Annotated in this window: 171 protein-coding genes, 1 tRNA gene and 2 pseudogenes (1 of these 174 running past the window's edge); 97 read left to right on the top strand and 77 right to left on the bottom strand. The window is 60.3% G+C overall.

The window, feature by feature from the left end; all coding sequences use genetic code 11:
• The first annotated feature begins 376 nt into the window (after positions 1 to 376).
• From hrpB to AC1DJO_RS12670, 3 genes are all read left to right on the top strand, one after another.
• A complete protein-coding gene (hrpB, locus tag AC1DJO_RS12680) occupies positions 377 to 2,842 on the top strand; it encodes an ATP-dependent helicase HrpB (protein ID WP_477970834.1) in 2,466 nt (821 codons plus the stop codon).
• A 10-nt stretch (positions 2,843 to 2,852) separates the two neighbouring features.
• The gene (locus tag AC1DJO_RS12675; protein WP_112540498.1) at positions 2,853 to 4,163 is read left to right on the top strand and encodes an ActS/PrrB/RegB family redox-sensitive histidine kinase; all 1,311 of its coding nucleotides are present in this window, start codon (positions 2,853 to 2,855) and stop codon (positions 4,161 to 4,163) included.
• 67 nt (positions 4,164 to 4,230) lie between these two features.
• Positions 4,231 to 4,806 carry an ActR/PrrA/RegA family redox response regulator transcription factor gene (locus AC1DJO_RS12670; RefSeq protein WP_112386052.1) on the top strand — a complete coding sequence of 192 codons (576 nt, stop codon included), beginning with the start codon at positions 4,231 to 4,233 and terminating at the stop codon, positions 4,804 to 4,806.
• Between the two features lie 20 nt (positions 4,807 to 4,826).
• Here the strand turns inward: AC1DJO_RS12670 and AC1DJO_RS12665 are convergent, their stop codons facing one another.
• On the bottom strand, positions 4,827 to 5,321 hold the full coding sequence (locus tag AC1DJO_RS12665; RefSeq protein ID WP_112386051.1) for an MmcB family DNA repair protein: 495 nt from the start codon (positions 5,319 to 5,321) through the stop codon (positions 4,827 to 4,829).
• A gap of 181 nt (positions 5,322 to 5,502) precedes the next feature.
• On the opposite strand from AC1DJO_RS12665, the gene AC1DJO_RS12660 reads away from it, so the two are divergent.
• The gene (locus AC1DJO_RS12660; RefSeq protein WP_112386050.1) at positions 5,503 to 6,186 is read left to right on the top strand and encodes a L,D-transpeptidase; all 684 of its coding nucleotides are present in this window, start codon (positions 5,503 to 5,505) and stop codon (positions 6,184 to 6,186) included.
• A 77-nt stretch (positions 6,187 to 6,263) separates the two neighbouring features.
• Here AC1DJO_RS12660 and AC1DJO_RS12655 read toward each other — a convergent pair whose 3' ends face one another.
• The 5 genes from AC1DJO_RS12655 to hslV form a co-directional block, all read right to left on the bottom strand.
• Positions 6,264 to 8,432, bottom strand: a complete 2,169-nt coding sequence (locus tag AC1DJO_RS12655; protein WP_477970831.1) for a malate synthase G — start codon at positions 8,430 to 8,432, stop codon at positions 6,264 to 6,266.
• Between the two features lie 94 nt (positions 8,433 to 8,526).
• On the bottom strand, positions 8,527 to 9,921 hold the full coding sequence (locus AC1DJO_RS12650) for a cytochrome P450 (protein WP_477970829.1): 1,395 nt from the start codon (positions 9,919 to 9,921) through the stop codon (positions 8,527 to 8,529).
• Between the two features lie 51 nt (positions 9,922 to 9,972).
• A complete protein-coding gene (locus AC1DJO_RS12645; protein ID WP_477970825.1) occupies positions 9,973 to 10,917 on the bottom strand; it encodes a DUF1402 family protein in 945 nt (314 codons plus the stop codon).
• A gap of 189 nt (positions 10,918 to 11,106) precedes the next feature.
• On the bottom strand, positions 11,107 to 12,414 hold the full coding sequence (gene hslU / locus AC1DJO_RS12640) for an ATP-dependent protease ATPase subunit HslU (protein WP_477970823.1): 1,308 nt from the start codon (positions 12,412 to 12,414) through the stop codon (positions 11,107 to 11,109).
• A gap of 76 nt (positions 12,415 to 12,490) precedes the next feature.
• Positions 12,491 to 13,018: an ATP-dependent protease subunit HslV gene (gene hslV, locus AC1DJO_RS12635; protein WP_477970821.1), complete on the bottom strand. Its 528-nt coding sequence runs from the start codon at positions 13,016 to 13,018 to the stop codon at positions 12,491 to 12,493.
• A 177-nt stretch (positions 13,019 to 13,195) separates the two neighbouring features.
• Between hslV and hisB the strand changes: the two genes are divergently transcribed.
• The 7 genes from hisB to coaA are packed head-to-tail and all read left to right on the top strand — an operon-like array spanning position 13,196 to position 17,856.
• A complete protein-coding gene (gene hisB, locus AC1DJO_RS12630) occupies positions 13,196 to 13,804 on the top strand; it encodes an imidazoleglycerol-phosphate dehydratase HisB (protein ID WP_477970819.1) in 609 nt (202 codons plus the stop codon).
• A gap of 24 nt (positions 13,805 to 13,828) precedes the next feature.
• Complete coding sequence (locus AC1DJO_RS12625) at positions 13,829 to 14,314, top strand: DUF2628 domain-containing protein (protein WP_477970817.1); 486 nt, start codon at positions 13,829 to 13,831, stop codon at positions 14,312 to 14,314.
• Positions 14,314 to 14,964, top strand: a complete 651-nt coding sequence (gene hisH, locus AC1DJO_RS12620) for an imidazole glycerol phosphate synthase subunit HisH (protein ID WP_477970815.1) — start codon at positions 14,314 to 14,316, stop codon at positions 14,962 to 14,964. Before AC1DJO_RS12625 ends, hisH begins: the two co-directional genes overlap by 1 nt.
• 27 nt (positions 14,965 to 14,991) lie before the next feature.
• The gene (gene hisA, locus AC1DJO_RS12615) at positions 14,992 to 15,741 is read left to right on the top strand and encodes a 1-(5-phosphoribosyl)-5-[(5-phosphoribosylamino)methylideneamino]imidazole-4-carboxamide isomerase (RefSeq protein ID WP_477970813.1); all 750 of its coding nucleotides are present in this window, start codon (positions 14,992 to 14,994) and stop codon (positions 15,739 to 15,741) included.
• On the top strand, positions 15,738 to 16,526 hold the full coding sequence (hisF, locus tag AC1DJO_RS12610; protein ID WP_477970811.1) for an imidazole glycerol phosphate synthase subunit HisF: 789 nt from the start codon (positions 15,738 to 15,740) through the stop codon (positions 16,524 to 16,526). The genes hisA and hisF overlap by 4 nt, the downstream gene beginning before the upstream one ends.
• Positions 16,527 to 16,540: 14 nt before the next feature.
• Complete coding sequence (locus AC1DJO_RS12605; RefSeq protein WP_477940963.1) at positions 16,541 to 16,864, top strand: phosphoribosyl-ATP diphosphatase; 324 nt, start codon at positions 16,541 to 16,543, stop codon at positions 16,862 to 16,864.
• Positions 16,861 to 17,856 carry a type I pantothenate kinase gene (gene coaA / locus AC1DJO_RS12600; RefSeq protein WP_477940964.1) on the top strand — a complete coding sequence of 332 codons (996 nt, stop codon included), beginning with the start codon at positions 16,861 to 16,863 and terminating at the stop codon, positions 17,854 to 17,856. The genes AC1DJO_RS12605 and coaA overlap by 4 nt, the downstream gene beginning before the upstream one ends.
• Before the next feature lie 6 nt (positions 17,857 to 17,862).
• Here coaA and AC1DJO_RS12595 read toward each other — a convergent pair whose 3' ends face one another.
• The 3 genes from AC1DJO_RS12595 to AC1DJO_RS12585 all read right to left on the bottom strand — a co-directional run bounded on the left by AC1DJO_RS12595 (position 17,863) and on the right by AC1DJO_RS12585 (position 20,617).
• Positions 17,863 to 18,474 (bottom strand): alpha-ketoglutarate-dependent dioxygenase AlkB family protein, encoded by a 612-nt coding sequence (locus tag AC1DJO_RS12595; protein WP_477970809.1) that lies wholly within the window; start codon positions 18,472 to 18,474, stop codon positions 17,863 to 17,865.
• Between the two features lies 1 nt (position 18,475).
• Positions 18,476 to 18,910: an alternative ribosome rescue aminoacyl-tRNA hydrolase ArfB gene (gene arfB, locus AC1DJO_RS12590; protein ID WP_112517926.1), complete on the bottom strand. Its 435-nt coding sequence runs from the start codon at positions 18,908 to 18,910 to the stop codon at positions 18,476 to 18,478.
• A gap of 96 nt (positions 18,911 to 19,006) precedes the next feature.
• The gene (locus tag AC1DJO_RS12585) at positions 19,007 to 20,617 is read right to left on the bottom strand and encodes a phosphoenolpyruvate carboxykinase (protein WP_477970807.1); all 1,611 of its coding nucleotides are present in this window, start codon (positions 20,615 to 20,617) and stop codon (positions 19,007 to 19,009) included.
• Positions 20,618 to 20,954: 337 nt separating this feature from the next.
• Between AC1DJO_RS12585 and AC1DJO_RS12580 the strand changes: the two genes are divergently transcribed.
• From AC1DJO_RS12580 to trxA, 12 genes are all read left to right on the top strand, one after another.
• A complete protein-coding gene (locus tag AC1DJO_RS12580) occupies positions 20,955 to 21,689 on the top strand; it encodes a response regulator transcription factor (RefSeq protein ID WP_310296724.1) in 735 nt (244 codons plus the stop codon).
• A gap of 80 nt (positions 21,690 to 21,769) precedes the next feature.
• A complete protein-coding gene (locus AC1DJO_RS12575) occupies positions 21,770 to 23,560 on the top strand; it encodes a stimulus-sensing domain-containing protein (protein WP_477970805.1) in 1,791 nt (596 codons plus the stop codon).
• Complete coding sequence (locus AC1DJO_RS12570; RefSeq protein WP_477970803.1) at positions 23,560 to 24,009, top strand: HPr kinase/phosphorylase; 450 nt, start codon at positions 23,560 to 23,562, stop codon at positions 24,007 to 24,009. The genes AC1DJO_RS12575 and AC1DJO_RS12570 overlap by 1 nt, the downstream gene beginning before the upstream one ends.
• Positions 24,010 to 24,161: 152 nt before the next feature.
• Positions 24,162 to 24,563 carry a PTS sugar transporter subunit IIA gene (locus AC1DJO_RS12565; RefSeq protein ID WP_025584219.1) on the top strand — a complete coding sequence of 134 codons (402 nt, stop codon included), beginning with the start codon at positions 24,162 to 24,164 and terminating at the stop codon, positions 24,561 to 24,563.
• A 9-nt stretch (positions 24,564 to 24,572) separates the two neighbouring features.
• Complete coding sequence (locus tag AC1DJO_RS12560; RefSeq protein ID WP_112386030.1) at positions 24,573 to 24,854, top strand: HPr family phosphocarrier protein; 282 nt, start codon at positions 24,573 to 24,575, stop codon at positions 24,852 to 24,854.
• 164 nt (positions 24,855 to 25,018) lie between these two features.
• Positions 25,019 to 26,419: an adenosylhomocysteinase gene (ahcY, locus tag AC1DJO_RS12555; protein WP_112386029.1), complete on the top strand. Its 1,401-nt coding sequence runs from the start codon at positions 25,019 to 25,021 to the stop codon at positions 26,417 to 26,419.
• Positions 26,420 to 26,621: 202 nt separating this feature from the next.
• Positions 26,622 to 29,210 carry a PAS domain-containing sensor histidine kinase gene (locus tag AC1DJO_RS12550; protein WP_477970801.1) on the top strand — a complete coding sequence of 863 codons (2,589 nt, stop codon included), beginning with the start codon at positions 26,622 to 26,624 and terminating at the stop codon, positions 29,208 to 29,210.
• The gene (gene tsaE / locus AC1DJO_RS12545; protein ID WP_477970799.1) at positions 29,207 to 30,724 is read left to right on the top strand and encodes a tRNA (adenosine(37)-N6)-threonylcarbamoyltransferase complex ATPase subunit type 1 TsaE; all 1,518 of its coding nucleotides are present in this window, start codon (positions 29,207 to 29,209) and stop codon (positions 30,722 to 30,724) included. Before AC1DJO_RS12550 ends, tsaE begins: the two co-directional genes overlap by 4 nt.
• Before the next feature lie 13 nt (positions 30,725 to 30,737).
• Positions 30,738 to 31,469 carry a nucleotidyltransferase family protein gene (locus AC1DJO_RS12540; protein WP_477970797.1) on the top strand — a complete coding sequence of 244 codons (732 nt, stop codon included), beginning with the start codon at positions 30,738 to 30,740 and terminating at the stop codon, positions 31,467 to 31,469.
• A gap of 3 nt (positions 31,470 to 31,472) precedes the next feature.
• Complete coding sequence (gene addB / locus AC1DJO_RS12535) at positions 31,473 to 34,667, top strand: double-strand break repair protein AddB (protein WP_477970795.1); 3,195 nt, start codon at positions 31,473 to 31,475, stop codon at positions 34,665 to 34,667.
• On the top strand, positions 34,660 to 38,208 hold the full coding sequence (gene addA / locus AC1DJO_RS12530; protein WP_477970793.1) for a double-strand break repair helicase AddA: 3,549 nt from the start codon (positions 34,660 to 34,662) through the stop codon (positions 38,206 to 38,208). The genes addB and addA overlap by 8 nt, the downstream gene beginning before the upstream one ends.
• A gap of 74 nt (positions 38,209 to 38,282) precedes the next feature.
• On the top strand, positions 38,283 to 38,603 hold the full coding sequence (gene trxA / locus AC1DJO_RS12525; protein WP_112386023.1) for a thioredoxin: 321 nt from the start codon (positions 38,283 to 38,285) through the stop codon (positions 38,601 to 38,603).
• Positions 38,604 to 38,650: 47 nt separating this feature from the next.
• Here the strand turns inward: trxA and AC1DJO_RS12520 are convergent, their stop codons facing one another.
• The 10 genes from AC1DJO_RS12520 to AC1DJO_RS12475 all read right to left on the bottom strand — a co-directional run bounded on the left by AC1DJO_RS12520 (position 38,651) and on the right by AC1DJO_RS12475 (position 48,585).
• Positions 38,651 to 40,003, bottom strand: a complete 1,353-nt coding sequence (locus AC1DJO_RS12520) for a bifunctional folylpolyglutamate synthase/dihydrofolate synthase (protein WP_477970791.1) — start codon at positions 40,001 to 40,003, stop codon at positions 38,651 to 38,653.
• 32 nt (positions 40,004 to 40,035) lie between these two features.
• A complete protein-coding gene (gene accD / locus AC1DJO_RS12515) occupies positions 40,036 to 40,938 on the bottom strand; it encodes an acetyl-CoA carboxylase, carboxyltransferase subunit beta (protein ID WP_477970789.1) in 903 nt (300 codons plus the stop codon).
• Between the two features lie 39 nt (positions 40,939 to 40,977).
• Positions 40,978 to 41,817 carry a tryptophan synthase subunit alpha gene (trpA, locus tag AC1DJO_RS12510; protein WP_112386020.1) on the bottom strand — a complete coding sequence of 280 codons (840 nt, stop codon included), beginning with the start codon at positions 41,815 to 41,817 and terminating at the stop codon, positions 40,978 to 40,980.
• A gap of 3 nt (positions 41,818 to 41,820) precedes the next feature.
• Entirely contained in the window at positions 41,821 to 43,041 is a 1,221-nt protein-coding gene (gene trpB, locus AC1DJO_RS12505) for a tryptophan synthase subunit beta (protein ID WP_112386019.1), read from the bottom strand.
• Positions 43,042 to 43,043: 2 nt separating this feature from the next.
• Positions 43,044 to 43,712 (bottom strand): phosphoribosylanthranilate isomerase, encoded by a 669-nt coding sequence (locus AC1DJO_RS12500; RefSeq protein WP_112386018.1) that lies wholly within the window; start codon positions 43,710 to 43,712, stop codon positions 43,044 to 43,046.
• Positions 43,713 to 43,787: 75 nt separating this feature from the next.
• Complete coding sequence (locus tag AC1DJO_RS12495) at positions 43,788 to 44,552, bottom strand: M48 family metallopeptidase (protein WP_112386017.1); 765 nt, start codon at positions 44,550 to 44,552, stop codon at positions 43,788 to 43,790.
• Between the two features lie 85 nt (positions 44,553 to 44,637).
• Complete coding sequence (locus tag AC1DJO_RS12490; protein WP_112540324.1) at positions 44,638 to 45,075, bottom strand: DUF2852 domain-containing protein; 438 nt, start codon at positions 45,073 to 45,075, stop codon at positions 44,638 to 44,640.
• A 143-nt stretch (positions 45,076 to 45,218) separates the two neighbouring features.
• The gene (locus tag AC1DJO_RS12485; RefSeq protein ID WP_477970787.1) at positions 45,219 to 46,490 is read right to left on the bottom strand and encodes a polyhydroxyalkanoate depolymerase; all 1,272 of its coding nucleotides are present in this window, start codon (positions 46,488 to 46,490) and stop codon (positions 45,219 to 45,221) included.
• Positions 46,491 to 46,694: 204 nt separating this feature from the next.
• Positions 46,695 to 47,537, bottom strand: a complete 843-nt coding sequence (locus AC1DJO_RS12480) for a fumarylacetoacetate hydrolase family protein (RefSeq protein WP_477970785.1) — start codon at positions 47,535 to 47,537, stop codon at positions 46,695 to 46,697.
• A 94-nt stretch (positions 47,538 to 47,631) separates the two neighbouring features.
• Positions 47,632 to 48,585 (bottom strand): glutathione S-transferase family protein, encoded by a 954-nt coding sequence (locus AC1DJO_RS12475; protein ID WP_477970857.1) that lies wholly within the window; start codon positions 48,583 to 48,585, stop codon positions 47,632 to 47,634.
• Positions 48,586 to 48,748: 163 nt separating this feature from the next.
• On the opposite strand from AC1DJO_RS12475, the gene AC1DJO_RS12470 reads away from it, so the two are divergent.
• A complete protein-coding gene (locus tag AC1DJO_RS12470) occupies positions 48,749 to 49,342 on the top strand; it encodes a nitroreductase family protein (RefSeq protein ID WP_477970783.1) in 594 nt (197 codons plus the stop codon).
• Positions 49,343 to 49,398: 56 nt separating this feature from the next.
• Here the strand turns inward: AC1DJO_RS12470 and gyrB are convergent, their stop codons facing one another.
• The 5 genes from gyrB to AC1DJO_RS12445 form a co-directional block, all read right to left on the bottom strand.
• Positions 49,399 to 51,831, bottom strand: a complete 2,433-nt coding sequence (gene gyrB, locus AC1DJO_RS12465; RefSeq protein WP_112386073.1) for a DNA topoisomerase (ATP-hydrolyzing) subunit B — start codon at positions 51,829 to 51,831, stop codon at positions 49,399 to 49,401.
• A gap of 133 nt (positions 51,832 to 51,964) precedes the next feature.
• Positions 51,965 to 52,345 carry a helix-turn-helix domain-containing protein gene (locus tag AC1DJO_RS12460; RefSeq protein ID WP_477970781.1) on the bottom strand — a complete coding sequence of 127 codons (381 nt, stop codon included), beginning with the start codon at positions 52,343 to 52,345 and terminating at the stop codon, positions 51,965 to 51,967.
• Entirely contained in the window at positions 52,342 to 52,905 is a 564-nt protein-coding gene (locus tag AC1DJO_RS12455; RefSeq protein WP_112517908.1) for a Smr/MutS family protein, read from the bottom strand. The genes AC1DJO_RS12460 and AC1DJO_RS12455 overlap by 4 nt, the downstream gene beginning before the upstream one ends.
• Positions 52,905 to 54,023 (bottom strand): murein transglycosylase A, encoded by a 1,119-nt coding sequence (mltA, locus tag AC1DJO_RS12450; protein ID WP_477970779.1) that lies wholly within the window; start codon positions 54,021 to 54,023, stop codon positions 52,905 to 52,907. Before mltA ends, AC1DJO_RS12455 begins: the two co-directional genes overlap by 1 nt.
• Positions 54,016 to 54,720: a Tim44/TimA family putative adaptor protein gene (locus tag AC1DJO_RS12445; RefSeq protein ID WP_112386009.1), complete on the bottom strand. Its 705-nt coding sequence runs from the start codon at positions 54,718 to 54,720 to the stop codon at positions 54,016 to 54,018. Before AC1DJO_RS12445 ends, mltA begins: the two co-directional genes overlap by 8 nt.
• Positions 54,721 to 54,822: 102 nt before the next feature.
• Between AC1DJO_RS12445 and AC1DJO_RS12440 the strand changes: the two genes are divergently transcribed.
• Positions 54,823 to 55,338: an FxsA family protein gene (locus tag AC1DJO_RS12440; protein WP_477970777.1), complete on the top strand. Its 516-nt coding sequence runs from the start codon at positions 54,823 to 54,825 to the stop codon at positions 55,336 to 55,338.
• An 84-nt stretch (positions 55,339 to 55,422) separates the two neighbouring features.
• Positions 55,423 to 55,899 (top strand): protein-export chaperone SecB, encoded by a 477-nt coding sequence (gene secB / locus AC1DJO_RS12435; RefSeq protein ID WP_112386007.1) that lies wholly within the window; start codon positions 55,423 to 55,425, stop codon positions 55,897 to 55,899.
• Between the two features lie 51 nt (positions 55,900 to 55,950).
• Here secB and dnaQ read toward each other — a convergent pair whose 3' ends face one another.
• The 5 genes from dnaQ to AC1DJO_RS12410 are packed head-to-tail and all read right to left on the bottom strand — an operon-like array spanning position 55,951 to position 59,572.
• Positions 55,951 to 56,664 (bottom strand): DNA polymerase III subunit epsilon, encoded by a 714-nt coding sequence (gene dnaQ / locus AC1DJO_RS12430; protein WP_477970775.1) that lies wholly within the window; start codon positions 56,662 to 56,664, stop codon positions 55,951 to 55,953.
• Entirely contained in the window at positions 56,657 to 57,268 is a 612-nt protein-coding gene (coaE, locus tag AC1DJO_RS12425; RefSeq protein WP_477970855.1) for a dephospho-CoA kinase, read from the bottom strand. Before coaE ends, dnaQ begins: the two co-directional genes overlap by 8 nt.
• Positions 57,268 to 58,125, bottom strand: a complete 858-nt coding sequence (locus tag AC1DJO_RS12420) for a shikimate dehydrogenase (RefSeq protein WP_477970773.1) — start codon at positions 58,123 to 58,125, stop codon at positions 57,268 to 57,270. Before AC1DJO_RS12420 ends, coaE begins: the two co-directional genes overlap by 1 nt.
• Entirely contained in the window at positions 58,118 to 58,717 is a 600-nt protein-coding gene (locus tag AC1DJO_RS12415) for a Maf-like protein (protein ID WP_477970771.1), read from the bottom strand. Before AC1DJO_RS12415 ends, AC1DJO_RS12420 begins: the two co-directional genes overlap by 8 nt.
• Positions 58,718 to 58,750: 33 nt before the next feature.
• On the bottom strand, positions 58,751 to 59,572 hold the full coding sequence (locus AC1DJO_RS12410; protein WP_112517972.1) for a pyruvate, water dikinase regulatory protein: 822 nt from the start codon (positions 59,570 to 59,572) through the stop codon (positions 58,751 to 58,753).
• 402 nt (positions 59,573 to 59,974) lie between these two features.
• On the opposite strand from AC1DJO_RS12410, the gene hemE reads away from it, so the two are divergent.
• The 8 genes from hemE to AC1DJO_RS12370 all read left to right on the top strand — a co-directional run bounded on the left by hemE (position 59,975) and on the right by AC1DJO_RS12370 (position 68,696).
• Complete coding sequence (gene hemE, locus AC1DJO_RS12405; RefSeq protein ID WP_477970769.1) at positions 59,975 to 61,009, top strand: uroporphyrinogen decarboxylase; 1,035 nt, start codon at positions 59,975 to 59,977, stop codon at positions 61,007 to 61,009.
• A gap of 2 nt (positions 61,010 to 61,011) precedes the next feature.
• Complete coding sequence (hemJ, locus tag AC1DJO_RS12400; protein WP_112386000.1) at positions 61,012 to 61,548, top strand: protoporphyrinogen oxidase HemJ; 537 nt, start codon at positions 61,012 to 61,014, stop codon at positions 61,546 to 61,548.
• 195 nt (positions 61,549 to 61,743) lie between these two features.
• The gene (gene rho / locus AC1DJO_RS12395) at positions 61,744 to 63,009 is read left to right on the top strand and encodes a transcription termination factor Rho (protein ID WP_112385999.1); all 1,266 of its coding nucleotides are present in this window, start codon (positions 61,744 to 61,746) and stop codon (positions 63,007 to 63,009) included.
• 79 nt (positions 63,010 to 63,088) lie between these two features.
• Positions 63,089 to 64,399 (top strand): tRNA uridine-5-carboxymethylaminomethyl(34) synthesis GTPase MnmE, encoded by a 1,311-nt coding sequence (gene mnmE, locus AC1DJO_RS12390; RefSeq protein ID WP_477970767.1) that lies wholly within the window; start codon positions 63,089 to 63,091, stop codon positions 64,397 to 64,399.
• A 75-nt stretch (positions 64,400 to 64,474) separates the two neighbouring features.
• On the top strand, positions 64,475 to 66,334 hold the full coding sequence (gene mnmG / locus AC1DJO_RS12385; protein ID WP_477970765.1) for a tRNA uridine-5-carboxymethylaminomethyl(34) synthesis enzyme MnmG: 1,860 nt from the start codon (positions 64,475 to 64,477) through the stop codon (positions 66,332 to 66,334).
• 22 nt (positions 66,335 to 66,356) lie between these two features.
• A complete protein-coding gene (rsmG, locus tag AC1DJO_RS12380; protein ID WP_477970763.1) occupies positions 66,357 to 66,974 on the top strand; it encodes a 16S rRNA (guanine(527)-N(7))-methyltransferase RsmG in 618 nt (205 codons plus the stop codon).
• Positions 66,975 to 66,994: 20 nt separating this feature from the next.
• Positions 66,995 to 67,789, top strand: a complete 795-nt coding sequence (locus tag AC1DJO_RS12375; RefSeq protein WP_477947602.1) for a ParA family protein — start codon at positions 66,995 to 66,997, stop codon at positions 67,787 to 67,789.
• A 22-nt stretch (positions 67,790 to 67,811) separates the two neighbouring features.
• Complete coding sequence (locus tag AC1DJO_RS12370) at positions 67,812 to 68,696, top strand: ParB/RepB/Spo0J family partition protein (RefSeq protein ID WP_112385994.1); 885 nt, start codon at positions 67,812 to 67,814, stop codon at positions 68,694 to 68,696.
• On the opposite strand, the gene holA is transcribed toward AC1DJO_RS12370, so the two are convergent.
• The 3 genes from holA to leuS are packed head-to-tail and all read right to left on the bottom strand — an operon-like array spanning position 68,697 to position 72,886.
• Entirely contained in the window at positions 68,697 to 69,734 is a 1,038-nt protein-coding gene (gene holA / locus AC1DJO_RS12365; protein ID WP_477970761.1) for a DNA polymerase III subunit delta, read from the bottom strand. It abuts the gene before it with no gap.
• A 10-nt stretch (positions 69,735 to 69,744) separates the two neighbouring features.
• Positions 69,745 to 70,266 (bottom strand): LPS assembly lipoprotein LptE, encoded by a 522-nt coding sequence (gene lptE, locus AC1DJO_RS12360; RefSeq protein WP_112517894.1) that lies wholly within the window; start codon positions 70,264 to 70,266, stop codon positions 69,745 to 69,747.
• Positions 70,256 to 72,886, bottom strand: coding sequence for a leucine--tRNA ligase (gene leuS, locus AC1DJO_RS12355; RefSeq protein ID WP_477970759.1), 2,631 nt, complete (start codon positions 72,884 to 72,886; stop codon positions 70,256 to 70,258). Before leuS ends, lptE begins: the two co-directional genes overlap by 11 nt.
• A gap of 201 nt (positions 72,887 to 73,087) precedes the next feature.
• On the opposite strand from leuS, the gene AC1DJO_RS12350 reads away from it, so the two are divergent.
• The 3 genes from AC1DJO_RS12350 to AC1DJO_RS12340 all read left to right on the top strand — a co-directional run bounded on the left by AC1DJO_RS12350 (position 73,088) and on the right by AC1DJO_RS12340 (position 76,825).
• Positions 73,088 to 73,747, top strand: coding sequence for a YggS family pyridoxal phosphate-dependent enzyme (locus tag AC1DJO_RS12350; RefSeq protein ID WP_477970757.1), 660 nt, complete (start codon positions 73,088 to 73,090; stop codon positions 73,745 to 73,747).
• Between the two features lie 81 nt (positions 73,748 to 73,828).
• Entirely contained in the window at positions 73,829 to 75,739 is a 1,911-nt protein-coding gene (locus tag AC1DJO_RS12345) for a propionyl-CoA synthetase (protein ID WP_477970755.1), read from the top strand.
• Positions 75,740 to 75,916: 177 nt separating this feature from the next.
• Complete coding sequence (locus AC1DJO_RS12340; protein ID WP_112385988.1) at positions 75,917 to 76,825, top strand: flagellin N-terminal helical domain-containing protein; 909 nt, start codon at positions 75,917 to 75,919, stop codon at positions 76,823 to 76,825.
• Between the two features lie 72 nt (positions 76,826 to 76,897).
• Here the strand turns inward: AC1DJO_RS12340 and AC1DJO_RS12335 are convergent, their stop codons facing one another.
• On the bottom strand, positions 76,898 to 77,599 hold the full coding sequence (locus tag AC1DJO_RS12335) for a DUF1013 domain-containing protein (RefSeq protein WP_112385987.1): 702 nt from the start codon (positions 77,597 to 77,599) through the stop codon (positions 76,898 to 76,900).
• Between the two features lie 232 nt (positions 77,600 to 77,831).
• Between AC1DJO_RS12335 and acs the strand changes: the two genes are divergently transcribed.
• Positions 77,832 to 79,787, top strand: a complete 1,956-nt coding sequence (gene acs / locus AC1DJO_RS12330) for an acetate--CoA ligase (protein WP_477970753.1) — start codon at positions 77,832 to 77,834, stop codon at positions 79,785 to 79,787.
• A gap of 36 nt (positions 79,788 to 79,823) precedes the next feature.
• On the opposite strand, the gene AC1DJO_RS12325 is transcribed toward acs, so the two are convergent.
• Both AC1DJO_RS12325 and AC1DJO_RS12320 read right to left on the bottom strand, forming a co-directional pair.
• Positions 79,824 to 80,186 (bottom strand): thermonuclease family protein, encoded by a 363-nt coding sequence (locus tag AC1DJO_RS12325; protein ID WP_477970751.1) that lies wholly within the window; start codon positions 80,184 to 80,186, stop codon positions 79,824 to 79,826.
• Between the two features lie 132 nt (positions 80,187 to 80,318).
• Positions 80,319 to 80,540, bottom strand: a complete 222-nt coding sequence (locus AC1DJO_RS12320; protein ID WP_112385984.1) for a DUF1674 domain-containing protein — start codon at positions 80,538 to 80,540, stop codon at positions 80,319 to 80,321.
• A gap of 110 nt (positions 80,541 to 80,650) precedes the next feature.
• On the opposite strand from AC1DJO_RS12320, the gene htpX reads away from it, so the two are divergent.
• The 4 genes from htpX to purH all read left to right on the top strand — a co-directional run bounded on the left by htpX (position 80,651) and on the right by purH (position 86,485).
• Positions 80,651 to 81,613, top strand: a complete 963-nt coding sequence (gene htpX, locus AC1DJO_RS12315) for a zinc metalloprotease HtpX (protein ID WP_477947614.1) — start codon at positions 80,651 to 80,653, stop codon at positions 81,611 to 81,613.
• The gene (locus AC1DJO_RS12310) at positions 81,604 to 82,986 is read left to right on the top strand and encodes an RsmB/NOP family class I SAM-dependent RNA methyltransferase (protein ID WP_477970749.1); all 1,383 of its coding nucleotides are present in this window, start codon (positions 81,604 to 81,606) and stop codon (positions 82,984 to 82,986) included. Before htpX ends, AC1DJO_RS12310 begins: the two co-directional genes overlap by 10 nt.
• Positions 82,987 to 83,097: 111 nt before the next feature.
• Positions 83,098 to 84,771: a heparinase II/III family protein gene (locus AC1DJO_RS12305; RefSeq protein ID WP_477970747.1), complete on the top strand. Its 1,674-nt coding sequence runs from the start codon at positions 83,098 to 83,100 to the stop codon at positions 84,769 to 84,771.
• Positions 84,772 to 84,868: 97 nt separating this feature from the next.
• The gene (purH, locus tag AC1DJO_RS12300) at positions 84,869 to 86,485 is read left to right on the top strand and encodes a bifunctional phosphoribosylaminoimidazolecarboxamide formyltransferase/IMP cyclohydrolase (protein ID WP_477970745.1); all 1,617 of its coding nucleotides are present in this window, start codon (positions 84,869 to 84,871) and stop codon (positions 86,483 to 86,485) included.
• A 50-nt stretch (positions 86,486 to 86,535) separates the two neighbouring features.
• On the opposite strand, the gene AC1DJO_RS12295 is transcribed toward purH, so the two are convergent.
• Positions 86,536 to 87,936 (bottom strand): MFS transporter, encoded by a 1,401-nt coding sequence (locus AC1DJO_RS12295; RefSeq protein WP_477970743.1) that lies wholly within the window; start codon positions 87,934 to 87,936, stop codon positions 86,536 to 86,538.
• A gap of 31 nt (positions 87,937 to 87,967) precedes the next feature.
• Entirely contained in the window at positions 87,968 to 92,746 is a 4,779-nt protein-coding gene (locus AC1DJO_RS12290; protein WP_477970741.1) for an NAD-glutamate dehydrogenase, read from the bottom strand.
• 275 nt (positions 92,747 to 93,021) lie between these two features.
• Between AC1DJO_RS12290 and pdxY the strand changes: the two genes are divergently transcribed.
• The 3 genes from pdxY (at position 93,022) to AC1DJO_RS12275 (ending at position 96,288) form a co-directional block, all read left to right on the top strand.
• Complete coding sequence (gene pdxY / locus AC1DJO_RS12285) at positions 93,022 to 93,900, top strand: pyridoxal kinase PdxY (protein ID WP_477970739.1); 879 nt, start codon at positions 93,022 to 93,024, stop codon at positions 93,898 to 93,900.
• A gap of 62 nt (positions 93,901 to 93,962) precedes the next feature.
• Positions 93,963 to 94,604, top strand: coding sequence for a carbonic anhydrase (locus tag AC1DJO_RS12280; protein ID WP_112385976.1), 642 nt, complete (start codon positions 93,963 to 93,965; stop codon positions 94,602 to 94,604).
• A 91-nt stretch (positions 94,605 to 94,695) separates the two neighbouring features.
• Positions 94,696 to 96,288 (top strand): diguanylate cyclase, encoded by a 1,593-nt coding sequence (locus AC1DJO_RS12275; protein WP_477970737.1) that lies wholly within the window; start codon positions 94,696 to 94,698, stop codon positions 96,286 to 96,288.
• Positions 96,289 to 96,335: 47 nt separating this feature from the next.
• Here the strand turns inward: AC1DJO_RS12275 and AC1DJO_RS12270 are convergent, their stop codons facing one another.
• From AC1DJO_RS12270 to AC1DJO_RS12260, 3 genes and pseudogenes are all read right to left on the bottom strand, one after another.
• Complete coding sequence (locus AC1DJO_RS12270) at positions 96,336 to 97,160, bottom strand: lytic murein transglycosylase (protein WP_112385974.1); 825 nt, start codon at positions 97,158 to 97,160, stop codon at positions 96,336 to 96,338.
• 190 nt (positions 97,161 to 97,350) lie between these two features.
• A complete protein-coding gene (locus AC1DJO_RS12265) occupies positions 97,351 to 98,385 on the bottom strand; it encodes an aspartate-semialdehyde dehydrogenase (protein WP_477970735.1) in 1,035 nt (344 codons plus the stop codon).
• Positions 98,386 to 98,496: 111 nt separating this feature from the next.
• Positions 98,497 to 98,680 (bottom strand): annotated as a pseudogene (locus AC1DJO_RS12260) (hypothetical protein); the annotation flags it as partial.
• 117 nt (positions 98,681 to 98,797) lie between these two features.
• Between AC1DJO_RS12260 and AC1DJO_RS12255 the strand changes: the two are divergent.
• The 5 genes from AC1DJO_RS12255 to AC1DJO_RS12235 all read left to right on the top strand — a co-directional run bounded on the left by AC1DJO_RS12255 (position 98,798) and on the right by AC1DJO_RS12235 (position 105,045).
• On the top strand, positions 98,798 to 100,552 hold the full coding sequence (locus AC1DJO_RS12255; RefSeq protein WP_477970733.1) for an alkaline phosphatase: 1,755 nt from the start codon (positions 98,798 to 98,800) through the stop codon (positions 100,550 to 100,552).
• A gap of 78 nt (positions 100,553 to 100,630) precedes the next feature.
• Complete coding sequence (locus tag AC1DJO_RS12250) at positions 100,631 to 101,083, top strand: hypothetical protein (RefSeq protein WP_112540501.1); 453 nt, start codon at positions 100,631 to 100,633, stop codon at positions 101,081 to 101,083.
• Entirely contained in the window at positions 101,083 to 101,772 is a 690-nt protein-coding gene (locus AC1DJO_RS12245) for an ABC transporter ATP-binding protein (RefSeq protein WP_477970731.1), read from the top strand. The genes AC1DJO_RS12250 and AC1DJO_RS12245 overlap by 1 nt, the downstream gene beginning before the upstream one ends.
• Positions 101,769 to 102,980 (top strand): ABC transporter permease, encoded by a 1,212-nt coding sequence (locus AC1DJO_RS12240; protein WP_477970729.1) that lies wholly within the window; start codon positions 101,769 to 101,771, stop codon positions 102,978 to 102,980. Before AC1DJO_RS12245 ends, AC1DJO_RS12240 begins: the two co-directional genes overlap by 4 nt.
• Before the next feature lie 181 nt (positions 102,981 to 103,161).
• The gene (locus AC1DJO_RS12235; RefSeq protein WP_477970727.1) at positions 103,162 to 105,045 is read left to right on the top strand and encodes an MFS transporter; all 1,884 of its coding nucleotides are present in this window, start codon (positions 103,162 to 103,164) and stop codon (positions 105,043 to 105,045) included.
• A gap of 52 nt (positions 105,046 to 105,097) precedes the next feature.
• Here AC1DJO_RS12235 and lpxE read toward each other — a convergent pair whose 3' ends face one another.
• From lpxE to leuB, 3 genes are all read right to left on the bottom strand, one after another.
• Positions 105,098 to 105,826, bottom strand: a complete 729-nt coding sequence (lpxE, locus tag AC1DJO_RS12230; RefSeq protein WP_477970725.1) for a lipid A 1-phosphatase LpxE — start codon at positions 105,824 to 105,826, stop codon at positions 105,098 to 105,100.
• 81 nt (positions 105,827 to 105,907) lie between these two features.
• Positions 105,908 to 106,666 carry a phosphatase PAP2 family protein gene (locus AC1DJO_RS12225; RefSeq protein ID WP_477970723.1) on the bottom strand — a complete coding sequence of 253 codons (759 nt, stop codon included), beginning with the start codon at positions 106,664 to 106,666 and terminating at the stop codon, positions 105,908 to 105,910.
• A 113-nt stretch (positions 106,667 to 106,779) separates the two neighbouring features.
• Complete coding sequence (leuB, locus tag AC1DJO_RS12220) at positions 106,780 to 107,892, bottom strand: 3-isopropylmalate dehydrogenase (protein ID WP_112540389.1); 1,113 nt, start codon at positions 107,890 to 107,892, stop codon at positions 106,780 to 106,782.
• A gap of 176 nt (positions 107,893 to 108,068) precedes the next feature.
• Between leuB and AC1DJO_RS12215 the strand changes: the two genes are divergently transcribed.
• Entirely contained in the window at positions 108,069 to 109,001 is a 933-nt protein-coding gene (locus tag AC1DJO_RS12215; protein ID WP_477970721.1) for a pyridoxal-phosphate dependent enzyme, read from the top strand.
• 56 nt (positions 109,002 to 109,057) lie between these two features.
• Here AC1DJO_RS12215 and leuD read toward each other — a convergent pair whose 3' ends face one another.
• The 3 genes from leuD to AC1DJO_RS12200 all read right to left on the bottom strand — a co-directional run bounded on the left by leuD (position 109,058) and on the right by AC1DJO_RS12200 (position 110,582).
• A complete protein-coding gene (leuD, locus tag AC1DJO_RS12210) occupies positions 109,058 to 109,666 on the bottom strand; it encodes a 3-isopropylmalate dehydratase small subunit (protein WP_477941054.1) in 609 nt (202 codons plus the stop codon).
• Positions 109,667 to 109,801: 135 nt separating this feature from the next.
• A complete protein-coding gene (locus tag AC1DJO_RS12205) occupies positions 109,802 to 110,221 on the bottom strand; it encodes a VOC family protein (RefSeq protein ID WP_477970719.1) in 420 nt (139 codons plus the stop codon).
• A gap of 127 nt (positions 110,222 to 110,348) precedes the next feature.
• Positions 110,349 to 110,582 (bottom strand): hypothetical protein, encoded by a 234-nt coding sequence (locus AC1DJO_RS12200; RefSeq protein WP_112385962.1) that lies wholly within the window; start codon positions 110,580 to 110,582, stop codon positions 110,349 to 110,351.
• A 111-nt stretch (positions 110,583 to 110,693) separates the two neighbouring features.
• Here AC1DJO_RS12200 and AC1DJO_RS12195 point away from each other — a divergent pair, with 111 nt between their 5' ends.
• Positions 110,694 to 111,596 carry an HpcH/HpaI aldolase/citrate lyase family protein gene (locus AC1DJO_RS12195; protein ID WP_477970717.1) on the top strand — a complete coding sequence of 301 codons (903 nt, stop codon included), beginning with the start codon at positions 110,694 to 110,696 and terminating at the stop codon, positions 111,594 to 111,596.
• A gap of 1 nt (position 111,597) precedes the next feature.
• Positions 111,598 to 111,804 (top strand): DUF1737 domain-containing protein, encoded by a 207-nt coding sequence (locus AC1DJO_RS12190; protein WP_112517868.1) that lies wholly within the window; start codon positions 111,598 to 111,600, stop codon positions 111,802 to 111,804.
• Positions 111,805 to 111,807: 3 nt separating this feature from the next.
• On the opposite strand, the gene AC1DJO_RS12185 is transcribed toward AC1DJO_RS12190, so the two are convergent.
• Positions 111,808 to 112,245, bottom strand: coding sequence for a metallopeptidase family protein (locus AC1DJO_RS12185; RefSeq protein ID WP_112385959.1), 438 nt, complete (start codon positions 112,243 to 112,245; stop codon positions 111,808 to 111,810).
• A gap of 164 nt (positions 112,246 to 112,409) precedes the next feature.
• Here AC1DJO_RS12185 and AC1DJO_RS12180 point away from each other — a divergent pair, with 164 nt between their 5' ends.
• The 5 genes and pseudogenes from AC1DJO_RS12180 (at position 112,410) to bfr (ending at position 119,188) form a co-directional block, all read left to right on the top strand.
• Positions 112,410 to 113,345, top strand: coding sequence for an ImuA family protein (locus AC1DJO_RS12180; protein ID WP_477970715.1), 936 nt, complete (start codon positions 112,410 to 112,412; stop codon positions 113,343 to 113,345).
• Positions 113,257 to 114,795: pseudogene (locus AC1DJO_RS12175) on the top strand (Y-family DNA polymerase). Before AC1DJO_RS12180 ends, AC1DJO_RS12175 begins: the two are co-directional and overlap by 89 nt.
• Positions 114,792 to 118,247 (top strand): error-prone DNA polymerase, encoded by a 3,456-nt coding sequence (locus AC1DJO_RS12170; RefSeq protein ID WP_477970713.1) that lies wholly within the window; start codon positions 114,792 to 114,794, stop codon positions 118,245 to 118,247. The pseudogene AC1DJO_RS12175 and the gene AC1DJO_RS12170 overlap by 4 nt, the downstream one beginning before the upstream one ends.
• Positions 118,248 to 118,338: 91 nt before the next feature.
• Positions 118,339 to 118,731: a (2Fe-2S)-binding protein gene (locus tag AC1DJO_RS12165; protein WP_477970711.1), complete on the top strand. Its 393-nt coding sequence runs from the start codon at positions 118,339 to 118,341 to the stop codon at positions 118,729 to 118,731.
• Positions 118,697 to 119,188: a bacterioferritin gene (bfr, locus tag AC1DJO_RS12160; protein WP_148194370.1), complete on the top strand. Its 492-nt coding sequence runs from the start codon at positions 118,697 to 118,699 to the stop codon at positions 119,186 to 119,188. The genes AC1DJO_RS12165 and bfr overlap by 35 nt, the downstream gene beginning before the upstream one ends.
• 241 nt (positions 119,189 to 119,429) lie before the next feature.
• Here the strand turns inward: bfr and AC1DJO_RS12155 are convergent, their stop codons facing one another.
• The 6 genes from AC1DJO_RS12155 to rsfS form a co-directional block, all read right to left on the bottom strand.
• Positions 119,430 to 119,960 carry an RNA pyrophosphohydrolase gene (locus AC1DJO_RS12155; protein ID WP_477970709.1) on the bottom strand — a complete coding sequence of 177 codons (531 nt, stop codon included), beginning with the start codon at positions 119,958 to 119,960 and terminating at the stop codon, positions 119,430 to 119,432.
• Between the two features lie 9 nt (positions 119,961 to 119,969).
• The gene (locus AC1DJO_RS12150) at positions 119,970 to 121,166 is read right to left on the bottom strand and encodes a divergent polysaccharide deacetylase family protein (protein ID WP_477970707.1); all 1,197 of its coding nucleotides are present in this window, start codon (positions 121,164 to 121,166) and stop codon (positions 119,970 to 119,972) included.
• Positions 121,167 to 121,245: 79 nt separating this feature from the next.
• Positions 121,246 to 122,568 carry a S41 family peptidase gene (locus AC1DJO_RS12145; protein ID WP_112385952.1) on the bottom strand — a complete coding sequence of 441 codons (1,323 nt, stop codon included), beginning with the start codon at positions 122,566 to 122,568 and terminating at the stop codon, positions 121,246 to 121,248.
• Positions 122,558 to 123,973, bottom strand: coding sequence for a murein hydrolase activator EnvC family protein (locus AC1DJO_RS12140; protein ID WP_477970853.1), 1,416 nt, complete (start codon positions 123,971 to 123,973; stop codon positions 122,558 to 122,560). The genes AC1DJO_RS12145 and AC1DJO_RS12140 overlap by 11 nt, the downstream gene beginning before the upstream one ends.
• A 129-nt stretch (positions 123,974 to 124,102) precedes the next feature.
• Positions 124,103 to 124,585: a 23S rRNA (pseudouridine(1915)-N(3))-methyltransferase RlmH gene (gene rlmH, locus AC1DJO_RS12135; protein ID WP_310296541.1), complete on the bottom strand. Its 483-nt coding sequence runs from the start codon at positions 124,583 to 124,585 to the stop codon at positions 124,103 to 124,105.
• Between the two features lie 118 nt (positions 124,586 to 124,703).
• Positions 124,704 to 125,150, bottom strand: a complete 447-nt coding sequence (gene rsfS, locus AC1DJO_RS12130; protein WP_112385950.1) for a ribosome silencing factor — start codon at positions 125,148 to 125,150, stop codon at positions 124,704 to 124,706.
• A 199-nt stretch (positions 125,151 to 125,349) separates the two neighbouring features.
• On the opposite strand from rsfS, the gene AC1DJO_RS12125 reads away from it, so the two are divergent.
• Positions 125,350 to 125,727 (top strand): winged helix-turn-helix domain-containing protein, encoded by a 378-nt coding sequence (locus AC1DJO_RS12125; RefSeq protein ID WP_477970705.1) that lies wholly within the window; start codon positions 125,350 to 125,352, stop codon positions 125,725 to 125,727.
• Here AC1DJO_RS12125 and modC read toward each other — a convergent pair whose 3' ends face one another.
• From modC to modA, 3 genes are all read right to left on the bottom strand, one after another.
• The gene (modC, locus tag AC1DJO_RS12120) at positions 125,728 to 126,795 is read right to left on the bottom strand and encodes a molybdenum ABC transporter ATP-binding protein (RefSeq protein ID WP_477970703.1); all 1,068 of its coding nucleotides are present in this window, start codon (positions 126,793 to 126,795) and stop codon (positions 125,728 to 125,730) included.
• Positions 126,792 to 127,493, bottom strand: coding sequence for a molybdate ABC transporter permease subunit (gene modB, locus AC1DJO_RS12115; protein ID WP_112385947.1), 702 nt, complete (start codon positions 127,491 to 127,493; stop codon positions 126,792 to 126,794). Before modB ends, modC begins: the two co-directional genes overlap by 4 nt.
• Positions 127,494 to 127,583: 90 nt before the next feature.
• Positions 127,584 to 128,375, bottom strand: a complete 792-nt coding sequence (gene modA, locus AC1DJO_RS12110) for a molybdate ABC transporter substrate-binding protein (protein ID WP_477970702.1) — start codon at positions 128,373 to 128,375, stop codon at positions 127,584 to 127,586.
• Positions 128,376 to 128,687: 312 nt separating this feature from the next.
• On the opposite strand from modA, the gene AC1DJO_RS12105 reads away from it, so the two are divergent.
• Positions 128,688 to 129,473, top strand: coding sequence for a class I SAM-dependent methyltransferase (locus AC1DJO_RS12105; protein WP_477970701.1), 786 nt, complete (start codon positions 128,688 to 128,690; stop codon positions 129,471 to 129,473).
• 266 nt (positions 129,474 to 129,739) lie between these two features.
• Here the strand turns inward: AC1DJO_RS12105 and AC1DJO_RS12100 are convergent, their stop codons facing one another.
• The 4 genes from AC1DJO_RS12100 to obgE are packed head-to-tail and all read right to left on the bottom strand — an operon-like array spanning position 129,740 to position 133,876.
• Positions 129,740 to 130,324: a nicotinate-nucleotide adenylyltransferase gene (locus tag AC1DJO_RS12100; protein ID WP_310296530.1), complete on the bottom strand. Its 585-nt coding sequence runs from the start codon at positions 130,322 to 130,324 to the stop codon at positions 129,740 to 129,742.
• A gap of 37 nt (positions 130,325 to 130,361) precedes the next feature.
• On the bottom strand, positions 130,362 to 131,645 hold the full coding sequence (locus tag AC1DJO_RS12095; protein WP_477970700.1) for a glutamate-5-semialdehyde dehydrogenase: 1,284 nt from the start codon (positions 131,643 to 131,645) through the stop codon (positions 130,362 to 130,364).
• Positions 131,638 to 132,807, bottom strand: coding sequence for a glutamate 5-kinase (gene proB, locus AC1DJO_RS12090; RefSeq protein ID WP_477970699.1), 1,170 nt, complete (start codon positions 132,805 to 132,807; stop codon positions 131,638 to 131,640). The genes AC1DJO_RS12095 and proB overlap by 8 nt, the downstream gene beginning before the upstream one ends.
• Positions 132,794 to 133,876 (bottom strand): GTPase ObgE, encoded by a 1,083-nt coding sequence (gene obgE, locus AC1DJO_RS12085; protein WP_112385941.1) that lies wholly within the window; start codon positions 133,874 to 133,876, stop codon positions 132,794 to 132,796. Before obgE ends, proB begins: the two co-directional genes overlap by 14 nt.
• Positions 133,877 to 133,959: 83 nt before the next feature.
• On the opposite strand from obgE, the gene AC1DJO_RS12080 reads away from it, so the two are divergent.
• Positions 133,960 to 134,823, top strand: coding sequence for an endonuclease/exonuclease/phosphatase family protein (locus AC1DJO_RS12080; protein WP_477970851.1), 864 nt, complete (start codon positions 133,960 to 133,962; stop codon positions 134,821 to 134,823).
• Positions 134,824 to 134,864: 41 nt separating this feature from the next.
• Here AC1DJO_RS12080 and AC1DJO_RS12075 read toward each other — a convergent pair whose 3' ends face one another.
• The 4 genes from AC1DJO_RS12075 to rplU form a co-directional block, all read right to left on the bottom strand.
• Entirely contained in the window at positions 134,865 to 135,413 is a 549-nt protein-coding gene (locus AC1DJO_RS12075) for a GNAT family N-acetyltransferase (protein WP_477970849.1), read from the bottom strand.
• 35 nt (positions 135,414 to 135,448) lie between these two features.
• Complete coding sequence (locus tag AC1DJO_RS12070; protein ID WP_112385939.1) at positions 135,449 to 136,105, bottom strand: GNAT family N-acetyltransferase; 657 nt, start codon at positions 136,103 to 136,105, stop codon at positions 135,449 to 135,451.
• Between the two features lie 124 nt (positions 136,106 to 136,229).
• On the bottom strand, positions 136,230 to 136,499 hold the full coding sequence (gene rpmA / locus AC1DJO_RS12065) for a 50S ribosomal protein L27 (protein ID WP_112385938.1): 270 nt from the start codon (positions 136,497 to 136,499) through the stop codon (positions 136,230 to 136,232).
• Positions 136,500 to 136,536: 37 nt separating this feature from the next.
• Positions 136,537 to 136,854: a 50S ribosomal protein L21 gene (rplU, locus tag AC1DJO_RS12060; RefSeq protein WP_112385937.1), complete on the bottom strand. Its 318-nt coding sequence runs from the start codon at positions 136,852 to 136,854 to the stop codon at positions 136,537 to 136,539.
• Between the two features lie 301 nt (positions 136,855 to 137,155).
• On the opposite strand from rplU, the gene AC1DJO_RS12055 reads away from it, so the two are divergent.
• The 4 genes from AC1DJO_RS12055 (at position 137,156) to AC1DJO_RS12040 (ending at position 141,998) form a co-directional block, all read left to right on the top strand.
• A tRNA-Ser gene (locus AC1DJO_RS12055) sits at positions 137,156 to 137,245 on the top strand.
• A 263-nt stretch (positions 137,246 to 137,508) separates the two neighbouring features.
• Positions 137,509 to 139,245, top strand: coding sequence for a putative bifunctional diguanylate cyclase/phosphodiesterase (locus AC1DJO_RS12050; RefSeq protein WP_477970698.1), 1,737 nt, complete (start codon positions 137,509 to 137,511; stop codon positions 139,243 to 139,245).
• 240 nt (positions 139,246 to 139,485) lie between these two features.
• The gene (gene galE, locus AC1DJO_RS12045) at positions 139,486 to 140,469 is read left to right on the top strand and encodes a UDP-glucose 4-epimerase GalE (RefSeq protein ID WP_112385935.1); all 984 of its coding nucleotides are present in this window, start codon (positions 139,486 to 139,488) and stop codon (positions 140,467 to 140,469) included.
• 8 nt (positions 140,470 to 140,477) lie between these two features.
• A complete protein-coding gene (locus AC1DJO_RS12040; protein ID WP_477970696.1) occupies positions 140,478 to 141,998 on the top strand; it encodes an alkaline phosphatase family protein in 1,521 nt (506 codons plus the stop codon).
• 5 nt (positions 141,999 to 142,003) lie between these two features.
• Here the strand turns inward: AC1DJO_RS12040 and AC1DJO_RS12035 are convergent, their stop codons facing one another.
• Positions 142,004 to 142,513: a DUF1993 domain-containing protein gene (locus AC1DJO_RS12035; RefSeq protein WP_477970692.1), complete on the bottom strand. Its 510-nt coding sequence runs from the start codon at positions 142,511 to 142,513 to the stop codon at positions 142,004 to 142,006.
• Positions 142,514 to 142,837: 324 nt separating this feature from the next.
• Here AC1DJO_RS12035 and AC1DJO_RS12030 point away from each other — a divergent pair, with 324 nt between their 5' ends.
• From AC1DJO_RS12030 to AC1DJO_RS11960, 15 genes are all read left to right on the top strand, one after another.
• Positions 142,838 to 143,767, top strand: coding sequence for a sugar ABC transporter substrate-binding protein (locus AC1DJO_RS12030; RefSeq protein WP_112540410.1), 930 nt, complete (start codon positions 142,838 to 142,840; stop codon positions 143,765 to 143,767).
• A gap of 66 nt (positions 143,768 to 143,833) precedes the next feature.
• The gene (locus tag AC1DJO_RS12025) at positions 143,834 to 145,375 is read left to right on the top strand and encodes a sugar ABC transporter ATP-binding protein (RefSeq protein WP_310296516.1); all 1,542 of its coding nucleotides are present in this window, start codon (positions 143,834 to 143,836) and stop codon (positions 145,373 to 145,375) included.
• Between the two features lie 34 nt (positions 145,376 to 145,409).
• Positions 145,410 to 146,435 carry an ABC transporter permease gene (locus AC1DJO_RS12020; protein WP_112385930.1) on the top strand — a complete coding sequence of 342 codons (1,026 nt, stop codon included), beginning with the start codon at positions 145,410 to 145,412 and terminating at the stop codon, positions 146,433 to 146,435.
• 156 nt (positions 146,436 to 146,591) lie between these two features.
• Positions 146,592 to 147,650 carry a dipeptidase gene (locus AC1DJO_RS12015; RefSeq protein ID WP_477970690.1) on the top strand — a complete coding sequence of 353 codons (1,059 nt, stop codon included), beginning with the start codon at positions 146,592 to 146,594 and terminating at the stop codon, positions 147,648 to 147,650.
• Positions 147,651 to 147,697: 47 nt separating this feature from the next.
• The gene (locus AC1DJO_RS12010; RefSeq protein ID WP_477970688.1) at positions 147,698 to 149,341 is read left to right on the top strand and encodes an ABC transporter substrate-binding protein; all 1,644 of its coding nucleotides are present in this window, start codon (positions 147,698 to 147,700) and stop codon (positions 149,339 to 149,341) included.
• 18 nt (positions 149,342 to 149,359) lie between these two features.
• Positions 149,360 to 150,427, top strand: a complete 1,068-nt coding sequence (locus AC1DJO_RS12005; protein WP_477941092.1) for an ABC transporter permease — start codon at positions 149,360 to 149,362, stop codon at positions 150,425 to 150,427.
• Complete coding sequence (locus AC1DJO_RS12000; protein WP_112517845.1) at positions 150,424 to 151,359, top strand: ABC transporter permease; 936 nt, start codon at positions 150,424 to 150,426, stop codon at positions 151,357 to 151,359. The genes AC1DJO_RS12005 and AC1DJO_RS12000 overlap by 4 nt, the downstream gene beginning before the upstream one ends.
• Positions 151,356 to 152,189 (top strand): ABC transporter ATP-binding protein, encoded by an 834-nt coding sequence (locus AC1DJO_RS11995; RefSeq protein WP_477970686.1) that lies wholly within the window; start codon positions 151,356 to 151,358, stop codon positions 152,187 to 152,189. The genes AC1DJO_RS12000 and AC1DJO_RS11995 overlap by 4 nt, the downstream gene beginning before the upstream one ends.
• Positions 152,186 to 152,935 (top strand): ABC transporter ATP-binding protein, encoded by a 750-nt coding sequence (locus AC1DJO_RS11990; RefSeq protein WP_477970684.1) that lies wholly within the window; start codon positions 152,186 to 152,188, stop codon positions 152,933 to 152,935. Before AC1DJO_RS11995 ends, AC1DJO_RS11990 begins: the two co-directional genes overlap by 4 nt.
• A gap of 158 nt (positions 152,936 to 153,093) precedes the next feature.
• Entirely contained in the window at positions 153,094 to 153,282 is a 189-nt protein-coding gene (locus tag AC1DJO_RS11985) for a hypothetical protein (protein ID WP_112385923.1), read from the top strand.
• A gap of 136 nt (positions 153,283 to 153,418) precedes the next feature.
• Complete coding sequence (locus tag AC1DJO_RS11980) at positions 153,419 to 153,583, top strand: hypothetical protein (protein ID WP_310296505.1); 165 nt, start codon at positions 153,419 to 153,421, stop codon at positions 153,581 to 153,583.
• A gap of 182 nt (positions 153,584 to 153,765) precedes the next feature.
• Entirely contained in the window at positions 153,766 to 154,275 is a 510-nt protein-coding gene (locus tag AC1DJO_RS11975) for a Dps family protein (protein ID WP_477941097.1), read from the top strand.
• 154 nt (positions 154,276 to 154,429) lie between these two features.
• Positions 154,430 to 154,591, top strand: a complete 162-nt coding sequence (locus AC1DJO_RS11970) for a DUF1328 domain-containing protein (RefSeq protein WP_112386069.1) — start codon at positions 154,430 to 154,432, stop codon at positions 154,589 to 154,591.
• Between the two features lie 331 nt (positions 154,592 to 154,922).
• Entirely contained in the window at positions 154,923 to 163,448 is an 8,526-nt protein-coding gene (locus AC1DJO_RS11965) for a glycoside hydrolase family 94 protein (RefSeq protein ID WP_477970682.1), read from the top strand.
• Between the two features lie 97 nt (positions 163,449 to 163,545).
• Complete coding sequence (locus AC1DJO_RS11960) at positions 163,546 to 164,754, top strand: OpgC family protein (RefSeq protein ID WP_477970680.1); 1,209 nt, start codon at positions 163,546 to 163,548, stop codon at positions 164,752 to 164,754.
• A gap of 53 nt (positions 164,755 to 164,807) precedes the next feature.
• Here AC1DJO_RS11960 and AC1DJO_RS11955 read toward each other — a convergent pair whose 3' ends face one another.
• Positions 164,808 to 165,161: a VOC family protein gene (locus AC1DJO_RS11955; protein ID WP_477970678.1), complete on the bottom strand. Its 354-nt coding sequence runs from the start codon at positions 165,159 to 165,161 to the stop codon at positions 164,808 to 164,810.
• 286 nt (positions 165,162 to 165,447) lie between these two features.
• Positions 165,448 to 167,211 (bottom strand): glucan ABC transporter ATP-binding protein/ permease, encoded by a 1,764-nt coding sequence (locus AC1DJO_RS11950; RefSeq protein WP_477947672.1) that lies wholly within the window; start codon positions 167,209 to 167,211, stop codon positions 165,448 to 165,450.
• 315 nt (positions 167,212 to 167,526) lie between these two features.
• Between AC1DJO_RS11950 and AC1DJO_RS11945 the strand changes: the two genes are divergently transcribed.
• The 3 genes from AC1DJO_RS11945 to AC1DJO_RS11935 all read left to right on the top strand — a co-directional run bounded on the left by AC1DJO_RS11945 (position 167,527) and on the right by AC1DJO_RS11935 (position 172,572).
• Positions 167,527 to 168,267 carry a LuxR family transcriptional regulator gene (locus AC1DJO_RS11945; RefSeq protein ID WP_112385917.1) on the top strand — a complete coding sequence of 247 codons (741 nt, stop codon included), beginning with the start codon at positions 167,527 to 167,529 and terminating at the stop codon, positions 168,265 to 168,267.
• 119 nt (positions 168,268 to 168,386) lie between these two features.
• Positions 168,387 to 171,851, top strand: a complete 3,465-nt coding sequence (gene pyc / locus AC1DJO_RS11940) for a pyruvate carboxylase (protein WP_477970676.1) — start codon at positions 168,387 to 168,389, stop codon at positions 171,849 to 171,851.
• A 160-nt stretch (positions 171,852 to 172,011) separates the two neighbouring features.
• Positions 172,012 to 172,572 carry an NADPH-dependent FMN reductase gene (locus AC1DJO_RS11935; protein WP_112385915.1) on the top strand — a complete coding sequence of 187 codons (561 nt, stop codon included), beginning with the start codon at positions 172,012 to 172,014 and terminating at the stop codon, positions 172,570 to 172,572.
• 24 nt (positions 172,573 to 172,596) lie between these two features.
• Here AC1DJO_RS11935 and AC1DJO_RS11930 read toward each other — a convergent pair whose 3' ends face one another.
• The 3 genes from AC1DJO_RS11930 to AC1DJO_RS11920 form a co-directional block, all read right to left on the bottom strand.
• Positions 172,597 to 173,358: an amino acid ABC transporter ATP-binding protein gene (locus tag AC1DJO_RS11930; protein WP_112385914.1), complete on the bottom strand. Its 762-nt coding sequence runs from the start codon at positions 173,356 to 173,358 to the stop codon at positions 172,597 to 172,599.
• Complete coding sequence (locus tag AC1DJO_RS11925; protein ID WP_112385913.1) at positions 173,355 to 174,035, bottom strand: amino acid ABC transporter permease; 681 nt, start codon at positions 174,033 to 174,035, stop codon at positions 173,355 to 173,357. The genes AC1DJO_RS11930 and AC1DJO_RS11925 overlap by 4 nt, the downstream gene beginning before the upstream one ends.
• 96 nt (positions 174,036 to 174,131) lie before the next feature.
• Positions 174,132 to 174,902, bottom strand: a complete 771-nt coding sequence (locus AC1DJO_RS11920) for an amino acid ABC transporter substrate-binding protein (protein WP_112385912.1) — start codon at positions 174,900 to 174,902, stop codon at positions 174,132 to 174,134.
• 247 nt (positions 174,903 to 175,149) lie between these two features.
• Here AC1DJO_RS11920 and AC1DJO_RS11915 point away from each other — a divergent pair, with 247 nt between their 5' ends.
• The 3 genes from AC1DJO_RS11915 (at position 175,150) to ispG (ending at position 178,515) form a co-directional block, all read left to right on the top strand.
• Entirely contained in the window at positions 175,150 to 175,926 is a 777-nt protein-coding gene (locus AC1DJO_RS11915; protein ID WP_112386068.1) for a DeoR/GlpR family DNA-binding transcription regulator, read from the top strand.
• Positions 175,927 to 175,975: 49 nt separating this feature from the next.
• Entirely contained in the window at positions 175,976 to 177,169 is a 1,194-nt protein-coding gene (locus AC1DJO_RS11910; protein ID WP_477970674.1) for an MFS transporter, read from the top strand.
• Between the two features lie 95 nt (positions 177,170 to 177,264).
• Positions 177,265 to 178,515 carry a flavodoxin-dependent (E)-4-hydroxy-3-methylbut-2-enyl-diphosphate synthase gene (gene ispG, locus AC1DJO_RS11905; RefSeq protein WP_112540423.1) on the top strand — a complete coding sequence of 417 codons (1,251 nt, stop codon included), beginning with the start codon at positions 177,265 to 177,267 and terminating at the stop codon, positions 178,513 to 178,515.
• A gap of 11 nt (positions 178,516 to 178,526) precedes the next feature.
• Here ispG and AC1DJO_RS11900 read toward each other — a convergent pair whose 3' ends face one another.
• Both AC1DJO_RS11900 and AC1DJO_RS11895 read right to left on the bottom strand, forming a co-directional pair.
• Entirely contained in the window at positions 178,527 to 179,165 is a 639-nt protein-coding gene (locus AC1DJO_RS11900) for a LysE family translocator (protein ID WP_477970672.1), read from the bottom strand.
• A 118-nt stretch (positions 179,166 to 179,283) separates the two neighbouring features.
• The gene (locus AC1DJO_RS11895; protein WP_477970670.1) at positions 179,284 to 180,198 is read right to left on the bottom strand and encodes a polyprenyl synthetase family protein; all 915 of its coding nucleotides are present in this window, start codon (positions 180,196 to 180,198) and stop codon (positions 179,284 to 179,286) included.
• A gap of 134 nt (positions 180,199 to 180,332) precedes the next feature.
• Between AC1DJO_RS11895 and mtgA the strand changes: the two genes are divergently transcribed.
• The 4 genes from mtgA to AC1DJO_RS11875 all read left to right on the top strand — a co-directional run bounded on the left by mtgA (position 180,333) and on the right by AC1DJO_RS11875 (position 182,690).
• Entirely contained in the window at positions 180,333 to 181,079 is a 747-nt protein-coding gene (gene mtgA, locus AC1DJO_RS11890; RefSeq protein WP_477970668.1) for a monofunctional biosynthetic peptidoglycan transglycosylase, read from the top strand.
• Between the two features lie 72 nt (positions 181,080 to 181,151).
• Positions 181,152 to 181,799 carry a glutathione S-transferase family protein gene (locus AC1DJO_RS11885; protein ID WP_477970666.1) on the top strand — a complete coding sequence of 216 codons (648 nt, stop codon included), beginning with the start codon at positions 181,152 to 181,154 and terminating at the stop codon, positions 181,797 to 181,799.
• A gap of 153 nt (positions 181,800 to 181,952) precedes the next feature.
• The gene (gene rpmF, locus AC1DJO_RS11880; protein WP_006724402.1) at positions 181,953 to 182,138 is read left to right on the top strand and encodes a 50S ribosomal protein L32; all 186 of its coding nucleotides are present in this window, start codon (positions 181,953 to 181,955) and stop codon (positions 182,136 to 182,138) included.
• A gap of 144 nt (positions 182,139 to 182,282) precedes the next feature.
• Positions 182,283 to 182,690 carry a hypothetical protein gene (locus AC1DJO_RS11875; RefSeq protein WP_112385903.1) on the top strand — a complete coding sequence of 136 codons (408 nt, stop codon included), beginning with the start codon at positions 182,283 to 182,285 and terminating at the stop codon, positions 182,688 to 182,690.
• Between the two features lie 25 nt (positions 182,691 to 182,715).
• Here the strand turns inward: AC1DJO_RS11875 and phaR are convergent, their stop codons facing one another.
• Positions 182,716 to 183,288, bottom strand: a complete 573-nt coding sequence (gene phaR, locus AC1DJO_RS11870) for a polyhydroxyalkanoate synthesis repressor PhaR (RefSeq protein WP_112385902.1) — start codon at positions 183,286 to 183,288, stop codon at positions 182,716 to 182,718.
• A 239-nt stretch (positions 183,289 to 183,527) separates the two neighbouring features.
• Between phaR and AC1DJO_RS11865 the strand changes: the two genes are divergently transcribed.
• Both AC1DJO_RS11865 and phbB read left to right on the top strand, forming a co-directional pair.
• Positions 183,528 to 184,709: an acetyl-CoA C-acetyltransferase gene (locus AC1DJO_RS11865; RefSeq protein WP_477970664.1), complete on the top strand. Its 1,182-nt coding sequence runs from the start codon at positions 183,528 to 183,530 to the stop codon at positions 184,707 to 184,709.
• Between the two features lie 59 nt (positions 184,710 to 184,768).
• Entirely contained in the window at positions 184,769 to 185,494 is a 726-nt protein-coding gene (gene phbB, locus AC1DJO_RS11860) for a beta-ketoacyl-ACP reductase (RefSeq protein ID WP_112517830.1), read from the top strand.
• A 107-nt stretch (positions 185,495 to 185,601) separates the two neighbouring features.
• Here phbB and AC1DJO_RS11855 read toward each other — a convergent pair whose 3' ends face one another.
• From AC1DJO_RS11855 to AC1DJO_RS11845, 3 genes are all read right to left on the bottom strand, one after another.
• Positions 185,602 to 185,895 (bottom strand): YMGG-like glycine zipper-containing protein, encoded by a 294-nt coding sequence (locus tag AC1DJO_RS11855; protein WP_112385899.1) that lies wholly within the window; start codon positions 185,893 to 185,895, stop codon positions 185,602 to 185,604.
• A gap of 28 nt (positions 185,896 to 185,923) precedes the next feature.
• Positions 185,924 to 186,079 (bottom strand): DUF3309 family protein, encoded by a 156-nt coding sequence (locus AC1DJO_RS11850; RefSeq protein WP_112385898.1) that lies wholly within the window; start codon positions 186,077 to 186,079, stop codon positions 185,924 to 185,926.
• Between the two features lie 221 nt (positions 186,080 to 186,300).
• Entirely contained in the window at positions 186,301 to 186,582 is a 282-nt protein-coding gene (locus AC1DJO_RS11845; RefSeq protein ID WP_477970662.1) for a hypothetical protein, read from the bottom strand.
• Positions 186,583 to 186,807: 225 nt separating this feature from the next.
• On the opposite strand from AC1DJO_RS11845, the gene AC1DJO_RS11840 reads away from it, so the two are divergent.
• From AC1DJO_RS11840 to AC1DJO_RS11820, 5 genes are all read left to right on the top strand, one after another.
• Complete coding sequence (locus AC1DJO_RS11840; RefSeq protein WP_477970660.1) at positions 186,808 to 189,882, top strand: helicase-related protein; 3,075 nt, start codon at positions 186,808 to 186,810, stop codon at positions 189,880 to 189,882.
• 3 nt (positions 189,883 to 189,885) lie between these two features.
• Complete coding sequence (locus AC1DJO_RS11835; RefSeq protein ID WP_477970658.1) at positions 189,886 to 190,290, top strand: RNA-binding S4 domain-containing protein; 405 nt, start codon at positions 189,886 to 189,888, stop codon at positions 190,288 to 190,290.
• A gap of 193 nt (positions 190,291 to 190,483) precedes the next feature.
• Positions 190,484 to 190,822, top strand: a complete 339-nt coding sequence (gene fdxA / locus AC1DJO_RS11830; RefSeq protein WP_310296467.1) for a ferredoxin FdxA — start codon at positions 190,484 to 190,486, stop codon at positions 190,820 to 190,822.
• Positions 190,823 to 191,219: 397 nt separating this feature from the next.
• Positions 191,220 to 191,792, top strand: coding sequence for a CarD family transcriptional regulator (locus tag AC1DJO_RS11825; RefSeq protein WP_112385894.1), 573 nt, complete (start codon positions 191,220 to 191,222; stop codon positions 191,790 to 191,792).
• Positions 191,793 to 192,167: 375 nt separating this feature from the next.
• The gene (locus tag AC1DJO_RS11820) at positions 192,168 to 193,031 is read left to right on the top strand and encodes an RNA polymerase factor sigma-32 (protein ID WP_112385893.1); all 864 of its coding nucleotides are present in this window, start codon (positions 192,168 to 192,170) and stop codon (positions 193,029 to 193,031) included.
• Between the two features lie 54 nt (positions 193,032 to 193,085).
• On the opposite strand, the gene AC1DJO_RS11815 is transcribed toward AC1DJO_RS11820, so the two are convergent.
• Positions 193,086 to 194,482, bottom strand: the 3' portion of a protein-coding gene (locus AC1DJO_RS11815; RefSeq protein WP_477970656.1) for a M48 family metalloprotease. The gene runs 148 nt beyond the window's last position; the window shows 1,397 of its 1,545 coding nt (coding positions 149-1,545); the start codon falls outside the window, past its right edge; its stop codon occupies positions 193,086 to 193,088.

The raw sequence follows: 194,482 nt of genomic DNA, 5'->3' as shown, positions 1-194,482 counted from the left end.
TCCTAGAGCGAAAGACTTCGTCGCCTGCAGCGCCGCCGCCCTCGTTCAGTGACGCGGCTTATACGGCTAACCCCCGCAAACAGTCAACAGCAACAAATAAAGTTTTTTGACATTTTTGTAACAGATTGATTCGAAAAGAGGATTCTCGCTGTCCGTTTGATTGGCACCGATCTCACACTGCGCGGCTTCGAGGCTGCAGCGCCAAAGCCCCATTAATGCTTCGAAAATACCGGGTTTCCGGATCGCCTTTATATAGGGATGGCGCGCCCTGAATGCCGGGACGGCTTGCGCAGCCTCCGGCGATCGCTAATTTCGCGGCAGTTTTCTTATAGAGTCGCACACCGTATGGCGGTGGGCGGATCGATCGACCGCAGGGGTGACGGACATAGTGTCTCTTCCAACATTGCCAGTCTCCGACGTCTTGCCCGCAATCGGCAGCGCGCTCGGCGAGTATCGCCGTGCCGTGCTTTCGGCGCCGCCGGGCGCTGGCAAGACGACACTGGTGCCGCTCTTCCTGCTGCAGCAGCTCTGGCGCGGCGACGGCAAGATCATTCTGCTTGAGCCGCGGCGGCTGGCGGCACGCGCTGCGGCAAGCCGCATGGCATCGCTGCTCGGCGAACAGGTGGGACAGACTGTCGGCTATCGCATGCGTCTCGACAACCGGATCTCGGCAGCCACGCGCATCGAGGTGGTCACCGAAGGCGTCTTTGCCCGGATGATCCTCGACGATCCGGAACTATCCGGCGTTTCGGCCGTGATCTTCGACGAATTCCATGAGCGTTCGTTGGATGCTGATTTCGGACTGGCGCTGGCGATCGACGTCCAGGGTGCGCTGCGCGAAGATCTGCGCATCCTCGTGATGTCGGCAACGCTCGATGTCGAGCGGGTCGCGGCTTTGCTCGGCAACCCGCCTGTCATCGAAAGCATGGGGCGCAGCTTTCCTGTCGAGATCCGCTATCAGGACCGGCCGGGCGGCGAACGCATCGAGGACGCGGTTAGCAAAGCGATCCTCGACTGCCACGCAAGGGAGAGCGGTTCGATCCTCGCTTTCCTTCCCGGACAGGCCGAGATCCTGCGTACTGCGGAGCGGCTGACCGGCCGGTTTGGCGACGAGACGCTGATTGCGCCGCTCTATGGCAATCTCAGCCAGAAGGAGCAGGATGCCGCGATCCGCCCGGCGCCGTCAGGCAAACGAAAGATCGTGCTCGCCACCTCGATTGCCGAGACATCCATCACCATCGACGGCGTGTGCGTGGTTGTCGACAGCGGATTGCAGCGGCTGCCTGTTTTCGAGGCCTCGACCGGAATCACGCGGCTCGAGACGGTGCGGGTCTCCCGCGCGTCCGCCGACCAGCGGGCAGGCCGTGCGGGGCGCACCGAGCCCGGCATCGCCATCCGCCTCTGGCATCAGGGCCAGACGGCGGCGCTGCCAGCCTTTACGCCGCCGCAAATCCTGTCGAGCGATCTCTCCGGACTGGTGCTCGATCTGGCGCATTGGGGCGTACAGGACCCTGCTACCCTCGCCTTTGCTGACCAGCCGCCGGCAACCACGCTTGCCGAGGCGCGGACACTGCTTGCCGATCTCGGCGCGCTCGGCAGCGATGGAGGCCTGACGGAGCGCGGCCGGACGATACGCGAGCTTGCGCTGCCGCCGCGGCTGGCAGCGATGGTGGTTTCGGCGGGCGAGAACGGTGATTCCAGGGAAGCGGCCTTGCTTGCCGTGCTGATGACAGAACAGGGACTCGGCGGAACGAGCCTCGATCTCGAGGATCGGCTGCGGCGGTTCAAGACGGAAAAAGGCGAGCGGGCCGAATCGGCACGCAGGTTGGCTCAGCGGCTGGCTGCCGGACTCGACAAGGCATCATCCCCGGCGCCGCCGACGGCTGGACAGCTGCTTCTTCATGCCTTCCCGGACCGGGTGGCGCTGCAGCGCGGCGCCCGCGGGCGCTATGTGATGGCGAATGGCCGCGGCGCGGAGCTTGCTGAAACCGAACGGCTGGCCGGCAGCCAGATGCTTGTGATTGCCGACCTGACGGGACGGGCTGCGCAGGCACGCATCCTTGCCGCCGCCGAGATCTCACGCGGCGATGTCGAAGCCGAGCTTCCCGGCGCCATCAAGAGCGGCGAGCAGACCTATTTCGATCTGGCGAGCAAGCAGGTGCGGGCCCGGCGGGCAACGCGGCTCGGCGCCATCGTCTTCGACGAGACGCCCTTGCCGAGGCCCAGCGGCGAAGCAGTCGGCAGAGCGCTGGCCGACGGCGTGCGCCAGCTCGGACTTGGGCCGCTGCCTTTTTCCAAAGAAGCCGCCCAGCTTCGCGACCGGATCGGCTTTCTGCACCGGACGATCGGCGATCCGTGGCCCGACATGAGCGATGGCGCGCTGCTGGCGCGGCTCGACGACTGGTTCGTGCCGTTCCAGGGCGAGGCCCGCGGCTTTGCCGAAATCTCCGCAGGCTCGTTATCGAACGGCTTGATGGCACTCGTACCGCACGCCCTGCAGCGCGATCTGGCGCGGCTGGCGCCGACGCATTTCGAGGCCCCGACCGGGCAGCGCCATCCGATCCAGTATGACGGCGAGGAGCCGCTGCTGACGATCCGGGTTCAGGAGCTTTTCGGCCTCCGGGAGCATCCGGCGATCGGCGGTGGGCGCCTGCCGCTGCTTCTCGAATTGACATCGCCAGCGCACCGGCCGATCCAGACGACACGCGACCTGCCGGGATTCTGGGCCGGATCGTGGAAGGACGTGCGTGCCGAGATGCGCGGGCGCTATCCGCGGCATCCCTGGCCCGAACGGCCGGAAGAGGCAGCGCCGACGACACGCGTGAAGCCGCGTGGTACATAAGGACATGACGATGGTGGATGACGCCGACAGCAAGACGCAGGAAGACAGGCATAGCAGCCGCAGGCTCCGGCTGCAGACGATCGTGCGATTGCGCTGGCTTGCAGTCGCCGGTCAGGCGGTGACGGTCTTCATCGTCGCCTTCTGGCTGAAATTTCCCCTGCCTCTGATCGCCAGCTGCTCACTGATTGCCGCGCTCGCCTGGGTCAACTTCTATCTGACCATTCGTTACCCGGCGACACATCGCCTGGAGCCGCCGGCTGCCTTTGCGCTGCTCGGGCTCGATCTGCTGCAGCTCTCGGCGCTGCTTTTCATCACCGGCGGGCTTGCCAATCCGTTCGCCGCTCTGGTCTGCGTCCCTGTCATCATCTCCTTTGCCTCGCAGCCGATCCGCTACAGCACGGCGCTGATCGTCTTTGCGATGGTCTGCATCACCATTCTTGCCTTCTCGCCCTTCCCGCTTCCCTGGTTCGACGGCGTCGAGATCAACGTCCACAATGTCATGCAGTTCGGCGTCTGGTGCTCGATCGCCTCGACAATGGCCTTTGCGGCCTTCTACGCCTACCGCGTGTCGATGGAGGCAAGCCAGCTTGCCGATGCCCTTGCGGCAACCGAACTGGTGCTGCAGCGGGAGAAGCATCTCTCGCAGCTCGACGGTCTTGCCGCCGCCGCCGCCCATGAACTCGGCACGCCGCTGGCGACGATCAGCGTCGTTGCTAAGGAGATGGAACGCGAGCTGAAGGACGACGACCGGTTTCGCGAGGATGTGCAGCTGCTGCGCAGCCAGAGCGAACGGTGTCGCGATATCCTGAAACGGTTGACGAGCCTGTCTGCAGAAGGCGACGCGCATATGCGCCGGCTGCCGCTGTCGTCGATGGTCGAGGAGATCGTCGAGCCCTATCGCGAATCCGGTATAACGCTTGAGCTGATCGAGAAGAGCCCGCGCAAGGGCGAGCCGGTGACCGAGCGCAATGCCGGCATCATGTACGGTCTCGGAAACCTGATCGAGAATGCCGTCGACTATGCTCGCGAGAAAGTGACCATAACCGTCGAACACGACCATCGCCGCGTCCTGATCATCATCGAGGATGACGGCAATGGCTATGCACCCGACATCCTGACCCGGATCGGCGAACCCTACATGACGAAGCGGCAGAAGGAAGATACCGCAGGCGGCCTGGGTCTCGGGCTTTTCATTGCCAAGACGCTGCTCGAACGCTCCGGCGCGGCGCTGGTCTTCGAGAACCGCGATCCCGAAAGCGAGGGCGCCCGGATCCGTGTCGAATGGCCGCGCATGCTGATTGATGCCCATTCGACAAAATGACTTTATCGGCATAAAGACATGAACAGTTGACGTATATCAGGGCGCGCAACCGCCGGGATTGAAGACCATGAACGAACAGACCAGCGAAATCCTTGCAATCTCCGAGCACGATATCGGGCCGGATGCGAGCCTGTTGATCGTCGATGACGACGGCCCGTTTCTGCGGCGTCTGGCGCGGGCTATGGAAACACGGGGCTTTGCGGTCGAGACGGCCGAGTCCGTTGCGGAAGGTGTTGCGAAGTCGAAGGCGCATCCGCCGAAATATGCGGTGGTCGATCTTCGTCTCGGCGATGGAAACGGGCTCGACGTGATCGAAGCGATCCGCCAGCGCCGCGATGATACCCGCATCATCGTCTTGACCGGCTACGGCAATATCGCCACGGCAGTGACTGCGGTGAAGCTCGGTGCGGTCGATTATCTTGCCAAGCCTGCCGACGCCGACGACGTGTTTGCCGCACTGACGCAGCGGCCGGGTGAAAAGGCCGAACTGCCGGAGAACCCGATGTCGGCCGACCGGGTGCGCTGGGAACATATCCAGCGCGTCTACGAGATGTGCGAGCGCAATGTTTCGGAAACGGCGCGGCGGCTCAACATGCACCGGCGGACGCTGCAGCGCATTCTCGCCAAGCGCGCGCCGAAGTAGGCGCGCCTAAAAAACAGTCCTCAGATATCGTCGATGGCGAGCGGCTTGCCGTTCGCCCATTCCGCCATCATCAGCCTTTGTGCGGCGGCGCGCGAGAAATTCAACATCACCGACTTGCGGGTTGCCGGTGCCAGACGGTGTTCGGGCGCCTCGCGGATCATGTGCGCGCCATAGCCGTCGGAAAGAAACAGGCCGCATTCCTCCGGGAAGATGTCGAGCGGAACGTCTTTGTGAGTGGCGAAGAAAAGCCGGTCGCAATGCGCGCGGTATTCCGGCCATTTGCGATCGACTCTGAAGTCCTCGATCGACGTCTTGATCTCGATGATCCAGATTTCGCCCTTCTCGGAAATGGTGATCAGGTCGGCCCGCCTGCCGCTTGCCAGCGGCAGTTCGGGAAGCAAAGCGTGGCGCATGTCGTGAAGTAAAATCTGAGTCCCGCGGCGCACAAGCATAGCTCTGTCCGATTGCCGGCCATCTATTAACGGATTGTTATTGTAAACGCTCAAAATCGTCATGGATAACCGCCGGAAGAGGGTGCTTGTTGTTGCAAAAAAGCAATGCGCTTTTAATTTGCCGCTGCGGGTAACTTTTGTCGCGATGCAGCATCTTGCAAAGCCGAAGTTAATCGAAAATAAACCATAATCAAAGATGGTTCGGCGACCCCTCCCTGATTGCCCAAAAACTTAAGAGATATCCATGCGCATCCGCAATGCATTTCCTGTATTCGGCCTGATGGCAACACTTGCCCTCGCCGGTTGCTCTACCAGCTCCGAGAGCGCTTCCGTCGAAGATAAGGCCGCTGGCCCGACTGTCCAGACGGCGCAGATTTTCGACGACGCCTATGGCGTCAAGACGGATGCCGGATACTCACTGCCCGCCATCCCGATCCAGCGCGTGAAGCCGGAATTCCGCCGCCAGATCGTCAGTTACCAGAGCGACGAGCGCCCGGGCACGATCATCGTCAATACCCGCGAGCGGCACCTCTACTATATCCTGCCCGGCGGCAAGGCGATGCGCTACGGCATCGGCGTCGGCAAGGCAGGCTTTGCATGGGCAGGCACCGCCTACGTTGCCTGGAAGCAGGAATGGCCGAACTGGCACCCGCCGAAGGAAATGGCGGTCCGCCGTCCTGAGATCGCCAAGTATGTCGAAAACGGTATGGATCCGGGCCTGACCAATCCGCTCGGCGCCCGCGCCATGTATCTCTTCAACGAGCAGGGCCAGGACACGCTGTTCCGCCTGCACGGCACGCCGGAATGGGCTTCGATCGGCACCGCCGCTTCGTCGGGCTGCATCCGCCTGATGAACCAGGACGTGATCGACCTCTACAGCCGCGTCCGTCCGGGCCGCGCGACCTCGAAGGTCATCGTTATTCAGTAAGCGCTTTGCCTGATACACGACAAGAAAAGGCCGCCGGAATTGCTTCCGGCGGCCTTTCTCTTTGATGTCTGCAAGCCTCAGGCCCGTTGCGCGGCTTTCAGCTCCAGCCGGCGGCGATGGAGAACCGGTTCGGTGTAGCCGTTCGGCTGCTCCCGGCCCTTGAGCACCAGATCGACGGCGGCCTGGAAGGCAATCGAGCGATCGAAATTGCCGGCCATCGGCTGGTAGGCGGCGTCGCCGGCATTCTGCTGATCGACGACGGCGGCCATTCGCTTCATCGTCTCGACGATCTGCGCTTCGGTGACGACCTTGTGATACAGCCAGTTCGCCATGTGCTGGGCGGAGATGCGCAGCGTCGCACGGTCCTCCATCAGGCCCACGTTGTTGATGTCAGGGACTTTCGAGCAGCCGACGCCCTGGTCGACCCAGCGGACGACATAGCCGAGAATGCCCTGGGCGTTGTTGTCGAGTTCGCGCTGGATTTCCTCGGGCGTCCAGTTCGGCCGCGGCGCGACGGGCACGGAGAGGATATCCGACAGCTTTGCCCGAGCCCGGTCTTTCAGGCCGCGCTGAACGCCGGCAACATTGATCTTGTGATAATGCGTGGCATGCAGGGTTGCGGCTGTCGGCGATGGTACCCAGGCCGTGTTGGCACCCGCTTTCGGATGAGCGATCTTCTGTTCCAACATCGCCGCCATCAGGTCGGGCATCGCCCACATGCCCTTGCCGATCTGCGCGTGGCCGGAGAGGCCGCATTCGAGACCGATATCGACGTTCCAGTTCTCGTAGGCCGAGATCCAGGCCGCCTGCTTCATGTCTCCCTTGCGGATCATCGGCCCTGCTTCCATCGAGGTGTGGATTTCGTCGCCGGTGCGATCGAGGAAACCGGTGTTGATGAAGACGACGCGCTCCCGCGCGGCACGGATGCATTCCTTGAGATTGACCGTTGTGCGGCGCTCTTCATCCATGATGCCCATCTTGATGGTATTCGTGGGCATGCCGAGCAGTTCCTCGACGCGGCCGAAGATTTCGACGGCGAAGGCGACTTCCTCGGGGCCGTGCATCTTCGGCTTGACGACATACATCGAACCCTCGCGCGAGTTCTTGCGACGGCCGTTCGGGCCGACGTCGTAAAGCGCGATCAGACCCGTCACGACCGCGTCCATGATCCCCTCGGGCACTTCGTTGCCATCGCGGTCGTGGATCGCAGGATTGGTCATCAGGTGGCCGACATTGCGCACCAGCATCAGCGAGCGGCGGTGCAGCTCGAAGGTGGAGCCATCGGGCGCCGTGATCTCACTATCCGGATTGAGCTTGCGGATGAAGGACGAACCGCCCTTCGAGACTTCCTCCTGCAGATCGCCCTTCATCAGGCCAAGCCAGTTCCTGTAGACGACGACCYTGTCTTCGGCATCGACGGCAGCGATCGAATCTTCGCAGTCCATGATGGTCGTGATCGCCGATTCCAGCCAGACATCCGAGATGCCAGCTGGATCGGTCTTGCCGATGGCCGTCGATGCGTCGATGACGATCTCGATGTGAATGCCGTTGTTCTTGAGCAGGATGTGGGTGGGCGCTTCAGCAGAGCCCCGGTAGCCGGCGAAATGTGCGGCGTCCTTCAGCGGCAACGCTTCTCCATCGACGTCGGTGATCGCAAGCGTCGAGTCTACCGTCAGGCCGCCGACATCCTTCCAGGAGCCGCCTTCGAGCGGTACGGCACTATCGAGGAAGTCGCGAACCCAGGCGATGACCTTTTCACCGCGCTTCGGATTGTAGCCCCTGCCCTTCTCCGCACCACCGGTCTCGGGAATAGCATCCGTGCCGTAGAGCGCATCGTAGAGCGAGCCCCAGCGGGCATTGGCGGCATTCAGCGCGTAACGGGCGTTCATGACCGGAACGACGAGCTGCGGACCAGCAATCGAAGCAATCTCGGCATCGACATTGCTGGTCGAGACGGTGAAATCAGAGCCCTCGGGCAGGAGGTAGCCGATCTGGCGCAGGAACGCCTCGTAGGCTTCCATATCAACGGGCGCGCCGTTCTTGCGGTACCAGCCGTCGATCTCGGCCTGCAGTCTGTCGCGCTTGGCGAGCAGCTCGCGGTTCTTCGGCGCTAGATCGTGGACGATCTTCGAGAAGCCGGCGAAAAATGCTTCCGCGTCGAGGCCAAGGCCAGGCAGCGCTTCCTTGACGAGAAAATCATGAAGGACGGGCTCTATCGACAGGCCGTGCTTTTCAATGGTGCTCATACAATATTCCTCCGGCAGACGGAAAAGGGTGATGGTGCCACTTTGCGCCGCTTTCATTCATAGTCAATTGTTCAATAGTTAGAAAGATTTATGCCTAAGAAGAAACAGTGCGGGCGGTGACCCGCATCGGCAGGCCATTCTGCGGCTGCGTCGTCAGTTTCTGTACCGGCCACGGGTTGGTTTTCTCGGTGACATCGAAGCGAAAGCGCTTCATCAGCACCGCAAGCGCAATCACCGCTTCCTGCAACGCGAATGTCGCGCCGATACAGACGCGCGGTCCGGCTCCGAAGGGCAGGAACTGAAAGCGGCCGATCTTGCCGCGGTTTTCCGGCAGGAAGCGTTCGGGCATATAGGCGCGCGGCTTATCCCAATAGAGTTCGTGGCGGTGCAGCGTCCACGGCATGATCAACACCGTCATGCCGGCATGGATATCGACGCGCTCGCCCTTGGCATCGGTCCAGCTGTCATCGGAGATGGCCGCACGGTTGATCGACGGCGCCGGCGGATAGAGGCGGAGCGCCTCCTCGAAGGCCGCCCGGGTCACCGGCATCAGATCCAGCCATTCGACCGGCTCTGCACCGCTTGCGAGAACACGGTCGATCTCCTCCTCCATCGCGTCGCGGATATGCGGGCTATTGGCGATGCAATAGAGCGTCCAGGCGAGCGCACGGGCCGTGGTTTCATGACCGGCGCCGATGAAGGTCAGGATATTGTCCTCGATCTCCTCGTTCGTCAGGCCATCGGGCCCCGCCTGCTCGAGCAGCAGCGTCAGGAAATCCTCAGGCACGGCGGCGCGGTCGGCGCGCATCTGCTCGAGGCGCAGATCCATAGTCTTGTGGACCATGTTGCGGAACTGATCGAGAATCTTCTGGCCGCCGATCCGCGTGACGCGCGGCACCCAGGACGGCGCCCGCATCAGATCCATCGGATCGACGCGGCCCATGCGGTGCAGCAGCGCATTGACGTCACCGGCGAAATTATCCGAGACCGAGGCGATCTCGCCTGAAAACAGCGTCTCCGCGAGGATCGCGAAGGTGAGCTCGGTCATATCGGCGGCGATATCGAAATTGCCGCCATCGTCATACTTCACCGCGTAGGCTTCCGACTGCTGCAGCATCTGCCCGGCAAAGCCCTTCGCATGCCGCGGGGTGAAGACGGGTGCTACCGCCTTGCGCGAGCGCTTCCACACCGGACCTTCGGCCGTCAGCAGACCATCACGCAGGATTGGCCGCAGCACCAGCTGGCGAATATCCGACATCCGGTAGTTCGAAGCATTGTCGACCAGCACATGCTTGATGAGGCCGGGATCGTTGACGATGATCGTGCTGTCACGGAAGAAGCGCGTCTTGATCCAGGGCAGCGTGTAGGACGGCTCGCCCCACAGCTCTAGCGGATTGCGCAGGATGGTGCGGATGATCTCCAGCCGTGACGGCGGCACGCTGCGCGGCACCGGTGCGGGTGGGACGAAGGGATCCGGGCGCATGTCCATGATATTTCAGCCTTTCGTGGAAGATTTTAGCCTTCCCGGCAAGGCAGAAGGTTAGTTCAGTGCCTTCAGCTCGTCCAGCTTGTCGTTGATCAGCCAGCCGTAATAGTTCTCTTCCGGCCAAACTGTCGCACCGCCGTGGTTTTTGGCTGCGATCGCCGAAGCACGCTGGCGGGAGTTGCCGACATTGTAGAGGGTCGCCGTCAGACCCGGGTTATCGGAAATATCCATGCCGGCGATCCGCTTGTAGTCGTCGATCGAGGTGCGGACGGATGCGGCGACGAAGGCCAGAGAAATATCCGGCTGCATGATCGCCTTGTAAACGCCGCTGGCATCCTTCTCGCTGAGCTTCGGATAGCCCGAGACTCGGGTGACGAGATCGGAGAGCATCAGGGCTGTCAGCGGATTGATTTGCCCAAGGCCGAAAGTCTGCCCGGCATAGAAGGGCTGGAAGAAGACGGCGCTGAAGCGGTTGTCCGGAAATTTCTTGCCGCCGACCGTCTTGCCGCGGAAGTCGGTTTCCCAGACGTCCTCGCGGCAGCTCCAGAGCTGGTAGGAATCGCTTTTGCCGTTGCATCCGGCAAATTCCGGGCGGCCGATGAAGGTATCGACATCCTCGCCGTCATAGGCAAAACGGAAGCTTTCGCCTGCGTAAGACGCTGCCTTGACGTAATAGGACTGCAGCCGGTCGTAGGCATCGACATTGTAGGTGTGCTCGCCGACAAGCGCGCCGATGATATGGATCGGTTCGATACCATAGGCGGCGGCGGTCTTGCGGATCTTGCCCATCAGCTCGTGATCTGTCGACAGAAGCTCGTAGATCTTCTCATACTTGCGATCGAAGGTCGTCTTGGTGCCCTTGGTGCGGCGGACCGAAGCGCCGGGGACCGGCGGCTGCTCGACATTGCGATTGCCGGGCGGCACGGTCTGCATGGCATAGGCCGGCGCCGAGGCGAAGGCCGTTATGGCGATCAGAAGGCATGTCAAAAGGCGTCGCACGATCCGCTATCCCGTCGAGTTTGTCGTCCTGTCTGCGAAGCGCGGTGACTGAACCAGAATCTTGTCCTAATAAAGCCGCGTCCGCAAAAGAAACCGGGCCCTTCACTAAAAAGTAAAAGGCCCGCTGTCGAGGGTTCGATCGTCAAAATCGCCTGCGCGAAACGCAAAGCATTTCGCGCATTGAGAAATTTAAAGAATGAAGCGCGAGAGATCGGTATTGTTGGCGAGATCGCCGACATGCTCCCGGACGTAGTCCGCGTCGATGGTCACGGCGCTGCCGCCACGATCGGGCGCATTGAACGAGATTTCGTCCAGCACACGCTCCATGACCGTCTGCAGGCGGCGGGCGCCGATATTCTCGACCGTCGAGTTCAGGTGAACCGCAACATCGGCAAGCGCGTCGATCGCGTCGCTGGTGAAGTCGAGGCTTAGTTCTTCCGTCTGCATCAGCGCCCGGTACTGGCGGATGAGGCTGGCCTCAGTTTCCGTCAGGATGCGGCGGAAATCTTCCTTGGTGAGCGGCCGGAGCTCGACGCGGATCGGCAAGCGGCCCTGCAGTTCCGGCAGAAGATCCGAAGGCTTCGAGACGTGGAAGGCACCGGAAGCGATGAAGAGGATATGGTCGGTCTTGACCGGGCCATACTTTGTGGAAACCGTTGTTCCCTCGACCAGCGGCAGCAAGTCGCGCTGAACCCCTTCGCGGGACACGCCAGCACCCATGCCGCCATCGCGGGCGGCGATCTTGTCGATTTCGTCGAGGAAGACGATGCCGTCGTTCTCGACGGAACGAACCGCCTCGCGCTGGATGACTTCGTTGTCGATCAACTTGTCGGATTCGTCGCGGATCAGATCGGTGTAGGATGCCTTGACCGTCGTGCGGACCTTTTTGGTACGGCCGCCCATCGCTTTGCCGAACATATCGGACAGGTTCAGAACGCCGATATTGGCGCCGGGCATGCCGGGGATATCAAAGCCGCCCATGCCTGAACCGGAATCGGCGACTTCGATATCGATTTCCTTGTCGTCGAGCTCGCCGGCGCGGAGTTTCTTGCGGAAGCTGTCGCGCGTTGCGGGCGAGGCCGTGGCGCCGACCAGGGCATCGAGCACGCGTTCTTCGGCGCTCATATGTGCCTTGGCTTCGACTTCGACGCGCTTCTTGTCGCGAATGAGCCCGATGCCGATCTCGACGAGGTCGCGGATGATCTGTTCGACATCGCGGCCGACATAGCCGACTTCGGTGAACTTGGTGGCTTCCACCTTGATGAAAGGCGCGCCGGCGAGCTTCGCAAGACGGCGGGAGATTTCCGTCTTGCCGACGCCTGTCGGGCCGATCATCAGGATATTCTTCGGCATCACTTCATCGCGCAGGCTCTCGTCGAGCTGCTGGCGGCGCCAGCGATTGCGCAGGGCGATCGCCACGGCGCGCTTGGCGTCGTGCTGACCGATGATGTGACGATCGAGCTCGGATACGATCTCGCGTGGTGAAAAGGTGGTCATGGCGTCCTTTCGGCTTTCCCGGTCTCGCCGTCCGTCGTGGCCCGGCTTTCGGGAACCCTTCTGATTTAAGTGGCCGTTACTCGGCGTCGAGCGTTTCGACGATGATGTTGTGATTGGTATAGACGCAAATATCGGCAGCGATATCGAGCGACCTGCGCGCGACTTCTTCCGCCGACTTGTCGGAATCCAGCAAAGCCAGCGATGCGGCGAGCGCAAAATTGCCGCCCGAGCCGATGGCCATCGTACCATGTTCCGGCTCCAGAACGTCGCCGTTGCCGGTGACGGCAAGGGTGACGGTCTTGTCGGCGACTAGCATCATGGCTTCGAGATTGCGGAGATATTTGTCGGTACGCCAGTCCTTGGCGAGCTCCACGGCGGCGCGCATCAACTGGCCCGGATACTGCTCCAGCTTCTTTTCGAGACGCTCGAGCAGCGTGAAGGCATCGGCGGTGGCGCCGGCGAAACCGGCGATCACTTCGCCACCTTTGCCGATACGGCGAACCTTGCGGGCATTGCCCTTCATGACGGTCTGGCCGAGGCTCACCTGGCCATCGCCAGCCATGACCACCTTGCCGCCTTTTCGAACTGTAATAATCGTTGTCATAAAACATCCTTGCCCGGGGCCGGGCGGTTTTGTGCGGGCCGCTCACCGGCCCTGTTGAGACCTATGTAAGTGGGCTTCGGCCGATTGCAAATGGTGCCGTTTTTCTGCCGCCCCGCTTCTGGATATTTTAGGGAACGCCTGATATGGAACCCGCGTCATTCCCGATGGAGCAGCCATATGGCCGAGACCGCAGCAAGCCGCACGGGCGCCGTTTCCCGCAAGACCAACGAAACCTCGGTTTCGGTTTCGGTCAATCTCGACGGCACCGGCAAGTCGAAGATTTCGACGGGCGTCGGCTTCTTCGACCATATGCTCGACCAGCTGTCGCGACATTCGCTCATCGACATGGAGATCGAGACGCAGGGCGATCTGCATGTCGACGACCATCACGCTGTCGAAGACACCGGGATCGCGATCGGCCAGGCAATTTCGAAAGCGCTCGGCGACCGGCGCGGCATCACCCGCTACGCCTCGATCGACCTTGCCATGGACGAGACGATGACAAAGGCCGCAGTCGATCTTTCCGGCCGCCCTTTCCTCGTCTGGAACGTTTCGTTCAGCGCGCCGAAGATCGGCACGTTCGATACGGAGCTTGTCCGCGAATTCTTCCAGGCGCTCGCGCAGAACGCCGGCATCACCTTGCATGTTCTCAACCAATATGGTGCCAACAACCACCATATTGCAGAGACCTGCTTCAAGGCCGTTGCCCGCGCGCTGCGTACGGCGACAGAGATCGATCCGAGACAGGCGGGCCGTGTTCCCTCGACGAAGGGCACGCTCGTCTGAGCCCCTTAAGGGAGCTTGACGACATTGACTTCCAGCTATCTGTTTCTCACCGCGCCTGACGGAGCCGATACCGGCCACGAGAAGACGCGCGTCATCCGCGACGGCTTCACGTTTCTTGGTTTCTTCTTCCCATGGCTGTGGCTGCTGGCTCATCGCCTCTGGCTGCACGCCGCCGCCGCCTTTCTCGCACAGGCTACCGGTGGCGTTCTGATGGAGCGGCAGGGTCTGTGGCCGGCCGGCTTTGCGATCACGCTCGCAGCCAGCCTGATCGTTGCGCTCGAGGGGCAGAACTTTCGTATCCGCAGCCTCGCCGCCAAGGGCTGGAACGAGGATGCCGTCATTACGGCCGACTCCGTCGATGCGGCCGAAGAGATCTATTTTTCCGGTATAGAGACCATCGAGCAGGACAGCAGCGTGCCGGCACCGGAATGGGAGCGACATCGACGCTCCACCGGCCGCCACGGCAACGCTACGTCGCTTGGTCTCTTTGGTTTTGATGGAGGACGCTGATGCGCGTCGCAATTATCGACTACGGCTCGGGCAATCTGCGCTCGGCAACGAAAGCCTTTGAACGCGCAGCGCGCGAGGCAGGCATCGACGCCCATATCGACCTGACGGATAAGGCGGAAGACGTTGCCGCCGCGGACCGGATCGTGCTGCCCGGCGTCGGCGCCTATGCCGATTGCCGCCGCGGCCTCGATGCTGTGCCTGAGATGGCCGAGGTGCTTGTCGAGGCGGTCGAGAAGAAGGCCAAGCCCTTTCTCGGCATCTGCGTCGGCATGCAGCTGATGTCATCGCGCGGCTTGGAGAAGACGGTCACCCAGGGCTTCGGCTGGATACCCGGCGACGTCAAGGGAATGACGCCTGACGATGCCTCGCTGAAGATCCCGCAGATCGGCTGGAACACGCTCGATATCAGGTCTCCGCATCCGCTCTTCGACGGTATCCCGACCGGACCGGACGGGCTGCATGCCTATTTCGTGCATTCTTATCATCTGGCGGCAGAAAATGCGTCTGATGTCATCGCAACCACCGGGTATGGCGGTCCGATGACCGCCTTTGTCGGCCGCGACAACATGGTGGGCGCCCAGTTCCATCCGGAGAAGAGCCAGAAGCTTGGCCTCGCCCTGATCACCAATTTCCTGCGCTGGAAGCCGTAAGGCTCGCGCGAAGCAAGGACAGACATCATGATCCTCTTTCCCGCCATCGACCTGAAGGACGGCCAGTGCGTCCGTCTGAAGCTCGGCGATATGGACCAGGCGACGGTCTACAATCCCGACCCTGCCGCACAGGCCAAGGCTTTCGAAGACCAGGGTTTCGAATGGCTGCATGTCGTCGATCTCAACGGCGCCTTTGCCGGTGAAAGCGTCAACGGCGCGGCTGTCGATGCGATCCTGAAGGCAACGAAGAACCCGGTACAGCTCGGCGGCGGTATCCGCACACTCGACCATATCGAGAGCTGGCTGTCGCGCGGTCTGGCGCGCGTCATTCTCGGCACGGTCGCCGTTCGCGATCCGGCACTGGTCATCGAGGCCTGCAGGGCTTTTCCGGGCCGCGTTGCCGTCGGCATCGATGCCAAAGGCGGCAAGGTCGCCGTCGAGGGATGGGCCGAGGCCTCGGAGCTCGGCATTATCGAGCTGGCGAAGAAATTCGAGGGCGCCGGTGTCGCGGCGATCATCTATACCGACATCGACCGCGACGGCATCCTTGCCGGCATCAACTGGACCTCGACGTTGGAACTTGCCGAAGCTGTTTCGATTCCCGTGATCGCCTCGGGCGGCCTCGCTTCGATCGCCGATATCGAGCGGATGCTGCAGCCGGATGCCCGCAAGCTCGAAGGCGCGATTTCCGGCCGCGCCCTCTATGATGGCCGTATCGATCCGGCGGAAGCGCTTTCGCTGATCAATGCGGCGCGCGCCAAGGAGATTGCACAATGACGCTGAAAGCCCGTGTCATCCCCTGCCTCGACGTCAAGGACGGCCGTGTCGTCAAGGGCGTCAACTTCACCAATCTGATCGATGCCGGTGACCCCGTCGAGGCCGCGAAAGCCTATGACGCTGCCGGTGCCGACGAACTCTGCTTTCTGGACATCACCGCTTCATCGGACAATCGCGAGACGATATTCGACGTCGTCTCGCGTACCGCCGAACAGTGCTTCATGCCGCTGACGGTCGGTGGCGGTGTTCGCAGCATCGGCGATATCCGGAAGCTGCTGCTCTGCGGCGCCGACAAGGTCTCGATCAATTCGGCCGCTGTCAACAACCCTGATTTCGTCGCCGAAGCTGCCGACAAGTTCGGCGACCAGTGCATTGTCGTCTCGATCGACGCCAAGCGCCGCCGCACGCAAGCCGTCGGCCAGGACAACCTCAGCGCCTGGGAGATCTATACCCATGGTGGCCGCAACGCGACCGGCATCGATGCCGTCGAGTTCGCGCAGAAGATGGTTGCCCGCGGCGCCGGGGAATTGCTCGTGACGTCGATGGATCGCGACGGTACCAAGATCGGCTACGATCTGGAACTGACGCGGGCGATTGCCGACAGCGTTCGCGTGCCCGTCATCGCCTCCGGCGGCGTCGGCAGCCTCGACGATCTTGTGGCGGGTGTGAAGGAAGGCCATGCGACGGCGGTGCTGGCCGCGTCGATCTTCCATTTCGGCACCTATTCCGTCGGCGAAGCGAAGCGCTATATGAATTCAAACGGCATTGCGATGCGGCTCGACTGAGTGAAAGCGATAGAATGAGCGGATTTTCCCTTTCCGATCTGGAAAAGATCGTCGATGAGCGGTCGAAGGTTTCACCGGACGAATCCTGGACGGCCAAGCTTGTCCGGGCCGGGCAGCCGAAAGCAGCCAAGAAGCTGGGTGAGGAGGCAATCGAAGCCGTAATGGCGGCGGTGACCGATGACAGGGCCAACCTCACCTACGAGTCAGCCGATGTCCTCTATCACCTATTGGTCGTATTGAAGATTGCAGGCATTCCGTTGCAGGATGTCATGGCCGAACTTGAGCGGCGGACCGCTCAGTCCGGCCTCAAGGAAAAGGCCAGCCGGCAGAGTTCATGAGTATCGTGTCGCAAATCATCGGAGCGCCCGAGGCGCTCGATCACTTCCAGGCGAATGCCTATTCGCCCTATCACTTCTTTTCCTCCGAGGAATGGTCGAAGTTCCGCGCCGATACGCCGCTGACACTGACCAGCGAGGAAGTCACGCGGCTGCGTTCGATGGGCGACCCGATCGACCTCGACGAAGTCAGGCGCATTTATCTCTCGCTATCGCGCCTGCTGTCCTCGCATGTCGAATCCTCGCAGCTGCTCTTCGAACAGCGCAACCGCTTCCTCAATCTTGAGGGCGTGGCCAAGACACCCTTCGTGATAGGCATTGCCGGATCGGTTGCCGTCGGCAAATCGACGACCGCGCGCGTACTGAAAGAGCTGCTGCGCCGCTGGCCGTCGAGCCCGAAGGTTGACCTGATCACCACCGACGGCTTCCTGCATCCGAACGCCGTACTTGAGCGCGAAAACCTGATGCAGCGCAAAGGTTTTCCTGAAAGCTATGATACCGGAGCGATCCTGCGCTTCCTTTCGGCGATCAAGGCGGGACAGGCGGACGTCAAGGCGCCCATCTACTCGCACCTCGTCTATGACGTCATCCCGAACGAATACAAGATCATCGACCGGCCTGACATCCTGATCTTCGAAGGCATCAACGTGCTGCAGTCGCGTGACCTGCCGGCGGATGGCAAGATCGTGCCAATGGTCTCGGATTTCTTCGACTTCTCGATCTATATCGACGCTGAGGAAAAGCAGATCCATAACTGGTACGTGCATCGCTTCATGCGCCTGCGCGAAACCGCCTTCCGCGACCCGAACTCCTACTTCCACCGCTATGCCTCGATCAGCGAAAAGGAAGCGCTTGGGATTGCCGAGGGGCTCTGGGCCAACATCAACCTGAAGAACCTGCGCCAGAACATCCTGCCGACCCGCCCCCGCGCCGATCTGATCCTGCGCAAGGGACCAAACCACCTGATCGAACAGGTGGCTCTCAGGAAGCTTTAGCCGGATTCACGGCGTCACACGCCTTAAAGTGAGGTTGATCCGGCCGCCACTTTTCAGCAGCGTCGAGGTGGCGGGATAGATGCGATCGACACCGTGGAAGCAGAGGCGACCCTCGCCGCCGAGGACGATCACGTCGCCGCTTGCGAGCTTCAGCGACTGGGTGCGGTCGGTCCGCGCGGTTCCCCCGACGCGGAAGAGGCAGGTGTTGCCGAGAGAGATGGAAACGACCGGCGCCCGGAGATCCTGCTCGTCCTTGTCCTGGTGCAGGCCCATCTTGGCGTCGTCGGCGTAGAAATTGATGAGGCAGGCCTGCGGCGGCAGGTGATAGCCGGAAACGTCGTTCCAGAGATCCATGAGTGCGTCCGGGATCGGCGGCCAGGCCTCTCCGGTCAGCGGATGGACCGGCTGATAGCGATAGCCGCGCCCCTTGTCCGTCACCCACCCAAGCTCGCCGCAATTGCTCATGCGCACCGACATCGGTTTGCCGGTGCCGGGCATCACAGGCGTGAACAGAGGCGCGGCGGAGACGATCTCGCGGATCGTCTCGATCATCGTCTCCTGAGCGGGGCGATCGAGATAGCCTGGAAAATGCCTGATTCCGCCGGAGATTTCGAGCATATCAGTCTCCTGCCGGCCGGCCGCGCATCTTCTTGACCTCGGAGCGGCCCGACTTTTCCTTGAGGCGGCGCTCGACGGAGCCTTTTGTCGGCCGGGTCTTCTTTCGCGGTGGCGGCGGTGGTTTGGCGGCTTCGAGAACCAGTTCCTTGAGGCGCTCGCGGGCATCCTCACGATTGCGGTCCTGGCTGCGAAAGCGGCTTGCCTCGATCATCAAGACGCCGTCCTTCGACATGCGTCTTCCGGCGAGCTTGATGGCGTTTGCCTTGACGCGGTCCGGCAGGGACGGCGAGTTCTCCAGGCTGAAGAACAGCTGGACTGCAGTGGACACCTTGTTGACGTTCTGCCCGCCGGGGCCACCCGCCAGAACGAACTGTTCCGTCAGCTCCCATCCCGCGATGGTAATCCGGTCGTTGATATAGAGCGCGTCGCTGGCCATGCCTGACCTATCTCACATCATCCGGACTTTTGGAAGACGCAAAGAAAAACCCGGCAGTCGCCCGCCGGGTTTCACGTGAATCATCAGCCGTTTAGATTACTCGGCAGCGATCTTCAGGCCCGGTGCCGCGTCACGCACGCCACCATCGACATGTTCCTCGAACTTGGCGAAGTTGGCGATGAACATGCCAACCAGCTTTTCGGCCTGACGGTCGTAGGCAGCCGCATCGGCCCAGGTCGAGCGCGGATCGAGGATACCGCTGTCGACGCCAGGGACGGACACCGGAACGGCGAAACCAAAGTTCGCATCGGCGCGGAAGTCGGCCTTGGCGAGTTCGCCCGAGAGAGCCGCAGCCAGCAAAGCGCGTGTCGCCTTGATGGGCATGCGCTTGCCGGTGCCATAGGCGCCACCGGTCCAGCCGGTGTTGACGAGCCAGCATTCGACGCCGTGACGGCCGATCAGCTCCTTCAGCAGATTGCCGTATTCAGCCGGATGACGCGGCATGAAGGGGGCGCCGAAGCAGGTCGAGAAGGTTGCTTCCGGCTCGGTCACGCCCTTTTCGGTACCAGCGACCTTTGCGGTGTAACCGGACAGGAAGTGATACATGGCCTGTTCAGGCGTCAGGCGGGCAATCGGCGGCATGACGCCGAAGGCGTCCGCCGTCAGCATGATGATCGTCTTCGGATGCGCGGCAAGGCCGGTCTTCGAGGCGTTTGGAATGAAGTCCAGCGGATAGGCGCAACGGGTATTTTCCGTCAGCGAGCCATCGTCGAAATCCGGCTCGCGCTGTTCGTTCAACACGACGTTCTCGAGAACAGTGCCGAAGCGCTGCGTCGTCGCGTAAATCTCTGGTTCGGCTTCTGCCGAGAGACGGATGGTCTTGGCATAGCAACCGCCTTCGAAGTTGAAGATACCGTTTTCGCCCCAGCCGTGCTCGTCATCGCCGATCAGCGTACGGGCCGGATCGGCCGACAGCGTCGTCTTGCCGGTTCCCGAAAGGCCGAAGAAGACCGCACTATCGCCATCCGGACCGGCATTGGCCGAGCAGTGCATCGGCATGACGCCCTTGGCCGGAAGCAGGTAGTTGAGGACGGTGAAGACCGACTTCTTCATTTCACCGGCGTAGGACGTGCCGCCGATCAGCACGAGACCCTTGGTCAGGTCGCAGGCAATGACCGTTTCGCTACGGCAGCCATGGCGGTCAGGATCAGCCTTGAAGCTCGGCAGATCGATGATCGTCAGCTTCGGCACGAAGGTCTTCAGTGCTTCGAGCTCCGGGCGGATCAGCAGATTGCGGATGAACAGCGAGTGCCAGGCAAACTCGGTGACGACACGCGACGGCAGAGCATGACCGGCATCGGCACCGCCGATCAGGTCCTGCACGAAAAGCTCCCTGCCCTTTGCGTGAGCCAGCATGTCGGCATGCAGCACGGCGAAGTGCTCCGGCGACATCGGCTTGTTGTTGTCCCACCAAATCTGCGCTTCGGTATCGGCATCGCGAACGACAAACTTGTCGCGCGGCGAACGGCCGGTGTGCCGGCCGGTCAACGCGCGCAGCGCGCCCTGGGCGGTGAGTTCGGCTTCTCCACGGCGAATCGACTCCTCATAGAGGGAGGCGGCGGTAAAGTTATAGCGAACGCTTGCAGCGCCCTCCAAACCGATCGTCGCCAGCGCTACCGCCGGGTTATGAACTCCGAACGTTTCCATCGCTCTTCCCTTTGCTCAGGCATACAGCCGTTAAAACTGACGCGAACCTAAGATGGGGAATTTTAAAAAGCAAGAGAGTGTAATTCGAAAAGTGTAATGATATCATATATTTAATCGATTTAAATAAGAATCGTTATTTTTAAATCGTTTGAACTGGATGGTTTGGTTCAGTATGTCGCACCACCTTTGATTGCGGCCGGAATATTCGAACAATCCGCCCCTTTATCTTTGCCACAATTTGTTCCACCTTTATCCTCCATAAGCGCATCCGGCTGGAGAGGCCGCCTGGGGACATCAAAAATCCGGGAGATGCGCATAAATGACGGAGACGAACACCATGCCGACAATCGCGCTCGTTGACGACGACCGCAACATCCTGACGTCAGTGTCGATCGCACTGGAAGCCGAGGGATATAAGGTCGAGACATATACGGACGGCGCTTCGGCGCTCGATGGTCTCATCGCCCGTCCGCCGCAGCTCGCCATCTTCGACATCAAGATGCCGCGCATGGACGGGATGGAGCTTCTGCGCCGCCTGCGCCAGAAGTCCGACATGCCGGTCATCTTCCTGACATCCAAGGATGAGGAGATCGATGAGCTCTTCGGCCTCAAGATGGGTGCCGACGATTTCATCACCAAGCCGTTCTCGCAGCGCCTGCTGGTCGAGCGTGTCCGCGCCGTGCTGCGCCGCGCCTCGAGCCGGGAAGCAGCCGCGGCCGCAGGCACAAGCGGTACCGCGCCGAAGCCCGGTGCAGCACAGCCCGCCCGCTCGCTGGAGCGTGGGCAGCTGGTCATGGACCAGGAGCGCCACACCTGCACCTGGAAAGCCGAACCGGTGACGCTGACTGTCACCGAATTCCTGATCCTGCATTCGCTTGCGCAGCGCCCGGGCGTCGTCAAGAGCCGCGATGCGCTGATGGATGCCGCCTATGACGAGCAGGTCTATGTCGACGACCGCACCATCGACAGCCACATCAAGCGGCTGCGCAAGAAATTCAAGATGGTCGACAACGATTTTGATATGATTGAAACGCTCTACGGAGTGGGTTACCGCTTCCGCGAAGCAGCCTGACGCGTTACCGCGGGGCACATGAGTATTGTTGAGGGCTCGCTGGCCGTACATCCGGCCGCGCCCTCCGAAAGGGCCTGTCGTTGGCACAGTTGGTGCAGGAAAGGGATCTGGACGATGCGGATGGCGTAACCGGCCGCCGCGTCCGGGGAAGGCGCTGGTCGCATCCCTTCACCATCATCCGCCGGATCTTCGGCAATGCCGTCTTTTCGAGCCTAACGCGCCGGATCCTGTTCTTCAATCTGGCGGCGCTGCTCGTCCTCGTCGGCGGCATTCTCTACCTCAACCAGTTCCGCGAAGGGCTGATTGACGCGCGTGTCGAAAGCTTGCTGACGCAGGGCGAAATCATTGCCGGCGCGGTCTCCGCTTCGGCATCGGTCGATACAAATTCGATCACCATCGATCCGCAGAAGCTGCTGGAACTACAAGCCGGCCAGAGCATCACCCCAGTTCCGAACGACGAAGATCTGGAATTTCCGATCGATCCGGAAAAGGTGGCGCCGGTTCTCCGTCGGCTGATCTCGCCGACCCGCACCCGTGCTCGCATCTTCGACGCCGACGCCAATCTGCTGCTCGATTCCCGCCATCTCTATTCCCGCGGCCAGGTGCTCCGTTTCGATCTTCCGCCAGTCGAGGAAGAGAAGCAGACATGGGGCGAATGGTTCACCACCCTGTTCAACAAGGCGCTGCAGCCCGGCAATCTGCCGGTGTACAAGGAAGCGCCTGGTGGCGACGGCTCGATCTATCCTGAAGTGATGAATGCGCTGACCGGCGTGCGCGGCGCAGTGGTGCGCACCACTGAGAAGGGCGAGCTGATCGTCTCGGTCGCCGTGCCGGTGCAGCGTTTCCGCGCGGTTCTCGGCGTGCTTCTGCTTTCGACCCAGGCCGGCGATATTGACAACATCGTTCACGCGGAACGTCTGGCGATCATGCGTGTCTTCGGTGTCGCGACACTCGTCAACGTTCTGCTGTCGCTCGTTCTGTCGTCAACGATTGCCAATCCGCTGCGCCGCCTGTCGGCAGCCGCGATCCGCGTCCGGCGCGGCGCTAAGGAGCGCGAGGAGATCCCCGACTTCTCCGCCCGCCAGGACGAAATTGGCAATCTTTCGATCGCGCTGCGCGAAATGACGACGGCACTCTACGACCGTATCGATGCGATCGAGAGCTTTGCCGCCGATGTCAGCCACGAGTTGAAGAACCCGCTGACCTCTCTTCGAAGCGCGGTCGAGACGCTGCCGCTGGCGAAATCCGACGATTCCAAGAAGCGGCTGATGGATGTCATCCAGCATGATGTTCGCCGCCTGGATCGCCTGATCAGCGATATTTCCGACGCCTCGCGTCTCGATGCCGAACTGGCGCGCGTCGATGCCCGCTCGGTCGATCTGGAAAAATTCCTGACCGATCTCGTCGACGTCTCCAGGCAGATCCGCAGCAAGAACAAGGATGTGCATATCGAGCTGGTGATCGAGCGGAAGCCGGGGGTAAAGACCCGCTTCGTCGTCAACGGCCACGACCTGCGCATCGGCCAGATCGTCACCAACCTGATCGAGAATGCCCGCTCCTTCGTTCCCCAGGAAGGCGGCCGGATCATCGTGCGGCTGGTGCGGACCCGTTCCCGTTGCCTCGTCTATATCGAAGACAACGGTCCGGGCATCCAGGCCGAGAACATCGATCGCATTTTCGAGCGCTTCTATACTGACCGGCCTGAGTCGGAAGGCTTCGGGCAGAATTCCGGTCTCGGCCTTTCGATCAGCCGCCAGATTGCCGAAGCCCATGGCGGCTCGCTGCGCGCCGAAAACATTATCGATGCGGAAAGTGCCGAGGTTCTTGGCGCCCGCTTCATCCTCGCCCTGCCCGCGGCTGCCAATAGCTGATGCGCGCGCCGGTCAACGTTCACGCGACGGCGATAAAGATCAACGGCACCGGGCTGCTGTTTTCGGGTCCATCCGGCTGGGGCAAGTCGACGCTCGCCTTCACCTGCCTGACCGAGGCGAAACGGATCGGCCTCGACGCCGTCCTCGTTGCCGACGATCAGGTGTTTCTCGAGAACCGGGACGGGCAGATCATCGCCCGGCGGCCTGATTCGATCGCCGGGCTAATCGAACTTCGCGGCACCGGCATCGTGGCGCTGGACAGCATTGCCGACGCTACCATGCATTTCGCCATCCTGCCCGGCAGCGCCTCCGGCGAAAATCGCCTGCCGCCGGAAAATGAGCAAATGGAGGTCGCCAGTGGCTTTCTGCTGCCGGTCATCCGGCTGCTTGGCGGTACCCGGCTGCCGCTCGCGGTTCTGATGGCGAAAGCCCCGGAAATCGGTCGATAATGCCTCATAATCCGGCAGAATTGCCTGCGATCTCCGCATTTTTGTCTTGCACTTCGGCTTTTGATCGCCAAGATGTGCCCCCACCGGTGGACGCGATTGTTGCATTGCGATATTGGGGCCGCGGTTGATATGCCATTGGGAGCAGTTAAATCATGATCGGACTTGTGCTTGTCACTCATGGCAAGCTGGCTGAAGAGTTTCGTCATGCTGTCGAGCATGTCGTCGGTCCTCAGAAATTCATCGAGACGGTCTGCATCGGCCCCGAAGACGATATGGATCAGCGGCGGCAGGATATTCTTCAAGCTGTCGCCGGCGCCGATGACGGTCATGGTGTGGTGATCCTGACCGATATGTTCGGCGGTACGCCTTCCAACCTTGCTATCTCGGTGATGAGCAGCGGCCATACCGAAGTGATCGCCGGTATGAACCTGCCGATGCTGATCAAGCTCGCTGGCGTCAGAGGCGAGAACAACATGGAAAAGGCCCTGGCTGAAGCTTCGGAAGCCGGCCGGAAATACATCAACGTCGCGAGCCGCGTTCTCAGCGGAAAATAACGGGCCTTCATGACCACGACGCAGCTCTCCCGGGAACTCCTCATCATCAACAAGCGCGGTCTTCATGCACGCGCCTCAGCGAAATTCGTCCAGATGGTCGATACGTTCGACGCTGCGATCACCGTGTCCAAAGATGGCATGACCGTCGGCGGTACGTCGATCATGGGCCTGATGATGCTTGCCGCGAGCCCCGGCTCGACCGTTCTGGTCACCGCCAGCGGCAATCAGGCGATCGAAGCCCTCGACGCCCTGGATCAGCTGATCCAGAACAAGTTCGGCGAAGAGATCTGATCCACTCGTCATATAACCATATAAAGACTTCTTTATATCTTTATTGCCATGGTCCCTGAAGCCTGATAAACGGCTGGCATGGCCGTGCATAAGGCACGTGTTGGCGCTGCGCGATATTTGCGGCGCAGGTTTGATTTTGAGATGCTTTTCAGCTGGAGACCTCAATGAGCACTGAAAAAGATTATGTCGTCGCCGATATCGGTCTTGCAGATTTCGGCCGTAAGGAAATTACGATCGCCGAAACCGAAATGCCGGGCCTGATGTCCAGCCGCGAAGAATTCGGCCAGTCGAAGCCGCTGAAGGGCGCGCGCATCACCGGCTCGCTGCACATGACGATCCAGACCGCCGTTCTCATCGAGACGCTGACGGCGCTCGGCGCCGAAGTTCGCTGGGCCTCGTGCAATATCTTCTCGACGCAGGATCACGCTGCTGCTGCGATCGCCGCTGCCGGCATCCCGGTCTTCGCGATCAAGGGCGAGTCGCTCGAAGACTACTGGACCTATACCGACAAGATCTTCCAGTGGGCTGATGGTGGCTTCTCCAACATGATCCTCGACGATGGCGGCGACGCGACCATGTACATCCTGCTCGGCGCCCGCGCCGAAGCCGGTGAAGACGTGCTGTCGAACCCGCATTCCGAGGAAGAAGAAATCCTCTTCGCGCAGATCAAGAAGCGCCTTGCCGCATCGCCGGGCTGGTTCACCAAGCAGCGCGACGCAATCAAGGGCGTCACCGAAGAGACCACCACCGGCGTCAATCGCCTGTACCAGCTGCATGCCAAGGGCCTGCTGCCGTTCCCGGCGATCAACGTCAACGATAGCGTCACGAAGTCGAAGTTCGACAACAAGTACGGCTGCAAGGAATCGCTCGTTGACGGCATCCGCCGCGGCACCGACGTGATGATGGCCGGCAAGGTTGCCGTCGTCTGCGGTTACGGCGATGTCGGCAAGGGTTCTGCCGCCTCGCTCTCCGGCGCCGGCGCCCGCGTCAAGGTCACCGAAGCCGATCCGATCTGCGCATTGCAGGCTGCCATGGATGGCTATGAAGTCGTTCTGCTCGAAGACGTCGTCTCTTCGGCAGACATCTTCATCACCACGACCGGCAACAAGGACGTCATCCGCATCGACCATATGCGGGCGATGAAGGACATGGCGATCGTCGGCAATATCGGCCACTTCGACAACGAAATCGAAGTTGCGGCGCTGCGTAACCTCAAGTGGACCAACGTCAAGCCGCAGGTCGACCTGATCGAGTTCCCGAAGGGCAACCGCATCATCCTGCTGTCGGAAGGACGCCTGCTGAACCTCGGCAACGCCACCGGCCATCCGTCCTTCGTGATGTCGGCCTCCTTCACCAACCAGACGCTGGCGCAGATCGAGCTCTTCACCAAGCCCGACCAGTATTCCAACCAGGTCTATATCCTGCCGAAGCACCTCGACGAGAAGGTCGCCCGCCTGCATCTCGGCAAGCTCGGCGTCAAGCTGACCCAGCTTTCTGAAGAACAGGCTGCCTATATCGGCGTGAAGCCGCAGGGCCCGTTCAAGGCTGACCACTACAGATACTAATCGTATCGCCAGTATCCACAACATCTTGATGGGCGCCGCATTGACATTTGCGGCGCCCTTATTTTTTGCCTCCTACCTTCCCGCTGAATCCCATCCGAAGTATTGTTTTAGAACTCGATTCGTGGCCCGGACTCGTCCGTTTGCCCGAAAATGGGATGTCTTGTCGTGATGCGGCACATTAAAGGACGGAGACAGACCGGGAATGCCGGACGTAGAGAAAAGCCTGCCAGCACAGGTGGATGACGGCGCTCGGCCTGATATCCGCCAGGTAGCGGCAGCAGAACACAATACACCTGCGGCGGCCGGGCGGGCCGTGAAGCAGGGAAAAAGCTCGCTGACGCGGCTGGCGAAGATTTGTGCCGGTGGCACGGCGATCGCAGCGCTTGCGCGGCCGGTTCTGGCTCAGGTCGAATCCGAGGCTGCGGCATCGGCACACCTCTTCACGTCATCTCAGGTCGTCGGCGTTTCCGTTGTCATCGGGGTCATCTCCGCGGCTCTGCTTTCCACCCTCTGGCTGGTGCGCCAGCGCGGCAACCTGGAAACCGAGAGCCGCGACATCCGCACGGCGCTGTCGGACGCGCAGCAGCGCATATCGCAATATCAGGCACTAATCGCCGACAAGAACCGCCGCATCGTCGTCTGGGACGGCAGCGAGCGCCCCGAACTGCTGGGACAGCTGCCGGCCGAAACAGGTGCTCCGCAGGACAACGAATTCCTGGCGTTCGGCCTGTGGCTGAAGCCCCGCTCGGCATCCGAGCTTGACCATGCAATCGACCGCCTGCGCGAAGCAGGCCAGAGCTTCGATATGGTGGTCGAAACCAATCGCGATGAAATTCTCGAGGCACAGGGCCGTGTATCCGGCGGCCGCGCCTTTGTTCGCTTTGTCGCGCTCAACAATCTGCGCGCCGAACTCGCCGAACTGAAGATCGAGCGCGAACGGCTGATGTCGTCGATCTCGGCCTTCCAGAGCCTGCTCGATGCCATCGACCTGCCGGCCTGGCAGCGGGATGTCGAGGGCCGCCTGACCTGGGTCAACCAGGCTTACGGCGATGCCGTCGAGGCGAAGTCGCCGCAGCAGGCAATCAACGAGAGCCGTGAATTCCTGACGACGATCGCCCGCGAGCGCATCCGCGCCACGGCAACGCCTGAATCGCCTTTTCACGACAAGATTTCGACCGTCGTCAGCGGCAACCGGACATTCTTCGATGTCGTCGATGTCAAGGTTCCCACCGGCTCGGCGGGTATCGCCATCGACGTCTCGGATGCCGAGGCGGTTCGTGCCGAGCTTGAGCGGACGCTGAAAAGCCACGCCGAGACCCTCGATCATCTGGCAACACCGGTTGCGATCTTCGACGGCGAGCAGCGGCTCCAATTCTATAATCAGGCCTTCGTGACCCTCTGGGAGCTCGATATCGCCTTCCTCGAGCGCAAGCCTGACAATGCCGAGCTTCTAGAGCGCCTGCGGGCGGCCAAGAAACTGCCGGACCAGCTGAACTGGAAGAGCTGGAAGGAAACAGCGCTTTCCGTCTACCAGGCTCTCGATACGAAATCCGACCTCTGGCATCTGCCGAACGGCCAGACGCTGCGCGTCTTCGCCACAGCGCATCCGCAAGGCGGCGCTACCTGGGTATTCGAGAACCTCACCGAGCAGGTCGATCTCGAAACGCGCTACAACACGCTGGTGAAGGTTCAGGGCGAGACGATCGACCACCTTTCGGAAGGTGTGGCGGTGTTCGGGCCTGACGGGCGGATCCGCCTGTCGAACCCTGCCTTCCGCGTCCTCTGGGGCATCACCGAGGCCGAAGCCAAGCCCGGCACCCATATCCGCGCCGTCGGCGAAGCCTGTGCTCCGTCTTATGACAAGCCGGATGGCTGGAAGACCTTTGCCGAGCTCATCACCAGCTTCGACGACGAACGCCGTTCGAGCCAGGGCACGCTGGAACTGTTCTCCGGCCTCGTGCTCGACTACGCGGTGATACCACTGCCGAATGCACAGACGATGCTGACCTTCGTCAACATGACGGATTCGGTTCGCGCCGAGCGCGCCCTGACCGAGAAGAACGAAGCGCTGCGCAAGGCCGACGAGCTGAAGAACGATTTCGTCCAGCACGTTTCCTACGAGCTTCGTTCGCCGCTGACCAACATCATCGGTTTCACCGATCTGCTGCGCACGCCGGGCGTCGGTCCGCTGAACGATCGGCAGGCCGAATATATCGACCATATCGCCACTTCCTCGTCTGTCCTACTGACGCTGGTCAACGACATTCTCGACCTGGCGACCGTCGATGCAGGCATTATGCGGCTGAACTATTCCGAGATCGATCTCAGCGACCTGCTGGACGACGTCTCGATGCAGATCGCCGACCGACTGCAGGAAAGCGGCGTAACGCTGGAGATCACCTCGCCGTCGCAGCTCGGCACCATCGTTGCCGATTCACAGCGCCTGAAGCAAATCCTGCTGAAACTGCTGTCGAATGCCGCCAATTTCTCGCCCGAGGGCGCGGCGATTGCGCTCGAATGCCATCGCGAAGGCACCGATTTCGTATTTTCTGTGGCCGATCGTGGCCCGGGCATCTCGCAGGAGATGATCGCTACTGTCTTCGATCGCTTCGCCACCGGTGCAAAGAGCGGTAAGCGCGGCGGTGCCGGTCTCGGTCTCTCGATCGTCGACAGCTTCGTCAGCCTGCATAACGGCAAGGTAACGATCGACAGCAAGCCTGGCCGCGGCACCACGGTCGTTTGCCGGATTCCATCCGTCAACCTGCCGCGTGCCGTCGCAGCCGCCGAATGACGGCCGACGCTGGCGCGATCTCCCTGTTTCTGGAAGACGAGGCGGCAACCGGCCGTCTCGGCGAAGATCTGGCGCTCGCCGTCAAGCCGGGCGACTGCCTGACGCTGTCGGGTGATCTCGGCGCAGGAAAATCGTCTCTGGCCCGGGCGCTGATCCGCGCCATCGCCGACGATCCGGCATTGGAAGTGCCAAGCCCGACATTCACGCTGGTCCAAGCCTATGATCTTAGAATTCCGGTTGCGCATTTCGATCTCTATCGGCTTGCCGATGGCTCCGAGCTTGAAGAACTTGGTTTCGACGAGGCGCTGCAATCGGGTATCTGCCTCGTCGAGTGGCCCGAGATGGCCGCGGACGAGATGCCTGGTGATCGGATTGAACTGACCCTGACGCACGAGGGCGCCGGGCGCCGCCTGACCATCAAGGCGCCGCCGAAGAAAGCCGAGCGTATCCAGCGCGTCCTGGCTATCCGGACATTTCTTGCCGGTCTCGGCTATGCCGGCGCCGGACGCCGCTTCCTGACGGGCGATGCATCGTTGCGCGCTTATGAGGCGGTCTATCCCGCGACAGGCGAGCGGAAGATCCTGATGGATTGGCCGCCGCTGCCGGAAGGACCCGCAGTCTTTGACGGCAAGCCCTACCCGAAGGTCGCTCATCTTGCAGAGAACGCCTATCCCTTCGTTGCCATCGCCGATACTCTGCGGCAGCGCGGCTTCGCAACGCCTGAAATCTACGGCGTCGACTACGACCAAGGCATATTGCTGATCGAGGATCTCGGAACCGAAGGTGTTCTTGATACCGGCGGAAAGCCGATCATCGAGCGTTATCGCGAAAGCGTCGCCTGCCTCGCGCATCTGCATGGCATGCAGATCCCGCAGGATATTCCCGTTACAAGGGATCACATTCACCACATCCCGGATTTCGACCGGACGGCGATGAAGATGGAAGTCCGCCTGGTGCTCGACTGGCATCTGCCGTGGAAGCGCGGCGGCCAGGCAGCCTCAGATGCGGAGCGGGATGCGTATCTCGCGATCTGGGACGATCTCATCGACCAGCTGGCCGATGCCGAAAAGAACCTGCTGCTGCGCGATTTCCATTCGCCGAACATCATCTGGCGCGGCGACCGGCAGGGGATCCAGAAAATCGGCCTGATCGATTTCCAGGACGCGATGATCGGCCCGACGTCCTACGATCTGGCATCGATCGCCCAAGACGCGCGGGTCACCATCGAGCCACCGCTCTTCCGGGAGCTGATGGACGACTATCTGTCGATCCGCCGGGCCCAGGGCGGCTTCGATGAAACATCCTTCCTGAAGAGCTGGGCGATCATGTCTGCGCAGCGCAATTGCAAACTTGCCGGGCTCTGGGTGCGGCTGTTGCAGCGTGACGGCAAACCGGGCTATCTCAAGCATATGCCGCGTACACTCGCCTATCTCCAGGTGGCCCTTGAGCATGAAGCGCTCGCCCCCTTGCGCGAATGGTGCGCAAGGGCTGGAATAGGCATCAGCGAATCATAAGTTCCGGACCACGATGACAATCAAACAAGCCATGGTATTGGCGGCGGGTCTTGGCACCCGCATGCGCCCGATCACCGATACGATGCCGAAGCCGTTGGTGAGAATCGGCGGCAAGCCGATGATCGACTATACGCTGGACTCGCTGAAGCAGGCCGGCGTCGAACGCGTTGCCGTCAACGTCCACCATTTCGCCGACCAGATGGAAGCGCATCTGAAGTCGTATCACGGCCTCGATATCCTGATTTCCGACGAGCGCGGCGGCCTGCTGAACAATGGCGGCGGCATCGTCAAGGGCCTGACGCTGCTCGACCGGGAGACGATCTTCGTGATGAACGCCGATCTCTTCTGGATCGGCGAACAGCCGGGCGCACCCAGCAATCTCGATCGATTAGCCGGATTCTTCGATGCCGGCAGCATGGACATGGCGATGCTTTGCGTGCGCATCGAGAACACGACCGGCCATAACGGCATCAATGATTTCAGCATGGCAGCGGATGGCCGCCTGACACGCTACCGGGACGACCAGTCGAACCCCGTCGTGTATGCCGGCGCCTTTGCGATGCGGCCTGAATTTCTCGACGATGCGCCGCGCGACCCCTTCAACATCAACAGTTATTTCGACAAGGCGATCGGACGCGGCAGGCTCTACGGAATGATGATGGACGGGCACTGGCTGACCGTCGGCACGCCCGAAGCCGTCGATGAAGCAGAGGAAACGATCCGGCAATTCCGGACGTTTGCTTAGGCGATGAGCGAGCGTCATCAGCCGCGCATCCTGACGATACCGGCAGGAGCGCCGTTTCTGAAAGTGCTCGCGCAAATGCTTTGCGACGGCCGGTTGACGCCGCTTTTCCGGCACGACCCCGACGATCCGCTATCGCTTTCGAAAGTCACGATCTATTTGCCGACCAGGCGCGCAGCCCGCGTGCTCCGCTCCGAATTCGTCGATCTGCTCGGCGGCCGCTCGGCGATTCTGCCGGTCATCCGGCCGCTCGGTGAGACAGATGACGACAGCGGCTATTTCGAGGAGGCGCTGCCTGCGACCCTCGACCTTGCGCAGCCGCTTTCCAACACTGCCCGCCTGCTGGAGCTTGCAAGGCTCATCCTTGCCTGGCGCAACAGGCTGCCGGATATCGTCCGCCGTATCCATGCCGAGTCGCCTCTCGCAGCCCCGGCGAGCCCGGCCGATGCGATCTGGCTGGCGCGCAATCTGGCTGAGCTGATCGATTCGATCGAGACCGAGGACCGCGAATGGGCGGAGCTTGCCAATCTCGACGCCTCCGATCATGCGCTCTGGTGGCAGCTGACAGCGGAGTTTCTGCAGATTGCCAGCGCCTTCTGGCCGGAACGGCTGGCCGAACTCGGGCGCTCATCCCCTGCCCGGCACCGCAACGCAATCCTGCGCGCGGAAGCGAACCGACTTGCAATGTCCCGGCCGGCCGGACCGATCATCATCGCCGGCTCGACGGGCTCCGTGCCTGCGACCGCCGATCTGATTGCCGCCGTTGCCAATCTTCCCGAGGGCGTCATCGTGCTGCCTGGCCTCGATCTTTCGATGCCGGACGAACATTGGCGGATGGTGGCGCCTGACCCACAGCCGGGCCGAACCGCCAATCCTGCGAGCCGCAGCCACTCCCAGTATGGTCTGTCGCATCTGCTGAAGCGACTGAAACTGACGCGCAATGATGTCGCCCCGCTGATCGACGCGGAGCCTGACCTGCAACGGCGTGCGGAGGTACTGTCGCGGGCGCTTGCACCAGCAGAGGCGACAAGTGGCTGGGGCGAGTGGAAGAACGAGCTTCCCGCGGACGCGTTGGCGGCAGGCTTTGCCGACGTTGCATTGATCGAGGCGGCCAACGAGCGGGAGGAGGCAACGGCAATTGCCATCGCCTTGCGCCTCGCCCTAGAGGAGCCGGGCCGCAACGGCGAAAGCCAGGCAGCAGTGATTACGCCTGATCGCAATCTCGCGCGCCGCGTCATGTCCGAACTCGCCCGGTTCGGCATTATCGCCGACGATTCGGCCGGTACGCCGCTTTCTGCGATGCCGCAGGGCACTTTCCTGCAGCTGGTTCTGGAAGCGACGCTACGGCCCGGCGATCCGGTGGCACTGGTGGCGCTCCTCAAGCATCCGCTCACGCATTTCAGCCTTGAGAAGACCATTTTGACAAGTGCCGTCGAAGCGCTCGAGCTTCTCGCGCTGCGCGGCGGTGTTGCCGAGGTCGATATCAGCACGCTACCGGCCCTGCTGGAGCGTCAGCTTGCCGAACAGCAGGCCGATCGCTACGCGCCGAACTGGCGGAAGTCGCTGCCATCGTATGCGATCGATCAGGCCCGGGATCTGGCACAGCGGATCGCAGCTGCGACCGAGCCGCTGGCATCGACCATGGTCAAGCGTGGACCTGACGGGCGCAGCCTGACAGTGAACCTGCAGCTCTCCGAGTGGGCCTCAAGGACCGGCCGCGTGCTCGAGGCCGTGGCTCGCGATCACCGCGGCGACCTTGCCGGTCTCTGGAGTGGAGAAGCCGGTGATGCGCTCGCAGCGCTGCTCGGCGAGGTAATCGACACCAACGGGCAGATCGAGGCGGACGGTCCGCAGTGGATCGACATCATGACGGCCCTGTCGGCTGGACAGGCCGCCAAACCTCGCGCTCTCAGCCATCCCCGGGTTTTCATCTTCGGTACGCTGGAAGCCCGTCTTCAGGCTGTCGACACGCTGGTGCTCGGCGGTCTGAACGAAGGTTCCTGGCCGGGGCAGACGGCCAACAACCCCTTCATTTCACGGATGATGAAAACGGAGATTGGCCTCGAGCCGCCGGAGCGGCGTATCGGGCAGCTGGCCCACGATTTCGAGATGGCGAGCGGCACCCGGAAGCTGGTCTATACGCGCGCACTCCGCCAGGGCTCGACGCCGACGGTTGCCTCGCGCTGGCTGCAGCGTCTACTGGCTTTGGGCGGCACCGCTTTCGAAACCGCACTGAAAGCCCGCGGCGAAAAATTCCTGCACTGGGTCAATCTTCTGGATGACGGCAAGACCCAGACGCCGGCGCAGCGCCCCTCGCCGGTTCCACCCTCCGAACTGCAGCCGAAATCCTATTCCTTCAGCGAAGTCGGCCGCCTCCGGCGCGATCCCTATGCGATCTACGCACGGCGCATTCTGCGGCTCGACCCTGTCGAACCGTTTAACCGCGATCCCGGTGCCGCAGAGCGCGGCACGCTATATCATGCGATCATCGACCGCTTCGTGCGTGAAGGGCACATTGCTGGAACGCCTGACGGCGAAAGGGCGATGGAAGCGATCCTCAACGATCTTTTTGACAGGGAAGAGCTGCCGGCCCATATCGACGCCGTCTGGCGGCCACGCTTTCGCGAGGTCGCCCGCAGCTTCCTGACGTGGGAAGCCGAGCGGCGGCCGGGCATCCGCAAGACAGTGACCGAAGTTCGCGGCAGCGTCGAGCTGGAGACGATCAACATCCGGCTAACGGGCATCGCCGACCGGATCGATATTACCGGGCCGAAATCTGCCGATATCATCGATTACAAGACCGGCTACAATCCTTCGCCTGCGCAAGCGCGCGCCTTGCTCGACCCGCAGCTGGCTCTCGAAGCTGCCGCGCTGAGCGCCGGTGCCTTCCGCGATGCCGGCAGCCTCATTCCGCAGGATCTGCTTTACGTCCGCCTTCGGCCTGGCAGCCGCTTCCGGGCCGATACCGTCAACAACGAGAATTCGACACGCAGCGACAAGGCGAAGTCGGCGCTCGATCTTGCCGAGGAATCGATCGATCAGCTCGTCAAGTTCGTCTCCCTGCTGCAATCCGGCGAGCGGGGCTTCACATCGCGGCTTATCCCGGCACAACAGTTCGAGTTCGGTGGCGACTACGATCATCTGGCACGGGTCTCGGAATGGTCGACGGCAGAAGACGAGGAGGCCAGTGGCGATGAATGACATTACCGCTCTCCCCGATAGCGACGATCCGGGCGTCTGGATCGGTTGGACGACCATTCAGCAGGCGATCGCCTCCGATCCGTTACGCTCGGCATGGGTGTCGGCCAATGCCGGATCCGGGAAGACGCACGTCCTGACGCAACGCGTGATCCGGCTGCTTTTGGCCGGTGCCAGGCCTTCGGCGATCCTCTGCCTGACCTATACCAAAGCCGCGGCCTCCGAAATGTCGAACCGCGTCTTCGCGCGGCTTGCCGAATGGGCGGTTCTGCCGGATCAGGAATTGAGCAAACGCATCGCGCTGATCGAGGGAGAAACACCCGATCGCGTCAAACTCGCCGAAGCACGGCGACTCTTTGCCAAGGCGCTGGAGACGCCCGGCGGATTGAAGATCCAGACGATCCACGCCTTCTGCGAGGCGCTGCTGCATCAGTTTCCGCTGGAGGCAAATGTCGCCGGTCACTTCTCGGTTCTCGACGACCGGGCAGCGGCGACCCTTCTTGCGGATGCGCGCCGTTCGCTGCTGACGGCGACGGGACCGGAAGACGATCAGACGCTTGCCGAAGCGTTCTCATACGTTCTCAACCTTGGCGACGAAAGCGGGCTGGAAGCGCTGCTCGAAGAGATCGTCGCCAATCGCAACGCCATCCGCCGCTTCACGCAGGCCGCCGAAGCGCATGGCGGGATCGCCGCGGCACTGCGCAAGAACCTGAAGCTTTCCGATACGGAGAGCGAAGCCAGCATCGCCGAGCAATACTGGCCGCTACCGGAGCTTTCCGGGCTGACGCTCGATCTCTACATGACGCTGGCTGCGCAGAAAGGCGGCGCCAAGGCGCAGGAGGTTGCTTACGGTCTTCGCCAAACCTCGAACGAGCGAAGTGCGGAGAAGCGGGCCGAGCTTCTGGAGAAGATCTTCCTGAAGGTGGACGGGCAGCCGAAAACGGATTCGCAATTCACCGTGAAGGCGATGCTTGCCGATGCGCCAGAACTGACGGCGGCGATCGCAGCTGCCCGCGATCACGTCGTCGCCTGCCGGGACCGGCTGAAAATCATGCGGATGTATACGGCAACGCATGCGGCACTCGTGCTCGCCGAGCGCCTGAACCGTGACTATGAGTCCCTGAAAAAGCAGCGCAGCCACCTCGATTTCGAGGACCTGATCACGCGCACGGCCGATCTGCTAACGAAAAGCGGCATCGGCCCGTGGATCCACTACAAGCTTGACCAGGGCATCGACCACATTCTCGTCGATGAGGCCCAGGATACCAGCCCGATCCAATGGAGCGTCATCCAGTCGCTGGCGGAGGATTTCTTCTCGGGCGAGAGCGCCCGGCCGGTGATCCGGACGTTGTTTGCCGTCGGTGATGAAAAGCAATCCATCTATTCCTTCCAGGGCGCGCGGCCCGAGCGCTTTTCGGAAGAAAGCAAACGGACGCAGCGGAAGGTGCAGGCCGGCGGCCAGCAGTTCACGCCGGTGCGCCTGCCGCTCTCGTTCCGTTCGACGTCCGACGTTCTCGCCGCTGTCGACCACGTCTTCACGCCACCTGAAAATGCGCGCGGGCTGAGCGCCGAGGGCGAGCCGGTCATTCACCGGTCCAGCCGGATCGGCCATCCGGGCGCCGTCGATCTCTGGGCGATGGTAGCGCCCGAAGTCGCCATCAAGGACGAGGACTGGACGGCCCCTTTCGATGCCACGCCCGAGAGCGCGCCGCCGGCGATCCTGGCGCGGCGCATGGCGCATACCATCGAGACGCTGGTCGGACACGAAACGATCGTCGAGAAGGGCAAGGAGAGGCTGATCGAGGCCGGCGATATTCTGGTGCTGGTTCGAAAGCGTGACAGTTTCGTCAACGCGCTGACGCGGGCGCTGAAACGGCGAAGCAACATTCCGGTCGCCGGTGCCGACCGCCTAAAGCTGACGAGCCACATTGCCGTGCAGGATCTGCTGGCGCTCGGGCGCTTCCTGCTTCTGCCGCAGGACGATCTTTCGCTCGCAGCGGTGCTGAAAAGCCCGCTCTTCGATCTCACGGAAGACGATATCTTTGCGCTGGCGGCGCTCCGAAGCGAACATCTGAGCGTTTGGAGCCATCTGCAGCGCTTCGCCGCCGACGGCCACGAGCGCTTCGTGGCGGCGGCGAAACGGCTTGAGCTTTTCCTGGAGCAATCACGAAGCCTGTCCGTGCATGACTTCTACGCCCGTGTGTTTGGCGTTCACGGTGGCCGCAGCCAGTTTCTGGCGCGGCTTGGAACCGAGGTCAGCGATATTCTCGACGAATTCCTGACCTTCACGCTCGATCATGAAAGCTCCGGCCTGCCCGGCCTGCAATCCTTCATCTCGACACTCGAACTCGAGGCCCCGGAGGTGAAGCGCGAGCAGGACAAGGGGCGAAACGAGGTGCGCATCATGACGGTGCATGCCTCGAAGGGCCTGGAGGCACCGATCGTCTTCTTGGTCGATAGCGGCGGCAAGGCGTTTACTCATACGCATATGCCGAAACTGAGGTTGCTGGAGACAGCCAATGAAGATCCGATGCCGATCTGGGTGCCGGTCAGCGATCTCGCCAATTCGCGCACGCAAGCCGACGCCGCCCGCATCCAGACGCTGGCGGAAGAGGAATACCGCCGCCTGCTCTATGTGGCGATGACGCGCGCGGCCGACCGGCTGATCGTCTGCGGCTATCGCGGCGTGCGCGCCAACACCGATACGTGGCATGTGATGATTTCCACCGCGATGAGCGAAAGCCATCCGCAGGTGAACGCTGTCGAATTCGAAGGGCCGGACGGCAGCTGGCCAGGCGTGACCTGGCGGGTTCCGCAGGTGGAGCGCAGCTTCGAGCGGGCAGAACAGCTGGCGGAAAAGCGCGAAAAAGACGTCCTGCCAGCTGGTATACTCAAGCCTCTGCCGCCGCAAAGAGCTTTGCCGCGACCCCTCAGCCCATCGGGCGCGGGTACCGTCATCGACGAGGAAGCCGATGACCTTCTGGTGACCTCGCCTTTGTTCAGCACCCCGGAGCGGTCCGACAGGTCGCTGGAAAAAGGCCGGTTGATCCACCGCATGCTGCAGATGCTGCCTGACATCCCGCCGCAGGAGCGCCAGCTTGCCGCCGAGCGCTATGCTGGGCGCGCGGCGCGCTTCTGGCCGGACGCTGAGCGGCGACGGCTCGTCGATTCGGTTCTGAAACTATTGACCGAACAAAGCCTCCAGCAAGTCTTTGCAGCCCATGCCCAGCCTGAAGTTTCGATCATGGGCACGCTGGACCTCGACGGGAAACACTATGCCGTATCGGGTCGGGTCGACCGTCTCGCGGTGCTGACGGACCGGGTGGTTGTCCTCGATTACAAGACCAATCGCGTTCCGCCGGAGACGGAGGACAGCGTTCCCTTTGCACACAAGGCGCAGCTCGCGATCTACCGGGAAATCCTGAAACCGCTTTATCCCGGCGAGGAAATCGAGTGCGTGCTCGTCTATACCGAAAACGCGACGGTTCACCGCCTCACCGAGCGGACCCTTGAATTGGCGCTTGCGGCACTCAAGACAAAGTGAAATACCGGACATTGAAATTATGACACCGCACCATCACATGTGGTTCAACGATAATTCCCGTGAAGGAGCAGCCTATGGCTACCGTGAAAGTCGATATCAATAACTTCCAATCGGAAGTTCTGGAATCTGCAGAACCTGTTGTTGTGGATTTTTGGGCTGAATGGTGCGGCCCGTGCAAGATGATTGCCCCGAGCCTCGAAGAAATCGCAACCGAATTGGCCGGCAAGGTCAAGGTTGCCAAGCTCAACATCGATGAAAACCCGGAACTGGCTGCTCAGTTCGGCGTTCGCTCGATCCCGACGCTGGCGATCTTCAAGGCCGGCGAAGTTGCCGACATCAAGGTTGGCGCCGCTCCGAAGACGGCTCTTTCGAGCTGGATTTCCAGCGCCGCCTAAGACGCTTTCGCATTCAAGGAAAAAGCCCGGCTTCGACCGGGCTTTTTTCATTTTGGTGGTGTTCCGTTATCCGAGAGAACGTCGCCGACCAGATAGAGCGAGCCGCCCATCAGGATGCGTGGCGGCGGCGTGGCCGGATCGAGGATTTCCTTGATCGCATCGAGCGCGTCTCCAACGTTCGACATCGGCTCGGCCACCAGACCGGCGTCGTAGGCTGCATTTGCCAGAATGACCGGGTCGATCATCGCATCACTTCCACGGATCGGAACGCAGAAGACTTTCTCCGCCAGTCCGGCAAACGCTTTGAAATAACCGACGGGATCCTTCGTGTTGATCATGCCGGTGATCAGATAGAGCGGTCTTGGCAGCTTTTCCTCGAAATTCGCCATCGCCTCGGCGATCACCTCGCCGGCGCCGGGATTGTGTCCGCCATCGACCCAGATTTCGGCACCGGCAGGCGCGTGCGACATCAGCCGTCCCTCGGTCAGCCGCTGCAGGCGCCCGGGCCATTCAACACCCTGAAGCGCCGTCTCCATCATCGCCTCGGTGACGACGAAACCGGCGGCCTTGACAGCGCGGATGGCAGCAGCGGCATTGGCGTATTGGTGGCGGCCGGGAAGCCGCGGTAGCGGCAGATCCGCAAGGCCGAACTCATCCTGATACACGAGACGGCCATACTCCTCGTGGGTCATGAAATCCTGGCCATAGACGGCGGTCGGGCAATGCAGTCGCTCGGCCGTCGACATCAGCACCTCGAGCGCTGCATCATAGGGCTGCTGGCCGATCACGACAGGATGCTTCCCCTTCATGATGCCTGCCTTTTCGGCGGCGATCAGCTCGACCCGGTCACCGAGATAGGGCTGATGATCCAGAGAAATCGGCATAATGACCGAGACGGCCGGATCGGAGATAACATTCGTCGCGTCGAAGCGGCCGCCAAGGCCGACTTCGATAACAGCTGCGTCGGCAGGCTGTTCGGAAAACAGCAGGAAGGTGACGGCCGTCAGGATTTCGAAAACGGTGATCTTCTGGCCGCCATTGGCTTCGGCAACGCGGCGTACGGCATCGGCGAAAACCGCGTCTTCAACCAGCTCTCCGCGTCCGCCCTTGACGCCGATGCGGTAGCGCTCGTGCCAATTCACCAGATGGGGCGAAGTGTGGACATGAACGCTGTAGCCACCAGCTTCGAGGAGCGCCCGGCAGAATGCCGTAACCGAACCTTTGCCGTTGGTTCCGGCAACATGAATTACCGGCGGCAGCTTATCCTGCGGATTTCCGAGAACTTCCAGCAGGCGGGTGATGCGCTCCAGCGACAGATCGAAGCCCTTGGGATGCAATCCCAAGAGCTTGTCTATTTCCTGTGCTGCCTCGCTCACGACGGTCTGACCCCTGGGTATCATTCGGCCCTCCGCTCAGGCAGGTTCTGGATCGATCAGGCGCTCGCTGCCAGCGCGACCGCACTGCCGTTGGTAACGACGGTATTTGCCGGCTTTTTCGTCAGGATCTTTAGGACCCGCGCCAGCGTATCGGGGATATCGTGACGCTTGATCACCATGTCGACCATGCCGTGTTCCAGCAGATATTCCGACGTCTGGAAGCCTTCCGGCAACTTTTCGCGGATCGTCTGCTCGATGACGCGCTTGCCGGCAAAGCAGATTTCCGCTCCCGGCTCCGCCAAATGAAGATCGCCGAGCATGGCATAGGAAGCGGTCACGCCGCCCGTCGTCGGGTTCGTCAGAGCGACGATATAGGGCTGGCCTGCTTCCTTGAGCATGTCCACCGCGACAGTGGTGCGTGGCAGCTGCATCAGCGAGAGAATGCCTTCCTGCATGCGGGCGCCGCCCGAGGCCGGGAACATTACCAGCGGGCATTTCTCGGCAATGGCGCGTTCGAATGCCTTGACGATTGCCTCACCGGCAGCGATGCCGAGCGAACCGCCCATGAAGTTGAATTCGTGCACGACGGCCACGAGCTTCAGACCACGCACCTTGCCGACACCGGCAACGATCGTGTCTTCCTGCTCGGTCTTCAGACGGCTATCGCGCAGGCGATCTGTATACTTCTTGGAATCACGGAACTTCAGCGGGTCCTGAGCCACCTTCGGCTGCACCAGCGCTTCGTATTCGCCGTTGTCGAAAAGATCGAGAAGGCGCGCCTTGGCCGGCATCTTCATGTGATAGCCGGATGCCGGGATGACCCACTTGTTGTCTTCCAGATCCTTGTGGAAGACCATCTCGCCCGTTTCCGGGCACTTGATCCAGAGATTTTCAGGAACTTCGCGGCGGCCCAGCATGGAATTGATCCGCGGGCGTACGTAGTTGGTGATCCAGTTCAAGTCGAAAACTCCTGATTGACGACAGCCAATGTGGGGACACTATTCGGCAGCAACAAGGCGCGCCGAACGCGTTCCCGATGAAAGACCGCGGACCAGCGTGGCAACGGCCTGAACCGTATCAGCTGTCGCTTTTCCGTCCTTGGTCAAGCTCGTGGCCACCTGATTGACGATGGCAGTGCCGACGACAACGCCGTCAGCCGAAGCGCCGATGACCTTTGCATGGTCGGCGGTCTTAACGCCGAAGCCAACGCAAACAGGCAGATCGGTGTGCTCCTTGATGCGCTTGACGGCACCCGAGACCAGCGACGTATCCGGCAGAGCCGAACCGGTGATGCCGTTCATCGAAACGTAGTAGACGAAGCCGGACGTGTTCTTCAGAACGGCCGGTAGGCGCTTTTCATCGGTGGTCGGCGTTGCCAGGCGGATGAAATTGATGCCCTTGCGGATCGCTGGAATGCAGAGCTCGTCATCCATCTCCGGCGGCAGATCGACGACGATCAGGCCGTCGATGCCGGATGCCAGCGCATCGTCGAGAAACTTTTCGACGCCGTAAATGTAGATCGGGTTGTAGTAACCCATCATGACGATCGGCGTCGCATCATCGGACTTGCGGAAGTCCGCAGCCAGCTGCAGCGTCTTCTTGAGCGTCTGGCCGCCCTTCAGGGCGCGCTGACCGGCCAGCTGGATTGCCGGACCGTCGGCCATAGGATCCGAAAACGGCATGCCGAGCTCGATAATATCGGAACCAGCTTCCGGCAGCGCCTTCATGATGCCGAGCGACGTGTCGTAATCCGGGTCGCCGCCCATGAAATAGGTGACCAGCGCCGGGCGGCCCTCGGCCTTCAGATCGGCAAAGCGTTTGTCCATACGTGCGGTCATGACTTAAGCATCCATTCCGAGAATCTTGGCGACGGTGAAGATGTCCTTATCGCCGCGGCCGGAGAGGTTCATCAGGATGATCTCGTCCTTGCCCATCTTCGGCGCGCGCTTGATGACTTCGGCCAACGCATGCGACGGTTCCAGCGCCGGAATGATGCCCTCAAGGCGCGTCAGCGTCTGGAAGGCATCGAGCGCTTCGTGGTCCATGATCGGCACATATTCGACGCGGCCGATATCGTTCAGGTAGGAATGCTCCGGGCCGATGCCGGGATAATCGAGGCCGGCCGAAATCGAATGGCCTTCCTTGATCTGGCCGTCGCCATCCTGCAGCAGGTAGGTGCGGTTGCCGTGAAGAACGCCCGGCGACCCGGCGGTGATCGAGGCGCAATGCTCGTCACCCTGCAAACCCTTGCCGCCCGCTTCGACGCCGACGATCTTGACGCCTTCATCATCGAGGAACGGATGGAAGATGCCGATGGCGTTCGAGCCACCGCCGACGGCGGCAACGACGAGATCTGGCAGACGTCCCTCGGCTTCCAGCATCTGCTGCTTGGCTTCAGTGCCGATCACCGCCTGGAAATCCCGAACCATCTCCGGATAGGGATGTGGGCCGGCGGCGGTGCCGATCAGGTAATAGGTGTCGTCGACATTGGTGACCCAGTCGCGCAGCGCCTCGTTCATGGCGTCCTTCAGCGTGCCGTGTCCAGCCGTCACCGGCTTCACTTCGGCACCGAGGAGCTTCATGCGGAAAACGTTCGGCGCCTGACGCTCGACATCGGTGGCGCCCATATAGACGACGCAGGGAAGACCGAAACGGGCGGCAACGGTCGCCGAAGCAACGCCATGCTGGCCGGCGCCGGTTTCAGCGATGATGCGGGTCTTGCCCATGCGCTTGGCGAGCAGGATCTGGCCGATGCAGTTGTTGATCTTGTGGGAACCTGTGTGGTTCAGCTCTTCGCGCTTGAAGTAGATCTTCGCGCCGCCGAGCTCGGCCGTCAGCCGTTCCGCAAAATACAGCGGGCTCGGGCGGCCGATATAGTGGGCACCGAGATTTTTCAGTTCAGCCTGGAACTCCGGATCGTCCTTCGCCTTGTCCCATTCGGCCTGCAGGTCGAGAATGAGGGGCATCAGCGTCTCGGCGACAAAACGGCCGCCATAGATGCCAAAACGGCCATCTTCATCAGGGCCGGAACGGAAGGAATTCGGTTTAGGCGTCTCGTTCACTCTTAACTCCCTGAAGCGGTTTCAGGCTGATACGCCTTCTCGACCGCATCGAAAAATTCATCGATCATCGCGACGCTTTTCGCGCCCGGTGCACTCTCGACACCGGAGGAAACGTCGATGCCTGGCGCTTTGGTGATGATCAGCGCGTCGGCAATGTTGTCCTTGTTCAGTCCACCGGAAAGCATGTAATCGACGCTTCCGTCAAGCCAGTCGAGCAGGCTCCAATCGAAGGAAACCCCGTTTCCGCCGGGCAATTCGGAGCCTTTCGGCGGCTTCGCATCAAAGAGGAAGCGATCAGCGATACCGATATAGGCCTCGACCCGCTTCAAATCGTCGGAGGTGCGCACCGAGAAAGCCTTCATGACAGGAAGACCGTAAACGGCCTTTATGGTCAAAACGCGTTCCGGGCTTTCATCGCCATGAAGCTGGATGATATCGGGGCGCAAAAGTGCAACGATTTCATCGAGATCGTCGTTCGTTGGGTTGACCGTGACGGCCACGATCTTGGCCTTGCCGCGCACCGCGTCCGCCAGCCTTCCGGCGACGTCAGGCTCGATATAGCGCGGGCTTTTTTCGAAGAAGATGAAGCCGATATGGGTCGCGCCGCGCTTCAGCGCGCGATCGATCGTCTCGGCCGTCTTCAGACCACAGATTTTGATGTCCGGTTTCATGGCAGCGAAGTGACACGAAAAGGCAAAAGAGTCGAGCCAATTTGCGATGGAGGCTTAATTTCGCGCGGTTTCCGCTCAGTCAAAACTGATGGCGTGAAGCAGGCTACCGTGGCGCTTCAGCCAGCCCTTGGCCTCATCCATATCGGGGCAGAGCTTCTCGCACAAAGCCCAGAAGCGCGGGCCGTGATTCATCTCCTTGAGATGGGCCACTTCATGGGCGGCGAGGTAGTCGATCACCGAAGGCGGCGCCATGACGATGCGCCAGGAAAAGCTTAGATTTCCCTCGGAAGAGCAGGATCCCCAGCGGCTGCGCGTATCCTTCATCGAGATTGACTTGATCGGCGCCTTGATCGACCGGGCGTGGAAATGCGCCAGCCTTTCGAGATCGGCGCGCGCTTCCTTCTTCAGGAAGGTGGCGACCCGCCGGCCGAGATGCTCCGGCATTCCGCTGACCCTCAGGATATGGTCGCCATCGACGATGACCGCCTCCGTAAGGCCGCGCAGGCTGCCCGTAAGCCGGATGCGGTGGCGGATGCCGCGAAGGAGGATCTCGCCACCATCCTGAAGCCCGGTATCCTGTGAAAACTTGGCGAGCTTGGTCAGCAGCCAGCCCTGATGGCGGTCGAGGAAGGCGTTGACCTCGCGCTGGGCGAGCCCGCGCGGCACCGTCATCTTCAGCGCCCGGCCACCGGGTTCGATCCGCAGCGTGATCCGCGTGGCACGATCATGCTGCTTGATCGTCAGCGGCATCAATCGGCCGGCGACATCAAGCGTCCGCGTCTCCGGCGGAGCAGGCTTTCTGACGGACGGGCGCCGCGGCTTGGAAAGAAGCGGAAACATGGTGCTTTCTATACGATTCGGGTAATTCCAGACAAAGAAAAACCGGCATCGGTGATGCCGGTTCGCTCGTTCTTCACCAGAGCCTTCAAGGCGTCTGGTATTCGGCGACCGGGCCGTTGTCGTCGCGCTTGGCGTTCTTGCGATCGCGCATGAAGCGGTCGAATTCGTCCTGATCCTTGGCGCGGCGAAGCTCGCGCATGTAGTTGTCGAACTCTTCGCGCATCTCGTCGAGCTTGCGGCGCTCTTCCTCGATGCGGTCGATCTCGGCTTTCCGCCAGTCATCGAAGGCGACGTTGCCTGTCGAGAAATGCGGGCGGTGGCGGCCATGCGTCGAACGGCGGCAGCTGGCAAAGAAGCCATCGGCAGCGTTGTTGGCATCGCGCTTGAAGCCGCGAAGGCGTTCGCCGAAGATGATATAGGCAAGCATGGCCAGGCCGAGAGGCCAGAAGACCACGAAGCCCAGCACCATCAGGGCAATGGTAGCCGGAGTCCAATCCGGGCGAAGCAATGCTGACTGGTTCATCGTGCGGTATCCTCGCTTTCTGCACCCGGCAGAATACCGAATGCTGAAAATCGATGTGGTTACCGCTCCCCGGCCCTTCAAGACGATTGCCCGAGAAATCGGACAATGCCTTGAATGACAAGGATTAAATCAGCAATAGCTAACTAGCCGGATTTGCCGCCCTTGATGACGCGCTTGACGGCAGGTTTCGACGAGCGCGCATGCTCGCGGACGAAATTGACGATCCGCGGGGCGATCTCCTTGCGGAAACGCGAGCCGTTGAACACGCCGTAATGGCCGACATCCGGCTGCAGATAATGCATGCGCATGTTGTCTGGAATGTTCGTACAGATCGTCTGCGCGGCATGCGTCTGGCCGACGCCCGATATGTCGTCATTTTCGCCTTCGACGGTGAGCAATGCGACGTTGCGGATCGCCTTGGGATCGACAAGCTTGCCGCGATGAACCAGTTCACCCTTAGGCAGCGCGTGCTTGATAAACACCTGATCGACGGTCTGCAGGTAGAATTCCGCCGTCAAATCCATGACCGCCAGATATTCGTCATAGAAATCACGGTGCTTTTCAGGCTCGCCGTCGTTCTTCACCAGATGCATGAAGAACTCCTTGTGCGCCACGAGGTGGCGGTCAAGGTTCATCGACATGAAGCCGGAGAGCTGCAGGAAGCCCGGATAGACCGGGCGCATGAAGCCCGGCTGCGGCCAGGGAACATTCATGATCACGTTGTCGGCAAACCATTCCAGCGGCTTGTCCTTGGCGAGCTTATTGACGGCCGTCGGATTGATGCGCGTATCGATCGGGCCGCCCATCAGCGTCATCGACGCTGGCGAGAGCGGATCATTTGCTTCTTCCATGACGGCAGCGGCGGCAAGCACCGGCACCGAGGGCTGACAGACGGCGACGACATGCGTGTCGGGCCCGAGGAAATGCAGCATCTCGATGACGTAATCGACATAGTCGTCGAAATCGAACGTGCCCTCGGTCATAGGCACCATGCGGGCATCGATCCAATCAGTGATGTAAACATCAGCGCTTGGCAGAAGCGCTTCGACCGTGCCGCGCAGCAGCGTCGCATAGTGGCCGGACATCGGCGCGACGATCAGGATTCGCGGGTCGCGATGATTGGCGGGCAGATTGCGCGAGAAGTGCAGCAGATTGCAGAACGGCCGCGACCAGACGATCTCTTCGCGGACCTTGATCTTCTTGCCATCGACAACGGTTTCGGGGAGGCCGAATTCCGGCTTGCCATAGCGGCGCGTGGTGCGCTCGAACATTTCGAGACTGGCAGCGATCGTGCGGCCGAACGGAGTCTGGGACCAGGGATTGAGCGGATTGGCATAGGCCATCCGCATCACATCGGCGGCAGCGCGAAACGGCGCCATTGCAGCGTGATTCAGTTCGTAGAGCTGATAAAACATGAGATGCGCCACCTTTCTTTACCGGAAAAGACGGCGCCTTGGGGGCTGGCACACATTTCTTTCCATTATCTCTGCTGGCACTTCAACGCAGATTAACAGGCTTTTGTTGCATAGCAACATAGGTATGCGCACCGCAAAAGAAATGCCGGGGCATCACATCCCCGGCATCATCATGCTCTTCAATCGTTAAGAGACCCGGTTCGGTCAGATATCGGCGACGAAAGTCTGCTTCTGGGTGCCGAGACCTTCGATGCCGAGCTCCACCACATCGCCGGGCTTGAGATAGCGCGGCGGCTTCTGACCCATGCCGACGCCAGGCGGCGTGCCCGTCGAAATCACATCGCCGGGATGTAGCGACATGAACTGGCTGAGATAGGAAACGAGGAAGGCGACGCCATAGACCATGGTCTTCGACGAGCCATCCTGCATCTTCTCGCCATTGACGGTCAGCCACATGCCGAGGTTCTGTGGATCGGGAATTTCATCCTTGGTGACCAGCCAGGGGCCGATCGGGCCGAAGGTGTCGCAGGACTTGCCCTTGGTCCACTGGCCGGAGCGCTCGGTCTGGAAAGCGCGTTCGGAGACGTCGTCGGAAACGCAATAACCGGCAACATAATCAAGCGCTTCGGCTTCCGAGACGTATTTCGCCGTCTTGCCGATGACGACGCCGAGTTCGACTTCCCAATCGGTCTTTTCCGAGCCGCGCGGAATGACGACATTATCATTGGGACCGATGATGGCGGAGGTCGCCTTCATGAAGATGATCGGCTCGGGAGGCACTGTGGCGCCGGTTTCTGCGGCATGGTCGGAGAAATTCAGGCCGATGCAGATGAACTTGCCGGTGCCGGCGACGCAAGCGCCGATACGGCCCGGCGCGATTTCCGGCAAACTTTTCGGGTCGAGCGCCGCGATCTTCTTCAGCCCTTCGGGAGAAATCGCCGCACCACCAATATCGGAAACATGGGCGGAAAGATCACGGATTTTGCCGTCTGCATCAAGAATCGCCGGCTTCTCGCTACCCGCTTCGCCTACACGCATCAGTTTCATGGGATGTCCTCCTCATCGAAAAGAATTCGCAAAGAGCTATGGACCAGTTGTCCAACCATGTCATTACGGGTTTTCCCCGAAGCGGTACGCGGCTTTAAAAAATCTCCAACAAATCTGGGCCTGCCGGCACAATCCCGGTTGGGTTGAGTTTCTCGATCGAATAATAGCCGCGCTTGATGTGATCGATGTTGACGGTGGCAGCGATGCCCGGCCAATCCAGCATACGGCGGCAGAATGCTTTGAGATTGGGATAGTCTGCGACGCGGCGCAGGTTGCACTTGAATAGGCCGTGATAGGCTGGATCGAAGCGCACCAGGGTCACGAAGAGGCGGATGTCGGCCTCGGTCGGATGATCGGCAAAGAGGAACGCCCGTCCCTGCAATTGCGGCTCGACCCAATCGAGGCAGGCAAAGACGTCGGCGAAAGCTTCTTCATAGGCGATTTGCGTCGTTGCAAACCCGGCGCGATAGACACCGTTGTTCAGCCACGAATAGATATGCTCATTGAAGCTATCGATCTCCGCACGCTTGTTATCCGGATAAAGGTCGATCGCACTGTTCGCGAGATCGCCGAATCCGCTATTCAGCATGCGCAGGATATCAGCCGATTCGTTGTTGACGATCGTCTGCTTCTGCTTGTCCCAAAGCACAGGAACGGTTGCCCGGCCGGTGAAATCCGCGGCAACTTTCGTATAGATTTCATGCATATAGCTGGCACCGTTGACGGCGTCTCTGGTCGCTCCTGGATAATCACCAAAGCGCCAGCCCTGTTTCGAGAGCGCCGGCTCGACGATGGAAACACTGATGACATCATCGAGGCCCTTCAAAGTCCGTCCGATCAATGTGCGGGAAGCCCATGGGCAGATATAGGCGACATAGAGATGGTAGCGGGCGGCCTCGGCCTTGAAACCCGCTTCGCCTGTCGGGCCTGCCGATCCATCCGGTGTGACCCAGTTGCGGAAGCTGGATGTCTGACGCACAAAGCCGCCCTTGGCATCCGTCGCCTGTACCGGCTGCCAATCCTCGGTCCATTTTCCATTCACCAGCATCACCGGCTCCTTCGTCATCGCGCGATGCCAATAGATACCGCGTGTTCGCATGGCTGGGAGGCCCTGTTTTTGGAAACAGACTGTCATGCGATCGCGAAACCGGCGCTTGCCAAGTGAGGGGGCCGGGAAATATGACCATAGGCAGAATGGACCGGAGCCCCCCATGACCACAAGCAATAGCCGCGAATCCCAATTTCCCATCGAAGCCATGTTTCTCGACCGCTGGTCGCCGCGCGCCTTTACCGGCGAAACGATCGGCGAAGAGCAGATTCTGACGATCCTCGACGCCGCGCATTGGGCACCCTCCTCTGCCAACCAGCAGCCTTGGCGCTTCATCTATGCGCTGAAGGGTTCCGAGCATTTCGAAACCGCGCTTGGATTGCTTGCCGAAGCCAACCAGGAATGGGCCAAGAACGCCTCCGCCCTGCTTTTCGTGGTTTCGCGCGGCTTCAGCGGTGATTTTTCAGAGGGCAAGAAAAGCTACACGCATTCCTTCGACGCCGGTGCCGCATGGGGCCATTTTGCCATGCAGGCACGCTTTTCCGGCTTCTATGCCCACGGCATGGGCGGCATCAAGCACGACGAGATCATGACGACGTTTGCGATCCCCGAAGGCTACCGCGTCGAAGCCGGCATCGCGCTTGGCCGCCTTGCCGACAAAAGCGTGCTGTCGGAGCGCAACCAGGCACGCGAGTTTCCAAGCCAGCGCAAGCCGCTGGCCGACGTTGCCTTCAACGGCAAATTTATCGCCAACTGAGCCAAAACAAAAAAGGCCGCGCAGCTCTCACTGCGCGGCCTTTTCTTTGATATCAATTAGATATCGAGGTTTGCGACGCTGAGCGCATTTTCCTGGATGAACTCGCGGCGCGGCTCGACTTCATCGCCCATCAGACGGGCAAACAATCCATCGGCATCGGTCGCATCGTTGACCTTGACCTGCAGCAGCGAGCGGACGTTCGGATCGAGCGTCGTTTCCCAGAGCTGCTCGGCATTCATTTCGCCAAGACCCTTGTAGCGCTGCATCGTCAGCCCCTTGCGGCCGCTGGCAAAGATCGTCTCGAGAAGGGCGCGAGGCCCGGCAAGTTCGACTTCACCGTCGCGGCGCGAAAGCTTTGGCGGGACGTCATAGATTTCCTTGAGGCGTGCCGACAGCTGGTCGATAAGGCGGGCATCCTGCGAGCCGATCAGCGCCATGTCGAGCACGACGACTTCCTTGACGCCGCGGACCATACGCTCGAGACGAAGACCGCCTTCGCTCGTCAGTCCGCCTTCCCAGCCGCGTTCGGTTTCTTCGGCGATGATATCGAGACGCCTGGCGACTTCGGCAGCCAGCCCTTCGGCACGGCTGCGATCGCTGACGGCCTCGGCATTCAATGCGCCGGCGATCGCTGCCTGTTCGACAACGGCGCGATTGTAGCGCGAATGAAGATTATCGAGCAGCGTGCGCAGGCGCAAAGCGTCCTGAATGACTTCGCGCACGTCCTGGCCGACGCGGACCTCACCGCTTGCAAGCTTCAGCGCAGCGTCTTCGAGACCCTGGCCGATCAGGTAGTCTTCCAGTGCACTCTCGTTCTTGACGTACTGGACCGACTTGCCGCGCGCGACCTTATAGAGCGGCGGCTGGGCGATATAGAGATGGCCGCGCTCGATCAGCTCAGGCATCTGGCGGAAGAAGAAGGTGAGCAGCAATGTACGGATATGGGCGCCGTCGACGTCAGCGTCCGTCATGATGATGATCTTGTGGTAGCGCAGCTTCTCGACGTTGAACTCATCCTTACCGATGCCGGTGCCGAGTGCGGTGATCAGCGTACCGATTTCCGCCGAGGATAGCATCTTGTCGAAACGGGCACGCTCGACGTTCAGGATCTTGCCGCGCAGCGGCAGGATAGCCTGATTCTCGCGCGAACGGCCCTGTTTTGCCGAACCGCCTGCCGAATCACCCTCGACGAGGAAGACTTCGGATTTCGACGGATCACGCTCGGAGCAGTCAGCGAGTTTGCCGGGCAGCGATGCGATATCGAGCGCGCCCTTGCGGCGCGTCAGTTCACGTGCCTTGCGGGCCGCTTCGCGGGCGGCGGCGGCCTCAACGACCTTACCCACCAGGATCTTGGCGTCCGCGGGATGCTCTTCGAGCCAGGTGCTCAGTGCTTCGCTGACAAGGTTTTCAACGACAGGGCGGACTTCCGAGGAAACCAGTTTGTCTTTCGTCTGCGATGAGAATTTCGGATCGGGAACTTTCACCGACAGAACCGCCGTCAAGCCTTCGCGGCAGTCATCACCGGTCAGCGAGACCTTCTCCTTCTTCGTGATGCCCGAGCTATCGGCATAGGATGTTATCTGGCGCGTGAGGGCAGCGCGGAAGCCGGCCATGTGGGTGCCGCCATCACGCTGCGGAATGTTGTTGGTAAAGCACAGCACGTTCTCGTGATAGCTATCGTTCCACCACATGGCGACTTCGACGGTAATCCCGTCCTTCTCGCTGCGAATGGCGACGGGCTTGTCGACCAGCGGCTTCTTCGCACGATCGAGATAGGCCACGAATGCTTCGAGGCCGCCATCATACAGAAGCTCTTCCTGGCGGATATCGGAATGGCGCTTGTCGGTGAGCAGGATGCGAACGCCGGAATTCAGGAAGGCGAGCTCCCGGAGACGATGTTCAAGCGTGCCATAATCGAATTCCGTCATGGTGAAGGTCTCACCACTCGGCATGAAGCTGACTTCGGTACCGGTTTCGCTGGCATCGCCGATCACCTTCAGCGGCGCATCGGCAACGCCATGGGTGAAGCTCATTTCGTGCAGCTTGCCCTGCCGGCGGATGCGCAGCTTGAGCCAGACGGACAGCGCATTGACAACCGAAACGCCGACACCGTGAAGACCGCCCGAGACCTTGTAGGAATTCTGATCGAACTTACCGCCGGCATGCAGCTGGGTCATGATCACCTCGGCTGCAGAGATGCCCTCGCCGGTGTGAATGTCTGTCGGTATGCCGCGTCCATTGTCGGTGACGGTGACGGAGCCATCGGCATTGAGCGTCACGGTGACGATGTCGGCATGCCCGGCCAGCGCCTCGTCGATCGCGTTATCGACGACTTCGTAGACCATGTGATGAAGGCCAGAACCATCGTCGGTGTCGCCGATATACATGCCCGGGCGCTTGCGCACCGCATCGAGGCCCTTCAGGACCTTGATGGAATCTGCGCCATACTCGGTGCTAACGCCGTTTTCCGTCGCGGGTGTATCGGTCATACTGTCTTTGAATTTCCCTGTTGTAACGGCCTGGATGACCTTGCGAATCACCGGCGTTTCTCATTCCGGAATATAGGGTTTTTGCGCGCCAATCCCAATGCCGGAGCCCTGAAATCCGGCATTAAGCAGGGGATTATGACGGTTTTCCGTCCGCTTTTCCGCCTTTTTCCAACACCGCGTTGAGCTCCGCCAGGACGGGCGCGTCAAGGCTGCGGATCTGACCCGCCAAACGGTTTGCAAAGGCCGTATATTCGGGCGGCAAACCCGACGTATCGATGACAACACGCGGGTCGGAAGAGCGCGCCAGGAGGAAGAGTTCTTCCGCTTCATCCCAGATGATGTTGAAATAGCCGGCGATCCGCTGCAGCAGGTCGAAGGTCGGCAGGCCGCGTTTTCCGTGCTCCAGTGCCGACAGATAGGCGGGTGATACATGCAGCGCGACCGCCATCTGCTTCTGCGAAACGCCCTTGCGGGATCGCAGCTTGCGGACAGCCTCGCCGAAGGGCGTCGTCATGAGCGATCTCCCGCCCGGCGGGCGAGACGGATGTAGAGAGCGCCCTCACCGCCGTGATGCTGCGCCGCCGACTCGTAGGAAGAGATCAGATAGCGGAACTCAGGCTTCGAGAACCATAGCGGCACGGCGCGTTTCAGGGCGCCTTCGCTGCCGAGCGAGCTTCCCTTGCCGGTGATGACCAGCACATGCCGCATGCCGCGCTCATGGGCACGGATCAGAAAGTCGAGAAGGATGACATGGGCTTCGCTTTGCACCAGTCCGTGCAGGTCGATGCGGGCTTCAAGCGCCAGGCGTCCCTTGGCGATCTTACGCTTGACCGGGCGCTCGAGTGGATGGTGCTGGCCGGAGGACGGCTTGGCGGCGGGTTGCTGGACCGGAGGCGTTACAGGCGCCGTCGCCATGCGCTGCTTTTCGGTCGCTTCGATTTCCGCCTCGGCGGCAGCCAGGAAGGCATCGAGTTCGGTCAGTTCGCCGGTCTTGCCCGCCATCGGGCGGGTGCTGCGTGCCACCCTGCCCCAAAGAATGCGCTCGTCGGTGCTGAGCTTGCGATCCCTAGCCATCAGAGGAAACGCCCCGCAGCTTCATTGGGTATCAGGATGGCGAAGTCCGCATCATTTCTGACCGTTCCGGCCTGTTCACCGGCATCGTCTCCGGAGCCGGTGAAAATATCGCCGCGTGCGGGTCCAACGATCGCCGAGCCGGTATCGAGCGCCAGCATCAATCGCGCGAAGCCGCGTCCGCCATCCAGATGGGTAAGGCTTTCCGAGTGGATGAAGAACGGGAAGCCGAATGTGTGGATCAGGCGATCGACTGCGAGCGAACGGCCGGCAAGGAGCGGAACCTTGGCGGCGGCAATCGGGCCAATTGTTGCCCCCGCCGCCTCTGCCTCGCGGAAGAAGATGTAGGATCTGTTATGCCAGAGCACCTCGTCGACCTGGTCCGGATGAGCGGCAAGCCATGCGCGGATCGCCTGCATGGAGATCTGGCTGCGATCGATCTCGCCCCGGTCAATGAGAAGCTTGCCGATCGCCGAGAAGGGGTGCCCAGCCTTTGCGGCATAGGTGATGCGGCCCATCGTACCATCGGGATACCGCAAGCGAGCCGCACCCTGGACGTGGACGAAGAAGACGTCGACCTTTGATTTCGCCCAGGCAATCTCCAAACCGCGTCCGGAAAGGACGCCCTGATCGATTGCCCGCCGGTCAGGATAAGCGTTTATCGAGCCCTCAGACGACAGGCCGAACACGTAATACGGATCAAGCCCGGCTGGCCTGTTCGTATCGTCGAGATCAATCAGATCATCGGGGCGCCGATAGAATGGAAAACGATAGACGTCATCCGGCTTGGCCGAAACGGCAATTTCCGGCTCGTAGAACGCCGTCACGAAGCCCGGCATCCCGTCACTCTTCCTGATCAGAAACGGCCGGGAGTTCTGTTCGAAGAAGCGGCGCGCCTGCATCGCGTTTGAAACGCCGGCATCCCGCGCCTTCTCAAGAAGCGACAGAAGGTCCTCGGCGGTCAGGCCCAGCGAACCGGTGCGGTAAGGCTTTACGCCGGAGATCTGCCGGCGACAGGCTTCCATGACTTCAAAAAGGCTGGAAGGATCATCATCCTTCCAGCCCTTCAATTCATCGAAGCTGATGGGGTGCAGCGTGAAATCTGCCAGACCGTCACTCATGTTCCGATTCGGTTGCCACGAGTTTCCAATTGGGATCGCGCGAACGGGTGTCGCGGGCGAAGGTCCAGATGTCGTTGACTTCGGCAACATCCTCTGCGTTGCCATCGATCAGCTTTTCATCCTTGTCATAGGTGGCCGAAATCAGCTGGCTGGAGATCCGCAAGGTCATTTGCGCTTCGCTGCCCTTGACTTCGGCATTGGTGATTTCCGCCTTGTCGATGCCGACAAAGGTTGATTTCACCTTTTCGCCCTTCGCTTCGCGATCGGCGATCGCCGCATCGAAGCCATCGTAAACTTCAGGGGACAGCAGGTTCTTGAGGGTTTTGCGATCACCGTCGGCAAAAGCCATGACGATCATCTCGTAGGCCATCTTGGCGCCATTCAGGAATTCCTTCGGCGTGAACGACGGATCGGCCTTGTTCATGGCGCGCAGCGCTTCGTTGAGCGGCGTGCCTGCCGGAGCGAAGGCATCGATGGCGGCAAAGCGATCTTCTTCCTCGCCATTGCCGTCGCGGCGCGGAAGGGTCACGACCTTTCCGGCATCGGCTGGCTCCTGGCCGGCTGCATCACGGGGCGTGTAGAGATCACGCGGCGGCTTTTCATTTCCGGTGCGACGGCCAAGAACACTGCGGAGCTGGAAAAAAATCAGCACTGCCGCTACCAGGAAAAATAACGTGATGAAGTCGTTTGAACTCATATTGTCCCGCGATTGCAGTTAACATCCCAAATTTCTACTCCCATATAGTCCGCATAGACAGATGATTCAAATAGGAGCCCGCAAGCTTGCGGGTTGAAAACGATGCGATTGACGATGCTTCCCGGTTTCATGCTGCTTTTGCCCCTGGCGGAAATCGCGAGCTTAGTGATTGTCGGCAAGGTGATCGGTGTTCTGGCAACGCTTGGACTGGTGGTTCTTGGCGTGGTCGTCGGCATGTCGATGCTGCGCCGCCACGGCCTCGGCATCCTGCAGCGCATGTCCGCCGAATGCCGGAACGGCGTTGCTCCGGGCCGCGAACTTTTGAAGCCTGCGATGCTTGTCATTGCCGGGCTGCTGTTCGTCATCCCCGGCTTCATCTCCGATATCATCGCTCTTCTGATCTGCATTCCGGCGGTGCGCGATCTGGCCTGGAAATATGTCAGTCGCCGTTTCGTCGTCGTCGGCAGAACCAGTGGTTTTACCGCGTCGGCAGGATCTGGTGGCGATTTTCGCCCCCGCGGCTCTGCCGGAGGCAAGGTTGTCGATCTCGACGAGGACGATTTCAAGCGGCAACCCGACCCCAATTCTCCCTGGTCGGGCAAGCGGCTTGGCGACTGAACGCTGAATTTGCTCAGGGTTGTAAGCCTTTCCACGAAATGGTAGATGGCGGCACCATCAAAATGCCCCTTCGAGGAAAATCCAATGGCTGATGAAAACAACGGCGCCGGTGCAGTAAGCCCGAGCCTCACCATTCTCGCTCAGTACACGAAGGATCTCTCCTTCGAAAACCCGGGCGCACCGCGTTCGCTGCAGGCCCGCGACACCGCGCCGGCTATCAATATCAGCGTCAACGTCAACGCCAACCCGCTCTCCGACACCGATTTCGACGTCGTTCTGTCGCTGAACGCGGAAGCCAAGGATGGTGACAAGACGGTATTCCATACCGAGCTGGTCTATGGGGGCGTCTTCCGCATCGCCGGCTTCCCGCAGGAACACATGCTGCCGGTTCTCTTCATCGAGTGCCCGCGCATGCTCTTCCCGTTTGCCCGCCAGATCATTGCCGATGTGACGCGCAATGGCGGCTTCCCGCCGCTGATGATCGACCCGATCGATTTCGCGCAGATGTTCGCTCAGCGCGTTGCCGAAGAGCAGACCCGCGCCAAGGTTCAGACGAACTGATCTGATTTGTGCTGATGAAATCTGAAATGCCCGGTCAGAAGCCGGGCATTTTTAGTTTGGGCGATCGTATTTCGACCAAATGCCCTTGGTCCCGAGCTTGGCGATCAGCGCGTCGTGCGCCGCGGCCTCGGTCTCGCTCAGCCGGCTTGCCAGCGGCCGCGGCCTTTCCAGAACAGCCAGTATAACGTCATCTGCTTCGTCAATGGTGTTTTCAGATCCAGCCGCGGCAGCAACGCCAAGTCCCAAGGCCGTCTGCCGGCCGCCGATCATCTCGATATAAACTTCGGCCAGCAGTTCGGAGTCGAGCAAGGCGCCGTGCTTGGTGCGATGCGAGTTGTCGATGCCATACCGCCGGCAAAGGGCGTCGAGCGAATTCGGTCCCATCGGATGCTTGCGCCGCGCAAGCGAGAGGGTATCGATCACCCGTTCCGGCAGGATCGGCGGCCTGCCGATGCGAGCGAGCTCGGCGTTCACGAAACCCATATCGAAGGTGGCGTTGTGAGCGATCCACTTTGCATCACCGAAAAATTCGATGATCTCCTCGACGACGTCGACAAAGCCCTTCTTGTCCTTGAGGAATTCGTCGGTGATGCCGTGAACGGCGAGCGCGTCCGGGTGGACCTTCTGGTCGCCGGGATTCATGTAGATATGGATCGTCCGGCCCGTCGGGAAATGATTGAAGAGCTCGATACCGCCGATTTCGATGATCCGGTCCAGGCGATTGTCGAGGCCGGTGGTTTCCGTATCGAAGATGATCTCACGCATTCCGGAACTCTCCTTTGGCGATCCTGCTTTGAAGATCGGCAATGATCTCGCTGACCCGCTGCTGCGCCATTTCGATGCCGTGACCGGTGTCGATCAAATAATCGGCGCGCCGGCGCTTTTCGGCATCGGGCATCTGCCGCGAGAGAATCATCTTGAATTTGTCTTCCGTCATGCCCGGACGCGCAAGCACCCTCGCCTTCTGAATCTGTGGATCGCAGCTGACGACAGCAATCACATCGGCGCGATTTTCCGCACCGGTTTCGAACAACAGGGGAATATCCAGCAATACGATGCTCTGACCCGCAGCTTGCTGATTGGCCAGAAATGCGGCTTCGCGCTGGCGCACGAGCGGATGAACGATCGCTTCCAGCGCCTTGAAGCCATCAGGGCGCAGAGCGAGTTGCCGGGCCAGTTCGGCGCGATCGACGGCGCCTTCATTCGATGTTCCGGGAAATTCGGCTTCGACCGCGGCTACTGCCTCTCCGGCATACAGGTCGTGCACGACGGCATCAGCATCGTTGACGGGAATACCGGCGGCGGCAAAGAGCTTTGCCGTCGTCGATTTTCCCATTCCAATGGAGCCCGTCAGGCCGATCCGCAACATCAATGCTTTTCCATGTCGGCGACGATGAGCGCACGAAGTTCGGCGTTGACATCGGGCGTTCTGCCGAACCACTTTGCGAAACCCGGTATGGCCTGATGCAAGAGCATGCCGAGCCCATCGACCGTTGCGAAGCCCTGCTGTTCTGCCTGGATGAGCATCGGTGTCCGCAGCGGCACATAGACGATATCGGTCACGACTGCGCCTGAAGCGAGCGACGAGAAGTCCATTTGAGGTGCTGCCTCACCATCCATGCCGAGGGACGTCGTATTGATGAAAAGTCCGGCGCCGGACATCACTTCGTTTAACGCCTCCGGCGCATGGGCTCGAACCTGGGCACCGAAGCGATCGGCCAACTCCTGCGCCCGGCTGAGCGTGCGATTGACGACGTGAATGTTCTTCAACCCGCGATCGCGCACCGCCTGGATGACAGCGCGGCTTGCGCCCCCGGCACCGAAGATGACAGCCGTGCCGGTTTGGTCCCAGCCCGGATGGCGTTCATCGAGATTGGCGGTGAAGCCGCGGCCGTCTGTGTTGGTGGCGTGCAGCTTGCCATCTTCGATCCAGAGGGTGTTCGATGCTCCCAACTCTTCGGAAAGCGCATCCGGACAGTCGGCAAGTTGATAGGCCAGTTCCTTATGCGGGATCGTGACATTGCCGCCGGTGAAACCGGAGCTTCCATCTTTCAGGCTGGCAATGAAGCCGGCGAATTCCGCCGGTGCTACTTCATGGGCGCGGTAGCTGCCCGGCAGACCGAGCGTCTTCAGCCAGTAGCCATGGATGAGGGGCGAGCGCGAATGCTTGACGGGGAAGCCGGTGACGAAAGCCTTGGAGCCAAGTGTTTCACGTGAATCATCCATCGATCGCACCCAGTTCCCTCAGTTTGGCGAGCAGCGGCACCATGGGCAGGCCGATGATCGTGAAATAATCGCCGTCGATTTTCTCGAACAGCTGGATGCCCTCGCCTTCCAGCTGATAGGCGCCAACGCTCGACAGAGCCTTGGTTCCCACGCGCTGAAGATGCCGTTCGATAAATTGCGGCGACAGCTGGCGGACGGTCAAAGACGCATGCGCGACATGATCCCAAAGTGCAGTGCCGCCGCTGTAGAAAGCAATCGCGCTGTTGAGGCGATGGGTCTTGCCGCTGAGCGCCGCAAGATGGGCCGCGGCCTGTTTCATATCCGCTGGCTTGTGAAACACCCGGTCGCCAAGTGACATCGTCTGATCGGAGCCGATCACCAGGGCATCCGGAAATCGCCGGCTGACGTCCTCCGCCTTGGCCCGCGCAAGCACGAGGGCCACCTCATCCGGGGAGGCGCCATTCTTCTCAAGCGGTGCTTCGATCGCCCGCTCGTCAATGCTGGCGGCGTGGGCGTCGAACGTCAGACCGGCGTTCAACATCAACGTTCGGCGAAAGGGGCTGGAAGAAGCAAGGATCAGCGTCGATGTCATTGGGTCCCGATCGGTTCACTGGTGATGATGCGCTTAGCGCAGCTTTGGCCGCAGGGCAACGATCGCCGCTGCCGTCTCCTCGATCGAGCGGCGTGTCACGTCGATGATCGGCCAATTGTGTTTGGCGCAGAGCGAGCGGGCATATTTAAGCTCCTCCGAAATTGCCGCACGGTCGATATATTCGCCGCGGTCGAAACCGGCAGTCGCTCCGAGCACGCGGTTTTCCCGCACCTGGGAAATGCGGTCGGTCGTCGCGATCAGACAGACGATGAGCGGCTTGGTTGCCGAGAAGATCGCCTCGGGCAGCGGCACGCCGTAGACGATGGGAATGTTGGCAGTCTTGATCCCGCGATTGGCGAGGTAGATGCTGGTTGGCGTTTTCGATGTCCGGCTGATGCCGACAATGACGACATCGGCGTCATTATAATCATCCGGCATCTGGCCGTCGTCATGGTCCATGGTGAAGTTCAAGGCTTCGATACGCGCGAAGTAGCCGGCGTTCATGACGTGTTGCGCCCCAACCCGGCGGCGCGAGGGAGCGCCGAGATAGATCTGGAATGCCGCCATGACCGGCTCCAGCACATTCACAGAGGCAACACCCATCTCCGCGCACCGTTCGTCGATCAGGGTCGCAAGTTCGCGGTCGACGATTGTATAAAGGACGATCCCAGGCTCGCTGTCGATTGCGTCAAGAACTGGCAGCAGCTGCCGGCGGTTTCTGATCAGCGGATAAACGTGCTCGATCGCCTGCGACGACTTGAACTGCGCCGATGCCGCCCGGCCCGCCGAGATCAGAGTCTCTCCCGTTGAGTCAGATATCAGATGCAGATGGAAGAAGTTCGTCCGGTTCTCCACGTTATTTTCCGCCACCTGTTGAAAAGACTGGATGACCAAGAGCTACGGGAGCCGGAGGGTCTGAGGCAAGGGAAAACATGCCGAGTTTTCCACAATACGGATTTTCAGGAGACGGCTCAGGCCGGCTTGTGGACTTTGTGGACAGCTCTTCTCTGCCCATCTGATGCTCACAGCTTATCCACAGATTGGGCCAATCAGCGGCTCCTTAGAAGCGATTGGAATCCCTTCGTGATTCAAAACCTTCAACAGAAACTGGCGAGGCCGGGCAAATTTGTCCTGCGCCAGCGAGCGACACGCGACAAATCGTATCTTCAGTGGATGGATTTTAATCCTTGATAGTCACCGACTCTAAGAAATAGAAACCTTTTAAAATATCTTTGTTTTTTTATAGGGAAGAAGCGCTTGAGCGAAACGCGCCGGAAAATTCTGAGAGTTCTCGACGGTGAAACTCTCACCCCTCCGCCAGTCTGGCTTATGAGACAGGCAGGACGGTACCTGCCGGAATACAGACGAACGCGCCAGACCGCCGGAAGTTTCCTCGACCTCTGTTATTCTCCCGACCATGCCGTCGAAGTGACGTTGCAGCCGATCCGGCGCTACGCCTTCGATGCCGCGATCCTGTTCTCAGATATTCTCGTCATTCCCGATGCGATGAAGCGCAACGTTCGCTTTACCGAGGGGCATGGACCGGAGATGGATCCGATCGACGAAGCGGGTATCGCCAATCTCAGCGATGAGGATATCGTTTCCTATCTACAGCCGGTCATGGAGACTGTCAGGCGCCTGCGCGCCGAGCTTCCTACCGAAACGACGCTGCTCGGCTTCTGTGGAGCTCCCTGGACGGTTGCGACCTATATGATTGCCGGTAAGGGCACACCAGATCAGGCCCCTGCCCGGCTGTTCGCCTACAAGCATCCGAAAGCCTTCGAGCGTCTGCTGATGCTGTTGGCCGACGTCTCGGCGGATTATCTGGTGGCGCAGATCGATGCCGGTGCCGATGCCGTTCAGATCTTCGACTCCTGGGCTGGTGTTCTCGGAGAGAAGGAATTCGCGGCCCACGCGATCCGCCCGGTGGCGCGGATGATTGCCTCGATCCGATCCCAGCGGCCAAAAGCCAAGATCATCGCCTTTGCGAAGGGCGCCGGTTATCAGCTGAAGGATTATCGGCAAAAGACCGGCGCTGATGCGATAGGGCTCGACTGGTCGGTGCCGCTTGCCTTTGCCCAGGAGCTGCAGAAGGATGGTCCGGTCCAGGGTAATCTCGATCCGATGCGCGTCGTTGCCGGCGGCAAAGCTCTGGAGGAAGGGATCGATGAAATTCTCGACAAGCTCGGGAATGGGCCGCTGATTTTCAATCTCGGTCATGGCATCACGCCGCAGGCTGACCCCGAGAACGTGCGGCTGCTTGTCGAGCGTGTGCGCGGATCGCGAGGCTGATGATGGAAAAGCAGACCGATGCCCGGCCAGGCGCCTATGCGCGCCGCCGCGCTCACTTCGCGCTGATCTTCTTTGCGCTTCTGGCAGTTGGGCTTTTCGCCTGGAACCCGGAGAACCTTTATCTCTGGATCAAGGCGCTTCACATCATTGCGGTGATTTCCTGGATGGCGGGACTGTTCTACATGCCCCGGCTTTTCATCTATCACACGGATGCGGAGCCGGGCTCCGCGCAGTCCGAGACCTTCAAGGTGATGGAGCGCCGGCTGCTGAAGATCATCATGAACCCGGCAATGATGCTGACCTGGATTTTCGGGCTCTATCTCGCCTGGTCGGTCTATGGTTTCCAGGGCGGCTGGCTGCATGCGAAGATCGGCCTCGTCGTTCTCTTGACGGGCGTGCACATGTTCTTCAGCCGGGCTGTCCGGGACTTCGCAGCCGACCGGAACAGGCGTTCGGCGCGCTACTGGCGGTTCATGAATGAGGCGCCGACGGCGCTGATGATCCTGATCGTTATCCTCGTCGTGGTGAAGCCTTTTTAGGGGCTGTGGCGGTCTCAGGTTAAATTTGCTTCATTTTAAGCAGCCCCCTTGCGGCGCCTTATCTTAGTCGCTATTTTCCGCGCATCTCATCTTCGTGGCATGTGTTTTGAGTTCAGTCGTCTGCGAGCCTTTCGCGAGACCGAATACGTCCCGACATAGCCTTCCCCCTTTGAAATATAGAGTAATGGTCACTTCATGGCTGAAATGAAGCTTCAGGAACTTAAGAGTAAATCCCCGACCGATCTTCTGGCCTTTGCCGAATCGCTCGAGGTCGAAAATGCAAGTACAATGCGCAAACAGGAATTGATGTTTGCGATCCTGAAGGTTCTTGCCAGCCAGGACGTTGAAATCATCGGCGAGGGCGTCGTCGAAGTTCTACAGGACGGTTTTGGTTTCTTGCGTTCTGCAAACGCCAACTATTTGCCGGGTCCTGACGATATCTACATTTCCCCCTCGCAGATCCGCCGCTTCTCGCTGAAGACCGGCGATACCGTCGAGGGCCCGATCCGTGGACCGAAGGAAGGCGAGCGCTATTTCGCTCTGCTGAAGGTCAACACGATCAATTTCGACGACCCGGAAAAGATCCGTCACAAAGTTCATTTCGACAACCTGACGCCGCTTTATCCGAACGAGCGCTTCCGCATGGAGCTCGACATCCCGACTTCGAAGGATCTCTCTTCGCGCGTCATCGATCTTGTGGCTCCGCTCGGCAAGGGCCAGCGTGGTCTGATCGTCGCTCCGCCGCGCACCGGCAAGACGGTTCTGCTGCAGAACATTGCGCATTCGATCACCGCAAACCATCCTGAATGCTATCTGATTGTTCTTCTCATTGATGAACGTCCGGAAGAAGTCACGGATATGCAGCGCTCGGTGAAGGGCGAAGTCGTTTCCTCGACTTTCGACGAGCCGGCGGTCCGCCACGTCCAGGTTGCCGAAATGGTCATCGAAAAGGCCAAGCGTCTCGTCGAGCATGGCCGCGACGTTGTCATTTTGCTCGACTCAATCACCCGCCTCGGCCGCGCCTACAACACCGTCGTACCGTCCTCGGGCAAGGTCTTGACCGGTGGTGTCGATGCAAACGCTCTGCAGCGCCCTAAGCGTTTCTTCGGTGCTGCGCGTAACATCGAAGAAGGCGGATCGCTGACGATCATCGCGACCGCGCTGATCGACACCGGCAGCCGTATGGACGAAGTCATCTTCGAAGAATTCAAGGGTACCGGCAACTCAGAAATCGTGCTTGACCGCAAGGTCGCCGACAAGCGCATCTTCCCGGCGATGGATATCCTCAAGTCCGGCACGCGCAAGGAAGATCTGCTGGTGCCGCGCCAGGATCTGCAGAAGATCTTCGTTCTGCGCCGTATCCTTGCACCGATGGGAACCACCGATGCGATCGAGTTCCTGATCGACAAGCTGAAGCAGACGAAGAACAATCCGGATTTCTTCGACTCGATGAACACGTAGTCTTTAGCCGGATTCATCTAGCAAGCCGGTCGCGAGTAGCGGCCGGCTTTGTCATTTGTAGAGAGAGGCAATCTGGGAAATGCCAGGAGAGACGATCTACGCGCTGTCGAGTGGCGGATTGCCGTCCGGTGTTGCGGTCATCCGCATCAGCGGCCCTGCCACATCCGTCATCCTTGAGGACCTGATTGGCAGCGTCCCCGCTCCGAGACTAGCAAGTCTTAGAACGATTCGTGACCGGAACTTTCTACCGATTGATTCGGGTCTGATACTATTCTTCCCCTCCCCGGCCTCTTTCACCGGCGAAGACTGCGCCGAGCTTCAGGTTCACGGCGGCCGGGCCGTTGTGCAGCGTCTCCTATCAAGACTTGGCGAATTCCCGGCGACGCGGATGGCGGTTGAGGGAGAGTTTTCGCGTCGGGCTTTTGAGAATGGAAAGCTGGATCTCGTCGAGGTCGAGGGGCTAGCCGATCTTATCGCGGCGGAGACCGAGATGCAGCGCCGTCTGGCCGTTGAGCACAGCTCCGGTCACCTGTCCAGTCTATACGATTCGTGGGCGGAACGATTGACGCGGTGCCGTGCATTGATCGAAGCAGAGCTGGATTTCGCCGATGAGGATGATGTGCCAGGGTCGGTCTCCAACCAGGTCTGGGCAGAGGTTGCTGTTCTCAGAGCTGCGGTTGACGCGCATCTCTCGGATGCAGCAGCTGGCGAAATCATTCGGGATGGTTTTAAGGTCGTAATTGCCGGCGCACCGAACGCCGGAAAATCGTCTCTGATGAATGCGCTGGCGCAGCGCGATCTGGCGATCGTCACGGATGTCGCGGGCACGACCCGAGACGTGTTGCAAGTCGATCTCGATATCCGCGGATATCTTGTGAAGCTCTACGATACGGCAGGATTGAGAGAGACAGATGAACTCGTCGAGCGCGAGGGCATCCGCCGCGCCGAGAAGATGGTTGCCGAGGCCGATCTGGTGCTGTATCTGCATGACCTATCTGTTGGTGCTGCGGTTTCAACACCTGCTGATCCGCGCCTCTTGACCGTGGGGACGAAGGCAGACCTGGCGCCAGCTAGTAACGAGCTTGATCTTTCAATCTCCGTTCAGACCGGTGCCGGGCTTGAAGAGCTTCGGTCGATGATTGGCCGCCGGATTGAACAGATGGTCCGGCCTGATAGTTTCTCATTGCCGAGCAGGCTCCGCCATAAGGATTCGCTGGCGGAATGTTTGTCGGCGATTGAGCGATCTCTTCGTATGGATGGCCCTGCTGATCTCGATCTGAGGGCTGAAGAGTTGCGGATCGCGGCAAATGCCCTTGGCCGCATCACCGGCCGCGTGGATGTGGAAAACCTGCTTGACGTGATCTTCTCCGAATTCTGCATTGGGAAATGATTCACGTGAAACACCGGACTGATGTTACTTGCGTGAGTTTCACGTGAAACGCCTGAAACAAACTTGGCTTGGCTCATGAAATACGATGTCATCATCATAGGCGGCGGTCATGCCGGAACAGAGGCGGCAAGCGCCGCTGCGCGTCTGGGTGCTAAGACGGCGCTCGTCACCCATCGGCGTGATACGATCGGGGTGATGTCCTGCAACCCCGCGATCGGTGGCCTCGGCAAGGGACACCTTGTTCGAGAGGTTGACGCGCTTGACGGGCTCATGGGCCGGGTTGCGGATGCAGCTGGTATCCAGTTCCGCATGCTCAATCGCAAGAAAGGCCCGGCCGTCCGCGGCCCCCGTACACAGGCGGATCGCAAGCTTTATCGCGAAGCGATGCTGAGGGAGATCGAAGCGATCGACAATCTCGATATCATCGAGGGCGACGCGTTCGACCTGGCAACCGCGGACGGGGCCGTTACTGGTGTTATAATGAAAGATAGCCGGATTCTTTCATGCCGTGCGGTTGTTCTGACGACCGGAACTTTTCTTCGGGGTTTGATCCATATTGGCGATACGAAGATTCCCGCCGGCCGCGTCGGCGAGGATCCGTCTATGGGCCTGTCAAGCACGCTTCAGCGTCTTGGCATTTCGCTCGGGCGTTTGAAGACCGGAACGCCAGCGCGTCTGGATAGCCGCACCATCGATTGGGCGAGTGTCGGCCGCCAGGGAGCCGATGACGAGTTGACGCCGTTCTCGTTCATGACCGACAAAATTACCAATACACAAGTCGATTGCGGCGTAACCCGTACGACCGAGGCGACGCATCGGATCATCAGTGAGAACATTGGCAAGTCTGCAATGTATTCCGGGCAGATCGAGGGGGTCGGCCCGCGCTACTGCCCGTCAATTGAAGATAAGATCGTCAAGTTTGGTGAACGTGATGGACATCAGATCTTTTTGGAGCCTGAAGGCCTCGACGATCATACGGTCTATCCGAATGGGATTTCGACGTCTCTGCCCGCAGATATACAGGATCAGTTTATCCGCACCATTCCAGGTCTCGAAAATGTCTCGATCTTGCAGCCGGGCTACGCCATCGAGTACGATCATGTTGATCCCCGAGAGCTGACACCGTCGTTGGAAGTCAAGAAGTTGTCAGGGCTCTTCCTGGCCGGACAGATCAATGGCACCACTGGCTATGAGGAAGCGGCAGCGCAGGGCCTGGTTGCGGGTTTGAACGCGGCACGCCTGGCTGGCGACAGCGACCCGATATATCTCAGCCGCACCAACTCCTACATCGGCGTGATGATTGATGACCTGACATCGCGCGGTGTTGCAGAGCCTTATCGCATGTTTACATCGCGAGCGGAGTACCGGCTGTCGCTGAGAGCCGACAATGCGGACGTTCGCTTGACGCCTCTGGGACAAGAAATTGGCTGCGTAGCGGCGGCGCGATCAGTTCGCTTTGACGCGTATAAAGTCGAGCTCGACGAAGCCCGCAGGCTGCTTCAGTCGTTGGAGACAACACCCAACGAGGCTCGCAAAGCCGGGCTGATGCTGAATCAGGATGGCCAGCGCCGCACGGCCTATGAGCTGCTGTCCTATCCGGATCATGACACTGAGAAGCTCGCTTCGATCTGGCCGGAACTTCGGTCATTGCCTGCCATGGTGTCCGAGGCGATGGATATCGAGGCGTCATACGCGGTGTATATGAAGCGGCAAGCCGTTGATATCGCGGACATAAAGCGTGACGAAGACCGAACGATACCGGCAGACTTCGACTATTCGGTGCTCTCAGGCCTGTCCAACGAGCTAAAGCAGAAACTGAAGCGCGCGCAGCCGTTCAATATCGCTCAGGCGGCGAAAGTCGATGGTATGACGCCGGCGGCGATATCTCTCTTGCTTGTCCACCTCCGGCGAGCCGACATGGCGCGCGCTATCTGATACACGCGGAAAGAATCCTCGAATGAACCTGAACGGTCAAAGTGTTTCACGTGAAACACAGTCTCGCCTTGAGCATTTTCTTCAGCTCTTCCAGAAGTGGGCAAAGACCATCAATCTCGTTGCACCGTCGACCTTGGCCGATGCCTGGGATCGGCATATCGTCGATAGCGCTCAGATCTTTCAATTGAGCTCCGATGCGAAGGTCTGGGTGGACCTCGGAAGTGGCGGCGGTTTCCCGGGTATCATCACGGCCATCCTCCTCGCGGAACAGAAGGATGGCTGGGTCCATCTCGTGGAGAGTAATAACAAAAAGGCGTCATTCTTGCGGCTTGCGTTGCGGGAAACAAGTGCACGGGGTTCTGTCCATGCCGTGAGGATCGAGGATGTCTACAGCGAGGTCGGCGATTGCGATGCCATTTCCGGCCGTGCGCTTGCGGATCTCGACAAGTTGCTGGAGTTTTCGCTGCCCTGGATGCAGAAGAATGAGAAATGCCGGGCTTTCTTCCATAAAGGCCGGGATTACCAGAGCGAGATTGCGAAAGCGCATGGCCGATGGCAATTCGATCTGGTAGAACATACCAGTGTCGTCGAGCGGGATTCCATTATTCTTGAGATTTCCGAACTCCGGCGCTTGGTTTAACGATTTTGGATCATCGAACGATGGCTGGCGAACGCAACCGGATTATCACCATTGCAAACCAAAAGGGTGGCGTCGGCAAGACGACGACGGCGATCAATCTCGCTACCGCCCTCGCTGCGATCGGTGAGCGCGTCCTGATCGTCGATCTGGATCCCCAGGGAAATGCCAGCACCGGACTTGGTATTGATCGGAAGAGCCGGCTGGTCTCGTCCTATGATCTCCTTATCGGCGAAGCCGGAGTTCGCGAAACTGCGCAGCAGACGGCAGTTCCGAACTTGTTCATTGTGCCATCGACCATGGATCTTCTTGGTATCGAGATGGAGATTGCACAGCAATCGGATCGGGTCTTTAAGCTGAAGAAGGCTCTCGCATCCGAGGAAGCTTTTGATTTCTCATATATAATTCTTGATTGCCCGCCGTCGTTCAACCTGTTGACGATGAATGCGATGGCTGCGGCACATTCGGTGCTTGTGCCGCTTCAATGCGAATTCTTTGCGCTTGAAGGTCTCAGCCAGCTATTGGAAACTGTCGATCAGGTTCGCCGCACGGTCAATCCACGGCTAGACATTCAGGGTATAGTCCTGACAATGTTTGATGCCCGAAACAATCTTGCGCAGCAGGTTGTCAACGACGTCCGGACCCATCTGGGCGATAAGGTATACCACACGTTGATTCCGAGGAATGTTCGCGTTTCTGAGGCGCCGTCTTACGGAAAGCCGGCAATCCTCTATGATCTGAAATGTGCCGGCAGCCAGGCCTATCTGCAGCTCGCGTCGGAGGTTATCCAGCGCGAACGCCAACGCCTCGCGGCGTGAATTGTAAAGCGAGTATCAGACGATGAACGACGATGTCTCAAAGCGCCGTCTGGGGCGCGGTCTTGCAGCCCTTATCGGCGAAATGGATCAGCCGTTGCCCGTCGAGGGTGAAAAGCCGAATGTCAGCGCTGACCGGTTGATTCCGATCGAATTTGTTAGCCGCAACCCGCGCAACCCGCGTCGGTTTTTCGATGATAGCGAGCTTCATGACCTTGCGAGCTCGATTCGCCAACACGGTATCGTTCAACCGATCGTAGTTCGCACATCCACCGAAGGCCGGTTTGAGATTATCGCCGGCGAAAGACGCTGGCGCGCCGCGCAGCTGGCCGGGCTGGTGGAAATCCCGGTGTTGGTGCGCGATGTTGACGATAAGACCGCGCTGGAAATTGCGATCGTTGAAAACGTTCAACGTTCCGATCTCAATGCGCTTGAAGAAGCGCTCGGCTATGAGCAGCTGATTGCGGAATACGGATATACGCAGAATGATCTTGGCGAGATCATCGGCAAGAGCCGCAGCCATGTGGCAAATTCGTTGCGGCTGTTGAAGCTGCCGGATCCCGTTCGTGACCTTCTTGCCGCAGGCAGCCTGTCCGCCGGTCACGCCCGCGCACTTGTCTCGACATCAGATCCGGCTCTGCTGGCGAAGACGATCGTTGCCAAGGGCATGTCGGTGCGCGATGCAGAACGCCTGGCGCAAAACGACATCAAGGCGCAGTCGGAGCCGAAGAACACTGGTCCGCGGCTTGATCAGAAGGATTCGGATACGATCGCTCTGGAGCGAACCCTCTCCGACACGCTCGGGCTTGACGTGACGATCAATCACAAGGCATCCGGCGGCCAAATCAAGATTGCCTACAAGTCGCTCGAGCAACTGGAAGAAATATGCAGGCTGCTGGAGCGCCGTTGATCAGGCCCTTCGGCCTGATTGCAGTGTTGTAGACAGCAAGGTTTGAAGGGCAATACTGTCTTCCAGGCTTTGCCGTTTGCGTGTCTGCAGAATGGCCGCCTGCAAGCGGCCCGTCTCGCGCGCAATGGCGTCTGCCGACCAGGTCCGCAATGCTTGCTCGACAATCGGTTTGCGGCGGAAATGCAGGTGACGTCCTAGCGTTTGCATCACCTGGCCGGGTGGAAGCCGTTTCTCATCCATTTCCGCACGCATGGTGTCGAGCAGCTGAAACTGCTTCAGACATGCCTGAATGACGAGAAAGATCGCAGTCTTTGATGCTGTGATCTTCTGCATCGCATGCAGGAAAGTCGATGTGTTTCCACTCAGGATCGCATCGACCGCATCATCGACGGAGACGGCACTGGCGTCCCCGATGATCTCGTTGACGTGATGCTCTTCCACCGTCTCCATGCCGCGGCAATAGAGCGCCAGCTTGCGGACTTCGTTGCGCGAAGCGATACGATCTCCGCCAATAAGCTCAACGAGTGCCTGCCGGGCCGCCGTGGTCACGCGCAGGCCTTCTGCTGCGAGCTCGTTGTCGATGAGGGCGTTAAGGGCGCGCGCGTCGTCAGCGTAACAGGGTATCGTCGCAACACTGCGCGCAGTTTCGGCGATTTTGCGAAGCAATGCACCTTTCTTCAGGTCGCCGGCTTCGATGATGACGGAGGTTCCCTCCAGCGGTTTTTCGGAAAGCTGTTGGAGCGAATCGACAAGATATTTCTCGTTCGCTGCGCCGCGGATCCAGATCAGTTTCTGACCGCCGAAAAGACCGATAGATCCGGCCTCGTCGATCAGGCGGCCCGGATCCTTCTGCAGGTCGCCAATATCCAGTTTGATGAGCGAAAAGGGATCGTCGAGAGCGACACCCGTTTTGGCGGCGATCTGCGACGCACGCTCCGACACCAGGCCGCGATCGGGGCCGTAGATGACGAAAAGCCGGTAGATCGTGGCGGAACGTTGAAGGAAACCTTCAAACTCGTGGGACTTGATCTCCGCCACTGCTCTCTCCTCAGCGGCCGAGTGCGGCGGCGATATCGAGACTTACGAATTCTGCGGCCTCACGCGCCGCACGGTTTTCTGCGTCGCGGACAGCACGCTGTTTTGCGAATTCCTGTCCGGGATAGTCAAGCAGGGCCGTGGCGTAACGGTTGCCGGCCTTGATGACCTGCGTGTCCTTGTTTGAACGGAGCGTGTAGTCGACGCTGACTGTGACGCGTCCTGCCTGTGACGTATCCGAAGACTTCACGAGCAGGGTGTCGGTGACGCTCGAACGAACGTGGATTTCGACTTCATACTCCGGATTCTCCGCCTCGCCGGCGCCGCGACCGGCGATGAAGATCAGCCGGTTGCGCACTTCCTGTTCTACCCGCGATGTCGCCTCGGAAAAGCCGACCGACGAGAGTTTGCCTGCCACGCCCGATGATTCCGAGTAGAGCGGACGGACCTGGCAGGAGCCGAGCAAAGCTGCCGATGCAATGATGAGGCCGAGTGCGGCACGGCGGCCGAGTTTCGAAGCGAAATCAGACGACAATGTTCACAATCCTTTGTGGAACCACGATAATTTTCTTCGGCGCCTGGCCATTTAAGGCACTGATAACCGCATCGAGAGCCAGAACGGCTTCGGTTACGGCATTCTGATCCGCGTCGCGAGAAATTGTCAATTCGGCGCGCTTCTTGCCGTTGATCTGCACCGGCAAAATCACGTCGTTCTCGGTCGTCAGCGCTTCGTCATAGGGCGGCCACGCTGCCTGCGCCAACAGGCCAGTATTGCCGAGTGCCGCCCAGCATTCTTCTGCAAGATGCGGGGTCATCGGCGCAACCAGCTGCACGACGATCTGTGCGGCTTCGCGCACGGCCGATCGATACGCGGCGTCGCCTTCACCGGCGGCAACCTTGGTCAGTGGCGAGGCAATGGCATTCACCAGCTCGTAAATGCGGGCGACTGCCTTGTTGAACCACAGCTTGTCATAGTCGTTCTGGACGGCTTTCAGCGTCTTGTGAGCAGCCTGCGAGATCGCCAGCGCTTCGCCTTCCTTAGCCGGAGTCGCCGGTACGGCAGCAAGAATTTCAGCTGCCTCCGAAATCAGCCGCCACAGGCGCTGGGTGAAGCGATGCGCACCTTCGACGCCGGCCTCCGACCAGATCACGTCGCGCTCCGGCGGCGAATCCGACAACACGAAGAAGCGTGCAGTGTCAGCGCCGTAGGAGGCGATGATGTCATCAGGATCGACGACGTTCTTCTTCGACTTGGACATCTTCTCGATAGAGCCGATCGATACCTCTTCGCCGCCCTCAAGAAGGAAGGCGCGGCGGGCGCCATCAACCTCTTCGATCCGGATATCCGCGGGTGCTACCCATTCGCCATGAGAGCCGGTCCCGCGGCGATAGGTTTCATGCACGACCATGCCCTGCGTGAAGAGGCCCTTGAAAGGCTCCTTCACATCAACGTGGCCCGTCTCGCGCATGGCGCGGGTGAAGAAACGCGAATAGAGCAGATGCAGAATCGCGTGTTCGATGCCGCCGATATACTGATCGACCGGCAGCCAGCGATTGGCTGCTGCGGGATCGGTCGGCTGCTTTTCCCACGGCGCGGTGAAGCGTGTGAAATACCAGCTGGAATCGACGAAGGTGTCCATCGTGTCCGTCTCTCGCCGGGCATCCTTGCCGCAATGCGGGCAGGCGACGTGACGCCAGGTCGGATGACGGTCCAGCGGGTTGCCGGGCTGGTCGAAGGTGACATCGGACGGCAGCTGAACCGGCAGATCCTTCTTCGGCACCGGCACGACGCCGCAGTCTTCACAATGGATGACCGGGATCGGGCAGCCCCAGTAGCGCTGGCGGGAGATCCCCCAGTCGCGAAGGCGGAAATTGACCTTTCGCTCTCCTTGCGCTGCGCCACCGATCTGCGTCGAAGACAGCTTCTCCGCTACGATATCGAAGGCTTCGGTCGTAGACTTGCCGTCGAGGAAGCGGGAGTTAATCATCACGCCGTCGCCGTCATATGCGACATCGCCGACCGTGAAGCTGGAAGCGTCACCGTCCCTGGGCATGACGACGGGCACGACCGAGAGGCCGTACTTGTGCGCAAAATCGAGGTCGCGCTGATCGCCGGATGGGCAGCCAAAGATGGCGCCGGTGCCGTAGTCCATCAGCACGAAGTTTGCGACATACACAGGCAATTCCCAGGACGCATCCAGCGGATGCCGGACGCGTATTCCGGTGTCGATGCCCTTCTTTTCGGCAGTCTCCAGTGCCGCGAGAGACGTGCCGGCGCGGCGGCATTCCTCGCAGAAAGCGTCAATATCGGCATTCTTTGCTGCCGCTTCCTTCGCCAGCGGATGGTCAGCGGCAATCGCCAGAAAGGATGCGCCGAAGAGGGTATCAGGGCGCGTGGTATAAACAGTGACCTCGGATTCACCGGCCGGTGCGGTCTCGGGTACGATTTCCCAACGGATCGTCAGGCCTTCCGACCGGCCGATCCAGTTTTTCTGCATCAGACGGACCTTCTCCGGCCACTGATCCAGCGTATCGAGCGCATCCAGCAGGTCCTGGCTGAAGTCGGTAATCTTGAAGAACCATTGTGTCAGTTCGCGCTGCTCGACGAGCGCACCGGAGCGCCAGCCGCGGCCGTCGATGACCTGTTCGTTTGCCAGAACGGTATTATCGACCGGATCCCAATTGACCTTGGACTGCTTGCGGTAAACCAGACCCTTTTCGAGGAAGTCCACGAAGAGATGCTGCTGATGCTGATAGTATTCGACGTCGCAGGTCGCGAATTCGCGGCTCCAATCCAGCGACAGGCCCATGGCCTTCAGCTGCGCCTTCATCGAACCGATGTTCTGATAGGTCCAGGATGCAGGATGAACGCCACGTTCCATGGCGGCATTTTCGGCAGGCATGCCGAATGCGTCCCAGCCCATCGGGTGCAGAACGTTGTATCCACGGGCGCGCTTGTAGCGGGCAACCACGTCGCCCATGGCATAATTGCGAACGTGGCCCATGTGGATGCGGCCCGATGGATAGGGAAACATTTCGAGGACGTAGTATTTCTCGCGCGGATCGGCATTATCGGTCTCGAAGACCTTTGCCTCGTTCCATTTTTGCTGCCAGCGAGGCTCGGCGTCGCGCGGATTATAACGTTCGGTAGCCATAGTATTCAAATTTCCGGAAAATCAGGGGAAGTTGGTGGTGACCTTCACCACGAAACCACCGTAGCGTCAAGTTTTGAGGGTACAGCAAGTGTCCGGCAAAGCGCCGGAAAAGGTGTTTTCGGCCGGGTGGGTCTTGGCAATCACGCATGCCGCAGTTAGTGCATTGCCAGTATTCTCGCAGCATCATGTCGGAGATCGGCGATGGAACTTCAAGAGCGCCTGAACGAGGTGCGTTCGCGCATTGCGGAAGTAGCGAAGCAGTCGAAGCGTCCTGATGGTGCGGTGCAGCTCGTTGCCGTCTCGAAAACCTTCGACGCGGAGGTGATCCGGCCGGCGATTGCAGCCGGCCAACGGGTCTTCGGTGAAAACCGCGTGCAGGAAAGCCAAAGCAAATGGCCGGAGCTGAAGAGCGAAACGGCGGGACTCGAGCTCCACCTGATCGGTCCGTTGCAATCCAACAAGGCTGACGATGCCGTTGCACTGTTCGATGTCATCGAGACTGTCGATCGGGAAAAGATCGCCCGCGCACTCGCCAATGCGATGAAGCGGCAGGGCAAGACGGTTCGCCTCTATGTCCAGGTCAATACCGGGCTTGAGCCGCAAAAGGCCGGGATCGCGCCTGATGACACCGCGGCTTTTGTCGATCTCTGCCGTGGCGAACTTGGGCTCGCCATTGAGGGGTTGATGTGCATCCCGCCGGCGGAAGAAAATCCGGGTCCGCATTTTGCCCTCCTCGCCAAGCTTGCAAAGACCTGCGGCCTTGAGAAGTTGTCGATGGGCATGTCCGGTGATTACGAGACGGCTGTCGCTTTCGGAGCAACCAGCGTTCGGGTCGGTTCGGCGATCTTCGGTACGCGATAGAACCGCCTTTCGTCGGGCTTCCTGTTCCTCTCTCCCTCCCCTAGATTGGCGTCATCGCTTGCATATCCTGGGGAGGAGCAGATGCAGAGCCTGTATCACCATGTCTATACCGGCTGGAAAGACAGTCCTGAACGCTTCTGGCGGGATGCTGCCCAGGCGATCGACTGGTTCGTTGAGCCGAAGCAGATTTTCGCTCCAGAAGACGGGGTCTATGGCCGCTGGTTTGTGGGCGGTGAGACCAATACCTGCTTCAATTGCCTCGACAGGCACGTAGAGGCAGGCCGGGGCAACGAGACGGCCGTCATTTTCGACAGCGCGATGAACGGCGCCAGGGCGCGCTACACATATGCTCAGGTGCTGGAAGAGGTACAGGCGATTGCCGCGACGCTGCGCGATCTCGGCATCGGCAAGGGTGATCGGGTGATCCTCTATATGCCGATGGTGCCGGAGGCGATCTTCTCGATGCTTGCCTGCGCCCGTCTCGGCGCCGTGCACTCGGTGGTCTTCGGCGGTTTTGCTGCAAACGAACTCGCATCCCGAATCGATGATTGCGGTGCCAAGCTGGTGATTACCGCGAGCTGCGGCCTCGAGCCGGGCCGAGTCGTCGCCTATAAACCGCTCGTTGATCAGGCTCTCGCGCTATCCAGGATCAAACCGGAGCATTGCCTGGTGCTGCAGCGGCCGGAGCTCAGGGCAGACCTGCTCTCCGGGCGCGACCTTGATTTCGAGGTGGCGGTCGGTCAACGACGCGGGACTGCAGTTGAATGTACGCCGGTGCTGGCAACTGATCCGCTGTACATTCTCTATACATCGGGAACGACAGGACAGCCGAAGGGAGTCGTCCGCGATAATGGCGGGCACATGGTTGCCTTGCACTGGTCGATGGTGAACATCTACGGGCTGAAGCCCGGTGAGGTGTTCTGGACGGCATCGGATATCGGCTGGGTCGTCGGGCACTCCTATATCGTCTATGCACCGCTGCTCTCAGGTGCCACGACTGTGATCTACGAGGGTAAACCCGTCGGCACGCCGGATGCGGGCGCTTTCTGGCGGGTCGTCTCGGATTACGATGTCTGCCTCCTCTTCACTGCCCCAACCGCTTTCCGGGCAATCCGCCGGGAAGACCCTGATGGCCAGTTTGCCGGCCGCTATCCGAGATCGAAGTTCCGGGCGCTTTTCCTTGCCGGGGAGCGGGCCGATCCGGAAACTCTGAAGTGGGCAGAGCAAACACTCGGTGTGCCGGTCATCGATCACTGGTGGCAGACCGAGACCGGATGGCCGATTGCGGCCAATCCCCTGGGGCTCGGCAAACTGCCGGTGAAGCACGGGTCACCATCTGTGCCGATGCCTGGATATGATGTCCGCGTGCTTGATGACGCAGCGCATCCGGTTGCGGCGGGCACACTCGGCAACATTGCCATCAAGCTGCCACTGCCGCCGGGTTGCCTTCCAACGCTATGGCAGGCGGACACGAGATTTCGAGCTTCCTATCTCGAAGAGTTTCCGGGGCACTACAAGACGGCCGACGCCGGCTATATCGATGAGGACGGCTATCTGTTCATCATGGCCCGCACCGATGACATCATCAATTGCGCCGGGCATCGTCTGTCGACCGGGGCGATGGAAGAGATCTGTGCCAAGCATCCGGATGTCGCGGAATGCGCCGTCGTCGGCATTGCTGATTCGCTGAAGGGTCAGGTGCCCTGCGGGTTTCTTGTGCTGAAGAAAGGTGTGTTGCGCGAATCACCGGAGATCGAATCGGAAATCGTTAAGATGATTCGCGACGAAATCGGCCCGGTTGCTGCCTTCAAGACAGCGATTACTGTCGAAAGATTGCCGAAAACACGCTCCGGAAAGATTCTGCGCGGTACGATGCAGAAGATCGCAGACGGCATGCCGTGGAAAATGCCTGCAACAATTGACGATCCGGCCATTCTGGACGAGGTCGCAGACGCCCTGCGGCGCAAGGGGTTAGGTTCCCCGATTATATAGAAAATTTCCTATTCGGTAACAATCATTGACGAGTTATGACCGTCGTTGACGAGTTGTTAACCATGTTCTCATTAGCTTCCACTCAACGGACACCTGATTGCAGGTGAAGCATGAAGCACCGCCCCAGCCGGCCATTGCCGGAATGCTCCTTCATTTTCAAGAGAAGTGGAAAAAGCGATGTCAAGCATCCTGACAAACACGGCTGCAATGTCAGCCCTTCAGACGCTGCGTAACGTAAACCAGAGTCTCCAGACCACTCAGGCGCATGTCTCCTCCGGTCTGCGTGTCGCCAAGGCCGCTGACAACGCGGCATATTGGTCGATTGCCACGACCATGAAATCCGATAACAAGGCTCTCTCGGCCGTTTCCGACGCGCTGGGTCTTGGCGCGGCAAAGGTCGATACGGCCTATTCCGCCATGGACAGCGCGATCGACGTCGTCAGCGAAATCAAGGCGAAGATCGTCGCCGCGACTGAAAAGGGCGTCGACAAGTCGAAGATCCAGGAAGAAATCACCCAGTTGCAGGCGCAGCTGAAGAGCATCTCCGAATCTGCTTCCTTCTCGGGCGAGAACTGGGTTGCCGGCGATGGCACAAAGAGCGTCGTCTCGACCTTCGTTCGCGACGGCTCGAATGGCATTTCGGTCAAGATGACCGATTACGTTCTCGATAGCGGTTCGATGGGCAACGTGCTGTTCGGCACCTCCACCGGCGGCATCATCGACACTTCGACGGGCATCCTCGGCACGTCCAACGGCTCGGTCGGTTCGGTATACGCGATGGACATCAGCAAACTGTCTTCCGACGATATTGCGCTCGCACTGAATAATGTCGAGAACGCACTCAAGGCGATGACCAGCGCCGGCTCGCAGTTGGGTTCGATTTCGACGCGTATTCAGCTGCAGGAGAATTTCGTCTCAACGCTCAGCGACTCGATCGAATCGGGTGTCGGGCGACTTGTCGATGCGAACATGGAAGAGGAATCGTCGAAATTGACGGCGCTGCAAACGCAGCAGCAGCTGGCCATCCAGTCGCTGTCGATCGCCAACTCCGCTTCGCAGAACATCCTTTCGCTCTTCCGCAGCTAAGCCCGGAAAAGCGGCCAACAAAAAACCCGCCGGAGCGATCCGGCGGGTTTTTACATTTACGAGAAGCGGCGATCAGAAACGATCGTCTTCGTCCTCATCGTTTGTCGTGGACTTCAGCGACTTCAGCTTGGCGAAGACGGCATCGGCGTCGATTTCAGGCTCTTCTTCGCGCTCGAAGCTCGGCGTCAGACGCTCAGTTTCCTGCGCGGACTGCAAGGTCGCGCCAAGTTCAGCGGCGGTCGGCAGCGGACGGCCCTTCGATGCCTTTTCGACTTCCATGTCGAGGTCGATCTGGCTGCAGAGGCCGAGCGTGACCGGGTCCATCGGCGTCAAGTTCGCTGCATTCCAGTGGGTGCGTTCGCGGATCTGCTCGATCGTCGACTTGGTGGTGCCGACGAGGCGCGAAATCTGCGCGTCCTTCAGTTCCGGATGATTGCGAACCAGCCAGAGAATGGCGTTCGGGCGATCCTGGCGCTTGGAAACCGGCGTATAGCGCGGACCGCGACGCTTGGATTCCGGCACGCGAACCTTCGGCTCCGAAAGCTTCAGCTTGTGGTTCGGGTTAGCTTCGGCGCGCGCTATTTCGTCGCGGGAAAGCTGGCCGGTCGAGATCGGATCCAGGCCCTTGATGCCTTGTGCGGCTTCACCGTCGGCAATTGCCTTCACTTCCAGCGGGTGAAGCTTGCAGAACTGTGCGATCTGGTCGAAAGACAGCGCCGTGTTGTCAACCAGCCAGATGGCGGTCGCTTTCGGCATAAGCAGTTGTTGAGCCATGGATATAGTCCTTCTGTCGTCCGCGCCGGTGTCGCGGTCCGTGGATTGTCACCACAATTTCCGGGAAATATGGGCGGTATATAACCGGAGTGACACAGAATTGCAATTGATGTGGATTGAAATGACCTTTGTCTAATTGCCGGGCCGTTTTGACCTGCTATGAATGCCCTGAATTGAGTCCCGGGCGCCGCTTGAAGCGGCGAAACCGGTGCCCGTGTGAGGAGGAGTTTCCATGTCGGAAAAGATCTATCCGGTTAGCAAACCGGTGAAGAGCCATGCCCTGATCGACAAGGCGAAATACGAAAAGTGGTACGAAGAGAGTGTCGAGAACCCTGACAAATTCTGGGGCAAGCATGGCAAGCGGATCGACTGGTTCAAGCCTTATACCAAGGTCAAGAACACCTCATTCACCGGCAAAGTTTCGATCAAGTGGTTCGAAGACGGACAGACCAACGTCTCCTATAACTGTATCGACCGCCACCTGAAGACACATGGCAACCAGACCGCCATCATCTTCGAAGGCGACAATCCCTATGTCGACAAGAAGATCACCTATAACGAGCTCTACGAGCATGTCTGCCGTTTGGCGAATGTGCTGAAGAAGCACGGCGTCAAGAAGGGCGATCGCGTTACCATCTACATGCCGATGATCCCGGAAGCCGCTTACGCGATGCTCGCCTGTTCGCGCATCGGTGCCGTGCATTCGGTCGTCTTCGGCGGCTTCTCGCCGGAAGCGCTGGCCGGCCGCATCGTCGACTGCGAATCGACTTTCGTCATCACCTGTGACGAGGGCGTGCGTGGTGGAAAGCCGGTGCCGCTCAAGGAAAACACCGATACGGCGATCCATATCGCAGCCAAGCAGCACGTCATCGTCGACAAGGTTCTCGTCGTTCGCCGCACCGGCGGCAAGACCGGCTGGGCGCCGGGCCGCGACCTCTGGTACCACCAGGAAGTCGCCACCGTGAAGGCGGAATGCCCGCCGGTGAAGATGAAGGCGGAAGACCCGCTGTTCATCCTCTATACGTCGGGCTCGACGGGCAAGCCGAAGGGCGTGCTGCACACGACGGGCGGCTATCTCGTCTATGCGTCGATGACGCATGAGTATGTCTTCGACTATCACCCCGGCGATATCTACTGGTGCACGGCCGATGTCGGCTGGGTCACTGGCCACTCCTATATCGTCTACGGTCCGCTTGCGAACTGCGCGACGACGCTGATGTTCGAGGGCGTGCCGAATTTCCCGGATCAGGGCCGTTTCTGGGAAGTCATCGACAAGCACAAGGTCAACATCTTCTATACGGCGCCGACGGCGATCCGTTCGCTGATGGGTGCCGGCAACGAGTTCGTGACGCGCTCTTCGCGCTCCTCGCTGCGCCTGCTTGGAACTGTTGGCGAGCCGATCAATCCCGAAGCCTGGGAATGGTATTACAATGTCGTCGGCGACAAGCGTTGCCCCGTCATCGATACCTGGTGGCAGACGGAAACCGGCGGCCACATGATCACGCCGCTGCCGGGTGCGATCGACCTGAAGCCCGGTTCGGCAACGGTACCGTTCTTCGGCGTCAAGCCGCAGCTGGTGGACAATGAAGGCAAGGTTCTCGAAGGTGCGGCTGATGGTAATCTCTGCATCACCGATAGCTGGCCGGGCCAGATGCGCACCGTCTATGGCGACCACGAGCGCTTCATCCAGACCTACTTCTCGACCTACAAGGGCAAGTATTTCACCGGTGACGGCTGCCGCCGTGATGAGGACGGCTACTACTGGATCACCGGACGCGTCGATGACGTGCTGAACGTCTCCGGTCACCGCCTCGGAACGGCCGAAGTGGAATCGGCTCTGGTTTCCCATAATCTCGTTTCGGAAGCAGCCGTTGTCGGCTATCCGCATCCCATCAAGGGCCAGGGCATCTATTGCTATGTGACGCTGATGGCCGGCCATGAGGGTACCGACGAGCTGCGTCAGCAGCTGGTCAAGCATGTGCGTGCCGAGATCGGCCCGATCGCCTCGCCGGACAAGATCCAGTTTGCTCCAGGCTTGCCGAAGACCCGCTCCGGCAAGATCATGCGCCGCATCCTGCGCAAGATCGCCGAGGACGATTTTGGCGCGCTGGGCGATACCTCGACGCTGGCCGATCCTGCCGTCGTCGACGATCTCATCGCCAATCGGCAGAACAAGGCAAACGCCTGATGTTTCAAAGCCGCCCCGATCATAAGGGGCGGCTTTTCAATCGTTGCTGGCGCAGGCAATAGGCGGCTTTTGCCCGCCATCGTAGCCAGTAGCCAAACCGCCCGCCATCAATTCGTGAGCCGGATTCCGCCCATCTTCGAACAGCATATCAGCGACGATCCGGCCGAAATATTTATCGCCGCTGATATTGGTGAGCAGCACATGCGGTGAAACGGCTGCCATCGCATCCAGCGCAAGACGGGCTTCTTCCGCACCGCGCCGGACGGCCGGACATTTCGACTTGATTTCGGGAGTGTCGATGCCGCGGATGCGGACGTAAACCTCGATGCGCTGCTGCGGCCAGGGCGTTGCTTCCACCAGTATCGTATCACCATCGATGACCCTGATGATCTCGGCCATGACTGGGCCGGCAATTTTCTCGCTGCCCGCGACTGAAGCCGGGACGAGGCATGCGCCAAGAAGAATCGGGATCAGCTTCCTCATGAAAGGAATAAATTCCGATTTTCTGACGTAGTCAATAGGAATATTTACTTAGAAATCGATGGCGCGGCCGTTGATCTCGTAATCGCCGAAGCGTGCAGGCTCGGCGCCGCCGCGGCCGCCGATTTCCGGCGGCAATTCCAGCGGTGCGGCGTTGCGCCGGCGTTCCTCGGCTTCGGCAAGTGCCCGCTTGGCGGCAGGTGACAATACCTTGCGTGGCGCGGTGCTGTCCGCGGCTTGGCTTTCGGTATTGTCGTTGTCGGCTGACTGCATGGCGCTCTCCTGCCGGAAAACATTGAAAATGGCGGGCGAATAACCAAATCATAGTGCGCCGGGGCGCCGATTGGAACCCTCAATACCGGTCATAGGAGACGGAGACCTCGATGAACCTCGTTCGTACTGCCATGTTGCTTGCCTTCATGACGGCCCTGTTCATGTTTGTCGGATTTCTGATCGGCGGCCGTGGCGGCATGATGATCGCCTTCCTGCTCGCTGCCGGAATGAACTTCTTCTCCTACTGGAATTCGGGAAACATGGTGCTGTCGGCCTATCGCGCCCAGGAGGTCGATGAGCGGAATGCACCCGAATTCTACGGCATTGTTCGCGATCTGTCGCAGAGGGCCGGTCTGCCGATGCCGAAAGTCTATCTCTACGACAACCCGCAGCCGAATGCCTTCGCGACCGGACGCAATCCCGAGAACGCAGCCGTCGCGGCCTCGACCGGACTTCTCCAGGTTTTGTCGCCGGAGGAGGTCGCCGGTGTCATGGCGCATGAGCTTGCCCACGTCCAAAACCGCGACACGCTGACGATGACGATCACTGCGACGCTCGCCGGTGCGATCTCGATGCTTGGCAACTTTGCCTTCTTCTTCGGCGGCAATCGCGAGAACAACAATAATCCGCTCGGCTTCATCGGCGTCTTGGCCGCCATGATTGTCGCGCCGCTGGCGGCGATGCTGGTGCAGATGGCGATCAGCCGGACGCGCGAATATTCGGCGGACCGGCGTGGTGCGGAGATCTGCGGCAATCCGCTTTGGCTTGCTTCCGCTCTCGGCAAGATTGCCCGCGGTGCGGCGCAGGTTACGAACTACGATGCCGAGCGCAATCCGGCGACCGCGCATATGTTCATCATCAATCCGCTCTCCGGCGAGCGTATGGACAATCTATTCTCGACCCATCCGAATACGGAGAACCGCATTGCGGCGCTACGGGAAATGGCGGCTGGCGGCATGAATATCTCGACGCCACCCGTGCGGACTGCTAATCCGTCGCGGAAATCGCGTTCGGTTCCGGATACCGGTGTTGGCCGCGGTGGTTCGCAACCGCCAAAAGGTCCGTGGTCTTGAATTCAAACGGCAAGAAGCCCTTCAAAAACAGCAGCAGCCATTCGGAACGTGCCCCTGCCAAGCCCGGCCTGCAGGCGCGGTCGGCCGCGGCCAAGATTCTGGCGGCCGTCGTCGACAAGAAGCTGCCGCTCGATGGCGCGCTCGACCATGAAAACGGCAATCCTGCCTACAAGGCGCTCGGTGAAAACGATCGCGCGCTGGTTCGTGCCATTCTGAACAGCGCGCTGAGGCATATGCCGCGGATCGATGCGGCCATCGCTTCGCTTCTCGATACTCCGCTTCCGGAAGGCGCCCGGGCGCTGCATCACGTCCTTGCCGTCGGCGCGGCGCAGATACTCTATCTCGACGTGCCCGACCATTCGGCGGTCGATCTTGCCGTCGAGCAGGCGAACGGTGATCCCCGCAACCGACGCTTCGCCAAGCTGGTTAACGCCATTCTCCGCCGTATCGGCCGTGAGAAGGAGGAAATTCTCGCCTCCGTCGCCGATGTCCCGGCAATGCCCGATTGGTTCCTGGCGCGGCTCAAGAAGGCCTATGGCAAGGATGCGGCGCTGGCGATCTCGGAATCGCAGCTGGAACCTGCAGCAATCGATCTGACCGTCAAATCGGATGCTGCGGGCTGGGCGGCGCGGCTGAACGGCGCGGTGCTGCCGACGGGCGGCATTCGTCTCGCGGCCTTCGATGGCAGCATTCCGTCTCTGGAAGGCTTCGAGGATGGTGAATGGTGGGTGCAGGACGCTGCCGCCAGCATCCCGGCAAAGCTGTTCGGTGATCTGACAGGCAAGCGCGTTGCCGATCTCTGCGCTGCTCCCGGCGGCAAGACGGCCCAGCTTATTCTCGCGGGCGGCAATGTGACAGCCATCGACCAATCGGAGAGCCGGCTGAAGCGTCTGCGCTCCAATCTCGCGCGCCTGGGGCTGCAGGCTGAGACCCTTGCGACCGACTTGACCAAATTCCAGCCGGACGAGGGTTTCGACGCGATCCTGCTTGATGCGCCCTGCTCCTCGACCGGTACGACGCGTCGCCACCCCGATGTGCTTTGGACGAAGGGCCCCGAAGAAATCAGCAAGCTTGCCGGTGTTCAGGAGCGGTTGCTGCGGCACGCGCTGACGCTGTTGAAGCCCAATGGCGTCATCGTGTTTTCGAATTGCTCGCTCGATCCTGCCGAAGGCGAAGATGTCGTAGCGCGCGTTCTTGCCGATGTGCCTATTGTTGCAAGGGTGCCGATCGATCCGGCGGCGTGGCCGGGTCTCGAACAGGCGATCAGTCCGGTTGGCGATTTCAGAACCACGCCGGTGATGCTGCCGATGTCCGATGGTATCGCGTCCGGCCTCGATGGCTTCTACGCCGCGATGTTGCGACGTGTTGCCTGATTGCAAGACAGCTTCTTATATTTCATGCTTGTCACAAATTAATGCAGCCTTACCGGTGAAAGCTGCTCTCGTTCACCTATTCTTAATAACGAGGGTCAATAGAAAATAAATATGCAATCCGGCGGGCGTTTTTCGACTTTGTATGTTCGGGAGGCTTCGCGGCGCTTGTCGCGCCGTGCCGCCTTGGTGCGCCTGCGCCTCTTCCGCCATACGATCCAGGCGCCCGAACGCCTGATTGTCGCGCCGACGGATTTGCGGGCAATCGATTCCCACGTTGCCGACGAGATCATGAACGGGCGCTTTCCGCTCGCGAGCCGCCTTCTCGAGACCAACGGCAAGTCGCCCTTTACTTTTACGCTGCCGTCACGGGCCTTCGCCAACCGGCTGCATGGTTTCGGATGGCTGCGCCACATGCGGGCGTACAAGAGCGAGCGCGCGTCACTGATTGCCCGCTCGATCGTCGACAGCTGGCTCTCGCTGCATTCCGGCCGGATCGAAGGCGTTGCCTGGGAAATCGACGTGACGGCGCAGCGGGTTATTGCCTGGCTCTCGCATTCGCCCGTCGTGCTGCAGAATGCCGACCGCGGTTTTTATCGCCGGTTCATGCGTTCTCTGGCTTTTCAGGTGCGCTTCCTGCGACGGATGGCGCCATATGCGCCGGCAGGCGAGGTTCTTTTCCGGCTGCGGATCGCCCTCGCCATGGCGTCAATCGCCATGCCGACACGGGCAGGCCCGCTGCGGAAGGCCGCACAGGCGCTCGATAACGAGTTCGATCTGCAGATCCTTCCTGACGGTGGCCACATATCGCGCAATCCGCGCGCCGGTCTTGAGCTGCTGCTGGACCTGCTCCCGCTGCGTCAGACCTATGTCAATCTCGGTCACGATCTGCCGCAGAAGCTGATTTCAGGCATCGATCGGATGTATCCGGCGCTTCGCTTCTTCCGGCACCAGGACGGCGATCTGGCGCTCTTCAATGGCGCGACATCGACGCTTGCCAATGAACTGATGTCGGTGCTGCGCTACGATGAGACGGCGGGCCAGCCGTTCAAGGCAATGCCGCATTCCCGGTATCAGCGGCTTGCTGCGGGAAAGACGGTCGTCATCGCCGATACCGGACCGCCGCCAACCGGCGAGCTGTCGCGCACGGCGCATGCCGGATGCCTTTCGTTCGAAATGTCGTCGGGACGATATCGTTTCATTGTCAATTCCGGTTCCCCGAAATTCGCAGGCCGCCGTTACGTGCAGATGGCGCGTACCACCGCAACGCATTCGACGGTGACGCTCAACGATACGTCTTCTAGCCGCTTCTCGCCGTCGGAGTTTCTCGGCCACCGGATGACGGAAACCGTAAAGAACGTAACCGTCGACCGGGCGGAAACCGAGGACGGACGTGACGGGCTGAAGATGAGCCATGATGGCTACCTTCGTGGCTTCGGGGTTCTGCATGAGCGCGAAATCTCGATGAACGCCACAGGCGCGATCGTTACCGGGCGCGACCGCGTTGTGCTGCCTGACGGGCGCGTTAGCGACGAGCCGTTGAAGGCCGCAGTCAGGTTTCATGTCCATCCGGCCATCAATCTGAAGCAGAATGATCGCGAGTCCGTTCTGATGACCGCGCCGGATGGCGAAAGCTGGCTCTTCTCGTCGCCGGGCAATGAAGTGCTGATTTCGGAAGATATCTTCTTTGCCGACGCCTCGGGCATCTGCGGCTCCGACCAGATCGAAATCGATTTCGATTTTGCCGAAAAGCCCGAAATTCGCTGGTTTCTTTCCCGTAAGAGCTAGTCGGCATTTACGCGGCGGCAGCGCTCGTGCTAACGCGGCGCCATAATCCTATACGTCCCTCGCCGGATGTCTCCCGAACCCCGAACGGAGAAGGTTCATGGCCGTCATTTCCAAGAAAATCCCCGCCCCCGACAAGGTCAAGGTCAAGACCGCGCTGCTATCCGTCTCCGACAAGACGGGTATTGTCGAGCTTGCCAAGGCGCTGTCCGACAAAGGTGTTCGCCTGCTGTCCACCGGTGGTACGCATAAGGCTATCGCCGCGGCGGGCCTGGCGGTTACCGACGTTTCCGAAATCACTGGCTTTCCGGAGATCATGGACGGCCGCGTAAAGACGCTGCATCCGACGGTTCACGGCGGCCTGCTGGCGATCCGCGACGATGCCGAGCATCAAGACGCGATGAAAAAGCATGGCATCGAAGGCATCGATATCGCCGTCATCAACCTTTATCCGTTCGAGGAAGTGCGCGCTGCCGGCGGCGACTATCCGACGACGGTCGAGAATATCGATATCGGCGGCCCGGCGATGATCCGCGCCTCGGCCAAGAACCACGCCTATGTCGTGATCCTGACCGACCCGGCCGACTACCCGGAGCTGCTGGAGCAGCTCTCGGCCGATGGCGGTCAGACGGCTTATGCGTTCCGCCAGCGGATGGCCGCCAAGGCCTATGCACGTACTGCGGCCTACGACGCGATGATCTCGAACTGGTTTGCCGAGGCTCTCTCGATCGATACGCCGCGCCATCGCGTGATCGGCGGCGTGCTGAAGGAGGAGATGCGCTACGGCGAAAACCCGCATCAGAAGGCCGCCTTCTATGTTACCGGCGAACAGCGCCCGGGCGTTTCGACGGCAGCGCTGATCCAGGGCAAGCAGCTCTCCTACAACAATATCAATGATACCGATGCCGCCTATGAGCTCGTTTCCGAGTTCCTGCCGGAGAAGTCTCCCGCCTGCGCCATCATCAAGCATGCCAATCCCTGCGGCGTCGCCACGGGGTCAAGCCTCGTCGAGGCCTACAGCCGGGCGCTTGCCTGCGATTCTGTCTCGGCCTTCGGCGGCATCATCGCGCTGAACCAGACGCTGGATGCCGCGACGGCGGAAGAGATCATCAAGCTCTTCACCGAAGTCATCATCGCGCCTGATGTGACCGAGGAAGCCAAGGCGATCGTCGCCCGCAAGCCGAACCTGCGCCTGCTTTCGGCCGGCGGACTGCCCGATCCGCGTGTTGCCGGGCTCACGGCAAAGACCGTTTCCGGCGGTCTTCTCGTCCAGAGCCGCGACAATGGCATGGTCGAGGATCTCGAGCTGAAGGTGGTCACCAAGCGCGCGCCGACGGCTCAGGAGCTTGAGGATATGAAGTTTGCCTTCAAGGTCGGCAAGCATGTGAAATCGAATGCCGTCGTCTACGCCAAGAACGGCCAGACCGCGGGTATCGGTGCCGGCCAGATGAGCCGCGTTGATTCCGCGCGTATCGCAGCGCTGAAAGCTGAAGAGGCCGCCAAGGCGCTCGGTCTTCCTGTTCCGATGACGCATGGCTCTGCAGTTGCCTCGGAGGCTTTCCTTCCCTTTGCAGATGGCCTGCTGTCGATGATTGCGGCAGGTGCCACCGCGGTGATTCAGCCCGGCGGTTCTATGCGTGACCAGGAGGTCATCGACGCCGCAAACGAGCACAATGTCGCGATGGTGTTTACCGGGATGCGGCACTTCCGCCATTGAGACCGCTTATCTGATCTGAAAAACCCCGGCGCAAGCCGGGGTTTTTTCGTTCAGGCTTTCTGCTTGTCGGCCGGATATGGCGTGGTGAACAGAAGGATCAGGCCGCCCAGCAGGAAAATTATCAGCGTAGCCATGCCGAGCCGGGCAGAACCGCTGGAATAGGTAACGATCGAGAAGAGCAGTGTTGCCATGAAGCTCGTCGCGCGCCCTGAGAGCGCGTAGATCCCGAAATAGCGGCCGGCCTCTTCCAGGCTGACGCTGCGGGCGAGATAGGATCGCGAAGAGGCCTGAACCGGGCCGAAGGCAAGACCGATCAGAAGGCCGTAGAGGATATAGGCCTTCTCGGCGGCGGTGCCGAAAAATCCGCCTGAGTCGGCGACCGGCAGCTCGATCACGCCGAAGAGCGTATAGCCCGGCCCGGTGGAAATGATACCGATCGTGGCAAGCAGCAGCATTGTCAGGCTGATGACGATCGTCACTTTCGAGCCGATCCGCTGATCGACGCGCCCGGCTAGGATGCAGCCGAAGATCGCGACGACGTTAAGGATGATGCCGTAAAGGCCGATCTCGATGGTGGCCCAACCGAACATGCCGGCGGCGAAGGTGCCGCCGAGGATCAGCAGACCGTTGACGCCGTCCTGGTAGATCATCCGCGCGATCAGGAACTTCAGGATGCCCTTGCGGTGCTTGAGCTCGCCGATTGTGTTGCGGAGTTCGGTAAATCCTGTCTTCACCGCGCCTCCGAGCGGAATGCCCTTGGGCGCATCGGGCGTGAAAAGAAACATCGGAATGATGAAGATCAGATACCAGACAGCCGAAATCGGTCCGGTGATGCGGGCGTCTTCGCCACTATGGGCATCGAGGCCGAAAAGCGGATCCATCCCCAGCAAGGTCTTGCCGGTTTCCAGGCTGCCAGCCAGTAGAGCGACGACTGCGATCAGCACGATCATCCCGCCGAGATAACCAAGGCCCCAGGCAGTATTGGACAAGCGGCCGACCTCATCCTTGCTCACCAGCCGCGGCATCATCGAATCGTTGAAGACGATCGAGAATTCGGCGGCGATCGACGCCAGAATCATGAAGATGATGGGATAGATAACGGGCGAGCCGGGAGCCGCGAACCAAAGGCCGAAGAGCGCGGTGATCTTGATGACTGCGAAGAAGGCGATCCAGGGTTTGCGGGCGCCGGATTGATCGGCAATCGAGCCCAGGATCGGCGACAGGACCGCGATGATCACCGACGAGATCGTCGCGGTGTTGCTCCACATCGCCTGCGCATGGACGGGATCAGAGGTCAACCGGGAGACAAAGTAAGGACCGAAGATGAAGGTGGTGACGACCGTGAAGAACGGCTGGGCCGCCCAATCGAAAAACATCCAGCCCCAGATGCCCCTCCCCGGCGCCTTATGCGGCGCCGGAGTTCCGTCTCCCGTCCAGTCAATTCTGCTCACGCATCCGCTCCCATTGTCGCGGCGGACTGTGTCACCTCGTCCGGTCGCGCGCAAGATCGGTCAGAAGGCCCGCGGCGACGGTGATGCGGGCGAGATTCGGCTCGCCGCTATCGCTGAGACTGGAGAGTTCCTCGGTGATGCGATTGATCCTGATGCGATCGACCGCATGCCATGCCTGAACCGGCAGCTTTTCCTTGCCGTGATCCGAGAGTGCGGAGATGACGATGTCGCGACGGGCGCTGGCGATCTGGTCGATGCTGCGCGCAAGTGCCAGATTTTCATAGTGGTCCGAGGTGACGATGCGCCCGCCCGCAGCAAGGAGCCTGCCGATCCGGAAGGTCTGCGAGACGGCAAAGTAGCTTTCCGCAGCACGTGCTAGAGGCTCGCCGGTGCGCTCGGCAATCTGCATGATCTCAGGCACGAGCGCAAAACCCGGCAGGCCGGTAATGTCGGCTGCCAGTTTCTCCGGAAGACCTGCTTCCTGATACTCCGTCTGGCGTGCTTCGAATTCGACAGGAGCCTGTGCCGGGAAAGACGGCTTCAGTTTCTTGAGGGCGGCCTGCAGCCGGCTAACGGTTTCGGCGATATCGCCCTTGGCCATGCCCGTTTTCAGCATCAACCGCGTCAGGACCGTGAAGCTCTGGCTGATTTCGTCGTAGACGCGGTTCTGCGTCTGGCCGGAAATCTTGCCGTCGAGCGCGTCCGTTTCGCTCCAGAGGCGGTTGAGGTCGAAACCGTCGCGAGCGATGATCGCAGCGCGGACGACTTCGGCCGCAGAAGCGGCTGTCGCATCGACCATGCTGACGGCAAAGGCTGGGCCGCCGCGATTGATCGCCTCGTTGGCGAGCACTGTGGCGACGATTTCACGCTTCAGCCGGTGGCTGGTGATGTCGGAGCCGTTGGTCTTCTGCATCTTCGCCGGGAAGTAGTTCGACAGCGCCGAGGCAAAATACGGATCATCGGGCAGATCGCTGATAATCAGGGCGTCGAAGAGAACGATCTTTGCGTAGGATAGCAGAACGCCGATTTCCGGGCGGGTCAGCGGCTTGTTGGCCGCATAACGCTCGGCAAGCGTCGCGTCGTCAGGCAGCGTCTCCACCTTGCGGTTCAGCTGCTTGGCGGATTCGAGCACGGTCATGAAGCGGGCGAGCTCGAGGCCGTTGCCGGTTCCCTTGCGTTCCGTCAACGAGATCGCCAGCGACTGGAGATAGTTGTTGCGCAGAACGAGGCTTGCGACTTCATCGGTCATCGATGACAGCAGCTGGTCGCGCTTCGGGCGCGTCAGGCGGCCGTCATGCATAGCATTTGCGAGCGCGATCTTGATATTGACCTCGACGTCCGAGGTATTGACGCCGGCGGAGTTGTCGATGGCGTCGGAATTGCTGCGGCCACCCTTCATGCCGTAGGCGATGCGGCCCTTCTGGGTGACGCCGAGATTGGCGCCCTCGCCGATGACCTTGGCGCGGACATCGTCGGCAATGATGCGGATCGGGTCGTTGGCGCGGTCGCCGACTTCCGTATCGGTTTCAGCCGCAGCCTTCACGTAGGTACCAATGCCGCCGAACCACAGCAGGTCGACCGGGCTCTTCAGGATGGCCGTCATGATTTCGAACGGTGTCGCGACCGTTTTGTCGATGCCGATTGCGGCGGCGGCCTCTGCGGTCAGCGTCACGGACTTCGCGGCGCGCGAAATGATCATCGCACCCTTGGAGAGCACCGACTTGTCGAAGTCCTGCCAGCTGGAGCGCGCGAGATTGAAGAGCCGCTGGCGTTCGGCCAGCGTCTTGTCCATATCCGGATCGGGATCGATGAAGATATCGCGATGGTCGAAGGCGGCGAGCAGGCGAATTTTCGGCGAGAGCAGCATGCCGTTGCCGAAGACGTCGCCGGACATGTCGCCGACGCCGGCGACGGTGAAGGGCGTTGTCTGGATGTCGATATCCATCTCGCGGAAGTGGCGCTTGACGGTCTCCCAGGCGCCGCGGGCGGTAATGCCCATCTTCTTGTGGTCGTAACCGGCCGAACCGCCCGACGCAAAGGCATCGTCGAGCCAGAAGCCGGCTTCCTGCGCCAGCGCGTTGGCGGTGTCGGAGAAGGTCGCTGTGCCCTTGTCGGCGGCGACGACAAAATAGGGATCGTCGCCGTCGATGCGCACGGTCTTGGCCGGCGGCACGATTTCGGTGCCCGAGATGTTGTCGGTGATCGACAGCAGCGTGCGGATATAGGTCTTGTAGGCTTCGCGCCCCGCGTTGAAGATCTCGTCGCGCGTGCCGCCTGCAGGCAGTTTCTTCGGATAGAAGCCGCCCTTGGCTCCGACGGGGACGATGACCGCGTTCTTGACCTGCTGGGCTTTCACCAGGCCGAGCACTTCGGTGCGGTAGTCTTCGGCACGGTCCGACCATCGGAGACCGCCACGGGCGACCTTGCCGAAGCGCAGATGGACGCCTTCGACCTCGACGCCATAGACGAACACTTCGCGGAAGGGCAACGGCTGCGGCAAGCCGTCGACGAGATGCGGATCGAGCTTGAACGCGAGCATCGCCTTCGGCGAGCCATCCTCGTTGCGCTGGAAATAGTTGGTGCGCAGCGTCGCATCGACGACGTTGATATAGCGGCGCAGGATGCGGTCGTCGTCGAGGCTCGGGACATCGGCCAGCGATGCTTCGATCGACTGATGCAGATCGCCCAGCCTCTTGAGACGCGGCTTTTCGGCCAGCGCCGGGTCCATCGCTTCATGGAAGAGACGGAAGGTGGCGGCGGCGATGTCCGGATATTTGTCGAGCGTCGCGGCAATGTAATCCTGCGAATAGGCGATACCCGCCTGGCGCAGATAGCGCGAGTAAGCGCGCAGCACATTGGTCTCGCGTGCCGAAAGCCCTGCGGAAAGGATCAGACGGTTGAAGCTGTCATTGTCGATGGTGCCGTTGAAGGCGGCGACGAAAGCTTCTTCCAGCGCCGCGCCAAAGCGCGGGAGGTCGATCGCGTTGCCGCTGCGGGCTTCGAGCTCCATGTCGTGCAGGACGACGATGTTGATCGCGCCGTTCGCAGCCGGTACTTCGATGTCGAAGGTGCGCTCGCTGAGGACGTTGAAGCCGAGATTTTCAAGAAGCGGCACACGGCGGGACAACGGCAGCTGCTCGCCGCAGTGGAAGATCTTCAGCGACAGGATGCTGCCGCGCTCGTCGTCGTTGCGGTAGTAGAATTCGATGCGGATCGGCTCGCCGCCGGCGCAAGCGGTGATATCGGCGAGGTCACCAGCCGCTTCGTCAGGCGTGAAAGCCTCCTGGAAGGCATTGCTGACGCCGATTTTCGGCGCCTTCGGCCCTGCCAGCATTTCGAAGCGGTTATCCCAGCGGGCGGTGATCGCCCGGATCGCCTCTTCCAGCTTCGCCTGCGGAATGCGCGGCGTCTTGCCGCCGGAGCGGCCGATGATGAAGTGGACGCGGGCGACGCCGCCTTCGGGGAAGGCCGGGTAATAGGCGGAGACGCGGCCGTCATAAATGGTCTTCAGATAGGTACCGATCTTCTCGCGGACGATCGAGTCATATTCCTCGCGCGGGACGTAGACGATGACGGAGACGAAACGGTCAAAATGGTCGATGCGCGGCAGAACGCGGACACGCGGCCGGTCTGCGAGGTCGTTGATCTGCTCGGCAAAGCTCGACAGCAGCGTCGTATCGATCTGGAAGAGATCGTCGCGTGGGTAGGATTCCAGCGTGTTGTCGAGCATGCGGCCGGAATGGCTCATCGGATCGAAGCCGAAATGCTCTTTCACCTTGGCGATCTTCGATCGCAGCAGCGGGATTTCCGACGCCCAGGATGTGTAGGCTGTCGAGGTGAACAGGCCGACGATACGCAGCTCGCCGGTGACATTGCCATTCTTGTCGAAGCGCTTGACGCCGACGTAATCCATATAGGCGCGGCGATGGACCACCGATTTGACGTTGGCCTTGGTGACGATCAGAAATTCCGGGCCATCAAGGAAGGCCAGGATCTCGGGCGTGGTCGTCACCGCGTCCTTGCCGGTGCGCAGAACCAGAACGTCTGGATTGGAGAGAATGCCGAGGCCGGTACCCTTGTCGCGCTCCACCTTGGCGCCGGCGCCCTTGCCCGAATAGACGTATTCGCGCATGCCGAGGAAGGTGAAGTTCTCGTCGCGCAGCCATGTCAGAAAGGCGAGCGCTTCGTCGCGATCGGCTTTCTTGCGGCTGGCGCTATATTCCCGGAGTTCGTCGATGGCAGTATCGAGCTTCGAGAGCATCGGTTTCCAGTCGGAAACCGCCTGCTGCACCTGTTCGAGAACGGTTTTGATGCGCTTCTGCAGATCGGAGGACTGCGCCGGTGTCAGCGGCGACAGGTGGATCTGGATGTGGCTGACGCGCGAGGCCGGATCACTTGGCTCGTCGGCGGAATAAAGCCCCGGCTCCTTGCCGTCTTCCAGCACCAGAATCGGATGCACCGCCATGTAGAGGTCGCGATAGGTGCTGGTGACCTCGCCCATGACCGATTCATAGAGAAATGGCATGTTGTGGTCGGTGACCGTCAGAATGGAGACCGGAACGCCTGACGGCTCGACGTCGGCTACTGTCTCGATGCTGACGCGGGGTGTCTTGCCGTTCCACGCCTTCAACTCGCGTGCCGAGTGGATGGCGGAGAGAGCGAGCATTTCGGGAGTATAGAGATCGAGATCATCCCCGCTGGCGCGACCGAACAGAATTTCGGGCTGCAAATGCTTGTCGCCGGTGGCGGCAGCAATCTTTTTTGCGCTCTCGATCTGTTTCTCGCGTTTCGGATTGTGTCTGGCAGCCATTTCAGATGTTCCCCGATCTGTTCGATTTGGTGCAAAATATCAGAAGATTTGCCGAAAAAATCTCTAAAAGAGGCCGCTTGATGGCAGCTTTCGTTCGTTCTGGCCCCTGTTTTTGTCAGAATTCGGAAGAATCTCCGCCTATTCGATTCGACTAATATTGTTTGCGGCCGACTTTGGACTGCTGCTTCGCGACCTTTCCACGCAGAGATGAACAATGGTTGACAGGCGTGGCGTAAAAAGTAGATCAACTGCGCATCAGGTTCAGGGCTATCACCATGCCAGAAAATACCACCGCCGGAACGGTCATCGTCATTTCAAGCCATGTCGTGCGTGGTTCGGTCGGCAACCGTGCCGCCGTTTTTGCGTTGGAGACACTGGGACACCAGGTCTGGGCCCTGCCGACGGTCGTGCTTCCATGGCATCCCGGTCACGGGCGTTCGACGCGGCTGACATTCGACGAGGCCGATTTCGATGCGGCGATCGACGATCTGGTCAGGGCCCCCTGGATCGGCGAAGTGAAGGCAGTGCTGACAGGCTATTTCGGCAATGCCGCGCAGGCCAAATCCGTTGCCCGGCTAATCGGCGCACTGCGCCAGGACAATCCCGATCTGCTCTATGTCTGCGATCCGGTGATGGGTGACCTCGGCGGTCTGTATGTTCCGCAGGCGACAGCCGAAGCTATCCGCGATCACCTGATCCCGCTTGCATCTCTGGCAACACCGAACCGCTACGAGCTTGCCTGGATGGCAGGCGCGCCTCTCGATGACAACACGGCGGTGATGGAGGCAGCGCTATCGCTCGGTCCGTCGCGAATGCTGGTCACGTCGGCGGTGCCGATGATGACGGGTGGGACCGGCAACCTCTATCTCTCGGGCCGGCATGCGCTGCTGGCCGAGCACAGGCTCATCGATAATCCACCGAACGGGCTCGGCGATCTTCTTGCGGCTCTTTTCCTGTCGCGGCTGCTTTCCGGCATGGACGATGAAAAGGCGCTGCAACTGGCAACGGCCAGCGTCTATGAAGTTCTGGCGCGTGCGGTCAAGCGCGGCAGCGACGAGTTGACGCTGGCGAGCGACGCATCGAGCCTCGCAACGCCGATGGCGATGGTGCAGATGCGCCATTTGCTGCATCCGGCACAGCGGCGCAAGAAATAGCAACGACTCATTTTGCACTGCAGCAGTTGATCTTCTGCGCACCAAGCGTTAATCGAAATCCTATGCAGCGTTTTCCTGGAACACTTCTGGACGGTTATCGCAACTTCATGAGCGGGCGCTACGCAGATGCGCGCGACCGATACAAGACTCTTGCGGAAAACGGCCAGAACCCGACGACACTCGTCATTGCCTGTTGCGACTCCCGTGCAGCACCGGAGTTGATCTTCGATGCCGGTCCGGGCGAGCTCTTCGTCATCCGCAACGTCGCCAATCTCGTTCCGCCTTATGAACCCGACGGGCATTTTCACGCCACATCCGCGGCGCTGGAATTCGCCGTGCAGGCGCTGAAGGTGACCGACATCGTGGTGATGGGGCATGGCCGTTGCGGGGGCATTCGAGCTGCCCTCGATCCAAGCGCTGAGCCGCTGTCTCCGGGTGACTTCATCGGCCGCTGGATGTCGCTGGTGAAGGACGCTGCCGAACAGATCGGCAGCAACGATATCATGACCCAGACCGAGCGGCAGACGGCGCTGGAGCGTGTATCGATCCGCAACTCGATCAACAATCTGCGGACTTTCCCCGAGGTCAAAGCCCTCGAGAAGGAAGGCAAGATTGCCTTGCACGGCGCCTGGTTCGATATCTCGACCGGCGAACTGTGGGTCATGGATGCGGAAAGCCGGGATTTTATCCGCCCGGAAGTATAGGCCTTAGCCTATAGGTTTATGGGTTCTTTAAGGAATCCCGTTAAGATTTCATCGACAGGCACCCTCAACCACCGGCTTACGGCGGCCTTCGATGAAATTTGAGACTACCAGCAAGATCATTCTGGCGGCAATCCTGCTGCCGTTCATGTTCATGATCGCCGAAGGCGTTCTGGTTGTCCGTTCGTCATTTCATCAATATCTGTCGCTTGAGAAGGACTACCGCTTCGCCGACGTGCTGGCGCGCGGCGGCACGATTGCGGCGACAGAAATTTTGGGGGAGATCGTCGCGACGCGACAGTATCTCGCTCATCCGGGCAGCGAAACCGCTGCAGCGATGCAGCGGAGCCGCCAGCAGCTCGACGGTGAACGTCAGAAGTTCAAAGGTAGTCTGCCGCCGGTCGACCGGCTTGACGGAAATCTGGGGGCTGAGCTTTCCGATCTCGCGCTGGCTTATAGCCGCATCGTCTCTATCCGCGCGGCGGTCGATCGCGGGCTCTATGCCGGGAGCGACCCAGTCTATGTCTATTGGCAGGCGGCGATGAAACAGCTCGATGTCGTCGATGCGCTCTCGCCACTCATCCAGGATCCAGTGCTGCTCGGGAAGTCGAACGAGCTGATGGGCGTGCTGCTCACCTATTATGCCGAGCGGTTGATCACCTCACTCGGCACGCGCTACCTCAACGAACACAATTACAGCCTTCGCTCCAGCGACCTCTTCATGCAGGGCAGAACCATGCAGGCGGCGGGCATGGACCATATGGTGTTTCACAGTTCGTCACCGCTGGTTGCGGCGATCATGGAATATCTGAAGAGCCCCGCGCAGGTTCGTGCCGATGCCGTGACCGACGCGATATTGACGCGGGAGGCGCGTCCGCTTGCTGCCGTTCGCGACGAGTGGTCGCGCGCGCAGGCCGAACGCATCGATTTTCTCAAGGGAAAAATCGGCGAAGCCGCTGCGGATATCCACCGCACCGGAGAGGCGCTCGCCAAGCGTTCGCATCTTCACATGACGTTGGTTTTCGTTCTCTGCGGCGGTCTGCTCGTTCTTGCTGGTGTCGTTGCCACGCTGGCGACCAAGGGGTTGAGGATGATCTCGCGCCTGTCACGCGAGCGCGAGGCGCTGGTTGGCGAACTCAGAAGCGCTGCGCAGACGGATCTCCTGACAGGTCTCTACAATCGCCGTGGCTTCGAGGCGGCTGCCGCAGCGCTCTTTGCCCAGGCGGAAAGCGGTTCGCGCTGGATCTCCGTCGTGCTTTTTGATCTCGATCACTTCAAGAAGATCAACGACATCCATGGGCATGACGCAGGTGACATCGTGCTTCGCCATGTCGCGGCAACGGCCAAGCAGCATTTTCGCAGCTTCGACCTGCTGGTCCGGCATGGCGGTGAGGAGTTTCTGGCCTTGCTGCCCGATGCGTCGCCGGATGAGGCAGCAGATATTGCCGAGGGCGTTCGCGCCGCCATCGAGGCTGCGATGGTCGATCTTCCTGGCGGCGAATGTCTTTCGGTGACCGCGAGCTTCGGCTGCGCCGGCCGGACGCTTGGCGGCGGCACGCACAATTTCGAAGATCTCGTCAAGCGTGCCGATATGGCGCTCTATGCCGCCAAGGCGTCCGGACGCAACCGTGTCGTCTCGGGTCCGCTGGTGCCACAGGCCACCGCGGTCAAAGCCGAGGCCAAATGAAAAAGGCGCCGCAAGCGGCGCCTTCAATTCAATTGCAAATAGGTGGCTTACTGGCCGCCGTCGATCTGCTGGCCGATATAGGCGATCGCCTGCTGATAGACGGTTGCCGCGTTCCAGCCCTGGATAGCGACGAAATTCGGTTCGCCCGGCTGGTAACCGGCACCTGCCCGCCAGCCATGACCCTTCAGGAAGTTTGCGGTCGAGGCCAGCGCGTCGGCACGCGAACCGACCATGTCGACACGGCCATCGCCATCGCCATCGGCACCGAAGCGGACGACATTGCGCGGCAGGAACTGCGTCTGGCCGATCTCGCCATGTGCGGCGCCGCGCGCCTGCGGGCTGAGATAGCCTTCCGAGACGAGCTGCAGGGCAGCATAGAGCTGGTCGGTGAAATAGTCCGAGCGGCGGCAGTCATAGGCCAGCGTCGAAACGGCTGACAGCGTGTGCTGCGTGCCCATATAGCTGCCGAAGCCGGTTTCCATGCCCCAGATCGCGATCAGCGGGCCGGCCGGCACGCCGTACCGGCGCTCGATTGACGTGAAGAGAGCCTGGTTGGAGCGCTTCATGCCCTTGCCGCGGGAAATGATCGCCGCGCCGCCACGCTTCTGCATGAAGGCGTCGAAGGACAGCTTGAAGCTCTTTTGGCCGCGGTCGGCGGCAATCGTCGGACGATTGTAGGCGACGTTGGCGAATGCACGGCTCAGAACCGACTGGCTGACGCCCTGTGCTGCAGCTTCCTGCTTGAATTGCTGCACCCAGGCATCGAAGCCGGCGCCGTTATTGCCGCATTGCGCGGCATTGGCCGCTACCGGAACTGCATGGAAAGCGCCCACCGCCGCGATGGCCGCCACCAAGAATTTTGTCATGCGCATGAGAAACCCCGATCTCGATCTGCAGTCGCTGGAATGCCGGGCAGAATGCCAGCCAAGGGTGATTTTGTCACGATCACCTTTTGGCGAGATTGGCTCTCTGCCGCACGATTGCCGCCTGGCTGGTTCAAAGAAAGCCCCGCAAGTCTGGCGACATGCGAGGCTGATAGCAAGCTATGGTTAATATTCGGTATCAGGCGGCCTGCTTGCGCGGCTTGATGAGGCCACGATTGACGAGCAGCTCGGCAATCTGAATGGCGTTCAGCGCGGCGCCCTTGCGCAGGTTGTCGGAAACGACCCACATGTTGAGACCGTTTTCGACCGTCGCATCTTCGCGGATACGCGAGATGAAGGTCGCATCCTCACCGGCAGATTCGTAAGGCGTGATGTAGCCGCCGTTCTCATGCTTGTCGATGACGAGGCAGCCCGGTGCATCGCGCAGGATGTCGCGTGCCTGATCGGCGGTGATCTCGTTTTCGAATTCGATGTTGACCGATTCCGAATGGCCGATGAAGACGGGCACGCGAACTGCGGTGCAGGTCACCTTGATCTTCGGGTCGAGCATCTTCTTGGTTTCGGCCAGAACCTTCCACTCTTCCTTCGTATAGCCGTCTTCCATGAAGCTATCGATATGTGGAATGACGTTGAAGGCGATGCGCTTGGTGAACTTCTTGTTCTCGATCGGATCGGCAACGAAGACGGCGCGCGTCTGGTTGAAGAGCTCGTCCATGCCATCCTTGCCGGCGCCTGAGACCGACTGGTAGGTGGAGACGACGACGCGCTTGATCTTGGCGAAATCATGCAGCGGCTTCAGCGCGACCACGAGCTGGGCGGTCGAGCAATTCGGATTGGCAATGATGTTGCGCTTGGTGAACTGGGTGATGGCGTCCGGGTTCACTTCCGGCACGATCAGCGGCACGTCCTGATCGTAGCGCCAGGCCGACGAGTTATCGATGACGACGCAGCCCTGCTGGCCGATCTTCGGCGACCACTTCTTGGAGACTTCGCCGCCGGCAGACATCAGGCAGATATCGGTGTCGGAGAAATCGTAGTTTTCGAGATTGAAGACCTTCAGCGTCTTGTCGCCGTAGGACACTTCCGTGCCCTGCGAACGCGAGGAGGCAAGTGCTACGACTTCGTCAGCCGGAAAGCCACGCTCGGAGAGGATGTTGAGCATTTCCCGGCCGACATTTCCGGTTGCTCCCGCGACTGATACTTTGAAACCCATTTTCAGCTCTCTTTCTCTTCTCTCCTCTTGTCCGGTGAGGGGGGAAAGCGCGAAATCATCGCGGCTTCCTGTCCCCAGCCGAGCCGGGGAGAGAGCGGCAGGCCAGAGACGTCAGACGGTTTTCGTCGTCGTTTTGGCCTTGGTTTTGGAAGAAACCGGAACGGCAATATCCACCCCGGCACTCAGTGCCCGGTCATTGCATGCAGCAATGGCGTGTTCGAAGCGAACCATGGATAATTCCTTTTCCGCCGTTGCTCATAAAACGTTTTCCACAGGAGTCAAGGTTTTTGCGCCTGCGGGCGGCGCCTGGTGTCGGTGCGGCAGATTGTCATACCGGTGTCATCGACATGTCATCCCCCAAGGCTATCTCCGGCCCGTTGTTCATTTACTGCAACGAAAACGGGGGTTTTCCATGCGTATGATTTTTGCCGCTCTGGCGGCCACGACGATTCTTGCCGGTGCCGCGCAGGCGACCACGGTTTATCCGCTTGATCGCGCAACGATTCTTGCCGGTTCGCCATTTGACTTCAAGGTTGAGCTCAGCAAGCAGGTAAAGCCCGAGGACGTGAAGATCACGGTCAACGGTCAGGACTACAAGACGGCTCTCGGGGGCGAGGCCAAGTTTGTAGAGCTTGAAAAGGGTAAGGACGACAAGGCACTCGGTTCCGCCGTCATCCTGCGTGGCCTGACGATCGCCGCACCCGGCGACTACAAGGTCGAAGTGTCGGCCGGCGACGAGAAGAAGTCGGTTACCTGGAATGTCTACGGCACCGGCGACGCGCCGAAGGCCAAGAACGTCATCTTCCTGATCGGCGACGGTCTTTCCGTTGCGCATCGCACGGCAGCCCGCATCATGTCAAAGGGCATGACCGAGGGTAAGGCGAACGGCCGCCTCAACATGGACGATGTGCCGCCGGCAGCTTTCATCGGCACATCGGCAACCAACGCTGTTGCCACCGACTCCGCCAATACCATGTCGGCTTACATGACGGGCCACAAGACCGCCGTCAACGCGATCGGCGTCTATGCAGACCGCACGCCCGACTCGCTCGACGACCCGCGCGTCGAGACGATTGCGGAAGCGATCCGCCGCCAGACCAAGAAGTCGATCGGCATTGTCGCGACCGCCGAAATCGAGGACGCCACACCGGCTGCGGTTGTCTCCCACACGCGCAATCGCAACGACAAGGCCGATATCGTCGGGATGCTTCTCGATGTGAAGCCGGAAGTCGTCCTCGGCGGCGGTTCTGCCTACTTCCTCGGAAAGGACGTTCCGGGCTCCAAGCGCAAGGATGACAAGGACTACATCAAGCTCTTCCAGGACGCCGGCTACAAGCTTGCCATCGACAAGAACGAGCTTGCAGCCAACGCATCGGCTGAAGGCAACCTTCTCGGTCTCTTCCATACCGGCAACATGGATGTCACGCTCGATCGCGAATTTCTGAAAAAGGGCACCGTCGAGAAATTCCCGAACCAGCCGGGTCTCGTCGAGATGGCAACGGTCGCGCTCGATCGCCTGTCCAAGAACCCCGACGGTTTCTTCCTGATGGTCGAGGGTTCGTCGATCGACAAGATGTCCCATCCGCTCGATTGGGACCGCGCCGTCGTCGACACCATCGAATTCGACAAGGTCGTCGGCCTTGCCCGCGAATTCCAGAAGGCCCATCCCGATACGCTGATCGTCGTCACCGGCGACCACACCCATGGCGTTTCGATCATCGGTACTGTCGATGACGAAAAGCCGGGCACGGAGATGCGCGAAAAGGTAGGCACCTATGCCGAAGCGGGCTTCCCGAATTATACCGACGACAACGGCGACGGCTATCCCGACAAGATCGATGTCACGCGCCGCCTCTTCCTCAGTGCCAATAACGGCCCCGACCATTACGAGACGTTCCGCCCGAAGCTCGACGGTCCATTCGTTCCTGCCGTGCAGAACGAAAAGAAGGAATATGTCGCCAACGAACAGTACAAGGATGTTCCCGGCGCCGTCTTCGTTCAGGGCAACATTCCGAAGAGCGGCGACAGCGGCGTTCACGCCGTCGATGACGTCGTCCTGCAGTCGGATGGTCCGGGCTCGGAAGGTTTCCGCGGCTATATGGAGCAGAGCGATGTCTACAAGGTCCTCGCCGACGCTTTTGCACTCGGTGTAAAACAGACCAACTGACGGAGCGCGGTGAACCGCCTCTTCCGCGTAATCTTCCCGGCCGCCGATCTGCGGCCGGGAACTTGCAAGGAGTTTGATATGCATAGGATCACACGCCGGAGCCTTTTCGGTATGATGATGGCATTGCCGGTGCTGACGTCTGCAAGATGTGTCGAAGCTGCCGACGCAACGCTCAGCTTCGATGAGCTCTATGGGAAATTCGGCGTTCTCGGCCTCGAATTTTCCGAGAAGGTGAAGGCGCTCGCCGGCAGGCAAATCAGCATGCGCGGCTTCATGGCGCCGCCGTTGAAAGCGGAAGCGCAGTTTTTCGTGCTGACGGAAATTCCGATGTCGCTCTGCCCATTCTGCTCGTCTGACGCCGACTGGCCCGACAATATCGCCGTCGTCTATCTCGACGAGAAGCAGACCTTCGTGCAGCCCAGCCAGACGATCGAAGTGCGCGGCATTCTCGAATACGGCTCGTGGACCGATCCCGAAACCGGCTTCGTCAGCTTGCTGCGCCTGCGCCAGGCCGAATATTCGGCGGTCTGATGCTGGCGCTCGAGATCAGCAATCTGTCGGTCACGTTCAGCGGACTCAACGCACCGGCGCTTGAGATCGACGCGCTCGCGCTGTCTGCCGGCAGCCGGGTTGCGGTGACCGGGGTTTCCGGCTCAGGCAAAAGCACCTTCGTCAACATCATCACCGGGTTGGAACGTGCGGCGCGCGGATCCGTCCGCTGGAACGGTGACGATATCTGCGCCCTACCCGAGAGCCGTCGTGACCGCTTCAGAGCGGGTAACATCGGACTCGTAATGCAGGACTTTCATCTATTTCCGGGGCTTTCGGCCGTCGAGAACATTTTGTTGCCCGCCCGTCTGTCGCGCGCCGCCGATGCTCAGATGGTGCTGCGCGCGCATGAACTGCTGATGCGGACCGGCCTTTCGCGGCCCAATCAGAACATCGAGACGATGTCGCGCGGCGAGATGCAGCGGGTGGCGATCGCGCGTGCGCTTTTGCGCAAGCCGGGCGTCATCGTCGCAGACGAGCCGACCGCCAGCCTCGATGCCGAAACCGGCCGCGTCATCGGCGACCTGCTGCTTGATCTGGCGATTGCGGAAGGCAGCACGCTAATTGTCGTGTCGCATGATCCGCATCTGTCAGGCCGCATGGACCGCCGCCTGTTGCTGTCCTCCGGACGCATCGTTGAAGACGCCTTCCGCAACGAGGTGGCGGCATGATCCGGTTCATCGCCGCCGATCTTCGTCGCCTCTGGGCGGGTTCCGTCGTCGTGGTTCTGCTCGTTGCCCTGGCAACAGCGCTCGGCGTTGCGGTCGTCCTGCAGGAGCGGGCGTTGCGGCTCGGCAGTGCGCGGGCGGCCGACAGGTTCGATCTCGTGATCGGCGCTGGCGGCAGCGAGACACAGCTTGTGCTGTCCTCCGTCTTCCTGCAGCCCTCGCCCTTGCCGCTGATGCCGGGCCGAATACTTTCCAAGCTGACTGCCGATCCGCGGGTCGCCTGGGTTTCGCCGATCGGCTTCGGCGATTCCTTTTCCGGCTATCCGATCGCCGGCACCAGCCTGGCCCTGCCCGACAATCTCTCCGGCGGGTTCAGCGAGGGTCGTGGCTTTGCCGCGGAGAACGAAGCCGTTGTCGGCGCAGCGGTCAGCTTGCCGCTCGGATTCGAGATCAAGCCGATGCATGGCTCAGTCGAAACCGGCGGTCATACCCATACCGAAATCGCCTATCGCGTGACCGGCCGCATGAAGCCGACGGGGACCGCCTGGGATCGGGCGATCCTGGTGCCGATCCAGGCTGTCTGGCATATCCATGGCCTTGAATCCGGTGATTCCGCCGATGAAGATCACGATCACGCGGATGACCACGCGCTTGATGATCGCTGGTCCGGCGACTTGCCCGGCCTGCCCGCCGTTCTCGTCAAGCCGAAGTCGATCTCAGATGCCTACAAGCTGCGGCAGGACTATCGCAGCGGCAACACGGTCGCGGTCTTTCCGGGCGAAGTGCTGACCAATCTTTACGCAACGCTCGGCGATGCGAAGCGTATTCTGGTCGCGGTGGCATCCGGCGCACAGGGGCTGGTCGCCGCATCGCTGATCCTGGTGACCGTCATCCATATCGGTCAGCGCCGCCGCCAGATCGGAGCGCTCAGGGCGTTCGGCGCGCCGCGCCTGGCCATCTTCGGTATTGTCTGGGGCGAGTTCTTTGCGCTGATCGCCCTTGGCATCGCGGGCGGTTTTGCGCTGGGCTATTGCGCAGCGTCTCTGCTTTCCGGTTTCTTCAGCGCCAGCAGCGGTATTGTCATGCCGGTGGGCTTTGTCCGGGCCGACCTGATGCTGGCCGGGGTGCTGATTGCATTTGGCGCCGTTCTTGCTGCACTGCCTGCGATTCTGGCTTACCGGCAATCTCCGGCGGAAGCCCTCAGGGCGTGATAATGCAGGCTGCTACGCGAAGCTGTGCAAACACGTTAGACTAAAGTCATAATCCCAAAGCCGCTCTCTTTATCCGAATTCTTTTCTGCCACACTCTTCGCAGGTGAGCCGCGTCCAGGGGCATACTTTGAGGAGAGTTTGGGACGCGCCTTGCTGCTCATCATTCTGTGGAGGACAGACAATGGCAAATATCGCAAGCGCCGAGAGCGCAAAAGCCCGTCCGATGACTGGCGAGGAAAGGAAGGTCATCTTCGCCTCGTCGCTCGGTACGGTCTTCGAATGGTATGATTTCTATCTCTATGGTGCGCTCGCAACCTATATCGGCGCCACCTATTTCACCCAGTATCCCGAAGCCACGCGAAACATCTTCACACTTCTCGCCTTCGCCGCAGGCTTCCTGGTCCGTCCGTTCGGCGCCCTGGTCTTCGGCCGCCTCGGCGATCTCGTCGGCCGCAAATACACCTTCCTCGTCACGATCCTGATCATGGGCTTCTCGACCTTCCTCGTCGGTATCCTTCCGGGCGCGGCGACCATCGGCATCGCGGCTCCGATCATCCTGATCGTGCTCCGCCTGCTGCAGGGTCTGGCGCTCGGCGGTGAATATGGCGGTGCTGCGACCTATGTCGCGGAACACGCGCCGAATGGCCGACGCGGCTACTTCACATCCTGGATCCAGACGACGGCAACGCTCGGCCTTTTCCTGTCGCTGATCGTCATTATCGGTGTGCAGCAGATACTCGGTACGACGGCGTTCGCGGCCTGGGGCTGGCGCATTCCGTTCCTGGTTTCCATTCTGCTGCTCGGCGTTTCGGTCTGGATTCGTCTGAAGATGAACGAATCTCCGGCCTTCCAGAAGATGAAGGCGGAGGGCAAGGGTTCGAAGGCACCGCTGACGGAAGCCTTCGGCACCTGGAAGAATGCCAAGATCGCCATCATCGCGCTGCTCGGTGCAACGATGGGTCAGGCGGTCGTCTGGTACGGCGGCCAGTTCTATTCGCTGTTCTTCCTGCAGAACGTTCTGAAGGTGGATCTGCAGTCGGCCAATATCATGGTGGCGATCGCGCTGATCCTGGCGACACCGTTCTTTGTCGTCTTCGGCTCGCTGTCGGACAAGATTGGCCGCAAGCCGATCATCATGGCGGGTCTGCTTATCGCCGCCATCACCTACCAGCCGTTGTTCAAGGCGATGACCTATATGGCCAATCCGGCCCTCTATGAGGCACAGGCTTCGATCCGCGCAACGGTGACCGCCGATCCGGCAGATTGCAAGTTCCAGTTCAACCCGACCGGTACGTCGAAGTTCACCAGCTCCTGCGACGTGGCAACGGCGTTCCTGACCAAGAACTCCGTGCCTTACGACGTGGTGCCTGGCCCTGCCGGACAGCCGGCAACGGTCAAGATCAGCGATGCCACCATCACCAGCTTCGACGTCATCGCCGCTGGCGACAAGGCCAAGGGCATGACCGCAGCCTTCGAGAAGAGCACCAACATTGCGCTTCACGATGCCGGCTATCCGCTGAACCGCGGTGCCGCCAAGGTTCCGGATTCCAAGCTCGATGCCTTCATCGCGGCTAACCCGGAGCTCAACCTGAACGCCGAGACGATCCGCGCCGGCGAGAAGGAAACCATGCCTGCCGACAAGCTGATTGCAGGCAAGCTGCTGACGGCTGAGGAAGCGAACGGCGTCACCGACATGGCGGTCTATACGGTCGCTGGTGGCGGCACCTTCGCCATGGTGGCTGATCCGGCGCGCGTCAACTGGATCGGTACGATCGCCGTACTCTTCGTTCTCGTGCTCTACGTAACGATGGTCTACGGCCCGATCGCAGCGCTTCTGGTCGAGCTCTTCCCGACCCGTATCCGCTACACCGGCATGTCGCTGCCCTACCATATCGGCAACGGCTGGTTCGGCGGTCTGCTTCCGGCAACGGCCTTCGCGATGAGCGCGGCTGCCGGCGACATCTACTACGGTCTCTGGTATCCGATCGTCTTCGCAGGCATCACGCTGGTCATCGGCCTGCTGTTCCTGCCGGAAACCAAGAACCGCGATATCCACGCCGACTAAGATCGGATGGATTGAGACGACAGAACCCGGCGCTCACAAGGCGCCGGGTTTTTTATGCGCGCAGCAGCCGTTTCGGAGCGGGCCAGCCGTCAGCGGGCTTGAAGAGAACGCCGTAGCGCGAAAAGACGATGGCGATCATCAACGAGAACCAGCCGCCCAGCGCCAGTCCGGCAATTACGTCGCTCGGATAGTGAGCGCTGACCATGACGCGAGTCATGCCGAGCCAGAGCGCACAGGCGAGGAAAACGACGCGGTATCGGGGAAAGAGAAGCGATAGCGCGGCGAAGAAGGCACCGATCGTCGTCGCATGTCCCGAAGGGAAGCTTTCGAAGGCTGCGTGTCCGGATAAGGGCGAGAAGGAAAATATCCCGTAGTCGTCGAAATGCTGCGGACGGGCGCGGCCGATCACCCGCTTGAGGATGTTGGCGAGGATGCCGGAGAGCGCGATGGAGATCAGCAGATAGGCGCCGATCCAGCACATCTGCAGCGCTTGAATGCGGGTGCGCAGCGATCTGACGACGCGAAGAGCTGCAAGGCCTTCGAAGAAGAGAAAGGCGCTGGTGATGATGATCCAGCCCGAGGTGCCGAAATCTGTGAGGATACGGCCGAGGCGGCGCATGGCGGGCGGCACGTGCCCGGCGCCGACAGGACCATCCAGCAGCAGCATGGAGAGCAGAACGGCATTGAAAGTGATGAACAGGCAGGTCTGCCAGCGCAGTTGCGGCATCCGGCAGGTGCTGCGCCGCCAGCGCCTGTCGAGCGAAGAAAGTATCGCCTGCATCCAATTCGATCCGTTCAAAAATCAATATCGAGAACGGCGCGACGGTAGCATCGGGTGGCGACAGTTTTTTTACGAAGACGGTCAGATCAGACGGCTGAGCCGCGGTATCGGCCAGCCTTCACGGCCGACTGAGAAGACGAAGCCGAAACGCGCGAAAGCAATCGACAGCGCGAAGGCAAGCCATGCGCCGAGCGCCAATCCGGCGGCGACGTCGCTTGGATAGTGGACACCGATGATGACGCGCGTCGCGCCGAGCCAGAGGCCGATACCGATGAACACCAGCCGGAAGCGCGGAAAGAGCAGCGCCAGAGACATAAATAGCGCGCCAATATTGGCCGAATGCCCGGACGGAAAGCTCTGGTGCAGAAAATCCCAGCTGAAGGGCGTGAAGCTGAAGATGCCTTCCTGCTCGTAAAGCAGCGGCCGGGCGCGGCCGATCAGGAATTTCAGCGGGTTGGCGATTGCGCTGGCCAGGATGACGGAAAGGCCGACATAGGCGGCCATCTGGCCGAAATAGGCCATGCGGAATCGCCTTCGCACCTTCCAGAGGCGGCGGCGGACTACGTAGCTGGTAACCAGGATCGTCAGCAGACCGGCAAGAATCCAGGCGAGCCTGCCGATATCGGTGACGTCGCCGGCAAACGAGACGAGCGGCGGCGAAAGGCTCTTTACCGCTTGGCCCAGCGGCCGGTCGAAAACGAAGAAGGCGATGGCGACGGCATTGATGGCGAAGAGCGCGAAGGCCTTCCAGGGAACCCGCCGATGGATCGTGCGCCGCGCCTCATAGCGCTTCTTCAGATAGGCCCTGCAGCCTGGCTTCGGTCCGGCGGTGTCGCTCATTCTGTCCCTTCGTCGTTGGCACGGGGGAGATAGGGAGACGAGGCGCCGGCTTCAATGAAAAAGCCCTCCGCGCGGCTGCGCGAAGGGCCTTGAAAAGCGTTTCACGTGAAATATCAGGCCGAGAGCGCCTTGAATTCCGCAAGGATTGCCGCTCCCATCTCGATGGTGCCGACCTGCTTGCAGCCGTCGGCCATGATGTCGCCAGTGCGGATGCCCTTGTCGAGAACGTTGGCGATCGCTTTTTCGAGGTTGTCGGCTTCAGTGACCATGTTGAAGGAATAACGCAGGCACATGGCGAAGGAGGCGATCATGGCGATCGGGTTGGCGATGCCCTTGCCGGCAATGTCAGGGGCCGAGCCATGAACCGGCTCGTAAAGCGCCTTGCGCTTGCCGGTCTTGCCATCGGGCGCGCCGAGCGAAGCCGACGGCAGCATGCCGAGCGAGCCTGTCAGCATGGCGGCAACGTCGGAGAGCATGTCGCCGAACAGGTTGTCGGTGACGATGACGTCGAACTGCTTCGGCGCGCGGACTAGCTGCATGCCGCCGGCATCAGCCAGCATATGGTCGAGCTGGACGTCCGAATATTTTTCCTTGTGCGTTGCCGTCACCACCTGGTTCCAGAGGACGCCAGACTTCATGACGTTGCGCTTTTCCATCGAGCAGACGCGGTTCTGGCGAGTGCGGGCCATTTCGAAGGCCACGCCGGCAATGCGTTCGATTTCGTAGGTGTCGTAGACCTGCGTATCGATGCCGCGCTTCTGGCCGTTGCCGAGATCGATGATCTCCTTCGGTTCGCCGAAATAGACGCCGCCTGTCAGCTCGCGGATGATGAGGATATCGAGACCTTCGACCAGTTCCGGCTTCAGCGAGGAAGCGGAAGCGAGTGCCGGATAGCAGATCGCCGGGCGAAGGTTTGCGAAGAGTTCCAGATCCTTGCGCAGGCGCAGCAGGCCAGCTTCCGGACGGACTTCGTAAGGTACGCTATCCCATTTCGGGCCGCCGACGGCGCCGAACAGAACGGCATCGGCGGCGAGCGCCTTCTGCATGTCGGCTTCCGAGATCGCCTGGCCATGTGCGTCATAGGCCGAGCCGCCGACGAGGCCTTCGTCGGTTACGAAACCTGATTTCATCTCCTCGTTCATGTAGGCGATGATCTTGCGGACTTCGCCCATGGCTTCAGGACCAATGCCGTCGCCCGGCAGCAGGAAGAGATTGCGCGCTGTCATGAAACCCTCCGAAGGAAAAACAAGCTGCGGCTTCTTAGACCCCGGAAATCGGCATTTCAAGCAAGGGAGAGGCCGAATCAGTACGGTTTGCCGCGGTATCGGCTGGCAGCGAAGTGTTGACCCCTGCTTGTCTCCGGGCCAAGAAGACCGTCAGGTTTCAAGAAATGGAATTCAGAATGTCCCCGTCCCCATTGCATCTCAACACCCCTCTCCTGCGCAGCGCCGCCGATTACAGCGTCAGCGGCAAGCCGCTATGGCTGAAACTCGATGCCTTGCAGCCATCCGGAAGCTTCAAGATGCGCGGCGTCAGCAGGCTTTGCCAGCATGAAGTGGAGAATGGTGCGAAGGAGATCTTCTGCGCGTCCGGCGGCAATGCCGGGATCGCGGCGGCCTTTGCCGGGCGCGCGCTCGGTGTGCCCGTGACCATCGTCGTGCCGGAGACGACATCGGCGGAGGTTCGGCAGTTGATCGAGGCGGCCGGCGCTTCCGTGCTGGTTCACGGCTCCGTCTTCGATGAAGCGAATGCCTATGCGATCAAACTCTCCGAAGCCCGGAATGCCGCCTATGTTCATCCCTTCGACCATCCGCTGCTCTGGGAAGGGCATGGAACGCTGATCGATGAAGCTGTGGCTTCAGGCGCAAAATTTGACTGCGTCGTCGTCAGCGTCGGCGGCGGCGGCCTGCTTGCCGGTATCGTTGCCGGGTTGAAGCGCAATGGTCTTGATAATGTGCCTGTGATTGCCGTCGAGACCGAAGGGGCTGCCTCCTTCCATGAGGCGTTGAAGGCGAAGGAGCGCATCACTCTGCCTGCCATCACCTCGATCGCCAATTCGCTCGGTGCGCGGCAGGTGGCGCAGCATGTCTTCGATCTGCCCAGCCATCACCCGATCGAAAGCGTGACGGTGACGGACGCGCAAGCGGTGGCTGCCTGCCTGAAATTTGCGGATGCGCACCGTATTCTCGTCGAGCCCGCCTGCGGGGCCGCACTTGCGGTCGCCGATGTGCATGCCGGTCTGCTGTCGCGCTTCGAAAATCCGCTGATCGAAGTCTGCGGCGGTATCGGCGTTTCGCTCGACAAGCTCAAGGTCTGGAAAGAGCGGTTTCTCTGATCAAAATGAAAAAGCCGGGCGAGAGCCCGGCTTTTTTGTCCGTCGTTTCCGATGCCTCAGGCGGCCCAGGGGCGCGAAGCGCTGTTCTGCTTTTCGAAGCTGTCGATCGCCTTGCTCTTTTCCATCGTCAGGCCGATATCGTCGAGACCGTTCAGCAGGCAGTGGCGCTTGAACGCGTCCAGATCGAACTTTATCGAGCCGCCATCCGGGCCGGTGATCTCAAGATTTTCCAGGTCGACGGTCAGAATGGCGTTGGAGCCGCGCGACGCGTCGTCCATCAGCTTGTCGAGGTCTTCCTGGCTGACCTTGATCGGCAGGATGCCGTTCTTGAAGCAGTTGTTGTAGAAAATGTCGGCGAAGCTGGTGGAGATGACGCAGCGGATGCCGAAGTCGAGCAGCGCCCACGGGGCGTGTTCGCGCGAAGAGCCGCAGCCGAAATTATCGCCGGCAACCAGGATCTTAGCATCGCGGTAAGCGGCCTTGTTCAGCACAAAATCGGCATTTTCCGAGCCGTCTTCGTTGTAGCGGGCTTCGGCGAAGAGGCCGGTACCGAGGCCGGTGCGCTTGATGGTCTTCAGATAATCCTTCGGGATGATCATGTCCGTGTCGATGTTGACGACGGGCAAGGGCGCGGCAACGCCGGTGAGCTTCACGAATTTATCCATGACCTAGGCTCCAAATTCAGCGGATGTACTTTCGTTGATCAGCATCTAGTCCAGTTTTTTGCCGAAATGAAGGAGAATCTTTCCAAAGTGGCGGCTGCGCGGCGTTTCGCGCAGCCTGCCGGGTCGCTTGGGCGGCTATTTCGATGCCTCGTTCAGACCCCAGATGACACCGAAAGGATCGCGCAACTGGCCGTAACGGTCGCCCCAGAACATCAGTTCGATGGGCATGATGACTTCGGCGCCGGCGGCAACGGCTCGGTTCCACCAGGCATCGATATCATCGATGACGAGCTGGATGGCGAAGCCTTCATGACCTTTGAAGGGATGGCCATATTCGGGATAGGCATCCGACAGCATCAGCGAGCTGCCATTGATGTAGATATGTACATGCATCGTCCGGCCCTTTTCGTCGGCCGGAACGACATAGGCTTCTTCGGCGCCGAATGCCTTCTTGTAAAAATCCGCAGCCTTGAGGGCGCCATCCACAGTCAGATAGGGCAGCAGGCCATTCTTGACCGGCGGCATCTTGGCGGGTGCGTTTTCCGTCGTGCTCATTCTTTCCTCCGTCTCTTGATTTTGAAGGTCCGGCATCGTAGCCGTCCGTCTCAAGGACGTAGAAATCACATGCGCGCCGACAGCGCCCTGAGGAATTTTTCGTGAAGGGCTTAAGCTGGCTCTGAAATCAGAGATCGATGATCGTGCCGCGGCCATCGTTCCAGATGCGCATTTCGCGCTGCTGGGTTTGGGCCTTGGCGCGCACCGGAGCCGGTTTCATCTTCAGCGACATTGCACGACCAACCATCAGCACGGTCAGGATGCCGCCGACGGCGAGCGTGACCGAGAAGGTGAACAGCGCCAGCGCCACGAATACGGTGACGCCTGCCAGCATGAGGAAGATGGAACGGATATTCTGCATAATTCTAGACCTCTCTTCGAAAGGAATGTGGTCCTTGATTTCCCTCCTTGCAAGGCAAGCATGGCTTTTTGTTGTCTTGTCAGCCTTCACAAAGCTTGGCACACATTCGTGATGAGCCGAAATTCCCCTGCCCGTTCCTTTACTCTGCGCCGTTCTGTGCTGAGCGTTCCCGCGATCAATGCCCGCGCGCTGGAGAAGACCCATGTGCTGGATTGCGATGCAGTGATCTTCGATCTGGAAGATTCGGTTGCACCGGAAAAGAAGGATGAGGCGCGGCAAAACCTGAAGGCTTTCTTTGCTGGACCGGCGCTTAAGCGCAAAGAAAAGATCATCCGCATCAATGCCCTCTCCTCCGGCTTCTGCCTTGCCGACATGGAGCTTGTTCGGGCGCTGGAGCCGGATGCGGTGCTCCTGCCGAAGGTCGATGAGCCGCAGGATGTGATGGCGGTCAGCGACATGCTAGGCGATGCCGATGCCTCCGAGACGCTGCGGATCTGGGCGATGATCGAGACGCCGCGGGGTATCCTGAACAGCGCGGCGATCGCCGAATTCGGGCGCACCGCCGGCTCGAGGCTCGATTGTTTCGTCGTCGGCCTCAACGACCTGCGCAAGGAAACCGGCGTGTTGCCGCAGCCGGGACGCACCTATCTGGTGCCGTGGCTGATGCAGGTGATCCTCGCCGTCAGGGCTTACGGCCTCGATGCGATCGACAGCGTCTTCAACGATTTCAGGGATGCGGATGCTTTCGACGCCGAATGCGCCCAAGCACGGGCTATGGGCTTCGACGGCAAGATGCTGATCCATCCGGCGCAGATCGATGCCGCCAACCGGCATTTTGCGCCTGGTGAGGCGGCAATCCGCGAAGCCGAGGAGATCATCGCCGCCTTTGCCGATCCTGCGACCGATGGCATCAACGTCATCAATTCAAACGGCCGGATGATCGAGCGCCTGCATCTTGTCCAGGCCGAAAGTCTGGTTCATAAATCCCGCCTCATTGCTGAACGGAAATCATGACATGAAGCTTTACCGCCTTCTGACCGGCCAGGACGATGCCGCCTTCTGCCATCGCGTCACCGATGCCCTCAACAAGGGCTGGTCGCTGCAGGGCTCTCCCTCGGTCACCTTCAACGCCGAGACCAAGCAGGTCATCGCCGCCCAGGCGATCGTCAAGGACGTCGAAGGCAAGGACTACCACCCGGATATGAAGCTCTCCGAGCAGTAAAATCTATCGGTCGGCTGCTTCTTCGGCGCTTTCTTCGATCCGCTCCATGTCGTCATCGCTGAGGCCGAAGTGGTGGCCGATTTCGTGGATGAGGACGTGGGTGATGATATCGCCGAGCGTTTCGTCGTTCTCGGCCCAGTAATCGAGGATCGGACGGCGGTAGAGGCGGATGCGGTTCGGCAGTTCGCCGGTTTCCATCGTGAACCGTTCCGAAATGCCCCGGCCCTCGAAAAGGCCGAGCAGATCGAAGGGCGTTTCCAGCGCCATATCCTCGAAAACGTCATCATCGGGAAAATCTTCGATCTCGATCGTCAGATTGGCGGTCAGAGAACGAAATTCGTCCGGCAGGTGGCTGTAGGCCTCCATCGCCAGTGATTCAAATGAGCTGAGCGTCGGTGCATGGCGATCACGCCAATCCTCGCTCTGGTCTATGCGGGCCATCCAAAACCCCTTTCTTTGCCGCCCATATAGAACCTTTGCGAAGGATTTTCGAGTGTGGAATCAACGGCAGGAATAAATTCACATCAAATGGCTGTTGACTCTTCCCGACAGCTCTGGAATCCATAAGAACATAACAGGAACAATTCTGACTTGGAGTGAACGTCATGGCACAGACGGCCGTGACGCGCGAGCGGCTTTTTGCGCTCCGCGAAACCATTGCGAAGCTTGAGGGTAAACCGGTTCCGGCGCTTGCGGCAGCGGAGCAGGAAGCTGTGGCTGCCGGAAATGCGCCACGAAAGAGGGAGAAGGCACCACAATTCTCCTTCGGCGTTCCTCAGCTGGACGAAGCCCTCGAAGGCGGCTTGCCGCTCGATGCCTTGATTGAAATCCGCACCCGGATGTTTCGTGATGCGGGCGTCAGCAGCGGCTTTGCTCTGGCGCTCGCGGCAGCGCTGCAGCATCGGGCAGAGGAAAAAAATCCCGTTCTCTGGATCGCCGACAAGGTCGGATCGATCGAGGCCGGTGTGCCCTATGCTGTGGGGCTCAAGGATTTCGGATTACGGCCGGAGCTGTTTCTGCAGGCAAGTCCGCGCAGGCTGGAGGATGCCCTCTGGCTTGCGGAGACGGCTCTGGAAAGCGGTGCTTTCATCACGACGATCCTGGAAATTCGCGGCAATCCAAAATCCTTCGGCCTGACCGAAAGCCGGCGCTTTCATCTCAGGGCAAAATCGGCTGGCCGCTCTCTCCTGCTGCTGCGGCAATCAGGGGAGGAAGAGGCAAGCAGTGCCCATGTCCGCTTTCTTGCCGAACCTGCGCCCGCGCGGGAACGGCCTCTGCCGGATGGTTCGATGCTGGGCGGCAGCATCGGCAATCCGGTTTTTCATCTCACCCTGGAGAAGAGCCGCAATCCGGCCCCCCTCTCCCTCTTCCTGGAGTGGAACCCCCATGACCGCCAGTTTCTCCCCGTCGAACAATCAGCCGTCACTCGCTTTCCAGGCGAGCTCGCAGCGCATTCTGGCGCTGCATTTTCCGCATCTCTCCACGGACAGGATCGCCCGCAAGAGATGGGGTCTCTCGTGGCGTTCGAAAGGGCGTCCTGACGCGGCACCGATCGTCTGCTCGGGCCGGTCCGACAATACGATGCGGCTGACGGCACTCGACGAAAAGGCTGAGAAACTCGGCCTCAGGAAAGGGCTTGGCGTTGCCGAAGCTCGCGCCATTCACCCGGTCATCGATGTCATCGAGGAAGATGCTGCTGCCGACCGGCGCTTGCTGGATGCGATCGCCGACTGGTGCGACCGCTACACGCCGCTGGTCGCCCTCGACGGCAAGGACGGGCTGTTTCTCGATATTACCGGCTGCTCTCATCTTTTCGGCGGCGAAAGGGCGATGCTGAAGGATATCCTCTTGCGGCTCCATCAGATGGGCCTGGATGTGGGTGGTGCGATTTCCTCGTCGCCCGGGCTATCCTGGGCAGTCAGCCGTTTCGGCGAAGGCGGGGTGATTGCAGAGGATGAGGCGGTTGCAGTTCTCGAACCTCTGCCGGTCACTGCGCTCCGCCTTGATGCGCCTGTCGTTGCGGCCCTGCAGAAACTCGGTCTCCGCTATATCGGCGACCTCATGCAGGCGCCGCGCGCGCCGCTCACCCGCCGCTTCGGCGCACTTGTTCTTTTGCGGCTTGATCAGGCGCTGGGCCTGGATGAATAGCCGGTATCCCCTCGTCTGCCCGTTGCAAGCCTTTCGGCAGAGCGGCGGCTTGCCGAGGCGATCACGGCCGAAGAGGACATTCTCCTTCTTGCAGGTCAGGTTGCGCATGCGTTGCAGCCTTCGCTTGAGACGCAAGGCATCGGCGGAAGGGTCTTCGAACTGGTGCTGTTCCGGGTGGATGGCTGCGTCTTTCGAATTTCTGCCGGTACCTCCCGGCCGTTGCGTGATCCGCAGCGCATTGCCAGCCTGTTCTGCGAGCGGCTGACAGCAATTCACGATGATCTCGATGCCGGCTATGGTTTCGAGATCCTGCGGATCAATGTTCTCAGGCATGAAAACTTCCAAAACGAACAGGATGATTTCGAGGGAGAACGGCAGACGGCGATCTCGCTTGCCGGGTTCGTGGACAAGGTTTCGGCCCGTCTTGGCGAGGAATGCCTGATCCGTTTTGAACAGCGTGAAAGTCACGTTCCGGAACGTGCAGTCTTTGCCGTTCCGGCGATCGAGACCTTGAACAAATCGCCCCGGGAGCTGGCCGCTCCGATGGCAAGGGGCGATAGACCCGTTCGCCTGCTTGCCATGCCCGAACCGATGGAGGCTTTTGCTGCCGAGGTGCCTGACGGAGCTCCGGCGTATTTTCGCTGGCGGCGTATCCGGCACCGCATCCTGAAAAGCGAAGGGCCGGAGCGGATCGCCATGGAATGGTGGATCGATGGTGTGGATGCCAAGGAGCGTGATTATTTCAGCGTCGAGGACGAGCAAGGCTATCGCTTCTGGATCTATCGCGAAGGTCACTACGGACCGGATATGCCGCAATGGTTCATGCATGGAGTTTTCGCATGACACCGGCCTTTTTCGAAATCGGCGCGAGAACGAACTTCTCCTTCCTGGAAGGGGCTTCCAGGCCCGAGGAGATCGTCACTCAGGCGGCCATTCTCGGCCTTTCCGGCATCGGGATCGCTGACCGGAATTCAGTCGCCGGTGTCGTGCGCGCCTATGCCCAGACGAAGGTTTTCCGCGGAAAGTATGAGCGGAAGCTGACCGGCAAGCTGGAAAAGGATGAGAAGGCGGAGGACATTCTGCAGCCAGTTCCTTTCCAGCCAGGCGCTCGTCTGGTCTTTTGTGATCAGACGCCCGACATCCTGGCCTATCCCAAGAACCGGCAGGGCTGGGCGCATCTCTGCCGGCTTCTGAGCGCCGGAAACCTGAAGGACGGTTCTGTCAAAGGGACGTGTCTGCTGGAGGAGGCGGATATGATGGAATGGGGCGACTGCATGATGCTGGCTGCCGTTCCTTCCCCCGCCATTCTCAATGCCTCTGCCCGCAGGGATCAGTTTTCAGATTGCCTCGGGCGCCTCAAGGAACGGTTTGGTGCAAACCTGTTTCTGGCCCTGACCCCTTCCTATAACGGCCATGATGCGCTGACATTTGCGACTTTCGCGAATGTGGCGGCGGAAAACCGTGTTCCGTTGATCGCGACCAATCAGCCCCTCTATCACGACAGAACCCGCAGACCCCTGTCCGATGTCGTGACGGCCATTCGCGAGCACGTGGCCATCCCCAAGGCTGGCTTTCTTCTCGCCCCAAACGCCGAGCGTTATCTCAAGGAGAGCCGCGAGATGTCGCGGCTCTTCAGAAACTATCCCGAGGCGATCGAGAATACCGGCAGGTTCTTTGCCGGGCTGGAATTTTCCCTGAACGAGATCAGCCATAACTATCCGGCAGAAAATGCGCCTGGGGAAACGGCATATGAGACGCTGGACCGGCTGACGCGGGCGGGCGCGATCAAGCGGTATCATCCAGAAGCGGTGCCGGAAAAAATCCAGGAACAGATCGACTACGAGCTCGATCTGGTCAGACAGAAAGACTATGCGGCCTACTTTCTGACGGTTCACAGGATCGTTCATTACGCACGCTACCAGAGGAATATCCTCTGCCAGGGACGAGGCTCGGCGGCTAATTCGGTCATCTGCTATTGTCTGGAGATCACGGAAGTCGATCCTAAAAAAAGTACCCTGCTCTTCGACCGGTTCATTTCCATGGATCGTGACGAACCACCGGATATCGATGTCGATTTCGAACATGACAGGCGCGAAGAAGTCATCCAGTTCATCTACGAGGCCTATGGACGAAACCACGCCGGGTTGACGGCGGGGGTGACCACCTACCGGACGCGCTCGGCAGGGCGCGAAGTGGCGAAGGCTTTCGGGCTTTCCGAAGACGTGCAGTCTGCAATCGGTAGCCTGGTCTGGGGATGGTCGGACGATAGCCTCTCCGAGCGCGAGGCGAAGGCTGCCGGTCTCGACATGTTCGATCCGATGACCCGGAATGTGCTGCAATATGCCTCCGAGCTTCTGTCCTTTCCGCGGCACCTGACCCAGCATGTCGGCGGCTTCGTCATCACGCGTGACCGGCTCGACGAAATCGTGCCGATCATGAAAACGGCGATGCCCGGCCGCTATATGATCGAGTGGGACAAGGATGACCTCGACAATGTCCGGATACTGAAAGTGGATGTCCTGGCGCTCGGCATGCTGACCTGCCTGCGCAAGGCTTTCACGCTTCTTGAGGATCACTATGAGGTCAGGAAGACCCTTGCCGATCTCGGCAACAGGGAACATGGCGATGAGGGCAGGCCCGTCTATGAGATGATGTGCCGGGCCGATACGCTCGGTGTCTTCCAGATCGAGAGCCGGGCACAGATGAGCATGCTGCCGCGGCTGAGGCCAGACCGGTTCTATGATCTCGTCATCGAAGTGGCGATCGTCCGGCCGGGGCCGATCCAGGGCAATATGGTGCATCCCTATCTCAAGCGGCGCGAGCAGTTCAAAAGCGGCGTCAAGATCGAGTATCCAAGCGAAGAGCTGAAACCGGTGCTGGAGAGAACGCTCGGCGTTCCGCTGTTTCAGGAACAGGCGATGCAGATCGCCATCACTGCGGCGGGCTTCAAACCGGCTGAAGCAGACAAGCTGCGGCGAGCCATGGCGACGTTCAAGCGCACAGGAACGATCGGGAACTTCGAAAGCCGGTTCATCGAGGGAATGGTTGCCAAGACTTATCCCAAGGAATTTGCAGAGCAGTGCTTCAACCAGATCAAGGGTTTTGGGGAGTACGGCTTCCCTGAAAGCCATGCGGCCTCCTTTGCCCTGCTCGTTTACGCCTCCTCGTGGATGAAGGCTTATTATCCTGACGTTTTCTGCGCGGCGATGCTGAACTCTCAGCCGATGGGGTTCTATGCACCGGCACAGCTGGTGCGGGATGCACGGGAGCATGGTGTCGAGATCCGCGAAGCCGATATCAATCGCTCGGATTGGGATTGTCTCTTGGAGGAGGCGGTTTTCGATCGGCGGCGGATCGATTTTCGTCATGCCGAGATGCGCAGCGTCATTCGATCCAAGCGGGCCGTTCGGCTCGGATTCCGGCAGATAAAAGGCCTTTCGGAAGATGCGATGCGGAGGCTGGTGGCGCAGCGCGACGGGGGCTATCGTTCGATCCACGATCTCTGGCGGCGATCAGGCCTGAAGAAAACCGATATCGAGCGGCTTGCCGATGCTGATGCCTTCGGATCCATCGGGCTTTCGCGGCGTGAGGCGCTCTGGGCTGTTCGGGCTCTGGATGCGCAGAGCGCGGCGGAGAGGTTGCCGCTGTTCGACCGTGCAACTGAAGATGATCTTCAGATCGAACCGGAGACAAACCTGCCTGAAATGCTGCCTGGAGAGCAGGTCATCGAGGATTACCGCTATCTGTCCCTGTCGCTAAAGGCGCATCCGGTCTCGTTCCTGCGCGAGGAGTTCCGCAAGACAGGCATCTGGCGCAATGTCGACCTGCTGCAGGTCGAGAACGGCCGCCGCGTGACAATCGCAGGTCTGGTCCTTGTCCGTCAGCGCCCGGGCTCTGCCAAGGGCGTCGTCTTCATGACGCTGGAGGATGAGACAGGGGTGGCCAATGCCATCGTCTGGCCAGCGGTTTTCGAGAAGTATCGTGCCATCGTCATGGGTGCGCGGCTGGTGCGCATCCGTGGAAAGCTGCAAAGCCAGAGCGGCGTTATTCATACCGTTGTCGAGCATATCGAGGACATGACGCCGGCTCTCGGTATTCTGCAGCAGGAAGCGCGGCGTTTCGGCGCCAGCGACCGCTCGGATGAAGCGTTGCGGCCGACTGTCGATCAACGGCAGAGGAAGATCATGACCAATCTCGAACGGGCGGCCTTGGAAAAACGGATGCTTGACCGGACGCGGGAGCCAGCCACCGGAGAAACTGCCAAAGTGATGCCGCGGGGGCGCAATTTTCATTGAAGCCGGAAAATCCTGCAAGAACAAATCGATATGCCGGAGCGCCGCCTTTCGCTCACGCCGATGTGACATTTTGGGTCTTCGACGAAGGTTTATGGGTGTCGATTTTTTCTTGACAGCCACCATCTTCTTTAGCAGAAAACACGATAGTGAATGTCATGTTTGGAATGATGACGTGCTCGTCTGCAGCTGCAATTACATAACCGACAAAGAAATCCGGGAGGTTATCAACAGCCTTCTCGATGAGGACTGTTGGCAGCTTATCGTGCCTGCGAAAGTCTATCACGCCATGGAGAAGCGCGGCCGCTGCTGCGGTTGCTTCCCCAATGTCGTTGATATCATCATCCAGACCACCGAGGACTATCACGCCCGTCGCCACTCGACGGAAGCCGAAATATTTGATTTCATGTCCCGCCTGAAGAATTTCCATGAAGAAAACAGGAGAGCGGACATTGAAAGGCGACAAAAAAGTCATCGAGCGGCTTAACGAGGCACTGTTCCTCGAACTCGGTGCAGTCAACCAGTATTGGGTTCACTACCGCCTTCTCGAAGATTGGGGCTACACCAAGCTTGCCAAGAAGGAACGGGCCGAATCCATCGAAGAGATGCATCACGCCGACCGTCTCGTCGCACGCATCATCTTTCTCGAAGGCCATCCCAACCTCCAGACACTGGCGCCGCTTCGCATCGGCCAGAATGTCAAGGAAGTGCTGGAAGCCGATCTTGCTGGCGAGTATGACGCCCGCACGGCCTACAAGAAATCCCGCGACATCTGTCATGACGCCGGCGACTACGTCTCCATGAAGCTGTTCGAAGAGCTGCTGATGGACGAGGAAGGCCATATCGATTTCCTCGAAACCCAGCTCGAATTGCTCGGAAAGATCGGCGAAGCCAAGTATGGCCAGTTGAATGCCGATTCCGCCAACGACGCGGAAGGTCACTGAGCTCAGGAACGGCCGCGAAAGCGGCTATCGGATAATGACGAACCCCGCCAGCTTCTGGCGGGGTTTGCTACTTCCCGGCCGGGATACTCATAGACTTTGCTGGAGCTGCAACGGCTTTCCATCAGATTGCCGGCGCCGTTTATGCTTCCGCGCTGCTGCGATCTTGGCGATGAGCGCGATGTGTCGCACCGCTGCCGACGCAGGCGAATCCTCTTGAGAAGCATTGCGCGGCCTGTGCTCCCTATTCCGCGACCAATCCTGCGAGATGCGAGAATTCGGCAACGACCTGTTCATAGACCTTACGCTTGAAGGTCACGATCAGATCCGGCAGGTCGGCCATCGGCTTCCATTCCCAGGCATCGAATTCCGGCTCATGCCCGCCCGGCGGCGGGTTGATGGCGATCTCGCTGTCGTCGCCTTCGAAGCGGAAGGCGAACCAGCGCTGGGTCTGGCCGCGAAACTTGCCCTTCAGGCCGATACCAATCAGGTGCGGCGGCAGGTCGTAATTAATCCAATCCTTCGCCTCGCCGAGCAGGGAGACGGTTTTTATACCGGTCTCTTCATAGAGCTCGCGATAGGCAGCCTCCAGCGGATCCTCGCCCTTGTCGATGCCGCCCTGCGGCATCTGCCAGAGCTGCGCCGAGCCGTCATATTCTGAATTGCCGATCGGAATGCGCCGCCCGGCCCAAACCAGGCCCTCGCGATTGAGGATCATCACGCCCACGCAGGGGCGGTAGGGCAGGTCGTCTGCGGTGATCGGCGCCTTGGTCATCAGGTTTCCTCAGGGCTTTTTCGGGTCGTTTGCCAGCGCGGCGACACCGACGATCTCGATGCCGCGCATGGCGGCTTCTTCGCTCCACTTGGAGATGGCGTCAATGCTTTCGTCGAAGGCAGAGGCAACGCCGATCGCCTGGCCATTGCGCTTGGCGATGCGTTCGAGCTCGTCAAGTTTCTGCATGATGGCGTTGACATCGAGCTGGCCGTCAAGCTGCAGATCGGCAAATGCATAGGGGAGCTCGGTTCCCCTGGCGACGGCTTCGGTCTTCGATTGCGCTGAGGAACCGTCATCGAGGAACAGCAGGCCGCGCTTGCCGATATCTCGCATCACGGGCTCCATCGCATCCGGATTGGAGAGGAAACGGCCGCCCTGATAATTCATGATGCCGGTGTAATTGGTGATCTCCCCCATGGCGCGATGTAGGTTCTCGACATTCTTGGCTGGCGATTTCGACGTCAGCAGCGTTTCCGGGCCGGGATCGTTCGCCGGGTAATCAAATGGTTCTAGCGGCACCTGCATGAGGATTTCGTGCCCACCTCGCCGCGCGTCCTGCATCCAGCGCTGCAGGCTGTTGCCGCTGGCCGCGAAGGCGAATGTGATTTCCTCGGGCAGTTCCTTGATGGCGCGCTGCGTGCCCGTCTGGCTGAGACCAAGGCCGCTGACGACAATGGCAATACGAGTACCGCGGGCGCCGGACCAAGGCCGGGCATATTGATCCATCGGCCTGCGGCCATCGGGGCCGACGATGGGCAGACGGCCGAAGGGCGAGTCTTCCAGAAGGCTGTCATTCGGCATGGCGGCCATGCGCGGATCCTGACCGACCTGGGTCGCGTCGATCAGAGCCGGGCCGTCGCCGTCACGCGGGCGTGGACTGTATTTGGTGACGACAGAGCCGTCACCCGTCACCATTTTCTCGACATTGGCGCCGGAGTGCGGATCGGAGCGTGTCATGCCGTTAGCAGCCGATTGATCCGATGTGGCTGGTATCGGGACCGCATCTGTGGCGGGTGAAGCCGCTTTCGTTTCGGGCGCCGATTTCGGCTGTTGCAGGCCGTCATCGCGCATTGCCGTATAGAGGGAAAAGCCGCCGATGCCGATCAGGCAAAGGCTGGCGATGATCCGGCCGATTCGCAGGATACCTGGCCGCTTCGGGCCAGGTTTACGGTTCTGGCCGAGTGGTGCATGCAAATCCGTTCCCAATTTCCTCGCCCGCCCCAAAACCGGGAAACAGTCAGAATCATCAGGCCGGATGTTACTCCGGCCTGATGCATTTTCTCAATTACTTTGCGGAAACCGCCTTGTCCGGGTTCGGCGGGAAGGCCGGATCGGTCTTCTTGCCGCGAAGCAGATCAAGCGCATAGTTCAGCTGGACGTCGTCCTTCGGATCCGGCGGCACATAGGCGACCGAGCCAGAGCCTTCATCCGTCTCGCTCTGGCCCTTGATGTGGCCGCGCAGGCTGGATTCGCCCTCGGTTACCATCTTGCCCTTCAGATCATCAGGGAGCGGCTCTTCGACCTTGATATCAGGTGTGATACCGGTGCCCTGGATCGAGCGGCCCGACGGCGTATAGTAGAGCGCCGTCGTCAGGCGCAGCGCGCCGTTTTCGCCAAGCGGGATGATCGTCTGGACGGATCCCTTGCCGAAGGAACGGGTGCCAAGGATGGTCGCACGGCGCAGATCCTGCAGAGCGCCGGCTACGATTTCCGAAGCCGAGGCCGAGCCGCCGTTGATCAGCACGACAACCGGCTTGCCATCCGTCAGATCGCCCGGGCCGGCATTGAAGCGGCGGGTTTCATCCGGATTGCGGCCGCGGGTGGACACCACCTCGCCGCGCTGCAGCAGGGCGTCCGATACCTTGATCGCCTGATCGAGCAGACCGCCCGGGTTAAGACGCAGGTCGAGGACATAACCCTTGAGCTTGTCGGCAGGAACGGTTTCCTTGATCTTGGTGATCGCCTTCTCGAGATCCGGATAGGTCTTCTCGGTGAAGGAGATGATGCGCAGATAGCCAACATCATCCTCGACGCGGGACTTCACGGCCTGGACGGCAACGACATCGCGAACGATCGTCAGTTCGATCGGCTTGTCGGCGCCCTTGCGGATCAGCGTCAGCTTGATCGGGGTGTTGATGGCGCCGCGCATCTTCTCGACGGCGTCTTCGAGCTTCAGGCCGCGAACGGACTGGCCATCGATCTCGGAAATATAGTCACCGGCGAGAACACCGGCCTTGGCAGCAGGCGTGTCGTCGATCGGGGTGATGACCTTGACGAGTTCGTCTTCCATCGTCACTTCGATGCCGAGGCCGCCGAACTCACCCTTCGTCTGGGTGCTCATATCCTCGGCGTCCTTGGCATTCATGTAGCTGGAATGCGGGTCGAGCGAGGAGAGCATGCCGTTGATGGCATTTTCGATCAGCTTGTCTTCAGCCGGCGGCGTCACGTACTGGGCGCGGACACGTTCGAAGACATCGCCGAATACCGAGAGCTCCTTGTAGGTGGAAGCACCGGCCGCCTCGGCAGGCACGCCGGCCGAATAAATGACGCTCATCGCGGTCGCACCCATCAATGCGCCGACCAGAACAAGAGAAGCCCTACGAATCATTGCGTGCCTTTCCAGTGTCTTTGGCGGTCCACCACGGCCGGGAATCGACCGGTTTACCGTCCTTTCGAAATTCAATGTAAAGCGTTGGCCGGTTTGTTTCCAGCGCCAATGCTGTCGCGCTTGCCACTCTTTTCGCGCCCATTGCCGCAAGCGGTTCACCGGCAAAAACGAACTTGCCCTGGCGGGTGCTGATCGTGTCCATGCCGGATAGAACGAGGTGGTATCCGTCGCCTGTATCGAGAATGATCATCTGGCCGTAGCTGCGGAAAGCGCCGGCAAAAACCACCAGTCCGTCGGCAGGTGCGGTGACCACCGAGTCCGGATTGGTCGCCAGCGTCATGCCCATCGCCTCGTGGCCGGTGCCGTCGGCATCGCCAAACTGACGCAGAATATCGCCCGCTACGGGCAGCTCCAATTTCGCCTTCAATTCTCCGAACGGATATGCGGGCGCAATGCGGTTTTTATCGGGCACTCCGCTGTCCGCCAGGGCCTTCGCCTGGGCCCGCTGCTCGTCGGTCAGGAGCTTGCGATTTTCCTCTTCGCGCCGTGCCGCTTGGGCAGCTTCGCGCACGGAAGAGATTTCCGATTCCATCGAGGCGACGAGGCCTTCCAGCGTCGTCGCCTTTCCTGCCAACTCCTCCGAGCGCTTCTTTTCGGCGTCGAGTTCGGCAGCGCTGCTGCGGCTGTGCTTGTCGTTTTCGGCGAGCAGGAGATCCATACGGCGCTCCTCCTCGATGCTGTTGGTCATCGTCGCCGTCAGACCGGCGCGCTCCTTGGCGCTTGCGGTCTGCAGGGCTGCGAGATTGTTGAGATCGGCCGTCAACCTATCGGTTTCCTTGCGCATTCCCGGCACGACAGCACCGAGCAGGATGGCGCTGCGAACCGAAGCGAGGGCGTCGTCGGGAGTGACCAGCAGCGCCGGTGGCGGATTGCGGCCCATGCGCTGGAGGGCTGCCAGTACTTCCGCAAGCAGTCCGCGGCGGTCGTGCAGCGAGCGGCGGATGCCGTCTTCCTTGACGCCCAGATCGGCGAGCTTCTTCTCGCTGTTGAGGATCTGCTTTTCCAGCATCTTGCGGCGGGCGGCGGAATCGATCAGTGCCTGACGGATGCTCGAACTGCTCTTGTCGAGATCGGCGATGCTCTTCTCAAGCTCGTTCACTTTATCTGACGAAAGATTGATCGTCTTCGATAGCGCATCGAGCTCTGCGCGCGTCTCATCGCGCTTCCTCGCCAGCTCGGCGGCGGGGTCAGGCGGTGGCGTGATGGCCTGCGGAGACGGTGCTGCGGCAGCGGGAGCGACGTCCTGCACATTCTGGACAGGGGCGTCCTGCGCCTGCGCTTCGATCACCGAGCCGGAAGGCGGATTTGCCGCAACAATGCCGGCCGCAAGCAGAGGCAAAATCAGGCTCGTTCGCTTGCGGGCGCTTCTTGTCATGCGTGTTCGGGGCAACTCTCAAAATCGCGCGGAGACTAAGCTGATTTGGCGGCTTTGACCAGAAAGATCGGCATGCCTGATAACACGGCTGCGTGACCCTCAGACGCGGTGATAGGGATGCCCGGAAAGAATGGTAACGGCGCGGTAGAGCTGCTCGGCAATCAGGGTGCGGACGATCTGGTGAGGCCATGTCATCTTGCCGAGACAGAGCGTCATGTCGGCCCTGTCGTAGAGCGCCGGATCCAGCCCGTCGGCGCCGCCGATGGCGATCGTCAGATCGCGTTTGCCATTGTCGCGATAGGTGCCGAGGGTGTTGGCGAAAGCCTCGCTGTCGAGCGCCTTGCCGCGCTCGTCGAGCAGAATGAGGATGCCGCCTTCGGGAAGGGTCTTCAAAAGCATCGCCGCCTCCTCGCGCTTGCGCGTTTCGGCATTTGAGGCGCGGCTTTCGGCCACTTCGGCAACACGGGAGAATTCGAGGCCGACCGCCGGGCCCGCCTTGGAAAAACGGTCGAAATAACGGGCCGCAAGATCCTTCTCCGGGCCGGATTTGAGCCGCCCCACGGCAAAAAGACCAATACGCATCTCACCCGCTCCTGTTCAGCATTCCGAAGAACGCAAAACCGGCCTGCTGGCCGGTGTCCAATGTTTCCGGCCTTGCTTGCATGCCGCGTCTCAGGCGCCGGTGAAGGCGTGGCGCCTGTTAGTGCAGCGTTTCCTCGTCGAGGTCCGGAGCAGCCCACATCTTTTCGATGTTGTAGAACTCACGGATTTCGGGACGGAAAACGTGCACGATGATATCGCCGGTGTCGATCAGGATCCAATCGCCTGCATCCTGGCCTTCGACACGCGCGGCACCGAAGCCGTCGTCCTTGAGGTCGGAGAGGAGATGGTCTGCGATCGCCATGACATGACGGGTCGATCGCCCTGAGACAACGACCATATGGTCGCCCAGCGCAGATTTCCCAGCAATGTCGATGGTGACGATATCTTCAGCTTTCGAGTCCTCGAGGCTCACGAGGACGGCTTGCAGGGCGCGGGCAGCGGCATCGGCGCCACGTTCCGGGCTCTTCGGGATAACGGCGAGCGTTCTTCCCTTGGCGTGTACTGTTGTCAGTGCTTTCCCTTTCCTGGAATAACAGACATGCACATCAACTGATTTGGGCGTTCCAAATCATAGTTAAGATAGGCATCAAACAATTAATCTTTCAAGACACGGCCGTGGTTTCATGGCGCGAAGACTTGTCTGCGCGATCAACAATTATGACAGGCCGGTATTTCCGGCGGCTGTGTACAGCGGCCAAGGCCACGCGTAAAGTGCAGCGGTTCATTCGGAAAATACTGACTTCATGCCTGATCCCGCGAGACCCAATCTCATTCCAGTGCTGCGCATCAGCTTTCCGCACGAGGACCGGCTCGGGCGCGGCAAGATGGAGCTTCTGGAGCATATCCGCGAGACGGGTTCGATCTCGGCCGCCGGTCGGGCGATGGATATGTCCTACCGGCGCGCCTGGCTGCTGGTCAGCGACATGAACCGGATGTTCAAGCAGCCGGTGGTCGAATCGCAGCGCGGCGGGCAGAAGGGTGGCGGTGCTGCACTGACGCCGTTTGGAGAAGAGCTGCTTGCCCGTTTCCGCCGCATGGAGGAAACGGTTCGCGTAACGCTGGCGAGCGACCTTGCCTGGCTTGAGGGAAACCGCAGCGCCACCGATGGCGCCACGGAATGATCAGGGCTGCAGCGCAACCGTCTTGATCACGGCAAAGACGGCCTTTCCCGGCGCCAGCGCGAGCTTTTCCACCGATAGCGCTGTGATGCGCGACAGGATGACATCGCCGCCGCAATCGACCTGAACCTCGACCGTGCCATCGTCGGCAGGCGCCATTTCACGGATGGTTCCGCCAATGATGTTGAGGGCGCTCAAGCCCTCGGGCTTCACCGTCGCCAGCATGACGTCGCGGGCCGGAATCAGGATGCGCACTCGTTTGCCCGGCTCGGCCTCGGCACCCGGTACCTGCAGCTCGCCTGTCTTCAGTGTCACCGTCGCCAGCTGGTGTTTCGGGTCGACGCTTGCGACCGTCCCCTCCAGAAGCGCGCCGGCTTCCCGCCGTCCCTCGCTTCCCGATGGCCGGCTCAGAATGTCGGCGGCGCTGCCGATTGCTTCCACCCTGCCGTCGCGCATGACGACGACCTGGTTCGCCAGGCGGGCGACTTCGGCGATCGAGTGGCTGACATAGACGATCGGGATCTGCGTCTCGTCGCGCAGGCGCTCGAGGTAAGGCAGGATTTCTGCCTTGCGCGCCTCATCGAGCGCTGCCAGCGGCTCGTCCATCAGAAGCAGGCGCGGGGAAGACAGCAGCGCCCGGCCGATTGCCACACGCTGCCTTTCGCCGCCGGAGAGTTTTGCCGGTGCGCGAGTCAGCAGCGGCGCGATCCCCAACATGTCGACGATGCGATCGAAATTATCAGCGCGCCCGGCTTTCGGCGCGAACCAGCGGCCATAGGTGAGGTTGCTGCGGACGCTCAGATGCGGGAAAAGCCGCGCCTCCTGAAAGACATAGCCGAAGCGGCGGCGGTGGCGCGGAACGAAGATGCCCTTGGCGGTATCGGTCAACGGTTCGCCATCGAGAAGCACTCTGCCCTCTTCCGGGCGTGTCAGGCCGGCGATGATACGGATCATCGAGGTCTTGCCGGATCCGGAACGGCCGAAGAGTGCAGTCACGCCGTTCTCGGAGCTGAAGGCGCCGTCGAGCCTGAAGGCGCCGAGGCGGTGGCGGGCGTCAACGGTCAGCGTCATGCCGGATCCACTTTCCGGCCGGCGAGATAGGCCATGTATTCGGATGCCAGTAGCGCCGCCATCGAGATGGCGACGGCCACCAGCGTCAGCCTGAAGGCGCCGGCATCGCCGCCCGGCACCTGCGTGAACGTGTAGATCGCGGCGGACAGCGTTTGGGTTTCGCCGGGGATGTTCGAGACGAAGGTAATCGTGGCGCCGAACTCGCCCATGGCCTTTGCGAAAGACAGGATCATGCCGGCGATGATGCCAGGCAATGTCAGCGGCAGGGTAACAGTCAGGAATACCCAGAGCGGACTTGCGCCGAGAGTGCCTGCCGCTTCTTCGAGCTTGCGGTCGACCGCTTCGATGGAGAGGCGAATGCTGCGCACCATCAGCGGGAAGCCCATCACGGCGCAGGCCAGCGCAGCGCCCGTCCAGCGGAAGGAGAGGACGATGCCGAGATATTGGTCGAGCAGGCTGCCAATCGGCCCACGTCGGCCGAACAGGACGAGAAGGATGAAGCCCGTGACGACAGGCGGCAGGATGAGCGGAAGATGGATGATGCCGTTCAGAATCGACTTACCGTAGAAGCGGCCGCGGGCGAGCAGCAGCGCTGCGCCGATACCGAAAGGCAGGCTGGCGATCATCGCCACGATGGAGACGCGAAGGCTGAGCATGATCGCCGTCCATTCTTCCGCGCTCAGGCCAAGGGCATCCAAGATCCGTCTTCTCCAAAAATAGAAGGCTCGCAGAAATGCGAGCCTTCACGCTAAGCTGCAGAAAGAAATTCCGCAATCATTTCAGTTCCATCACTTCAGGATCGTGAAACCCTGCGCGGTGAAGAACGGTGCGGCCTTGTCGGATCTCAGGAAGTCGAGATAGGCGGCCGCATCGGCATTCTTGCTTTCGGCGAGCAACGCCACCGGATAGATGATCGGCGGGTGGGAATCGGCCGGGAAGGTGCCGACGATCGCAACGCCCTTATCGGCGGCTGCGTCGGTCTGGTAGACGATGCCGTAAGGGGCTTCACCGCGCGAAACGAGCGCCAGTGCGGCGCGAACGCTTTCGGCAAAGGCAGCCTTCGGCTCAACCGACTTCCAGATGCCGAGCTTGTCGAGAGCTGCCTGGCCGTATTTGCCGGCCGGAACGGATTTCGGCTCGCCCATTGCCAGCTTGCCGTCGCCGATAAGGCCAGCAAGGTCGAAGCCCGGCTTGATATCGACAGGCTTCGCCTTGTCCTTGGCGGCGACCAGCACCAGACGGTTGCCGAGAAGGTTGGAGCGGGTGTCGTCCTTGATCAGCTTCTTGCCGGCGACATAATCCATCCAGTTGAGATCGGCGGAAATGAAGACGTCTGCCGGTGCGGCGTTTTCAATCTGCTTGGCGAGCGCGCCGCTGGCAGCATAGGAGACCACGGCTTCCTTGCCGCTTTCCTTCGCCCAGGCGGCGTTTGCGGCATCGAGGGCGTCCTTCAGGCTCGCGGCGGCGAAGACGGTCACCTTTTCGGCGGCCGCAGCCGGCTGCGGCAGTGTGCCGAGGCCGATAAAGCCGGCGGAAATAGCGGCAATAGCCAGTTTCATCCAATGACGGCGGTTCTGCATAAAATTCACTCCCCAGTTCGAAATATCGAAGCGAATATATCGATCTGCCTCGCCTTGGCTAGGGATATATTTTCACAAACATATTGATGCGTGGCCGCGTTTTCTGCCTAAGTATTGCCACAAATGAATCGATAAATTTGAAATTTATCGCGTATAAATTGCAGATATTCTTGACTATCGTGCTGCAATTCCAAGTAAAATCCGAAATTCGCAACGTTAAGCTTGATAATCCTGCCTGATCTGCTGTTTACTTCGTGCCTATAGATGCGGAAAACGCTATGAAATCACAGGCGAAGAGGATCTGCAGGTTTGATGAACTCGGCGACACGGAAATTCATCTTTCATGATTTACAGACGATCGAAGGATATATCGATCCGCCCGACGCACTTGTGTTCCTCTCGCTGTTGCAAAGACAAAACAGCGACAACCTTAACGGTGGCATAGCCGAGATCGGCGTCTTCTACGGACGCTCCTATTATCTGTTCCGGAAGATCTGCGGGCCGGATCAGAAACTGCTGGCGATCGATTTGTTCGACATCGGCCAGACCGGCGACGGCGCTTCGCCGCAATACAGGCGTTTCCTGGATAACGGACGGCGGCTTGGGCTTGCCGTTGACGAGGCATTGGTCGTCACCGGCGACAGTACCCGGTTCTCGGCAAGCGAGATAAAGGACAAGATCGGAGAAGTCCGTTTCTTCAGCATCGATGGCGGCCACATGTTGCCGCATATCGTCGCCGATAGCCGGTTGGCGAAGGATAGCCTCGCGCCACACGGCATCATCGCCTTCGACGACACGTTCAATCCGGCCTGGCCGGAGGTTACTGTCGGCGTTGCCGATTTCCTGCGGGAAAACGGTGCGGAGTTCTCGGCTTTCTGCATGACCAAATACAAGACCTATGTCTGCCACCGGGATCACCATCAATTCTACTATGACGCCATCGCCAATGCGGCGGATCTTACCGCCTTCGACCATACAGAGACGAAGTTTCTCGGATCCAAAGTTGCAAGGCTCCATAATCCAATCAGCAGGCGAATGGTCTACGAACTGATGATCAGGTCCGGAATGAGCGCCTTTTCGGAGCGGGTCTACCGATAGCCCGTTCGGATTGCCCGAAAAACGAGCAGGATCATCCGAAGTGCTTAGTTTAGCCTTGCATGAGATGCATTGCTGCATTGCGATATACGATGTTCATTTTTCAATCGATTATGATAGAACTTAAGCATCGAAACGGCCACTCCTCCTCCCAAGGCCGTTCGATATGGATCGGCAACACTCCTCCTCCCAGTTGTCGATCAAGTTTATGAAGCCCGACGGATCCTCCCCCGTCGGGCTTTTCATTTCTGCTCTTCTCACAATTCGGATTATTCGGCGGCCTTGCGGATCGCGGTGGAGCTCAGCGCCGAACGTGGTCCGTGAATGAACGTCCAGGCGGGCGCCGGCTTTTTCCAGAGCGCTCTTGCATCGTCTTCATCGACACGTGCGTAATCGAAGGTCTTCGCCATCTTCGACGACAGGAAAGACAGCGTCGATCCCGGACGGTCGATGACCGCAATCGGGAAGGTCTTGGCGATATCCTGCCATTTCTGCCACTTGTGGAATGTCTGCAGGCTGTCGGCCCCCATGATCCAGACGAAGTGGACATGCGGATTGCGGGCTTTCACCTTCGCCAGCGTGTTCGCCGTATAGCTGATCCCGAGTGCCTGTTCGAAGGCCGTGACCTTGATATGCGGATCCGGCGCGATCGCTTCGCTGAGGGCTATGCGTTCCGCCAGCGGTGCCAGGTGATTGCGGCTCTTCAGCGGGTTGCCGGGCGTCACCATCCACCAGAGCTGATCGAGGCCGAGGCGGCGGATGGCGATCTCGGCCACCAGCGCATGGCCCTGGTGCGGCGGATTGAAGGACCCTCCGAAAAGGCCGACGACCATGCCGCGCTCGGTGTGCGGCATGCGAAGATAGTGCCGGTCTAGTCCTTCTGGAATCACGTCAGGGCCGCGTCTGTCCGGTGCCGCGAACGCGGTATTTGAAGGAGGTCAGCTGTTCGACGCCAACGGGGCCGCGGGCGTGCATCTTGCCGGTGGCGATGCCAATTTCCGCGCCCATGCCGAACTCGCCGCCATCGGCAAACTGGGTCGAGGCATTGTGCAGCAGGATGGCGGAATCGATCTCGGTGAAGAAGCGCTCGACGACCGCTGCATCCTCGGCAAGCACTGCCTCGGTATGGTTCGAGGAGTATGTCTGGATGTGGCCGATCGCGCCCGATATGCCATCGACGATGGCAACGGAGATCACCGCGTCGAGATATTCCGTCGACCAGTCTTCTTCTGTTGCCGGTTTGATACCTGGAATGACATCAAGCACTGCCGCGGAGCCGCGAATCTCGCATCCGGCTGCAGCCAGCGCTTCCAGCAACGGCTTCAGGTGGGTACCTGCCACCGCTTTGTCGATCAGCAGGGTTTCCGCAGCGCCGCACACGCCGGTTCGGCGCATCTTGGCGTTTACGATAATGTCTTTTGCCATGGCGAGATCGGCGGATTTATCGACATAGACGTGGCAGAGCCCTTCGAGATGGGCGAAAACCGGCACGCGGGCCTCGTTCTGGACGCGAGCGACAAGACTTTTGCCGCCGCGCGGGACGATGACGTCGATCGCGCCTTCCAGGCCGCGCAGCATGGCGCCGACGGCCGCCCGGTCGGTGACCGGTACGAGCTGGATGGCGTGTTCGGGGAGCCCGGCTTCCTTCAATCCCTCGACCAGGCAGGCGTGGATTGCCTGCGAGGAACGGCGCGAATCCGAACCGCAGCGCAGGATGACGGCGTTCCCGGCCTTCAGGCACAGTGCGCCGGCATCGGCGGTCACGTTCGGGCGGCTTTCGAAGATCACGCCGATGACGCCGAGCGGCGTGCGGGTGCGCTCGATCTTCAGGCCGTTCGGCCGGTCCCAGGCGGCGATGATTTCGCCGACGGGATCCTTGAGTGCGGCAACGGTGCGGATGCCTTCAGCCATCTCGGCGACGCGCTTGTCATTGAGCGTCAGGCGATCGACGAAGGAAGCCAGCAGGCTGCCGCCTTCGACATCCTTCAGGTCCTTGGCGTTTTCCGCCAGGATATGCGCCTTGTTCTTGAGGATCGCATCGGCCATGGCGTTCAACGCCTTGTTCTTTCTGTCTGTCGAGGCAAAGCCCAACGGTCGCGCTGCAGCCTTTGCCTTGCGGCCGATGTCGTTCATCAGCACGTCAATGTCAGGGCTCTGCGCAACCGTATCAAGCATAGCTTGCGTCCTTCTTCTGCCTTTCGGATTTCGAACTTATCTGCGCCGTCATCACCATGTCGTCACGGTGGATCATGGCGGCGCGGCCGGGATAGCCGAGGATTTTCTCGATCTCAGCCGATTTGCGCCCTGCGATCTGGCGGGCTTCGTCGGCATCGTAGCTGACGAGGCCGCGGGCAATCTCGCGTCCGGAGGGGCCGATGATCGCCACGGTATCGCCGCGGCTGAAAATGCCGTTGATCTTGCGGACACCGGCAGGCAGCAGGCTCTTGCCGGCGCCAAGCGCGGTCATGGCGCCTTCATCGACATGCAGTTCGCCGGCTGGCTGCAGCTGGCCGGCGATCCAAGTTTTGCGGGCGGTGACGGGCGTTCCTGAAGGCGCGAACCAGGAGGAGCGCGCGCCGTTTTCGATGGCGGATAGCGGGCTATCGGTCTTGCCCGATGCGATGATCATGGCGCAGCCCGAGGTCGTCGCGATCTTGCCGGCGTCGATCTTGGTTCGCATGCCGCCACGCGACAGCTCGGAAGCCGCCCCACCCGCCATGGCTTCGATCTCCGGGGTGATTTCGGCAATCGTCTCCAGAAATTTCGCCTCCGGATCGAGATGCGGCGGCGCCGTATAGAGGCCATCGATATCAGAGAGCAGGATCAGCAGGTCGGCCCCGGTCATGGTCGCGACGCGCGCGGCGAGCCGGTCGTTGTCGCCGTAGCGGATTTCGCTTGTGGCGACCGTGTCGTTTTCGTTAATGATCGGAACGGCGCCGATCTTCAGCAGCTGGTTGATGGTGGCGCGCGCATTCAGATAGCGGCGGCGCTCTTCGGTATCGCCAAGCGTCAGCAGGATCTGCCCGGCGACGATCTCATCATGCGAGAGGCTCTCGGACCAGGCGCGGGCCAGCGCAATCTGGCCGACTGCTGCGGCCGCCTGGCTCTCTTCGAGCTTCAGGGCGCCGGAGGGAAAATCGAGAACCGAACGGCCAAGGGCTATAGCGCCTGATGAGACGACGAGAACATCGGTGCCCTTCTTCTTCAATGCCGCGATATCGGCGCACATCGCGTCCAGCCAAGCCTTCTTTAGGCCCGTCTTGCGATCGACGAGCAGTGCCGAGCCGATCTTGATGACGATGCGGCGATGGCGATCCAGAGACTTACGCGTTGTCATCCGTTTCGCTTTCCTCGTCGGAGGCCATATCGCGGTGACGAAGCTTCGGGGCCTTGGCGATCTTTTCGGCCGATCCGGCATTGGCCTCGGTGATGATCTCGCGCAAAGCGCGCAGCACCTCGGTCATACCCTTGCCGGTCGCCGCCGAAATCTGAAACGGCGTGCGGCCACAGGCCTTGGCGAGTTCCTTGGTTTTCTTCTTCAGCGTCTCGTCGTCGAGCACGTCGATCTGCGACAGCGCGACGATTTCGACCTTTTCGCCGAGCTCCTGGCCATAGGCTTCAAGCTCGTGGCGCACGGTCTTGTAAGCCTTGCCGACCTTCTCCTCCTGCGCGGAGACGAGATGCAAGAGAACGCGGGTGCGTTCGACATGGCCGAGGAAACGGTCGCCGATGCCGACGCCCTCATGGGCGCCTTCGATAAGGCCCGGGATGTCGGCGAGGATGAATTCCTGCCCATCGACCGTAGCGACGCCGAGATTCGGGTGCAGCGTGGTGAAAGGATAGTTGGCGATCTTCGGGCGTGCGCGGGTGACGGACGCCAGGAATGTGGACTTGCCGGCATTCGGCATTCCGACCAGACCGGCGTCAGCGATCAGCTTCAGCCGCATCCAGATGGTCTTTTCCTCGCCTTCAAGGCCAGGATTGGCCCAATCGGGCGCCTGGTTGGTCGAAGACTTGAAGTGCGCGTTGCCGAAGCCGCCATTGCCGCCTGCCGCGATGCGGAAGCGCTGGCCTTCTTCGGTGAGGTCGCAGATCAGCGTCTCCCGGTCTTCCTCGAAGATCTGCGTTCCGACGGGTACCTTAAGCGTGACGTCGCTGCCGTTGGCGCCGGTGCGGTTGCGGCCCATGCCGTGGGTGCCGATCTGCGCCTTGAAATGCTGCTGGAAGCGGAAATCGATCAGCGTGTTCAATCCGTTGACCGCTTCGGCCCAGACATCGCCGCCACGTCCGCCGTCGCCGCCATCCGGTCCACCGAATTCGATGAATTTCTCGCGACGGAACGACACGCTGCCGCCACCGCCGTCTCCGGACTTGATATAGACCTTTGCTTCGTCGAGAAATTTCATTTTACTTCCAGTACCGGTGGCTATTAACGCGCCTTATTCGCCGCTTTCGATATAGGCGGTTCATGCGGAGGTCAAAGAATATCGTGAAGTTTGCGAGCTATAACATACAGTACGGCTTCGGTCTTGATGGGATTTACGACCTTGGCCGCATTGCCGATAGTCTCGAAGGGGCTGACGTCATCGCGCTGCAGGAAGTGACCAGAGGCTGGGAATCGAACGATTTCGCCGACATGGTCGCCGATCTTGCGGCGCTGTTTCCCGACTATTTCTGGGTCTATGGCGCGCCCTTTGATCTGCATGTCGCGGCTGGTGAAAGCGGCTTTCCGCCCCGCGGCACGCGCTTCCGGTTCGGCAACATGATCCTGTCGCGCTTTCCAATCCTGTCCTCGCGCACGCATCTCCTGCCGCGCAGCCGCACGGTGTCGAAGCTCAATCTGCAGCGGGGGGCGACGGAGGCGCTGATCGACATTCCCAACCGGCCGCTGCGCGTCTATTCGGTGCATCTCGACCATGTTTCGATTGATGAGCGCATTGCCCAGATCCGCCATCTCAACGACCGGATCAATGGTTTCTGCCTTGAAGGCGGTGCCGTCAGCGGTGCAGGCGAGCTCGATTTCGAGGAGCTGCCGCTGCCGGAGGATTACGTCGTCATGGGTGATTTCAACATGGTGCCGGAATCGCCTGAATATTGCGCGCTTGCGGGCGCAAAGGACGGATATTACGGGCGTGTCCCGCGTATCGGCACGCCTGTCGATGCGCTGGCGGCGCTCGATGGCTATCACCCCAAAAGCTACAGCTGGATGGATCCCAAGGATCACGGAAAGCGGATGCATCTCGATTACTGCTTCGTCAGCGGCGGGTTGGCAGGCAGCCTCAAGGCCGCCCATGTCGATACGGATTCGGTCGGTTCGGATCACTTCCCGGTCTGGGTCGAGATCGAGGTCTAGAAAAACGCCGCGGCATCTCTGCCGCGGCGTTTCAGTCTCAGTCAGGCGGCCTTGACGCTTTGCAGCGCACCGGGATGGAGGACGGTTTCGACATGCGACACCATGGTGTTGCGAGCGAAACTGTAGATCTCCGAGCACCCGCTCATGCGGAAGCCGAGCTTTTCCTGCAGCCGCAGCGAGGCGGGGTTATCGGCAAAGACGCCGGAATGAACGGGCATCTCCGGCATCCGGCGCGAAAACCGCTCCAGCACGGCGGCGACCGCTTCGCTCATATAGCCGCGCCGCCAGTAGTAGCGGTTCAGCCAGTAGCCGAGGTGCCAGCGCCCGTGGCGAAGCTCGACGGAGACCATGCCGATATGGGTATCGTCTCCGCTGGTGATCGCCAGATGCCAATCCTGCAGCCGCCCCGAGGTGACTGGAACCAGCCAATCCAGGGCGTCCTGCCGGTGGTAGGGTGCCGGCACGCGGGTCAGCATCCTGGTTACCGCGAAATCGCTGAGCGATCCGGCGATGGCATCGGCATCGCTCAGCCGGTGCGGGCGAAGCGAAAGCCTGGCGGTGCCGATGACGGGAACAGCGCCCGGTGTCATCGGCTGGACCTTTTGGCGGTCGAGAAGAGCTGCGCTCATGACAGTGCCCCCCAGCTTCTCAGCGACATCCAGGTCTTGCGGTCGAGCCTGTACCATTCGACCGGGACGTTGGATCCGAGCGCCAGCGACGCGGCAAGACCCGAGCCCTGGAACTGGAAGCCGCACTTCTGGATGACGCGGCGCGACGCGACGTTGGTCACCCGGCAACGGGCGTCGATCTGGTCGACGCTTTCGCGGGTGCGGAACACCATATCGACCAGCGCGTGGCAGGCTTCCGTGGTGTAGCCCTGCCCCCAGAAAGGTTCGCCGAGCCAGTAACCGATCTCGACGGTGCGTCCATCGGCATGCGGTTCCACGCCGCAGCAGCCCATAAACGCGCCGTTTTCGGCTTTGGTAATCGCATAGACGCACTTGCCGATCTCGCCATTCGCCGTTCGACGTACAAAGTCGGCGGCATCATTGGCGGTATACGGGTGCGGCATGCGCGATACCATTGTGGCGACTTTGGCGTTGTTGGCGAGATGGGAAAGGGCGTCAATGTCTTCCACGTGAGGCGCGCGCATGACGAGCCTTTCCGATAACAAGACAGGGCAATCGGTCCTTAACCGCTCCGGCCTCAGCCGCTCCTTGGGAGACCTCTGGTCTTCCCGGGGTGACCTTGATTGGTCGACCCTGATCAGTTCGCCTTGCATGTTCAGTCCTCCTTATGGACAAAGAAAAAGGGGAGATGGCGCCCCATCTCCCCTGTTTTCTGGACTGAACCTGATACGCTCAGCCGGGTCGATGAGACGCCGGCTGTTTTAGAGCGCTACCGGCTTATTCCGCTGCTTCCGCTTTCGGCATTACAGATACGTACACGCGACCATTGGCCTTCGTTCGGTAGTCTACATTGCCGTTCGTAAGCGCAAAAATGGTGTGGTCCTTGCCGAGGCCGACATTGGCGCCCGGATGCCACTGCGTACCGCGCTGACGCACGATAATGTTGCCTGCGATGACGGCTTCGCCGCCGAACTTCTTCACGCCAAGGCGCTTGGACTGAGAGTCACGACCGTTGCGCGACGAACCGCCAGCTTTTTTGTGTGCCATTGGATTTCTCCTTTAAACCTTAGTTGCCCGAAACCGATTACTTGGCTGCCAGGATGTCCGTGATGCGGACAACCGTGTGATGCTGGCGATGACCGCGCGAGCGCTTCGAGTTCTGACGGCGGCGCTTCTTGAAGGCGATGACCTTCTTGCCACGGTTCTGCTCGACCACTTCGGCCTTGACGGATGCGCCCTTGACGAAGGGTGCGCCGATCGCTGCATCGGCGCCTTCGCCGATGACGAGTACTTCGGTGAATTCAATGGAGTCGCCAGCGGATGCTTCAAGCTTCTCGATGGTCAGCACGTCGTTTGCTGCCACACGGTACTGCTTACCGCCGGTCTTGATGACTGCGAACATTTTTTAATCCTTTCATGTTCGATCCAGCTCTCCCTGCAAACCGCAGGTGGCTGTCTTCTTATCAGTCTGTGTTAAGCAGGGATTTCGGGGCTGAACCCCAAATTCTGTCTGCCGGTGAAACCTCACGCGAGCGCGAGGCGGGCAAGGCACGGACTTTTCCACGCCTATTGCGGAGGCGGGATAGACGAGTGTCAAAAATCTGTCAAGGCAGAAGGATGAAAAAGCGTCGCAATTTCGTCTTGCCAGCCCGTGATTCTATCGTTAAGAGACAGCCCGCGCTTAACGGCGCCAACCAGACCGCGGAGAGGTGGCAGAGTGGTTGAATGTACCGCACTCGAAATGCGGCGTGCCTGCAAGGGCACCGTGGGTTCAAATCCCACCCTCTCCGCCATCATTTCTCTACATTCAGTTTTGGCCTTGCGGTCACACGCGTGAACTTAATGTTCGCTGCGACGCGGGCATTTGCCTTGCAAGGCAGCGTTCCAATTGCCTGTCCGGACGAATCCATACCATCTCGTAATCTTCTAAATCCTGGCGATCACTCGCTCAAGAATTGCAGACGGTTGTAAAAAATCGAGGGTGGAACTCGGGAGAATGGCTTCAGTATTTCCTAAGCAATAACCGGCATAGTGCTGCAAAAGAGGCCGGAACGCAGTGGAAACGAAACTAACCTGGACGAACAACGAACTGGAAGATCTGGTTCGGCAGCTCAATATTGCGCTCGAAGCCTCCGGCATCGGTATCTGGCAGCATAACCTGTTGAAAAACCAGACGCGCTGGGACGAGCAGCTGCAGAGTATCTACGGCATCAACAAGGGTTTGCTCGACGTCGTCTGGCTCGAAAGCGTTCATCCCGACGATTGTAGCCGTGCCAGCGCACTGTTCGAGGAAGCGATCAGGAATAGGAGCGACTATGCTTCTGAATTTCGCATTATCCGTCCGAATGGCGCCGTGCGGCATATACGGTCGCGCGCAAAGTATTTCGTCGATGGCCAGGGAGAGCCGTGTTTCATAGGGGCGGAATGGGACGTCACTGACGATGTTCTGCGCAACGAGCAGCTTGCGCGCGAGCGCGAGGCCGCCGACAGCAGCCGCGCCGATGCACGCTACGCCGCCGATCACGACTATCTGACCGGGCTTTTGAACCGGCGGGCATTCGACGAGGCTTTTGCAGCTCTTGGGCGGGAGGCGGGCCGGATCGTGTCCGTCTGTCATATCGATATCGATCGCTTCAAGGATATCAACGACCGTTTCGGTCATGCCGGCGGGGACCAGGTTCTTCGCCATGTCGGTTCGCTGCTGACGGCCTGTGTGGGAGACGGCGAGATCGCCGCCCGGCTTGGTGGCGACGAGTTCGTCATCGTCTCGCATCATCTTTCGCCAGGCAGGGATACCGAGATCGTCCGCGATCTGCGCCAGGCTCTGCGACGCCCGCTCGACATAGACGGCGAGCCCTTTGTCATCGAATGTTCGATCGGCCTGGCCTGCGCGCCCTCTGATCAGCTGGCATCGCTGCTCGCCTCCTCGGACCTCGCGCTCTATGAGGCCAAGCGTGGCGGCCGCAATCGCGATGAGCTGTTCTCGCCGTCGCTTGCCAGCAAGATAAACGCTGAAAAGCAGCTGCTGCAGGAGTTGAAGACGGGTCTCAGGGCCGGCGAGATCGTTCCTTTCTATCAGGTCCAGGTCGATGCGCGCAGCTATGAGATCTGCGGCCTGGAAGCGCTCGCCCGCTGGGAAAGCGCCAAGGGTGTCAGAAGCCCGGCGGAGTTTCTGCCGCTGGCCGCCGCTCACGGCCTGATGGAGGCAATCGACGATGCGATCCTACAGCGCGCCTTGTTCGACATTAACCGCTGGTCGCTGGCGGACCTCGACGTTCCGCGGGTTTCCGTCAATCTGTCGGCAGAGCGTCTCGCCGATCCGAACCTGCCGACCAAGGTCAAGCAGCTGCAGATCCCGCCGGGACGCATCAGTTTCGAGCTCATTGAAACGATCTTCTTCGATAGCCTGAGCGGCCAGGTGAAGCGCAATATCGACAAGATCCGGGAGTGCGGCATCGACATCGAGATCGACGATCTCGGCTCCGGCCACGCCTCGCTGCTTGGTCTGGTCGAACTGCGTCCCAACCGGGTGAAGATCGATCGCCAGCTGGTGCTTCCGGTTCTGGAAAACGAGACCCAGCGGCGGCTGATCGGCTCGCTGATCGATATCGCCCGGTCGCTCGATGTCGAGATCGTTGCCGAGGGTGTTGAGACGATCGCCCATGCAGAAGTGCTGGCGAAACTCGGTGCCGACATTCTGCAAGGCTATGCCTTCGGCAGGCCGCAGCCGGTTTCTGCCATCACATCGCTGCTGCAAAACGCTGCAATAACTCCGCGCCGGAAAGCGCTATAATCTCGGCTGTATTCGGATTGCCTTTCAATGCTGTGCGCGCCACCAATTTTTGCTCTGGAATCGCTGAGAGCGAGCTCACTCCTCCGCTGAAAATCCCAAAACGTTACCGTACGACGCGCCTGCGCAGAGCTTTGTTATGCCTGTTTTTCTGCCCTGCAGCATCGGTTTTGCAATTCCCCTTTTTCTCGCCGTTTATCTCCTCTAGGGTTCCCTCATCCGAGACGGCAATAGAGGTGGTGAATGGCAGGTGAAACTGTTCTGGTGGTCGGCGGCGCCGGCTATATCGGCTCGCATACGTGCCTGGATCTGGCCAACAAGGGCTACAAGCCCGTTGTCTTCGACAATTTCTCGAACGGGCATCGGGAATTCGTCAAATGGGGGCCAGCCGAGGAGGGCGATATTCGCGACCGGGCCCGTCTGGACGAGGTGCTCGCCAAGCACAAGCCTTCCGCGATCCTGCATTTTGCGGCACTGATCGAGGTGGGTGAATCGGTCAAAGATCCAGTCGCCTTCTATGAGAATAATGTAATCGGTACGCTGACGCTGCTGTCGGCCGCGCAGGCGGCAGGCATCAATGCCTTCGTGTTTTCTTCGACCTGCGCGACCTATGGCCTGCCACAGAGCGTGCCACTGGATGAGACGCACCGGCAGGTGCCAATCAATCCCTACGGGCGCACCAAATATATCGTCGAGCAGGCCCTGGCGGACTATGACCAGTATAAGAGCCTGCGCTCCGTCATTCTGCGCTATTTCAATGCTGCGGGTGCTGATTTCGACGGTCGGATCGGCGAATGGCACGATCCGGAAACCCATGCGATCCCGTTGGCGATCGATGCGGCACTCGGCCGCCGCCAGGGGTTCAAGGTGTTCGGCAGCGACTACGAGACCCGCGACGGTACCTGTGTACGCGATTACATCCATGTACTCGACCTTGCAGACGCCCATGTGCGCGCTGTCGAATATCTGCTGCGTGGCGGCGATTCAGTGGCGCTCAATCTCGGAACCGGGACCGGCACGACGGTGAAGGAGCTGCTCGGGGCGATCGAGGATGTCTCGAAACGGCCTTTCCCGGTTGAATATATCGGCCGCCGCGAGGGCGATTCGCACACGCTGGTCGCCAATAACGACAAGGCGCGGGATGTGCTCGGATGGGTGCCGCAATATGATCTGTCCGAGATCATCCAGTCAGCCTGGCGCTGGCATTCCCGAACCAATCAGCACTGAGGCGTGCCTTGCCGAAACGTCAGAATATCCTGCTGATCACAGCTGACCAATGGCGTGGCGATTGCCTTGCGGCGGTCGGCCATCCTGTTGTCAGGACGCCGAACGTTGATGCGCTCGCCGCTGAAGGCGTGTCGTTTCGCAATCACTTTGCGGGGGCCGCGCCATGTTCGCCGGCGCGGGCGACACTCTACACCGGTCTCTACCAGATGAATCACCGGGTCTGCCGCAACGGATCGCCGCTCGACCGGCGGTTCGACAATCTGGCGCTAGCGGCGCGGCGCGCGGGCTACGACCCGACGCTGTTCGGCTATACCGATACGGCTCCTGATCCGCGAGCGCTCGAGGCCGGCGATCCGCATCTGACCAGCTACGAAGGGCTGCTGCCGGGATTTACCGCGCGCCAGCTGCTGCCGGAGCATGAAAAGCAGTGGTTGTCCTGGCTGCGGTCGCGCGGTCATGCCGATGCCGTCAGCCGCGACATTCATATTCCAGTTGGCGCGGGGGCAGGGGATATTTCGGCTGCGGGCACGTCCTATTCGAAGGATGAGACGCAGACAGCGTTTTTAGCTGGCGAATTCATCCGCTGGCTGGGCGAGCAGGATAGTGCGTGGTTCGCGCATGTTTCCTTCCTCAGACCGCATCCGCCGTTCTCGGTGCCCGAACCTTACGGTGCGATGTACAAGCCCGGGGACGGGCCAGTCTTTTCGCGCGGATCGTCGGCGCAGGATGAGATGCAGGCGCATCCCTATCTCGACTATGCAATGCCGCGGGCCTCGAAAGGCAGTTTCATTTCCGGTGCCGAAGGCGCGGTGGATGACTGGGGTGCTCAGGATTTCGATGCCATCCGGGCGATCTACTATGGAATGATTTCAGAGGTCGATGCGCAGCTTGGACGTATCTTTCAATCTCTGAAGGACGCCGGAACATGGGACGATACCGTCATTGTCTTAACCTCCGATCATGCCGAGATGATGGGCGATCACTGGACGCTGGGGAAGGGTGGCTTCTTCAACGGCAGCTACCATATTCCGCTTGTGATCCGCGATCCGCGTGCGGCTGCGAAAGGCATGTCGGTCGATCATTTCACCAGTGCGGCCGATATTTTCCCGACACTGTGCGAGACGCTCGGCGCGTCCGCGAAAAACAGCCTCGACGGTAGATCGCTTCGCCGATTTCTTGATGAGAAACCGGTCTCAGACTGGCGCGATGCGGCTTTCTGGGAGTTCGATTTCCGGGAGATCGCCAGCGGCGATGCGCAGGCGCATTTCGGCCTGGCGCCCAACCGGTGCAATCTTGCCGTCATCCGCGACGATCATTTCAAGTATGTGCATTTTACCGCCCTGCCGCCGCTGCTCTTCGATCTGAAGGCCGATCCGATGGAGCTTCGCAATCTTGCCGGCGATCCGGCTTACGCGCAGGTGCAGCTCGCCTATGCCGAGCGCCTGCTGTCGCTGCGGGCGAGCCACCTCGATCAGACGCTTGCCTATACCGAGCTCACGGAAAAAGGGCCGGTGTCCTACCGGCCCTGAGTGCCTCAGCCGAAGCTGCCGAGATAATCCATCTTGCCGACCGGCGCGCCCTGGTTGCGCAGGATGGCGTGCGCCATGGCGATGTGGAAATAGAAGTTCGGAAGTACGAAGGCAGTAAGATATTCTTGGCCGCTCAGCGTTATCGTCTTGCCGCCGAGTGAGCGCGTCACTTCGCTCTTCTCCGTGCCTTCAAGCATCTCGGGCGTGACCGTGGCGAGGTAGGCTTCCGCTTTTTCCAGGCGTTCGCGCAGCTCGGCAATCGTCGTTTCGTTGTCCTCGAATTTCGGTGCGTCTGTCGATGTCAGACGAGTGACGCCGAATTTTGCGCTGTCCGTGGCGCGCTGAAACTGGCCTGACAGCGGCAGCATGTCCGGGGCCAGCCGCGCATTCACCAAGATACTGGAATCGATCCCTTTTTCCTTCGCGTAGGCTTCAGCCTTGTCGAGATAGGTGCTCAGCGTCTTCAGTCCGCGCTGAAAGATCGGAACGGTAAGCGTGTACATGGAAACGGACATGGAAATCTCCTGGGGCAAAGGGATCAGCTTGATGCTGAGGCCGCATATCTAGGCGCGGCTGATGACGATTGCATCAGCACGTCTCATGCCATTGCAGATTTTTCCGGCCAGTAGCTGCGTTCGGCATTGCTTTAAAAAGAGTTGACGTCGCCGCAGGAAAATGGAATGAATATTCCGTCAGGCAAATTTTACGGTTTGTTTGTTCCGTTTTGACGGAGCCGCCTCACGGGAGTGGCGGTCAACTGGAATTAAGGCTTTTGGGCTGGGCCCGAAGTTCCGGCGTGAGGAGGGTGCTGCCGGACACCGCTTTGTGGAGGAAATAAAATGAAGAAGTTTATCCTGGGCACTGCGATGGCGCTTGTCATGTCGACGGCCGCGCATGCGGAAACGGTCGGCGTTTCCATGGCCAAGTTCGACGACAACTTCCTGACCGTTCTGCGCAACGGCATGATCGATTACTCGAAGACGCTGAGCGGCGTGACGCTGCAGGTCGAAGACGCGCAGAACGACGTGTCGAAGCAGCAGAGCCAGATCCAGAATTTCATCGCCTCCAAGGTCGATGCGATCATCGTCAACCCCGTCGACACTGACGCAACGGCTGCGATGTCGAAGCTCGCCGCCGATGCCGGCATTCCGCTGGTTTACGTCAACCGCCAGCCCGTCAACGTCGACACGCTGCCTGACAATCAGGCATTCGTCGCTTCCAACGAACTGGAATCCGGTACGCTGGAAACCAAGGAAGTTTGCCGTCTCCTCGGTGGCAAGGGCAAGGCCGTGGTCATCATGGGCGAGCTCTCCAACCAGGCTGCCCGCATGCGCACCCAGGACGTTCATGACGTCATCAAGACCGACGAATGCAAGGGAATCGAGATCGTCGAAGAACAGACGGCAAACTGGGATCGTACCCAGGGTTCCGACCTGGTGACCAACTGGCTCTCCAGCGGCCTCGAGTTCAATGCCGTCATCTCGAACAACGACGAAATGGCGATCGGCGCGATCCAGGCCCTCAAGGCTGCTGGCAAGGACATGAAGGACTATGTCGTTGGCGGTGTTGACGCCACGCAGGACGCGCTTGCCGCCATGCAGGCCGGCGATCTCGACGTGACCGTGTTCCAGGACGCGGCAGGTCAGGGCAAGGGCTCGCTCGATGCGGCTCTCAAGCTCGCCAAGGGCGAAAAGATCGACAAGAAGGTCTACATTCCCTTCCAGCTCGTCACCCCTGAAAACGTCAAGGATTTCGTCGCCAAGAACTAAGGCGCCGTGTCACGGATGCGGGCTTTATGCCCGCATCCAGTTCCTGCCGTATCCGGAGAGAAGAAGATGGCTATCAGCCCGTCCACCATGGCTGCCGTGCGCGCCAGCGGGGCCGTTCCGAATGCGGAATTCCTGCTGAGTGCCGAGGGCGTTCGCAAGGAATTTCCAGGTGTCGTCGCACTTGACGACGTTCAGTTCCGCTTGAAGCGCGGCTCGGTGCATGCGCTGATGGGCGAAAATGGCGCCGGAAAATCGACGCTTATGAAGATCCTTGCCGGCATCTACACGCCTGACAAAGGCGAGGTGCGCCTCAAGGGCGTCCACATTCAGCTGAAGTCGCCGCTCGATGCGCTGGAAAACGGCATCGCCATGATCCATCAGGAACTGAACCTGATGCCGTTCATGACGGTTGCTGAAAATATCTGGATTCGCCGCGAGCCGAAGAGCCGTTTCGGGTTCGTCGATCATGGCGAGATGTATCGCATGACCGAGGAGCTGTTTCAGCGGCTCAACATAGATATCGATCCGGATATCGAAGTGCGTCATCTCTCGGTTGCCAGCCGCCAGATGGTCGAGATCGCCAAGGCGGTTTCCTACAATTCAGACGTTCTGATCATGGACGAGCCCACCTCGGCACTGACCGAGCGTGAAGTCGCTCATCTGTTCGATATCATTCGCGCCCTGAGAGCCCAGGGCATCGGCATCGTCTACATCACCCACAAGATGAACGAGCTGTTTGCGATCGCCGACGAGTTTTCGGTGTTCCGGGACGGCAAGTATATCGGCACGCATGCGTCTACCGATGTGACGCGCGACGACATCATCAAGATGATGGTCGGCCGCGAGATTACCCAGATGTTTCCGAAGGAAGAGGTTCCGATCGGCGACGTCGTGCTGTCGGTCAAGGATCTGACGCTCAACAACGTCTTTCGCGATGTCTCCTTCGATGTGCGCGCAGGCGAAATTCTAGGTGTGGCCGGTCTGGTTGGCTCGGGACGTTCGAATGTCGCCGAAACGCTGTTCGGTGTGACGCCGGCCAGCGCCGGCACGATCGAGCTGTTCGGCAAGAAGGTCGACATCAACTCGCCGACCGTTGCCATCCAGAACCACATGGCTTTCCTCACCGAGGACCGGAAGGACACGGGCTGTCTTCTGATCCTCAACGTGCTCGAAAACATGCAGATCGCGGTGCTGCAGGACAAGTTCGTCAAGGGCGGCTTCGTGCAGGAGCGGGCGCTGGAGAAGACCTGCGAAGACATGGCGCGCAGGCTCAGGGTGAAGACACCCAATCTCGACGAGCGCGTTGAAAATCTCTCGGGCGGCAACCAGCAGAAGGTCCTGATCGGCCGCTGGCTGCTCACCAATCCGAAGATCCTGATCCTCGATGAACCCACGCGTGGCATCGACGTCGGCGCCAAGGCCGAGATCCACAGGCTGGTGACCGAGATGGCCAGAAACGGCGTCGCGGTGATCATGATTTCGTCGGAAATGCCGGAAGTGCTCGGCATGAGTGACCGCATCATGGTCATGCATGAAGGGCGGGTGACCGGCTTCCTCGATCGCGCCGAAGCAACACAGGTGAAGGTAATGGAGCTCGCCGCGCAGTAAACGCGCCGCTCGATTGCCAAAGGGAGGTTTGAACATGAACACAGATGCAGCAGAAGGCCATGCGCCGCTCGCAGCCCGGGTCCGCCGCCGCCGGATACCGCCGGAACTCAGCATCTTCCTGGTGCTGATCGGCATCGCCCTCGTCTATGAGATTCTCGGCTGGATCTTCATCGGCCAGAGCTTCCTGATGAACCCGCAGCGCCTGACGATCATGATCCTGCAGGTCTCGGTGATCGGTATCATTTCGGTCGGGGTGACGCAGGTCATCATCACCGGCGGCATCGATCTATCCTCGGGTTCGGTCGTCGGCATGACGGCGATGATCGCGGCGAGCTTTGCCCAGGCCTCCACCTGGCCACGTGCGCTCTATCCGTCGCTGACCGACATGCCGTTCTTCGTGCCGATCGGTGTCGGCCTGCTGATCGGCCTTCTGGCCGGCTATATCAATGGCCAGTTGATCGCCAAGACCAAGATCCCGCCCTTCATCGCCACGCTCGGCATGATGGTGTCGGCACGCGGCATCTCGAAGTGGTACACGAAGGGCCAGCCGGTCTCCGGCCTGACCGATCAGTTCAACTTCATCGGCACCGGTATCTGGCCTGTTATCGTCTTTCTCGTCGTCGCGCTGATCTTCCACATCGCGCTGCGCTATACCCGCTACGGCAAGTTCACCTATGCGATCGGCGCCAACATGCAGGCGGCGCGCGTTTCGGGCATCAATATCGAAGCGCATCTGATCAAGGTATACGCTATCGCGGGTCTGCTCGCCGGTCTCGCCGGCGTCGTGACCGCGGCCCGTGCGCAGACGGCGCAGGCCGGCATGGGCGTGATGTACGAACTCGATGCGATCGCTGCGGCTGTCATCGGCGGCACGTCGCTGACGGGCGGTGTCGGGCGCATTACCGGTACCGTGATCGGCACGGTCATTCTCGGCGTCATGACCTCAGGCTTCACCTTCCTCAGGGTGGATGCCTACTACCAGGAAATCGTCAAGGGCGTGATCATCGTTGCCGCCGTCGTCGTCGACGTCTATCGGCAGAAGAAACGCGCAAAGCACTGAAACATGAAAAAATGACGGGGCCAGATGGCCCCGTTTTCACGTTTGGCGCCTATTTCAGCGGCGCCGCAAATTTCTAAAAAAGGGGCTGGCCTATTTTTCCAGCCTTTCTATTGTTGTCACTTGATATTTGCCCGGAAGGGTAGAGCAGGAAGACAGATGCAGCTCGTATTCGATGGCCACAACGACGTTCTCCTCAGGCTTTGGACACATGAAAGAGACGGCAACGATCCGGTCGCCGAATTTCTGAACGGAACGACCCAGGGCCATATCGATGCGCCCCGCGCCCGCAAGGGCGGTCTGGCCGGCGGCCTCTGCGCCATCTACATCCCGTCCGGCGATCTTGTCTTTGCCGATCCGGATGAAAACGGTCACTACGAAACCCCGCTCTCCGCACCGCTCGATCGGCTGCCCTCGCTGGGGATCGCGACCGAGATGGCGGCGATTGCGCTGCGTCTCGATACTGCCGGTGCCTGGCGCCTTTGCCGCAGCGTCAAGGACATCCGCGCGGCCATGGCGAGCGGGATCTTTGCCGCCGTCATGCACATAGAGGGCTGCGAGGCGATCGGGCCGGATCTTGCTGCGCTCGAAGTCTTTTATGCTGCCGGATTGCGCTCGCTCGGCCCCGTCTGGAGCCGCCACAATGCCTTCGGGCATGGCGTGCCGTTCGCTTTCCCGAAAAACCCGGATACGGCGCCCGGTCTCACGGATGCCGGTTTCGAGTTGGTGCGCGAGTGCAATCGCCTCGGCATTATGATCGATCTGTCGCATATCACCGAGAAGGGCTTCTGGGATGTTGCCAAGACCAGCGATCAGCCGCTGGTGGCCACCCATTCCAATGCCCATGCATTGACGCCCGTTGCCCGCAACCTGACCGACAAGCAGCTCGATGCCATCAGGGAATGCAAGGGGCTCGTCGGTCTGAACTATGCGACGGCCATGCTGCGCCCGGATGGACGCTCCGATGGCGAGACGCCGCTTTCCGACATGATCCGCCATATCGACCACCTCGTCGGGCGCGTCGGCATTGATTGCGTCGCGCTTGGATCCGACTTCGACGGGGCGACGATTCCCGACGAAATCGGCGACGCTGCAGGTAACCAGAAGCTGATTGCCGCCCTCCGGGACAGTGGATATGGTGAGGACGATCTCAAGAAACTTGCCAGCGAGAACTGGCTGAGAATCCTGGCTTCGGCGTGGAGGGAGAAGGACGTCTGAGCCTGAAAACTGCTTTGTAATCAATCAAAAACAGGGGAACAGAACCAATGATGATTACCAAACTGAACCGCAGCTTCCGTGCCCTTTCGGCCGGTGCTGCTCTTTCGCTTCTCATGATGGCAGCGCCAGCCGCCTTTGCTGAAACGCCGAAGGACACGCTGGTCGAAGGCTTCGCCATCGACGACATCATCACCATGGATCCGGGCGAAGCTTTCGAGCTCTCGACCGCGGAAGTGACCAGCAACAGCTACAGCCTGCTGGTGCGCCTCGATATGGCCGACACCTCGAAGGTCAAGGGTGACCTTGCCGAAAGCTGGACCGTTTCCGATGATGGCCTGACCTATACGTTCAAGCTGAAGCCGGGCCTGAAGTTCGCCTCCGGGAACCCGATCACCGCAGAAGACGTCGCATGGTCCTTCGAGCGTGCCGTCAAGCTCGACAAGAGCCCGGCCTTCATTCTCACCCAGTTCGGCCTCACCGGCGACAACGTCACGGAAAAGGCGAAGGCGGCCGATCCGAATACGTTCGTCTTCACCGTCGACAAGGCCTATGCGCCGAGCTTCGTGCTGAACTGCCTGACGGCAACGGTTGCTTCCGTCGTCGACAAGAAGCTGGTGCTCGATCACGTCAAGCCTGTGACCGTTGATGCCGACCACAAGTATGACAACGACTTCGGTAACGATTGGCTGAAGACCGGCTATGCCGGCTCTGGCGCCTTCAAGCTGCGCGAATGGCGCGCCAATGAAGTCGTCGTCCTCGAGCGCAACGACAATTACTACGGCGACAAGCCGAAGCTGAACCGGGTCATCTACCGCTACATGAAGGAAAGCTCGGCACAGCGCTTGGCGCTCGAGGCGGGTGACATCGATATCGCGCGTAACCTCGAGCCCGGCGATCTCGATGCCGTGGCGAAGAATGCCGATCTGGCGACGACAGACGCGCCGAAGAGCACGATCTATTACGTCAGCCTCAACCTGAAGAACGAGAACCTGAAGAAGCCTGAAGTTCAGCAGGCCTTCAAGTATCTGGTCGATTACGATGCGATCAGCTCGACGCTCATCAAGGGTATCGGCGAAGTTCACCAAACCTTCCTGCCGAAGGGCCAGCTTGGCGCGCTTGACGAAAATCCGTTCGAGCTCGACGTCGCCAAGGCCAAGGAGCTGCTGGCAAAGGCAGGCTTGCCGGATGGCTTCTCCGTCACCATGGACGTGCGCAACACGCAGCCGGTCACGGGCATTGCCGAATCCATGCAGCAAACGCTGGGACAGGCCGGTATCAAGCTCGAAATCGTCCCGGGTGACGGCAAGCAGACGCTGACGAAATATCGCGCCCGCACGCATGATATCTATATCGGCCAGTGGGGCTCGGACTATTTCGACCCGAATTCGAATGCCGACACATTTACCTCGAACCCCGACAATTCGGATGCGGGTACCAACAAGACGCTCGCCTGGCGCAACACCTTCGAGGCACCGGATCTCGACAAGGAAGCCAAGGCTGCGCTGCTGGAGCGTGATGGTGCCAAGCGTGCCGCCATGTACCAGGACATTCAGAAGAAGTACCTGGAAAACAGCCCCTTCGTCTTCATCTTCCAGCAGATCGAAGTGGCCGGTTATCGCAAAAGCCTGAAAGACTTCAAGCTCGGCCCGAGCTTCGATACCAACTATGTCGGTCCGATCGCCAAGGAATAATCCGGTAGGATTGGTTCATTGAGCATCGTTGAAACAAAGGTGGAGGCGCGGCCCGCGAAGGGCCGCGCACTTCCGCTCGCCAAGGCACTCGGGCGTTTTCTGATTGCTGCGGTCACGACCTATCTCGGCCTGCTGGCCGTCACCTTCTTCATCGGCCGCGTGGTGCCGATCGATCCGGTTCTTGCCATTCTCGGCGACCGGGCGCCGACGCATGTCGTCGAGCGCGTGCGCCGCGAAATGGGTTTCGACCTGCCGCTCTACGAGCAGTTCTATATCTATCTGAAGGGAATTCTCTCCGGGGATTTCGGCAATTCGGTGCTGACGACCAACCCCGTCATGACCGATATCCGCCGCGCATTTCCCGCGACCATCGAACTGGCAACCTGCGGCACGATCATCGGCGCGGTGATCGGCATTCCGCTCGGCGTGCTGGCTGCGGTGCGCCGCGGCAGCCTGGCGGATCAGGTGGTGCGTGTCATCGGGCTTATCGGCTATTCGGTGCCGATCTTCTGGCTGGCCCTGATCTCACTCGTCGTTTTCTATGCGAAGCTGCGCTGGGTGGCGTTCCCCGGCCGTATCGACATCGTCTACGAATATACCTTCACGCCGATAACCGGCTTCTATCTGCTCGACAGCGCCTGGCAGGGCCAATGGGACGTCTTCTACGACGTCTTCCGCCACATCATCCTGCCTGCCTCGCTACTTGGCTATTTCTCACTCGCCTATATCAGCCGCATGACCCGCAGCTTCATGCTGAACGAGCTCAGCCAGGAATATATCGTCGCGGCGCGTGCCAAGGGGCTCTCCGAAACGCGGGTGATCTGGGGCCATGCGCTGCGCAACGCCGGCGTCCCGCTGGTGACCGTTATCGCGCTGTCTTATGCCGGCTTGCTTGAAGGTTCGGTGCTGACCGAGACGGTGTTCTCCTGGCCGGGCATCGGCCTCTACATCACCAACTCGCTGCAGAGCGCCGATATGAACGCCGTGCTCGGCGGCACGATCGTCATCGGCACCGTCTTCATCGGCATCAACCTCCTGTCCGACCTTCTTTACCGGACCCTCGATCCAAGGACGCGAAGCCGATGACGGTTCCGGTCAACCAGACACCTCCGATGAGCCGCCGCGAATGGCTGCTTTCCGACCGGCCGCAATCACGCACGCAGGCGCGTCTCGGGCGCGCCTATGTCACGTGGCGGCAGTTCACCGCCAACAAGCTCGCCGTCGTCGGCCTGGTGATCATCATCGGGCTACTGTTCGTCGCGGCCTTCGCCGATCTCCTGGCAACGCATTCGCCTGTCATCGGTGATCTCAAGAACGCGCGGCTGATGCCGCCGGGCACTGCCGGCTATCTTCTCGGCACCGACGATCAGGGCCGCGATATCTATTCGCGTCTGATCTATGGCTCGCGGCTCACGCTCTTCGTCGTGGTTCTCGTCGCCATCATCTCCGCGCCGATCGGGCTGATCGTAGGCACCGTCTCCGGCTATGCCGGCGGCTGGGTCGATGCCACCCTGATGCGGATCACCGATATCTTTCTGGCCTTTCCGAAGCTGGTGCTGGCACTTGCCTTCGTCGCGGCCTTGGGGCCGGGGATCCAGAACGCGGTCATCGCCATCGCCATCACCTCCTGGCCGCCTTATGCCCGTATCGCCCGCGCCGAAACGCTGACGGTGCGGCGCTCGGATTATATTTCTGCGGTGAAGCTGATGGGCGCCTCGCCTATTCGCATCATCATCCGCCATGTCATGCCGCTCTGCATCTCGTCGCTGATCGTCCGCGTGACCCTTGATATGGCGGGCATTATCCTGACGGCGGCCGGTCTCGGCTTTCTCGGCCTCGGCGCGCAGCCGCCGCTGCCGGAATGGGGCGCTATGATCGCCTCGGGCCGCCGCTTCATTCTCGATCAATGGTGGGTTGCCGCCATGCCCGGTATCGCCATCCTGATCGTCAGTCTCGGCTTCAACCTGCTCGGCGACGGGCTGCGCGATGCGCTCGATCCGAAGGAGAGCGGCCAATGACCGAGCTTCTCGACGTCAACAACCTGCGCGTCAGCTATCCGACGCGCACAGGCGTGATCGAGGCGGTACGCGGCGTGTCGTTCACGCTCGGCAAGGAGCGCCTCGGTATCGTCGGTGAATCCGGCTCCGGCAAGTCTCAGACCGGCCGCGCTATCATGGGCCTCACCCCGAAGCACGCCGTCGTCAGCGCCGACAGGCTCGACTTCAACGGCATCGATCTCCTGTCTGCCTCCGCCAAGCAGCGGCGTCTTCTGCGCGGCAAGCGGATCGCCATGGTGCTGCAGGATCCGAAATATTCGCTGGACCCGGTCATGTCGATCGGCCGGCAGATCTGCGAGACGCTGAAGACCCATGAAAAGGTTGGCCGGGCGGAGGCCAAGGAACGGGCGCTTGCCATGCTGGAGGCGGTGCAGATCCGCGATCCCAAGCGCGTCTTCGATCTCTATCCGCACGAAGTTTCCGGCGGCATGGGGCAGCGGGCGATGATCGCGATGATGCTGATCGCCGGGCCGGAGCTGTTGATTGCCGACGAGCCGACATCGGCGCTCGACGTGACCGTTCAGCTCGATGTGCTGAATATCATGGACAAACTCGTTTCCGAACGCGGCATGGGGCTGATCTTCGTATCGCACGATCTGCGTCTCGTCTCGTCCTTCTGTGACCGTGTCATCGTCATGTATGCGGGCAGGATCGTTGAGGAATTGAAGGCATCCGACCTGAAGAATGCCCAGCATCCCTATACGCAGGGTCTGCTGAACTGCATGCCGGAGATCGGTCAGAGCCGTCATCCGCTGCCGGTTCTTGACCGCAAGCCGGAGTGGGCCGCATGAGCGCAGCACTCTCTGTCGAAAAACTCGGCGTCATCTATGACGATTTCCACGCCCTGAAGGATGTCAGCATCGAAGTCGGAACGGGCGAGTCCTTCGGGCTCGTTGGTGAGTCCGGGTCGGGGAAGTCGACGCTGCTGCGGGCCGTGGCGGGGCTTGCGCCGGTCAGCTCCGGCACGATCCGCATTCATGGCGAGGCGCTGCAGGGCGCCAAGCGCAGCAAGGCTTTCTATCGCAGCGTCCAGATGGTGTTTCAGGACCCCTATGGTTCGCTTCACCCGCGCCAGACGATTGACCGGCTGCTGCTTGAGCCTCTGGCGATCCACGGCATCAGCGATGGTGAAACGCGTATTGCCCGCGCGCTTGACGAAGTCGGCCTCGGAAATGGTTTCCGCTTCCGCTATCCGCATCAGCTTTCCGGCGGCCAGCGTCAGCGCGTGGCGATCGCCCGGGCGCTGATCGTCGAGCCGTCTGTACTGTTGCTCGACGAGCCGACCTCGGCGCTTGATGCCTCTGTTCAGGCCGAAGTGCTGAACCTGCTGGAACAGATCCGGCGTGATCGAAAGCTGACTTTCGTGATGGTCAGCCACGATCTCGGCGTCGTCACCCATATGTGCGAGCAGCTTGCTGTGATGCGCAATGGCGCGGTCGTCGAGCGCTTGAGCTCGGCCGAGCTTGCCCGCGCCGACGTCCAGGAAGAATACACCCGCAATCTGATGATCGCGAGCAAAGGCTTCGTCAAAAGCTGAAATGCAGGTTTTTCAAGTGTTTGAAAAGGCTGCTCCATGCGCGCGGTTAAGGTTAACGTAGCGTTAAAGACGACCATTCGACTAGACTATTGACAGGCCCGTTTCATCTGTCATGATCCCGTTAACGATTGTTAGTTTTCGTGATCATGGAGGTAAGGATGTTCTTTCTCGGTGGCATGACCATGGGATATCTCGAGCCGCCGGTGAAGGCCGAGCGGAGCGAGCAGCCAGTCGTTTCTATTCCTGCCGAAAAGGACCGCCGCTTCATCGATGTCTCCGCTGCTGCGCAGCGCGAGGAAAATGCGATCGAACGGTCGTTGATCTGGGCCTGGCGCACTCTCTGCTGAGCTTTCTTCCAGCACCGGTTGGATTTTCTACCCGGTTGCCTCTGGAAGGAATTTTATCTCTACCTACCTGATAGAGAATATAAGAATAAAGGTGCAGGCATAAAGCCGCACCAAAGAGAACAGACGGAGGCAACACATGGCAGACCTGGGTATATCGCATACTCACGCGAACCATTATGGTTCCGTGCCGGCAAAGAAGCCGCTCTCCGTGCGCGGCAAGCTGCAGCTTGGCGTTCACGCCGTGCTGCTGACCGCAGCTTTCGCATTCGTCGCTGCGTTCGTATTCGGCCTGATCGGCTGATCTTCGCACCGGCGCTCTGCCGGTGCCATTCCTTCGGAACAATGTGCCAGCCGCGGCATTCTCTGCTTACGCATTCAGCGTGCCGGGAATGGACGTAAAAGGCATAGTGTACCGGACCCCGGTCATTATCCTTCTCCTGCCATTCCGCGCTGTCTGGCGTTCCCAGTCAGGAGTTGAGGACGATGGCAAATACAGCCGTACTGAAACCGAAATCGCGTGACGTCTCGGTGAAAACCGGACTGACCGACAAATATTGCGCAGACATGGCAAAGAGCCTGTCGGCGATCTTGGCAAGCACCTATCATCTGGTGATCAAGAGCCACATCTATCACTGGAATGTCGTCGGCCCGCTGTTCAAGCCGCTGCACGAGCTGACGGAAGAGCATTACAACACGCTTTTCAAGGCGACCGATATCATCGCCGAGCGTATTCGCGCCCTCGGTCACCTGGCGCCGGCCCGCGTCGGAGACGCTGCGAAATTCGCGCCTGATAATGGCGACTTCAGCCAATTGACGGCCGAAGATATGGTACGCGACCTGATCGCTGACCACGAGGCGGCCTGCAGAGCGATGCGCGAAGCCGGCACCGCTGCCGACGACAACAATGATCTTGTCACCACCGACATGCTGACGGACCGCCTGACGTTCCACGAGAAGGCTCTCTGGATGCTGAAAGCCATCATTGCAAAGTAGGCGTGGGCGCTCTGCGCCTTACCGCCGCCGCGAGGGCGCATGCTCATGTCCATGCGCCCTTTTTCATAATTCATTGATATCGAAAGATTTTCTCAATCTCGCGGAACCATGGTCACAGATCTTCGTTTATCTGTCAGCAAACAAGGAGATGGGCATGCTTTATTACGCTCTGGTATTTCTCGTCGTCGCCCTGATCGCCGGCCTGTTGGGTTTTGGCGGTATCGCTGGCGCCTCGGCATCGATCGCTCAGGTTCTGTTCTTCCTGTTTCTGGTGCTGTTCGTCGTCTCGCTGTTCATGCGCCTGATGCGGCGCTGACAGCCCGGCAGGTATCGTTGCGATGATAAAAATCCGGTGCCGGAGCGGCGCCGGATTTTTCACGTCTCCAGTGCCAATTCTTCGCTCTTGACTTGAATTATCCGCTTAGTGTCCAACTTTGAGGAAATGGCTTTGCGGGAGGGACAAGAAGCACTGCCATCACGGTCATAGCTGTGCGATAAAGCAGGGCTTAAACCGTTTCGCATCTAAAAATCGGCTGCCATAGTATCTTTGAGCAACAGTGCTCTGCCGTTCATGCGGCAGTCATATTTGCCGGTGCAAAAGGCTAGCCAAAATTACCATAACTTTGTTTGGATCCAGAACCGAACCCATGTCAATTTCCAATCCGTCTCCGACCCCGTCGCGCGATTCCGAAACGAAGCAGATCGATCATAACGACTCGATCCGTTCGACATACCTCTCCATCGAAGACATCAAGGCGATGGGCGAAATGGTCGCCCGCAGCGGGGCGGAATCGCTTCCCGCTTTTGCGCCCTTCGATTTCTTCGCGCGGCACAAGGAGAACGAAAAGGAAATCCTGCGCGTCTATCGCACGACCGCCGCAGACGTGGAATCGGGCGAAACCATCACGCCTGCTGCGGAGTGGCTGCTCGACAATCACTACATCGTCGAAGAGGCGATCCAGGAAGTCCGCCGCGACTTTCCGCGCCGCTTCTATCGCGAATTGCCGACCGTCAATGTTGGCGGCACGCAGATCCCGCGGACGCTGGTTCTGGCCTGGCTCTACGTGGCGCATACGCACAGCACCGTTTCGCAGGAAAGTCTGACGGCGCTCGTCGATGGCTTCCAGCAAACAGAGACGCTGAAGATCGGGGAGCTCTGGGCTGTTCCGTCGCTGGTCCGCTACGTCCTCGTCGAAAATCTTCGCCGCATTTCGAGCCGCGTCGAACGCAGCCGCCGGATGCGCCGCCGCGCCAACGAGGCCGCCGACGAACTGGTGCGTCTGGCAGATCCTGCCAAGGCTGCCGAATACCTGAAGACACTGGAGACGCTTGCCGAGGACAATACGTTCTCGACTCAGTTCCTTTATCGCATGCGCGACGGCTCGCAATCGTCGAGCCTGGCGATTGCCTGGCTCGACGACCGTCTCGCCTCGCTCGGCCGCGATACCGAAGAAGCGACGATGGCGGAACATAGTCGCCTGTCATCCGGCAACGTGACGATGGGCAACATCATCCGCAGCCTGCGCGAGATCGATGACACCGAATGGTCGGTCTGGGTCGAGCAGGTGAGCCACGTCGACCAGCTGCTCTGGGACAAGTCGGATTACGGCATTCTCGATTCCGGCTCGCGCAACAAATACCGCAAGCAGATCGAAAAGCTCGCCAAGCGTTCGCCGCTCAGTGAAATGGAAGTCGCGCAGCTGGCGCTGGATATGACGGAGGAAGCCAAGTCCTCCGATGAGCCGCAGCCGCACGAGCCGAATGTCGGCGGCTTCCTCGCGGGCATGCATCGCCCGAAGTTCGAGGCGCGCGCGAACTATCGCCCGACGCTCGTGCAGCATTTCGTTCGCACCGTCCGCAAGTTCAATTGGCTGTCCATCGCCGTACCCGTCGCTCTGTTGACGATCCTGGCGATGGTGATTGTCGGCAAGTTCATGGCGAATGCCGGCATGAGCCCTGCAGAGATCATCGTTCTCCTGATCATGTTCTCGCTGCCCGCTTCGGAAGGCGCGACGGGGCTATTCAACACCGTGCTGTCGTTCTTCGTGACGCCATCGCGTCTCGTTGGCTACGAGTTCAAGGAAGGCATTCCGGAGGACGCGCGCACGCTCGTTGTCGTGCCCTGCCTGATTTCCAACCGCGATAGCGTCGATGAGCTCGTCCGCAATCTCGAGGTTCACTATCTCGCGAACCCGCGCGGTGAGATCTACTATTCGCTGCTCAGCGACTGGCCGGACAGCCAGGTCGAGGAAACCGCCAACGATCTCGAAGTGCTGGATTATGCGCGCCGCGAGGTCGCGAACCTCTCGGCGCGCTACGCGTCCGATGGCAAGACCCGCTTCTATCTGCTTCACCGCCGTCGCCTCTACAATCCTTCTGAAGGCGCGTGGATGGGCTGGGAGCGCAAGCGCGGCAAGCTGCATGAGCTGAACATGCTGCTGCGCGGCGATGCTGACACCACGTATCTGCCGGGCGCCAACATCGTGCCGGAGAACGTCCAGTATGTGATGACGCTCGATGCCGACACGCGCCTGATGCGCGATGCGGTGACCAAGCTCGTCGGCAAGCTCTATCATCCGATCAACCGCCCGGTGCTCAACCCGAAGACCGGCCGCGTCGAAAGCGGCTATGGCGTTCTGCAGCCGCGCGTCACCCCGTCGCTGACGACCGGCAAGGATGCCTCGGTCTTCCAGCGCGTGTTCTCGATCAACCGCGGTCTCGACCCCTATGTCTTTACCGTCTCCGACGTCTACCAGGATCTGGCCGGCGAGGGCACGTTCACCGGCAAGGGCCTTTATCATGTCGACGCCTTCGAAGCGTCGCTGAAGGGCCGTATCGATGAGAACTCGGTTCTCAGCCATGACCTTCTCGAAGGCTCCATGGCGCGCTGCGCGCTCGTCACCGATCTGGAGCTCGTCGAAGACTTCCCGATCCGCTACGAAGTCGAAACCTCGCGCCAGCATCGCTGGGCGCGCGGCGACTGGCAGCTGCTGCCTTACATGTTCAACCCGAAATACGGCGTCACCGCGCTCGGCCGCTGGAAGATGTTCGACAACCTGCGACGCTCGCTGACCCCGATCGCCTGGTTCTTCGCGTCCGTGCTCGGCTGGTATTTCATGGGACCGCTCGGCGCGCTCGTCTGGCAGATCCTGCTGATCTTCTGCCTGTTCGTCGCTCCGACGCTGTCGCTGATCAACGGCATCATTCCGCGCACCAGCGATATCGTCGCGCGTGCCCATCTCTATACGGTTTGGTCGGATATCCGCGCGGCGAACGCCCAGGTGGCACTGCGGATCGTCTTCATTGCCGATACCGCCTGCATGATGGCCGATGCCATCGGCCGCTCGCTGTACCGCCTGTTCTTCAGCCACAAGCTGATGCTGCAGTGGCGCACAGCCGCCAGCGTTCAGGCAGGCAAACAGGGAACGATCGCCTCCTACTACAAGGCCATGTGGCATGCGCCGGTGCTGGCACTGCTTGCGCTCGCCTTCGCGGCGCTTTCGGGCGACAAGGCATTCCTCGTCGGCATTCCCTTCGCCGTTCTCTGGATCCTTTCGCCGCTCGTTGCCTATTATGTGAGCCAGTCGGCGGAAACCGAAGACCGGCTCGAAGTGGCAGAGTCCGACTCCACCGAACTGCGCAAGATCGCACGCCGCACCTGGCGTTATTTCGACACGTTCACGACGGCCGAGCAGAACCATCTTCCGCCTGACAACGTGCAGGAAACGCCGCACGTGATCGTGGCAACACGGACGTCGCCGACCAATATCGGCGTCTATCTTCTCTCGGTCGTTTCCGGCCGCCAGTTCGGCTGGTTTTCCTTCGAAGAGACGATCGACCGGCTGGAAAAGACGATCGCCACCATCGACAAGATGGAGAAGTATCGTGGCCACCTGTTCAACTGGTATCATACCGACACGCTGCAGACGCTTGGCCCGCGCTATGTTTCGGCCGTCGATAGCGGCAACCTGGCCGGTCACCTGATCGCCGTTTCGTCGGCCTGCCGCAACTGGGCGGAAGCGCCGTCGGCGCATATGCAGGGCAATCTCGATGGTGTCGGCGATACTGCCGGCATTCTCGGCGAAGTGCTTGCCGACCTGCCTGACGATCGCAAGACCGTCCGCCCGCTGCGCCGTCGCCTGGAAGAACGCATCATCGGCTTCCAGAACGCACTGGCCGCGGTCAAGCGTGAGCACGAGTTCGCCTCGATCCGCGTCATCAACCTGGCTGTTCTCGCCCGTGATATCCAGAAGCTGGCTGCCAATCTCGACCACGAAGTCAAGTCGTCGCTGAGCGGCGAGCTGACCCGCTGGGCCGAGCAGCTGGTTAAGGTCTGCGAAGCGCATATTTCCGACAGCACCTACGATCTGTCGAATATCGATCCGCTGCGTCCGCGCCTGATTGCGCTGCGTGACAAGGCGCGCGACCTCGCCTTCTCGATGGACTTCTCGTTCCTGTTCCGTCCGGAGCGCCGCCTGCTGTCGATCGGTTACCGCGTCGAAAGCGGCGAACTCGATCAGGCCTGCTACGACCTCCTGGCATCGGAATGCCGCCTGACCTCGCTGTTTGGCATCGCCAAGGGCGATCTGCCGACCGAGCACTGGTACCGCTTGGGACGTCAGGTCGTTCCGGTCGGCTCGCGGGGCGCACTGGTCTCGTGGTCCGGCTCGATGTTCGAATATCTGATGCCGCCTCTGGTCATGCAGGAGCGCGGTGGCGGTATTCTCAACCAGACCAACAATCTCGTTATCGTCGAGCAGATGAACTATGGCCGCAAGCTCGGCATTCCGTGGGGCATCTCGGAAGCGGCCTTCAATGCCCGCGACCATAACATGAACTACCAGTACACCAACTTCGGTGTGCCGACGCTTGGCCTGAAGCGTGGCCTCGGCCACAACGCCGTCATTGCGCCCTATGCATCGATCCTGGCCAGCCAGTACGATCCGAAGGCTGCGCTCGAGAACCTCGACCGCCTGCGTGCGCTCGGCGCACTCGGTAAATACGGCTATCATGATGCCGTCGACTTCACGCCGACCCGTGTGCCTGAGGGCAAGAAGTGTGCGGTGGTCTACAACTACTATGCCCACCACCATGGCATGTCGATCGCAGCCGTCGCCAACGTCGCCTTCAACGGCCACCTGCGCGAACTCTTCCACTCCGATCCGGTGATCGAAGCGGCCGAACTGCTGCTGCAGGAAAAGGCGCCGCGCGATATTCCGGTGATGAGCGGCAAGCACGAGTCCGACACGCCTGCCAGCATCCAGGACGATCTTCTGCGTCCGGAACTGCGCAAGATTGCCGATCCGTTGTCTCGCGACCGCGAACTCGTCTTCCTGTCGAATGGCCATTACTCGATGATGCTGACGGCGACGGGCGCCGGCTATGCCCGCTGGAACGGCCAGTCCGTCACCCGCTGGAAGCCCGATCCGACCGAAGACCGCTGGGGCAGCTTCATCTTCCTGCGCGACACCGTTACCAATGAATGGTGGTCGGCGACCGCGGAGCCGAAGAGTGTCGAAGGCGAAAAAGTCAACGTGCTCTTCGCAGATGAAAAGGCGGAGTTCACCAAGGTCGTTGGTGATCTGACGAGTGAAGTCGAATGCATCGTCGCCACCGAGCACGATGCCGATGGCCGCCGCCTGACGCTGCTTAACATGGGTTCGGAAGATCGCTTCATCGAAGTGACCTCCTATATGGAACCTGTGCTCACCAGCGACGACACGGATAATGCCCATCCGGCCTTTGCCCGCATGTTCGTCAAGACCGACTTCGGCAAGCGCGGCGATGTCATCCGAGCGGAACGCAACAAGCGCGATCCGAACGAAGCGAACATGAGCATCGCCCATCTGATCGTCGACAGCGCCGGTCCGCAGCGTCAGACCGAGTTCGAAACCGATCGCCGCAAGTTCCTCGGCCGCGGCCGCAGCCTTTCGGATGCTGCTGCGTTCGATCCGGGTGCGACGCTGTCGGGTACCGACGGCTTCACGCTCGATCCGATCCTGTCGCTGCGCCGCACGGTTCGGGTGCCGGCAGGCAAGAAGGTCAGCGTAATCTTCTGGACCATCGCCGCACCAAGCCGCGATGAGGTGGACAAGGCGGTCGAACGCTACCGCCACGCCGATGCTTTCCAGCACGAGCTGGTTCAGGCCTGGACGCGCACGCAGGTGCAGATGCGCCATGTCGGCGTCACCTCGCAGCAGGCTGCCGCCTTCCAGCATCTCGGCCGCTATCTGGTCTATCCCGATATGGATCTGCGCGCCGATGCCGCTGCCGTTCAGGCGGGCATGGCCTCGCAGTCATCGCTCTGGCCGCTGGCGATCTCGGGCGATTTCCCGATCTTCATGCTGCGCATCAACGATGATCTGGATCTCGATATCGTTCGTGAAGCGCTGCTGACGCAGGAATATCTGCGCTCGCGCGGCGTCACCGCCGATCTGGTGATCATGAATGAGCGCGCCTCCTCCTATGCGCAGGACATGCAGCACGCTGTCGACCAGATGTGCGAAAACGTCCGCCGCATGGGCCAGGCCGATGGTCTACGCCAGCATATCTTTGCCGTCCGCAAGGATCTGATGGAGGAGACGACCTATCACGCGCTGCTGGCCGCTGCCCGCGTCACCTTCCACGCGAAGAATGGCAAGGTGATCGATCAGATCAATCGCGCCATTGCTCTGACCTCGCCTTCGAAGGAAGAGCAGGAAGAGATGCAGAAGGCGGCCGAACGCGCCAAGGCGGCAGCGCCGAAGCGCATCGCGCCTGTCATCAAGCCGCGTCCGGTTCCTGCTGACATCGAGGAGCAGGGCGATCTCGACTTCTGGAACGGCTTTGGTGGCTTTGCCCGCGACGGCCGCGAATATGTCGTCCGCCTTGCCGGCGGCACCGCAACGCCGCAGCCGTGGATCAACGTGATCTCGAACGAAAAGTTCGGCTTCCATGTTTCCGCTGAAGGTGCCGGTTTCACCTGGTCGGTGAACTCGCGTGACTATCAGCTGACCAGCTGGTCGAACGATGCCGTGGTCAACCGTTCGGGTGAGGCGATCTACGTCGCCGACCTCGACAACAACGCCATCCTGACGCCCTACGCCGGTCTGTCGCAGCGCGCCGACGCGCGTTTCGAAACCCGCCATGGTCTCGGCTACTCGGTCTTCTCCAGCGAGCAGAACGATATCGCCATGGAGGTCACCCAGACCGTTCATCGCGAAAAGCCGGTGAAAATGCAGCGCGTGCGCCTGCGCAACAACGGATCCGGCGCCCGCAAGCTCCGGCTCTACGGCTATGTCGAGTGGGTGCTCGGCAACAATCCGCAGCGCACCACGCCCTTCATCCTGTCATCGGCGGATGAGGAAACGGGCGCTCTCTTCGCCGCCAACCAGTACAGCATCGATTTTTCGAAGCGCGTGTCGTTCTTTGCGGCGAGCGAGAAGCCATCAAGCTTCGCGACCAGCCGCCGCGAATTCATCGGCAAGGCGGGTACGATCCAGTCGCCGCAGGCGTTGAAGCCATCGGTTCCGCTTTCGGGCGCAAAGGAACTCGACGGCGATCCGGCCGCGGTGCTCGCGATCGATATCACGCTGGCGCCCGGCGAAAGCCGCGACGTGACGTTCTTCCTCGGGGATACCGGCTCGAAGGACGAGGCGGCGGCTCTGGTCAAGGATATCCGTTCCGCGAGCATCGATGATGCCGTTCAGGCAAACCGTGATTTCTGGCAGGGCTTTACCGGCAAAGTGCAGATTTCCACGCCTGATCAGGGCATGAACAACCTGATCAATGCCTGGCTGCCCTATCAGAGCCTTGGTTGCCGCATCATGGCGCGTTCGGCCTTCTACCAGGCCAGCGGTGCCTTCGGCTTCCGCGACCAGCTGCAGGATACTCTGGCCTTCGTGCTGCAGGATCCGTCGCTGGCGCGCAACCAGATCGTCAACGCCGCTTCGCGTCAGTTCCGTGAGGGTGACGTTCAGCATTGGTGGCTGCCGGGAACGGGTGCGGGCGTCCGCACGCTGATCTCCGACGACGTCGTCTGGCTTGCCTATGGCATCCATCACTATTGCAGCGTCACCGGCGACAAGACTGTGCTCGACGAAGAGCTGCCGTTCCTCGAAGGGCCGGCGCTTCTCGAGGGACAACACGACTCGTTCTACAAGCCGGAGATTTCAGAGGACAAGGCGAGCATCTACGAACATGCCGCTCTCGCCCTCGATCTGGCGATCAAGCGGACCGGCTCGAACGGCATGCCGCTGATCCTCGGCGGCGACTGGAACGACGGCATGAACCGCGTCGGCATCCATGGCCAGGGCACCAGCGTCTGGCTCGGCTGGTTCCTTGCCGGTGCGCTTCGCTCGTTCACGCCCTATGCGCAGGAGCGTGGCGATACGGCTCGCGTCGAGCGCTGGACCAAGCATCTCGGCGAGCTGAAGGCGGCACTCGAGAGTGCAGGCTGGGACGGTGGCTACTATCGCCGCGGCACGTTCGACGACGGCAGCCTGCTGGGTTCCAAGGAAAGCCTGGAATGCCAGATCGATTCGATCGCGCAGTCCTGGAGCGTCCTTTCGGGCGAAGGCGATCCCGAGCATGCGAAGACAGCGATGGATGCGGTGCTGAACCGCCTCGTCGATCGCGATACCCGGATCATCCGCCTGTTCACGCCGCCTTTCGCCACCTCGGCCAAGGACCCGGGCTATATCAAGGCCTATCCTCCGGGCGTTCGCGAGAACGGTGGCCAGTATACGCATGCGGCGACCTGGGTGGTCATGGCGCTTGCCGAGATGAACCGGGGTGACGATGCGTTCGCCTGCTTCGAACTGCTGAACCCGATCACCCATTCGAGAGACAAGGGATCGGCCGAGCATTATCGCGTCGAGCCCTACACCATTGCCGCCGACGTCTATGGCGAAGGCGCTCTTAAGGGCCGCGGCGGCTGGACCTGGTACACGGGATCGGCCGGCTGGCTCTATCGCGCCGCCGTCGAAGGCATCCTCGGAATCCGGCTGAAGGATGGGCGTCTGTTTGTCCGTCCGGCGCTGCCGAGCACCTGGGATGGCTTCTCGGCGGAGGTCGAACATTCCGGTGTGAAATACCGCATTTCGGTCTCAAAATCGTCCCAACCCGGCGGCTACAGTCTTGTTATCAATGGCAACGACATCGCCAATCCCTCTGAGGGATATCCGGTCGGATAGCAGCATTTCCTAAGCTCACACTCCGGCGATTCGTTGCGGCCAAAAGGGAAACCTTTTGGCCGCAACCGCGTTTGCAAATCGGAACCAGGAGAGAATAATGGCGACTACGCCGGAAAAAGCCATCGGCGCTGAGCGCGTTTCCCGATCCGCGGCCCGGCCGCAACGTGACACAAGACTAGACGTGTTGCGCGGGCTGGCCCTGATCACGATCTTCATCAACCACGTCCCCGGGCAGATTTTCGAATATGTGACGACGAAGAATTTCGGCTTCTCCGATGCTGCCGAGGCTTTCGTCCTGATCTCGGGTATCGCTGTCGGTCTGGCCTATGGATCGGGCTTCAAGTTCGGCCGCAGGCTGGAGATGGCGAGGAAGGCCGTGAAGCGCGCCTTCACGCTCTACCTTGCGCACATGATCACCACCTTCATGACCCTGGCGCTGTTCATTTGCGGCGCCTGGCTCTTCCACCGGCCCGGATTGCTGGTGGAAATCAATATTCTTGCCGTGCTGACAAATCTGAAAGAGGGCATTCCGGCGCTGCTGCTGCTCGGCCACCAGATCGGCTATAACAATATCCTGCCGATGTATGGCGCCCTCATGCTGATGGTGCCGATCATCCTGCTGCTGAATTCTTGGCACCCGTTGCTGGCACTCAGCGTATCGGGCGCTGTGTGGCTCATCGCCGGCATCTATCAGATCGCCCCGCACAACATGATCATTGCCGACTACTGGTTCCTGAACCCGCTGTCTTGGCAGTTCATCTTCACCATCGGCATCGTTGGGATGATGCACGTCAAGCGCGGCGGTTCGCTGCCGCAGCACCCGGTTCTGTTTGTCCTGGCATCCGGCTATGTGGCCCTGTCCTTCGCCTGGGTTGTCGGTCATCTCTGGGATCTCGGCAACGCACTGGCGGCACTGGGTCTCCCAAGCGTTCTGACTGGGTTCGACAAGACCTTCCTGTCGCTGCCGCGTCTGCTGCATGTGCTGGCTCTGACCTATCTCGTCATCAACATCCCGGCGGTGTCGCGCATGCTGCGCCGCCCGGCGGATCATCCGTTGACGATCCTTGGCCGGCATTCGCTGAACATCTTCGTTGCCGGTACGATCCTGGCGATGGCGGGTCAGGTCCTGCTCTATGTCACCAACCGCGATCAGTTCATCGGACCGATGTTCGTGGTTGCCGGTATCGCCGCGCAGTTCGCCTATGCCTACCATCTGGAGCGCAAGCGTCTGGATGAGAATGCCAAGCCAGCGATCGGACGCGGCGCCATGCCGGTTCCGGTGCGGATCAATGACGGGCGGAAGTAACGGCGTGCCAGAGATTCCAAGATATCAAGCCGGCGGCGCAACAGCCCGCCGGCTTATTTTATGTGCTGCAGGATGTTGACGAGTTTGCCCGCGGGATCGCGGACATAGAAGCGCCGGACGCCCCATGGCTCGTCGGCGGGGCCGTAGACGATCTCGAACTCTGCTTGCTGCATCGCCGAGAGAACGGCATCGACATCATCGACTTCCATGGAGATATCCGGAACAGGCGTGCCTGAGCCGCCCTCGCTGGCGACGCTGAGCTGAACCTGCATTGCGGTGGCGTTGCCATAGGTAATGATCCAGCCATGGTCCATCAGGACATCCAACCCAAGCACTTCACCATAGAAGCGCTGCGACCTTGCCGGATCGGCTGCCGGCAGATTGGCAATGATGCGGCGTACGGCCATGATGGATCCTCCCTGGTTCTGAAGGGGCGATGCTAGAGCCTTCCAGTGGGAGATTAAAGCTCTCATCCGGTGTTGGTGATGAGCCGCGATCGCTTCTGCCATCTCGGTTTGCCTCACTCAATCAATCTGGTGGCAAGCGGGGACTGCAAGCTTCTCTTGAGCAGGTGGCACCGGACTTCAGTGGTCGCCGCTCGAGCATTTCCATCCGCTGATCCGCCGCCACATAAGAAAAGGCCGGAGGGGCGAACCCTCCGGCCTGATATCCAAGTTCTATGCGACCGCTAGTTTATGCGGCTTCGGTCGCATGCGCCTTGCGGACTTCTTCGTCCGTCAGGATGCCGCTGGCGCGGAGCAGGGCGGCAAAGCGGCCATTGCTCTGGCTCAGTTCGTCGAAGCTGCCCTGCTCGACGATGCGGCCGTTGTCGAGGAACAGCACCTTGTCGGCCTCGCGGACCGTCGACAGACGGTGGGCGATGATGAAGGTGGTGCGGTTCTGGCGCAGGTTGTCGATAGCGGCCTTCACGCGGTTTTCCGTTTCGACGTCGAGCGCGCTGGTCGCTTCGTCGAGCACCAGGATCGGCGCATCCTTCAGGATGGCGCGCGCGATCGCGATGCGCTGACGCTCACCACCGGAGAGACGGTTACCGCGCTCGCCGACATGGGTGTCATACTGGTCTTCGCGCGTCTCGATGAAGTCGGCTGCGGCTGCGGCTTCTGCTGCCTGACGCATTTCTTCCTCGCTGGCGCCCTCGCGGCCAAGGCGGATGTTGTCGCTGATCGAGCGGTTCAGCAGGCCGGCATCCTGGAAGACGGTTGCGATATAGCGGCGCAGCGACTTGCGGGTGACCTTGGTGATGTCCTGGCCGTCGACCAGGATTTCACCGCTGTCAGGGTCGTAGACGCGCTGCAGCAGGTTGACGAGCGTTGTCTTGCCAGCACCGGTCGGGCCGACGATGGCGATCGTCTGGCCGGCCTTGGCCCTGAAGTTGACGCTGTGCAGGCCCTGCGAGGAATTGCCGAAGCCGAAGGAGACGTCGCGGAATTCGACCTCACCCTTGACGTCCTTGATATCGACATTGCCGGCAGGCTCTTCGCGGTCACGGACGGAGTCTTCGAGGACATAGAAGTCTTCAAGCTTCGAGCGGGCCTCAAAGATCTGCGTTGCGAACTGGCGCATCTGGTCGAGGCGCGAGATCAGCAGGTTTGCAAAGCCGATAAAGGCAATGACGTCACCGATCTTCAGTTCGCCGGCCTGGACCAGCAGCGTGCCGATGACCAGAATGATCATCATTGCGATGGTGGAAGCCATGCGGTTCAGCGCACCGGCGATCGCCCACCAGTCGAGAACCGGATACTGCGCCTGCAGCAGGCGGTCGGTGAAGCCCTTCAGGGCGCGGGTTTCGGCGTCGATACGGTTATAGCTATGCAGGACCGAGACGTTGCTGATCGAGTCGCTGACATGCGAAAAAACGGTGTGGTAGTGGTTTTCGACCGAGGCCTGACCATCCTTGGTGCGGCTCATGACGAGGCGGCCGATCAGCCAGTAGGCAACGCCGAGCACGACGAGCACTGCAGAGAGGCGCAGGTCCATCATCATGGCGGTCGGAACCAAAAGCATGATGGCGACGGCAGTTGCCAGGTGATTGCGCATGAATTCGAGCCAGAGGCCGAACAGCGTTTCACAGGCGCGCAGCAGCGTATGCAGCGCATTCGATGTACCACGCTGGTGGTGCCAGGAGAGCGGCATGGAGATGATGCGGCCGAAGGCTTCGGTCAGAAGCGTGGCACGGCGGCCATGCGCCAGTCTGTCAGCCTCGCGGGCGACAAGCACGAAGGCGATGGTGTTGAAGACGGCAAAGCCTGCCCACATGAAGAGGATCGGCTTCACGTCACCCTTGCCGGAGATGGCATCGATGATACGGCCGAAGAGGATCGGTTCCGCGATGGTGATGGCAGCCAGAACAATGTTGGCAACGACCACCAGGGATACGCGGAGCTTGTATGCGCCAAGGTAGCGCAAGGCTCTTGCATAGACCTTGAATAGCGACACGGCAGTACCTCTTTTGTGCATCTGCAAAACGGGATGTTGCGACGCTACTAAAATCTACCTGAACCGGCGATTAACACCGTGTTCACCCGGGACTTTTCAGAAGGCGTCAAAAGTAGGGTGCGACGAGATGACATGGGCCGAAAGTTGTTCACCCGAGAACGGTTGTGACAATTTTCGCTTGCATTTGGAAGGCGGTACGTCGCACCTTAAACTCATACGGGTTAAATCATTGAACCGAAGACCGTTGGGATGCCGGCTGCGTTAGTGCCGGTCGACGGCCCTCAACCGCACGCCCTTTTCGGGCAGGGGGCATTTGTGAATATTCATTCGTTGATTCAATTGCTTGTCGTTCTAGAGGAATGCAAGAAGGTCGAGCGTGTCGTCGAGGAGCTGGAGAATGTCCTGCATTCCTACGGCTTCCAATATTATGTGCTTCTGCGCCATCCGAAACGCAGTGTCGATCCCTGGGGCACGGTGCTAGCCGGCGATTGGCCGGAGACCTGGACACAGGTCTATGCAACCAAGAAATATTTCCTCATCGACCCGACCATGCGTTATCTCGGCCAGACGCACAGGCCGTTCCGCTGGCGCGAAGGACTTGCTGCCTACCGGCGCGATCCGCATCAGCGCCGCATGGAGCAGATGATGGCCGACGCGGCACAGCATGGCCTGGGCGACGGCTACGTCTTCCCGGTTCACGGCCGTAGTGGCCTGCTGGGGAGCCTCAGCATCGGCGGCGTCCCGGTCGATCTGTCGCCGGTGGAGATGTCGCTGTTCTGTGGCGTGACCCACAAGGCGTTCTGGCGGCTGCTCGAATTGCGTGGCGACGCCGATGCACTCGATAGCCCGACTCTGATGGAGACACCGCTGACGCGGCGCGAGCTGGAGATCCTGCATTATCTCGCCGACGGCATGACCTCGATCGAAATCAGCAAGCTGCTCAGCATCTCCAACCACACCGTCGATTGGTACATGAACGGCATTCAGGACAAGCTGAAGGCTAAAAACCGTCAACAGGCCGTCGCTCTGGCCTTTAGGTACGGCTTAATTACCTAATGACGGAGAAATTCTATTTCGTGGCGGCAAGGGAAATTGAACTTTCTGTAACAGCACGTTAAGAATTCTCTTCGCGGGTGCAGCATTGCCCGCGTGATCCGTGCTTTGAGGAGAGTGCATTGCCCATTTCCAAGATTCTTGTCGCCAACCGTTCCGAAATTGCCATTCGCGTATTCCGCGCGGCCAATGAGCTCGGGATAAAAACGGTCGCGATATGGGCAGAGGAAGACAAACTCGCGCTGCACCGTTTCAAGGCCGACGAAAGCTATCAGGTCGGCCGCGGCCCGCATCTTGCCCGTGATCTTGGGCCGATCGAGAGCTATCTGTCGATCGACGAAGTGATCCGTGTTGCCAAGCTGTCCGGCGCCGATGCGATCCATCCGGGTTACGGCCTACTGTCCGAGAGCCCCGAATTCGTCGATGCCTGTAATGCCGCTGGCATCATCTTCATCGGTCCGAAGCCGGATACGATGCGCCAGCTCGGCAACAAGGTCGCGGCCCGCAATCTCGCGATCTCGGTCGGTGTTCCCGTCGTTCCGGCAACCGAGCCGCTGCCAGACGACATGAAAGTTGTCGCCAAGATGGCCGAGGAAATCGGTTATCCCGTGATGCTCAAGGCCTCCTGGGGTGGTGGCGGGCGCGGCATGCGCGCCATTCGCGATCCGAAGGATCTTGCCCGTGAAGTGACGGAAGCCAAGCGCGAGGCGATGGCCGCCTTCGGCAAGGACGAGGTCTATCTCGAAAAGCTCGTCGAGCGCGCCCGCCATGTCGAAAGCCAGATTCTCGGCGATACCCATGGCAATGTCGTTCATCTCTTCGAGCGCGACTGCTCCATCCAGCGCCGTAACCAGAAGGTCGTCGAGCGGGCGCCGGCGCCTTATCTCTCCGAAGCGCAGCGCCAGGAGCTTGCCGCCTATTCGCTGAAGATCGCCAAGGCCACCAACTATATCGGTGCCGGTACTGTCGAATATCTGATGGATGCCGATACCGGCAAATTCTACTTCATCGAAGTCAACCCGCGTATCCAGGTCGAGCACACGGTCACCGAAGTCGTCACCGGCATCGATATCGTCAAGGCGCAGATCCATATCCTCGATGGCTTCGCGATCGGCACGCCGGAGTCTGGCGTTCCGAAGCAGGAAGACATCAAGCTCAACGGCCACGCGCTGCAGTGCCGCATCACCACGGAGGATCCGGAGCATAACTTTATCCCGGACTACGGCCGCATCACTGCCTACCGTTCGGCCTCGGGCTTCGGCATCCGTCTCGATGGCGGCACGTCCTATTCGGGCGCCATCATCACCCGCTATTATGATCCGCTGCTGGTGAAGGTCACGGCCTGGGCGCCGAACCCTTCGGAAGCGATTTCCCGCATGGACCGCGCGCTACGCGAGTTCCGTATCCGTGGCGTTGCCACCAACCTGACCTTCCTCGAAGCGATCATCACGCATCCGAGCTTCAAGGATAACAGCTACACGACGCGCTTCATCGACTCGACACCGGAGCTCTTCCAGCAGGTCAAGCGTCAGGACCGCGCCACCAAGCTGCTCACCTACCTGGCTGATGTGACGGTCAACGGCCATCCTGAGGCCAAGGACCGGCCGAAGCCATCTGCCGATATTGCCGAACCCGTCGTGCCCTACACCAACGGCGGCGGTATCCCTGACGGCACCAAGCAGCTGCTCGACAAGCTGGGACCAAAGAAGTTCGGCGAATGGATGCGCAATGAAAAGCGCGTGCTGATGACTGACACGACGATGCGCGACGGCCATCAGTCGCTGCTGGCGACCCGCATGCGCACCTATGACATCGCCCGCATTGCCGGCACCTATGCGCATGCGCTGCCGAACCTCCTCTCGCTGGAATGCTGGGGTGGCGCGACCTTCGACGTGTCCATGCGCTTCCTGACCGAAGATCCCTGGGAGCGGCTTTCGCAGGTCCGCGAGGCGGCACCGAACCTTTTGCTGCAGATGCTGCTGCGCGGCGCCAACGGCGTTGGCTACACGAACTACCCTGACAACGTCGTCAAATACTTCGTCCGTCAGGCGGCGAAGGGCGGCATCGATCTGTTCCGCGTCTTCGACTGCCTGAACTGGGTCGAGAACATGCGCGTCTCGATGGATGCCATTGCCGAAGAGAACAAGCTCTGCGAAGCGGCGATCTGCTATACGGGCGACATCCTCAATTCGGCGCGCCCGAAATACGACCTAAAATACTATACGGATCTGGCTGTCGAGCTCGAAAAGGCCGGCGCGCATATCATCGCGTTGAAGGACATGGCAGGCCTCTTGAAGCCTGCCGCAGCCAAGGTGCTGTTCAAGGCGCTGCGCGAAGCGACCAGTCTGCCGATCCATTTCCACACGCATGATACGTCGGGTATCGCTGCTGCGACGGTTCTTGCGGCCGTCGATGCCGGTGTCGACGCCGTCGACGCGGCGATGGACGCGCTGTCGGGCAATACCTCGCAGCCCTGCCTCGGTTCGATCGTCGAAGCGCTGCGTGGTTCCGAGCGCGATCCGGGCCTCGATCCCGAATGGATCCGCCGTATCTCCTTCTACTGGGAAGCGGTGCGCCACCAGTACGCGGCCTTCGAGAGCGATCTCAAGGGGCCGGCTTCGGAAGTCTATCTCCACGAGATGCCGGGTGGCCAGTTCACCAATCTCAAGGAACAGGCCCGCTCGCTCGGGCTTGAGACCCGCTGGCATCGCGTGGCGCAGGCCTATGCCGACGCCAACCAGATGTTCGGCGATATCGTCAAGGTGACGCCGTCCTCGAAGGTTGTCGGCGATATGGCGCTGATGATGGTCTCGCAGGATCTGACGGTTGCCGATGTCGTCAGCCCGGACAAGGAAGTCTCCTTCCCGGAATCTGTCGTTTCGATGTTGAAGGGCGATCTCGGCCAGCCGCCGTCTGGTTGGCCTGAAGCGCTGCAGAAGAAGGCGCTAAAGGGCGACAAGCCTTATACAGTCCGTCCGGGCTCGCTGCTTGCAGAGGCCGATCTCGATGCGGAACGCAAGACGATCGAGACCAAGCTCGAGCGCGAGGTCAGCGACTTCGAATTCGCCTCCTATCTGATGTACCCGAAGGTTTTCACCGACTTTGCGCTGGCGTCGGACACCTACGGCCCGGTTTCGGTTCTGCCGACACCTGCCTATTTCTACGGCCTTGGCGATGGCGAGGAGCTGTTTGCCGATATCGAGAAGGGCAAGACGCTCGTCGTCGTCAATCAGGCGATGAGCGGCACCGACAGCCAGGGCATGGTCACCGTGTTCTTCGAGCTCAACGGCCAGCCGCGCCGCATCAAGGTGCCGGATCGCGCCCATGGCGCATCGGGTGCTGCTGCCCGCCGCAAGGCGGAACCGGGCAATGCCGCCCATGTCGGCGCGCCGATGCCGGGCGTCATCTCGCGCGTCTTTGTGTCGCCCGGACAGGCGATCAATGCCGGCGATGTGCTGGTGTCGATCGAAGCGATGAAGATGGAAACGGCGATCCACGCCGAGAAGGACGGCACGATCGCCGAAGTGCTCGTCAAGGCCGGCGACCAGATCGATGCCAAGGATTTGCTGGTATCCTACTCGGCCTAAGTTTTACGGGAGGCGGGCCTGTCGCCCGCCTCCCGATCTCGTATTGCTGCAATAAACTATCGCGGCCACGCCGTCTTTGACGTCTTTGGGCTTGCCGGGTTTCAGCCTTGGCCTAGTATCCAGGCCTTTCCAATCATTTGCGGATCAGGAAAGGGTCACAATGAGCAAGCTCAAAATCGCCGTTATCGTTGGAAGTACGCGTATCGGGCGTTTTGCCGATCATCCTGCGAAGTGGATCTCCGCGATCGCCGCCGAGCGTCCGGAGCTGGATGTCGAAGTGCTCGATCTTCTCGATTATCCGATGGCCTTCTTTGGTGAAGCATCGGCCAGCGAGGCCGAAAGCGAGACGGCCGAGCGCTGGAAAAAGAAGCTGCGTGAATTCGACGGCTACATCTTCACGGTCGCCGAGTATAATCACGCCCCGACGGCAGTGCTGAAAAACGCCATCGATCTTGGCGATTTCATCCAGAAACCGGTTGCCTTCGTCGGCTACGGCGGCGTCGGCGGTGCCCGTGCGGTCGAGCATCTGCGGCTGGTCTTCGTCGAAATGAGCGCCGCGTCGGTCAGGACCGGCGTCCACATCAGCTTCCCGGAATATCTTTCCGTCGCCAAGGATGGGAAGAGCCTGAACGACTATCCGCATCTTGCCGAGGCCGCCAAGAACCAGCTCGAGCAGCTGATCTGGTGGGGCAAGGCGCTGAAGGCTGCGCGCGCTGGCTAAGACCGGACCTTGCGCCGCCCGTGCCTAGATATCGTAGGTATGGGCGGCGTTGATTGTCGAGATGAAGCGCTTGGTGCGCTCGCGCTCGGGTGCGGTGAAGATTGCCTTGGCGCTGCCGGTTTCGACGACGCTACCCGCCTCCAGGAAGACGACATTGTTGGCGATCTTCGAGGCGAGACGCAGGTCATGCGTCGCCATCACCATCGTGGTTCCCTCGTTTGCAAGCTTGCCGAGAACATCGACCACCTCGGCCGAGAGTTCCGGGTCGAGTGCCGAGGTCGGCTCGTCGCAGAGCAGCACGCGTGGCGACGGGGCGAGAGCACGGGCAATTGCCACGCGCTGCTGCTGGCCGCCTGACAGCGTCGAGGGCCAGGCATCCGCCTTGTGGGCCATGCCGACCTTGGTCATCAGCTCCATGGCACGCTCGCGGGCCTTTTCTTTCGGCCATCTGAGAACGGTGACCAGTCCTTCCATGACGTTTTCGATCGCGGTCTGATGCGGGAAAAGCTGGAAATTCTGGAAAACCATACCGGTCTGGCGGCGGATCTTCTGGATCGATTGCCAGCCGGTGCGCTTGCCGGGCGCGAAATCCAGCGTCTCCTCGCCGATGCGGACGGAACCGGCCGTGGGAATTTCCAGCAGGTTGATGCAGCGCAGCAGGGTGCTCTTGCCACCGCCCGAGGGGCCGACGAGCGCGGTGACGCTGCCTTCGGGAATGCGGATGCTGATATCCTTCAGGATGACCGCGTCACCGAAGCGTTTTTCGATATTGGAGAGCTCGATCATGCGTTTGCCTCCAGCATGCCGCCATAGCGGGCAAAACGGCGTTCCAGCCGCACCTGCAGCGTCGAAAGGACGGAACTGAGGACGAGGTAGATGAGAGCGGCTTCGATGTAGAGGATCAGCGGCTCATAGGTCGTCGCCACGATGCGCTGCGCCGCCTGGAAGAGTTCCGGCACGGTGATGGCGGCGGCGAGCGAAGTGTCCTTGACCAGCGAAATGAACGTATTCGAGAGCGGCGGCACCGCGACGCGGGCTGCTTGCGGAAGGACAGTGCGAGTCATCGCCTGGCGCCAGTTCATGCCGATCGAATAGGCGGCTTCCCACTGACCCTTGGGCACCGATGAGATGACGGCGCGGATGATCTCGGAGCTGTAGGCGCCGATATTGAGCGTGAAGCCGATCAGGGCAGCCGGGAAGGCGTCGAGCAGGATGCCGATACTGGGCAGGCCGTAGAAGATGACGAAGAGCTGGACGAGCAGCGGCGTGCCTCTGATGATCCAGACATAGAAGCGGGCAATTGCCGCAAAGGGTGCCGGGCCGAACAGCCGGGCGACGGCCGTTGCCAATCCGAGGATCAGTCCGAAGGAGAATGAGAGCAGCGTAAGCGGGATGGTGAACTTGATGCCGCCCCACAAAAGGGTAGGCAGCGATTCCGCCATCAGTTGAAGCCAATGAGGCACGGGACGACCCTCTAAAAAAGATACGTCCGGCGAAATCGCCGGACGCTCTACACTCTATAGATCAAGTCTATGCGCGGGAAAACCGGCGCAACGGAGTTACTTGGAAACGTCCTGACCGAAATACTTGTCGGCGATCTTCTTGTAGGTGCCGTCGGCCTTGATGTCGACGAGAGCCTTGTTGATCGCTTCCAGCAGTTCCGGTTCGCCCTTGCGGATGATAATACCGGAGTAATCGGCATTTTCCTGCTGGGCGACGATCTTCACCGGCGCATCCGGCTTGTGCTTCTTGAAGTCGAGGAAGGAGAGGCTGTCGTTGACGGTTGCGTCTGCACGCTTCGTCAGCACGAGCTGGATCGACTGGTCGAAACCATCGGTGCCGACGAGCTCGGCGCCCGACTGCTCGGCGAGCTTGCCGAAGTTGCTGGTCAGGGACTGAGCGGCCTTCTTGCCTTTCAGATCGGCGAAGGACTTGATGCTGTCGTCGTCGGTGCGGGCGATCAGAACGGCCTTCGAGGCAATGTAGGGCTCGGAGAAGTCGTACTTCTGCTTGCGGGCGTCGGTGATGCCGACCTGGTTGATGACGGTGTCGTAACGCTTCGCGTCTATACCGGCGATCAGGCCGTCCCACTTGCCTTCGACGAACTCGGCCTTGACGCCGAGCTTGGCGGCAACGGCTTCGCCGATCTCGACGTCGAAGCCAACGAGCTTGTTGCTGTCATCGTGATAGGTGAAGGGCGCGTAGGTGCCTTCCGTGCCGATCTTGAGAACGCCCGCGGACTTGATGGCGGCGAGGTTTTCGCCAGCATGAGCGGCAAAGGCTGCGGCCGAGATCAGGGCTGCGGTGGCGATGGTCTTCAGGATTTTCATTTTTCTGTTCCGTAAAGGAGGAAATTCAATGCCGCATTGATTGCAGAAAACAAGGCGGTGCGAAGCGTAGAAAACTGCAAAGAAAATTGGCAACTGCGAATATTTTTCTCATTTGCCGCACTTTTAGCGCGGCTTGTTTCAGGGCGTCAATAAACGTGTGGCGATGACCCCATTGCATGCATGCGATTATCTGTTTATGCACGTTTGTGTTTGTTTGTGCCTGTTCATGTCGGGGTCGAGGATGAATGTGAACGAAATGTTGCTGCGGGAGCGGCAAGGCATCATCTCGCTGAAGCTGCAGACGCATGGCCGCGTGCTGGCAGCGGAGCTTGCCGCCGAATTTGGCGTATCCGAGGATACTGTTCGCCGCGATCTTCGCGAGATGGCGGCGGCCGGACTCTGTGAGCGCGTCTATGGCGGCGCTTTGCCGATTTCGCCGGCAGGCGGCAGTCTGAAGCAGCGAATGAGCGTCGCTTTCGAGCGCAAGCAGTCGCTGGCACAGGCCGCCGTCTCGCAGATCAAGGCGGGATCGACGGTTTTCTTCGATGCGGGCAGCACCAATCTCGCGATCGCCAACGCCCTTCCCCAGGAGATGCTGCTGACGGCAGCCACCAATGCGCCGGCCATTGCCGCAGCGCTGCTCGACAAGACGGGTATCAACGTCATCCTCATCGGCGGGCTGATCGACCGGCAGGTCGGCGGCGCGCTCGGTGCCAAGGCATTGCGCGACATGGAGCAATTGTCTCCGGATCTCTGCGTGCTCGGCGCCTGCGGCGTCGATCTGGAAGCGGGCGTTACGACCTTCGGCTTCGAGGACGCCGAGTTCAAGCGGTTCGCAGCTTCCAAGAGCCGTCAGGTTCTGGTTGCCGCGACATCGGAGAAATTCGGCACGGCTGCACCCCATAGCGTGCTGCCGGTGGCGCATTGCGAATGCCTCGTGGTCGAGCATGACGCCGATGAAACATTGCTCGCGGCCTATCGCGAGCGCGGGTGCCGCACGGTGCAGGCCGCGGCGGCGAATTGAATTGAAGTGACCTGCCAAAGAGGCAGGCGATAGTGAATGAGACGGGACAATGGATAATCAACTACATGCGATGCCGGGCGTGCAGCGCGGATTCATGCCGAAGAGCCGGGTCGCGGTTTCGCTGCTGTTTCTGATGAACGGCTTCCTCGTCGGCTGCTGGGCACCGAAAATTCCGGAATTTGCCGAAAGGCTCGGTATCAGTAAATTTGAGCTTGGCTTGATGATCCTGGTCTTCGGGGTCGGCTCCCTGACGATGATGCCGATTGCCGGCGCGAAGATCGCAAAGCACGGCTCGCGGGTCGTCTCGCTGGCGACGGCCGTCTGCTTGTTGCCGATCCTTCTGGCGCTGACCGTTGCGCCCAATGTCATCACCGGCAGCATTGCGCTGTTCCTGTTCGGCGGCTTCGTCGGCGCCATGGACGTTGCCATGAATGCCAATGCGGTAGTTGTCGAGAAGTCGATGCGCCGGGCGATCATGTCTTCCTGCCACGCTTTCTGGAGCCTTGGCGGGTTGATCGGTTCCGGGCTCGGCGGATTGCTGATTTCCAAGATCGGCGTCCTCGGTCACGCCGGGCTTGCGACGGTGCTTGCCGCCGCCTTTCTTGCCGTCGCGTGGCCGATGATGCTTTCGGACCCACCGCATCCGGATGAGAAGAAGGAAAAGACCCGCCTGCCGATGGTGCCGCTGCCATGGCTGCTTGGCCTGATGGCGCTGTTCTCCATGGTTCCAGAGGGTGCCGTCCTCGATTGGGGCGCACTTTATCTGCGCCAGGAAATGGGCGCATCCGTCGCTCTGTCGGGCTTTGGTTTCGCTGCCTTCTCGCTGACCATGGCGATCATGCGCTTTGCCGGCGATATGGTGCGCGACAGGTTCGGCGGCGTGAAGACGCTGCGTGTCTGCACGCTGTTTGCGATCGTCGGCATGCTGATTGCTGCTCTTGCCCCGACTGCGGAGCTTGCGATTGTCGGCTTCGCCTTCTGCGGTATCGGCATTTCCAACATGGTGCCGATCGCCTTTTCGGCGGCCGGCAACGTGCCAGGCCTGAGGCCGGGGATTGGCATCTCGGTGGTGACGACCATGGGCTATTCCGGAATGCTCGTTGCGCCTTCTGCAATCGGTTTCGTCGCCGAGCATATCGGCTTCTCGACGGTGTTCATGGCGCTGCCGGCCCTTCTTGTTGTCGTTCTGATCTTCTCGAGATTGGCGCGTTATGCCGACGGCGCCTCGGGTGGCGGCCACTAGGCCGCCAACAAAAGTGAAGCGCGGGGCGGTTGACAAGCAGGCAGGCATGATCCACCTGAAAGGCACGATTTTCAAAGGGTCCAAGAGCTCTCTTCATGTCTTCAGCCACGGATTTTGATCCGAAACCGCGCCGCTCTTCCGTTGCCGTCGATGTCGGCGGAGTGATTGTCGGAGGCGGTGCGCCTGTTGTCGTACAGTCGATGACCAATACCGATACGGCCGATATAGACGCGACGGTGGCGCAGGTCGCCGCGCTGTTCAAGGCCGGTTCGGAGATGGTCCGCATCACCGTAGACCGCGACGAAAGTGCCGCTGCCGTTCCGAAGATCCGCGAGCGCCTGCTGCGCCTTGGCATGGACGTGCCGCTGATCGGCGACTTTCATTATATCGGCCACAAGCTGCTTGCCGATCATCCCGCCTGTGCCGAGGCTCTCGCGAAATACCGCATCAACCCCGGCAATGTCGGCTTCAAGGACAAGAAGGACAAGCAGTTCGCCGAGATCATCGAGATGGCGATCCGCTATGACAAGCCGGTCCGTATCGGCGTTAACTGGGGTTCGCTCGATCAGGATCTGCTGACGGCGCTGATGGACCAGAATGCCGAGGCGGGCTCGCCGCTTTCAGCACGCCAGGTGACCCGCGAGGCCATCGTCCAGTCGGCGCTGATCTCGGCCAATCTCGCCGAAGAAATCGGCCTGCCGCGCAACCGCATTATCCTGTCTGCCAAGGTTAGCCAGGTGCAGGATCTGATTGCCGTTTATTCGATGCTGTCGGAGCGCTCCGACCATGCGCTGCATCTCGGCCTCACCGAAGCCGGCATGGGCTCGAAGGGCATCGTCGCTTCGTCGGCCGCCATGGGCTATGTGCTGCAGCATGGTATCGGCGATACGATCCGCGTGTCGCTGACGCCGGAGCCGAATGGCGACCGGACGCGTGAAGTGCAGGTGGCGCAGGAGCTCTTGCAGGTCATGGGCTTCCGGCAATTCATTCCTGTCGTTGCCGCCTGCCCCGGCTGTGGCCGCACAACGTCGACGGTCTTCCAGGAACTGGCGCAGAACATTCAGAACGACATCCGCAAGAACATGCCGGTCTGGCGTGAGAAATATCCGGGTGTCGAGGCGCTGAACGTCGCCGTCATGGGCTGTATCGTCAATGGCCCCGGCGAGAGCAAGCACGCCGATATCGGCATTTCTCTTCCGGGCACCGGCGAGACGCCTGCCGCGCCCGTCTTCATTGACGGTGAGAAGGCGCTGACATTGCGCGGCCCGAATATCGCGGCCGATTTCGAGGCGCTGGTTGCCGACTATATCGAGAAGCGTTTCGGCCAGAAGACCGCGGCCGAGTAACGAGCCAGCCGCTAGATGCGGCTGGTGAGGAGCTTCAACCCGGCAAAGCAATAGAAGGCGGACATCGCGCCTTCAATCCAGCGGCGCAGGCTCTGGTAGACCTTCAGCGCATGCGGGGTCGAAAACAGCACCGCATATCCCATGAAGATTGCAAAGCCGGTCGTCAGGCAGATGGCGACGATAAGCACGGCCACCGAACCCGGTGCGCCCTGCGGCATGCCGAGCGCGATGATGGCGAGCCAGGCAAAGATCGCCTTCGGATTGGTGACGTGGATGCCGTAACCCTTGAGCAGAAGCGCCCGCGCCGATAGCGGCTTCACTTCCTGCGCTTGCTGAAGGTCATTTCCAGCACGCATCGCCTTGAAGGCCTTGTAGGCGAGGTAGAGCAGATAAAGCCCGCCGAAGACCTTCAAAATCTCCAGCGCGATCGCATAGGTATGAAGCAGCGTCGCCAGCCCGAGGGCTGCCGCGCAGGCCCAGGTGAACGAGCCGCCAAAAATGCCAAAGCCGATCGTCATCCCCGCCTTGCGCCCCTGCGTCATCGACGTGGCAACGATCGCCATGATCGCCGGGCCGGGGCTGAGGACGGCGATCACATAGGCGATGTAGGCCGGAAGAATCTGCGGCAGATAGGTAAAGGTCTCGTGCATGATGGGGCGCTCGTAAGATTTGACGCGCGGACACTGTCATAAAACGCACGCGCCGTCATCAGCCGCCACGCGTCTTCAGCAAGCATGATGTTGCCGGTCTGCGGTTCCCCGCTCCTTTTCAGCTCTTGCGGTCGGCGATGAAATGGGCGGTGGCGATCAGCGTGTCTGCTTTCTCGCCATAAGGGGCCAGAAGCTCCACAGCGTCGTTTACGTGGCGACGGAGTTCAGCTTCGGCCCAGGCGATGCCATTGAGCGCGACCAGTGTTCCCTTGCCGCGGCCGGCATCCTTGCCAGTTGCCTTGCCCATGGTCTCGGCGTCCGAGGTGATGTCCAGCAGATCGTCGGCAAGCTGGAAGGCGAGGCCGATCTTTTCGCCGAACGCCCGGAGACGCTTGCGCTCGCCGTCTGCGGCGCCAGCAACGATCGCGCCGGCCTCGCAGGCGAAGCGGATCAGGGCGCCGGTTTTCATAGCCTGCAATGTAATGATGCCATCGGCGGAGGGCGCCTGCTTTTCCGCTGCCAGATCAAGTGCCTGGCCGCCGGCCATGCCGCCGAGGCCAGAGCCGCGGGCGAGCGCCAGGATCAGTGCGGTCTTGCGGGCGTCGGAAAGCGCGGTCTCGGGTGCTGCGATGATGTCGAAAGCGTAGGTCAGCAGGCTGTCGCCGGCCAGAATGGCGGTCGCTTCGTCGAAGGCGATGTGCACCGTCGGCTTGCCGCGGCGCAGATCGTCGTCGTCCATGGCCGGGAGATCGTCGTGAACAAGCGAATAGCAATGAACGCATTCAAGTGCCGCGCCGACCCGCAGCGCAGTCTCTCTGTCGCCACCGAGCAGCAGAGAGCTTTCGATAACCAGGAACGGACGCAGCCGCTTGCCGCCGTTCAGCACCGCATAGTGCATGGCGGCGCGCAGGCTCTCCGGCCGGGCGATCTCGTCGGACAGAACGTCTTTCGAAAGCAGCGCTTCCAGCAGCGTTTCGATCTCTCTGGCGTTGCTTTTCAACCGTTCGGAAAATGGGTCTGGACTGGCGTTCATGGCCGCTGTTTGGCATGAGCAAAGCCCGCGGCGCAACGGAATTGTAGATGGAGAGACCAAGATTTCCGTTGTGCTCTGGCCTTGGCCTTTCTCAGACGGTATGGAGGACGCAGGGAACAGGTCTGGGCTAGACGTTGGATATAACGCCGGAGAGAGAGGAAAGCATCGCCATGCCGGCTCATCGGCGGATGTATGCATGGCTGCGCGGCCGCTCGCTGCCTGCCCGCATCGTGCTTGGCATCCTGGCTCTATGCATCCTGCCTTATGCGCTGATCATCCTCTATCTCATTCCCTTCATTCATCCGGTCTCGACGCTGATGCTGCGCGATCTCGTGCTTTTGCGCGGCTACGATCGCCAATGGGTGTCACTGGACGAAATCTCGCCGGCGTTGGTGCAGTCGGTGATGATGTCCGAAGACGGTCAGTATTGCTTCCACGGTGGTGTCGACTGGGGTGAGATGCGGATGCTGATCGAGGATACGCTGGACGGCGCCTCGACGCGCGGCGGCAGCACGATCCCGATGCAGACGGCAAAGAACCTGTTTCTCTGGAACAGCCGCTCCTTTGTGCGCAAAGGTCTTGAGCTGCCTCTGGCGGTCGCCTCCGATTTCGTCTGGACCAAGCGGCGGCTGATGGAAATCTATCTGAACATCGCCGAATGGGGGCCGGGTATCTACGGCATCGAGGCGGCGGCGCGTTACCATTTCAAGGTTCCGGCGTCCAAGCTGTCACGCCGTCAGGCGGCGCTGCTGGCCGTCTCGCTGCCCAACCCGATCGACCGCAATGCCGGCAAGCCCGGCCGTGGCCTGAGGCGGCTTGCGGCGGTGATCGAGCGCCGCGCCCAGGGTGCCGGCGATTACATCAGATGCATTTATGATTGAGCTGCGAATAATTCATTGGTGAGCAGGGGCGGCGGCCGGTAGATAGAGCTGAAACAGCGCATGGATCGGCTCATGGACAAGCTCACGCTCTATATCGGCAACAAGAACTATTCCTCCTGGTCCTTCCGGCCGTGGATCGCCATGGAGGCAGCGGGCATTCCCTTCGAGGAAGTTCTCACTCCCTTCGATTTCGAAGCAGGCAATCCGCGCTTCAAGGAATTTTCGCCAACCGGCCGCGTTCCCGCGCTGCATCATGGTGACGTCCGCGTCTGGGAATCGCTCTCGATCATCGAATATGTTGCCGAACTCTATCCCGAAGCCGGGCTATGGCCGAAGGATCGTGCGAAGCGAGCCGCCGCCCGCTCCGTTTCGATGGAGATGCTCTCCGGGTTCCGTGCCATTCGGAATGCCTGCCCGATGAACATTCGCCGTCCGAAAGGCAAGATTGCGCTTGTCGATGGCGTGATGGCCGACGTCCTGCGTATCGAGACGATCTTTCGGGAGTTGCGGGAGCAGTCCGGTGGATCGTTCCTGTTTGGCAGCTTTTCGGCTGCCGATGCAATGTTTGCGCCTGTCGTCAACCGCTTCGATGTCTATGACCTCGTGACATCCGGCGATACGCTGAGCTATATGGCGGCCGTCAAGGCGCATCCCGCCTGGCGGAAGTGGGAAGAGGCTGCGCGCGCCGAACCGTGGATCGTGCCGCACGATGAGGTTTGAACGGGAGTCAAAGGATTCTCAAAAAATCTGTTTAGGGACTGGTCAAGGCCGTTTATCGCATGTATAAGCGCGCAAAATTTCCGAAATCGCGACATGTCGTTTCGGCCGCCAGTCTGGCCGGAAATGTGTTGCCCGTGAAGTGGAGTACGAGAAATGGCTGTACCGAAGAGAAAAACGAGCCCGTCCAAGCGCGGTATGCGCCGTTCTGCAGACGCACTGAAGGCTTCGACCTATGTTGAAGACAAGAACTCCGGCGAGCTGCGCCGTCCGCACCATATCGATCTTAAGACCGGTATGTATCGCGGCCGTCAGGTCCTGACGCCGAAGGAAAGCGCATAAGCTTTCCTGTTTCTGGTTTTCCAGATTGAAAGACCGGCTTTCAGCCGGTCTTTTTGCGTTTGCGCACCACGATATTCGCAATTGTCTTGAAGTGAGACGGCGATCTACGGCAGTATTCCCTGAATAGAGGGAGAACAGACCGAGATGCTTGGTGCAATGCCGCTGATGATCATTCCATTTATTCTTTACAACATGGCAATGCTCGGCCTGATGGGGAGCGGCGGTATTCCCGCGCTTCAGCACGACATCATCGTTTTGTCGATGATCTCAGGCGCGATCTGGAGCATGTCGCTCGGCGATCTCTTCATCGTCATCGCGCTTGTGGTGCTGTTCTTCGAGATATTGAAGGCGACGCGTAACGGCTCCGGCAGCCTGATCAATCACATGCTGTCGATGCTCGTCTTCATCGCCTTCCTGGTCGAGTTTCTGCTCGTCCAGGATGCGGCGACCCAGGTGTTCTTCATCTTGATGACGATTGCGCTGATCGATGTGATCGGCGGCTTTGCCGTCTCGATCCGCACCGCGGGGCGAGACGTCTCGATCGGGCTTTAGAGCGTTTCCTCGAAACGCTCAGAGATCAGAGATTGTCCAGCTTGTTCTGAAGCGCCCTCAGCTGTTCCTTCAGCTCGTCGATGTCCTTGGCTTCAGCCTTCTTGGTCTCCTTGGCAGGAGGGGTCATGAAGGGTGAAAACATCTGCATCGCCTGCTGGAACATCTCGGTGTTGCGGCGCACCTGCTCCTCGACCATCTGCATCGGAAGTTGCAGGTTCTTGCCGATCGGCGTTTCGCCGAAGGCGCGGGTCACTTGCTCGCGCATCTGCGATTGCTGCTCGGTGAAGGCCTTCATGGAGTGTTCGAGAAAGCTCGGAACGACCATCTGCATCTGATCGCCATAATAGGTGATCAGCTGTCGAAGGAAGGAAATCGGCAGCAGCGTGTTGCCGGTCTTCGATTCCTGCTCGAAAATAATCTGGGTCAATACCGAGTGGGTGATGTCATCGCCGGACTTGGCATCCTGGACCGTAAAGTCCTCGCCCTTCTTCACCATCTCCGCCAGGTCTTCCAGCGTCACATAGGTGCTGGTGCCTGTGTTATAGAGTCGGCGATTGGCGTATTTCTTGATGACTATCTGACCCTCATTCTTCGCCATATCAGTCTCCTGAACCCCGTCTGATGATGTGGAAATTCCTCCAATATCGAATGTAGACGCAAAAGAACGCCGGTGACAATCTCTTTGTGCGATGCGGCAACCCCTTTTATTCCCGTCATATTTCGCGTCTTCGTAAGTACGGGCTAAAATTGCCATATGACGGTCTTGGCGTTTGACTCGGGCTAAAAGCTTTGCCAGTTTCGACCTATATAAAGTGCTGAAACGCGAGGAGGCTTTCCATGAGCAACACGTCCATCGTCATCGCCAGCGCAGCCCGCACAGCGGTCGGCTCTTTCAACGGCGCCTTTGCTACAGTCCCTGCCCACGAACTCGGAGCAACGGCCATCAAGGGTGCGCTCGAGCGCGCCGGCGTCGATGCCGCAGAGGTGGACGAGGTCATTCTCGGCCAGGTCCTGCAGGCCGGCGAGGGCCAGAACCCGGCGCGTCAGGCAGCGATGAAGGCGGGTGTTCCCAAGGAAGCGACGGCCTGGAGTGTCAATCAGCTGTGCGGTTCCGGATTGCGCGCTGTAGCGCTCGGCATGCAGCAGATCGCAACCGGAGATGCAAAGATCATTGTCGCCGGCGGCCAGGAATCGATGTCTATGGCGCCGCATGCTGCGCATCTTCGCGGCGGCACCAAGATGGGCGACATGAAGATGATCGATACGATGATCAAGGACGGCCTCACCGACGCCTTCTACGGTTATCACATGGGGATCACGGCGGAAAACATCGCCCGCCAGTGGCAGCTTTCGCGCGACGAGCAGGACCAGTTCGCGGTTTCCTCGCAGAACAAGGCGGAGGCCGCGCAGAAGGCCGGCCGCTTCAAGGATGAGATTGTTCCTTTCGTCATCCAGGGCCGTAAGGGTGACGTGACCGTCGATGCCGACGAATATATCCGCCACGGTGCGACGATCGAGGCGATGACCAAGCTTCGCCCGGCTTTCGACAAGGACGGTACGGTGACTGCCGCCAATGCGTCCGGTCTCAACGATGGTGCTGCCGCAACTGTTCTGATGACCGAAGCGGAGGCTGCGCGCCGCGGTATCCAGCCGCTCGTGCGCATCGTTTCCTGGGCAACTGCGGGTGTCGACCCGCAGGTCATGGGCACAGGCCCTATCCCGGCATCGCGCAAGGCGCTTGAGAAAGCAGGCTGGTCGGTCGGCGATCTCGATCTGGTGGAGGCCAACGAGGCCTTCGCTGCGCAGGCCTGTGCTGTCAACCGCGATCTCGGCTGGGATCCGGCGATCGTCAACGTCAACGGCGGCGCGATCGCCATCGGCCATCCGATCGGTGCTTCCGGTGCCCGCGTTCTGAGTACGCTGGTTTTCGAAATGAAGCGCCGCGGCGCGAAGAAGGGATTGGCAACACTCTGCATCGGCGGCGGTATGGGCGTCGCGATGTGCCTCGAAGCACTTTAAATAGCATGCGATCCATGCCTTAATGGCGGGATCGAAGGCGATAACAAGGGGAGCGAAACATGAGCAGAGTGGCTTTGGTCACCGGTGGCACACGTGGCATCGGTGCAGCAATTTCGGTGGCGCTCAAGAACGCCGGTTACCGGGTGGCGGCGAACTACGCCGGCAACGACGAGAAGGCCAAGGCCTTTCACGACCTCACTGGTGTCCCGGTCTTCAAGTGGGATGTTTCCGACTATGCTGCTTGCGGCGAGGGCATCGCCAAAGTGGAGGCCGAGCTCGGCCCTGTTGACGTACTGATCAATAACGCCGGTATCACCCGCGACGCGATGTTTCACAAGATGACCCCACAGCAGTGGCATGAGGTCGTCAACACCAACCTCACCGGCCTCTTCAACATGACCCACCAGGTCTGGGGCGGCATGCGTGACCGCAGCTTCGGCCGTATCGTCAATATATCGTCGATCAATGGCCAGAAAGGCCAGATGGGGCAGGTCAACTATTCCGCCGCCAAGGCCGGCGATCTCGGCTTCACCAAGGCGCTGGCGCAGGAGGGTGCGGCAAAGAACATCACCGTCAATGCCGTCTGCCCCGGTTACATCGGCACGGAAATGGTTCTTGCTGTTCCGGAAAAGGTGCTGAACGAGCGGATCATCCCGCAGATCCCGGTTGGCCGTCTTGGCGAACCTGAAGAGATCGCGCGCTGTGTGGTGTTCCTGGCCTCGGATGACGCTGGGTTCATCACCGGCTCGACGCTGACGGCGAATGGCGGGCAGTTTTTCGTCTAGAAGCGCCCTGAGGTTCCGGGAGTTAACTCACCTCACCGGGATCTAGCGCAAACGGTTGAAACAAAAACGGGCGCCAAGGCGCCCGTTTTCAAAATATCAGTCTATTGTTAGCAGCGAACGCGGCGCGTTGAGCCGTTCGAGTAGGCAACGTAGCAACCGTAGCGGTCACGATAGACGCGCTGGCCCGAATAGCGGCCATTGCGCTGATCGACCGAGTTACCGACTGCAGCGCCAACCAGGCCGCCTGCAACGGCGCCGACGGCTGCGCCGCCCCAGCTGTTGGAAACCGCACCGCCAATAAGGGCGCCAGAGCCAGCGCCGATTGCGGTGCCCTGCTCAGTTGCCGTGCACGATGCAAGCGCACCCACGAGTGCTGCAACGAGAACAACCTTCTTCATCATGACTTACAACTCCCCAGTTACATGGCCTTTAGATGCGGCCCATCAGGACAAGGATAATGATAATGACGAGAACTAGCCCCAAACCGCCAGAAGGTCCATAGCCCCAAGCGCGGCTGTAACCCCAATTCGGCAGAGCGCCGATCAAAAGCAGAATAAGGATAATAAGAAGTATCGTACTGAGCATGTTTTCTGTCCTTCAACTCACCGCGAGTTACGAATGGACAATAAACACGGTAGCCGGGTTTTTGTTCCCGGCTAAACTTATGTGCGTGCAATTTCAGGATGGAGTTTTCTTGATGGTGCCAGAACTTATATTCTACGGGACGGTAGAAACGCGTCAGGCTCGAAAAGGTTCCGCTGATCCGCAGAAAATTTTAACGAAACATCCACTCAGGGCGGAAAGTGTTAATGGCGACCGATTTTCAATGCTGATCCTGCAATCAAGGAGGCTGCATATAGCGCCCGTTCGCGCAGTTCATCAATATGCAGTGGCGAACAAAAGCGGAATTTGCAGCTGTCGGCGATTCGTCTGTGATTCGTTCCGGCTTTGACCCGAAGGTTAATTCTGTGGTTTTCCGTTTTTCCGTCTTTGCGGTTGCCGCCGGATGAAAAGAGGCCGTCGAAGACCGCCCGCTGCAAATTGCCAGATTCCGGTGATTCAGCATCTAGTGGGAAAAGCTGATTCAAAACCAATACTTAGCCGTGAACAAAAGCTGAATCACCGCGAGTCTGCGATTCGTCGCTGATTCGTTCTCAAGCTGTTCCGAATCTCAAAACAGAGGCTTAGCGCCGCTTGTTGAATCAAAATTAGCAGCGCATTCGCATCATCCGGCTCTTGCGTTTGCCGGTTGCCCTGTCCATGTGTTGTCTGCTGACTTGACCCCGGGGCTCCCCGCCTCACTTGCATGGACCATGACACTGAATTCGCAGCCGATGATACTGAGTGGGCGCGGTGTGACCGCGGTGCTCGGGCCGACCAATACCGGCAAGACGCACTACGCCATCGAGCGCATGGTCGCGCATGGCACCGGCGTGATCGGGCTGCCGCTGCGCCTTCTGGCGCGAGAAGTCTATAGCCGGGTCGTGGAGAAGGTCGGTGTGCACAATGTCGCGCTGGTCACGGGCGAGGAAAAGATTTCTCCGCCCAATGCGCGCTTTTCGGTCTGCACCGTCGAGGCGATGCCGCGCGAAACCAAGGCGGCCTTCGTCGCGATCGACGAAGTGCAGCTCGCTGGAGATCTTGAGCGCGGGCACATCTTCACCGATCGCATCCTCCATCTGCGTGGTCGCGACGAGACGCTGCTGCTCGGCGCCGGCACGATGCGCCCCATTCTCCAGCAGCTACTGCCCGGAATCACCGTCATCGAGAGGCCGAGACTGTCGCAGCTGCTCTATGCCGGGCAGAAGAAGATTACCCGGTTGCCGCAACGCTCGGCGATCGTCGCCTTCTCGGCTGACGAAGTTTACGCGATCGCCGAACTGATCCGGCGCCAACGCGGCGGCGCGGCCGTCGTTCTTGGCGCGCTCAGCCCGCGGACGCGCAATGCGCAGGTGGCGCTCTATCAGGCGGGCGATGTCGAATATCTGGTCGCCACTGATGCGATCGGCATGGGGCTCAATCTCGACGTTGATCATGTCGCCTTCGCGCAGGACCGGAAATTCGACGGCTACCAGTTCCGCAATCTCAATCCCGCAGAACTTGGCCAGATCGCCGGGCGTGCCGGCCGCCATGTTCGCGATGGCACCTTCGGCGTCACCGGGCAGGTCACGCCTTTTGATGATGAACTGGTGCAGCGGATCGAGGCGCACGAGTTCGACAACGTCAAGGTTCTGCAGTGGCGGACCAAGGAATTCGACTTCGCCTCGATACAATCGTTGCGCGCAAGCCTGGAAAAGCCGCCGAGCGTCCAGGGGCTGACGCGATCCCTGCCTTCGGTCGATCAGCAGGCGCTGGAACATCTTTCACGATATCCGGAAATTATTGATCTTGCGACCAAGCCGGAAAGGGTTGAAAAGCTCTGGGAAGCTTGTGCGCTGCCCGATTACCGGCGTATTGCACCGGCCCAGCATGCCGATCTGATCTCGACCCTCTTTTCTGATCTCGTCCGCCGTGGCACGGTGAACGAAGATTTCCTCGCGGAGCAGGTGCATCGTGCGGACCGGACGGACGGTGAAATCGACACGCTTTCGGCGCGAATCGCGCAGATAAGAACCTGGACCTATGTGTCGAACCGGCCCGGTTGGCTTGCCGATCCGACACACTGGCAGGAAAAGACGCGGGAAATCGAAGATCGATTGTCCGATGCGTTACATGAAAGGTTGACGAAACGCTTTGTTGATCGCAGGACATCTGTGCTCATGAAGCGCCTGAGAGAGAATGCGATGCTGGAAGCTGAAATCAGTGTGAATGGTGATGTCTTCGTGGAGGGACATCATGTGGGTCAGTTGAGCGGTTTCCGCTTCACTCCCATCGGTGGAACGGATGGACCGGACGCCAAGGCCGTACAGGCTGCTTCACAAAAGGCGCTTGCTCTGGAATTCGAAGCGCGCGCTGCGCGCATGCATGCTGCCGGCAATGGCGATCTGGCGATCAGCGCCGATGGCCTAGTGCGCTGGCTCGGCGATCCCGTGGCGCGGCTTTCGGGCAGCGACCACATCATGCGGCCGCGGGTGATCCTGCTTGCCGACGAGCAGTTGACCGGAAATGCGCGCGATCATGTCGCCGCCCGCGTCGAGCGCTTCGTCAATCATCATATCAGCACGGTGCTTAAGCCGCTCGACGATCTGTCGCGCGCTGAAGACCTGCAGGGCCTGGCAAAGGGTCTGGCGTTCCAGCTTGTCGAGAATCTCGGCGTACTGTTCCGCCGCGACGTCGCCGACGACGTCAAGTCGCTGGATCAGGATGGCCGTGCCTCAATGCGCCGCTACGGCGTGCGGTTTGGCGCTTACCACATCTTCGTTCCGGCACTTCTGAAGCCGGCGCCTGCCGAATTGATCACGCTCCTCTGGGCGCTGAAGAACGATGGTCTCGACAAGCCTGGCTATGGTGACCTCATTCCGGTTCTGGCCGCTGGCCGTACGTCTGTCGTCACCGATCCGAGCTTCGAGCGCACCTTCTACAAGCTTGCCGGTTTCCGTTTCCTCGGGAAGCGGGCTGTTCGTATCGATATTCTAGAGCGGCTTGCCGATATCATCCGTCCGCTGCTGCAGTGGAAGCCGGGTCAGGCAAACCGTCCCGAGGGTGCCTATGACGGCCGCCGCTTTACGACGACGACCGCAATGCTCTCCATCCTCGGCGCGACGCTTGAGGACATGGAAGAGATCCTCAAGGGTCTCGGTTACCGTGCGGATGCGGTGAAGGCCGAAGAGGCTGCCGCCCATCTTGCCACGCAGGATGCGTCGGCTGCAACGGCCGCGAGCGAGGCACCAGCCGAAGAAGCATCCGACAAGGCCGATCACGACGATGCGGATGGTGCTGAGGAAGCACCCGCTGCCGAGCCTGCACCTGTTGCTGCCGAAGCGCCTGCTGAAGCTGCCGAAGTGACAGCCGAAAGCGGAGAACCGCAGGAGCCGAAGCCGGTTCTGCTGTGGCGCCTCGGCGGCCGCAACGACAACCAGCGCCCGGTGCGCAACCACGGCGAACGCCGCGGCGGCGAGCGCCAGCAGGGCAACCGTCGTCAGGGCGGCGCGACCGAAGGCGCTGAAGGCAACAACCGCGGCGAAGGCAATCGCGAAGGCCGCGATGGCAACCGCCAGCAGCGCGGCCGCGATGGCGGCAAGCCGCATCAGGGCCGTGGCGATCGCAACGAACAGCGTGGCGACCGTCAGGATCGTGGTGACCGGAAGGATCGCAACGACCGCAACAACAACCGTGGCGGCGCCCAGCCGCTGCGCTTCGAGGCCAAGCCGCCGCGCAAGGAAAAGCCGATCGATCCGGATTCGCCCTTCGCCAAGCTCGCTGCCTTGAAGGAGCAGATGAAGAAGTAATCGATGGGCGGGGAGACACAGCCAGCAAGCGGTTCGCGCCAGCGCATCGACAAGTGGCTGTTCTTCACGCGCATGGTGAAATCTCGCTCCCTGGCGCAAAGCCAGGTGCAATCAGGGCACGTTCGCATCAATGGCGAACGTGCCGTCCAGCCCAGCCAGACAGTCAAGGCGGGCGATCGCGTCGAGCTGCAGCTCGACCGCAGGGACGTCGTCCTTCTGGTCAAACTGCCGGGCGAGCGGCGGGGGCCTTTCGAAGAGGCGCAGCGCCTTTACGAGAACATCACGCCGCCTGAAGATGAGACGAAACGTCTCACCGCCTACGAGCAGGCGATCCGCGGCGCGGGGGCAGGACGGCCGACAAAGAAAGAGCGGCGGGCAATCGACAGGCTCCAGTCGGGCGAGGATTAGAAAACTCTGTCTGCGCCGCCGGTTTTTGAAGATGGATAATCCTTGAAATCAGGCTGTAAAGCCGATACGTCACAATCAACTCGCCGGACTGCGTTCTTGCCTCCCAAGCCAGTCAACGCTGCTCCTCCGGCACAGGGAAAGACGCGACGTTCCAGGTTCGTCTCCCCGCTCGCGTGAAATCCTGGAGTTCTTCATGACCTATGTCGTGACCGACAATTGCATTCGCTGCAAATATACCGACTGCGTGGAAGTCTGCCCGGTCGATTGCTTCTATGAAGGCGAGAATTTCCTCGTCATCCATCCCGACGAATGCATCGACTGCGGCGTTTGCGAACCCGAATGTCCTGCCGAGGCGATCAAGCCGGATACCGAGCCGGGTCTCGACAAATGGCTCAAGATCAACGCTGAATATGCCAGCGTCTGGCCCAATATTACCGTCAAAAAGGACTCGATGCCCGAGGCCAAGGAAATGGACGGCGAGACCGGCAAATTCGAGAAGTACTTCTCAGAAAAGCCCGGCGCGGGCGATTGAGTTCAAGCTACTGAAATCCGCCTGAAATCGGGTTCAGAAGGCGCTTAAACGTTTCAAGTGATGCTTCACTAATATGTGAGCCATGTGTTGCCCGCATGACTCACACGCACCAAATTATTGATTTCCTCATATTTTTGTGATAGGTTCTAGAGACTGACCCATTTGAGGCACGAGGCGTGCCCAAAACCATCACGAAAGCAAATTAAATCTGTACGCGGTTTCCGTGACATATCAACGAGTTGAGCTGTCCGATCGTTAATCGCGTGCACGAATTTCTTTGCTTATGTCTGGTGGGACCAGAGTGAAGTCACCCGACGGGAATTCTACCGTCTCATCCGGGCCTGACTGACCCGGCTCCGGCCGCCGCCGGAAGCGTAACAGGGAGTTTTTGATTAGTATGACGACCCAGCAGAAAAAACCTTCAGCAGCTCGCCACGGCTTCAAGACCGGTGAATCGATCGTGTACCCCGCTCATGGCGTCGGTACCATCACCGCTATCGAAGAGCAAGAAGTTGCCGGCATGAAGCTCGAACTTTTCGTTATCGATTTCGAAAAGGACAAGATGCGTCTGAAGGTTCCGGTCGCAAAGGCGATGAGCATCGGCATGCGCAAGCTGTCGGAAACCGACTTCGTTGAGCGCGCGCTCAAGGTTGTGCAGGGCAAGGCTCGTGTCAAGCGTACCATGTGGTCCCGCCGTGCGCAGGAATATGATGCCAAGATCAATTCCGGCGACCTGATTTCCATCGCAGAAGTCGTGCGCGATCTCTATCGTGCCGAGAACCAGCCGGAGCAGTCCTATTCCGAGCGTCAGCTGTATGAAGCTGCTCTCGACCGTATGGCTCGCGAAATCGCTGCCGTGAACAAGATGTCGGAAACGGAAGCTGTGCGTCTCGTTGAGACCAACCTCAACAAGGGTCCGAAGCGCGGCAAGGCAATTGAAGAAGACGACTCCCAGGACGAAGCCGCATAATAGCACTTTGTTTTTCCTTGCAAAAAACCCGGCCTTCGAGCCGGGTTTTTTATTGGAACTTTTTCCGCGCTGACGCGTTTAAATCTCGTAAGTGCGGACAAAAAACCGGTGGAGCCCACCGTTCGTCCGCTGGTTTGAACGCTGGACGAGGAGTGGGTCATGGCTTCCACATTTTGCCGGAACGGCAACTTGAAGAATCAGATCCTGCCTCACCGTCTGACCGGTACTTGGTGAAGAGATAGGGCCTCCTCCTGAAAAGTCCAGGAGAGAGGCCTTTTGCATTCGAGAGCTGAATTTGATCCGGGCGGCGACGTTCTGGAAACGAACCTTCATTGTTTTTTGTTTGGGCGCGAGGCCTGATTTTAGGAGACCGATATGAGGAACATGTCTGCAGACCGGCGCATGATCAAAATTGCGATGGCGGCTCCCTATCTTGCCCGCGAGGAAGAGCATCAGCTGGCGATCCGCTGGAAGGACAATGACGACCGCGGCGCGCGCAACCAGATCGCCATGGCGCATATGCGTCTTGTCATCTCGATGGCCGGCAAGTTCCGCAATTTCGGCCTGCCGATGAGCGATCTCGTGCAGGAAGGGTATGTCGGTCTGCTTGAAGCTGCGGCGCGGTTCGAGCCCGAACGCGAAGTGCGGTTTTCGACCTATGCCAGCTGGTGGATCCGTGCCTCCATCCAGGATTATATCCTGCGAAACTGGTCGATCGTTCGCGGCGGCACAAGCTCAGCGCAGAAGGCGCTGTTCTTCAATCTTCGCCGGTTGCGCGCCAAGCTGGCGCGTGGCGACACCCAGCTGACCGTACAGTCGATCCATCAGGAAATCGCTGCCGCGCTCGGCGTCAGCCTTGCGGACGTCCAGACGATGGATGCGCGGCTCTCCAGCAACGATGCGTCGTTGCAGGCGCCTTCGGTCTCCGGGGATGCCGACAGTGCCGAGAAGATGGATTTCCTCGTCAGCAACGAGCCACTGCCGGACGAGCAGGTGACGAACATGATCGACGGCGAGCGCCGCCGCGTCTGGCTGGCCTCGGCGCTAACGCATCTCAACGAGCGCGAGATGAAGATCATCAGCGCACGGCGCCTGGCAGAAGACGGAGCGACTCTCGAAGAGCTCGGCGCCGATCTCGGAATTTCGAAGGAGCGGGTACGCCAGATCGAGAGCCGGGCGATGGAAAAGTTGCGCAGCGCGCTTGTCAGCGCCGATCCGCATATGGCCGCCTACGCCTGAAAGTAGTCTTTACTCCCAGAAGCACAGACTGGCCCGGTTCGCACCGGGCCTTTTTTATTCGGCGATGATTTTCACGCGGTCGCCGGGTGCAACGGACGCGCCCATCGGCAGGGCGTTGATCAGCTTGAAAAGGTCGAGCTTGCGATCGGTGCCCATCATCCGGGCCGCGAGCGTGGTGATGTTGTCGCCGGCGCGTACCGTGACGACGCGGATGCGCAGCGGCTTCAGCGACGACATCTCGTCCGGTGTCATGCGGCGGAAGCTCGCTCTCAGCACGTCCGCCGTCTGCTGCAGCGCTGTGCTGCCCTTCGGCACGGCCGTCAGGAAACGGAAGATCTGCTGGTTGTTGCGGATGACGGTCACGTCGAAATCCCAGCGGTCGGCGCTGGCGCGGGCGGTTGCGGCTTCCATGCCGTTGATTGTCGTCGCCTGGATCGTCGACGGGTCGAGGCCGGTCACCCAGCCGCTCGAGATATAATTTGTCAGGCTCTGGTTGTTGCTATCGGCCACGCCGTCGAAGCGGATCGCCACATCGCCCGGGCCGGTCGCCATGACGGCTTCGACCTTGTTGTCGATGGTGAAATCGGGCGGCACGTCGAAGCGAATGCCGAGGCCACCATGCAGGAAGGTCTGGCCGCGCACATAGCCCTCTTCGGGGCTGTCGCCGTAGAGCAGGCCGTCGATGCCATCGAGATAATAGTCACGGCCCTTGTCGCCGACCTTGCCTTCCTGGCCGAAGGCGCGGGCGTGGTCACGCGCAAGCTCGATGCGCTGGGCCGAATTCGGGTGGCTCGACAGGAAGTCGAGGCTCTGGTCGGCGTCGGGATCGGCCGACATGAAGCGGCTGTAAGCGGCCATGCTGTCAAGGAAGCGTGCCGCCGAGTAGGGATCGTAGCCTGCCTCACCCAGCATGCGCACGCCGATCACGTCGGCCTGCAGTTCCTGCTGGCGGGAGAAGGCGGCGAGACGCAGTTTCCCGCGGGCGAGCGCCTGCTTGCCGGCGATATCGCTCGACAGGACCTCGGCGACCACACGGCTGGCGATGACTTCGGCCTCTTCGCGCTTCTGGCGCTCGATGCCGTGGTTTGCGGTCACGTGGCCCATTTCATGCGATAGCACGGCAGCGACTTCCGAAGCGTCGTTGGCGAGTGCCAGCAGGCCGCGGGTGACGTAGAGGTAGCCGCCCGGAAGCGCGAAGGCGTTGATCGCCGGCGAATTCAGGATGGTGATACGGTAGGACTGGCTCGGGTTTTCGGAAACCGCCGTCAGGGCGCCGGCAATGCGGGCAACAAGCCGCTCGGTCTTGGCATCCTTGTATTCGCCGCCGTAGCTCGCAACGATGCGCGGATGCTCGCGCGCACCCATGGCGGCGCGCGGGTCGTTCTTCTGGACCTCATCGACGATCTGCGGATTGGACGAGGGGGAAACCGTCGGCTGGTAGGACTGTTCGA

This window comes from Rhizobium sp. 05N430, from assembly GCF_056396985.1.
This window is presented reverse-complemented; position numbering and strand designations above follow the sequence as displayed.

Coding starts and splice junctions, on each gene's coding strand:
- hisA (WP_477970813.1), top strand. CDS start 14,992: ATGATCCTCTTTCCCGCCATCGACCTGAAGGACGGCCAGTGCGTCCGT.
- AC1DJO_RS11840 (WP_477970660.1), top strand. CDS start 186,808: ATGACACTGAATTCGCAGCCGATGATACTGAGTGGGCGCGGTGTGACC.
- AC1DJO_RS11900 (WP_477970672.1), bottom strand. CDS start 179,165: ATGCACGAGACCTTTACCTATCTGCCGCAGATTCTTCCGGCCTACATC.
- phbB (WP_112517830.1), top strand. CDS start 184,769: ATGAGCAGAGTGGCTTTGGTCACCGGTGGCACACGTGGCATCGGTGCA.
- hslV (WP_477970821.1), bottom strand. CDS start 13,018: ATGACAACGATTATTACAGTTCGAAAAGGCGGCAAGGTGGTCATGGCT.
- AC1DJO_RS11825 (WP_112385894.1), top strand. CDS start 191,220: ATGACGACCCAGCAGAAAAAACCTTCAGCAGCTCGCCACGGCTTCAAG.
- AC1DJO_RS12325 (WP_477970751.1), bottom strand. CDS start 80,186: ATGGCCGAGATCATCAGGGTCATCGATGGTGATACGATACTGGTGGAA.
- AC1DJO_RS11970 (WP_112386069.1), top strand. CDS start 154,430: ATGCTTTATTACGCTCTGGTATTTCTCGTCGTCGCCCTGATCGCCGGC.
- AC1DJO_RS12290 (WP_477970741.1), bottom strand. CDS start 92,746: ATGGCTGCCAGACACAATCCGAAACGCGAGAAACAGATCGAGAGCGCA.
- AC1DJO_RS12190 (WP_112517868.1), top strand. CDS start 111,598: ATGAAGCTTTACCGCCTTCTGACCGGCCAGGACGATGCCGCCTTCTGC.
- htpX (WP_477947614.1), top strand. CDS start 80,651: ATGAACCTCGTTCGTACTGCCATGTTGCTTGCCTTCATGACGGCCCTG.
- trpA (WP_112386020.1), bottom strand. CDS start 41,817: ATGACCGCACGTATGGACAAACGCTTTGCCGATCTGAAGGCCGAGGGC.
- AC1DJO_RS12415 (WP_477970771.1), bottom strand. CDS start 58,717: ATGACATCGACGCTGATCCTTGCTTCTTCCAGCCCCTTTCGCCGAACG.
- ahcY (WP_112386029.1), top strand. CDS start 25,019: ATGAGCACTGAAAAAGATTATGTCGTCGCCGATATCGGTCTTGCAGAT.
- pdxY (WP_477970739.1), top strand. CDS start 93,022: ATGCCAGAAAATACCACCGCCGGAACGGTCATCGTCATTTCAAGCCAT.
- fdxA (WP_310296467.1), top strand. CDS start 190,484: ATGACCTATGTCGTGACCGACAATTGCATTCGCTGCAAATATACCGAC.
- AC1DJO_RS12670 (WP_112386052.1), top strand. CDS start 4,231: ATGAACGAACAGACCAGCGAAATCCTTGCAATCTCCGAGCACGATATC.
- AC1DJO_RS11995 (WP_477970686.1), top strand. CDS start 151,356: ATGACCGAGCTTCTCGACGTCAACAACCTGCGCGTCAGCTATCCGACG.
- AC1DJO_RS12585 (WP_477970807.1), bottom strand. CDS start 20,617: ATGGAAACGTTCGGAGTTCATAACCCGGCGGTAGCGCTGGCGACGATC.
- AC1DJO_RS12145 (WP_112385952.1), bottom strand. CDS start 122,568: ATGATTCGTAGGGCTTCTCTTGTTCTGGTCGGCGCATTGATGGGTGCG.
- dnaQ (WP_477970775.1), bottom strand. CDS start 56,664: ATGCGTGAGATCATCTTCGATACGGAAACCACCGGCCTCGACAATCGC.
- AC1DJO_RS12565 (WP_025584219.1), top strand. CDS start 24,162: ATGATCGGACTTGTGCTTGTCACTCATGGCAAGCTGGCTGAAGAGTTT.
- AC1DJO_RS12445 (WP_112386009.1), bottom strand. CDS start 54,720: ATGAGTTCAAACGACTTCATCACGTTATTTTTCCTGGTAGCGGCAGTG.
- AC1DJO_RS12480 (WP_477970785.1), bottom strand. CDS start 47,537: ATGAAACTGATGCGTGTAGGCGAAGCGGGTAGCGAGAAGCCGGCGATT.
- hemJ (WP_112386000.1), top strand. CDS start 61,012: ATGGAAAAGCAGACCGATGCCCGGCCAGGCGCCTATGCGCGCCGCCGC.
- AC1DJO_RS12540 (WP_477970797.1), top strand. CDS start 30,738: ATGACAATCAAACAAGCCATGGTATTGGCGGCGGGTCTTGGCACCCGC.
- AC1DJO_RS12185 (WP_112385959.1), bottom strand. CDS start 112,245: ATGGCCCGCATAGACCAGAGCGAGGATTGGCGTGATCGCCATGCACCG.
- obgE (WP_112385941.1), bottom strand. CDS start 133,876: ATGAAATTTCTCGACGAAGCAAAGGTCTATATCAAGTCCGGAGACGGC.
- AC1DJO_RS12200 (WP_112385962.1), bottom strand. CDS start 110,582: ATGCAGAATATCCGTTCCATCTTCCTCATGCTGGCAGGCGTCACCGTA.
- AC1DJO_RS12675 (WP_112540498.1), top strand. CDS start 2,853: ATGGTGGATGACGCCGACAGCAAGACGCAGGAAGACAGGCATAGCAGC.
- AC1DJO_RS12075 (WP_477970849.1), bottom strand. CDS start 135,413: ATGACACCGGGCGCTGTTCCCGTCATCGGCACCGCCAGGCTTTCGCTT.
- AC1DJO_RS11895 (WP_477970670.1), bottom strand. CDS start 180,198: ATGAACGCCAGTCCAGACCCATTTTCCGAACGGTTGAAAAGCAACGCC.
- rpmA (WP_112385938.1), bottom strand. CDS start 136,499: ATGGCACACAAAAAAGCTGGCGGTTCGTCGCGCAACGGTCGTGACTCT.
- mltA (WP_477970779.1), bottom strand. CDS start 54,023: ATGAGTGACGGTCTGGCAGATTTCACGCTGCACCCCATCAGCTTCGAT.
- rsmG (WP_477970763.1), top strand. CDS start 66,357: ATGAACCTGAACGGTCAAAGTGTTTCACGTGAAACACAGTCTCGCCTT.
- AC1DJO_RS12340 (WP_112385988.1), top strand. CDS start 75,917: ATGTCAAGCATCCTGACAAACACGGCTGCAATGTCAGCCCTTCAGACG.
- AC1DJO_RS12250 (WP_112540501.1), top strand. CDS start 100,631: ATGCATAGGATCACACGCCGGAGCCTTTTCGGTATGATGATGGCATTG.
- ispG (WP_112540423.1), top strand. CDS start 177,265: ATGTCTTCAGCCACGGATTTTGATCCGAAACCGCGCCGCTCTTCCGTT.
- AC1DJO_RS12100 (WP_310296530.1), bottom strand. CDS start 130,324: ATGCCGCACACCGAGCGCGGCATGGTCGTCGGCCTTTTCGGAGGGTCC.
- hisF (WP_477970811.1), top strand. CDS start 15,738: ATGACGCTGAAAGCCCGTGTCATCCCCTGCCTCGACGTCAAGGACGGC.
- AC1DJO_RS12520 (WP_477970791.1), bottom strand. CDS start 40,003: ATGATACCCAGGGGTCAGACCGTCGTGAGCGAGGCAGCACAGGAAATA.
- AC1DJO_RS12495 (WP_112386017.1), bottom strand. CDS start 44,552: ATGTTTCCGCTTCTTTCCAAGCCGCGGCGCCCGTCCGTCAGAAAGCCT.
- proB (WP_477970699.1), bottom strand. CDS start 132,807: ATGACAACGCGTAAGTCTCTGGATCGCCATCGCCGCATCGTCATCAAG.
- AC1DJO_RS12350 (WP_477970757.1), top strand. CDS start 73,088: ATGGAACTTCAAGAGCGCCTGAACGAGGTGCGTTCGCGCATTGCGGAA.
- modC (WP_477970703.1), bottom strand. CDS start 126,795: ATGACGCTGACCGTTGACGCCCGCCACCGCCTCGGCGCCTTCAGGCTC.
- AC1DJO_RS12155 (WP_477970709.1), bottom strand. CDS start 119,960: ATGACCAAGGCGCCGATCACCGCAGACGACCTGCCCTACCGCCCCTGC.
- AC1DJO_RS12420 (WP_477970773.1), bottom strand. CDS start 58,125: ATGGATGATTCACGTGAAACACTTGGCTCCAAGGCTTTCGTCACCGGC.
- AC1DJO_RS12595 (WP_477970809.1), bottom strand. CDS start 18,474: ATGCTCGAAATCTCCGGCGGAATCAGGCATTTTCCAGGCTATCTCGAT.
- hisH (WP_477970815.1), top strand. CDS start 14,314: ATGCGCGTCGCAATTATCGACTACGGCTCGGGCAATCTGCGCTCGGCA.
- AC1DJO_RS12650 (WP_477970829.1), bottom strand. CDS start 9,921: ATGGACATGCGCCCGGATCCCTTCGTCCCACCCGCACCGGTGCCGCGC.
- AC1DJO_RS11975 (WP_477941097.1), top strand. CDS start 153,766: ATGGCAAATACAGCCGTACTGAAACCGAAATCGCGTGACGTCTCGGTG.
- AC1DJO_RS12000 (WP_112517845.1), top strand. CDS start 150,424: ATGACGGTTCCGGTCAACCAGACACCTCCGATGAGCCGCCGCGAATGG.
- AC1DJO_RS12270 (WP_112385974.1), bottom strand. CDS start 97,160: ATGCGCATGACAAAATTCTTGGTGGCGGCCATCGCGGCGGTGGGCGCT.
- AC1DJO_RS12580 (WP_310296724.1), top strand. CDS start 20,955: ATGCCGACAATCGCGCTCGTTGACGACGACCGCAACATCCTGACGTCA.
- AC1DJO_RS12025 (WP_310296516.1), top strand. CDS start 143,834: ATGGCTATCAGCCCGTCCACCATGGCTGCCGTGCGCGCCAGCGGGGCC.
- galE (WP_112385935.1), top strand. CDS start 139,486: ATGGCAGGTGAAACTGTTCTGGTGGTCGGCGGCGCCGGCTATATCGGC.
- AC1DJO_RS12335 (WP_112385987.1), bottom strand. CDS start 77,599: ATGGCTCAACAACTGCTTATGCCGAAAGCGACCGCCATCTGGCTGGTT.
- AC1DJO_RS12020 (WP_112385930.1), top strand. CDS start 145,410: ATGAACACAGATGCAGCAGAAGGCCATGCGCCGCTCGCAGCCCGGGTC.
- AC1DJO_RS12125 (WP_477970705.1), top strand. CDS start 125,350: ATGCCTGATCCCGCGAGACCCAATCTCATTCCAGTGCTGCGCATCAGC.
- gyrB (WP_112386073.1), bottom strand. CDS start 51,831: ATGACCGATACACCCGCGACGGAAAACGGCGTTAGCACCGAGTATGGC.
- modA (WP_477970702.1), bottom strand. CDS start 128,375: ATGCAGAACCGCCGTCATTGGATGAAACTGGCTATTGCCGCTATTTCC.
- AC1DJO_RS12010 (WP_477970688.1), top strand. CDS start 147,698: ATGATGATTACCAAACTGAACCGCAGCTTCCGTGCCCTTTCGGCCGGT.
- AC1DJO_RS12485 (WP_477970787.1), bottom strand. CDS start 46,490: ATGTTTTATCAGCTCTACGAACTGAATCACGCTGCAATGGCGCCGTTT.
- AC1DJO_RS11965 (WP_477970682.1), top strand. CDS start 154,923: ATGTCAATTTCCAATCCGTCTCCGACCCCGTCGCGCGATTCCGAAACG.
- AC1DJO_RS12105 (WP_477970701.1), top strand. CDS start 128,688: ATGAACTCGGCGACACGGAAATTCATCTTTCATGATTTACAGACGATC.
- AC1DJO_RS12305 (WP_477970747.1), top strand. CDS start 83,098: ATGCAATCCGGCGGGCGTTTTTCGACTTTGTATGTTCGGGAGGCTTCG.
- AC1DJO_RS12500 (WP_112386018.1), bottom strand. CDS start 43,712: ATGAAACCGGACATCAAAATCTGTGGTCTGAAGACGGCCGAGACGATC.
- rho (WP_112385999.1), top strand. CDS start 61,744: ATGGCTGAAATGAAGCTTCAGGAACTTAAGAGTAAATCCCCGACCGAT.
- AC1DJO_RS12280 (WP_112385976.1), top strand. CDS start 93,963: ATGCAGCGTTTTCCTGGAACACTTCTGGACGGTTATCGCAACTTCATG.
- AC1DJO_RS11960 (WP_477970680.1), top strand. CDS start 163,546: ATGGCGACTACGCCGGAAAAAGCCATCGGCGCTGAGCGCGTTTCCCGA.
- AC1DJO_RS12265 (WP_477970735.1), bottom strand. CDS start 98,385: ATGGGTTTCAAAGTATCAGTCGCGGGAGCAACCGGAAATGTCGGCCGG.
- AC1DJO_RS11980 (WP_310296505.1), top strand. CDS start 153,419: ATGGCAGACCTGGGTATATCGCATACTCACGCGAACCATTATGGTTCC.
- AC1DJO_RS12205 (WP_477970719.1), bottom strand. CDS start 110,221: ATGAGCACGACGGAAAACGCACCCGCCAAGATGCCGCCGGTCAAGAAT.
- mnmE (WP_477970767.1), top strand. CDS start 63,089: ATGCCAGGAGAGACGATCTACGCGCTGTCGAGTGGCGGATTGCCGTCC.
- AC1DJO_RS12375 (WP_477947602.1), top strand. CDS start 66,995: ATGGCTGGCGAACGCAACCGGATTATCACCATTGCAAACCAAAAGGGT.
- addB (WP_477970795.1), top strand. CDS start 31,473: ATGAGCGAGCGTCATCAGCCGCGCATCCTGACGATACCGGCAGGAGCG.
- AC1DJO_RS12665 (WP_112386051.1), bottom strand. CDS start 5,321: ATGACGATTTTGAGCGTTTACAATAACAATCCGTTAATAGATGGCCGG.
- AC1DJO_RS12660 (WP_112386050.1), top strand. CDS start 5,503: ATGCGCATCCGCAATGCATTTCCTGTATTCGGCCTGATGGCAACACTT.
- phaR (WP_112385902.1), bottom strand. CDS start 183,288: ATGGCGAAGAATGAGGGTCAGATAGTCATCAAGAAATACGCCAATCGC.
- AC1DJO_RS12440 (WP_477970777.1), top strand. CDS start 54,823: ATGCGATTGACGATGCTTCCCGGTTTCATGCTGCTTTTGCCCCTGGCG.
- hisB (WP_477970819.1), top strand. CDS start 13,196: ATGGCCGAGACCGCAGCAAGCCGCACGGGCGCCGTTTCCCGCAAGACC.
- AC1DJO_RS11850 (WP_112385898.1), bottom strand. CDS start 186,079: ATGCTCAGTACGATACTTCTTATTATCCTTATTCTGCTTTTGATCGGC.
- AC1DJO_RS11985 (WP_112385923.1), top strand. CDS start 153,094: ATGTTCTTTCTCGGTGGCATGACCATGGGATATCTCGAGCCGCCGGTG.
- hslU (WP_477970823.1), bottom strand. CDS start 12,414: ATGACCACCTTTTCACCACGCGAGATCGTATCCGAGCTCGATCGTCAC.
- rplU (WP_112385937.1), bottom strand. CDS start 136,854: ATGTTCGCAGTCATCAAGACCGGCGGTAAGCAGTACCGTGTGGCAGCA.
- AC1DJO_RS11875 (WP_112385903.1), top strand. CDS start 182,283: ATGCTTGGTGCAATGCCGCTGATGATCATTCCATTTATTCTTTACAAC.
- AC1DJO_RS11955 (WP_477970678.1), bottom strand. CDS start 165,161: ATGGCCGTACGCCGCATCATTGCCAATCTGCCGGCAGCCGATCCGGCA.
- AC1DJO_RS12345 (WP_477970755.1), top strand. CDS start 73,829: ATGCAGAGCCTGTATCACCATGTCTATACCGGCTGGAAAGACAGTCCT.
- AC1DJO_RS12030 (WP_112540410.1), top strand. CDS start 142,838: ATGAAGAAGTTTATCCTGGGCACTGCGATGGCGCTTGTCATGTCGACG.
- leuS (WP_477970759.1), bottom strand. CDS start 72,886: ATGGCTACCGAACGTTATAATCCGCGCGACGCCGAGCCTCGCTGGCAG.
- leuB (WP_112540389.1), bottom strand. CDS start 107,892: ATGACAGCGCGCAATCTCTTCCTGCTGCCGGGCGACGGCATTGGTCCT.
- AC1DJO_RS11865 (WP_477970664.1), top strand. CDS start 183,528: ATGAGCAACACGTCCATCGTCATCGCCAGCGCAGCCCGCACAGCGGTC.
- AC1DJO_RS12605 (WP_477940963.1), top strand. CDS start 16,541: ATGAGCGGATTTTCCCTTTCCGATCTGGAAAAGATCGTCGATGAGCGG.
- AC1DJO_RS11855 (WP_112385899.1), bottom strand. CDS start 185,895: ATGATGAAGAAGGTTGTTCTCGTTGCAGCACTCGTGGGTGCGCTTGCA.
- AC1DJO_RS12275 (WP_477970737.1), top strand. CDS start 94,696: ATGAAATTTGAGACTACCAGCAAGATCATTCTGGCGGCAATCCTGCTG.
- addA (WP_477970793.1), top strand. CDS start 34,660: ATGAATGACATTACCGCTCTCCCCGATAGCGACGATCCGGGCGTCTGG.
- AC1DJO_RS11920 (WP_112385912.1), bottom strand. CDS start 174,902: ATGAAAATCCTGAAGACCATCGCCACCGCAGCCCTGATCTCGGCCGCA.
- AC1DJO_RS12195 (WP_477970717.1), top strand. CDS start 110,694: ATGAGCCGAAATTCCCCTGCCCGTTCCTTTACTCTGCGCCGTTCTGTG.
- AC1DJO_RS12015 (WP_477970690.1), top strand. CDS start 146,592: ATGCAGCTCGTATTCGATGGCCACAACGACGTTCTCCTCAGGCTTTGG.
- AC1DJO_RS12550 (WP_477970801.1), top strand. CDS start 26,622: ATGCCGGACGTAGAGAAAAGCCTGCCAGCACAGGTGGATGACGGCGCT.
- leuD (WP_477941054.1), bottom strand. CDS start 109,666: ATGGATAAATTCGTGAAGCTCACCGGCGTTGCCGCGCCCTTGCCCGTC.
- rlmH (WP_310296541.1), bottom strand. CDS start 124,585: ATGCGTATTGGTCTTTTTGCCGTGGGGCGGCTCAAATCCGGCCCGGAG.
- purH (WP_477970745.1), top strand. CDS start 84,869: ATGGCCGTCATTTCCAAGAAAATCCCCGCCCCCGACAAGGTCAAGGTC.
- AC1DJO_RS12095 (WP_477970700.1), bottom strand. CDS start 131,645: ATGCTTGATACGGTTGCGCAGAGCCCTGACATTGACGTGCTGATGAAC.
- AC1DJO_RS12455 (WP_112517908.1), bottom strand. CDS start 52,905: ATGGCTAGGGATCGCAAGCTCAGCACCGACGAGCGCATTCTTTGGGGC.
- AC1DJO_RS12170 (WP_477970713.1), top strand. CDS start 114,792: ATGACACCGGCCTTTTTCGAAATCGGCGCGAGAACGAACTTCTCCTTC.
- coaE (WP_477970855.1), bottom strand. CDS start 57,268: ATGTTGCGGATCGGCCTGACGGGCTCCATTGGAATGGGAAAATCGACG.
- trxA (WP_112386023.1), top strand. CDS start 38,283: ATGGCTACCGTGAAAGTCGATATCAATAACTTCCAATCGGAAGTTCTG.
- AC1DJO_RS12370 (WP_112385994.1), top strand. CDS start 67,812: ATGAACGACGATGTCTCAAAGCGCCGTCTGGGGCGCGGTCTTGCAGCC.
- AC1DJO_RS12035 (WP_477970692.1), bottom strand. CDS start 142,513: ATGTCCGTTTCCATGTACACGCTTACCGTTCCGATCTTTCAGCGCGGA.
- AC1DJO_RS12490 (WP_112540324.1), bottom strand. CDS start 45,075: ATGAACCAGTCAGCATTGCTTCGCCCGGATTGGACTCCGGCTACCATT.
- AC1DJO_RS12560 (WP_112386030.1), top strand. CDS start 24,573: ATGACCACGACGCAGCTCTCCCGGGAACTCCTCATCATCAACAAGCGC.
- AC1DJO_RS11910 (WP_477970674.1), top strand. CDS start 175,976: ATGGATAATCAACTACATGCGATGCCGGGCGTGCAGCGCGGATTCATG.
- AC1DJO_RS12070 (WP_112385939.1), bottom strand. CDS start 136,105: ATGCAAGGCGAACTGATCAGGGTCGACCAATCAAGGTCACCCCGGGAA.
- acs (WP_477970753.1), top strand. CDS start 77,832: ATGTCGGAAAAGATCTATCCGGTTAGCAAACCGGTGAAGAGCCATGCC.
- arfB (WP_112517926.1), bottom strand. CDS start 18,910: ATGGCCAGCGACGCGCTCTATATCAACGACCGGATTACCATCGCGGGA.
- AC1DJO_RS12320 (WP_112385984.1), bottom strand. CDS start 80,540: ATGCAGTCAGCCGACAACGACAATACCGAAAGCCAAGCCGCGGACAGC.
- AC1DJO_RS12475 (WP_477970857.1), bottom strand. CDS start 48,585: ATGCTGGTGAATGGAAAATGGACCGAGGATTGGCAGCCGGTACAGGCG.
- AC1DJO_RS11930 (WP_112385914.1), bottom strand. CDS start 173,358: ATGATCGAGCTCTCCAATATCGAAAAACGCTTCGGTGACGCGGTCATC.
- mnmG (WP_477970765.1), top strand. CDS start 64,475: ATGAAATACGATGTCATCATCATAGGCGGCGGTCATGCCGGAACAGAG.
- AC1DJO_RS12240 (WP_477970729.1), top strand. CDS start 101,769: ATGATCCGGTTCATCGCCGCCGATCTTCGTCGCCTCTGGGCGGGTTCC.
- secB (WP_112386007.1), top strand. CDS start 55,423: ATGGCTGATGAAAACAACGGCGCCGGTGCAGTAAGCCCGAGCCTCACC.
- AC1DJO_RS12225 (WP_477970723.1), bottom strand. CDS start 106,666: ATGAGCGACACCGCCGGACCGAAGCCAGGCTGCAGGGCCTATCTGAAG.
- AC1DJO_RS12245 (WP_477970731.1), top strand. CDS start 101,083: ATGCTGGCGCTCGAGATCAGCAATCTGTCGGTCACGTTCAGCGGACTC.
- AC1DJO_RS11885 (WP_477970666.1), top strand. CDS start 181,152: ATGGACAAGCTCACGCTCTATATCGGCAACAAGAACTATTCCTCCTGG.
- AC1DJO_RS11990 (WP_477970684.1), top strand. CDS start 152,186: ATGAGCGCAGCACTCTCTGTCGAAAAACTCGGCGTCATCTATGACGAT.
- AC1DJO_RS12460 (WP_477970781.1), bottom strand. CDS start 52,345: ATGACGACGCCCTTCGGCGAGGCTGTCCGCAAGCTGCGATCCCGCAAG.
- tsaE (WP_477970799.1), top strand. CDS start 29,207: ATGACGGCCGACGCTGGCGCGATCTCCCTGTTTCTGGAAGACGAGGCG.
- AC1DJO_RS11935 (WP_112385915.1), top strand. CDS start 172,012: ATGAGCAAGCTCAAAATCGCCGTTATCGTTGGAAGTACGCGTATCGGG.
- AC1DJO_RS12165 (WP_477970711.1), top strand. CDS start 118,339: ATGGGTGTCGATTTTTTCTTGACAGCCACCATCTTCTTTAGCAGAAAA.
- coaA (WP_477940964.1), top strand. CDS start 16,861: ATGAGTATCGTGTCGCAAATCATCGGAGCGCCCGAGGCGCTCGATCAC.
- AC1DJO_RS12570 (WP_477970803.1), top strand. CDS start 23,560: ATGCGCGCGCCGGTCAACGTTCACGCGACGGCGATAAAGATCAACGGC.
- AC1DJO_RS12215 (WP_477970721.1), top strand. CDS start 108,069: ATGTCCCCGTCCCCATTGCATCTCAACACCCCTCTCCTGCGCAGCGCC.
- rpmF (WP_006724402.1), top strand. CDS start 181,953: ATGGCTGTACCGAAGAGAAAAACGAGCCCGTCCAAGCGCGGTATGCGC.
- AC1DJO_RS12235 (WP_477970727.1), top strand. CDS start 103,162: ATGGCAAATATCGCAAGCGCCGAGAGCGCAAAAGCCCGTCCGATGACT.
- AC1DJO_RS12255 (WP_477970733.1), top strand. CDS start 98,798: ATGCGTATGATTTTTGCCGCTCTGGCGGCCACGACGATTCTTGCCGGT.
- AC1DJO_RS12180 (WP_477970715.1), top strand. CDS start 112,410: ATGGCACAGACGGCCGTGACGCGCGAGCGGCTTTTTGCGCTCCGCGAA.
- AC1DJO_RS11820 (WP_112385893.1), top strand. CDS start 192,168: ATGAGGAACATGTCTGCAGACCGGCGCATGATCAAAATTGCGATGGCG.
- lpxE (WP_477970725.1), bottom strand. CDS start 105,826: ATGCAGGCGATACTTTCTTCGCTCGACAGGCGCTGGCGGCGCAGCACC.
- AC1DJO_RS12470 (WP_477970783.1), top strand. CDS start 48,749: ATGACCACAAGCAATAGCCGCGAATCCCAATTTCCCATCGAAGCCATG.
- AC1DJO_RS11835 (WP_477970658.1), top strand. CDS start 189,886: ATGGGCGGGGAGACACAGCCAGCAAGCGGTTCGCGCCAGCGCATCGAC.